This is a genomic window from Georgenia wutianyii (genome assembly GCF_006349365.1).
Taxonomy (GTDB): domain Bacteria; phylum Actinomycetota; class Actinomycetes; order Actinomycetales; family Actinomycetaceae; genus Oceanitalea; species Oceanitalea wutianyii.
Genome location: NZ_CP040899.1, coordinates 3092583 through 3321985, shown reverse-complemented (window position 1 = coordinate 3321985; position 229403 = coordinate 3092583). Strand labels below are relative to the sequence as shown.

Annotated in this window: 210 protein-coding genes, 4 tRNA genes, 2 pseudogenes and 1 riboswitch (2 of these 217 cut by a window edge); of the genes and pseudogenes, 144 read left to right on the top strand and 72 right to left on the bottom strand. The window is 73.7% G+C overall.

Annotated elements, in window-relative coordinates; all coding sequences use genetic code 11:
• The 6 genes from FE251_RS14730 to FE251_RS14705 all read right to left on the bottom strand — a co-directional run.
• Positions 1–730, bottom strand: the 5' portion of a protein-coding gene (locus FE251_RS14730) for an ABC transporter ATP-binding protein (protein WP_139072356.1). The gene continues 62 nt to the left of window position 1, outside the view; only the first 730 of its 792 coding nucleotides appear in the window; its start codon is at positions 728–730; its stop codon lies beyond the left edge, outside the window.
• A 1-nt stretch (position 731) separates the two neighbouring features.
• On the bottom strand, positions 732–1637 hold the full coding sequence (locus tag FE251_RS14725; protein ID WP_139072357.1) for an ABC transporter permease: 906 nt from the start codon (positions 1635–1637) through the stop codon (positions 732–734).
• A gap of 9 nt (positions 1638–1646) precedes the next feature.
• A complete protein-coding gene (locus tag FE251_RS14720; protein ID WP_139949146.1) occupies positions 1647–2645 on the bottom strand; it encodes an ABC transporter substrate-binding protein in 999 nt (332 codons plus the stop codon).
• A gap of 136 nt (positions 2646–2781) precedes the next feature.
• Positions 2782–3306 carry a flavodoxin family protein gene (locus tag FE251_RS14715; RefSeq protein ID WP_218013650.1) on the bottom strand — a complete coding sequence of 175 codons (525 nt, stop codon included), beginning with the start codon at positions 3304–3306 and terminating at the stop codon, positions 2782–2784.
• Between the two features lie 63 nt (positions 3307–3369).
• A complete protein-coding gene (locus FE251_RS14710; RefSeq protein WP_139949145.1) occupies positions 3370–4362 on the bottom strand; it encodes an ABC transporter substrate-binding protein in 993 nt (330 codons plus the stop codon).
• A gap of 102 nt (positions 4363–4464) precedes the next feature.
• Positions 4465–5268, bottom strand: a complete 804-nt coding sequence (locus FE251_RS14705; protein ID WP_139949144.1) for a UbiA family prenyltransferase — start codon at positions 5266–5268, stop codon at positions 4465–4467.
• 81 nt (positions 5269–5349) lie between these two features.
• On the opposite strand from FE251_RS14705, the gene FE251_RS14700 reads away from it, so the two are divergent.
• Positions 5350–6474 carry a type III polyketide synthase gene (locus FE251_RS14700; RefSeq protein ID WP_139072361.1) on the top strand — a complete coding sequence of 375 codons (1125 nt, stop codon included), beginning with the start codon at positions 5350–5352 and terminating at the stop codon, positions 6472–6474.
• The gene (locus tag FE251_RS14695; RefSeq protein ID WP_139072362.1) at positions 6471–7016 is read left to right on the top strand and encodes an isoprenylcysteine carboxyl methyltransferase family protein; all 546 of its coding nucleotides are present in this window, start codon (positions 6471–6473) and stop codon (positions 7014–7016) included. The genes FE251_RS14700 and FE251_RS14695 overlap by 4 nt, the downstream gene beginning before the upstream one ends.
• Positions 7017–7023: 7 nt before the next feature.
• On the opposite strand, the gene FE251_RS15595 is transcribed toward FE251_RS14695, so the two are convergent.
• Positions 7024–8286: a CAP domain-containing protein gene (locus tag FE251_RS15595; RefSeq protein WP_168202754.1), complete on the bottom strand. Its 1263-nt coding sequence runs from the start codon at positions 8284–8286 to the stop codon at positions 7024–7026.
• 96 nt (positions 8287–8382) lie between these two features.
• Here FE251_RS15595 and FE251_RS14685 point away from each other — a divergent pair, with 96 nt between their 5' ends.
• A complete protein-coding gene (locus tag FE251_RS14685; protein ID WP_230976456.1) occupies positions 8383–9417 on the top strand; it encodes an NAD(P)/FAD-dependent oxidoreductase in 1035 nt (344 codons plus the stop codon).
• A gap of 34 nt (positions 9418–9451) precedes the next feature.
• Here the strand turns inward: FE251_RS14685 and FE251_RS14680 are convergent, their stop codons facing one another.
• Together FE251_RS14680 and FE251_RS14675 are read right to left on the bottom strand one after the other, a co-directional pair.
• A complete protein-coding gene (locus tag FE251_RS14680) occupies positions 9452–10525 on the bottom strand; it encodes a glycosyltransferase family protein (protein WP_139072364.1) in 1074 nt (357 codons plus the stop codon).
• 7 nt (positions 10526–10532) lie between these two features.
• Entirely contained in the window at positions 10533–13088 is a 2556-nt protein-coding gene (locus FE251_RS14675; protein WP_139949143.1) for a sodium-translocating pyrophosphatase, read from the bottom strand.
• A 267-nt stretch (positions 13089–13355) separates the two neighbouring features.
• On the opposite strand from FE251_RS14675, the gene FE251_RS14670 reads away from it, so the two are divergent.
• The 5 genes from FE251_RS14670 (at position 13356) to FE251_RS14650 (ending at position 17344) form a co-directional block, all read left to right on the top strand.
• Complete coding sequence (locus FE251_RS14670; RefSeq protein ID WP_139949142.1) at positions 13356–14276, top strand: SDR family oxidoreductase; 921 nt, start codon at positions 13356–13358, stop codon at positions 14274–14276.
• 96 nt (positions 14277–14372) lie between these two features.
• The gene (locus FE251_RS14665; protein ID WP_139949141.1) at positions 14373–15599 is read left to right on the top strand and encodes an MFS transporter; all 1227 of its coding nucleotides are present in this window, start codon (positions 14373–14375) and stop codon (positions 15597–15599) included.
• A 106-nt stretch (positions 15600–15705) separates the two neighbouring features.
• The gene (locus FE251_RS14660) at positions 15706–16050 is read left to right on the top strand and encodes a hypothetical protein (protein ID WP_139072368.1); all 345 of its coding nucleotides are present in this window, start codon (positions 15706–15708) and stop codon (positions 16048–16050) included.
• 48 nt (positions 16051–16098) lie between these two features.
• Positions 16099–16827: a ubiquinone/menaquinone biosynthesis methyltransferase gene (locus FE251_RS14655; RefSeq protein ID WP_230976455.1), complete on the top strand. Its 729-nt coding sequence runs from the start codon at positions 16099–16101 to the stop codon at positions 16825–16827.
• A 19-nt stretch (positions 16828–16846) separates the two neighbouring features.
• Positions 16847–17344 carry a GNAT family N-acetyltransferase gene (locus FE251_RS14650; RefSeq protein WP_230976454.1) on the top strand — a complete coding sequence of 166 codons (498 nt, stop codon included), beginning with the start codon at positions 16847–16849 and terminating at the stop codon, positions 17342–17344.
• 39 nt (positions 17345–17383) lie between these two features.
• Here the strand turns inward: FE251_RS14650 and FE251_RS14645 are convergent, their stop codons facing one another.
• The gene (locus tag FE251_RS14645; RefSeq protein ID WP_139949139.1) at positions 17384–18205 is read right to left on the bottom strand and encodes an NmrA family NAD(P)-binding protein; all 822 of its coding nucleotides are present in this window, start codon (positions 18203–18205) and stop codon (positions 17384–17386) included.
• 61 nt (positions 18206–18266) lie between these two features.
• Complete coding sequence (locus FE251_RS14640) at positions 18267–19133, bottom strand: phosphotransferase family protein (RefSeq protein WP_223147548.1); 867 nt, start codon at positions 19131–19133, stop codon at positions 18267–18269.
• Between the two features lie 188 nt (positions 19134–19321).
• Here FE251_RS14640 and FE251_RS14635 point away from each other — a divergent pair, with 188 nt between their 5' ends.
• Positions 19322–19912 carry a GNAT family N-acetyltransferase gene (locus FE251_RS14635; protein WP_139072371.1) on the top strand — a complete coding sequence of 197 codons (591 nt, stop codon included), beginning with the start codon at positions 19322–19324 and terminating at the stop codon, positions 19910–19912.
• Positions 19913–19926: 14 nt separating this feature from the next.
• Here FE251_RS14635 and FE251_RS14630 read toward each other — a convergent pair whose 3' ends face one another.
• Positions 19927–20415 (bottom strand): YqeB family protein, encoded by a 489-nt coding sequence (locus tag FE251_RS14630; protein ID WP_139072372.1) that lies wholly within the window; start codon positions 20413–20415, stop codon positions 19927–19929.
• A 144-nt stretch (positions 20416–20559) separates the two neighbouring features.
• Between FE251_RS14630 and FE251_RS14625 the strand changes: the two genes are divergently transcribed.
• Together FE251_RS14625 and FE251_RS14620 are read left to right on the top strand one after the other, a co-directional pair.
• Positions 20560–21714 carry a sensor histidine kinase gene (locus tag FE251_RS14625; protein WP_230976453.1) on the top strand — a complete coding sequence of 385 codons (1155 nt, stop codon included), beginning with the start codon at positions 20560–20562 and terminating at the stop codon, positions 21712–21714.
• A complete protein-coding gene (locus FE251_RS14620; RefSeq protein WP_139949137.1) occupies positions 21711–22379 on the top strand; it encodes a response regulator in 669 nt (222 codons plus the stop codon). The genes FE251_RS14625 and FE251_RS14620 overlap by 4 nt, the downstream gene beginning before the upstream one ends.
• 3 nt (positions 22380–22382) lie before the next feature.
• Here FE251_RS14620 and FE251_RS14615 read toward each other — a convergent pair whose 3' ends face one another.
• The gene (locus tag FE251_RS14615; RefSeq protein ID WP_230976452.1) at positions 22383–23258 is read right to left on the bottom strand and encodes an EamA family transporter; all 876 of its coding nucleotides are present in this window, start codon (positions 23256–23258) and stop codon (positions 22383–22385) included.
• A gap of 151 nt (positions 23259–23409) precedes the next feature.
• Here FE251_RS14615 and FE251_RS14610 point away from each other — a divergent pair, with 151 nt between their 5' ends.
• The 4 genes from FE251_RS14610 (at position 23410) to FE251_RS14595 (ending at position 26340) form a co-directional block, all read left to right on the top strand.
• Positions 23410–24930: a multicopper oxidase family protein gene (locus FE251_RS14610; protein ID WP_139949136.1), complete on the top strand. Its 1521-nt coding sequence runs from the start codon at positions 23410–23412 to the stop codon at positions 24928–24930.
• Positions 24931–24964: 34 nt separating this feature from the next.
• Positions 24965–25513 carry a DUF1697 domain-containing protein gene (locus tag FE251_RS14605; RefSeq protein WP_139949135.1) on the top strand — a complete coding sequence of 183 codons (549 nt, stop codon included), beginning with the start codon at positions 24965–24967 and terminating at the stop codon, positions 25511–25513.
• Positions 25510–25887 carry a VOC family protein gene (locus tag FE251_RS14600; RefSeq protein WP_139072376.1) on the top strand — a complete coding sequence of 126 codons (378 nt, stop codon included), beginning with the start codon at positions 25510–25512 and terminating at the stop codon, positions 25885–25887. Before FE251_RS14605 ends, FE251_RS14600 begins: the two co-directional genes overlap by 4 nt.
• A 72-nt stretch (positions 25888–25959) precedes the next feature.
• Complete coding sequence (locus FE251_RS14595) at positions 25960–26340, top strand: rhodanese-like domain-containing protein (protein ID WP_230976451.1); 381 nt, start codon at positions 25960–25962, stop codon at positions 26338–26340.
• A 13-nt stretch (positions 26341–26353) separates the two neighbouring features.
• Here FE251_RS14595 and FE251_RS14590 read toward each other — a convergent pair whose 3' ends face one another.
• Positions 26354–27154, bottom strand: coding sequence for a hypothetical protein (locus FE251_RS14590; protein WP_139949133.1), 801 nt, complete (start codon positions 27152–27154; stop codon positions 26354–26356).
• 167 nt (positions 27155–27321) lie between these two features.
• On the opposite strand from FE251_RS14590, the gene FE251_RS14585 reads away from it, so the two are divergent.
• Both FE251_RS14585 and FE251_RS14580 read left to right on the top strand, forming a co-directional pair.
• Complete coding sequence (locus tag FE251_RS14585; RefSeq protein ID WP_139072379.1) at positions 27322–27843, top strand: dihydrofolate reductase family protein; 522 nt, start codon at positions 27322–27324, stop codon at positions 27841–27843.
• Positions 27844–27957: 114 nt separating this feature from the next.
• The gene (locus tag FE251_RS14580) at positions 27958–28407 is read left to right on the top strand and encodes a hypothetical protein (protein ID WP_139072380.1); all 450 of its coding nucleotides are present in this window, start codon (positions 27958–27960) and stop codon (positions 28405–28407) included.
• Here FE251_RS14580 and FE251_RS14575 read toward each other — a convergent pair.
• The gene (locus FE251_RS14575; RefSeq protein WP_139949132.1) at positions 28382–29179 is read right to left on the bottom strand and encodes an SDR family NAD(P)-dependent oxidoreductase; all 798 of its coding nucleotides are present in this window, start codon (positions 29177–29179) and stop codon (positions 28382–28384) included. The genes FE251_RS14580 and FE251_RS14575 overlap by 26 nt on opposite strands.
• A 149-nt stretch (positions 29180–29328) precedes the next feature.
• On the opposite strand from FE251_RS14575, the gene FE251_RS14570 reads away from it, so the two are divergent.
• A complete protein-coding gene (locus FE251_RS14570; protein ID WP_139072382.1) occupies positions 29329–29832 on the top strand; it encodes a pyridoxamine 5'-phosphate oxidase family protein in 504 nt (167 codons plus the stop codon).
• Here the strand turns inward: FE251_RS14570 and FE251_RS14565 are convergent.
• Together FE251_RS14565 and FE251_RS14560 are read right to left on the bottom strand one after the other, a co-directional pair.
• The gene (locus FE251_RS14565) at positions 29820–31076 is read right to left on the bottom strand and encodes an RNA polymerase sigma factor (protein WP_139949369.1); all 1257 of its coding nucleotides are present in this window, start codon (positions 31074–31076) and stop codon (positions 29820–29822) included. The genes FE251_RS14570 and FE251_RS14565 overlap by 13 nt on opposite strands.
• Positions 31073–31411, bottom strand: a complete 339-nt coding sequence (locus FE251_RS14560) for a YciI family protein (RefSeq protein WP_139072384.1) — start codon at positions 31409–31411, stop codon at positions 31073–31075. Before FE251_RS14560 ends, FE251_RS14565 begins: the two co-directional genes overlap by 4 nt.
• A 132-nt stretch (positions 31412–31543) precedes the next feature.
• Between FE251_RS14560 and FE251_RS14555 the strand changes: the two are divergent.
• Positions 31544–31801, top strand: a pseudogene (locus FE251_RS14555) (ClpP family protease); the annotation flags it as partial.
• Between the two features lie 25 nt (positions 31802–31826).
• Here FE251_RS14555 and FE251_RS14550 read toward each other — a convergent pair.
• Complete coding sequence (locus FE251_RS14550; protein ID WP_168202753.1) at positions 31827–33323, bottom strand: HNH endonuclease signature motif containing protein; 1497 nt, start codon at positions 33321–33323, stop codon at positions 31827–31829.
• Positions 33324–33624: 301 nt separating this feature from the next.
• Between FE251_RS14550 and FE251_RS14545 the strand changes: the two genes are divergently transcribed.
• Positions 33625–34491, top strand: coding sequence for a maleylpyruvate isomerase family mycothiol-dependent enzyme (locus FE251_RS14545; protein WP_139949129.1), 867 nt, complete (start codon positions 33625–33627; stop codon positions 34489–34491).
• 58 nt (positions 34492–34549) lie between these two features.
• Here FE251_RS14545 and FE251_RS14540 read toward each other — a convergent pair whose 3' ends face one another.
• Genes FE251_RS14540 through FE251_RS14525 form a run of 4 tightly spaced genes read right to left on the bottom strand, consistent with a single transcriptional unit; the run spans position 34550 to position 37643 of the window.
• The gene (locus FE251_RS14540) at positions 34550–34909 is read right to left on the bottom strand and encodes a VOC family protein (protein ID WP_139949128.1); all 360 of its coding nucleotides are present in this window, start codon (positions 34907–34909) and stop codon (positions 34550–34552) included.
• Between the two features lie 30 nt (positions 34910–34939).
• Entirely contained in the window at positions 34940–35776 is an 837-nt protein-coding gene (locus tag FE251_RS14535; protein WP_139949127.1) for an ABC transporter permease, read from the bottom strand.
• Positions 35776–36816 (bottom strand): aliphatic sulfonate ABC transporter substrate-binding protein, encoded by a 1041-nt coding sequence (locus FE251_RS14530; RefSeq protein WP_139949126.1) that lies wholly within the window; start codon positions 36814–36816, stop codon positions 35776–35778. Before FE251_RS14530 ends, FE251_RS14535 begins: the two co-directional genes overlap by 1 nt.
• 11 nt (positions 36817–36827) lie before the next feature.
• Entirely contained in the window at positions 36828–37643 is an 816-nt protein-coding gene (locus tag FE251_RS14525) for an ABC transporter ATP-binding protein (protein ID WP_179954765.1), read from the bottom strand.
• Between the two features lie 195 nt (positions 37644–37838).
• Here FE251_RS14525 and FE251_RS14520 point away from each other — a divergent pair, with 195 nt between their 5' ends.
• Complete coding sequence (locus FE251_RS14520; RefSeq protein ID WP_139949125.1) at positions 37839–39476, top strand: DHA2 family efflux MFS transporter permease subunit; 1638 nt, start codon at positions 37839–37841, stop codon at positions 39474–39476.
• A gap of 3 nt (positions 39477–39479) precedes the next feature.
• On the opposite strand, the gene FE251_RS14515 is transcribed toward FE251_RS14520, so the two are convergent.
• Complete coding sequence (locus tag FE251_RS14515) at positions 39480–40886, bottom strand: APC family permease (protein WP_230976450.1); 1407 nt, start codon at positions 40884–40886, stop codon at positions 39480–39482.
• 220 nt (positions 40887–41106) lie between these two features.
• Here FE251_RS14515 and FE251_RS14510 point away from each other — a divergent pair, with 220 nt between their 5' ends.
• The 10 genes from FE251_RS14510 to FE251_RS15670 all read left to right on the top strand — a co-directional run bounded on the left by FE251_RS14510 (position 41107) and on the right by FE251_RS15670 (position 50806).
• A complete protein-coding gene (locus FE251_RS14510; protein WP_139949124.1) occupies positions 41107–42027 on the top strand; it encodes an ABC transporter ATP-binding protein in 921 nt (306 codons plus the stop codon).
• The gene (locus tag FE251_RS14505; RefSeq protein ID WP_139949123.1) at positions 42024–42845 is read left to right on the top strand and encodes a hypothetical protein; all 822 of its coding nucleotides are present in this window, start codon (positions 42024–42026) and stop codon (positions 42843–42845) included. Before FE251_RS14510 ends, FE251_RS14505 begins: the two co-directional genes overlap by 4 nt.
• Positions 42838–43668 carry a hypothetical protein gene (locus FE251_RS14500; protein ID WP_139949122.1) on the top strand — a complete coding sequence of 277 codons (831 nt, stop codon included), beginning with the start codon at positions 42838–42840 and terminating at the stop codon, positions 43666–43668. Before FE251_RS14505 ends, FE251_RS14500 begins: the two co-directional genes overlap by 8 nt.
• Before the next feature lie 45 nt (positions 43669–43713).
• A complete protein-coding gene (locus FE251_RS14495; RefSeq protein WP_139949121.1) occupies positions 43714–45108 on the top strand; it encodes a histidine kinase in 1395 nt (464 codons plus the stop codon).
• Positions 45105–45767, top strand: a complete 663-nt coding sequence (locus FE251_RS14490) for a response regulator (protein WP_139949120.1) — start codon at positions 45105–45107, stop codon at positions 45765–45767. The genes FE251_RS14495 and FE251_RS14490 overlap by 4 nt, the downstream gene beginning before the upstream one ends.
• Before the next feature lie 155 nt (positions 45768–45922).
• Positions 45923–47779 (top strand): molecular chaperone DnaK, encoded by a 1857-nt coding sequence (gene dnaK / locus FE251_RS14485; protein WP_139072405.1) that lies wholly within the window; start codon positions 45923–45925, stop codon positions 47777–47779.
• Positions 47776–48405: a nucleotide exchange factor GrpE gene (locus FE251_RS14480; protein ID WP_179954764.1), complete on the top strand. Its 630-nt coding sequence runs from the start codon at positions 47776–47778 to the stop codon at positions 48403–48405. The genes dnaK and FE251_RS14480 overlap by 4 nt, the downstream gene beginning before the upstream one ends.
• Positions 48406–48483: 78 nt before the next feature.
• Entirely contained in the window at positions 48484–49476 is a 993-nt protein-coding gene (locus FE251_RS14475; RefSeq protein ID WP_139949119.1) for a DnaJ C-terminal domain-containing protein, read from the top strand.
• Between the two features lie 18 nt (positions 49477–49494).
• A complete protein-coding gene (locus tag FE251_RS14470) occupies positions 49495–49896 on the top strand; it encodes a heat shock protein transcriptional repressor HspR (RefSeq protein WP_139072408.1) in 402 nt (133 codons plus the stop codon).
• Positions 49897–49951: 55 nt separating this feature from the next.
• Complete coding sequence (locus FE251_RS15670) at positions 49952–50806, top strand: hypothetical protein (protein ID WP_176554700.1); 855 nt, start codon at positions 49952–49954, stop codon at positions 50804–50806.
• A 3-nt stretch (positions 50807–50809) separates the two neighbouring features.
• Here FE251_RS15670 and FE251_RS14460 read toward each other — a convergent pair whose 3' ends face one another.
• Positions 50810–52891, bottom strand: coding sequence for a prolyl oligopeptidase family serine peptidase (locus FE251_RS14460; RefSeq protein ID WP_139949118.1), 2082 nt, complete (start codon positions 52889–52891; stop codon positions 50810–50812).
• Between the two features lie 60 nt (positions 52892–52951).
• Complete coding sequence (locus tag FE251_RS14455) at positions 52952–53125, bottom strand: antitoxin (RefSeq protein ID WP_139949117.1); 174 nt, start codon at positions 53123–53125, stop codon at positions 52952–52954.
• Positions 53126–53266: 141 nt separating this feature from the next.
• On the opposite strand from FE251_RS14455, the gene FE251_RS14450 reads away from it, so the two are divergent.
• The 6 genes from FE251_RS14450 (at position 53267) to FE251_RS15665 (ending at position 61367) form a co-directional block, all read left to right on the top strand.
• Entirely contained in the window at positions 53267–53947 is a 681-nt protein-coding gene (locus tag FE251_RS14450; RefSeq protein WP_139949116.1) for an acetoacetate decarboxylase family protein, read from the top strand.
• Positions 53944–54756 carry an SDR family NAD(P)-dependent oxidoreductase gene (locus FE251_RS14445; protein ID WP_168202752.1) on the top strand — a complete coding sequence of 271 codons (813 nt, stop codon included), beginning with the start codon at positions 53944–53946 and terminating at the stop codon, positions 54754–54756. The genes FE251_RS14450 and FE251_RS14445 overlap by 4 nt, the downstream gene beginning before the upstream one ends.
• 9 nt (positions 54757–54765) lie before the next feature.
• Positions 54766–56193 (top strand): amidase, encoded by a 1428-nt coding sequence (locus tag FE251_RS14440; protein ID WP_139949114.1) that lies wholly within the window; start codon positions 54766–54768, stop codon positions 56191–56193.
• A gap of 89 nt (positions 56194–56282) precedes the next feature.
• Entirely contained in the window at positions 56283–58913 is a 2631-nt protein-coding gene (gene clpB, locus FE251_RS14435) for an ATP-dependent chaperone ClpB (protein ID WP_139949113.1), read from the top strand.
• A 112-nt stretch (positions 58914–59025) separates the two neighbouring features.
• The gene (locus FE251_RS14430) at positions 59026–59832 is read left to right on the top strand and encodes a serine hydrolase domain-containing protein (protein WP_139949112.1); all 807 of its coding nucleotides are present in this window, start codon (positions 59026–59028) and stop codon (positions 59830–59832) included.
• Positions 59833–59858: 26 nt separating this feature from the next.
• Positions 59859–61367, top strand: a complete 1509-nt coding sequence (locus FE251_RS15665) for a patatin-like phospholipase family protein (RefSeq protein ID WP_179954763.1) — start codon at positions 59859–59861, stop codon at positions 61365–61367.
• A gap of 10 nt (positions 61368–61377) precedes the next feature.
• On the opposite strand, the gene FE251_RS14420 is transcribed toward FE251_RS15665, so the two are convergent.
• A complete protein-coding gene (locus tag FE251_RS14420; protein WP_139949111.1) occupies positions 61378–62160 on the bottom strand; it encodes an exodeoxyribonuclease III in 783 nt (260 codons plus the stop codon).
• 44 nt (positions 62161–62204) lie between these two features.
• Between FE251_RS14420 and pyrE the strand changes: the two genes are divergently transcribed.
• The 4 genes from pyrE to fbaA are packed head-to-tail and all read left to right on the top strand — an operon-like array spanning position 62205 to position 65205.
• Positions 62205–62786 carry an orotate phosphoribosyltransferase gene (gene pyrE / locus FE251_RS14415; RefSeq protein ID WP_139949110.1) on the top strand — a complete coding sequence of 194 codons (582 nt, stop codon included), beginning with the start codon at positions 62205–62207 and terminating at the stop codon, positions 62784–62786.
• 47 nt (positions 62787–62833) lie between these two features.
• Positions 62834–63472, top strand: coding sequence for a LemA family protein (locus tag FE251_RS14410; RefSeq protein ID WP_139072448.1), 639 nt, complete (start codon positions 62834–62836; stop codon positions 63470–63472).
• A complete protein-coding gene (locus tag FE251_RS14405) occupies positions 63469–64149 on the top strand; it encodes an RNA methyltransferase (RefSeq protein WP_139072418.1) in 681 nt (226 codons plus the stop codon). The genes FE251_RS14410 and FE251_RS14405 overlap by 4 nt, the downstream gene beginning before the upstream one ends.
• A 33-nt stretch (positions 64150–64182) precedes the next feature.
• A complete protein-coding gene (fbaA, locus tag FE251_RS14400; protein ID WP_139072419.1) occupies positions 64183–65205 on the top strand; it encodes a class II fructose-bisphosphate aldolase in 1023 nt (340 codons plus the stop codon).
• Positions 65206–65277: 72 nt separating this feature from the next.
• Here fbaA and FE251_RS14395 read toward each other — a convergent pair whose 3' ends face one another.
• Positions 65278–65658 carry an STAS domain-containing protein gene (locus FE251_RS14395; protein ID WP_230976449.1) on the bottom strand — a complete coding sequence of 127 codons (381 nt, stop codon included), beginning with the start codon at positions 65656–65658 and terminating at the stop codon, positions 65278–65280.
• Positions 65659–65743: 85 nt separating this feature from the next.
• On the opposite strand from FE251_RS14395, the gene FE251_RS14390 reads away from it, so the two are divergent.
• Positions 65744–67954: an ATP-binding SpoIIE family protein phosphatase gene (locus FE251_RS14390; RefSeq protein WP_139072993.1), complete on the top strand. Its 2211-nt coding sequence runs from the start codon at positions 65744–65746 to the stop codon at positions 67952–67954.
• Between the two features lie 260 nt (positions 67955–68214).
• Here the strand turns inward: FE251_RS14390 and FE251_RS14385 are convergent, their stop codons facing one another.
• Together FE251_RS14385 and FE251_RS14380 are read right to left on the bottom strand one after the other, a co-directional pair.
• On the bottom strand, positions 68215–69138 hold the full coding sequence (locus FE251_RS14385; RefSeq protein WP_139949109.1) for a type IV toxin-antitoxin system AbiEi family antitoxin: 924 nt from the start codon (positions 69136–69138) through the stop codon (positions 68215–68217).
• A gap of 273 nt (positions 69139–69411) precedes the next feature.
• A complete protein-coding gene (locus FE251_RS14380) occupies positions 69412–69741 on the bottom strand; it encodes an STAS domain-containing protein (RefSeq protein ID WP_139070996.1) in 330 nt (109 codons plus the stop codon).
• A 178-nt stretch (positions 69742–69919) separates the two neighbouring features.
• Between FE251_RS14380 and FE251_RS14375 the strand changes: the two genes are divergently transcribed.
• On the top strand, positions 69920–71206 hold the full coding sequence (locus FE251_RS14375) for an adenylosuccinate synthase (RefSeq protein ID WP_139070994.1): 1287 nt from the start codon (positions 69920–69922) through the stop codon (positions 71204–71206).
• 88 nt (positions 71207–71294) lie between these two features.
• Here FE251_RS14375 and FE251_RS14370 read toward each other — a convergent pair whose 3' ends face one another.
• Positions 71295–72302 carry an LppM family (lipo)protein gene (locus FE251_RS14370; protein ID WP_139070993.1) on the bottom strand — a complete coding sequence of 336 codons (1008 nt, stop codon included), beginning with the start codon at positions 72300–72302 and terminating at the stop codon, positions 71295–71297.
• A gap of 123 nt (positions 72303–72425) precedes the next feature.
• On the opposite strand from FE251_RS14370, the gene purD reads away from it, so the two are divergent.
• The 4 genes from purD (at position 72426) to purQ (ending at position 75642) form a co-directional block, all read left to right on the top strand.
• On the top strand, positions 72426–73700 hold the full coding sequence (purD, locus tag FE251_RS14365; protein WP_139070992.1) for a phosphoribosylamine--glycine ligase: 1275 nt from the start codon (positions 72426–72428) through the stop codon (positions 73698–73700).
• Positions 73697–74566, top strand: coding sequence for a phosphoribosylaminoimidazolesuccinocarboxamide synthase (locus FE251_RS14360; RefSeq protein WP_139949108.1), 870 nt, complete (start codon positions 73697–73699; stop codon positions 74564–74566). Before purD ends, FE251_RS14360 begins: the two co-directional genes overlap by 4 nt.
• A 90-nt stretch (positions 74567–74656) precedes the next feature.
• Entirely contained in the window at positions 74657–74914 is a 258-nt protein-coding gene (gene purS, locus FE251_RS14355) for a phosphoribosylformylglycinamidine synthase subunit PurS (RefSeq protein ID WP_139070989.1), read from the top strand.
• The gene (gene purQ, locus FE251_RS14350; protein ID WP_139949107.1) at positions 74914–75642 is read left to right on the top strand and encodes a phosphoribosylformylglycinamidine synthase subunit PurQ; all 729 of its coding nucleotides are present in this window, start codon (positions 74914–74916) and stop codon (positions 75640–75642) included. The genes purS and purQ overlap by 1 nt, the downstream gene beginning before the upstream one ends.
• Positions 75643–75652: 10 nt before the next feature.
• Here the strand turns inward: purQ and ald are convergent, their stop codons facing one another.
• Entirely contained in the window at positions 75653–76774 is a 1122-nt protein-coding gene (gene ald, locus FE251_RS14345; protein ID WP_139070987.1) for an alanine dehydrogenase, read from the bottom strand.
• A gap of 84 nt (positions 76775–76858) precedes the next feature.
• Positions 76859–77587 (bottom strand): trimeric intracellular cation channel family protein, encoded by a 729-nt coding sequence (locus FE251_RS14340; protein ID WP_139070986.1) that lies wholly within the window; start codon positions 77585–77587, stop codon positions 76859–76861.
• Between the two features lie 112 nt (positions 77588–77699).
• Positions 77700–77789, top strand: a riboswitch (glycine riboswitch).
• A 122-nt stretch (positions 77790–77911) separates the two neighbouring features.
• Between FE251_RS14340 and FE251_RS14335 the strand changes: the two genes are divergently transcribed.
• Entirely contained in the window at positions 77912–78880 is a 969-nt protein-coding gene (locus tag FE251_RS14335) for a DMT family transporter (protein ID WP_139070983.1), read from the top strand.
• Positions 78881–78922: 42 nt separating this feature from the next.
• Here FE251_RS14335 and FE251_RS14330 read toward each other — a convergent pair whose 3' ends face one another.
• The 3 genes from FE251_RS14330 to FE251_RS14320 are packed head-to-tail and all read right to left on the bottom strand — an operon-like array spanning position 78923 to position 82469.
• A complete protein-coding gene (locus FE251_RS14330) occupies positions 78923–79810 on the bottom strand; it encodes a MaoC/PaaZ C-terminal domain-containing protein (protein WP_139949106.1) in 888 nt (295 codons plus the stop codon).
• Entirely contained in the window at positions 79810–81171 is a 1362-nt protein-coding gene (locus FE251_RS14325) for a 3-oxoacyl-ACP reductase (protein ID WP_139070981.1), read from the bottom strand. The genes FE251_RS14330 and FE251_RS14325 overlap by 1 nt, the downstream gene beginning before the upstream one ends.
• On the bottom strand, positions 81171–82469 hold the full coding sequence (locus FE251_RS14320) for an acetyl-CoA C-acetyltransferase (RefSeq protein WP_230976448.1): 1299 nt from the start codon (positions 82467–82469) through the stop codon (positions 81171–81173). Before FE251_RS14320 ends, FE251_RS14325 begins: the two co-directional genes overlap by 1 nt.
• Before the next feature lie 84 nt (positions 82470–82553).
• Between FE251_RS14320 and FE251_RS14315 the strand changes: the two genes are divergently transcribed.
• From FE251_RS14315 to purM, 11 genes are all read left to right on the top strand, one after another.
• On the top strand, positions 82554–83312 hold the full coding sequence (locus FE251_RS14315) for a TetR/AcrR family transcriptional regulator (protein ID WP_139070980.1): 759 nt from the start codon (positions 82554–82556) through the stop codon (positions 83310–83312).
• Positions 83313–83371: 59 nt separating this feature from the next.
• Positions 83372–85465: an acyl-CoA dehydrogenase family protein gene (locus FE251_RS14310; RefSeq protein WP_139949363.1), complete on the top strand. Its 2094-nt coding sequence runs from the start codon at positions 83372–83374 to the stop codon at positions 85463–85465.
• Between the two features lie 164 nt (positions 85466–85629).
• Entirely contained in the window at positions 85630–87957 is a 2328-nt protein-coding gene (gene purL, locus FE251_RS14305; RefSeq protein WP_139070979.1) for a phosphoribosylformylglycinamidine synthase subunit PurL, read from the top strand.
• A gap of 54 nt (positions 87958–88011) precedes the next feature.
• A complete protein-coding gene (gene gdhA / locus FE251_RS14300) occupies positions 88012–89349 on the top strand; it encodes an NADP-specific glutamate dehydrogenase (protein WP_139949105.1) in 1338 nt (445 codons plus the stop codon).
• A gap of 132 nt (positions 89350–89481) precedes the next feature.
• Positions 89482–89904, top strand: a complete 423-nt coding sequence (locus FE251_RS14295) for a DUF2255 family protein (protein ID WP_139949104.1) — start codon at positions 89482–89484, stop codon at positions 89902–89904.
• 60 nt (positions 89905–89964) lie between these two features.
• Positions 89965–90687, top strand: coding sequence for a copper homeostasis protein CutC (locus FE251_RS14290; RefSeq protein WP_139949103.1), 723 nt, complete (start codon positions 89965–89967; stop codon positions 90685–90687).
• Positions 90688–90957: 270 nt separating this feature from the next.
• Positions 90958–91332 (top strand): sterol carrier family protein, encoded by a 375-nt coding sequence (locus tag FE251_RS14285; RefSeq protein ID WP_230976446.1) that lies wholly within the window; start codon positions 90958–90960, stop codon positions 91330–91332.
• 313 nt (positions 91333–91645) lie between these two features.
• A complete protein-coding gene (locus tag FE251_RS14280) occupies positions 91646–92041 on the top strand; it encodes a hypothetical protein (protein WP_139070977.1) in 396 nt (131 codons plus the stop codon).
• 7 nt (positions 92042–92048) lie between these two features.
• Positions 92049–93494, top strand: a complete 1446-nt coding sequence (locus tag FE251_RS14275; protein ID WP_139949102.1) for an RNB domain-containing ribonuclease — start codon at positions 92049–92051, stop codon at positions 93492–93494.
• Between the two features lie 41 nt (positions 93495–93535).
• Positions 93536–95059, top strand: a complete 1524-nt coding sequence (purF, locus tag FE251_RS14270) for an amidophosphoribosyltransferase (RefSeq protein WP_456237469.1) — start codon at positions 93536–93538, stop codon at positions 95057–95059.
• The gene (gene purM / locus FE251_RS14265; RefSeq protein WP_139949101.1) at positions 95056–96162 is read left to right on the top strand and encodes a phosphoribosylformylglycinamidine cyclo-ligase; all 1107 of its coding nucleotides are present in this window, start codon (positions 95056–95058) and stop codon (positions 96160–96162) included. Before purF ends, purM begins: the two co-directional genes overlap by 4 nt.
• A 173-nt stretch (positions 96163–96335) precedes the next feature.
• Here the strand turns inward: purM and FE251_RS14260 are convergent, their stop codons facing one another.
• The gene (locus FE251_RS14260; protein WP_139070972.1) at positions 96336–96530 is read right to left on the bottom strand and encodes a DUF3073 domain-containing protein; all 195 of its coding nucleotides are present in this window, start codon (positions 96528–96530) and stop codon (positions 96336–96338) included.
• Positions 96531–96799: 269 nt separating this feature from the next.
• Here FE251_RS14260 and FE251_RS14255 point away from each other — a divergent pair, with 269 nt between their 5' ends.
• Positions 96800–97018 carry a BldC family transcriptional regulator gene (locus FE251_RS14255; RefSeq protein WP_139070971.1) on the top strand — a complete coding sequence of 73 codons (219 nt, stop codon included), beginning with the start codon at positions 96800–96802 and terminating at the stop codon, positions 97016–97018.
• Positions 97019–97046: 28 nt separating this feature from the next.
• Here the strand turns inward: FE251_RS14255 and FE251_RS14250 are convergent, their stop codons facing one another.
• Both FE251_RS14250 and FE251_RS14245 read right to left on the bottom strand, forming a co-directional pair.
• Positions 97047–97337, bottom strand: coding sequence for a DUF3618 domain-containing protein (locus FE251_RS14250; protein ID WP_139070970.1), 291 nt, complete (start codon positions 97335–97337; stop codon positions 97047–97049).
• The gene (locus FE251_RS14245) at positions 97334–97804 is read right to left on the bottom strand and encodes a phage holin family protein (RefSeq protein ID WP_230976445.1); all 471 of its coding nucleotides are present in this window, start codon (positions 97802–97804) and stop codon (positions 97334–97336) included. The genes FE251_RS14250 and FE251_RS14245 overlap by 4 nt, the downstream gene beginning before the upstream one ends.
• Positions 97805–98103: 299 nt before the next feature.
• On the opposite strand from FE251_RS14245, the gene FE251_RS14240 reads away from it, so the two are divergent.
• Positions 98104–103233, top strand: a complete 5130-nt coding sequence (locus tag FE251_RS14240; protein ID WP_139949100.1) for an ExeM/NucH family extracellular endonuclease — start codon at positions 98104–98106, stop codon at positions 103231–103233.
• Between the two features lie 132 nt (positions 103234–103365).
• Here the strand turns inward: FE251_RS14240 and FE251_RS14235 are convergent.
• The 3 genes from FE251_RS14235 to FE251_RS14225 form a co-directional block, all read right to left on the bottom strand.
• A tRNA-Phe gene (locus FE251_RS14235) sits at positions 103366–103438 on the bottom strand.
• 45 nt (positions 103439–103483) lie between these two features.
• Positions 103484–103557, bottom strand: a tRNA-Asp gene (locus tag FE251_RS14230).
• Positions 103558–103609: 52 nt separating this feature from the next.
• A tRNA-Glu gene (locus FE251_RS14225) sits at positions 103610–103682 on the bottom strand.
• Positions 103683–103816: 134 nt separating this feature from the next.
• Between FE251_RS14225 and FE251_RS14220 the strand changes: the two genes are divergently transcribed.
• From FE251_RS14220 to FE251_RS15590, 4 genes are all read left to right on the top strand, one after another.
• Entirely contained in the window at positions 103817–104176 is a 360-nt protein-coding gene (locus FE251_RS14220; protein WP_139949099.1) for a metallopeptidase family protein, read from the top strand.
• 1 nt (position 104177) lies between these two features.
• Complete coding sequence (locus tag FE251_RS14215) at positions 104178–105086, top strand: cation diffusion facilitator family transporter (protein ID WP_139949098.1); 909 nt, start codon at positions 104178–104180, stop codon at positions 105084–105086.
• Positions 105087–105234: 148 nt separating this feature from the next.
• A complete protein-coding gene (locus tag FE251_RS14210; protein ID WP_139949097.1) occupies positions 105235–105480 on the top strand; it encodes a helix-turn-helix transcriptional regulator in 246 nt (81 codons plus the stop codon).
• Positions 105477–106049 (top strand): hypothetical protein, encoded by a 573-nt coding sequence (locus FE251_RS15590; protein WP_168202750.1) that lies wholly within the window; start codon positions 105477–105479, stop codon positions 106047–106049. The genes FE251_RS14210 and FE251_RS15590 overlap by 4 nt, the downstream gene beginning before the upstream one ends.
• Here the strand turns inward: FE251_RS15590 and surE are convergent, their stop codons facing one another.
• Complete coding sequence (gene surE, locus FE251_RS14200) at positions 106050–106901, bottom strand: 5'/3'-nucleotidase SurE (protein ID WP_139949096.1); 852 nt, start codon at positions 106899–106901, stop codon at positions 106050–106052.
• A 2-nt stretch (positions 106902–106903) separates the two neighbouring features.
• Entirely contained in the window at positions 106904–107890 is a 987-nt protein-coding gene (locus FE251_RS14195) for a 1-phosphofructokinase family hexose kinase (RefSeq protein WP_139949095.1), read from the bottom strand.
• Positions 107891–107948: 58 nt separating this feature from the next.
• Between FE251_RS14195 and FE251_RS14190 the strand changes: the two genes are divergently transcribed.
• The 5 genes from FE251_RS14190 (at position 107949) to FE251_RS14170 (ending at position 111813) form a co-directional block, all read left to right on the top strand.
• Complete coding sequence (locus FE251_RS14190; protein ID WP_168202749.1) at positions 107949–108482, top strand: GNAT family N-acetyltransferase; 534 nt, start codon at positions 107949–107951, stop codon at positions 108480–108482.
• 23 nt (positions 108483–108505) lie between these two features.
• The gene (msrB, locus tag FE251_RS14185; RefSeq protein ID WP_139071984.1) at positions 108506–108934 is read left to right on the top strand and encodes a peptide-methionine (R)-S-oxide reductase MsrB; all 429 of its coding nucleotides are present in this window, start codon (positions 108506–108508) and stop codon (positions 108932–108934) included.
• A 10-nt stretch (positions 108935–108944) separates the two neighbouring features.
• Complete coding sequence (locus FE251_RS14180; protein ID WP_139949094.1) at positions 108945–109709, top strand: endonuclease/exonuclease/phosphatase family protein; 765 nt, start codon at positions 108945–108947, stop codon at positions 109707–109709.
• 92 nt (positions 109710–109801) lie between these two features.
• Positions 109802–110068 carry a GlsB/YeaQ/YmgE family stress response membrane protein gene (locus tag FE251_RS14175; protein ID WP_139949093.1) on the top strand — a complete coding sequence of 89 codons (267 nt, stop codon included), beginning with the start codon at positions 109802–109804 and terminating at the stop codon, positions 110066–110068.
• Between the two features lie 251 nt (positions 110069–110319).
• Positions 110320–111813: a DEAD/DEAH box helicase gene (locus FE251_RS14170; RefSeq protein ID WP_139949092.1), complete on the top strand. Its 1494-nt coding sequence runs from the start codon at positions 110320–110322 to the stop codon at positions 111811–111813.
• Between the two features lie 155 nt (positions 111814–111968).
• On the opposite strand, the gene FE251_RS15585 is transcribed toward FE251_RS14170, so the two are convergent.
• Positions 111969–112121 (bottom strand): hypothetical protein, encoded by a 153-nt coding sequence (locus FE251_RS15585; RefSeq protein ID WP_168202748.1) that lies wholly within the window; start codon positions 112119–112121, stop codon positions 111969–111971.
• 476 nt (positions 112122–112597) lie between these two features.
• A tRNA-Lys gene (locus tag FE251_RS14165) sits at positions 112598–112670 on the bottom strand.
• A 162-nt stretch (positions 112671–112832) separates the two neighbouring features.
• Here FE251_RS14165 and FE251_RS14160 point away from each other — a divergent pair.
• From FE251_RS14160 to pstB, 14 genes are all read left to right on the top strand, one after another.
• Entirely contained in the window at positions 112833–113111 is a 279-nt protein-coding gene (locus tag FE251_RS14160) for a hypothetical protein (protein ID WP_139073337.1), read from the top strand.
• Positions 113112–113220: 109 nt separating this feature from the next.
• On the top strand, positions 113221–113874 hold the full coding sequence (locus FE251_RS14155) for a hypothetical protein (RefSeq protein ID WP_139073338.1): 654 nt from the start codon (positions 113221–113223) through the stop codon (positions 113872–113874).
• A gap of 190 nt (positions 113875–114064) precedes the next feature.
• Positions 114065–114688, top strand: a complete 624-nt coding sequence (locus tag FE251_RS14150) for a hypothetical protein (protein ID WP_330998295.1) — start codon at positions 114065–114067, stop codon at positions 114686–114688.
• Entirely contained in the window at positions 114688–115554 is an 867-nt protein-coding gene (mshD, locus tag FE251_RS14145) for a mycothiol synthase (RefSeq protein ID WP_139949091.1), read from the top strand. Before FE251_RS14150 ends, mshD begins: the two co-directional genes overlap by 1 nt.
• A gap of 18 nt (positions 115555–115572) precedes the next feature.
• Positions 115573–117894 (top strand): RNA degradosome polyphosphate kinase, encoded by a 2322-nt coding sequence (locus tag FE251_RS14140; RefSeq protein WP_139949090.1) that lies wholly within the window; start codon positions 115573–115575, stop codon positions 117892–117894.
• Positions 117891–118880 (top strand): NUDIX hydrolase, encoded by a 990-nt coding sequence (locus FE251_RS14135; protein WP_139073341.1) that lies wholly within the window; start codon positions 117891–117893, stop codon positions 118878–118880. The genes FE251_RS14140 and FE251_RS14135 overlap by 4 nt, the downstream gene beginning before the upstream one ends.
• Positions 118881–118997: 117 nt before the next feature.
• Complete coding sequence (locus tag FE251_RS14130; protein WP_139949089.1) at positions 118998–119819, top strand: DUF4397 domain-containing protein; 822 nt, start codon at positions 118998–119000, stop codon at positions 119817–119819.
• A gap of 1 nt (position 119820) precedes the next feature.
• Positions 119821–120498 (top strand): class F sortase, encoded by a 678-nt coding sequence (locus FE251_RS14125; protein WP_139073343.1) that lies wholly within the window; start codon positions 119821–119823, stop codon positions 120496–120498.
• Positions 120499–120526: 28 nt separating this feature from the next.
• The gene (locus tag FE251_RS14120) at positions 120527–121063 is read left to right on the top strand and encodes an RNA polymerase sigma factor (protein WP_139073344.1); all 537 of its coding nucleotides are present in this window, start codon (positions 120527–120529) and stop codon (positions 121061–121063) included.
• Complete coding sequence (locus FE251_RS14115; RefSeq protein ID WP_139949088.1) at positions 121050–121856, top strand: anti-sigma factor; 807 nt, start codon at positions 121050–121052, stop codon at positions 121854–121856. Before FE251_RS14120 ends, FE251_RS14115 begins: the two co-directional genes overlap by 14 nt.
• Positions 121857–121987: 131 nt before the next feature.
• Entirely contained in the window at positions 121988–123109 is a 1122-nt protein-coding gene (gene pstS, locus FE251_RS14110) for a phosphate ABC transporter substrate-binding protein PstS (protein WP_139949087.1), read from the top strand.
• Between the two features lie 93 nt (positions 123110–123202).
• The gene (gene pstC / locus FE251_RS14105) at positions 123203–124186 is read left to right on the top strand and encodes a phosphate ABC transporter permease subunit PstC (RefSeq protein WP_218013722.1); all 984 of its coding nucleotides are present in this window, start codon (positions 123203–123205) and stop codon (positions 124184–124186) included.
• Between the two features lie 2 nt (positions 124187–124188).
• On the top strand, positions 124189–125223 hold the full coding sequence (gene pstA / locus FE251_RS14100) for a phosphate ABC transporter permease PstA (RefSeq protein ID WP_139073347.1): 1035 nt from the start codon (positions 124189–124191) through the stop codon (positions 125221–125223).
• 51 nt (positions 125224–125274) lie between these two features.
• Positions 125275–126054, top strand: coding sequence for a phosphate ABC transporter ATP-binding protein PstB (gene pstB / locus FE251_RS14095; protein WP_139073349.1), 780 nt, complete (start codon positions 125275–125277; stop codon positions 126052–126054).
• A 54-nt stretch (positions 126055–126108) separates the two neighbouring features.
• Here pstB and FE251_RS14090 read toward each other — a convergent pair whose 3' ends face one another.
• Complete coding sequence (locus FE251_RS14090; protein ID WP_139949086.1) at positions 126109–126540, bottom strand: septum formation family protein; 432 nt, start codon at positions 126538–126540, stop codon at positions 126109–126111.
• A gap of 260 nt (positions 126541–126800) precedes the next feature.
• A complete protein-coding gene (locus tag FE251_RS14085) occupies positions 126801–127478 on the bottom strand; it encodes a winged helix-turn-helix transcriptional regulator (RefSeq protein ID WP_139073351.1) in 678 nt (225 codons plus the stop codon).
• A 136-nt stretch (positions 127479–127614) separates the two neighbouring features.
• On the opposite strand from FE251_RS14085, the gene FE251_RS14080 reads away from it, so the two are divergent.
• Genes FE251_RS14080 through dtd form a run of 6 tightly spaced genes read left to right on the top strand, consistent with a single transcriptional unit; the run spans position 127615 to position 131970 of the window.
• Positions 127615–128337 (top strand): hypothetical protein, encoded by a 723-nt coding sequence (locus FE251_RS14080; RefSeq protein WP_139073353.1) that lies wholly within the window; start codon positions 127615–127617, stop codon positions 128335–128337.
• Positions 128338–128380: 43 nt separating this feature from the next.
• Positions 128381–128989, top strand: coding sequence for an FABP family protein (locus FE251_RS14075; RefSeq protein WP_139073355.1), 609 nt, complete (start codon positions 128381–128383; stop codon positions 128987–128989).
• Positions 128986–130083, top strand: a complete 1098-nt coding sequence (ygfZ, locus tag FE251_RS14070) for a CAF17-like 4Fe-4S cluster assembly/insertion protein YgfZ (protein ID WP_230976443.1) — start codon at positions 128986–128988, stop codon at positions 130081–130083. The genes FE251_RS14075 and ygfZ overlap by 4 nt, the downstream gene beginning before the upstream one ends.
• 3 nt (positions 130084–130086) lie before the next feature.
• The gene (locus FE251_RS14065; RefSeq protein ID WP_139949085.1) at positions 130087–131202 is read left to right on the top strand and encodes an FUSC family protein; all 1116 of its coding nucleotides are present in this window, start codon (positions 130087–130089) and stop codon (positions 131200–131202) included.
• A 22-nt stretch (positions 131203–131224) separates the two neighbouring features.
• Entirely contained in the window at positions 131225–131548 is a 324-nt protein-coding gene (locus FE251_RS14060) for a DUF2516 family protein (RefSeq protein ID WP_230976442.1), read from the top strand.
• Entirely contained in the window at positions 131545–131970 is a 426-nt protein-coding gene (gene dtd, locus FE251_RS14055; RefSeq protein WP_139949084.1) for a D-aminoacyl-tRNA deacylase, read from the top strand. Before FE251_RS14060 ends, dtd begins: the two co-directional genes overlap by 4 nt.
• A gap of 151 nt (positions 131971–132121) precedes the next feature.
• Here dtd and FE251_RS14050 read toward each other — a convergent pair whose 3' ends face one another.
• A complete protein-coding gene (locus FE251_RS14050) occupies positions 132122–132634 on the bottom strand; it encodes an O-acetyl-ADP-ribose deacetylase (RefSeq protein ID WP_139949083.1) in 513 nt (170 codons plus the stop codon).
• A 211-nt stretch (positions 132635–132845) separates the two neighbouring features.
• On the opposite strand from FE251_RS14050, the gene FE251_RS14045 reads away from it, so the two are divergent.
• From FE251_RS14045 to FE251_RS14035, 3 genes are all read left to right on the top strand, one after another.
• Positions 132846–135422 carry an ATP-dependent Clp protease ATP-binding subunit gene (locus FE251_RS14045; protein WP_139073360.1) on the top strand — a complete coding sequence of 859 codons (2577 nt, stop codon included), beginning with the start codon at positions 132846–132848 and terminating at the stop codon, positions 135420–135422.
• A 205-nt stretch (positions 135423–135627) separates the two neighbouring features.
• The gene (locus FE251_RS14040; protein WP_139073362.1) at positions 135628–135798 is read left to right on the top strand and encodes a CsbD family protein; all 171 of its coding nucleotides are present in this window, start codon (positions 135628–135630) and stop codon (positions 135796–135798) included.
• 150 nt (positions 135799–135948) lie between these two features.
• Complete coding sequence (locus FE251_RS14035; RefSeq protein WP_139949082.1) at positions 135949–136422, top strand: RNA polymerase sigma factor; 474 nt, start codon at positions 135949–135951, stop codon at positions 136420–136422.
• A 150-nt stretch (positions 136423–136572) separates the two neighbouring features.
• Here the strand turns inward: FE251_RS14035 and FE251_RS15895 are convergent, their stop codons facing one another.
• Positions 136573–137118, bottom strand: coding sequence for an NUDIX hydrolase (locus tag FE251_RS15895; RefSeq protein WP_139073364.1), 546 nt, complete (start codon positions 137116–137118; stop codon positions 136573–136575).
• An 88-nt stretch (positions 137119–137206) separates the two neighbouring features.
• Between FE251_RS15895 and FE251_RS14025 the strand changes: the two genes are divergently transcribed.
• Positions 137207–138499, top strand: a complete 1293-nt coding sequence (locus tag FE251_RS14025) for a hypothetical protein (RefSeq protein WP_139949081.1) — start codon at positions 137207–137209, stop codon at positions 138497–138499.
• A 91-nt stretch (positions 138500–138590) separates the two neighbouring features.
• The gene (locus FE251_RS14020; RefSeq protein ID WP_179954761.1) at positions 138591–139601 is read left to right on the top strand and encodes a pirin family protein; all 1011 of its coding nucleotides are present in this window, start codon (positions 138591–138593) and stop codon (positions 139599–139601) included.
• A 10-nt stretch (positions 139602–139611) separates the two neighbouring features.
• Here FE251_RS14020 and FE251_RS14015 read toward each other — a convergent pair whose 3' ends face one another.
• The gene (locus FE251_RS14015) at positions 139612–139938 is read right to left on the bottom strand and encodes a GNAT family N-acetyltransferase (RefSeq protein ID WP_330998294.1); all 327 of its coding nucleotides are present in this window, start codon (positions 139936–139938) and stop codon (positions 139612–139614) included.
• 97 nt (positions 139939–140035) lie between these two features.
• Here FE251_RS14015 and ppdK point away from each other — a divergent pair, with 97 nt between their 5' ends.
• From ppdK to FE251_RS13990, 5 genes are all read left to right on the top strand, one after another.
• On the top strand, positions 140036–142747 hold the full coding sequence (gene ppdK / locus FE251_RS14010; RefSeq protein ID WP_139073368.1) for a pyruvate, phosphate dikinase: 2712 nt from the start codon (positions 140036–140038) through the stop codon (positions 142745–142747).
• Between the two features lie 146 nt (positions 142748–142893).
• A complete protein-coding gene (locus FE251_RS14005; RefSeq protein ID WP_139073369.1) occupies positions 142894–144009 on the top strand; it encodes a bifunctional 2-methylcitrate synthase/citrate synthase in 1116 nt (371 codons plus the stop codon).
• Between the two features lie 36 nt (positions 144010–144045).
• Complete coding sequence (fgd, locus tag FE251_RS14000) at positions 144046–145068, top strand: glucose-6-phosphate dehydrogenase (coenzyme-F420) (protein ID WP_139073370.1); 1023 nt, start codon at positions 144046–144048, stop codon at positions 145066–145068.
• A gap of 44 nt (positions 145069–145112) precedes the next feature.
• Positions 145113–148004 (top strand): FAD-binding and (Fe-S)-binding domain-containing protein, encoded by a 2892-nt coding sequence (locus FE251_RS13995; protein ID WP_139949080.1) that lies wholly within the window; start codon positions 145113–145115, stop codon positions 148002–148004.
• 218 nt (positions 148005–148222) lie between these two features.
• On the top strand, positions 148223–149305 hold the full coding sequence (locus FE251_RS13990; protein ID WP_139949079.1) for a restriction system modified-DNA reader domain-containing protein: 1083 nt from the start codon (positions 148223–148225) through the stop codon (positions 149303–149305).
• Here FE251_RS13990 and FE251_RS13985 read toward each other — a convergent pair.
• From FE251_RS13985 to FE251_RS13975, 3 genes are read right to left on the bottom strand one after another with little or no spacing between them, the layout of a single operon-like run.
• A complete protein-coding gene (locus FE251_RS13985) occupies positions 149265–150455 on the bottom strand; it encodes an alpha/beta hydrolase (protein ID WP_230976441.1) in 1191 nt (396 codons plus the stop codon). The two genes, FE251_RS13990 and FE251_RS13985, sit on opposite strands and share 41 nt — an antisense overlap.
• 38 nt (positions 150456–150493) lie before the next feature.
• Positions 150494–151696 carry a homoserine O-acetyltransferase MetX gene (gene metX, locus FE251_RS13980; protein ID WP_139949078.1) on the bottom strand — a complete coding sequence of 401 codons (1203 nt, stop codon included), beginning with the start codon at positions 151694–151696 and terminating at the stop codon, positions 150494–150496.
• Positions 151693–153027, bottom strand: coding sequence for a bifunctional o-acetylhomoserine/o-acetylserine sulfhydrylase (locus FE251_RS13975; protein WP_139949077.1), 1335 nt, complete (start codon positions 153025–153027; stop codon positions 151693–151695). The genes metX and FE251_RS13975 overlap by 4 nt, the downstream gene beginning before the upstream one ends.
• A gap of 441 nt (positions 153028–153468) precedes the next feature.
• Between FE251_RS13975 and FE251_RS13970 the strand changes: the two genes are divergently transcribed.
• Positions 153469–154920 carry a C40 family peptidase gene (locus tag FE251_RS13970; RefSeq protein WP_139949076.1) on the top strand — a complete coding sequence of 484 codons (1452 nt, stop codon included), beginning with the start codon at positions 153469–153471 and terminating at the stop codon, positions 154918–154920.
• A 73-nt stretch (positions 154921–154993) separates the two neighbouring features.
• On the opposite strand, the gene FE251_RS13965 is transcribed toward FE251_RS13970, so the two are convergent.
• A complete protein-coding gene (locus FE251_RS13965) occupies positions 154994–155521 on the bottom strand; it encodes an inorganic diphosphatase (protein ID WP_139949075.1) in 528 nt (175 codons plus the stop codon).
• Between the two features lie 122 nt (positions 155522–155643).
• Here FE251_RS13965 and dacB point away from each other — a divergent pair, with 122 nt between their 5' ends.
• The 15 genes and pseudogenes from dacB (at position 155644) to FE251_RS13895 (ending at position 170273) form a co-directional block, all read left to right on the top strand.
• Complete coding sequence (gene dacB, locus FE251_RS13960) at positions 155644–157020, top strand: D-alanyl-D-alanine carboxypeptidase/D-alanyl-D-alanine endopeptidase (protein WP_139949074.1); 1377 nt, start codon at positions 155644–155646, stop codon at positions 157018–157020.
• A gap of 36 nt (positions 157021–157056) precedes the next feature.
• Positions 157057–158118 carry a zinc-dependent metalloprotease gene (locus FE251_RS13955; RefSeq protein WP_139073378.1) on the top strand — a complete coding sequence of 354 codons (1062 nt, stop codon included), beginning with the start codon at positions 157057–157059 and terminating at the stop codon, positions 158116–158118.
• A 1-nt stretch (position 158119) separates the two neighbouring features.
• Entirely contained in the window at positions 158120–159148 is a 1029-nt protein-coding gene (gene tilS, locus FE251_RS13950; RefSeq protein ID WP_139949073.1) for a tRNA lysidine(34) synthetase TilS, read from the top strand.
• Between the two features lie 16 nt (positions 159149–159164).
• Positions 159165–159719 carry a hypoxanthine phosphoribosyltransferase gene (hpt, locus tag FE251_RS13945; RefSeq protein ID WP_139073380.1) on the top strand — a complete coding sequence of 185 codons (555 nt, stop codon included), beginning with the start codon at positions 159165–159167 and terminating at the stop codon, positions 159717–159719.
• Between the two features lie 156 nt (positions 159720–159875).
• Positions 159876–161894 carry an ATP-dependent zinc metalloprotease FtsH gene (ftsH, locus tag FE251_RS13940; RefSeq protein ID WP_139073381.1) on the top strand — a complete coding sequence of 673 codons (2019 nt, stop codon included), beginning with the start codon at positions 159876–159878 and terminating at the stop codon, positions 161892–161894.
• A complete protein-coding gene (gene folE, locus FE251_RS13935; protein WP_139073382.1) occupies positions 161894–162526 on the top strand; it encodes a GTP cyclohydrolase I FolE in 633 nt (210 codons plus the stop codon). Before ftsH ends, folE begins: the two co-directional genes overlap by 1 nt.
• A 77-nt stretch (positions 162527–162603) precedes the next feature.
• Entirely contained in the window at positions 162604–163410 is an 807-nt protein-coding gene (gene folP, locus FE251_RS13930) for a dihydropteroate synthase (protein WP_139949359.1), read from the top strand.
• Complete coding sequence (gene folK, locus FE251_RS13925; RefSeq protein ID WP_139073383.1) at positions 163407–164279, top strand: 2-amino-4-hydroxy-6-hydroxymethyldihydropteridine diphosphokinase; 873 nt, start codon at positions 163407–163409, stop codon at positions 164277–164279. Before folP ends, folK begins: the two co-directional genes overlap by 4 nt.
• On the top strand, positions 164279–164734 hold the full coding sequence (locus FE251_RS13920) for a DUF3180 domain-containing protein (RefSeq protein WP_230976648.1): 456 nt from the start codon (positions 164279–164281) through the stop codon (positions 164732–164734). The genes folK and FE251_RS13920 overlap by 1 nt, the downstream gene beginning before the upstream one ends.
• A 56-nt stretch (positions 164735–164790) precedes the next feature.
• Positions 164791–165309: a PH domain-containing protein gene (locus FE251_RS13915; RefSeq protein ID WP_139073385.1), complete on the top strand. Its 519-nt coding sequence runs from the start codon at positions 164791–164793 to the stop codon at positions 165307–165309.
• Positions 165306–167003, top strand: coding sequence for a PH domain-containing protein (locus FE251_RS13910; protein WP_139949071.1), 1698 nt, complete (start codon positions 165306–165308; stop codon positions 167001–167003). Before FE251_RS13915 ends, FE251_RS13910 begins: the two co-directional genes overlap by 4 nt.
• Before the next feature lie 57 nt (positions 167004–167060).
• Positions 167061–167999 (top strand): annotated as a pseudogene (locus FE251_RS16120) (Rossmann-like and DUF2520 domain-containing protein); the annotation flags it as partial.
• Positions 168000–168098: 99 nt separating this feature from the next.
• The gene (gene panC / locus FE251_RS16115; RefSeq protein ID WP_456237492.1) at positions 168099–168866 is read left to right on the top strand and encodes a pantoate--beta-alanine ligase; all 768 of its coding nucleotides are present in this window, start codon (positions 168099–168101) and stop codon (positions 168864–168866) included.
• Positions 168867–168868: 2 nt separating this feature from the next.
• Positions 168869–169351: an aspartate 1-decarboxylase gene (gene panD / locus FE251_RS13900; RefSeq protein ID WP_139073387.1), complete on the top strand. Its 483-nt coding sequence runs from the start codon at positions 168869–168871 to the stop codon at positions 169349–169351.
• Positions 169352–169361: 10 nt separating this feature from the next.
• Positions 169362–170273: an AEC family transporter gene (locus FE251_RS13895; protein WP_230976440.1), complete on the top strand. Its 912-nt coding sequence runs from the start codon at positions 169362–169364 to the stop codon at positions 170271–170273.
• 14 nt (positions 170274–170287) lie between these two features.
• Here FE251_RS13895 and FE251_RS13890 read toward each other — a convergent pair whose 3' ends face one another.
• The gene (locus FE251_RS13890; protein ID WP_230976439.1) at positions 170288–170980 is read right to left on the bottom strand and encodes a uridine kinase family protein; all 693 of its coding nucleotides are present in this window, start codon (positions 170978–170980) and stop codon (positions 170288–170290) included.
• A gap of 89 nt (positions 170981–171069) precedes the next feature.
• On the opposite strand from FE251_RS13890, the gene lysS reads away from it, so the two are divergent.
• Positions 171070–172608, top strand: a complete 1539-nt coding sequence (gene lysS / locus FE251_RS13885; protein ID WP_456237491.1) for a lysine--tRNA ligase — start codon at positions 171070–171072, stop codon at positions 172606–172608.
• A 5-nt stretch (positions 172609–172613) separates the two neighbouring features.
• On the opposite strand, the gene FE251_RS13880 is transcribed toward lysS, so the two are convergent.
• Positions 172614–173459, bottom strand: coding sequence for a DUF4349 domain-containing protein (locus tag FE251_RS13880; protein ID WP_139949069.1), 846 nt, complete (start codon positions 173457–173459; stop codon positions 172614–172616).
• A gap of 90 nt (positions 173460–173549) precedes the next feature.
• Complete coding sequence (locus FE251_RS13875; RefSeq protein WP_168202747.1) at positions 173550–174506, bottom strand: YihY/virulence factor BrkB family protein; 957 nt, start codon at positions 174504–174506, stop codon at positions 173550–173552.
• Between the two features lie 175 nt (positions 174507–174681).
• On the opposite strand from FE251_RS13875, the gene FE251_RS13870 reads away from it, so the two are divergent.
• Positions 174682–175827 (top strand): acyl-CoA dehydrogenase family protein, encoded by a 1146-nt coding sequence (locus tag FE251_RS13870; protein WP_139949068.1) that lies wholly within the window; start codon positions 174682–174684, stop codon positions 175825–175827.
• Positions 175828–175920: 93 nt separating this feature from the next.
• Positions 175921–176568: a hemerythrin domain-containing protein gene (locus FE251_RS13865; protein WP_139949067.1), complete on the top strand. Its 648-nt coding sequence runs from the start codon at positions 175921–175923 to the stop codon at positions 176566–176568.
• 68 nt (positions 176569–176636) lie between these two features.
• On the opposite strand, the gene FE251_RS13860 is transcribed toward FE251_RS13865, so the two are convergent.
• Positions 176637–178175 carry a catalase gene (locus FE251_RS13860; RefSeq protein WP_139949066.1) on the bottom strand — a complete coding sequence of 513 codons (1539 nt, stop codon included), beginning with the start codon at positions 178173–178175 and terminating at the stop codon, positions 176637–176639.
• A 37-nt stretch (positions 178176–178212) separates the two neighbouring features.
• A complete protein-coding gene (locus tag FE251_RS13855; protein ID WP_139073393.1) occupies positions 178213–178623 on the bottom strand; it encodes a Fur family transcriptional regulator in 411 nt (136 codons plus the stop codon).
• Between the two features lie 113 nt (positions 178624–178736).
• Here FE251_RS13855 and FE251_RS13850 point away from each other — a divergent pair, with 113 nt between their 5' ends.
• Entirely contained in the window at positions 178737–179294 is a 558-nt protein-coding gene (locus tag FE251_RS13850) for an amino-acid N-acetyltransferase (RefSeq protein ID WP_139073394.1), read from the top strand.
• Here FE251_RS13850 and FE251_RS13845 read toward each other — a convergent pair.
• From FE251_RS13845 to FE251_RS13835, 3 genes are all read right to left on the bottom strand, one after another.
• Positions 179291–179953, bottom strand: coding sequence for a nucleoside/nucleotide kinase family protein (locus tag FE251_RS13845; RefSeq protein WP_139949065.1), 663 nt, complete (start codon positions 179951–179953; stop codon positions 179291–179293). The two genes, FE251_RS13850 and FE251_RS13845, sit on opposite strands and share 4 nt — an antisense overlap.
• 12 nt (positions 179954–179965) lie before the next feature.
• On the bottom strand, positions 179966–180418 hold the full coding sequence (locus FE251_RS13840; protein ID WP_139949064.1) for a hypothetical protein: 453 nt from the start codon (positions 180416–180418) through the stop codon (positions 179966–179968).
• Positions 180419–180483: 65 nt separating this feature from the next.
• The gene (locus FE251_RS13835; protein ID WP_139073397.1) at positions 180484–181368 is read right to left on the bottom strand and encodes an HhH-GPD family protein; all 885 of its coding nucleotides are present in this window, start codon (positions 181366–181368) and stop codon (positions 180484–180486) included.
• 69 nt (positions 181369–181437) lie between these two features.
• Here FE251_RS13835 and FE251_RS13830 point away from each other — a divergent pair, with 69 nt between their 5' ends.
• Positions 181438–182073 carry a hypothetical protein gene (locus FE251_RS13830; RefSeq protein WP_139073398.1) on the top strand — a complete coding sequence of 212 codons (636 nt, stop codon included), beginning with the start codon at positions 181438–181440 and terminating at the stop codon, positions 182071–182073.
• A gap of 6 nt (positions 182074–182079) precedes the next feature.
• On the opposite strand, the gene disA is transcribed toward FE251_RS13830, so the two are convergent.
• The 4 genes from disA to FE251_RS13810 form a co-directional block, all read right to left on the bottom strand.
• Positions 182080–183153, bottom strand: a complete 1074-nt coding sequence (gene disA / locus FE251_RS13825; RefSeq protein WP_139949063.1) for a DNA integrity scanning diadenylate cyclase DisA — start codon at positions 183151–183153, stop codon at positions 182080–182082.
• Between the two features lie 95 nt (positions 183154–183248).
• Positions 183249–184628: a DNA repair protein RadA gene (gene radA / locus FE251_RS13820; RefSeq protein ID WP_139949062.1), complete on the bottom strand. Its 1380-nt coding sequence runs from the start codon at positions 184626–184628 to the stop codon at positions 183249–183251.
• Positions 184629–184657: 29 nt separating this feature from the next.
• Positions 184658–185542, bottom strand: a complete 885-nt coding sequence (locus tag FE251_RS13815; protein WP_139949061.1) for an aldose-1-epimerase — start codon at positions 185540–185542, stop codon at positions 184658–184660.
• 13 nt (positions 185543–185555) lie between these two features.
• Positions 185556–186569, bottom strand: coding sequence for a LacI family DNA-binding transcriptional regulator (locus tag FE251_RS13810; RefSeq protein ID WP_230976438.1), 1014 nt, complete (start codon positions 186567–186569; stop codon positions 185556–185558).
• Positions 186570–186953: 384 nt separating this feature from the next.
• Here FE251_RS13810 and FE251_RS13805 point away from each other — a divergent pair, with 384 nt between their 5' ends.
• From FE251_RS13805 to FE251_RS13745, 13 genes are all read left to right on the top strand, one after another.
• Positions 186954–187970: a substrate-binding domain-containing protein gene (locus FE251_RS13805; protein ID WP_139073400.1), complete on the top strand. Its 1017-nt coding sequence runs from the start codon at positions 186954–186956 to the stop codon at positions 187968–187970.
• An 86-nt stretch (positions 187971–188056) separates the two neighbouring features.
• Positions 188057–189598, top strand: coding sequence for a sugar ABC transporter ATP-binding protein (locus FE251_RS13800; protein ID WP_139949060.1), 1542 nt, complete (start codon positions 188057–188059; stop codon positions 189596–189598).
• Positions 189595–190641 (top strand): ABC transporter permease, encoded by a 1047-nt coding sequence (locus tag FE251_RS13795; protein ID WP_139949059.1) that lies wholly within the window; start codon positions 189595–189597, stop codon positions 190639–190641. Before FE251_RS13800 ends, FE251_RS13795 begins: the two co-directional genes overlap by 4 nt.
• Before the next feature lies 1 nt (position 190642).
• Positions 190643–191707 (top strand): ABC transporter permease subunit, encoded by a 1065-nt coding sequence (locus FE251_RS13790; RefSeq protein WP_139073403.1) that lies wholly within the window; start codon positions 190643–190645, stop codon positions 191705–191707.
• Positions 191708–191794: 87 nt separating this feature from the next.
• The gene (locus tag FE251_RS13785; protein ID WP_139073404.1) at positions 191795–192523 is read left to right on the top strand and encodes an L-ribulose-5-phosphate 4-epimerase; all 729 of its coding nucleotides are present in this window, start codon (positions 191795–191797) and stop codon (positions 192521–192523) included.
• Positions 192520–194028, top strand: a complete 1509-nt coding sequence (gene araA, locus FE251_RS13780; protein ID WP_139949058.1) for an L-arabinose isomerase — start codon at positions 192520–192522, stop codon at positions 194026–194028. The genes FE251_RS13785 and araA overlap by 4 nt, the downstream gene beginning before the upstream one ends.
• Positions 194029–194187: 159 nt before the next feature.
• The gene (locus tag FE251_RS13775) at positions 194188–197100 is read left to right on the top strand and encodes an immunoglobulin-like domain-containing protein (protein ID WP_139949057.1); all 2913 of its coding nucleotides are present in this window, start codon (positions 194188–194190) and stop codon (positions 197098–197100) included.
• 98 nt (positions 197101–197198) lie between these two features.
• The gene (locus tag FE251_RS13770; protein ID WP_139949056.1) at positions 197199–201515 is read left to right on the top strand and encodes a family 43 glycosylhydrolase; all 4317 of its coding nucleotides are present in this window, start codon (positions 197199–197201) and stop codon (positions 201513–201515) included.
• Between the two features lie 17 nt (positions 201516–201532).
• Positions 201533–205015, top strand: coding sequence for a family 43 glycosylhydrolase (locus tag FE251_RS13765; protein ID WP_168202746.1), 3483 nt, complete (start codon positions 201533–201535; stop codon positions 205013–205015).
• 594 nt (positions 205016–205609) lie between these two features.
• Positions 205610–206227 carry a hypothetical protein gene (locus FE251_RS13760; RefSeq protein WP_139073409.1) on the top strand — a complete coding sequence of 206 codons (618 nt, stop codon included), beginning with the start codon at positions 205610–205612 and terminating at the stop codon, positions 206225–206227.
• 77 nt (positions 206228–206304) lie between these two features.
• On the top strand, positions 206305–207354 hold the full coding sequence (locus FE251_RS13755; RefSeq protein ID WP_230976437.1) for a DUF916 domain-containing protein: 1050 nt from the start codon (positions 206305–206307) through the stop codon (positions 207352–207354).
• A gap of 245 nt (positions 207355–207599) precedes the next feature.
• A complete protein-coding gene (locus FE251_RS13750) occupies positions 207600–211637 on the top strand; it encodes an immunoglobulin-like domain-containing protein (protein ID WP_168202745.1) in 4038 nt (1345 codons plus the stop codon).
• 188 nt (positions 211638–211825) lie between these two features.
• Positions 211826–212182: a hypothetical protein gene (locus FE251_RS13745; protein WP_139073412.1), complete on the top strand. Its 357-nt coding sequence runs from the start codon at positions 211826–211828 to the stop codon at positions 212180–212182.
• 72 nt (positions 212183–212254) lie between these two features.
• Here FE251_RS13745 and FE251_RS13740 read toward each other — a convergent pair whose 3' ends face one another.
• The 4 genes from FE251_RS13740 to FE251_RS13725 all read right to left on the bottom strand — a co-directional run bounded on the left by FE251_RS13740 (position 212255) and on the right by FE251_RS13725 (position 220344).
• A complete protein-coding gene (locus FE251_RS13740; RefSeq protein WP_139949054.1) occupies positions 212255–213880 on the bottom strand; it encodes a xylulokinase in 1626 nt (541 codons plus the stop codon).
• 143 nt (positions 213881–214023) lie between these two features.
• The gene (locus FE251_RS13735; RefSeq protein WP_139949053.1) at positions 214024–217899 is read right to left on the bottom strand and encodes an immunoglobulin-like domain-containing protein; all 3876 of its coding nucleotides are present in this window, start codon (positions 217897–217899) and stop codon (positions 214024–214026) included.
• Positions 217900–218237: 338 nt separating this feature from the next.
• Positions 218238–218909, bottom strand: coding sequence for a potassium channel family protein (locus FE251_RS13730; protein ID WP_139073414.1), 672 nt, complete (start codon positions 218907–218909; stop codon positions 218238–218240).
• A 43-nt stretch (positions 218910–218952) separates the two neighbouring features.
• The gene (locus tag FE251_RS13725; protein ID WP_139949052.1) at positions 218953–220344 is read right to left on the bottom strand and encodes a TrkH family potassium uptake protein; all 1392 of its coding nucleotides are present in this window, start codon (positions 220342–220344) and stop codon (positions 218953–218955) included.
• Positions 220345–220402: 58 nt separating this feature from the next.
• Here FE251_RS13725 and FE251_RS13720 point away from each other — a divergent pair, with 58 nt between their 5' ends.
• The 4 genes from FE251_RS13720 to FE251_RS13705 all read left to right on the top strand — a co-directional run bounded on the left by FE251_RS13720 (position 220403) and on the right by FE251_RS13705 (position 223293).
• On the top strand, positions 220403–221572 hold the full coding sequence (locus FE251_RS13720) for an acetoin utilization protein AcuC (RefSeq protein ID WP_139949051.1): 1170 nt from the start codon (positions 220403–220405) through the stop codon (positions 221570–221572).
• A gap of 98 nt (positions 221573–221670) precedes the next feature.
• Complete coding sequence (locus FE251_RS13715) at positions 221671–221880, top strand: helix-turn-helix domain-containing protein (protein ID WP_139073417.1); 210 nt, start codon at positions 221671–221673, stop codon at positions 221878–221880.
• 37 nt (positions 221881–221917) lie between these two features.
• The gene (locus FE251_RS13710) at positions 221918–223087 is read left to right on the top strand and encodes a glucose-1-phosphate adenylyltransferase family protein (protein WP_139949050.1); all 1170 of its coding nucleotides are present in this window, start codon (positions 221918–221920) and stop codon (positions 223085–223087) included.
• 107 nt (positions 223088–223194) lie between these two features.
• On the top strand, positions 223195–223293 hold the full coding sequence (locus FE251_RS13705; protein ID WP_005504750.1) for a 30S ribosomal protein bS22: 99 nt from the start codon (positions 223195–223197) through the stop codon (positions 223291–223293).
• Between the two features lie 461 nt (positions 223294–223754).
• Here FE251_RS13705 and FE251_RS13700 read toward each other — a convergent pair whose 3' ends face one another.
• A complete protein-coding gene (locus FE251_RS13700; protein WP_139071331.1) occupies positions 223755–224561 on the bottom strand; it encodes an HAD family hydrolase in 807 nt (268 codons plus the stop codon).
• A gap of 35 nt (positions 224562–224596) precedes the next feature.
• Between FE251_RS13700 and FE251_RS13695 the strand changes: the two genes are divergently transcribed.
• On the top strand, positions 224597–224839 hold the full coding sequence (locus FE251_RS13695; RefSeq protein ID WP_230976436.1) for a glutaredoxin family protein: 243 nt from the start codon (positions 224597–224599) through the stop codon (positions 224837–224839).
• A gap of 74 nt (positions 224840–224913) precedes the next feature.
• Here FE251_RS13695 and FE251_RS13690 read toward each other — a convergent pair whose 3' ends face one another.
• Positions 224914–225459 (bottom strand): YceI family protein, encoded by a 546-nt coding sequence (locus tag FE251_RS13690; protein ID WP_139949049.1) that lies wholly within the window; start codon positions 225457–225459, stop codon positions 224914–224916.
• 139 nt (positions 225460–225598) lie between these two features.
• Between FE251_RS13690 and FE251_RS13685 the strand changes: the two genes are divergently transcribed.
• The 5 genes in view from FE251_RS13685 to ccsB are tightly spaced (each overlapping or abutting the next) and all read left to right on the top strand, a layout consistent with a single transcriptional unit that may run on beyond the window.
• Positions 225599–226312: a histidine phosphatase family protein gene (locus FE251_RS13685; RefSeq protein ID WP_139949048.1), complete on the top strand. Its 714-nt coding sequence runs from the start codon at positions 225599–225601 to the stop codon at positions 226310–226312.
• Entirely contained in the window at positions 226309–226890 is a 582-nt protein-coding gene (locus FE251_RS13680) for a TlpA family protein disulfide reductase (RefSeq protein WP_139949047.1), read from the top strand. The genes FE251_RS13685 and FE251_RS13680 overlap by 4 nt, the downstream gene beginning before the upstream one ends.
• The gene (locus FE251_RS13675) at positions 226887–227696 is read left to right on the top strand and encodes a cytochrome c biogenesis CcdA family protein (protein WP_139071335.1); all 810 of its coding nucleotides are present in this window, start codon (positions 226887–226889) and stop codon (positions 227694–227696) included. The genes FE251_RS13680 and FE251_RS13675 overlap by 4 nt, the downstream gene beginning before the upstream one ends.
• A complete protein-coding gene (gene resB / locus FE251_RS13670) occupies positions 227696–229282 on the top strand; it encodes a cytochrome c biogenesis protein ResB (RefSeq protein WP_139949046.1) in 1587 nt (528 codons plus the stop codon). Before FE251_RS13675 ends, resB begins: the two co-directional genes overlap by 1 nt.
• A protein-coding gene (ccsB, locus tag FE251_RS13665; RefSeq protein ID WP_230976435.1) for a c-type cytochrome biogenesis protein CcsB crosses the window boundary here: on the top strand, positions 229279–229403 show its 5' portion. It continues 829 nt past the right edge of the window; the window shows 125 of its 954 coding nt (coding positions 1–125); its start codon is at positions 229279–229281; its stop codon lies off the right edge, out of view. The genes resB and ccsB overlap by 4 nt, the downstream gene beginning before the upstream one ends.

The window sequence follows — 229403 nt, the reverse complement described above, 5'->3', positions numbered from 1 at the left end:
GGTCCTGGACGGTCGCGCTGCGCTTGCGCTCGCCGGAGATGTCGACGACCACCCGGCCCTCGTGCATCATGATGAGCCGCGTGCCCACCCGCAGGGCCTGGTCCATGTTGTGGGTGACCATGAGCGTGGTGAGGTGGTGGCGCTCGACGGCCTCGGCGGTGAGCCGGGTGATGAGGTCGGCGCGCTGGGGGTCCAGCGCCGCGGTGTGCTCGTCGAGCAGGAGGATCTTCGGCTCGCTGAACGTCGCCATGAGGAGGGACAGGGCCTGGCGCTGCCCGCCGGACAGCAGCCCGACCTTGAGGCGCAGCCGGTTCTCCAGGCCGAGCTCGAGCGAGGCGAGCTCGCGGCGGAAGAGCTCGCGCTTGTCCCGCGTCACCCCGAGCCGCAGCCCGCGCCGCTTGCCGCGGGCGTAGGCGATGGCGAGGTTCTCCTCGATCGTCATGTCCGGGGCGGTGCCCGCGAGCGGGTCCTGGAAGACCCGGCCCAGGTGGCGGGCCCGGCGGTAGTCGGGCAGCCGGGTGACGTCCTCGCCGTCGACGACGACGGAGCCGCGGTCGGGGGTGATCCGCCCGGCGACGATGTTGAGCAGCGTCGACTTCCCGGCGCCGTTGGAGCCGATGACGGTGGTGAACTCCCCGGTGGCGAGGTCGAGGCTGATGTCGTCGAGCGCGACGCGCTCGTTCGGCGTGCCGGGGAAGAACGTCTTGCTCACGGACGTGATGGAGAGCATGTCACTGGCCTCCCGTCGTCGTCGCCGCCGTGCGCCGCAACGAGCGCAGCGCCCCCACCCGCCGGAAGACGCCCCAGCGCGGGAGCACGAGCGCGATGACGACGAGGACGGCGGAGACGAGCTTCATGTCGTTGGGGTCCAGGCCCGCCTGGAGCGCGATCTGGATGGTCACCCGGTAGAGCACCGAGCCGAGGACGACGGCGAGGGTGGAGACGATGATGACGCGAGAGCCGAAGACCGCCTGGCCGAGGATGACCGAGGCGAGGCCCGCGATGATGAGGCCGATCCCCATGGAGATGTCCGCGAAGCCCTGGTACTGGGCGATGAGCGCGCCGCACAGCCCCACGAGCCCGTTCGACAGCGCGAGGCCGACGATCTTCGTCCGGTCGGTGTTGACCCCGAAGCTGCGGATCATCGCCTCGTTGTCGCCCGTCGCCTGGAGCGCGAGGCCGGTGTCGGTGTGGAGGAACCAGTCGAGGGCGATCTTGACGAGGATCGCCAGCGCGCCGAAGATCGCGATCGCCGCGGCCCCGCCGAGCAGGCCGTTCTCCCGGAGCGGGGTGATGAGGGTGTCCTGCCGCAGCAGCGGGACGTTCGCGCCGTCCATGATCCGCAGGTTGATCGAGTAGAGCCCGATCTGGGTGAGGATGCCTGCCAGCAGCGGGTTGATGCCGCCCTTGGTGTGGAGCAGCCCGGTGACCACGCCCGCGGCAAGTCCCGCGGCGGCGCCGGCCAGGGTGGCGAGCAGCGGGGAGGTCCCCGCCGTGATGAGGACGGCTGCCGTGGCGGCGCCCGTGGTGAAGCTGCCGTCGACGGTGAGGTCGGGGAAGTTGAGGATGCGGAAGGTGAGGTAGACCCCCAGCGCCATCACCGCGTAGACGAGGCCGAGCTCGACTGCTCCGAACATGGCCGGTGCCTACTCGATGACCTTGTCGGCCCGCTCGAGCAGCTCGGCGGGGAGCTCCACGCCCATGCGCTCGGCGGCGGCCGGGTTGACGATGAGGAGGAAGTCGCTCTGCTGCTCGATCGGCATCTCGGCGGGGTCGGCGCCCTCGAGGAGGATGCGCGCGGCCATCTCACCGGTCTGGTAGCCGAGCTGCTCGTAGTCGATCCCGTAGGTGGCGATCGCCCCGCGGTCGACCGTGTCCCCCTCGGCGGAGACGACCGGCAGCGACTTCGTCTCGGCGACCTGGAGGAGCGACTCGATCCCGGAGACGACCGCGTTGTCCGTCGGGACGTAGAAGGCGTCGACGTCCAGGGAGTCGGCGGCCTGCTGCACCTCCCCGGAGTTCGTCACCGTCGCGACCTCGATGGTGAGGCCGAGATCGGCGGCCGCCTCGCGGGCGAGCTCGACCTGGACCTCGGAGTTCACCTCTCCGGAGGAGTGCACGATCCCGACCGTCTCGGCGTCGGGGGCGAGCTCGGTGAGGAGCTCGAGCTGCTCCGCGACGGGGTTGAGGTCGCTCGTGCCGGTGACGTTGCCGCCCGGGGCGTCCCAGCTGTCGACCAGCCCGGCCTCCTGCGGCTCGGTGACGGCGGTGACGAGGACCGGGACGTCGGTGATCGCCTGGGCGGTGGCCTGCGCCGTCGGCGTCGCGATGGCGAGGACGAGGTCGTGGTCGGCCGAGGCGAAGGTGGTGGCGATCGAGGTCGCGGTGGCCTGGTCGCCCTGCGCGCTCTGCTCGTCGTACTCGACCTCGAGCCCGGCGTCGGCGAGGGCGGCCTTGAATCCCTCGCGTGCGGCGTCGAGGGAGGGGTGGGAGACGAGCTGGGTGATGCCGACCGAGTACGTGTCGCCCGAGTCGCTGCCCGTCCCGGACCCGGTGCCCGGGCTCGTCTCGCTGCCGCAGCCGGCGAGGACGAGGGCGGACACGGCCAGGGTGGCTCCGGTGAGCCGGAGGGATGAGCGCGTCATCGGGGTCCTTCCTTGAGCGCAGGTCGTGGGTGCCATGGAGGGTACTTGACGTCCCGCAGGTCGAGAACGGCGTCTCACGGGCACCTGCGGGCGGTGGTCGCGCGTCGCGGTCCTCACGTCGCTGGAGGGCTGGTGCTCAGCCGGCGAGGTGCTCACGGGCGTGGCGAAGCAGCTCGCGGCCCCACTCCACGGCCCGCTCCTCCTCACCGGGCGCGAGGGGACCCTCGACGCCGTGGACGGCGAAGTTCTCCGGGGGCAGCGTGACGGGCACCCCGCGGCGGCGCAGCCGCCGGACGAGGGCGCGCGCCGCGCTCCCCGGGAGCTTGGCCTCCAGGGTGCGGGTGTCGTAGACGGCGACCGGCGGCATGAGCTCGTCGGCCTGCTCGACCCACTCGCGCATGCCCTTGCGCGACTCGTCGGGCAGTCCGGCGCGCTCGAGCGCCTCGCGGCGCGAGTCCGGCCGGCTGAGGCCGAGCACGTGAGTGGGGGCGCCGAGGACGAGGAGGTCGGCGGTGAGCTCGGAGACCGGAGGGGCGTGCTCGATGTCGAGCACCTCGACGTCCGCGGCACCCCGCATGCCCTCGGCGAGGGCGCGCGCGACGCGGCCGGTGTTGCCGAAGTGGGACTCGTAGACGACGAGGACCTTCATGCTGCTGATCACCTCTCGACCATGACACCCCGACCTCCGGCCCCGGGAGCGGGCCGGAGGTCCCGGGTGTCCCGACTACTCGACGACGACGTCCGCGGCCTCGAGCAGGTCGGCGGGCAGCGCCACGCCCATCCGCTCGGCGGCTGCCGGGTTGACGAAGAGGAGCAGCTCGGACTGCGTCTCGATCGGCATCGTCGCCGGGTCGGCGCCGTCGAGCAGCACCCGCAGCGCCATGTCCGCGGTCTGGCGGCCGAGGAGCTCGTAGTCCACGCCGTAGGTCGCGACGGCGCCGCGCTCGACGCTCTCACCGTCGGCGGACACGAGCGGGACGCCCTTGGCCTCGGCGACCTGGAGGAGGGACTCGAAGGCCGAGACGACGGTGTTGTCGGTCGGCATGAAGAACGCGTCGACGTCGAGGGACTCGGCGGCCTGCTGGACCTCGGCGGAGTTCGTCACCATCGCGACCTCGATCTCGAAGCCGAGCTCGGCGGCGGCCTCGCGGGCGAGGTCGATCTGGATCTCGGAGTTCACCTCGCCCGAGCTCGCGACGATGCCGACGGATCCCACGTCCGGGCGGAGCTCGGTGATGAGGCCGAGCTGGTCGCGCACCGGGTTGAGGTCGCTCGTGCCGGTGAGGTTGCCGCCGGGCTCGTCCCAGCTGTCGACGAGGCCCGCGCCCTCGGGCTCGGTGACCGCGGTGATGAGGATCGGCACGTCGGTGATCGCCTGGGCGGTGGCCTGCGCCGTCGGCGTCGCGATGGCGAGCACGAGGTCGTGGTCCGCGGCGGCGAAGGTGTTGGCGATGGACGTCGCCGTCGCCATGTCGCCCTGGGCGCTCTGCTCGTCCCACTCGACGGTGAGCCCGGCCTCCTCGATCGCCGCCTTGAAGCCCTCGCGGGCGGCGTCGAGGGAGGGGTGCGTCGCGATCTGGGTGATCCCGATGGAGTAGGTGCGGCTCTCGTCGCCGCCGGCTCCCGGGTCCGCGCCGGGTTCCTCCTCCGTGCCGCAGGCGGCCAGGGTGAGGGCAACGGCGGCCAGGGCGGCGACCGCCAGGGGGGAGCGCTTCATCGCGGGAGTCCTTCCTCGGGTCCTCGGAACGCGTGGTCGCGTTGGGCGGAGGGTACTGGACCGGCCGGGTGGCGCCGGGCGGCCGGTCGTCAGCCGGACGGCTCAGCCGGCCCGGACGAGGAGGACGACGACGTTGGCGAGCGCGATGACGAGCGCCGCGTGGAAGGGCGCCCGTCCCGGGCGCCCGAGCGAGCCGACGGCGAGCACGCCCGCGGCGGCGAGGACGAGCCAGCCCCACGCGGGCACCGGCCCGGCAGGGCCGAGCACCGCGACCGCCGTCCCGGCGAGGAGGACCGCGACGGCGAGCACGCCCGCCACCCGTGCCCCCAGCCGGTGGGGGAGCCCGCGCACCCCGGTGGCGTCGTCGTCGGCGAGGTCGGGCAGGACGTTGACGACGTGCGCGCCGACGCCGAGCAGCGCCCCGACCGCGAGCATCCACCACGGCGGCAGGGCCGGCGGGTCGAGCGCGAGCCAGGGGACCGCGGGCAGCGCGCCGAAGGCGAGCGCGTAGGGGGCCCAGGAGAGGACGGTGGACTTGAGCCCGAGGTTGTAGGCCCAGCCGGAGCCGACGACGAGGAGGTGGGCCAGCGCCGCCCACCAGCCCAGCGCGAGCGACAGCGCGAGGGAGGCGACCACGGCGACGGCGAGCGCGGACCGCAGCGTCCGCGTGCCGAGGTCCCCGGTCGCGAGGGGCTTGTCGGCCCGGCCCACGGCCCGGTCCCGACCGGCGTCGAGCAGGTCGTTGGACCACCCGATGGTCAGCTGGCCGGTGAGGACCGCGAGCCCGACGAGCAGCGTGCGGGCCGGCGCGAGACCCGCCTCGACGGCGAGGAGGACGGCCAGCGCCGTGACGACGACGGTCGGCGGGGCGTGCGAGGCGCGCACGAGCGCGAGGACGGTACGCACGGGCCGAGGCTACGTGGCCCGGGCGGAGGCGGGTGCCTGTTTCGCTGCGCCGGACGCGCCGGCGGCACGTACGCTCGCCAGATGACGTCCCTGCTCGCCGTCGAGCCGGTCCTGCCCACTCACCACTACCGCCAGGAGGAGCTCACCGACGCCCTGGTCGACCTCATCGGGCTCGACGAGCGCGGCGAGCGGCTCCTGCGCCGCATCCACGCGGGCTGCGAGGTGGACCACCGCTACCTCGCCCTGCCGATCGAGCAGTACGCCGGGCTGCTCGACTTCGGGCAGACGAACGACGCGTTCATCGCCGCCGCCGTCGACCTCGGCGCGCGGGCCCTGTCCGGCGCGCTCGAGCGCGCCGGGCTGCGGCCCGAGGACCTCGACCTCGTCATCTCCACGACGATCACCGGGCTCGCCGTCCCGTCGCTCGAGGCTCGCATCGCCGCTCGGCTCGGGCTGCGCGCCGACGTCGTGCGCGTGCCGATCGTCGGCCTGGGCTGCATGGCCGGGGCCGCCGGGACGGGGCGGCTGCACGACTTCCTCGAGGGGCGGCCGCGCGGTGTGGCGGCGCTGGTGAGCGTGGAGCTGTGCTCCCTCACCGTCCAGCGCGGGGACAGCTCCGGGGCCAACCTCGTGGCGAGCGGCCTGTTCGGGGACGGGGCGGGCGCGGTCGTCGCCGTCGGGCGCGACCACCCGCTCGCCGGCGGGCACGACCCGGCTGTCGGCGAAAGCGGTGGCCGGGTGGGGGCCGCTGGTCGTGGCGGGGGCGGCGCGCCGCCGCGGGTGGTGGCCTCCGCGAGCCGGCTCTACGCCGGCACCGAGGCCGTCATGGGCTGGGACGTACGCTCCAGCGGGCTGCGGATCGTCCTCGGCGCCGAGGTCCCCGACCTCGTCCGCGACAACGTCGGCGCGGACGTCGCCGCGTTCCTCGCCGGGCACGGCCTGGGCATCGAGGACGTCGGCTGGTGGGTGTGCCACCCCGGCGGGCCCAAGGTCATCGGCTCGCTCGCCGAGACGCTCGGCCTGCCCCGCGAGGCGCTCGCGCTGACCACGGAGTCCCTGCGCGACGTCGGCAACCTCTCCTCGGCATCGGTGCTCCACATCCTGCGCGCTGCCCTCGACGCCGCGCCCGCCCCGGGCAGCATGGGCCTCATGATGGCGATGGGCCCGGGCTTCAGCCTCGAGATGGTCCTGCTGGAGGCACGTTGACCTCCCAGGTGCTCTTCACCGTCCTCATCGGGCTCGTCGCCCTCGAGCGGTTCGCCGAGCTCGTCGTCGCCCAGCGCAACGCCCGCTGGGCCTTCGCCCGTGGCGGCCGGGAGACCGGCGCCGGGCACTACCCGGTCATGGTCGTCCTCCACACCGGCCTGCTCGTCGGCTGTCTCGTCGAGGTGTGGGCGGCCGACCCGCCGTTCCTGCCCGCCCTCGGCTGGCCGATGCTCGCGCTCGCGCTCGGCGCCCAGGTGCTGCGCTGGTGGTGCATCGCCACCCTCGGGCCGCGGTGGAACACCCGGGTCATCGTCGTGCCCGACCTCCCGCTCGTCGCGCGCGGCCCCTACCGGTGGCTGCGCCACCCGAACTACGTCGCCGTCGTCGTCGAGGGGTTCGCCCTCCCGCTCGTCCACAGCGCCTGGGTGACCGCGCTCGTCTTCACCGTCGCCAACGCCTTCCTGCTCTCCGTGCGGATCCGGACGGAGAACGTCGCGCTGGAGGGCGCGGTGCCGCCCGCCGCGGACCGGTCGGCCCGCTGAGGGTCGCTCAGCGGCGGATCCCGAGCCCGTCCCGGCCCCGCCCGGACCAGTCCCCGACGAGCGTCGTGTCCCGCTCGCGGCCGTAGGTGAGCGTGTGGTCGGCGTTGCCGCCGCGGATGGCGTTGGCGACGAAGTAGGTGCGCCCGCGCCGCACCGTGAAGGTGTCCTTGCCGTCCCCGTCCCAGTCGCCCACGTAGACGTCGTCCGCGGCGCGGCCGTAGGCGACGACCTGGTCGGCCGGGCCGCCGGAGAGCGTGTTCTTCACGTGGTGGACGCTGCCGCGGCGCACGGCGAAGGTGTCCTTGCCGTCCCCGTCCCAGTCCCCGACCAGGACGGCGTCGTCGGCGCGGCCGTAGGCGATGACGTGGTCGGCCGGGCCGCCGGTCAGCGTGTTCTTCACGTGGTAGACGTTCCCGCGGCGCACGGCGAAGGTGTCCTTGCCGTCCCCGTCCCAGTCCCCGACGTAGACCCGGTCATTAGGCCGCCCGTAGGTGACCACCCGGGTGGCGTTGCCGGAGCTGTTGGAGTCCCGGACGTGGAAGGTGCTCCCGATCCGGGAGGCGAGGGTGTCGGTGACGTTCCCGTCCCAGTCCCCGACGTACGTGCGGCCACCGGCGTTCCCGTACCGGAAGACGTGCTCGGCGGTGCCGTCGTAGCCGAGGTGGTACTCGGCCCCGCTGCCCCCGGTCCCGCCGTCGTCGATCTGCGCGGTGTCGGCGGGCAGCGCCCGGGTCTGGGTCAGCGTGAGCCCGGGGTAGGCGCCGAAGTTCTGCGTGCCGTAGGGGATGAGGATCCCACCACCCCGGGCGTAGGCGATGCCGATGCCCACGTGGGTGTGGTCGGGGTGGAACATCGTGCGCTGGTGTCCGGGGGAGTTGAACCAGCCCCGGTACATGTTCTCCGGGGTGAGGTAGCCCATCGCGACGTTCTCCCCGGCCCGCTGCCACCCCGCCGGCATCTCCCGCGTGTAGTGCGGGTTGTGGGACATCGTGTCCACGCGCGCCATCTGCGCCGACCACGCTCGGGCGACGACGTCGAGCTCGACGGCACGCTGGACCGGCCGCAGCCCGCGCTCGACGCGGTCGGCGTTGAGGAGCTGGAGGATGCGGTCCTCGAACCGGGCGGCGTCCTCCTCGACGACGGACAGGGCCTGCGGCCCGGCACCCACGGTGGCGGCACCGCCGGGCCCGGCGAGCAGACCGAGCGCGACCAGGACGACGGCGCCCACGGCGAGGGCGCGGGGGAGGAGTCGGGTCCGGCGGCGTCTCACAGGGTCTCCCCGGGTCGGGCGGAGCTGTCCCCTGCCTGATCGGCCAGCCCTTCGAGGATATGAGACCGTGGGCGCGCCGGACCAGAGGAGGCCCACGTGATCGCGAGCACGCACGCGGTCGACGTCGTCGTCGCCGGTGGCGGCCCGGCGGGCCTCGCCACCGCCCTCCACGCCCGCGCGGCGGGCCTGTCGGTGCTCGTGCGCGACCCGCGCGCGGGCGTCGTCGACAAGGCGTGCGGGGAGGGCGTCATGCCCGCCGGCGTCGCCCATCTCGAGGCGCTCGGCGTGCGGCCCGCCGGGCGGGAGATCGTCGGCATCCGCTACTGCGCCCCCGGCCGCAGCGCCGCGACGCGCTTCCGCGGCCCGCCCGGGCGCGGGGTGCGCCGCACCGAGCTGCACGCCGCGCTGCGCGAGGCCGTGCGCGCCGCCGGGATCCCGGTGGAGCAGGCCCGCGTGGAGCGGGTCGAGCAGCAGCGCGGCGGGGTCCTCGTCGACGGCCTGCCCGCCGGGTACGTCGTCGCCGCCGACGGCCTGCACTCCCCGCTGCGGCGCGCCCTCGGCCTCGACGCCGCCACCCGCGGCCCGGCGCGCTACGGCCTGCGCCGCCACGTGCGCCTCGCCCCGTGGACCGACCACGTCGAGGTGCACTGGGCCGAGCACGCCGAGGCCTACGTGACGCCGGTGGGGGAGGAGGAGGTGGGCGTCGCCGTCCTCACGACGAGGCGCGCGCCGTACGAGGAGCACCTCGCCGCCTTCCCCGAGCTGCTCGAGCGGCTCGCCGGGGCCGTCGCCACCTCCACCGTGCGCGGTGCCGGTCCCCTGCGCCAGGAGTCACGCCGGCGCGTGGCCGGGCGGGTGCTGCTCGTCGGTGACGCCTCCGGGTACGTCGACGCGCTCACCGGCGAGGGGATCAGCCTCGCCCTCGCCCAGGCGCGCGCGGCGGTCGACCACCTCGTCTCCGGGGACCTGCCGGGCTACGAGCGGGCATGGCGGCGGGTCGTGCGCCGCCACCGCGTCCTCACCCGGGCGCTGCTCGCCGTCGGCGGCTCCCCGGCGCGGCCGCTGCTCGTGCCCGCCGCCCAGCGCCTGCCCCGGGTGTTCTCCGCCGTCGTCGAGGCCATCGGCGGATGACCCGCCCCGCCGTGACCGCGCGCGGCGGACGCGCTCACGGCCGCGCGGGCCCGCTGAGCGGCTCGACCGGCACGCCGAACCACTGACGCACCCAGTACCGCACCGCGCGGTCGAAGGCGTCGTCGTCGTGCCGGGCGCGCAGCCAGCCCTGGAAGTCCCCGCCGGCGGCGCGGTCGAGCTCGCGGCGGCAGGCCGCGGTGTCGGTCACCGCCCGGTGGAGCATGTCCTCGGCCTCGTCGGCGTCCCGGTAGACGAACGGGTAGCTCGGCGGGACGACGCCCCGCACCCACGGCCGGTCGGGGAAGACGCCCACCGCCCCCGCGACGAGCGCCTCGACGTAGGCGAGCCCGTAGGACTCCTCCCACGCGGTGGCGAGGAACGCCGTCGTGCGGGCGAGGTGCTCCCAGTACGTCGCGCGGCTCGCGGTGAGCGGCCCCACCCACGCCCACTCGCGACCGGACAGGGCCAGTGCCGGCTCCTCGACGAGCTGGGACTCCTCCAGCCGCGCCTCGACGCGGACGGGGGTGCGCGCCGCGACCCGCTCCACGACGTGCAGGAAGAGGTCCGGGCGCTTGCGCTTGTCCAGCGAGATCGCCGGGTAGAGGACGACGGGCACCGCCGGCTCCTCCCGCGGCTGCGCGTGGTCGAGCCGCACGCCGAGGTTGACCCACGCGGTGCGGGCGCGCTCGTACAGGTGCGGGGCCGTCCACGCCGCCACGGTCTCGCGGACCTCGGTGGCCGTCCGCTCGGAGTTGCAGAACGTCGGGAACAGCGCGCAGGACAGCGCGAGGCACGCCGTCTCGACCCGGTGCTCGTACCGCGAGGGGTGCCACCACACGAAGTTCATGATCTGCGGGTCAGGGTCGCGCAGCCGCAGCGTGTGCCACAGGCTCGGGGAGTCGATGACGTCCATGTTGACGACGACGGCGCCCCACACGTCCTCCAGCGGGACGACCGAGAACCCGTCGCACTCCTGGGCGACCGGACCGATCACCTGGGAGCCGGGGAACACGCGCAGCAGCCGGCGCACGAGCGTGGCGCCCGCGTCGTGGCCGACGACCCGACCGTCCTCGACGCGGACGCTGCTCAGGCGGACGACGACGCCCACGGCCGGCTCACCTGCTTGCGAGGGCGTCCCGCGCCGGCTCGGCCGGCTCGGCGTCACCGTCGCCCTGCGGCGGCGCGGGCGGCTCCTCGGCCTGGTCGTCGCCGGTCAGGGACTGCCCGATCCGCATCCCGTAGAAGGAGCGCAGGACGAACACCGTCGCGGCGGCGAAGAACGCCCCGGCGAGGACGAGGACGAGGGTCTGGTGGCCCTGGGCGGTGAGGGAGACCGCGAGCTCGACGGCGAGGAGGCCGAAGAGGGTGGTGAACTTGATGACCGGGTTGAGCGCCACCGACGAGGTGTCCTTGTACGGGTCGCCCACCGTGTCGCCGACGACCGTCGCGTCGTGCAGCGCGGTGCCCTTGGCGTGCAGGTCGACCTCGACGATCTTCTTCGCGTTGTCCCACGCCCCGCCCGCGTTGGCCATGAAGATCGCCTGGAAGAGCCCGAAGAGGGCGATCGAGATGAGGTAGCCGATGAAGAAGTAGGGCTCGAGGAAGGCGAAGGACAGCGTCGCGAAGAACACGCCGAGGAACATGTTGAGCATGCCCTTCTGCGCGTACTGCGTGCAGATCTCCACGACCTTGCGGGAGTCGGCGTCGCTCGCCCGCGTCGCGCCGGCGTCGAGCCGGATGGTGCGGCGGATGAACTCCAGCGCGCGGTAGGCGCCCGTCGTCACCGCCTGGATCGAGGCCCCGGTGAACCAGTAGACGACCGCGCCGCCCGCGATGAGGCCGAGCAGGAACGGCGGGTGGAGCAGCGAGAGGCTCTCCAGCCCGGTCGTGAGGCCGTCGGTGAGGGCCATGATGATGGAGAAGATCATGGTCGTGGCGCCGACCACCGCGGTGCCGATGAGCACGGGCTTGGCGGTCGCCTTGAACGTGTTGCCCGCGCCGTCGTTCTCCTCGAGCATCTGCTTGGCCCGCTCCCAGCGGACCGTGAAGCCGTGCTCGCGGCGGATCTCCTCCTCCACCCCGGGCAGGTCCTCGATCGTCGACAGCTCGTAGACGCTCTGCGCGTTGTCGGTGACCGGGCCGTAGGAGTCGACGGCGATCGTCACCGGGCCGAGGGACAGGAAGCCGAAGGCGACGAGGCCGAAGGCGAAGACCGCCGGGGCCACCATGTGGTCACCCAGGCCCTGCTCGGCGACGAGGTAGGCACCGCCCATGAGGGAGACGACGACCATCCCCAGCCAGTAGGCGGAGAAGTTGCCGGCGACGAGCCCGGAGAGGATGTTGAGCGACGCGCCGCCCTGCCGCGAGCTCTTCACGACCTCGCGCACGTGCCGCGAGCTCGTCGAGGTGAAGGCGCGCACGACCTCGGGGATGAGCGCCCCGGCGAAGGTGCCGAGGGAGACGATGAGCGCGAGCTGCCACCACAGGGCGCCGGCGCCGAGCGGGGAGAGGACCGCCCAGCTCACCGCGAACGTCGCGAGGATGGAGACCACCGAGGTGATCCGCACGAGGGTGGTGAGCGGCTTCTCGAAGTCCATCCGGTCGGCGTGGGCGTACCGGGCCCGCACGAGCGCGTCGTTGACGAGGTAGCTGAACGCCGAGGTGAGGACCATCATGATCCGCACCGCGAAGATCCACACGAGCAGCGTCGCCTGCATCGTCGGGTCGGCGACGGCGAGGATGACGAAGGTGACGAGCGCGACGCCGGTGACGCCGTACGTCTCGAACCCGTCGGCGCTCGGGCCGACCGAGTCGCCCGCGTTGTCGCCCGTGCAGTCGGCGATGACGCCGGGGTTGCGGGCGTCGTCCTCCTTGATCTTGAACGCGATCTTCATGAGGTCGGAGCCGATGTCGGCGATCTTGGTGAAGATGCCGCCGGCGATCCGCAGCGCCGCCGCACCGAGCGACTCACCGATGGCGAAGCCGATGAAGCACGCGCCGGCGATGTCCGCCGGGAGGAACAGCATGATGACGAGCATGAGCATGAGCTCGAGGCTGATGAGCACCATGCCGATCGACATGCCCGACTTCATCGGGATGCGGTGCACCGGCAGCGGGCGACCGGTGAGCGCGGCGAAGGCCGTGCGGGAGTTGGCCAGGGTGTTGACGCGGATCCCGAACCAGGCCACCGAGTAGGAGCCGGCCATGCCGACGAGGCTGAACGCGACGACGACGGCCACCCGGCCCCACGGCAGGTCGACCAGCAGCCCGAAGTACACGACGATGACGGCGGCGATGAAGCTCCACAGGAGGAGGAGGAAGCGGCCCTGCTGGACGAGGTAGGCCTTGCACGTCGTGTAGATGAGCGAGGCGACCGCACCCATCGACGGGTGCTCGGGCAGCCTTCGCAGCTGGAGGTAGACGACCGCGCCGAACGTCATGCCCAGGGCGCACACGAGCAGGCCGACGGCGAGGAGCGTGGTCCCCGACATCCCGCCGACGAGCGTCGCCGCGCCGAGGTCGGGCAGCACGAGGTCGATCTCCCCGCGCGGATGGTCCTGCGCCGCGGCCTGTGCCGCTGGGCCGAAGAGGGTGATCAGGAGGGCGAGCGCACCGGCGAGGACCGCCCGTGCCTTCCCCCGGGAGCGTGCGTGTTCTCGCGTTGTGTCCACAGCAGACCTCGAGACCTCGACGGTCGGCAGGGTCGCCCTGCGACGACTCTGCCGCTGTCCTTCCACGGTAGACCGGCCGAACGCCCCCGACCCGTGACCAAGGGCCCGCCCCAGGGGACCACCCGCACGCGCGCGCCGCGCAAATCCCCACCCGCCCGCCCCGCTCTCGGCGGGTGGCGCGGGAACCGGGGACCGGGTGGCTCCGGATGCGGGCGGGTGGAGGCTTGCGCAGACTTGAGGCTTCCCCGACGGCAAGGAGAGTGACCTGTGGCCGCTGATGACGCCGACACGACCCGCACCGACCAGCTGACGTTCCAGAACCCCGTGACCCGCTACCCGGAGATCACCCCGCCGGAGCAGGTGCAGGCGGAACCCGGCCTGCAGGCCGAGATGACGCCCAAGCCGGACATCGGGGAGTTCTCCTACCGCGGCACCGGCCGCCTCGAGGGGCGCCGCGCGCTCGTCACCGGCGGGGACTCCGGGATCGGCGCGGCGGTGGCCGTGGCCTTCGCCCGCGAGGGCGCCGACGTCGCCATCAGCTACCTGCCCGAGGAGGAGAAGGACGCCGACGAGGTCGTCCGGATCATCACCGAGTCCGGGCGCAGGGCGGTCAAGCTGCCCGGTGACCTCACGGACCCGGCCTTGTGCAGCGGCATCGTCGAACGTACGGTCGCCGAGCTCGGCGGGCTCGACATCCTCGTGAACAACGCGGCCAAGCAGATCGCCAACGACAGCCTCGAGGAGACCCCGGACGAGCAGATCGTCCAGACCTTCGAGGCCAACGTCCTCGCGACCTTCCGGGTGACCAAGGCCGCCCTGCCGCACCTGCCCCCGGGCTCGGCGATCATCAACTCCACGTCCGTCGTCGCCTACCAGCCGCCCCCGCCGCTGCTCGACTACGCCTCGACGAAGGCCGCGATCAACAACTTCACCAAGGGCCTGGCCCAGGAGCTCGCCCCCAAGGGGATCCGGGTCAACGCCGTCGCCCCCGGGCCGATCTGGACGCCGCTGCAGCCCTCCCACGGCCAGCCGGTCGAGGACCTGCCGGAGTTCGGCAAGAGCACGCCGCTCGGCCGCGCCGGGCAGCCCACCGAGCTCGCCCCCGCCTACGTCTTCCTCGCCTCGCCCGAGTCGAGCTACGTCCTGGGGGAGACGCTCGCCGTCACCGGCGGGATGCCCACCCCGTGACCCGCGGAGGCTGAGCCCCTGCGACCCTCCGGGTGGGGGAGGCGGACACCCGCCCGGCCGGACCACGCGCCGGGGCGCGGGGGATACTGGCGGGCGATGTCCTCCGCACCCTCCTCCCGCCCGCCGCTCCCGAGGGAGATCTGGGTCCTCGCGGGCGCCGCGCTGATCATCGCGCTCGGCTACGGGCTCGTCGCCCCCGTCCTGCCGCAGTTCGCCCGGTCCTTCGACGTGTCGGTCGCGGCGGCGTCGTTCGTCGTCAGCGCCTTCTCCCTCACCCGGCTGGTCTTCGCGCCGGCGGGCGGCGCCCTCATCACCCGGCTGGGGGAGCGCCGCGTGTATCTCGCGGGACTGCTCGTCGTGGCGGTCTCGAGCCTGGCGACGGCGTTCGCGCAGGACTACGTGCAGCTGCTCGTCTTCCGCGGGCTCGGCGGGATCGGGTCGACGATGTTCACCGTCTCGGCGATGGGCCTCATCGTGCGCCTCGCACCGCCGACGGCGCGGGGCCGGGCCGCCTCCTTGTACGCGACGGCCTTCCTCGTGGGGAACATCGGCGGTCCGGTCATCGGCGGGGTGCTCGCCGAGCTCGGGCTGCGGATCCCGTTCATGGTCTACGCGGTGGCACTCGTGCTCGCGACGGGCGTCGTGTGGCGGCTGCTCCCCGAGACCGGCGCCGGCCCCACCCGCACCGTGGACGAGCCGCAGCAGCCGCCGATGGTGTTCGCCGAGGCGCTGCGTGACAGCGCGTTCCGCGCCGCGCTCGTCTCCGGGTTCGCCAACGGCTGGTCGAGCTTCGGGGTGCGGGTCGCGCTCGTCCCGCTCTTCGCGGCCGCGGCGCTGGACGCCGGGCCGTGGTCCGCGGGGGCGGCGCTCGCAGCCTTCGCCGTCGGCAACGCGCTGGCGCTCAACGCCGCCGGGCGGCTGGCCGACGCCCGCGGCCGACGCCCGCTCATCCTCGTCGGGCTGCTCGTCAACGGCGTCTTCACCGCCGTGCTCGGGCTCGCCGGGGACATCGGCACGGTCCTCGTCCTCTCGGCGCTCGCGGGCGCAGGTGCCGGGCTGCTCAACCCCGCGCAGCAGGCGACGGTCGCCGACGTCGTCGGCAACGAGCGCAGCGGCGGCAAGGTGTTCGCCGGCTTCCAGATGGCGCAGGACACCGGCGCGATCCTCGGCCCGGTGCTCGCCGGCGCGCTCGCCGACCGGTTCGGCTACGGCGCCGCGTTCGGTGTCACGGGCGTCATCACCGTCCTCGCCGCGGTCGCCTGGCTGTTCGCCCGGGAGACCCTCCACCGGGACGACGCCGCCGGCCCAGAGCTCGGCGGCTGAGCCACCTCACGAACCGGCGCACGCGGGCGACTACCCGGGTAGAGCGCGTTCGTGCTCCGCGTCGGCCCGGTCGGGCCGGCGGCCGGCGAGGAAGGACGTGAGGACGATGGAGCCCGACCAGACGACGACACCGCTGACGCGCGTGGCTGCGTGGGCGCGCGCAGCTCTGGCTCGCGCGGCGCAGGACCACCGCGTCACCCTCGGCGAGGCGCCGGAGGCGGACGGGCTCGCGGTGCGGACCGGGCTGCTGCGCGCCGGTGACCGGGTCGGCCTCGCCGCGGCGGACGAGGAGATCTGGGTGGTGGTGGACGGCCATGTCGAGCTCCTGACGACGCGCGCGGACCTCGCCGCCCGTACCGGCGACGTCCTCCACGTCCCGGTGAACACCCCGGGGCACCTCGTCGCCGTCACGGACACCCGGTTCGTCGCCGTCGCCTTCCTCGGGCCGTGACGGCCCGCGGGGACCGGGCAGGGCGCCGGGCCGGGTAGCGTGGGGCGGGTGAGCGCGCAGGACGACAACGGAGCCGCGACCCCGCAGGACGCCCATGGCGCCAAGGTCGCGGACATGTTCAACGGCATCGCCGACCGGTACGACCTCATGAACCTCGTCATGACGTGGGGTCAGGAGCCGCGGCTGGTGCGGCGGACGGTCGAGCGGGCTCGGCTGCCGATCGAGCCTGTCGTCCTCGACCTCGCGACCGGCACCGGCGACGTCGCGTTCGAGGTGCTGCGCACCCGGCCCGCCGCGCAGGTCACCGGCGCGGACATCTCGCCGGGGATGATGGAGATCGGCAAGGCCCGCCCCGGCGGCGACCGCATCACCTGGGTGCAGGCCGACGCGATGGACCTGCCCTTCCCCGACGCGACCTTCGACGCCGTCACCCACGGCTACCTGCTGCGCAACGTCACCGACATCCCGACGACGCTCGCCGAGCAGTTCCGCGTCCTCAAGCCGGGCGGCTGGATGGCCGCCCTGGAGATGTCACCCGCGCCCAAGAACGTCTTCTGGCCGTTCTCCACGGCCTACATCCGCTGGGTGGTGCCGCTGATCGCGCGCCTCATCGCCAAGGACCCCGAGGCCTACGAGTACCTCTCGCGCACCTCCCGCGGGTTCCGCACCCCCGCGCAGATCCACGACATGCTCGCCGACGCCGGCTTCGTCGACATCGGCCACCGGCTGCACATGTTCGGCACGATGGCCGTCCACTGGGCCCAGAAGCCCGTCTGAGGTGCCGACGCTGAGGCCCGTGCGGGCGAGTGACGCGCCCGCGGTGCTCGACGCCTTCGCCTCCTCGTCCGACATGGCCCGGCAGGGCGCGGTCACGACCGCGGCCGAGGCGAGCGCCTACCTCACGCGGTGCACGTCGCCGGGCTCCCGGGTCTTCGCCGTCACCGGCGAGGACGACGTCCTGTGCGGCGCGGTCGGGATCAACCTCGACGAGGAGAACCGCACCGGGTGGGTCTGGTACTGGATGCACGCCCGGCACCGCGGGAAGGGCTGGACGGCCGCGGCCGTGGCGACGGTGGCGGACTGGGCGCTGGCGGAGGGTGGGTGCGAGCGGCTGGAGCTCGGGCACCGGGTCGACAACCCCGCCTCGGGCCGGGTGGCGGTGGCTGCCGGGTTCGTCCCCGAGGGTCGCGAACGCGGCAAGTTCCTCATCGACGGGGAGCGGGTCGACGTCCTCACCTACGGCCGGATCCTCACCGATCCCGCCCCGGTGACGCCCCGGCTCGCCCTGTCCTGAGGCGGCGGCGGCGCGGACAGCTCCCCGGCCGCTCCCCGCTCAGGCCCACACGCCCCGTGCGGCTGCCTCCTGCGCGTACCGGGCGAGCGACCGCGCCGGGCGGCCGAGGACGCGCTCGACCGTGCCCGTGGGGGTGGTGTCACCGGCGGCGGCGACCGCCCCGAACCTCGTGACGAGCTCCTCGACGACCTCCAGGGGCAGCCCGGCCGCTCCCATCGCCGCGCGGTAGGCCTCCGGGGTGCCGTCGAAGCGCACGGTGCGCCCGGCCGCCGCACCGACGACGTCGGCGGCCTCGGCGAAGGACAGCGCCTGCGGCCCGGTGAGCTCAAGCACCTCCCCGACGTGGTCGTCGGTGGTGAGCGCGCGGACGGCGACGTCGGCGATGTCCTGCGCGTCGACGAAGCCCTGGCGGGCGTCCCCGACGGGCAGCGCCAGCTCGCCCTCGAGGACGGCGTCGCGGAAGAACGTCTCGAAGTTCTGGGCGAACCAGTCGGGCCGGATGACCGTCCACCCCAGGCCGCTCGCGCGCACCGCACGCTCCGCCTCCTGCAGGCGGGTGACGTCCATGAGGTCGACGGCCCGGTCGGAGTGGAGCACGACGCGGTGCACCCCGGCGGCGGCTGCCCGCTCGAGGAAGCCGGCGGGCAGGTCGACGTCGTCGGGCAGCAGGAGGTACATCCGCCCGACGCCGTCGAGCACGGCGTCCCACGTGCCCGGGTCGGTCCAGTCGAAGGGCGGCTCGGTGCGGCGCCCGGCGGCACGCGCGGGGACGCCGGCGGCCCGGAGCCCGGCAACGACGCGGCTGCCGGTGGTGCCGGTCCCGCCCAGGACGAGGACGGTGTCGGTGAGGGGCGTGGTCATCGTGGTTCCTCCCTCTCGGGTGTGGTGTGGGCGTGAGGCTGGGCGCCACCTCCGACACCGGTCACGGGTCTCCGCCGTCAGCAGCGTGGGCCGAGGGGAAGAGCCGGCCGAGCGCGGTGAGGGCCTGGGCCGTGTAGTCCGTCAGGCCGGACCCCAGCCCGTAGGCGAGGTCCGCGAGGGTTGCGCACCTGGCGTGGAAGGCGGCGCGTTCGAGGTCGGCGGCGTCGATCCCCGGGCCGTAGGCGGTGAGCGCGGCGTCCAGTCCACGGGGTCCGAGGTCGCGCAGGAGGAGGCCGAGGTCGCGGGCCGGGTCGGTGACCGCCGCGTCGCCCCAGTCGACGACCCCGGTGACCTGCCACGCGTCGTCGACGAGGACGTGCTCGGCACCGAGGTCGTTGTGGGTGAGGACGGGGGCAGTGCCCTCGGCGGGCGGGGGCGCGGCGAGGAACGCCTCCACCGCCGCCCGGTGGTGCGCCGGGACGTGGGTGCGGATCCCCGGGTAGAGGGCGCGGGCCTCCTCGAGCCACTCGCGCAGCGGCGCGTCGTCCGGCTCGGCGAGGTCCGTGGGCAGGCGGTGCAGGGCGGCGAGGAAGCGGCCGAGGGCCTCCCCGAGGCCGACGGCGTGGTCGGCGACCCCGGGGAGCCCGAGCACCGGGCGGCCCGGGAGCCTGCGGTAGGCCAGGCACCCACGTCCGGCGTCGACGACGAGCGGCTCGGGCACGGGCAGCGGCACGGCGCCGGCGACGGCCGCGAGCAGCCGGGCCTCGGGAACGACCCGCGCACGGTCGGCCTCCTCGCGGACGAGACGCACGACGAGCTCGTCGTCGACGAGGAAGGTCGCGTGGTCGAGCCCGCCGCCCAGCGGCCGCACCACGCCGGCCGCGAGCCCGTGCTCGGCGAGCACCTCGCGGACCGTCCCCTCGTCCACGTCCTCCCCCCTCCGGCCGGTGCCAGCACGGTAGCCCCCGGCCCGCGCCGTGGGGAGCCGGTGCGGCCCGGCGTCGACCGACGACGACACCGGGGTTCGCCCCGCGCGGACCACGGCGACGCCCCCGGGCGGACGTGGCCACCCGGCGCCGGAACCTAGCGTCGGCCGGACGACGGAGGGAGCCGGACATGGACCGGACACGACAGGTCACGGTGGCCGTGGCCACCGACGAGGAACGGGCAGGCCTCGCCCTGCTCGCCGCCCACGCGATGCGCGACAACCCCGTGCACGTGGCGGCGCTCGGGCCCGACCCCGGCCGCCGGGTGGAGGTCGTGCGCCGGGTGTTCACCGTCCTGCTCGACTCCCGGGAGGTTCTCACGGCCCGTCTCGACGGGCGGGTGGTCGGCCTCGCCGCCCACCTGTCCCCGCCCCACGCCCCGCCGCGGGCCGGCGAGCTGCTCCGCCTCGTCCCCGCCCTGGGCCGCGCCGGGGCGAGGGCGCCGCGGCTGGCGCGGTGGTTCGCCGCCTGGACCCGCCGGGACCCGGCCACCCCGCACTCCCACCTCGGGCCGGTGGCCGTCGCGGACGCGGCGCGGGGCCAGGGGGTGGGCAGCGCGCTGCTGCGCCGGTACACCGAGCGGCTCGACGAGCGGGGGGAGAGCGGGTACCTCGAGACCGACCGGCCCGCCGCCGCCCGGCTCTACCGCCGGTTCGGCTTCGAGGTCGTCGACGAGCACCGGGTGCTGCACGTGCCCACGCTGTTCATGGCCCGGCCGTGAGGCGCGTGGTGGGCTCAGGGACCTTCCCACGGGTAGTCGAGCGCGAGGAACGCCTCGCGCACCGCGCGCGCGTCCGCCTCGACGTCCCCGGCGAACAGCTCGCGTCCGGAGGCCGACCGGACGACCACCTTGGACCCGGTGCGGTAGACGGCGTCGACCTTGTCGCGCGGGATGACGCGCTGCACCGCCCCGCGCCGCTCGACCCGCAGGTGCCGCTCGCCGACGTGCAGGACCGGGGAGTCGAGGATGACCCACGCGCCCAGCGCCAGGCCGGCGAGCAGCCCGAGCACCGGCCGCAGCCACACCAGCCACGCCTGGTCGAAGGAGCCGAGGAGCTGCAGCGGTCCCTGGAAGGGCATCCAGGGCAGGTCGCGGGCCAGCCGTGCGAGGAAGGGCACGCCCACCCCGAGCACGGCGCCGCCGAGGGCGAAGAGGGCCAGGACCCACCGCCGGCCGGCGGCGTCGAAACCGCCCAGCCGGTGCTCGGTGTCGTCCTCGCTCATCGATGCCGAGCATATGGGCAGGTCAGCCGCGCCGCGCGGGAGTCGCCTCCCGGGGACACTGGCCTACGTCCCGGGTCGACCCCGCCCGTCGCCGCCCACCCCCTCCCGCGCAGGCGTCGCCGGTCCTACCCTGGGTCAGTGGGCGTGCCGCTGAGCACCGACGGCGTCGACCAGCGCCTCGTCGACGCGGTCCTCGGCGTGGGTGTGACCCTCGGGGTGGCCGCGACGATCGCCGTCGACCTCGACGAGACCGGGCGCGCCGACCCCGGCGCCTACCTCTTCGCCGGCGTCTTCGGCGCTCTCGTGCTCGCGCGCCGGCAGGCCCCGCGCGCCGTCCTCGTCGCCACCGTGCTCGGGGTCTTCCTCTACTACGCCCTCGGCTACGCGCCGATCGGCATCGCGCTGCCCGCGGTGGTCGCGCTCGCCTCCGCCGCCGAGGCGGGCCACACCCGGTGGGCCGTCGGGGCGGGCACGGTCCTCGTGTCGGCCGCCGCCGTCGCCCTCGTCGAGGAGGGCCGCCCGCTGGACTACCTCGTGAGCTACGAGATGCTGACGAACGTCGCGCTCGTCGCGACGGCGGTGACGCTCGGCGCCAGCATCCGGGCCCGGCGCGAGGCGCGTCGCCACCAGGAGAAGCTGCACCGGGTCGTGCTCGCCGAGCAGGCCCGTGAGGCGGAGCAGCGGCTGCGCGAGGAGCGGCTGAGCATCGCCCGGGACCTGCACGACGTCGTCGGGCACGCACTGTCGGTCATCGCCTTGCACGGGAATGTCGCCGCCGAGGCGATCGGCCGGGACGAGGACGTGGCGCGTCGCGCGATCGGCCAGATCGGGCGCACGACGTCGGCGACGATGCGCGAGCTGCGGGCGACGGTCAAGGTGCTGCGCTCGCCGGGCGGGCGACCGGAGCTCGCGACCCTCGGCCTGGCCGGGGTTCCCGACCTCGTCTCCGCCGCCCGGGAGACGGGGGTGGAGGTCGTCGCCGAGCTCGACGTCCCGGGCGGCGTGCTCGACGGCGCCGTCGACGCCGCTGCCTACCGGATCGTCCAGGAGTCGCTGACGAACGCGCTGCGGCACTCCGGTGCCTCGCGCGTCACCGTGCGCGCGGGCCTGGACGGTGGGCGGCTCGAGCTCACCGTGTGCGACGACGGCTGCGGTCCGGGGGACGCGCTGCGGCCGGGCGCCGGGATGGCCGGCATCGAGGAACGGGCCGTCACCCTCGGCGGCGGCGTCTCCTTCGGCAGGTCCGACGACGGAGGCTTCGCCGTGCGCGCACGGCTGCCGGTGAGGGTGGGGACATGATCCGCGTCGTGGTGGTCGATGACCAGGAGCTCGTCCGGACGGGGCTGCGCACGCTCGTCGAGCACGACGGCGACATCACCGTCGTCGGGGAGGCCGACTCGGGCCGGACGGGGGTGTGGCGGGCCCGCGAGCTGCGTCCCGACGTCGTCCTCATGGACATCCGGATGCCCGACGTCGACGGGATCGAGGCGACCCGCCAGATCGTCGCGGACCGCGACCTCGGCGACGTCCGGGTGCTCGTCCTCACGACGTTCGACGAGGACGAGCACATCGTCGAGGCGATCCGCTCCGGGGCGGCCGGCTACCTCCTCAAGGACGTCTCCCCGGTGGACCTGCGTGCGGCCGTGCGGGTCGTCGCCGCGGGTGAGGCGCTGCTGTCCCCGTCGGTGACGCGCCGGGTCATGCGCTCCCTCGCCGAGGTTCCCCGGGCGCGGGTCGACGACGCGCTGCTGCGCCGGATCACCGACCGGGAGCGCGAGGTGCTCGAGCAGGTCGGCCGGGGCCTGTCCAACGAGGAGATCGCCCGCGTCCTCTACCTCTCCCCGGCGACCGCCCGGACCTACGTGTCGCGCCTGCTCGCCAAGCTCGACGCGCGCGACCGGGCCCAGCTCGTCGTCCTCGCCTACGAGACCGGTCTCGTCAGCCCGGGCGCGCAGCCCTCCTGAGCCTCACGGCTGCTCACCGACCGCCTCGCCGGCCGCCTCACCTGCCGACGAACCGCGCGTGGCCCCCACGCTCGCCGCGCTCACGCACGCGACGGCGACCAGCTGCACCGGGGTGAGCCACTCCTGGAGGATGAGGGCGGCGGCGAGTGCCGCGGCGGCCGGCTCCAGGCTCATGAGGATGCCGAACACGCGGGGCGGCATCGTCCGCAGCGCGATCATCTCCAGGCTGTAGGGGACCACGGAGCTGAGCACCCCGACGGCCGCACCGAGGACGAGCAGCCGCGGCTCGAGCAGCGTGGTGCCCGCGGAGGCGACGGCGACGGGCGCGACCGCGAGCGTCGCGATCGTGCTCGCGAGGGCGAGGCCGTCGATGCCCGCCCAGCGGCGTCCGGTCGCCCCGGCGGCGAGGATGTACAGCGCCCAGCACGCGCCCGCGAACAGGGCGAGCGCGAAGCCGAGGGCGTCGGCCCCCGCCCCGGGCGCGAGGCCGAGCAGGACGACGCCCGCGGCGGCGAGCCCGACCCACAGCAGGTCGCGCGGCCGCCGGCCGGTCACGGCGGCGAGGGTCAGCGGCCCGATGAACTCGATCGTCACCGCCACCCCGAGCGGGATGCGCGCGAAGGACTCGTAGAACGCCCAGTTCATCGCCCCGAGGGTGAGCCCGAGCGTGAGGACCGGGCGCCAGTCCGCGGCGCTGCGGCCCCGCGGGGAGGGGCGGGCGATGGCGAGGAGGATGAGGGAGCTCGTCGCCAGGCGCAGCAGCACCATGCCGCTCGGCGAGATCTCGCCGAACTGGCCTTTGGAGATGGTCGCGCCGAGCTGTACCGACGCGATGCCCGTGAGGACGAGCCACACGGGCGACATGCGAGGTCGGGCCACTGCCCCAGCGTAGGCACCGGGTGGCACCTCCCCGTCGGCCCGACGGCGTCGAGGGGTGTCGCCTCGCGCTGACGGGGCGTGCGACCGGTGACGTCGCACCGGACGCCCGTGGACGGACGTCGGCGCGTCCCGGCGTTCCTAGCGTCGAGGCATGACCACCACCACCCCCGCCGCCCGCCCGCTGCGCCGCGCCCTCGCGGCGCTCGCGGCCGGCGCGTGCGTCCTCGCCGGCTGCAGCGGCTCGGCGTCCGGGAGCTCCGCGTTCCCGGTCGAGCCGGTCGACTTCACCACCCCGCTCGCGATCCCGCCGCTCGCCGAGTCACGCGTCGAGGAGGACGGCACCCGCGTCTTCGAGCTCACCGCCCAGGAGGGCACCTCGGAGTTCCGTCCCGGCGTCGCGACGCCGACGTGGGGCTTCGACGGTCCCTACCTCGGGCCGACGCTGCGCGCGAAGGTGGGGGAGCGTGTCGCCGTCGAGGTGACCAACGACCTCGGTGAGGCGACGACGGTCCACTGGCACGGTATGCACCTGCCGCCCGAGATGGACGGCGGGCCGCACCAGATGATCGAGCCGGGGGAGACGTGGCGCCCGACGTGGGTGATCGACCAGCCCGCGGCCACGCTCTGGTACCACCCGCACCCGCACGGCCGGACCGAGCAGCACGTCTACCGGGGCCTGGCCGGGATGTTCCTCCTCGACGACCCGGCCGCCGCGCCCGACCTGCCCGCGACCTACGGGGTCGACGACGTGCCCGTCGTCGTCCAGGACAAGCACCTCGACGACGAGGGCCGGCTCACGCTCGACCGCAACAGCACCGAACCGGGGCTCATGGGCTCGATGGTCATGGTCAACGGGACCGTCGGGGCGTACCACGAGGTGACCACGGAGCGGGTCCGGCTGCGCCTCCTCAACGCCTCGACCGCGCGCACGTACAACCTCGGCTTCACCGACGAGCGCACCTTCCACCTCGTCGGCACCGACGGCGGCCTCCTCGCCGAGCCGCACGAGACGAGCCGGGTCCGGCTCTCGCCCGGCGAGCGCGCGGAGGTCGTCGTCGAGCTCGAGCCCGGGGAGGTCGCCACGCTCGACTCCGACTCCCCGGACCTGGGCGACGTCGCCGCTCCCGCCGCGTTCGGCGGGCGGGACGTCTTCGAGGTCCTCGAGCTGCGCGCCGCCCCCACCCTCACGCCCTCCCCGCCGGTCCCCGACGTGCTGGCCGAGGTCCCCCGGATCCCCGAGTCGGCCGCCACCGTCACCCGCGAGCTCGAGGTCGCCGTCCGGATGATCAACGGCCGGAGCATGGACCTCTCGCGCATCGACGAGGTCGTCACCGAGGGGGCGACGGAGATCTGGGAGGTGCGCAGCATCGACCCCCTCACCCACAACTTCCACATTCACGACGTCCAGTTCCAGGTCCTCGACGTCGACGGCGAGCCGCCGCCGCCCGAGCTCGCCGGCTGGAAGGACACCGTCTACCTCGAGCCGCGGCGCACCTACCGCCTCATCATGCAGTTCGCCGACTACTCCGACCCGGACAGCCCGTACATGTTCCACTGCCACCTCCTGCGTCACGAGGACGAGGGGCTCATGGGGCAGCTCGTCGTCGTCGAGCCCGGCACCGAGCCGCCCCGGACCCTGCCCACCGGCGACGACGGCGGCCACAACCACTGACGCGACGGTGCGGCTGGGTCTAGGGTCAGGCGACATGGGCAGGTACGCCGCACTGCTGCGGGGCATCGCCCCGAGCAACCCCAGCATGACCAACGACAAGCTCCGCGGGGTGTTCGAAGGGCTGGGCCTGGAGTCGGTCGGGTCGGTGCTCGCCAGCGGGAACATCGTCTTCCGCAGCACGGAGGCCGACGTGCCCGCCCTCGAGGACCGGATCCAGGAGGCGCTGGGGACCGGGCTCGGCATCGGCGGCGGCACCATCGTCCGCGAGCTCACCGAGCTGCGCGACCTCCTCGACCGTGACCCCTTCGACGGGCTGACCCACGGGCGCGGGAGCTACCTCACCGTGACGTTCCTCAAGGCACGCCCTCACGCGGTGCCGCTGCCGCCGGAGCCCGACCCGCTCACCCGGGTCGTCGGCTACGACGAGGGCGCCGGCGCGTTCCTCGCCGTCATCGACAACAGCGAGCCGGGCCGGACCCCGGACTTCATGGTGTGGCTGGACCGCGCCTACGGCAAGGACATCACCACGCGCACGTGGCTCACCGTGCAGCGCATCGTCAGGAAGCTGGAGGCCCTCACATGACCAGTCGTCTCGCCGCCCTCGCCGTCGACTGCGAGCAGCCGGCCGCCGTCGCCGAGTTCTGGTGCGCCGTGCTCGGCTGGCAGGTGGTCGAGGAGGACGAGGAAGGGGTGTCGATCGGCCCGCCCGACGGCTCCTGGCCGACGATCGACTTCCTGCCCGTCCCCGAGCGCAAGACCGTGAAGAACCGGCTGCACCTCGACCTGCGCGCCGACGGCGTGAGCACCGAGGAGGAGCTCGCGCGGCTGCGCGCGCTCGGTGCCCGGCCCACCGACATCGGGCAGGGGCCCGACGTCAGCTGGGTCGTGCTCGCCGACCCCGAGGGCAACGAGTTCTGCCTGCTGTCCCGCACCGTCCAGGACGTCGGCGCCGGCTGAGATTCCCCTTCCAGGGACTCCCCGAGGGGGCGTATGCTCCGGGAGCCGGGCGACTCGAGACAGGAGCGCCCCGTGGCGAAGAGTGCGAAGGACATGGTGGCCCGGGCGAGGGCCAAGGTGGAGAACCTCGACCCCGCAGCAGTGGCGGCCGAGCTGGAGCGTGGTGCGGTCCTCGTGGACCTGCGCGACCATCCCGAGCTCGCGGCTGCGGGTCGGATCCCGGGCTCGGTGCACGTCCCGCGCGGCATGCTGGAGTTCCGGGCGGACCCCACGAGCCCGTACCACGACGAGGCGCTGGACCCGACGAAGCGGGTGGTGCTGCACTGCGCCAGCGGCGGCCGCTCGGCGCTGGCCGCCGCGACCCTCCAGGAGATGGGGTACGCCCATGTGGCCCACCTCGACGGAGGGTTCGCCGCCTGGGCGGAGGAGGGTCGCCCGGTCGAGACGGTCTGACCGGCCGGCTGGGTCAGTAGACGCGTTGCGCGAGCGGGCGCAGGTCGGCAGGGACGACCAGCACGAGCCCGTGGTGGGCGAGGACGGTTCGGACCTCGTCCGCCGGGAGGGAACCGAGCCGCTCCAGGGTGAGGCTCCTCCCCGGCGGGCCGGGCCGGAACCCCAGGACCGTCGTCGACATCGGGGCGTGCCGCGGATACGCGTGCAGGGCGGTGGCCTCGTCGTCGTGCTCGAGCACGACGACGCGAGGATCCCCGCCGAGCTCGACCTGGATCGCGGCGGCACGGTAGTGAGGTGGTTCCTCCGTCGTCCCGGTCACGTGGTGCGAGCGGTTCGCGGACGTGATGTGCAGGTGGTCGCTGCCGCACAGCCGCAGACCTCGCGCGAGGAACCCGTTCGACGGGCACCGGTAGCCGGGCACGATGACCTGGACCCAGCGGCCGGTGGCGTCACGCACGGTGAGGTGGTCCGGCACGTGTTCCGCGGCGGGAGCCCGGAACCCCAGAGGGCCCAGGCAGAGCAGCTCCTCGACGGCGCCGAGGACGTCGTCAGGCCGGAGTCCGTCGGTCAGCCGGGTGAGGTCGAGCAGACCGGTGAGTCGCGCCGGTGTCGTCGTCACGCTCCCCACCTGTCCCGGCGGACGGCCCTTGAGCCGGTTCGCCGCACGGACGGTCGGCTCGTCGGCCCGGGTCGTCAGCGCGTAGAGGTTCGCGAACGCGTGGACGACGAAGGCGCCGGCGGCCAGCGCGGAGGCGGCGCTCTCGACGTCGGCCCTCTCGCCGATCCGCAGGTGTCCTGCCGCAGCGACGGCCATCGTGCCCTCCCCTGCCGGTCAGGACCAGTATCCGGCCGTCCGGGTGCCCCGAACAGGTCCTTGGCGTTCCTCCGCGGCGCCTCACTCCTCACGGGTGACGGACGGCGTTCGTCGTGCAGGGCCCGCCCCGGCACCGGACGCGCCCAGGCTTCGACGACAGGACCGACATGACCCGCACCCACTACTTCACCGCGAGCAGTCTCGACGGCTTCATCGCGACGGAGGACCACTCCCTCGACTGGCTGCTGTCCCAGGAGAACGATCCCGACGGCCCGATGGGTTACCGCGCCTTCGAGGCGCGCGTCGGCGCGATCGCCATGGGCGCCACCACCTACCAGTGGGTCCTCGACCACGACGACGGGTGGGCCTACGACATGCCGGCCTGGGTCTTCACCCACCGCGACTTCCCCCCGCCCCCCGGGGACGTGCGGTTCACCAGCGGCGACGTCGCCGAGGTCCACGCACAGATGGTCGCGGCCGCGGCGGGACGCGACGTGTGGATCGTCGGGGGAGGGGAGCTCGTCGGGCAGTTCACCGACCGCGGGCTGGTCGACGAGGTGTGGGTGCAGTACGCGCCGGTGACCCTCGGCTCCGGGGCGCCGCTGCTGCCGCGCCGCCTCGACCTCGAGCTGCTCGAGACGGCGCGCAACGGCGCCTTCGTCTGCGCCCGGTACGCCGTCGTCCGCTGACCGGGGAGGACGGCCGGCGTCCCCGGGAGGAGACCGGCGTCGTCCGTCGCAGGCGACCTCGCTGCCGCCTCCCGCCCGACGCCCGGCCGGACCGGCGTTCCTAGCGTTGTCGGCATGGCATCCACCGACCGAACCGTCCTCCGTCAATGGCCCGCCCGACGCGTCGGGCTCGCCCTCGTCCTCGCGCTGCTCCCTCTCACCCTCGCCCTGCCCCGCACGCTCGGGGACGCCGGTGACCGCACCGACGGCACGGCACGTCTCGTGCTCGCCGTCGTCGTCACCGCCCTGTGGGTCTACGTCGTGGGCGGCCGTGGCCGCGAGGAGCGCCCCGTTGCCACCCTCGTCCTCACCGGGGTGTTCGCCGGCTGCTACACGTTCCTCGTCGCGGCCGTCGCGGCGCTCTCCTCCGCCGGGGCGGCCGGACTCATCGCCCTGCCGTTCCTGCTGCTGGTGATGGTCGCCGTCGGTGCGCTGTGGGGGCTGGCGGCCGGCGGGCTCGCCCGAGGGCTCCAGCTGCTGCGCGGGCGGTCGGCCCGAGTCATCCGAGCACCGCGCCGCCGCTGAGGTTGAGGGTCGTCGCGGTGAGGCCGCCGGCCCTGTCGGAGGCGAGGAACGCCGCGGCGTCCGCGACGTCCTGGATGCGCACCGGCCCGGGCAGCAGGCCGTTCGGCGCGCCGGGTGACTCGAGCAGCTCGGCGAGGGTCATCCCCGCGCGTTCGGCCATCCGTGCCCACACCCTGGCGACGTGGGAGCCGTGACGTGCTGTCTCCGGGATCCCGTCGGGGCGCAGCGCGACGACACGGACGCCCCGCGGCCCGACCTCCCCCGCGAGCTGGACGGCGAGCGCCTCGACCGCCGCGTTCGCCGGGCCGAAGCCGTCGGTCGCCATCGCGACGCGCGCGGCGGTCGTCGACAGCAGGAGGACGACCCCGCTGCCGCGCCGTCCCATGTGACGCGCCACCGTCGTCGCGGTGAGGAAGTTCGTGCGCGTGTACGTGCGGACCGGCAGCTCGAAGTCGGCGAGACGCAGCTCGGTGAGGGGCACGCCCTGGACGTGGTCGACCCCGACGGCGTTGAGACTGACGTCGATGCCTCCCGACTCCGCGATGACGGCGGCCGCGTGCTGTGCCACCGAGCCGCCGTCCAGTGCGTCGACGACGGCTGCGTGCGCCTGCCCGCCGGCGGCGCGGATCTCGCCCGCGACCTCCTCCAGGGTGGCCAGGGTGCGCCCGGCGAGGTGCACGACGGCACCCTCGGCGGCGAAGGTGCGCGCTACGGCGGAGCCGATCGCACCCGCTCCGCCGTAGACGACGGCCGTCTTGTCGGTGAGCAGCATCGTGGTTCCCCTCCCGGTACGGGCTCCGCTGTCCGGAGCTCTCACCCGACCGACGAACGGCACCTGCCGGGACCGACATCGCCGGGCAGATGACTTCGAGCCGTCCCGCCGGTCTGCCCCGGTGTCGGCCCTGCACCTCGAGGAGCACCATGCGCACGCCGGACACCTCCCTCGACCCACGCTTCAGCGACCCCGATGCCGTGCCGACACCGTGGTCGACGGCCGTCGACGCCCTCGCGACGGCCCAGCTGTGCTGGCTCACGACGGTGCGGCGGGACGGACGGCCGCACGTCACCCCGCTCGTGGCCGTCGCGCTCGACGACGCGGTGCACTTCTGCTCGGGCCCTGCCGAGCAGAAGACCCTCAACCTCAGGCACGACCCGCACGTCGCGCTCCTCACCGGCTCGACGGAGTGGGACCGCGGGCTGGACGTCGTGCTCGAGGGGCGGGCGGTCCGCACGACGGAGCAGCAGGTGTTGCGCCGACTCGCCGGGGCGTGGGGCGAGAAGTGGGACGGCCAGTGGCAGTTCGACGTGAGGGACGGGGCCTTCCGGCATGCCGACGGCGGTGAGGCGCTGGTCTTCACGGTGACGCCGGACCGGGCGTTCGCCTTCGCCAAGAACCCGTTCGGACAGACTCGCTACGTGTTCTGACCCGGCCCGCCCACCTCGGCGAGCCGGGAGGCGAGGTACCCGCGCTCGGCGTCCGTGCGGGCCAGCTCGAGCGCCTTGCGGTAGGCGGCCCGCGCCTCCGGGTCGCGCCCGAGCCGGCGCAGCAGGTCGGCACGCGTCGCGGGAAGCAGGTGGTAGCCGTCGAGCGCGCCGGAGGTTCCGAGCTCGTCGACGATCCGCAGACCGGCGGAAGGTCCCTGCGCCATGGCGACGGCGACGGCGCGGTTGAGCTCGACGACCGGTGAGGGGGACAGGTCGGCGAGCATCCCGTACAGCGCGGCGACCTGCGGCCAGTCGGTGCTCTCCGCGTCGGGGGCCGAGGCGTGGCAGGCCGCGATCGCCGCCTGCACCTGGTACGTCCCGGGCCGCCCGGCCGCCAGCGCCTCCTCGAGGAGCGCCGTGCCTGCGACGACGAGGTCCTGGTCCCAGCGGGTACGGTCCTGGCGCTCGAGCGGGACCAGCGCGCCGGCGGCGTCGGTGCGCGCCGGCCGGCGCGACTCGTGGAGGAGCATGAGTGCGAGCAGGCCGCGGACCTCGGGGTCGGTCGGGAGCAACCCGAGGAGGAGCCGACCCAGGCGCACGGCCTCGGCCGTGAGGTCCTTGCGGAGGAGGCTCGTGCCCGAGCTCGCGGCGTGCCCCTCGGTGAAGAGGAGGTAGACGACGGCGAGGACCCCGGCGGTCCGCTCCGCCAGGCGCTCGGGGGGAGGGACACGGTAGGGGATGCCCGCCTGGCGGATCTTCCGCTTGGCGCGGACGAGGCGCTGGGACATCGTCGCCTCGGGGACGAGGAAGGCGCGGGCCACCTCCGCCGTCGTCAGCCCTGCCACGGCGCGCAGGGTGAGAGCGACCCGTGCGTCGAGGGCGAGCGCGGGGTGGCAGCAGGTGAAGACCAGCCGCAGCCGGTCGTCCTCCGGGCACTCGACCGTCGGCGCGCGCTGCCCGGCGAGCCGGTCCACCTCCGCGTGCTTCGCGGCGCCGACCGCCTCGCGCCGCAGCCGGTCCACCGCCCAGTGGTACGCCGTCGTCGTCAGCCATGCGCCGGGGTTTCGCGGCACACCCTCACGTCGCCACCGGTCCACGGCGATGGTGAACGCTTCCTGGGCGGCGTCCTCCGCGAGGTCCCAGTCGCCCGTGCGGAGGATGAGCGTCGCGACCACCTGCGACCACTCGGCGTGGAACGCCTCGGTGACCGCGTCCGAGACGGCGTCGTGCCCGTCGGACGTCATGGCTCCCACACCGGCCGGACCTCGACGGTGCCGCGGCGGGCGAACGGGTGGGCGGCGGCGATCTCGAGCGCCTCGTCGAGGTCGGCGCACTCGAGGAGGACGTAGCCGCCGACGAACTCCTTCGTCTCGGCGAACGGGCCGTCGGTGACGAGCGTGCGTCCGTCACGCACGCGGACGCTCGTCGCGGTCTCCGCCGGGCGCAGCCGGTCGCCGCCGAGGAACGCGCCGCGCCCGGTGACGTCGGCGAGCCACCGCTGGTGGTCCGGATCGGCGGCGAGCTCCTCCTGGCCGGGGTGGACCTCGGCGTCGTGGCAGATGAGCATGAGATACCGCATGTCGGCCTCCCGGGGGTGGTGCGGGCGCCTCGCCGTGGGACCACGGTAGCCGCCCGCCCTCGGCGTGTCCGCCGGGGGCGGATCCGCTCGGGGCAGCGTGAGTGCCGCGGGCAGGCGGGGTGGGATGCCGTCATGACGACCCAGACCACGGGCCTGGTCCCGTTCGACCAGGAGATCGCCCACCGGCTCATGGCCCAGCGCATCATCGTGCTCGGCACCGAGCTCGACCAGGAGGCAGGCAACCGTCTGTGCTCCCAGCTCCTGCTGCTCTCCGCGGAGGACGGCAGGGAGGACATCAGCTTCTGGATCAGCTCGCCCGGCGGGTCGGTCCCGGCGATGCTCGCGATCCGCGACGTCATGCGGCTGGTGCCCAACGACGTCAGCCTCCTCGAGGGCGCACCTGTCCCCTCTCCGGTCAGGGGCCAGGTCCGGGAGCGGTGACTTGCCGGCCGTTGCGGTCGTGGAACCACCACCGGCCGGAGGACCGGGTGATGGTGACCTGGCGGGCGTGGACCCAGTCGTGGTGGTGCCAGCACAGGAGCACCCCGTGCTCGACGTCGGTGCGGCCCCGGTGCAGCGCCCACCACAGCGAGTGGTGGACCTCGCCGAAACCGGGCGGCTCGTCGCAGCCGGGCCACTGGCAGTGCCTGTCGCGGGCGATGATCGCCCGTACCTGGTTGGCGGGGAAGATGCGCTTGTCGCGCCCCGCGTCCAGCACCGTGGAGTCCGGCCCGAACACCACCCGCGAGAGCTGTGACTCGCACGCCAGGCGGGCCAGCAGCGCCGGTGCGACGGGGGTGCCGTCCTCGAGGGTGGCGGGAGCGAGCCCGCGCAGCGAGGCGGGGTCCAGGGCGGTGGAGATGACGTGGTCGTCCCCCGTCCGCCAGCGCTCCACCCACGAGCTCGCCTCGGGACCGACCTCCACCGGCCCACCGGCCGCGACCGACCCGGGCGCCTGGGGACGGGCGGGGTCCTGCGGACCGCCCGGCGCGCTCAGCGCGAGCTGGGCGGGCAGCCCGAGCGGGCCTGCCGACAGACCGGGACCGTGCGCGGGGACTGCGGACCCGGTGGCCGCGGCCAGCGCCCGGAGCAGCTCGAGGGACACGGTGACGGTGAGGTGCGGGCGGATGCGGGCGGCCGTCCGCTGCGCGCCGGCGTCGAGCGACTGGTGGGCCAGCGAGACGAGGGCAGCGGCGCGCCGCTGGGCGGGGGTGCGCTCGTCCTCGGCGCCCTTGCGTCCGGCGTGGGCGCCGAGCGCGGTGGAGACGACCTGGCCGGAGACGTCGTCGAGCCAGCCGCGCACCTGCCACCCGCCGGTGGTGGGGGAGAGGGTGAGCTCCTCCTTGCCGTCGGCCTCGCGCCACGCGCGGTCCGCGCCCTCCGGGTCGGCCGCGACCGCCCAGGCCTGGACGAGCGAGGTGAACGTCCCGGCGTCCATCTCCTGCGCCTGCTCGACGAGGAACCGCTCCCCGACCTCGGGGTCGGCCAGGTGGGACCGGAGCCGGGCCGTGCGGGTGGTCTCCCGCACGAGAACGGTGGTGTGCTGGGCACCGAGTCGTCCCGCACCCAGCGCCGCCCGCGTCACCGGCAGGTGGTCACGCAGCGCCCGCGCCTCGCGGACCTGGCGTGCGGCCGCCGCGGCCGTCGAGCCCGTGCGAGCACGCAGCCAGGCGGCGAACGTCCGCGAGCCGTGCAGGGCCCACAGCCCGTTCGCCTCCGCGGCGGTGAGGACGGCTGAGCGGGCCGCCTCCAGACGCCGCGCGGACTGCTCGAGGAGGTCGAGCGCGTCGTGGACGGCCTGGCCGGGCAGCCCGTGCCACTCGGTCCCCGCGAGGGTGGACAGGGTGGCAGCCACCTCGGCGAGCGCCGCGAGCGGGTCGTCCGGGCCAGGCGGGGTGGACGGTCCGGTCACGAGGGGTGCCGCCCCAGGGGACCGGTGGACCCGCCGGCTCCCCTGGCCGGGGTGGGTCGCACGGCGCGGCCCGCGGGGCGCGGCGGCGAGACCCTGGGCCTCCAGCTCGACCGGTCCTGCCACTGCGCTCACCTCCCGCGTCGTTGCTCTGACGCTATCGGCGACCACTGACATCGCTGTGGCCTGGCTCACACGCCGCCTCGGTTCGGGAGGTGCCGTCCGGCTCGCCGGCCGACCGGACCGGTAAACCCTCGACCGGCCGCGTCACGCGAGCGATGATGCCCCGAGGGAGGGGGACGACGTGGAGGGCTCGGGCAGCGGTCACTGGGGCGACGCGTTCGGCGTGCCGCTCGACGTGCGGCCCCTCTTCCCGGAGCAGCGCGCGTCCTTCCTCGACCTGCTCGAGGGCCTCACCGCCGAGGAGTGGGCCGCGCCGGCGCTGCCGGGCTGGAGCGTCCAGGACGTCGTCGCGCACGTGCTCCACGACCACGTCCGCCGGCTGGCCGCCACGCGTGACGGCCACCGGGTGGCGCTGCCGCCGGGAGGCTCGCTGCCCGAGCGGCTCGACGCCGCCAACGAGGCGTTCGTCGCCGTCGCGCGGCAGGTGAGCCCTCGCCTGCTCATCGACCTCCTCGTCCATCTCGGGCCCCAGCTCGACACGCTGTGGGCCGGTCAGGACCTCCACGCCCGCGCCGACGCCGACGTCTCCTGGGCGAGCGCCGGCGCCTGCCCGCGCTGGCTCGACCTGGCCCGGGAGCTCACCGAGCTGTGGGTCCACGAGCAGCAGGTCCGCGACGCCGTCAGGCGCCCTGGCGGCGACCGGCCACACCTCCTGGCGCCCGTCGTCGACACCTTCGCGCGTGCCCTCCCGTTCAGCCTGCGGCAGGTCGAGCGACCGGTCGGCACCCGTGCCCGCCTCAGCATCACCGGGCCCGCCGGCGGCACCTGGGACGCCGTCCGGAAGGAGGGCCGGTGGACCCCCGGACCGGTTCAGGGTCTCCCGGACGCCGAGGTCGTCCTCGACCCCGACACCTTCTGGCGGCTGGCGGCGCGCAGGCTCGGCCCGGCCGACGCGCGGGACCGGGCCGAGGTCCGCGGCGACGGCGCCCTCACCGCCGCCATGACCTCACTCCTCGGTGTCGTGCGGGCACCCGACGAGCCCCGGTGACGCTCGCGGCGCCTGAGGTCCCCCCGCGCCCACCCGTCCGGGCGCGGGAGTCCCCAGCTCAGGAGTGCCCGGACTCCTCGGCCACGCAGAAGACGTTGCCGTGCGGGTCGGCGAGGGTGACCCACCGGAAGCTCTCGTCCCCGCGGCGCTCGACGAGCGTGGCGCCGGCGTCGAGCAGGCGGTCGACCTCGGCGTCCAGGTCCTGGCACGAGAGGTCGAGGTGCACCCGGTTCTTGCCCGGCGTGGGGTCGGCGACCTTCTGGAACGCCAGCCGCACCGGCAGCGACGGGACGGCCACCATGGCGAACCAGCCATCGTTGCGCTCGACCACCTCACCGCCCGTCTGCTCCGCCCACCAGTCGGCGAGACGGTTCGCGTCGGTCGTGTCGAAGGTCACCATGCCCAGGGTCATCACCATGCCGTCACGCTAGTGGCGCCGGCCGACACGTCACCAGCGTTTGGCGAGCCGTCGCTCGGCCACCCCGAGCAGCCCGTCGGTCGCCTTGCCGAGGACGGCGAGGGCGAGGATGGCGAGGAGGATCCGGTCGACCCGGCCGTTGTTCTGGGAGTCGGTGAGGAGGAAGCCCAGTCCCATCGACGAGGCGATGAGCTCGGCCGCGACGAGGAACAGCCAGCTCTGCGCGAGGGCGAGGCGCAGCCCGGCGGCGACGGCCGGGGTGACGGCCGGGAGCTGGACGCGCGCGAGCAGCCCGACCCCCCGGTACCCGTAGGCCCGGCCGACCTCGACGAGGTGCGGGTCGACGTGCCGCAGCGCGGACGCCACCGTCGTGTAGACGGGGAAGAAGGCGCCGATGGCGATGAGCGTGACCTTGGAGTCCTCGTTGATGCCGATCCACAGGATGAGCAGCGGCACCCAGGCGAGGGACGGGACTGCGCGCAGCGCCCCGACCGTCCCGGCGAGCAGGGTGTCGGCCCACCGCGACAGGCCGACGAGCGCTCCCACCGCCAGGCCCGCCGCCGCGCCGACCGCGAAGCCGAGCAGCACGCGCTGGGTGGAGATGGCCACGTGCGTCCACAGGGTGCCGTCGGCGGCGAGCTCGGTGCCGGCGGCCCACACCGCCGCCGGTGAGGGCAGCTGGTAGGGCGCGAAGGTGCCGGTGACGGCGGTGAGGAGGTGCCACAGCCCGAGCAGCGCGAGCGGGACGACGACGGCCGCCAGCCGGTGCCACCGGTGAACGCGCGTGGGGCCGGGGGCCGGCACCGCCCGCTCCTCGCCCACCGGGACGACGACGGGGCGGGCAGCGCCCTCGACGGTCGCGGCCATCAGCCCGCGCCGCCCGCGCCGGCCGGGTCGGCCCGGCGGGCGTAGGTGTCCACGAGGAGGGTGTCGAGTGCCTCGTCGATCTGCTCCTGGGAGCGGACGTCGCCGGTCTCGACGAAGATCGGCCCGACGACCTCGAGGACGGCCCGCTGCGCCTCCCCGGGCACCGCGTCGATCCCGAGGTTGGTCCGCTCGAGGACGACCTTCTCCGCGACGTCGGGCTCGATCCCGGCCACCTCGGCGAGGATCGCGACCGTCTCCTCCGGGTTGTCCGCCACCCACCCGCGCGCCCGCTCGTAGGCGTCGACGACGACCTGCGCGAGGTCCGGGGACTCCGCGAGGAAGTCCGCGCGGGCGTTGAGGAAGCCGTAGGTGTTGAAGTCGACGTTGCGGTAGACGAGCCGGGAGCCGGCGTTGAGCTCGGTGTCCGCCATGATCGGGTCCAGCCCCGCCCACGCGTCGACGGCGCCGTTCTCCAGCGCCACCCGCCCGTCGGCGTGCTGGAGGTTCTGCACCTCGACGTCCGCGAGGTCCACGCCGTGCTCCTCCAGGCTCTGCAGGAGGAAGAAGTACGGGTCGGTGCCGCGGGTCGCGGCGACCGACCGGCCGGCGAGGTCGGTGACGGAGGTGACGTCCGAGCCCTTCGGCACGACGATGGCCGACCACTCCGGCTGGTCGAAGAGCGCGATCGTGTGGATGGGCGAGCCGTTGGCCCGCGCGAGGAGCGCGGCGGAGCCGGCGGTCGAGGCGACGTCGGCCGCCCCCGAGCGGAGCAGCTCGTTGGCCTTGTTCGAGCCGGCGGACTGGACCCACTCGACCGTGACGTCCGGTCCCAGGGTCTCCTCCAGCCAGCCCTGCTCGCGGACGACCAGGCTCAGCGGGTTGTAGGTGGCGAAGTCGACGGTGAGGGTGTCGGCGCTCCAGGTGTCGCCGGCGTCGTCGTCACGGGCGACGGCGGAGCCCTCGCCGGCCACGCAGCCGCTGAGCACGAGGCCGCCGGCGGCGGCGAGGAGAACCGCGGTGGTCACGGTACGGATGGTCATGGGCGGGCCCTTCAGGCGTGGTGGGTGGGGACGCCGAGGCCGTCGAGCAGCTCGGCGCGCAGGTGGGTGAGCCGGGCGCTGCCCCGGTCGCGGGGACGGGCGCCCGGCACGGTGACGACGGTGCGCACGGTGCTCGGGCCGCCGGGCACGGCGGGTCCGAGAAGGACGACGCGGTCGGCGAGGTACAGGGCCTCCTCGACGTCGTGGGTGACGAGGAGGACGGTCGTGGGCTGTGCGGCGTGGAGGTCGAGCAGCAGGTCCTGCATCCGCAGCCGGGTGAGGGCGTCGAGCGCGCCGAACGGCTCGTCGAGCAGCAGCACGCCGGGGTCGCGGGCGAGCGCGCGGGCGAGCGAGGCCCGCTGGGCCATCCCGCCGGACACCTGCCGCGGGCGGTCCTCTGCGCGGTCGGCGAGGCCGACGAGCGCGAGCAGCTCCTCCGCCCGGGCGGCCCCGGTCGCGCGGGGCGTACCCGGCGGGAGGCCGAGGGCGACGTTGCGCCGCAGGCTGCGCCACGGCAGCAGCCGCGGCTCCTGGAAGGCGACGGCGCAGCGGGGGTCGGCACCGGTCACCGGCTTCCCGTCGATGTGCAGCTCCCCGCTCGTCGGGACGTCCAGGCCGCACACCTGACGCAGCAGGGTCGACTTCCCGCAGCCGGAGGCGCCGAGCAGCGCGAGGATCTCACCGGGCTCGACCATGAGGTCGACGCCGGTGAGCACGGTCCGCGGCCGGCCGGCGGGGGTGCGGGGGGCGAAGGTCCGCCCCACGCCCCGCAGCTCGACACGGGCCGCAGCCCGGCCCGCCGTCACGGGCATTGTCGTCGTGAGCATCGCGTCCCCCTCGGCCGGTGACGCCCTGACGACGTCGTGGACCAGACGCTAGGAACGTCGCAGGAGGCTGGACAACGGTCGGGACGGCCCGTCTCACCGTCCGGTATGTCCGGCTCGGATCGTCTCGTCCCTCGACACGAGATCCGTGCGGGTCAGGCGTAGATTGACCGCGGGCGCACACCCCGGAGGAGTCGGATGGCGAACACCGGTACGCAGGGTCCGGCACTGCCTGACCGTTTCGTGCGCTTCCGATGGTGGGGGCTGCTCGCGATCAGCTTCGGCGTCGCGCTCATCATCATGGACTCGACGATCGTCTCGGTCGCGATCCCCTCGATCGTCGCGGACCTCGGCATCTCGAGCACGGAGATCCAGTGGGTCCAGGAGATCTACACCCTGCTGTTCGCCGCCCTGCTGCTCACCTGGGGCCGCGTCGCCGACCGCTTCGGCCGGCGACGCATCATGTTCATCGGCGTCGCGATCTTCATCGCCTCGAGCGTGCTGTGCGTCGTCGCCTCCAGCGGCGCGCACCTCATCATCGGGCGCGCCTTCCAGGGCCTCGGCGGCTCGATGATCCTGCCGACCACCCTGGCCCTGCTCAACGCGAACTTCCACGGCCGGGAGCGGGCCATCGCCTTCGCCGTGTGGGGCTCGACGATCGGCGGCATGGCCGCCTTCGGCCCGCTCGCCGGCGGCTGGCTCATCGAGTACGCGAGCTGGCGGTGGGCCTTCGGCATCAACGTCCCCATCGGCCTGTTCATCCTCGCCGGCCTGCTCCTGTTCGTCGCCGAGTCGCGGGAGACCCGGGGGGTGCCGGGGACCGACGTGATCGGCGCGCTGCTGTCCATCGTCGGCTTCGGCGCGCTCGTCTTCGGCCTCATCGAGGGGCGGAGCTACGGGTGGTGGCGGGCCGAGGAGCGTGCCTCCTTCGACATCGGCGGGATGTCGCCCGTCCCGTTCGCGTTCGGGATCGCGGTCGTCGCGCTGGTCGGTTTCGTCCTGTGGGAGCGGGCCCGGGACCGGGCCGGCAGGGGCGTCATCCTCGACCTGTCGCTCTTCCGCATCCCCTCCTTCGCCAACGGCAACGTCACCGCGCTCATCGTGAGCTTCGGGGAGTTCGGCCTCATCCTCACCCTGCCGCTGTGGTTCCAGAACGTGCTCGGGTTCCGCGCGTTCGAGGCCGGCCTCGCCCTCGTCCCCCTCGCCGTCGGCTCGTTCGTCGCGAGCGGCGGCGTGGCGGCGCTCTCGCGCATGCTCACCCCGGTCGTCGTCGTGCGGATCGGACTCAGCCTGGAGGTCCTCGCCGTCCTCACCCTCGCCGTGCTCATCCGCCCCGACAGCACCCCGTGGCTCACCTCCCCGGTCCTGTTCGTCTACGGGATCGGCGTCGGCCTGGCGACCGCCCAGCTCACCAGCGTCGTGCTCGCCGACGTGCCCGTCGAGCGCAGCGGGCAGGGCTCGGCGACGCAGAGCACCGCCCGGCAGACCGGCTCGGCCCTCGGCATCGCCGTGCTCGGCACCGCCTTCTTCACCACGTTCCGGACGGGGACGGAGAGCCGGCTCGCCGACGCCGTCGCCACCGACCCGAGCGTCGGGCAGCTCGTCGACGCGGTGATCGCCAGCTCGGGTGGCACGATCTCGGCGCTCGCGGCCGACCCGCGGACGGCGGACGTCGCGCAGGCAGCGCGCGACGCGATGACCGACGGCGCCTCGCGCGCGGCGTACGTGGGCGCCGCCGCCCTCCTCCTCGGGCTGCTCTCCAGCCTCCGGATCCGCCCGGGCGTGGGCGCCGACCAGCGGACGGTCGAGCCCGACGAGCCGGCCACGGCCGGCTGACGCTTACCGCACGGGGGCGTCCGCCTCGCCGGGCTCGAGCGGTGCGCGGCCGCGGCGGTAGAACACCCAGGTGAGGACCCACAGGACGAGCCCGATGGCGATGAGCCCGCCGGCGATCTGGTACTCGATGGGGTCCTGGGCCCACGGGCCGACGAGGAAGGCGCAGGTGAGCGCCCCGATGTAGGGCAGCACCGCCGGGGCCCGGAAGTGCTCCCGGTCCACCGGGTGGCGGCGCAGCACGATCGTCGCGACGTTGACGACGGCGAAGACGGCCAGGAGGAGCAGCGCGGTGGTGCCGCCGAGCGCGGTGACCGTCTCCTCCCCGGCCACCTGGGTGACCCCCCAGATGAGCCCGAAGGCGAGGAGGGTGGTGAAGAGGATCGCCACCCACGGGCAGCGGCGTCCCGGCAGCACCTTGCCGAGCAGCGGCGGCACGACCTCGTGCTTGGCCATCCCGTAGACGAGGCGGCTCGCCATCATCATGTTGATGAGGGCCGTGTTCGCCACCGCGAACATCGACAGGAACGGGTAGATCGTGTCGACGGGAGCGTCGGGCGCGCCGCGCCGGACCACCTCGAGGAGCGGGGTCTGGCTCGCCGCGAGCTCGCCGACCGGGACGACGGCGACGGCGGTGACCGACACGAGCACGTAGACAACCGCGGTGACGCTGAGCCCGGTGAGCATGACCCGCGGGAACGTGCGGACGGGGTCCTTCGTCTCCTCGGCCATGTTGACCGAGTCCTCGAAGCCGACCATCGAGAAGAAGGCGAGCGCCGTCGCGGAGGTGAGGGCGAGGAAGACGCTCTTGTCCCCGCTCGTCTCGAAGACCACCGTCCGGCCGAAGTCGACGTCGCCCTGGGACATGGCCCAGAACCCGACGGCGATGACGATGAGCAGGCCGGTGAGCTCGACCAGGGTGAGGACGACGTTGAAGACGAGCGACTCGGAGACTCCGCGGAGGTTGACGAGCGCGAGCAGGAGCATGAAGCCGAGCGCGACGAGCGTGACGCCGCCCTGGCCCCACTCCAGGCCGAAGCCCTCGATGAAGTTCTCCCCGAGGAACTTGGCCGCTGTGGAGGCGGAGGTGAGCCCCGAGCTGAGCACCGCGAACGTCACGAGGAAGGTGACGACGTGGACGCCGAAGGCCTTGTGCGTGTAGAGCGCCGCCCCGGCGGCCTGGGGGTACTTCGTCACGAGCTCGAGGTAGGAGAACGCGGTCACCGTCGCGACGGCGAAGGCGAGGAGGATCGGTGCCCACCCCGCGCCGCCGACCTCGGCGGCCACCTGGCCGGTGAGGGCGTAGACGCCGGTGCCGAGGATGTCGCCGACGATGAAGAGGAGGAGCAGCTTGGGGCCCATGGCCCGCTTGAGCTCCGGCTGCGCCTGAGCAGTCTGCGGTGTCGCGCTCATCTCGTCCCCCTCCGACGGCCTGTGCGGGAAGAGTCGACCTCACCAGCCCCATCCGCAACCGGAAGCGGGTCCACCCCCGGGACCACCCGGCCCGGCCGTCTCCTTCCCGGGGAGGAGACGGCTCCCGCCCCGATCTCGTCGCCGCGGACGATCTGCTCCTCGCGCGCCGCTCCTAGCGTCGAGGTGTCGCCGGCGCCGCCGGTGGGACTGGAGGAGAGACATGATCGAGGTGACCCACCTGACGAAGCGCTACCGCGCGACGACGGCGGTGGACGACCTGACGTTCACCGCGGCGCCCGGGACCGTCACCGGTTTCCTCGGGCCGAACGGCGCCGGGAAGTCGACGACGATCCGCGCCGTCGTCGGCCTGGAGCGGCCGACGTCCGGCTCCGCGCGGGTGAACGGGCAGAGCTACGCCGACCTGCGCGCCCCGCTGCAGGAGGTCGGCACGATGCTCGACGGGCGCAACGCGCACCCCGGGCGGACGGCGCTCGGCCACCTCCTGGGGCTGGCGCGCAGCCACGGCATCGCCCGGGCGCGGGTGGACCAGGTGGTCGAGCTCGCCGGCCTCGGGTCGGTCGTCCGGCGCCGGGTCGGGACGTTCTCCCTCGGCATGGGGCAGCGGCTCGGCATCGCCGCGGCCCTGCTCGGGGACCCGCCCACCCTCGTCCTGGACGAGCCGGTCAACGGGCTCGACCCGGACGGGGTGCGGTGGATCCGGCACCTGCTGCGGGCGCTGGCCGCCGAGGGGCGCACCGTGCTCCTGTCCTCCCACCTCATGAGCGAGCTGGCGGAGACCGCGAGCCGGGTCGTCGTCATCGGCCGGGGCCGGCTGCTCGCGGACGAGGACCTGCGCTCGCTCGTCGCCGCCACCGCCCGGGCGGGCGTCGTGCGGGCTCGCGCGTCCGACCCCGCCCCGCTGGCCCGCGCCCTCGAACGGGGCGGCGCCACGGTCACCATGCCCGAGTCGGACCTCATCGAGGTGACCGGCGCCGACGCCGGGTCCGTGGGTGCGCTCGCCGCCCAGCTCGGGCTCACCCTGCACGAGCTGTCCACCGTCTCGGGCACGCTCGAGGAGGCCTACCTCGGCCTCACGGCCGATGCCGTGGAGTACCGGACCGGGACGGAGACAGCGCGATGAGCGCCGGGCTCACGCTGCCCCCCGCCGTCGGCCTGCCGGCCCGCCGCGGCACCACCCTCGGCCGGGTCGTGGCCGCGGAGTGGTCCAAGGCCTGGGGGCTGCGCTCGACCCGCTGGGTGGTCGCCGTCATGGTGCTCCTCCCCGCCGCGCTCGCCTGGCTCGGGGGCAACGACCCGCTCGTCGGACCGGACGGGTACGGCAGCGTGGCCTACTACGTCACGAGCACGCTCATCGTCACCCAGTTCCCGATGCTGCTCCTCGGCGTGCTGCTCGGCAGCGGAGAGTTCTCCAGCCGCAGCGCCGGTCCGACGTTCCTCGCCGTCCCGTCGCGGACGCTCGTGCTCGTCGCCAAGGCGCTCGTGACGACGGCGGTGGCCGCCCTCACCGCGACGCTCACCCTCGGCCTCGCGGCCGGTGCGACGCTGCTGAGCGACCTCGGGCCCGGGCTGTCGACCGCCCTCACCCCAGAGACCACCCGGATGTGGGTGGGGTCGGCGGCCTACCTCGTCGCCGCGACCGTGTTCTGCTTCGGCCTGGGCATGCTCCTGCGCCGGAGCACGACCGCGGTTCTCGTCGCCTTCGTCGTCTTCGTCCTCGGCATCGCGGCGGTCGTCGTGCCGGACGCGCTCCAGCCCGTCCTCGCCGCGCTGCCCGGACACGCCGCGACCCTCGTCCCCGCGACCGACGGGTTCCTCGAGCTGCTGCGGGACCTGGGGCAGCTTCCGGTGGGCGCGTGGACGAGCGTCGCCGTCACCGGAGGGTGGGCACTGATCGTGCTCGCCGTGGCAGCGGTCAGGCTGCGGGGCCGCGATGTCTGAGCACTCGGTCGCGCCTGCCGTGCTGCCCGTCGGCCTGCCCGACCGGCCCGGGGTCACTCCCGTCCGCGTCCTGCGTGCCGAGCTGGGCAAGGCCTTGGCACTGCGGTCGACCGGGTGGGCAGCCGTCGTCGCCGTCGCCGTCAACGCCGCGATAGCGACCTTCGTCGCCTACCAGGCCCGCTACGAGCTGGACTCCCAGCCGCCCAGCATGCTCGGCATGCTCACCCTCGCGCTGGTGGCCACCCAGCTCCCCGTGCTCGTCCTCGGGGTGCTCGTCAGCGCCGCGGAGTACCCCAGTGGCGCGGCGCGCTCGACGTTCCTCGCGGTCCCGCGCCGTCTGCCCGTGCTCGCCGCCCAGGTGCTCACCGTCGCCGTCGCCGCCGTGCTCACGGCGGCCGCGGCGCTCGCCGTGACGTCCCTGGCGCTGCTGCCGTTCCGGGCCGAGCTCTCCCTCGCGCTCGACCTCTCCGACCCGCAGACCCGGCGCGTGCTCGGCGGGTTCGTCCTCTACCTCGTGGCGGTGGCGGTGCTCGGGGTCGCACTCGGCACCGTCGCACGCGGTCCGGCCGCCGGGCTGGTCGCCGGCGTGGGTCTGGTGTTCCTCCTGGAGCAGGTGGTCCCCTTCCTCGGGGCGCCGTGGCTGCTGGCCACCCTGCCCGGCTGGGCGGGGCGGCTCGCCATGGAGTCCGACGCCGGAGCCGCGGAGCGGGCCGCTCAGGCAGGCGTCGGACTCACCCCCTGGCTCGGGCTCGGGGTGACGGCGGCATGGGTCGGCGCGCTCCTCCTCACCGCCGCGGTGAGGCTGCGGCGCAGCGGTGTCTGAGCCGTCCGCGGGAGGGGGCAGATCGTGACCTGGCAGACTCGGGGGGTGAGTCCCGACCGGCCGAGGGCGTCCGCATGGCCCGCGAGCGCTCGTGGACGTCTCCGGAGCGGGATCGAGCGGGCACGGCAGACCCTCGCCGAGCGGCCCGACCTCGCGGACAGGCTCGTGTGGCGGGGCTACCTCGCGGTGGCGCTGGTGACGGCGGCGACGTACCTGCTGCCGAGCGTCATCTGGTACACCTACCCGCCGGGCTCGCGCAGCGCGCTGGGCGTCGTCGGGATCACGGCGGTCACGGGCGTGCTGGGGGCGCTGGCGCTCCGGGGCAGACGTCGTCACCCGGTCCGGACGGTCGTGGTGACCGCGCTGCTCGCGGTGCTCACCATCGCGGTCACCGGCGCGCCGGGCGCGACCGTGCTCGGCACCGCCCTGGCCGTCCATGCGCTCGCCGCCACCTGGCCGCCGGTGCGGACCTGGCCGGCCGTCCTCGGCTCGATCCTCGCGGTGGGCGCGTCGATGCTCGCCTGGCTCAGCCTGGACGTGTGGGACGTCGTCCTCGGTCTGTCCAGGCTCCCCGAGGGCCCGCCGGACCACCCACCCGGCGCGAGGTCGCCGGAGGAGTGGAGCGGGCTCGGCCGAGCCCTGCTCGCGGGCATCGACTCCCGTGTCTTCGAGGCCACCTTCTCCGCCCTCCTCCTGCTCACCGCCGTCGTGGCCGGGCTGAGCGTGCGGAGCAGGCGTCAGCGCGACTTCGCCGCGCAGGCCCAGGCGCAGGCCCGGGTGCGCGAGCACCGGCAGGACCTCCTCATGGCGCGCACCGCCGAACGCACCACGGTCGCCCGCGAGGTCCACGACGTCGTCGCGCACAGCATCTCGGTCATGGTGGCGCTCGCCGACGGCGCCGCCGCCGTCGCGCCGCGGTCCCCCGAACAGGCACGGGAGGCGATGCGCGAGGTCTCGGCCACCGGCCGGAGCGCGCTGGCCGACATGAAGCGGGTACTGGCGGCGCTGCACGAGACCGCCCCCGACCCGCGCGAGGAGACGGCGGACCTCGTGGCCATGGTCGACCGGTTCCGCGCGGCCGGCCTGCCGGTCGCCGCCACCGGCCTCGACGTCGACCTCCCCGGGCCGGTCGCGCTCGCGGTGCGGCGGATCGTCGGTGAGGCCCTGACAAACGTCCTGCGGCACGCCCCGGCGGCTCGGCGGGTCGAGCTCGAGGTCGTCCGCACCCCAGACGCCGTGACGATCGAGGTGCTCGACGACGGGCCGCACGCAGGGTCGTCCGCAGCGTCCACGCACGGGAGCGGTCGGGGCCTGGTCGGGATCCGGGAGCGGGCGGCGGTCCTCGGCGGCACCTGCCACGCCGGGCCCCGGCCGGAGCGCGGCTGGCGCGTCGCCGTCGCGCTGCCGGTCGAGGGAGCACGAGGACGGGAGCCGCGATGACGACGATCCTGCTGGCCGATGACCAGGCACTGCTGCGCCGGGGATTTCGCATGGTGCTCGAGACCGAGCCGGACCTCCGGGTCGTGGGGGAGGCCGCCGACGGCCGGGTCGCCCTCCAGCAGGTCGCCTCCCTCGCCCCCGACGTCGTGCTCATGGACGTCCGGATGCCGGGGGGCGACGGCATCGAGGCGACCCGGCGCATCGTCGCCGCGCACCCCGCCACCCGCGTGCTCGTGCTCACCACGTTCGACCTGGACGAGTACGCCTTCGGCGCGCTGCAGGCGGGGGCCAGCGGGTTCCTCCTCAAGAACGCCGAGCCCGCGGAGCTCATCCGGGCCGTCCGTGCCGTCGCCGCGGGCGACGCCGTCGTCGAGCCGCGGGTCACCCAGCTGCTCCTCGGGCTCGTCGCCGACCGCCTCCACGCGCGGGGCCGTGCGGAGGAGAAGGACCCGCGGCTCGCGGACCTCACGCCGCGCGAGACCGAGGTCCTCCGGCTCGTTGCCGCCGGGATGACCAACGGCGAGATCGCCGCCGAGCTCCACCTCTCCACGACGACCGTCAAGACCCACGTGGGCAACCTGCTCGCCAAGCTCGGGCTTCGCGACCGGGTGCAGCTGGTGATCCTCGCCTACGAGAGCGGTCTCGTGCCACGCCGCTGAGGCCCGGGAATGAAACCGCACCGGACGGGGTTGAGCCACATAGACTCAACTTGACCCCGTTCGATTTGGACAACTCGCCGAGCGGGCGCAGACTTGAGTGAGGACGACTCAAGGGCGGGAGAGACCCCCGCCCACGGACTGGAGGAGTAACCCACATGGCACGAGCGGTCGGAATCGACCTGGGCACCACGAACTCGGTGGTCGCCGTTCTCGAGGGTGGCGAGCCCACCGTCATCGCGAACGCCGAGGGAGCGCGCACGACGCCCTCGGTGGTCGCCTTCAGCAAGTCCGGCGAGGTTCTCGTCGGCGAGGTCGCCAAGCGGCAGGCCGTGACCAACGTCGACCGGACCATCACGTCGGTCAAGCGTCACATGGGCACGGACTGGTCCCAGCAGATCGACGACAAGAGCTACACCGCGCAGGAGATCTCCGCGCGCGTGCTCGGCAAGCTCAAGCGTGACGCCGAGGAGTACCTCGGTGAGCAGGTCACCGACGCCGTCATCACGGTGCCGGCGTACTTCAACGACGCCGAGCGCCAGGCCACCAAGGACGCCGGCCAGATCGCCGGCCTCAACGTCCTGCGCATCGTCAACGAGCCCACCGCCGCAGCCCTCGCCTACGGCCTGGAGCGCGGCAAGGAGGACGAGCTCATCCTCGTCTTCGACCTCGGTGGCGGCACGTTCGACGTCTCCCTGCTGGAGATCGGCAAGGACGAGGACGACTTCTCCACCATCCAGGTGCGCGCCACCAACGGCGACAACCGCCTCGGCGGCGACGACTGGGACCAGCGGATCGTCGACTGGCTCGTCACCCAGGTGAAGAACAAGGACGGCGTCGACCTGTCCAAGGACAAGATCGCCCTCCAGCGTCTGCGTGAGGCCGCCGAGCAGGCCAAGAAGGAGCTGTCCTCGGCGCTCAACACCAACATCTCGCTGCAGTACCTCTCGATGAGCGAGAACGGCCCCATCCACCTCGACGAGAAGCTCTCCCGGGCGCAGTTCGAGGAGATGACCAAGGACCTCCTCGACCGGACCAAGGCCCCGTTCCAGGCCGTCATCAGCGACGCCGGGATCAAGGTCTCCGACATCGACCACGTCGTGCTCGTCGGTGGCTCCACCCGCATGCCCGCCGTCACCGAGCTGGTCAAGCAGCTCACCGGCGGCAAGGAGCCCAACAAGGGCGTCAACCCGGACGAGGTCGTCGCCGTCGGCGCCGCCCTCCAGGCCGGCGTCATCCAGGGTGACCGCAAGGACGTCCTGCTCATCGACGTCACGCCGCTGTCCCTCGGCATCGAGACCAAGGGCGGGGTGATGACCAAGCTCATCGAGCGCAACACGGCCATCCCGACCAAGCGCTCGGAGGTGTTCTCCACCGCCGAGGACAACCAGCCGAGCGTGCTCATCCAGGTGTTCCAGGGTGAGCGCGAGTTCGCCCGCGACAACAAGCCGCTGGGCACCTTCGAGCTCACCGGCATCGCGCCGGCGCCCCGCGGCATGCCGCAGATCGAGGTCACCTTCGACATCGACGCCAACGGCATCGTCCACGTGTCCGCCAAGGACCGGGGCACGGGCAAGGAGCAGTCGATGACCATCACCGGTGGCTCGGCCCTGCCGAAGGACGAGATCGACCGCATGGTCAAGGAGGCCGAGGCGCACGCCGAGGAGGACCGCAAGCGTCGCGAGGAGGCCGAGACCCGCAACACCGCCGAGCAGCTCGTCTACTCCACGGAGAAGCTGCTCACGGACAACGCGGACAAGCTCCCCGAGGACGTCTCCAGCGAGGTCCGCACCGCCGTCGACGACCTGAAGAAGGCGCTCGAGGGCGAGGACATCGCCGAGGTCAGCGCCAAGCAGCAGGCCCTCACCACCGCGGCGCAGAAGATCGGTGAGGCGCTGTACGCCAACCAGGAGCAGAGCGCGCCCCAGGGCACGCCCGGCACCGAGCAGTCGGCCGGTGGCGCCGACGACGACGTCGTCGACGCCGAGATCGTGGACGAGGACGAGAACAGGTGACGGCCGAGAACCCCGCCGGCGCCGAAGGCGCCTACGACAAGCCCGTCGTCCGTGACCGGCGCCGCATCGACCCGGAGACCGGCAAGGTGCGCGAGGTGACCCCCGAGGAGGAGGCCGCCGAGACCGCCGCGGAGGCGGCGCCCGAGGAGGGCGCCGCGCCCGTGGCCGACGGTGCCCTCGCCGCCGCGAAGGCCGAGGCCGCCGATCTCAGCGACCAGCTCGCCCGGCGCAACGCCGACCTGTACAACCTCCAGCAGGAGTACAACGGGTACGTGCGCCGCTCGAAGGCCGCGGCCGGCGAGCAGCGGACCGGTGGTCAGGTGGAGGTCGTCGAGTCGCTGCTCGGCGTGCTCGACGAGATCGACCTCGCCCGCCAGCACGGTGACCTCACCGGGCCGGTCGGCGCGATCGCCGAGAAGCTCGAGGACACGCTGACCCAGCGGTTCGCGCTCGCGCGGTTCGGTGCGCCGGGGGAGGAGTTCGACCCCGAGCTCCACGACGCCCTCATGGCCACGACCGACCCGGAGGCGACGTCGACGACGATCGCCCAGGTCATGCAGCCCGGCTACCGCATGGGCGAGAAGGTGCTGCGGGCGGCCCGCGTCGCGGTGACCAGCCCTGAGTGACGGCAGCAGGCCGGCCGCGCCCCACCGGGCGCGGTCGGCCTCCGCCGCGAGAGACGACAGGACGGAGGTGAGACGTCAGTGACCGGTCAGGACTGGCTCGAGAAGGACTTCTACAAGACCCTCGGCGTCCCGAAGGACGCCGACGACACGGCGATCAAGAAGGCGTACCGCAAGCTCGCGCGCGACCTCCACCCGGACCGCAACCCCGGCGACGACGCCGCGGAGAGCCGGTTCAAGGACGTCGGCGAGGCGTACTCCGTGCTCTCGGACCCCGAGCAGCGCAAGCAGTACGACGCGCTGCGCGCCATGGCCGGCGGCGGTGCCCGCTTCTCGGCCGGCAGCGGTGGTCCCGCCGGCGGCACGGCCGGCTTCGAGGACCTCTTCAACGGGATGTTCTCCGGCGGCGGAGGCCGCACCCGCTTCTCGACCGGGGGTGCCGGTGGGGCGGGCGGCTTCGAGGACATCCTCCAGGACATGTTCGGCGGCGCCGCCGGTGGCGGCTTCGGTTCCCGCCGTGGCACCCAGCGTGGCGGGGACATCGCCACGAGCGCCTCGCTGCCCTTCCGCAGCGCCGTCGAGGGTGCGAAGGTCCAGCTGACGACCAGCGGCCGCTCGATGACCGTGCGGATCCCCCCGGGCGTCAAGGACGGGCAGAAGATCCGGCTGCGCGGCAAGGGGCAGCCCGGCCGCGGCGGTGGCGAGCCCGGCGACATGGTCGTCACCGTCCACGTCGAGCCCCACCCGGTCTTCGCCATGGACGGGCACAACCTGCGCATCACCGTGCCGGTGACGTTCGCCGAGGCCGCGCTCGGTGCGACGATCGAGGTGCCGACCGTGTCCGGTGAGACCGTCAAGGTCAAGGTCCCGGCGGGGACGCCGTCGGGGCGTACGCTGCGCGTCAAGGGCCGCGGTGTGCACACCCCCAAGGACACCGGCGACCTCCTCGTCACCGTCCAGGTCGCCGTCCCCAGCCACCTGCCCGCGGACGCGCGGAAGGCCGTCGAGGCCTTCGCCGCCGCGACCGAGGGCGAGGACCCGCGCGCCGACCTCAGGGCACGCGCGGCACGCTGACCGACGAGAGGAGATGAGATGCCCACCGACGACGAGCCCCTCTACGTCATCTCGGTGGCCGCCGAGCTCTCCGGCATGCACCCCCAGACCCTGCGCCAGTACGACCGCCTGGGGATCGTCACCCCGCAGCGCGCCCGCGGGCGGGGACGGCGCTACTCCCACCGCGACATCGAGGCGCTGCGCCAGGTCCAGCAGCTCTCCCAGGACGAGGGCATCAACCTCGCCGGGATCCGGCGGATCATCGAGCTCGAGCGCGAGCTCACCCGGGCCCGCGCCGAGCTGCAGCGGCTCCGCAACGTCGCCCGGGCGCGCGTCTTCGCCGCGGACGCCTCGGGGCAGGTGAGCGAGATCGCTCCCGGCCGCCGTCCCCGCCGGACCGGGGGCGCCCTGGTCCTCTGGCGCCCCGAGCACCTCAACTGACCCACTGGCATGCTGGTGGCGTGCGCCACCGCGCACCCTGCGAGGAGGAGCCGACATGAGCACGAGCGACGGTGGGGCCGAGGAGCCCCGTTACGGACGCCGACGTCCGGAGGGTGAGAACCCGGGGGAGGGCACACCGCCGGTGTACGGGCAGCCCGGCGGCTGGGAGCAGCAGGGTGGGACCGGGCAGCCCGGTCCCTACGGCCAGCCCGGCTCGTACAACCAGCCCGGTTCCTACGGCCAGCACTCCGGGGGCTACGGGCAGCAGCCCGGCGGGCCCGGTGACTACGGCCGACCGGGCGCTGCGGCGCCCTACGGCGCGCCCGCACCCTACGGCGCTCCCGGCGGCTACGGCCCGACGGGTCAGCGCCCCAGGCGCACCGGGCCGATCCTCATGATCGTCATCGCCGCCCTCGTCATGATCGCCGCGCCGATCGTCGGCTTCGTGGCAGCCCTCGGGTCCGCCGGCGACGCCATCGGCGGTCTGGACAACGCGGCGGCGATCACGAACGGCGGGTCCGCCCAGCTCCCCGCCGGCACCGAGCGCGTCGTCTACTTCCAGGACTCCGACATCGACGGCGCCGACGTCACCTGTGTGGTCACCGACCCGGGCGGCCAGGAGGTCGCGACCAGCCCGTTCACCTTCGGTGTCGAGGGCGCCGACACCGGCGGCGTCAGCTTCACCACCGGGGACGGCGGCGCCTACACGGTGGAGTGCGAGCTGCCCGCAGGCGCGGGGAACCAGCTCCTCGTCGCCCCGCCGCTGGACGTCTCCACGCTCGCGGCAGCCGGCGTCGCCTTCCTCGTCGGGCTCGCCGTCTCCTTCGTCGCGTTCGTCCTGCTCATCATCGGCATCGTGTGGCTCGTGCGGGTGAACCGGCGCGCACGCACCGGTCCCTACCCGTACTGAGCCTCAGTCCCCGAGGCGCTGCCAGAGGAACTCGTAGGCGAGCGCGCTCATGAAGGCCGCCTGCGCGTTCGTCGCCGCGCCGCCGTGCCCGCCCTCGATGTTCTCGTAGTACGTCACGTCCTTCCCGGCCCCGGCCATGAGCGCCATCATCTTGCGCGCGTGGCCGGGGTGGACGCGGTCGTCACGGGTCGAGGTCGTGAAGAGCACCGGCGGGTGCTCGTCGGCCGGGTCGAAGCGGTGGTAGGCCGAGAACGTGCGGATGAACTCCCACTGCTCGGGGTCGTCCGGGTCCCCGTACTCCGCCATCCACGACGCGCCCGCGAGCAGGTGGCTGTAGCGCTTCATGTCGAGCAGCGGCACCTGGCAGACGATCGCCCCGAACAGCTCGGGGTAGCCGGTGATCATGTTGCCCATGAGCAGGCCGCCGTTGGAGCCGCCCTGCGCACCGAGGTGCGCGACGTCGGTGACCCCACGCGCGAACAGGTCGCGCGCCACTGCCGCGAAGTCCTCGTAGGCGCGGTGGCGCTTCTCCTTGAGGGCCGCCTGGTGCCAGCGCGGCCCGTACTCCCCGCCGCCGCGGATGTTGGCGACGACGTACGCCCCGCCCCGGGCGAGCCACGCCCGGCCGATCGCCCCCGAGTAGGCGGGCAGGCGCGGGATCTCGAACCCGCCGTACCCGGACAGCAGCGTGGGCAGCGGCCGGACGTCCTCGTTGTCCGCGGCAGGCACGGGGGAGACCTGGAAGTACGGGACCCGGGTGCCGTCGTCGGACGTCGCGAAGTGCTGCTCGACGTGCAGGCCCTCGGTGTCGAAGAAGGCGGGCAGCGCCTTGAGCGGCTCGAGGCCGACGACGGCGCCGGACTCGTCGAGGTCGAGGCGCGCGAGCGTCGTCGGGGTGAGGAAGCCGCTCACCGTGAGCCACAGCGCGTCCGACTCGTCCGGGTCGATCGCGCCGGCGGAGACGGTCGCCAGCCGCGGGGCGTGCCAGCCGGTGGCCGACGTCGCGAGGTCGAGCGGGCGGCGCTCCCACGGCCCGTCGCCCGCCGGCGGGGTGAGGACCTCGAGCCGGTTCGTCACGTCGTCCAGGACGTTGAGCACGAGGTGGTGGCGCGTCCAGGTCCCGCCGATCAGCGCCGTCGTCGGCGTGGGGGCGTGGAGGACCTCGAAGTCCCGGCTGCCGGCGCGGAAGTCCGCGAGCCGGATCGCCACGAGACCGCCGCCCGGGAGGGTGCGTCCGCCGACCTCCCAGTCCTCCCGCAGCTCGACGGTGAGCCACTCCCGGTGGATCGCCGGCTCCGCGGAGCGCGGGACGTCGACCCGGGTGAGCTCGCCGTCCTCCAGCAGGTAGAGGTCGGAGTCGTAGAAGGCGCGGGCGCGCCACACGAAGTCGCGCTCGAAGCCCGGGGTGAAGTCGTGCGCGGCGCCGATCGACATGTCGGTGTGCTCGCCCGCGAAGACCTCGGGCGCCTCGGCGAGGGCGGTGCCGCGCACCCAGCGGCGCACCGTGCGGGGGTAGCCCGAGGACGTCATCGACCCCTCGCCGACGTCGGTGTAGGCGTAGACGACGTCACCGGAGCTGTCGGCCCACTGGAGGGCGCCCTTGGACTCCTCGCGGGTGAAGCCGTCCTCGACGAACGTCTTCGTCACGAGGTCGAACTCGCGGGTGACGTCGGCGTCCGCGCCACCCCGGGACAGCGCGACGAGCGCCCGGTCCAGGGACGGGCGCAGGACGTGCGCCCCGTGCCACACCCAGCCCACGCCCTCCTCACGCGCGAGGGCGTCGACGTCGAGGAGGACCTCCCACTCCGGGTCGTCGGTGCGGTAGGACTCCCACGTCGTGCGCCGCCACAGGCCGCGCTCGTGCTCCGCGTCGGTCCAGAAGTTGTAGAGGTGCTCCCCGCGCTGGACGACCCCCGGGATCTTCTCGGTGGAGTCGAGGACCTCGAGGATCTCCTCGCGCATCTCGGTGAAGCGCTCGGTCTCCAGGGCGCTGACCGCGCGCTCGTTGTGCCCGCGCACCCAGTCGAGGGCGGTGTCCCCCTCGACGTCCTCGAGCCAGGCGTGGGGGTCGGTGGAAGTCGTCATGGGGCCATCCCATCACGCGCGCGGACGGCCGGCCCGCACCCGGGCCGGCCGTCCTGCCGTTCACTCGTTGCCGAGCTTCTCGTCCCCGGTCTCGCGGGCCTGGTCGACCTTGTCCGCGTGCTTGGAGCCGGTCTTCTCCCCGGCGGCGTCGGCGGCCTTGTCCAGGCCGGTGTCGGTGGCCTGCTCCGCCTTGTCGCCGCCCATGAGGTCCTTCGCCTTGTCACCGATCCCCATGTCGGTGCCCCCTCTCTCGTGCGCCCCTGTGTGCGTCGCGGGTCGCGGCGCGTCCCTCGACGGTGCGCCCGGCGCAGCCGGTGCGCAAGGGGAGGGACACCGGTCCCGGCGCCCGGGCCGGTGACCTGCGAGGATGGCGGCATGGCCGACGACGCCACCTACCCGCCCGAGCCGTGGCACCTGCGGGGCCGCCTCCTCGTCTCGGTGCTGCTCGTCCCCGCGGCGCAGGTCCCGCGGCTCGACGACGCGTTGCCGCCGGGGCACCGGCCGGTGCTGCTCGGGGGGCGGGTCCTGCTCGGGGTGGCGCTCGCCGAGTACGGGCCGGGCGGTGAGGTCGTCTACGACGAGCTGCTCACCGCCGTGCTCACCCGGCCTCACGGCTCGCTGCGCGCCCACGTGACCATCCCGCGCATCTGGGTGAGCACCGGGCCCGCCCTCGCCGGCGGGCGGGAGCTGTGGGCCATCCCCAAGGAGCTGTGCGCCGTCGAGCGGCACGCCACGGCCTCGGCCGTCCACGCCGACGTCACCGCCGAGGGGGAGCCGGTCGCCCGGCTCACGGCGCGGCTCGGGCCCCGCCTGCTGCCCGGCCGCCTTCCCCTGCCGCTGACGACGGCCCAGCGCGGCCTCACCGGCCGTGGCGCGATCGTCTCCGCCAACCGGGTGACCGCCGAGGTCCGCACGCTGCGGGCACGGTGGCACTTCGCCCCCGGCGGTGCCCTCGCCCACCTCGCCGGGCGGCGGCCGCTGGCCTCGGTGGCGCTCACCGGCGCCGACATCGTCTTCGGCTGCCACGTGTGCCGCGAGCAGGAGGTGGCCCCGTGACCCGGCCCGTCGCCGTCGTCACCGGCGGTGCTCGCGGCATCGGGCGGGCCATCGCCGCCGAGCTGCTCGCCCGCGGCCTGCGCGTCGTCCTCGCCGACCTCGACGGCGCCGAGGCCACGGCCCGCGAGCTCGGGGCCGTGGGGCGCCACCTGGACGTCACCGACCGCCGCGCCGTCGAGGCGCTCGTCGCGGACGTCGAGGAGAGCCTCGGCCCGATCGCGGTGTGGGTGAACAACGCCGGGGTGATGCCGACGGGGGCGTTCCTCGACCAGCAGCCGGACGTCGACGACCTCGTCCTCGACGTCGACTACCGCGCCGTCGTCCACGCCACCCGCGCGGTGGTGCCGCGGATGGTCCGGCGCGGACGCGGCGCCGTCGTCCAGGTGGCGAGCGCGACCGGCGCCAAGCCGATGGCCGGGCTGGCGGTCTACTCCGGCACCAAGGCCGCGGTCGTCGCCTTCTCCGAGGCGCTGCGCCGCGAGCTGCGCGGCACCGGGGTCGACGTCCTCGTCGTCCTGCCCTACCTCGCCGCCACGCCCATGGGTGCCGGGATCCGCTCCCAGCGCGGCTTCCGCCCCGTCACCGCCGAGGAGGTCGCGGTGACGACGGTGCGCGCCCTGGAGCGCCGCCGGGCCGAGGTCTACGTGCCCCGCTGGCTCGGGCCGGCCGCCCACCTGTTCCGCGAGCTGCCCCTCGCGGTCCGGGGCGTCCTGGACGACGCGCTCGCCAGCGACCGGATCGGGCTCGGGGGCGATCCCGACCAGCGGCGGCGCTACCTGCGCCAGGTCCGGCGCAACGCCCACCGCTAGCCTCGGGTGATGAGCGACATCCACGAGCTCGACGCCCTCGGCCTCGCCGCCGCCGTCCGCGCCGGGGACGTCAGCCCCGACGAGGTCGCCCGGCACACGCTCGAGCGGGCCGAGCGGCTCGGCCCCGCCGTCGGCGCGTTCGCCCACCTCACCCCCGACCTCGCGCTCGAGCAGGCGGCCCTGGCCGGTCGGCGGCTGCGCGAGGGCGGGGCGCTGCCGCCGTTCCTCGGCGTCCCCGTGCCGGTCAAGGACCTCACCATGGTCGCCGGGCAGCCCTTCGAGGCCGGCAGCGCCGCGCTGCGCGGCACCATCGCCCCCGCCGACGACGGCGTGACGATCCGCCTGCGTGAGGCCGGCACCCTCATGGTCGGCAAGACGACGACGCCCGAGCTCGGCCTGCCGGCGTACACCGAGCCCGACGTCGCCCCTGCCGCCCGCACGCCCTGGGACCCGCGCCGCAGCGCGGGCGGCTCCTCCGGCGGGGCGGCCGCCGCCGTCGCCGCCGGGATCGTGCCCGCCGCCCACGGCAGCGACGGCGGCGGGTCCATCCGCATACCCGCGGCCGCGTGCGGGCTCGTCGGCCTCAAGGCGACCCGCGGGCGGGTCTCGAAGGGGCCGCTGGGCGTCGACGGCGCGGGACTGACCGTCGACGGCGTGCTCACCCGCACCGTGCGCGACACCGCCGCGTTCCTCGACGTCCTCTCCCGGCCGTGGCCCGGGGACCACTACCTCCTGCCCGGTCCGCGCGAGACCTTCCTCGCCGCGTGCGACCGCCCTCCCCGGCGGCTGCGCGTCGGGGTGCTCACCCAGCCGATCAACGTCCACGACGCGACCGTCCACCCCGGCGCCCTCGCCGCCGTCGACCGTGCCGTCGGCCTGCTGGAAGGGCTGGGCCACGAGCTCACCGGGGCCGCGGTGCCGTTCAGCCCGGAGGACTGGGAGTCCTTCAACCCGCTGTGGGCGGTCGGCGCGCTGTCCGTGCCGCTGCCGCCGGAGGCCGAGGAGCTCCTCGTCCCCCTCACCCGCTGGATGCGTGAGCGGGGCCGGCGCTACTCCGGGGTCGACTACGCGCGCGCCGTCGCCGCGGTCCAGGGCCTGGCGCGCTCGGCCGCCACCGCGTGGGCCGGGCTCGACGTCGTCCTCACCCCCGCGCTGGCCACCCCGCCGCCGATCGTCGGGACGATGCGCGACGACGCCGACCCCGCCGCCGACTTCGAGGCGCAGAAGGCGTTCACCCCGTGGACGAGCCCCTGGAACATGATCGGGGCCCCGGCGATCACCGTGCCGCTGCACCGCGAGGAGGTCGACGGGCGCGTCCTGCCGTTCGGCGTCCAGCTCGGTGCGACGCGGCTCGGGCAGGAGGAGCTGCTCCTCGGTCTGGCCGCCGCCCTCGAGGAGGCCGACCCCTGGCCGACGGGTCCGGTGGCCGTCGGCTGAGGGCCTGCCGGGCTGACTTGAGTGGAATAGACTCAACTCTGCGGTGTTGCACTCGGCAGACGTTCCACACCTGAACCCGGAGGCTCTGAATGGACAAGCTGACGACCAAGTCGCAGGAGGCGATCGCCGCGGCCATCCGCGCGGCGTCGACCGCCGGAAACCCGCAGCTCGAGCCCGTCCACGTGCTCGTCGCGCTGCTCGAGCAGCCCGGCGGGGTGGCCCCTGCCCTGCTCGACGCCGTCGGCGCGAACCGGGCCGCCGCGATCGAGCGCGCGCAGGCGGCGGTCGCCGCCCTGCCCGGCGCCAGCGGCTCCTCCGTCGCCCAGCCGTCGACGTCCCGGGCGATGATGACCGTCATCACCCAGGCCGGCGAGGAGGCCGCCGCGCTCGGCGACGAGTACGTCTCCACCGAGCACCTGCTCATCGCCATCTCCAAGAGCGAGAGCACCGCGGGCCAGATCCTGCGCGACCTCGGCGCCGACCGCGACGCGCTGCTCTCCGCGCTGCCCACCGTCCGCGGCTCCGGCAAGGTCACCAGCCAGGACCCGGAGGGCACCTACAACGCCCTGGAGAAGTACGGGCAGGACCTCACCGAGGCCGCCCGCGAGGGCCGCCTGGACCCCGTCATCGGCCGCGACGCCGAGATCCGCCGCGTCGTCCAGGTGCTCTCCCGCCGGACGAAGAACAACCCCGTGCTCATCGGGGAGCCCGGCGTCGGCAAGACCGCCGTCGTCGAGGGGCTCGCCCAGCGCATCGTCGACGGCGACGTCCCGGAGTCGCTGCGCGGCAAGCGCCTCATCTCCCTCGACCTCGGCTCGATGGTCGCCGGTGCCAAGTACCGTGGGGAGTTCGAGGAGCGGCTCAAGGCCGTCCTGCAGGAGATCAAGGACTCCGACGGCGAGGTCGTCACCTTCATCGACGAGCTCCACACCGTCGTCGGTGCCGGGGCCTCCGAGGGCTCCATGGACGCCGGCAACATGCTCAAGCCCATGCTCGCCCGCGGCGAGCTGCGCATGGTCGGCGCGACCACCCTCGACGAGTACCGCGAGCACATCGAGAAGGACCCGGCCCTCGAGCGCCGCTTCCAGCAGGTGTTCGTCGGCGAGCCGTCCGTCGAGGACACCATCGCGATCCTGCGCGGCATCGCGCCGAAGTACGAGGCCCACCACCAGGTGACGATCTCCGACGGCGCGCTCGTCGCCGCCGCGACGCTCTCCGACCGGTACATCAGCGGCCGCCAGCTCCCGGACAAGGCCATCGACCTCATCGACGAGTCCGCCTCCCGGCTGCGGATGGAGCTCGACTCCTCCCCGGAGGAGATCGACGTGCTCCGTCGCGCCGTCGAGCGGCTGAAGATGGAGGAGTCCTACCTCGTCGAGTCCTCCGACGCCGACGACCCCTCGGCCCAGGACCGTCTCGAGCGGCTGCGTGCCGAGCTCGCCGACCGCACCGAGGAGCTCTCCGCCCTCACCGCCCGGTGGGAGGCCGAGAAGGCGAGCCACAACCGCGTCGGTGACCTCAAGGCGCGGCTCGACACGCTGCGCATCGAGGCCGACCGCGCCCAGCGCGAGGGCGACCTCGAGAGCGCCTCGCGTCTCCTGTACGGCGAGATCCCCGCCGTCGAGCGGGAGATCCGCGACGCTGAGGCCGCCGAGGCGGCCGGGTCCGGGTCCGCCGGGGCCCCGATGATCGCCGACCGCGTCTCCGCGGACGAGGTCGCCGAGGTCGTCGCGTCGTGGACCGGCATCCCCGTCGGGCGGCTGCTCGAGGGGGAGACCGACAAGCTCCTGCGCATGGAGGACGTCCTCGGGGAGCGGCTCATCGGCCAGCAGCGCGCCGTCCAGGCGGTCTCCGACGCCGTCCGGCGCTCGCGCGCCGGCCTGTCCGACCCCGACCGGCCCACCGGCTCCTTCCTCTTCCTCGGCCCCACCGGCGTGGGCAAGACCGAGCTGGCGAAGGCGCTCGCGGACTTCCTCTTCGACGACGAGCGCGCCATCGTGCGCATCGACATGAGCGAGTACTCCGAGAAGCACTCGGTCTCCCGGCTCGTCGGCGCCCCTCCCGGCTACGTCGGTTACGAGGAGGGTGGCCAGCTCACCGAGGCGGTGCGCCGCCGGCCCTACTCCGTCGTCCTGCTCGACGAGGTCGAGAAGGCCCACCCCGAAGTGTTCGACATCCTCCTCCAGGTGCTCGACGACGGCCGGCTCACCGACGGCCAGGGGCGCACGGTCGACTTCCGCAACGTCATCCTCGTCCTCACCTCCAACCTCGGCTCGCAGTTCCTCGTCGACCAGGCGATGCCGGAGGAGGAGAAGCGTGAGGCCGTGATGGCGACGGTGCGCGCCTCGTTCAAGCCGGAGTTCCTCAACCGGCTCGACGACATCGTCCTCTTCGACGCGCTCACGCTCGAGGAGCTGAGCTCGATCGTCGAGCTGCAGGTCGGGCGGCTGCGCTCGCGGCTCGCCGACCGGCGCATCGTCCTGGACGTCACACCGGCGGCCGCCGAGTGGCTCGCCTTCGAGGGCTACGACCCGGCGTACGGCGCCCGTCCGCTGCGCCGCCTCGTCCAGCGCGAGATCGGCGACCAGCTCGCCCGGCTCATGCTCAGCGGCGAGGTCACCGACGGCGCGACCGTGACGGTGGACCGGCGCGACGAGGGCGGCCTCGTCCTCCTCGCCCAGCCCGCCCCCGTCGCCCCCAGCGCCACCACCCCCGCCTGACCCCCGCCCCACCCCCGCCCCGCCCGACCCCCTTCCCGCCGAGCGCTGGATCGTGCACCGGTGACCGGCGCTCGCGGGTGGAGGGGGCGGGGGAGGTGGCACCCTGGTGCCCATGAGTGCCTTCGAGCAGGTCGCGCTGCCCACCGTCCCCCACGCCGTCGTCGTCACCGAGGCGGACGGGACGCGCCTGGCGCGCGGGGCGCGCGCGCAGTCCTTCCCGTGGGCCTCGGTGACCAAGCTGCTCACGGCGACGGCGACCCTCGTCGCCGTCTCCCGGCACCTCGTCGACCTCGACGAGCCCGCGGGCCCCGAGGGCTCGACGGTGCGCCACCTCCTCGCCCACGCCTCGGGCGTGGGGATGGACTCCCCGGAGCCGCTGAGCGCGCCGGGCCGACGCCGGATCTACAGCAACGCCGGCTTCGAGATCCTCGCGCGGCACGTCGCCGAGGCCACCGGCACCGACTTCGCCGACTGGCTCGAGCAGACCGTGCTCGTCCCGCTCGGGCTGAGCAGCGTCGTGCTCGAGGGCTCGCCCGCCCACGGCGCGCGCGGCAACGCCGAGGACCTCGCCGCCTTCGCCCGCGAGCTGCTCGACCCGCAGGTGCTCCCGCCCGGCGTGCTCGCCGAGGCCACCACCGTCCAGTTCCCCGGGCTCACCGGTGTCCTGCCCGGGTTCGGCCGGCAGGACCCCAACGACTGGGGCCTGGGCTTCGAGATCCGCGGCGGGAAGACGCCGCACTGGACGGGCACCCGCAACAGCCCCGCCACCTTCGGCCACTTCGGCCAGTCCGGCAGCTTCCTGTGGGTGGACCCGCAGGTCCACCTCGCCGCGGTCTACCTCGGGGCCGAGCCCTTCGGGCCGTGGGCGGCCGACCTGTGGCCCCGACTGTCGGACGCCGCGCTGTCCGACCTGCGCTGAGCGCGTGCGTGGGTAGCCTCGTCCCCATGGCCGACGCACCGGTGACCGGCCTCGTCCTCAGCGGGGGCGGGGCGCGGACGAGCTTCCAGATCGGCGCGCTGCGCTACCTCTACGACGAGGTCGGCATCGCGCCGACGGTCATCACCGGCACGTCGGCGGGCGCGATCCTCGCCGCCGTCCTCTCCCAGTCCGCCGACCCTGCCGGGCAGCGCCGCTCCCTCGGCCAGCTCGAGCGGCTGCTGCGCGAGACGATGACGTCCTCGGAGATGTTCGCCGAGCAGCCCTGGTTCACCCGGCTGCGCGAGCGCGGACCGACGTGGATGGAGGCCCTCGAGCGGCGCAGGCGACGCCAGGGCGCCCTCGGGCGCTCGTTCCAGCGGGTCGCCGACTTGCGCCACGACATCTCGACCGCCGCCGAGCGCGTCGCCCGCCGCGAGGTCGACGGCGACCTCCCCGTCGAGCAGCGGGTGCCCGCGCCGGGCACCGCCGTCGCGGACGCCGCGGCCGCCACCGCGCCGTCCACCCGGCTGCAGCCCGACGACGCCGGCGAGGCGAGCCGTGCGGCGGCACGCCTGCTCGACTCCATCGAGCTCGTACGCGCCGTGGGTCAGGCGAGCGCCGACATCGAGGCGATCATCGAGGGTGCCCGGCGGGAGCGCTCGATGTACCGCCCCGGCCCGCTCGTCGACCGCATCCTCGACCCCGAGGTCTTCCGCGCCTCGGCGGTCGCGGCCTCCGGCGTCACGGTGCGCGTGGCCGTCGTGGGCCTGGAGAGCGGGGAGCTGCGCTACGTCACCGAGGACGGCGTGCTCGTCGACCGCAGCGACCAGCCGCTCCCGGACGAGGAGACGGTCGACATCGTCCAGGCGGTGCGCGCCTCGTGCGCCATCCCCACCGTCTTCCCGCCGGTGCGGCTCGGGCGGGAGAACTACGTCGACGGCGGCGTGCGCGAGTCCCTGCCGGCCGAGATCGCCCTCGGCCCGCTCGGCGTCGAGCGCTGCTACGCCGTCGTCGCCGGGCCCCCCGGCGTCACGCGCGCGGAGTCCTTCGACCACAAGGACATGCTCTCCATCGTCGTGCGGACGACCACCCAGATCATGACCGACGAGGTCCAGCGGGACGAGGTCGGCCGGGCCAGGGAGGCCGGCGCCGTCGTCGTCGAGCCGGAGTTCGACGTCCACGACACCCTGACGATCGAGCCCGGACTCATCGCGATCGCCATCGACTACGGCTACCTGCGTGCCGCCGAGGCGCACCTGGGTGCCTCCGCCGAGGAGAGGGCCGTCACCCGCGAGGCCGTCCTCCTGCGCCGCCGCACCTGGACGGCCGAGCAGCAGCTCTTCGCCGACGAGCTCATGGGCGACGAGCAGCGGCTCCAGCACGTCGCGCACATCGCCGGCATGAAGTTCGAGCTGCGCGACCTCGTCGCGCGGATCCCCGTCGAGCGACTGCCGGAGGGGGCGCAGGACTGGTGGCGCGGCTGGGAGGGGCACGCCGGCCCCGTCGCCCTCGAGCCGACGTGGGCCCAGGGCTGAGCCGCGGCCCTCAGTCGATGTCGATGACGACGGGCGCGTGGTCGCTCGCGCCCTTGCCCTTGCGCTCGTCACGGTCGACGTGGGCGCCGGTGACGCGGGCCGCCAGCGCCGGGGAGGTGAGGGCGAGGTCGATGCGCATGCCCTCGTTGCGGGGGAAGCGCAGCTGCTTGTAGTCCCAGTAGGTGTAGGCGCCGGGCGTGAAGCGCCGGGTGACCTCGGTGAGACCGGCGTCTCGCAGGGCCGCGAGCGCCTCACGCTCCGGTTGCGAGACGTGGGTGGCGCCGGCGAACGCCGCGACGTCCCACACGTCCTCGTCCAGCGGCGCGATGTTCCAGTCGCCGACGAGCGCGACTGCTCCGGCAGGGTCGGCCGCCTGCCAGCCGAGCGCCGCCGTGCGCAGCGCCGCGAGCCAGTCGAGCTTGTACCTGTAGTGCGGGTCGTCCAGCGCCCGCCCGTTGGGCACGTACAGGCTCCACACCCGCACGCCGCCGACCGTCGCCCCGATGGCCCGCGCCTCGGCCGCCGCCGGCTCACCCCACGTCGGCATCCCGTCGAAGCCCGCCTCGACGTCCTCCAGCGGCAGGCGGGAGGCGATCGCCACCCCGTTCCACTGGCTCAGCCCGTGGTGGACCACCTCGTACCCCGCGGCGTGGAACGCGAGGTGGGGGAACTGGTCGTCACGGCACTTGGTCTCCTGCATCGCCAGGACGTCGGTGCCCGAGCGCTCGAGGAAGGCGACCACCCGGTCGACGCGGGCACGGACGGAGTTGACGTTCCAGGTGGCCAGGCGCATGAACGCGAGGCTACCCGGAGCCGGGCGCCCGGTAGCCTGCAGCCGTGACCACCCCGAACGACTCCCTGCGCAGCCGCCTCGCCCAGTACGTCCGCGACCTCGCCGTCGTCCACGGCGAGGTGACGCTCGCGAGCGGGCGCACCTCCGACCACTACGTCGACATGCGGCGGGTGACCCTCCACCACGCGGCGGCGCCCCTCGTCGGGCACGTCGTGCTCGACCTCCTCGAGGAGCACGGCCTGGGCCCGGACGAGGTCGACGCCGTCGGCGGGCTCACCATGGGCGCCGACCCGGTCGCCGCCGCGGTCCTCCACGCCGCCGCCTCCCGGGGCCTGGAGGTCGACGCCTTCGTCGTGCGCAAGGAGGCCAAGGCGCACGGCTTGCAGCGGCGCGTCGAGGGCCCGGACGTGGCCGGCCGCCGCGTCGTCGCCGTCGAGGACACCTCGACGACGGGTGGCAGCCTCCTCACCGCCATCGAGGCGCTGCGCGAGGCGGGGGCCGAGGTCGTCGGCGCGGCCGTCGTCGTCGACCGGGACACCGGTGCCCGGGAGCGCATCGAGGAGGCCGGGGTGCGCTACCTCGCCGCACTCGGCGTCGCCGACCTCGGGCTCGCGCCACGCGACTGAGTCCGGCGGCCACGCCCAGCCCGGTGTGCCAGGCTTGGACGGTGGAGATGCTCGTCGCGCTCGTCGTCCTGGCCGTCCTCGTCGCCGCCCTCATCTGGGCGGTCTCGACGTACAACGACCTCGTCCGGCTGCGGAACCTCGTCCAGGAGGCGTGGCGGCAGATCGACGTCGAGCTCCACCGGCGCCACGCGCTCGTCCCCACCCTCGTCGCCGCCGTCGAGGGGCAGGACACCGGGCACGACGACGTCTTCGCCGAGGTGACCCGCGCGCGGGACGCCGCGGCGGGTGGCGGGAGGGGCCCGGCGCAGCAGGCCGAGATGGAGAGCGCCCTCAGCGGCGCGCTGAGCCGCCTTTTCACCGTCGCGCAGAGCCACCCCGAGCTGCGCGCCTCGGAGCGCTTCACCGACCTCGAGGTCGAGCTCACCACGATCGAGGACCGGATCGGCGCCGGCCGGCGGTTCTACAACGCCAACGTCCGCGAGCTCGACCGGAGGATCGACACCTTCCCCTCCGCGCTCGTCGCCCGCGTCTTCTCCTTCCGGCGCGCGGAGTACTTCGAGGCCAACGACCCCGCCGTGCGCGCCGTGCCCTCCGTGCACTTCCAGGGCGAGCCGCCCTCGGCCCCCAGCTCCGAGGAGAGTGCGTCGCTCCTCGACGAGCAGCGCGAGCCCCGCCGCGACGCGTGAGCGACGGCACCCCCAGCGGCGAGACCACCGACGTCGGGGTCGGGCCCTGGCCCGGCGGCCCGGACGCCTGGCCCGACGACCCGCGCCTGGACCCCGAGCTGCTCGCGGCCGGAGACCGGCGCAACGTCGTCGACCGCTACCGCTACTGGCGCCTCGAGGCGATCGTCGCCGACCTCGACACCCGGCGCCACCCCCTCCACGTCGCCATCGAGAACCTCGGCCACGACTTCAACATCGGCTCGGTCGTCCGCACCGCGAACGCCTTCGGGGTCGCCGCGGTCCACATCGTCGGACGGCGCCGGTGGAACCGGCGCGGGGCGATGGTCACCGACCGCTACCAGCACCTGTACCACCACCCCGACGTCGCCGACCTCCTCGCGTGGGCGCGCAGCGAGGACCTGCCGCTCATCGGCATCGACAACGTGCCCGGCTCGCGGCCCCTCGAGCACCGTCCGCTGCCCGAGCGGGCGGTCCTCCTGTTCGGCGAGGAGTCCGGTGGCCTGTCGCCCGCGGCCCGTGCCGCGTGCCAGGAGATCCTCCACATCACCCAGTACGGGTCGACCCGCTCGATGAACGTCGGCGCGGCCGCGGCGGTGGCGATGTACGCGTGGGCGCTGCAGCATGTCCCTGAGACCGGACGTCCCGCCCCTCGCGAGAACGGACGTGACACAATCTAAGGGTTCACTGCGTCGATTCTCAGGAGGCCTTCAGTGCCCATCGCAACCCCCGAGTCCTACAACGAGATGCTCGACCGGGCGAAGGCTGGCAAGTTCGCCTACCCGGCCATCAACGTCACCTCCTCGCAGACGGTGACCGCCGCGATCCGCGGCTTCGCCGAGGCGGAGAGCGACGGCATCATCCAGGTCTCCGTCGGTGGCGGTGAGTACGCCTCCGGCTCGACCATCAAGGACCGCGTCACCGGTACCCGCGCGCTGGCTGCCTACGCCTACGAGGTCGCGAAGAACTACAACGTGACGATCGCTCTCCACACCGACCACTGCGTCAAGGAGAACCTCGACTCCTGGGTGAAGCCGCTGCTCGCCATGGAGGCCGAGGAGGTCGCCGCCGGCAAGAACCCGATGTTCCAGTCGCACATGTTCGACGGCTCCACCGTCCCGCTGGAGGAGAACCTCGTCATCGCCGAGGAGCTCCTCGAGCTCTCCCAGAAGGCGCGCACCATCCTCGAGATCGAGGTCGGCGTCGTCGGCGGCGAGGAGGACGGCCACGAGGCCGAGATCAACGAGAAGCTCTACACCACCCCCGAGGACGGCCTCGCCACCGTGCGCGCCCTCGGCGCCGGGGAGAAGGGCCGGTACCTCACCGCCCTCACCTTCGGCAACGTCCACGGCGTCTACAAGCCCGGCGCCGTCAAGCTGCGTCCCGAGATCCTCGGGGAGATCCAGCAGGTCGTGGGCAAGGAGATCGGCAAGGACATGCCGTTCGACCTCGTCTTCCACGGCGGCTCCGGCTCCACCGCCGAGGAGATCGCCCTCGCGGTGGACAACGGCGTCATCAAGATGAACGTCGACACCGACACGCAGTACGCCTTCACGCGTCCCGTCGTGGACCACATGTTCAAGAACTACGACGGCGTGCTGAAGATCGACGGCGACGTCGGCAACAAGAAGGCCTACGACCCCCGCGCCTGGGGCAAGCTGGCCGAGGCCGGCATGGCCGCCCGCGTCATGGAGGCCTGCCAGCAGCTGCGCTCTGCGGGCACCCGCATGTCCTGACGCACGACGCACGACGAAGGGGCCCGCCGGATCTCCGGCGGGCCCCTTTCGTCGTGCGGGCGGCGTGGCGCGTCAGGCGGCGTCGTCGCCGTCGAACTCGGGGAAGCCGGGATCCTCGTCGAGGATCGTCACGACGTCGCCGAGACGGGTGATGTCGAGCAGGAAGCGCACGACGTCCGGCGGCTTGATCATCGTGAGCGGGCCGGGCGTGCGGTGGGCGAGCCGGGCGAGCAGCGCGACGCCGGAGGAGTCCATGAAGGTGACGTGGCGCGCGTCGATCTCCACCGGGTTGCGCGAGGCCTCGGCCTCGGCGACAGCCTCGGTGAGCTCGCTGCTCAGGGCGACGTCGATCTCACCGGACAGCACGAGCCGCGTGCGCCCGTGCGCCACCATGACGGAGGCGGTCCCGGCGTCGTGTCCCTCACCGGGCGGGGTGGAACGGTCGTCGACCACAGGTTCTCCTTCATCTCGTCCGGCGGCTCGCGCCGGAACGCCTTCAAGGGCATCCTAGGAGACTCAGCACGATGGGAGAGACACCATGGCCGACCGGGTTCGCGGCATGCCCGCGGCTGGGGCGGTCCCGACCCCGGGTCTGGGGGTCGTCATGGAGGCCGACGCCGAGCACGCCGGGCGTACCCCGGCCACGCTCACGGTGCGTTCGGACCAGCTGCTCGACGCCCTTCCCGACCCGACGTACGTCGTCGACGTCGACTTCACGCAGGAGCCGCCGGACTGCAGGGTCGTGTGGGTGGGCCACGCGCTCGCCGAGGCCACCGGCTTCTCGCAGGAGGAGCTGATGGCCACCGCGCCCCGGCTCGTCACCGCGAGCGACTCCACCGCGCTGCGCGAGGCGCTGCACGCCCGCCTGCCGGTCGCCGTCGTGCGCTCGGTGGCGCGCGCGGACGGCACCGCCTTCCGCGCCACCGTGTCCTTCAGCCCGCTCGGCGCCGGGGAGCCCGAGGGCTCGACCCGCTGGCTCGTCACGGTGCGTGACGCCACCGAGGAGCTCGCCTCGGCAGTGCTGGCCGAGGAGCGGGCCGCTGCCGAGGAGCGCGCCCGCCGCGGGCTGAGCCTCGTCGCCCGGGTCTCCGACATCCTCGCCGACGCGGACTCGGCCACCGCGCTCGTCGAGATCGGCGCGCTGCTCGTGCGCCGCATCGTCCCGTGGGCGGGGTTCTACGCCGACGGCACCCGGCTGCAGCGGATCACCGACCTCGCCGGCATCACCTACCACCGTCGTGACCTGCGCCGCGGAGCCCGCGCCCAGGGCGTGGGCTCCGACCCCGTGCGCGAGCTCCTCCTCGACACCCGGATGCAGACGGTCGTCATCGACCGTGACCGCCCGGCACGCGAGGGCACCCTCACCGCCGAGCTGCTCGCCCTGCTCGCCGAGGACCCCGACGCGCCGGACGACGGCCCGCTGTGGCTGCTGCCGGTGCTCGGCCGCCAGGCGGTCCTCGGTGTCCTGGCCGTGCAGCCGCCCGACCCCAGCCGCGACCGGCGCGCGATGCCGCCCGGTGAGCTCACGACCGTCCTCGAGCTGGTCGCGCGCCGCGTCGGCATGGCGATGGACAACCTCCAGCTCTACGACCGTGAGCACCGGCTCGCCGAGACCCTCCAGCGTGCCATGCTCCCCGAGCAGAGCCATGTCGAGGGCGTGGACGTGTGGAGCTACTACTCCCCGAGCTCGGAGCACGCCCAGGTGGGCGGTGACTGGTACGACGTGCTCGACATGGGGGAGGGCAAGGTCGGGATCGTCGTCGGCGACGTCGTCGGGCACGACGTCGAGGCGGCCGCCGCGATGGGCCAGCTGCGCTCGGTCGTGCGCGCCTATGCCGCCGAGTTCGTCGAGCCGGGCAAGGTTCTCGACCGGGTGGACCGGCTCGTCGCGGGCATGCGGATCGCGCGGCCGGCGTCGTTCGTCTACGCGAGCCTGTCCCCGCGGGCCGACGGCGAGGACTGGGACATCGCCTACTCGCGTGCCGGGCACCTGCCGATCGTCCACGTGAGCGGCGGGCGGTCGCGCCAGCTCGACGGCGCGAACGGGCCGCTCGTCGGCTTCGGCGGGCGTCCCCGGCACACCGGCCACGCGGTGGCCCAGCCGGGGGACGTCCTCATCTTCTACACCGACGGCCTCGTCGAGCGGCGGGACCGGTCGATGCGCGACGGCGTCGCCGCCCTCGTCGCGACGGCGGAGCAGATCGACGCGCCGGACGCCGCGGGGATCGGTGAGGAGCTCCTCCAGGAGCTCGCCGACGCCCCCGAGGACGACATCGCGCTCGTCGTGCTGCGGGTCCCGGACCCCGCGGCGCCCGCCCTGCGGTGGTCCGGTCCCCGGGAGCGCCGCTGGCAGATGCCGATGGACCCGCAGACGATCGCCCGCGCCCGCCACGCCGTGCTGCGCGCCTGCGAGGCCTGGGGGATCGAGGACACCGCCGCGGCCGAGCTCGTGGCCTCCGAGATGGTCGCCAACGCCGTCATGCACGGGTGGGGCCGGGTGGACCTGCGCCTGCGCGACACCGGTGACGGGCTGCGCATCGAGGTCGAGGACGCCAACCCCAGCCCGCCGGTGCTCCGCGAGGGCCGGGTCGGGCGGATCGGTGGCTTCGGGCTGCACATCATCTCCCGGCTCGCCGAGTGGGGCTGGCGCCCGACCCCGGCCGGCAAGGTCGTCTGGGCCCGCGTCCGTCCCAAGGACCCCTGGAGCAAGGGCAAGGACGCCAAGGACACACCGCCCACCACCTCCTGACCCCCGCCGCCACCCATCCGCGAGAGCCGACTTCCGCACGACAGCCGACTTCCGCGCGAGAGCCGACTTGTGCGCGAGAGCCGAGTTGTGCGCGAGAGCCGAGTTGTGCGCGAGAGCCGAGTTGTGCGCGAGAGCGGGGTTCCGGGCGACAGCCGAGTTGTGCGCGACAGCCGACTTCCGCGCGAGAGCCGACTTGTGCGCGACAGCCGAGTTGTGCGCGAGAGCGGGGTTCTGCCAGGGGGACCGACTGTCGGGTGCCCTCACGTCCAGCGACGGCGGCGTATCTCGACCGAGATGCCGAGAAGCTCCATGACCGTCCCCTCGAGGACGGGCCGGCGGCCGAACACGTCCTCCGCGGTGACGGGGACGACCCGCCAGCCGAACCGGTCCTGGATGTCCGCGCGGCGTGCGTCGTCGTGCAGGCGTTGCTCGCGGGTCTTGAGGTGGTGCTCGACGCCGTCGTACTCGATACCCACCTGCTCAACGTCGTACCCCATGTCGAGGCGGTAGATCTCCACGCCGTTCTCCCGCAGTCTGATCTGTACCTGTGGCCGGGGCAGGCCGGCCTCGACGACGCGCAACCGGCTCCACGACTCGCCCATCGACTCGGTGGCCGGCTCGCACAGCGCGACGACGTCGCGCGCCCGCCGGACGAACCGACGCCCGCGTAGCGGACGGAGCGCGGCCTCGAGCTCGGACACCGTCGTGAGGCCCGCGTGCGTGAACGCGTCCACCGCGCCGAGTCCGATGAACGCCGGACGGTAGCGCGCGAGGTCGAGCGCCGTGCGGGTGGGCGACGTGCACGGCACACCGGCGACGTCGACGACGTCGCCGAGCGGGAGGTCGCTGACGAAGGCGTTGAGGTCGGGACGTTCCGGTCGGACGGCGCCGAGGGGGACAAGGCACTCGAGGAGCGGGGGCTGCTGCCACCGGGCGGGTGGGCGGACGTCGATCCCCATGAGCCACGCTGCCGACTCGCGCGCTAGCGCGGCACCCCGGGGAAGAACGAGGCTGACAGCCAGGGCGCGAGCCCCGACGTCGTCGGCGAGGTGTGCGGGCAGGTACAGGCCCTTACTGGGGTGGAGGAGCTCGCCGGACGCGCACAGGGCGGCGAGCTCGATGCCGGTCAGGCCGTCTGCATCGGCGTCGCGACGGGTGAACGGGCGGTCGAGGAGCGAGGTCATGGAGCGACAGTGGCGTCGGTCGCGGGTGCCGGGGGCGAGTGACGGCCCGAGCTGTGGGCGACGACGTCGTGCACGGGTCTCGTGGAGCAACCTTCGGGTTCCGCCGCGGTGAGTCCGCGGTGCAGAACTCGGCTGTCGTGCGGAACTCGGCTGTCGTGCGGAACTCGGCTGTCGTGCGGAACTCGGCTGTCGCGCGGAAGTCGGCTGTCGCGCGGAAGTCGGCTGTCGCGCGGAAGTCGGCTGTCGCGGGGGGAGTGGGTGGTGCGGGGTGCGTCAGGAGGCGCGCTGCTCGCAGCGGTGGTCGGCGTCGATGCGGAAGTTGCCGAGCGCGCCGCAGATCTCCAGGACGAACAGCTCACGGTCGTCGGCGCCGCGCAGCACGGCGGCGCCGCCGCGCTTGATCGCGGCGTCGGCCAGCGCGATGAGGAACGCGGCACCGGTCGAGTCGAGGAACGTCACCTCGCACATGTCGATGACGAGGAGCTGACGTCGCAGGCCACTCACCCGTGCGGTGACCTCGGGGAACTGCGCCCTCTCGGCGAGGTCGAGGTCCCCGGTGACGGTCACGGTCGTCGTGGTCGCTGACGCCGCGATCTCGATCATGCTGCTCCCTCTGACCGTCGGCTCTGTGGAGGCGCGCGACGGTCGGCCCGCTGTGGTGTCGACAACAAGAGTATGACCCGGCCGACCCCGATGCACACCGAACCGCCGTGAGGCGGACGACGTTCGGTAGCCTGAACCGGGGGTCGATCGACCCTGCCGTGAAGCGAGAGGATCGAACATGCCAGCCGTCGTCGTCGTCGGAGCCCAGTGGGGCGACGAGGGCAAGGGGAAGGCCACCGACCAGCTGAGCTCCGAGGTCGACTACGTCGTCAAGTTCAACGGCGGCAACAACGCGGGGCACACCGTCGTCGTCGGGGACGAGAAGTACGCCCTGCACCTGCTGCCCTCCGGCATCCTCACCCCGGGCTGCACCCCCGTCATCGGCAACGGTGTCGTCGTGGACCTCGAGGTGCTCTTCGCCGAGCTCGACGGGCTCTCCGCACGGGGCGTGGACGTCTCCCGCCTGCTCGTCTCCTCCTCCGCCCACGTCATCCCGTCCTACAACCGCACCCTCGACAAGGTCACCGAGCGCTTCCTCGGCAAGCGCCAGATCGGCACGACCGGCCGGGGCATCGGCCCGACGTACGCCGACAAGATGGCGCGTGTCGGCATCCGCATCCAGGACCTGTTCGACGAGGGCATCCTGCGGCAGAAGGTCGAGGGCGCCCTCGTCCAGAAGAACCAGCTCCTGGTCAAGGTCTACAACCGCCGGTCCGTCGAGGTCGACGAGATCACCGAGGAGCTGCTCGGGTTCGCCGAGCGGCTGCGCCCGATGGTCGCCGACACCTCCCTCGTGCTCAACCGCGCCCTCGACGAGGGCCGCACGGTCGTCTTCGAGGCGGGCCAGGCGGCCATGCTCGACGTCGACCACGGCACCTACCCGTTCGTCACCTCCTCCTCGGCGACGGCGGGTGGCGCGTGCACGGGCAGCGGCGTGGGCCCGACCCGCATCGACCGGGTCGTCGGTGTCGTCAAGGCCTACACCACCCGCGTGGGCGAAGGGCCGTTCCCGACCGAGCTGCACGACGAGTCCGGCGAGCGGCTGCGCTCCGTCGGCGGGGAGTACGGCACGACGACGGGACGCCCGCGCCGGTGCGGCTGGTACGACGCCGTCGTCGCCCGCTACGCGGCCCGGGTCAACGGGATGACCGACTTCGTCCTCACCAAGCTCGACGTCCTCACCGGCCTGGAGCGCATCCCGGTCTGCGTGGCCTACGAGGTCGACGGCCGCCGGATGGACGAGATGCCCCCGAACCAGAGCGACTTCCACCACGCCCGCCCGGTGTACGAGGAGCTCGAGGGCTGGAGCGAGGACATCGGCGGCGCCCGCGAGTTCGGCGACCTGCCGCCGGCTGCCCAGCGCTACGTCCTCGCGCTCGAGGAGATGTCCGGTGCCCGGATCTCCTCGGTCGGCGTCGGGCCGGACCGCGAGGCGACCGTCGTGCGCCACTCGCTGCTCGACTGAGAACCACGCGCCGGGAGCCCGACCGGCCCCCGGACATGAGGAGGCCCCGCCGTGCGATGCACGGCGGGGCCTCCTCATGTGGTGCGGGTCAGCGCTGCTCGTCCTCGCTGCCGGGCTGGGCCGGCGGGGCGGGCGGCGGGGAGAAGGGCGAGCCCTCCGGGCGGTCGACCGGGGTGTCGGTGAGCGCCGTCGTCGCCGGGTCGGTCGCCGGGGGGTTCTGGTCACCGGGGTAACCGGGGCCCGGGTCCGCGGGGACCTGGTGCGAGGGCCCGAAGCCGCCCTGCGGCTGGGAGGCGCCGGCCTGCGCGGGGAAGCCGGGGCCGGGCTCGTTCGGGACCTGGCCGGGCTGGCCCTGGCTGTACGGGGAGGCCGGGCCGCCGTAGGGCGCGGCGCCGGCAGCGGGACGGCTGCCGCGGCTCTTCTTGGTGATGAGGATGACGAGCGCGGCGATCGCGCCGAGCGCGACGACGCCGAGGACCACCCAGACCCAGGTGTCCACGCCGCCCGCGGAGGAGCCGGAGCCGGTCGCCTCGCCGGTCGCGGACCCGCCGGCGGTGAAGGCCTCGATGCCGCTCCACGTCACGGTGTTGCCGTCGATCTCGCCGTCGGCCTCGATGACCTCGCCGGGGAACGTCACGGAGATGCTCACCTCGGGCTCCATGCCCGCCGGCATGTCCTCCATGCTGCCGGTGTCCATGCCGGTCTCGTCACCCTCGAAGGTGAAGACGTAGGTGTCGTCGACCTTCTCGATGCTCATGCCGTCGCCGGTCATCGAGTCGATGGGGGCGCCGGTGGCGACCATGCGGCAGCCGAGGTTCCCGTCCTCGTCCTCGATCTCCTCGACGGTGAACTCGACGTCGGCGGGCGCGTCGGTGATCTCGGACTCGAGGTCGGCGCAGTCGAGGTCGTCGCGCGTGGCCATGCCGGAGAGGTCGGCGACCTCCATGCTGACGTCGAGGGTGTCGTCCTCGTTGATGGTCAGGCCCATGTCGAGCCGGAAGCATCCGGCCAGCACGAGCAGCAGAGGCAGGAGGACGAGGGCCGTGAGGCCACGTCGGGCGCGGCTCGGGCCGGTCATGCTGGCGTGAGTTGTCATACCGGAGACTTTATCGCCCGAGGCCTTCGGCGACTCTCGTAGACGAGGGGGACTTCTCCCCGTGCCCGTCTGGGTCCTGGACGCGCCACGGCGACGCGCTCGAGGTCGGTAGGGTGGTGTGACGTGAAGATCCTCGTCGTCGGCTCCGGTGCGCGCGAGCACGCCATCGCCCGTGCCCTCACGTCCGACCCCACGTCCCACGAGGTCCTCGTCGCCCCCGGGAACCCCGGGACGGCGCAGATCGCGACCAACCTGCCGGTCGACCCGCTCGACCCGGGCGCCGTCGCGGCGCTCGCCGTCGAGCAGGGCGCCGACCTCGTCGTCGTCGGGCCCGAGGCACCGCTCGTCGTCGGCGTCGCCGACGCGGTGCGGGCCGTCGGCATCCCGTGCTTCGGCCCGGGTGCCGAGGCCGCCCGCCTCGAGGGCTCCAAGGCCTTCGCCAAGGAGGTCATGGCCAGCGCCGGCGTCCCGACGGCGATGGCCTACGTGTGCACCACGCCCGAGGAGGTCGCGCGGGCGCTGGACGCCTTCGGTGCCCCGTACGTCGTCAAGGACGACGGCCTGGCTGCCGGCAAGGGCGTCGTCGTCACCGAGGACCTGGACGAGGCGATGGCCCACGCGCGCGCCTGCCTGTCGCGGTCCGTGACCCCCGGCGGGGACCGCCCTGCGGTCGTCGTCGAGGAGTTCCTCGACGGCCCGGAGGTCTCCCTCTTCTGCGTCTGCGACGGTGCCGACGCCGTGCCCCTCGCCCCGGCGCAGGACTTCAAGCGCCTCGGCGACGGCGACTCCGGCCCGAACACCGGCGGCATGGGCGCCTACAGCCCGCTGCCGTGGGCCCCGGAGGACCTCGTCGAGCAGGTGATGGAGCGCGTCGCGCGGCCGGTCGTCGCCGAGATGGCACGGCGCGGCACCCCGTTCGTCGGCGTCCTGTACGTGGGGCTCGCCCTCACCTCCCGGGGCCTGCGGGTGGTGGAGTTCAACGCCCGCTTCGGCGACCCGGAGACCCAGGTCGTCCTCGCCCGGCTCAAGTCCTCCCTCGCCCAGCTGCTCCACGCGGCTGCCACCGGGATCCTCGCCGACGTCCCGCCGCCGACGTGGCACGACAAGGCCGCCGTCACGGTCGTCCTCGCCTCCGCGGGCTACCCCGCGTCGAGCCGCTCCGGCGACGTCGTCGAGGGGATCGCCGCGGCAGAGGAGCTGCCCGGCGTCCACGTCCTGCAGGCCGGGACGGCCACCGACGACGAGGGCGCCCTCGTGAGCGCCGGCGGGCGGGTGCTGTCGGTCGTCGGTGTGGGAGCCGACCAGGAGGAGGCGCGGGAGCGCGCCTACGCCGGTGTCGCCCGGATCTCCCTCGCCGGGTCCCAGCACCGCACCGACATCGCCGCGGTCGCGCCGTGACGACCGCGCCGCAGCTGCCCGGCTGGGAGCACGTCTACTCGGGCAAGGTCCGCGACCTGTACCGGCCGGCGGCGCCCCACCCGGCCGGCGACGTCGTCCTCGTCGTCGCCTCGGACCGGATCAGTGCCTACGACCACGTCCTGCCGACGCTCATCCCCGGCAAGGGCGAGGTCCTCACCCGGCTGAGCCTGTGGTGGTTCGACCAGCTCGCCGACCTCGTGCCGGGCCACGTGGTCTCCCTCGACGTGCCGGCGGCCGTGGCGGGGCGGGCGATGGTCTGCCGCCGGCTGGAGATGTTCCCCGTCGAGTGCGTCGCCCGCGGCTACCTCACCGGCTCGGGCCTCGTGGAGTACCGCGAGAACCAGGCGGTCTGCGGGGTGAGCCTGCCCGCCGGCCTCGTCGAGGCCTCCCGGCTGCCCGAGCCGATCTTCACCCCGGCCCGCAAGGCCGAGCTCGGCGAGCACGACGAGAACGTCTCCTTCGACGTCGTCGCCGAGACCCTGGGCGCCGGGCGCGCCGCCGAGCTGCGCGACCTCACCCTGGCGATCTACGCCCGGGCGGCCGAGGTCGCGGCCCGCAGGGGCATCATCGTCGCGGACACCAAGCTCGAGTTCGGGCTCGGCCCCGACGGGCGGGTGGTGCTCGGCGACGAGGTCCTCACCCCGGACTCCTCGCGGTTCTGGCCGGCCGACGGCTACGCGCCGGGCCACGTCCAGCCGAGCTTCGACAAGCAGTTCGTCCGCGACTGGCTCACCTCCCCGGAGGCGGGCTGGGACCGCACCTCCCCGCCGCCCCCGCTCCCGCGGGACGTCGTCGAGCGCACCGCCGACCGCTACCGGGAGGCGGCCGAGCGGCTCGTCGGCTGACCGCCTGTCCACCGTCCGCGCAGGACCGGGCACCACACCGCGTCGCGGGTAAGATCGGCCGCGGTCCGCATCCCCCGAGCAGGAGCAATCATGGGACGAATCGTCGTCGAGGTCATGCCGAAGCCCGAGATCCTCGACCCCCAGGGGAAGGCCGTCGCGGGGGCCCTGCCCCGGCTCGGCCTCACCGGGTTCACCTCGGTGCGGCAGGGCAAGCGCTTCGAGCTCGAGGTCGAGGGGGAGGTCGACGACGCCGCGCTCGAGCAGGCCCGCCGGGCCGCCGAGACGCTGCTGTCCAACCCGGTCATCGAGGACGTCGTCCGGGTGACCGCGGTCGACGGGGAGAGCTGATGCACCGCCTGGACGTCCCCGAGCGGCAGCCGCGCCCCGAGGGCGCCCGGATCGGTGTCGTGACCTTCCCCGGCTCCCTGGACGACCGCGACGCCCAGCGCGCCGTGCGTCTGGCCGGCGGCGAGCCCGTGCTCCTGTGGCACGGCGACGAGGACCTCAAGGGGGTCGACGCCGTCGTCCTGCCGGGTGGCTTCTCCTACGGCGACTACCTGCGCGCGGGGGCGATCGCCCGCTTCGCGCCGGTGATGTCCGCCGTCGTCGAGGGCGCCCAGCGCGGGCTGCCCGTCCTCGGCATCTGCAACGGCTTCCAGATCCTGTGCGAGGCACACCTGCTGCCCGGCGCGCTCATCCGCAACGACCACCAGCGGTTCGTCTGCCGCGACCAGCAGCTGCGCGTGGAGAACAACGACACCGCGTGGACCACCGGGTACACCGCCGGGCAGAGGATCACCATCCCGCTGAAGAACGGCGAGGGCGGCTTCGTCGCCGACGAGCGCACCCTGGACGAGCTCGAGGGCGAGGGCCGCGTCGTCTTCCGCTACGAGGGCATCAACCCCAACGGCTCGCTGCGCGACATCGCCGGCATCACCAACGCCGCCGGGAACGTCGTCGGGCTCATGCCGCACCCTGAGCACGCCGTCGAGCCGGGCTTCGGCCCCGACTCCGGTACCGGCACCGACGGCCTGGCGATCTTCGCCTCGGTCCTCGGTGTCCTCGTCGCGGTCTGACCCCTCCCCGTCACGACCCCTGACCGAGGACCTCCTCGAGCGGGGTGTGGTGCAGCCCGTGCGCCTCGGCCACGGGGCCGGAGACGAGCGCGCCGTCGTGGGTCGCCAGGCCCAGGGCCAGCGACCGGTCGGCGCGCATCGCCTCGCGCCACCCGCCGGCGAGCGCGAGGGCGTAGGGCACGGTGGCGTTGGTCAGCGCGTACGTCGAGGTGTGGGACACCGCGCCGGGCATGTTGGCCACGCAGTAGAACAAGGTGTCGTGGACCCGGTAAGTGGGCTCGGAGTGCGTCGTCGGGCGTGAGTCCTCGAAGCACCCGCCCTGGTCCACCGAGACGTCGACGACGACGGAGCCCGGCCTCATCCGCGCAACCTGCTCGTTGGTGACGAGCCGGGGCGTGCGCGCGCCCGGCAGGAGGACGGCCCCGATGACGAGGTCGGCCGCGGTGACGGCACGCTCGATCTCGTAGGCGTTGGACATGACGGTGCGGCAGCGGCCGCCGAAGAGCTGGTCGGCCAGGCGCAGCCGCTCGACGTCACGGTCGAGGAGGACGACGTCGGCGTGCATCCCCACGGCCATGGTGGCGGCGTTGAGCCCGGAGACCCCCGCCCCGATGACGACGACGCGAGCCGGGTAGACCCCGGGCACCCCGCCGAGGAGGACCCCGCGCCCGCCCTGGGCGCTCATCAGCGTGTGCGCCCCGACCTGCGGTGCGAGGCGCCCGGCGATCTCGCTCATCGGCGCGAGCAGGGGCAGGGTGCGGCCGGGCAGCTCGACCGTCTCGTAGGCGACGGCGGTCACCCGGCGGCGCAGGAGCTCCTCGGTGAGCGGCCGGTCGGCGGCGAGGTGGAGGTAGGTGAACAGGGTCTGCCCGGCACGGAGCCGCCCGTACTCCTCGGGAACCGGCTCCTTGACCTTGAGGACGAGCTCGCCGAAGTCCCAGACCTCGGCGGCGTCGGGCAGGACGGTGGCGCCGGCTGCCGCGAAGTCGGCGTCGGTGATCGACGCGGAGAGGCCCGCGGCGCGCTCGACGGCGACCTCGTGGCCGTGTCGGACGAGCTCGTCGACCCCCGGCGGCGTGATCGCGACCCGCCCCTCGGAGTCCATGACCTCTCGTGGTACCGCTACTCGCACGATGTTCTCCTTCCACGTTGTCCACAGTGCCTGTCCACAGGGTTGTGCACATACACACAGGAGTCGGTCGGAACCTGTGGACAGTCAGCGCCGGAGCCGGCGCTGCCACCACCGGTCCACCCGTTTCTGCGCCTCCCCCCTCCCGTCCCGCCGCGTGATCGACCACCACGACCCCAGCCGCACCGAGCTCGCGTCGGGCAGCCGCCAGCCCCGCCAGCGGGCAGCGATGCTCAGCCCCGCCCCCACGATGATCGCGACGAGCATCCCGACGGTGTTCTGACCCACGTCCGCCAGCCCGATCGCCGCCAGGCTCGCGAACACGGCCGACGTCGCGTAGAGGGTGTTCCCCCCGAAGATCGTCGGGACGTCGCCGACGACGACGTCGCGGATCATCCCGCCGCCCACCGCCGTCATCACCCCGAGGAGGACCGCGGGCAGCAGGCCGAGCCCCTCGGACAGCGCCTTCGTCGCCCCCGTCGCCGCCCAGCACCCGAGGACGAGCGCGTCCCCGACGACGTAGAGCCGGGTCCACCACCGTCCCCCCAGCGGCAGGAGGAAGGCGACGACGGCGCCGAGCAGCGCGGTGGCGAGGTAGAGCGGGTCGGTGAGCGCGACCGGCGGGCCGGCCTGGAGCATGATGTCGCGCAGCATGCCGCCGCCGAGCGCGGAGGTGATCGCGAGGATGGCGAAACCGACGAGGTCGAACCGCTTGCGGCGGGCGATGATCCCGCCGAGCACGCCGTTGAGCAGCACACCGACGAGGTCGATGAGCCGGAAGATGCCCGGCAACGCCTCGACCACGTGATCTGTCACGGCCACCCCCCGGCCTCGATCCTGGCCCTGCGCGGGTGCCGGGGCAAGAGCGCGGCCCACCGGGGGCGCTGCCGGGTGTGTGCCAGGATGGAGGGACAACCGAACACGCCACCGAACCGCGGCGGGAGAGTCCCGCGCACAGCGGGCGCCGAAGGAGCAACCTCCCCGGGAATCTCTCAGGCCCCCAGACCGCCACGGCGAGGCTCCTCTGGAAAGCAGCCCGACGAGGGCTCACCCACGGTGCAAGCGGGCTCGCCCGCGGAAGCTCTCAGGTCCCACGACAGAGCGGGGAACGACCCCCGCTCAGTCGACCCCGGAGTTCCCATGGCCGTGTCCCAGGACGTCCTCGTGCCCACCACCGCTCAGGCGTCCGCCGTCCGAGCCGTGCCCCGGATGCGTCACCGGGCCGGGGTGCTCGCGATCCTCGCCTCGGCGACCGCGATGGGCCTGGCGGGAGTGTTCGGCCGGCTGTCCTCCCCGCCGGGCGCCGTCGTCGGCGAGGCGCTGACGCTCGGGCGGATGGCCGTGGGCGCGGTCGGGATGCTCGCGTTCCTCGCCGCGGGCCGGCGGCTCGGCGTCCTGCGGCGCACGCGGCTGTCGTGGTCGGTGGTCCTCGGCGGGGTCTTCCTCGGCCTCTCGCTCGCGACCTACCTCTCGGCGGCCGTCCTCACCGACCTCGGCCGGGCCGTCGCGCTGCACTACCTCGGCCCGCTCGTCGCCACCGTCCTCGCCCGCGTCCTGCTCAAGGAGCGCACCACGGGAGCCGAGCTCGTCTCGGTGCTCGTGAGCGCGGCAGGGATGGTGCTCGCCGCGGGGCTGCTCGAGACGGGCCCGCCGGCGGGTGACGCGCTGCGCGGCGACGTCCTCGCCGTCCTGTCCGGCGTTCTCTACGGTGCCGCGCTGCTCACCTACCGCTACCGCTCGGACATGCCCTCCGACGTCCGCAGCTTCTGGAACTTCGCCTTCGGGGCGCTCGCGACGGCGGGCATGGTCGCCCTCACCCGTCCCGACCTGTCCGGCATGACGGCGCAGCACTGGGCGTGGGCGGCCGGCTTCTTCCTCGTCTGCGGCCTGCTCGCGCTCGGCCTGCTCGTCGTCGCCGGGAAGAACCTGCGCGCCGTCGAGCTGTCCGCGCTGTCCTACTGGGAGGTCGTCGTCGCGCTCCTCCTCGGGACGGTCCTCTTCGGCGAGGCCGTCTCCCCGCTCGGCTGGGCCGGGGCCGTGCTCATCGGCATCGGCGCCGCGCTCGCGGTGGGCGCGGGCCACCGCCGGAGCATCCGGACGATCTCGTGACGTGGCCGGGGACGCCGCGCGAGCGTGGTCCCCGGCCCGGTGTCACACCCGGGGCGTGAGCGTCCCGGTGAGATGGACCTTGCCCGACCTCGGGTGGCGCCCGGTGTACCGGACGGACTCCCCGGAGGCGTCGACCGCCAGGGCCACCCGGCCCGGGAGCAGGACGGGCTTGGCGAACTCGACGTCCCACGTGAACGCGTCGCCACGGAAGCGGGCGAGCTGGGCCAGCGCGCGGGAGGCGGTGTACATCCCGTGGGCGATCGGCCGGGGGAAGCCGAAGGCCTTGGCCCCCAGCCGCGAGACGTGGATGGGGTTGCGGTCCCCGGAGACCTCCGCGTACCGCGTGCCCGTGTCCGCGCCCAGGGACCACAGGGCGATGACGTCGCCCGCCGCCCCGGCCCGCTCCTCCGGGGAGGAGGCGGGGGAGTCGGCCACCGCGCCGGGCAGCCGCGTGCCGCGCGCGAGGTAGGTGGAGGTGCCCTCCCACACGAGCTCCTCCCCGGAGCGGACGTCGACGCGCAGGTCGACGAGCGTGCCCTTGCGGTGCGCCCGGGGGGACTGCGCCCACGCCCGCGCGCTCAGCTCCTCACCGAGGAGGACCGGGCGGTGCTGCTCGACGCGGTTGGCGGTGTGCACCATGCCAAGCACGGGGAGCGGGAAGTCGGGCCGCAGCATGAGCGCCATCGCCAGCGGGAAGGCGAGGACGTGGACGTAGCCGGCGGGCAGCTCGTCCGTCCCGGCCTCGCCGAGCAGGTGCTGGTAGGCCGACAGCGTCGCGGGGTCGGCGCCGAGGCCGTCGGCGACGTAGGCCACCTCGGGCAGCCGGCCGGAGCCCTGGCGCCGGCTCAGCTGCGCCCGCGCGCTGGCGGCCAGCGCCTTCGTGTAGAGCGAGCCGAGGCTCGGGACGGCGTCGAGGCGGTGCTCGCGCATCACTGGCCCACCAGGTTCTGGCCGCACACCCGCAGCGTCTGACCGTTGACGCCCCCGGCCTGCGGCGAGGCGAGGAAGGCGATGGCCTCGGCGACGTCGACCGGCCGCCCGCCCTGCTGCAGCGAGTTCGCCCGGCGGGCGACCTCGCGCGGCACGGCCGGGATCCGGGCGGTCATGTCCGTCTCGATGAACCCGGGGGCGACGGCGTTGGCGGTGGCTCCGCTCCGCGCGACCACGGGCGCGAGCGCCCGCGTCATGCCGATGATGCCCGCCTTGGCCGTGGCGTAGTTCGTCTGGCCGCGGTTGCCGGCGATGCCCGACGTCGAGGCGAGGGAGATGATCCGCCCGCCCGTGCCGAGCTGGCCGGCGAACGTCTCGTTCATCCGCAACGGGGCGAGGATGTTGACGGCGAGCAGGTCCTTCCACTTGTCCTCGGACATGTTCGCGAGCAGCTTGTCGCGCAGGATCCCGGCGTTGTGGACGACGACGTCGAGGCGGCCGTAGCGGTCGGCGACGTGCTCGAGGATCCGCTCGGCGGCGTCCGGGGCGGTGATGTCGAGCTGCAGGGCGCTGCCGCGCACCTCGTTCATCACCTGGCTCAGGGAGTCGCCCGCCGCGGGGACGTCGACCCCGACGACGCGCGCGCCGTCGCGGGCCAGGACGCGGACGACCGCCGCGCCGATCCCGCGGGCCGCGCCCGTGACGACGGCGACCGTCCCGGCGAGGGGACGGGTCCAGTCGGCCGGGACCTCGCCGTCGGCGGAGCCGACCTCGAGGAGCTGGCCGTCGACGAACGCCGAGCGGGCGGAGAGGAAGAAGCGGAGCGTGCCGAGCGCCGAGGGGGCGTCCAGGGGGACGCCGTCGGCCAGGACGATGCCGTTGGCGGTGGCTCCGGCGCGCAGCTCCTTGGCCAGCGAGCGGAGGAACCCGTCGACCCCGAGCCGCGCGGCGACGACGGCCGGCTCGGTCGCGTCGGCGGCGCGGCGCGAGACGGTGACGACGCGCGCCCCGGGCGCCAGGCGGCGCAGCACGCCGCCGAGGGCGAGGGCGGGCTCGCCCAGGTCGGCCGGGGAGGTCGCCCCGGTGAGGACGAGGACGACGGCGCCCCAGCGCTTGCCCTTGCCGAGCTCGTCGGGGTCGCGGCGCACGTCGAGCTCCCAGCCGAGGAGCGTCTCGGCGACGGTGTCGGACGCCGCCGTCGAGACGCCGTCGTCGAGCACGAGGACGGGGCCGGGGACGAGCGGCTGGTCGACCCGGGCGGCGTCGGTGCGCCGCAGCCGCGCCGGCTGGGGCAGACCGAGCTTCTTCGCGGCCGACCTGCCCCAGCCGCGGGACACGAGGTCGAGGTACTTGTCGCTCATCACGCCTCCAGGATCATCGCGGTGGCCTGCCCGCCGGCGGCGCACACGGAGATGAGGCCGCGGACGGGGGCGCCGGTCGCGGCCTTCTTCTCGGCGAGGAGCTTGGCGAGCGTGCCGACGATGCGTCCGCCGGTGGCCCCGAACGGGTGGCCGGCGGCGAGGGAGGAGCCGGTGACGTTGAGCCGCTCCGGCGCGACGGTGCCGAGCGGGCCGCGCCCGAGGCGCTCGCGGCAGAACTCGGCGTCGTTCCACGCCGCGAGGGTGGCGAGGACGGTGGCGGCGAACGCCTCGTGGATCTCGACGAAGTCGAAGTCCTCCAGGGCGAGCCCCTGGCGCTCGAGCAGCCGCGGGACGGCGTAGCAGCCGCCCATGAGCAGGCCCTCGGCGCCGCTGGTGAAGTCGACCGCGGCGGTCTGGGAGTCGACGACGCGGGCGAGGGTCGGCAGCCCGCGCTCACCGGCCCACTCCTCGGTCGCGAGCAGGACGGTGGAGGCGCCGTCGGACAGCGGCGTGGAGTTGCCGGCCGTCATCGTCGGGTTGTCGCTGCCCGGCGCGGTGAACGCGGTGCGGAGCTTGCCGAGCTTGTCCAGCGAGGTGTCCGGGCGGAGGAACTCGTCGCGCGTGATGCCCCGGTAGGGGGTGAGGAGGTCGTCGAAGAAGCCGCGGTCGTAGGCGGCGGCGAGGTTCTGGTGGGAGGCGAGGGCGAGGGCGTCCTGGGCCTCACGGGTGATGCCCCACCGCTCGGTGGTGACGGCCTGGTGCTGGCCCATGCTCATCCCGGTGCGCGGCTCGGCGGTGTCCGGGGCCACCGGCGCGAGGTCGCGCGGGCGGATCGCGGAGATCGCCTTGAGCCGCTCGGGCAGGGTCTTGGCGCGGGAGGCGCGCAGGATCGCGGCGCGCAGCCGGTCGGAGACGACGATGGGGGCGTCGGAGGCGGAGTCGACGCCACCGGCGATGCCGGCCTCGGCCTGGCCGAGGGCGATCTTGTTGCTCACCCCGACGACGGCCTCGAGCCCGGTCGCGCACGCGCGCTGGACGTCGAAGGCGGGGGTGTGCGGGTCGAGGGAGGAGCCGAGGACGACCTCGCGGGCGAGGTTGAAGTCCCGGGAGTGCTTGAGGACGGCGCCGGCGCTCACGTCGTCCAGACGCTCCCCGGCCAGCCCGAAGCGGGCGACGAGACCCTCGAGGGCGGCGGTGAGCATGTCTTTGTTCGACGAGGAGGCGTACCGGCCGCCGGCGCGGGCGAACGGGATGCGGTTCGCGCCGACGACGACCGCCGGGCGGGGAGATGAGGTCACGTCGTTGTTCCTTCTCGTTGCGGGTGGGACCGAAGTCCCTTGTCCATCGTGAAACCGAGAGTACCTGATACTGTCGGTTTCGTGATGCCGAGCACACCCGATGATGGGGAGGACGTCCGCGTCGACGGGCGCGACGCGCGCTGGGCCGCCCACCGCAGCTCGCGGCGGGCCGAGCTCGTGCGCGCTGCGCGCCGCGCCGTGCACCACCGCGGCCCGGACCTGTCGATGGACGACCTCGCCGCCGAGATCGGCACCTCGAAGTCGATCATCTACCGCTACTTCACCGACAAGTCCGGCCTCCAGGGCGCCGTCGGGGACGCCGTCATCGACGAGCTGCGCGCCGCGCTCGGCGAGGTGAGCGAGCGCGTCACCCGCCCGCGCGACCGGATCGCCGCGATGGTCGACGTCTACCTCGGCATCGTCGAGTCCTCCGCCTCGGTCTACGCCTTCGTCACCCAGCCCGGGGCCGCAGCCACGGCCGGCGCCCTGCGCGGGTTCGTCGCGGAGATCGAGGACATCGTCGCCGAGGCGCTCCTGCCCGTGCTGCGCCACGGCGGCGCGCGCAGCGCCACCGACCAGGCGCTCGCCGCCCTGTGGGCGGCCGGCGTCGTCGGTCACGTCCGCAGCGTCGCCGAGCGCTGGATCGCCGCCCGCGCCGGCGCGGCGGCACCCGAGCCGCAGGGCGCGGCCGACCGCGGCACCGAGGACGAGATCGCCGCGATGGACCGCGCCGCCCTCGGCGCCCGCATCACCGACTGGCTCTGGACGGGGGCGGCCGGCGTCGCCCGCCGTGCCCGCACGACCACCACCCGACCCGACGACGCGATCGGAGACCACACATGACCGCCACCACCCCCGCCGAGGACGACGCCGTCGTCCGCGAGCGGTCCGCCCGCCCCCTCATGCCCGACGTCGACGCCCCCGTCGGTGCCGCCGTCGCGACCCCGCCCAGCGCGCCGGTGCTCGGCGTGAGCGCCGGCTCTCCCGACAGCGCCGAGGGGGAGCTCGACGTCCGCGCCGTCGCCGACCTCATCGACGGGCGCTGGCGCGAGCGGCGCCGCGCCAGCCGCGACCTCGCGCTCGACCCCGCGTTCCACCGCCTGCCCGACCAGTCGGTCGCCGAGCACCGTGCCCGCGTCCTCGAGCAGCTCCACCTGATCCTCGACCGCGGCGACGTGCTGCGCGGCTTCCCCCGCGAGGTCGGCGGCGGGGGAGACCCGGGCGGCAACCTCGCCGGGTTCGAGGAGCTCTTCCTCGGCGACCCGTCCATCCAGATCAAGGGCGGGGTGCAGTGGGGGCTGTTCGGCTCCGCCGTCCAGCACCTCGGCGTGCCCGAGCAGCACGCGCGCTGGCTCCCGGGGATCATGAGCCTGGAGGTGCCCGGCTGCTTCGCGATGACCGAGGTCGGCCACGGCTCGGACGTCGCCTCGATCGCGACGACCGCCACCTACGACCCGCAGACCGAGGAGTTCGTCCTCCACACCCCGTTCGCCGCGGCGAGGAAGGAGTACATCGGCAACGCGGCGCTGCACGGGCTTGCCGCCGTCGTCTTCGCCCAGCTCGTCACCAAGGGACGCAACCACGGAGTCCACGCCCTGTACGTGCCCCTCCGCGAGCGCGGCGAGGACGGCGAGCTGCGCTTCCTGCCCGGCATCGGTGGCCGCGACGACGGCCCCAAGGGCGGGCTCAACGGCATCGACAACGGCCAGCTGTGGTTCGACCACGTGCGCGTGCCGCGGGAGAACCTCCTGCGCCGCTACGGCGACGTCGCGCCCGACGGCACCTACTCCTCCCCGATCGCGAGCAAGGGCCGCCGCTTCTTCACCATGCTCGGCACCCTCGTCCAGGGCCGGGTGTCCCTCGGCGGGGCGGCAGTCGGGGTGAGCAAGGCCGCGCTGTCCATCGCCGTGCGCTACGGCGACGAGCGCCGCCAGTTCACCGGCGCCGACGAGAACCGCGAGGTCACGCTGCTGGACTACCAGCGCCACCAGCGCCGTCTCCTGCCGCTCCTCGCCCGCACGTACGCCGCCGGGTTCGCCCAGCTCGGCCTGCTCCAGCGCTTCCACGAGGTCTTCAGCGGCGAGCACGACGACGACGAGTCGCGCCAGGACCTCGAGACCCTCGCCGCCGCGCTCAAGCCGACGACGACGTGGCTCGCCATGGAGACGCTCCAGGAGAGCCGTGAGGCATGCGGCGGGGCCGGGTTCATGGCCGAGAACCGACTCGTCACCTGGCGCCAGGACTTCGACGTCTACACGACCTTCGAGGGGGACAACAACGTCCTGCTCCAGCTCGTCGGCAAGCGGCTGCTCACCGACTACGGCAAGGCGATGGGCAAGATCGACGTCGCTGGCGCCGCCCGGTTCGTCGCCGCCCGCGCCGGGGACCTCGCGCTGCACCGCACCCCGCTGCGGCGCGCCGCGCAGTCCGTCGTCGACTCCGGGTCCGCCGCCCGCTCCGCCGGCCACCTGCGCGACCCCGACGTGCAGCGCGAGCTGCTCGAGGACCGCGTCGAGACGATGGTCGCCGCCATCGCCGGAGCCCTGCGCGAGGTCAAGGACGCCTCGCCGGAGGAGGCGACGGAGGTCTTCAACGCCCACCAGGACGAGCTCATCGCCACCGCGAAGGCGCACGCCGAGCTGCTCCTGTGGGAGGCGTTCACCGCCGCGCTGCCCACAGTGCCCGAGGGCACGACCCGTGAGGTGCTCACCTGGCTGCGCGACCTCTACGGCCTGGAGCGCATCGAGCGCAACCTCGCCTGGTACCTCATCAACGGGCGGCTCACCGCGCAGCGGGCCCGGGTGGTCACCGGCTACATCAACCGCCTCCTCACCCGGCTGCGGCCGCACGCCGTCGACCTCGTCGACGCGTTCGGCTACACCGACGCCCACCTGCGTGCCCCGATCGCCTCGGGCGCCGAGCGTGAGCGCCAGGAGGAGGCCGCGTCCCACCTGCGCCGCCGGCGCGCACTGCCCGAGCGGGTCGCCGCCGGCTGAGGACCCCGGCCCCGCGCGCCTGCCTCCCCCCGGGCTGCGCCGCGCGGGGCCGGGCCCCACGCCCGCCGGCGTGGTCCGCCTGGTGGCACCGGTGAGGAGTGCCTCGCGCACGCGCGGTAGATTGTCGGCCGTGCTTCCCATCGCCCTCCCGCTGCGGGGTCCCCGTGTCCGAGACTGAGACGCGCCAGGCGGACACGGTCGCCAATGCCGCGGCGACGCCCGAGGTGTCCCTGCCCTACCGCGACCTCGGCCTCAAGGACGACGAGTACCAGCGCATCGTCGACATCCTCGGCCGCCGTCCCACCGCCGCCGAGCTCGCGATGTACTCCGTCATGTGGTCCGAGCACTGCTCGTACAAGTCCTCCAAGACGCACCTGCGCCAGTTCGGGGACAAGACCACCGACGCGATGCGCGAGAAGCTGCTCGTCGGCATCGGGGAGAACGCCGGCGTCGTCGACATCGGCGACGGCTGGGCGGTGACCTTCAAGGTCGAGTCGCACAACCACCCGAGCTTCGTCGAGCCGCACCAGGGTGCCGCGACCGGCGTCGGCGGCATCGTCCGCGACATCATCTCGATGGGCGCCCGGCCCGTGGCCGTCATGGACCAGCTGCGCTTCGGCGCCGTGGACCACCCGGACACCGCGCGCGTCGTCCACGGGGTCGTCTCCGGCATCAGCTCCTACGGCAACTGCCTCGGCCTGCCGAACATCGGCGGGGAGACCGAGTTCGACGCCTCCTACCAGAACAACCCGCTGGTCAACGCGCTGTGCGTGGGCGTCATGCGCCACGAGGACATCCACCTCGCCAACGCCTCCGGCGTCGGCAACAAGGTGGTCCTCTTCGGCGCCCGTACCGGCGGCGACGGCATCGGCGGCGCCTCCATCCTCGCCAGCGAGACCTTCGACGAGGGCGGCGTCACCAAGCGGCCCGCCGTCCAGGTCGGTGACCCCTTCATGGAGAAGGTGCTCATCGAGTGCTGCCTCGAGCTCTTCGCCGCGGGCGTCGTCGAGGGCATCCAGGACCTCGGAGCCGCCGGCATCTCCTGCGCCACCTCCGAGCTCGCCTCCAACGGCGACGGCGGCATGCACGTCCACCTCGAGAACGTCCTCCTGCGCGAGGAGCTCACCGCCGGTGAGATCCTCATGTCCGAGTCGCAGGAGCGGATGATGGCCGTCGTGCGGCCCGAGCGGCTCGAGGAGTTCCTCGCCGTCACCGGACGCTGGAACGTCGAGGCCGCCGTCATCGGCGAGGTCACCGACACCGGCCGCCTCGTCATCGACCACCACGGCGAGCGCATCGTCGACGTCGACCCCCGCACCGTCGCCCACGAGGGCCCGGTCTACGACCGCCCCTACGCGCGCCCTGCCTGGCAGGACGCGCTCAACGCCGACGCCGCCGAGCAGCTGCCCCGGCCGACGGCCCCGGAGGAGCTGCGCGAGCAGGTGCTGCGCCTCACCGCCTCGCCGAACCTCGCGAGCAAGTCCTGGGTCACCGACCAGTACGACCGCTACGTCCAGGGCAACACCGCCCTCGCCCAGCCCGACGACGCCGGCGTGGTCCGCGTCGACGAGGCGACCGGGCTCGGCGTGGCGATCAGCACCGACGCCAACGGCCGCTTCACCAAGCTCGACCCCTACACCGGGGCGCAGCAGGCGCTGGCCGAGGCCTACCGCAACGTCGCGACCGTCGGCGCCCAGCCGGCCGCCGTCACCGACTGCCTGAACTTCGGCTCCCCCGAGGACCCGGACGCCATGTGGCAGCTCGTCCAGGCGATCACCGGCCTGGCCGACGCGTGCGCCGAGCTCGGCGTCCCCGTCACCGGCGGCAACGTCTCCCTCTACAACGGCACCGGCTCCCCGGGCCGGGTCGACTCCTCGATCAACCCGACCCCCGTCGTCGGGGTCCTCGGGGTCATCGACGACGTCACCCGCGCCACCCGCTCCGGCTGGGGCGCCCCCGGACGCGCCGTCTACCTGCTCGGCACGACCGCCGAGGAGCTCTCCGGCTCCGCGTGGGCCGACGTCGTCCACGGCCACCTCGGCGGCCGGCCGCCGGCCGTCGACCTCGCCGCCGAGCGCCGCCTCGCCGCCGTGCTCGTCAACGCCTCGCGCGACCAGATCGTCGAGTCCGCCCACGACCTGTCGGCCGGCGGCCTCGCCCAGGCGCTCGTCGACTCCTGCCTGCGCTTCGGAGTCGGCGCGCGTGTCTCGCTCGCCGACCTGTGCGAGCGCGACGGGATCGACCTCGCGACGGCCCTCTTCTCCGAGAGTGGGGCCCGCGCGCTGGTCTCGGTGCCCCGCAGTCAGGAGGTCCACCTCCAGGACCTGTGCACCGCCCGCGGAGTCCCGTTGCTGCGGATCGGGACGACCGACGACACCGGCCCCGAGTCGGTCGAGGGCCGCCCGGTGCTCGACATCGACGGTGTCGCAACCTTCCCGCTCACCGAGCTCCGGGAGGCCGCCACGGCGACCCTCCCCGCCCACTTCGGCTGAGCCCACCGCCATGCCCACCGGGCCGGGCACGCCTGACGACTAAGGAGTTCACCGATGGAAGAGCAGCTCGAGCACGCCTACGAGGAGGTCCTGCGCCGCAACCCCGGCGAGGCCGAGTTCCACCAGGCCGTCCGCGAGGTCTTCGACTCCCTCGGGCCGGTCCTGCGCAAGAACCCCCGCTACGTCGACGCCGCCGTCCTCGAGCGTCTCTGCGAGCCCGAGCGCCAGATCATCTTCCGCGTGCCGTGGACCGACGACGCCGGCCGGGTGCGCATCAACCGCGGCTTCCGCGTGGAGTACAACTCCGCGCTCGGCCCGTACAAGGGCGGCCTGCGGTTCCACCCCTCGGTGTACCTCGGCATCGTCAAGTTCCTCGGCTTCGAGCAGATCTTCAAGAACTCGCTGTCCGGCCTGCCCATCGGCGGGGCCAAGGGCGGCTCGGACTTCGACCCGCGCGGGCGCTCGACGCAGGAGATCATGCGGTTCTGCCAGTCCTTCATGACCGAGCTCTACCGCCACCTCGGGGAGTACACCGACGTGCCCGCCGGCGACATCGGCGTCGGCCAGCGCGAGATCGGGTACCTCTTCGGGCAGTACAAGCGCATCACCAACCGCTACGAGTCCGGCGTCCTCACCGGCAAGGGCATCAGCTGGGGCGGGTCGCTCGTGCGGACCGAGGCCACCGGCTACGGCACGGTGATGTTCGCGCGGGAGATGCTCGCGACCAGGGGCCAGGACTTCGACGGCCGCCGCGTCACCGTCTCCGGCTCCGGCAACGTCGCGATCTACGCGATCGAGAAGGCGCAGCAGTTCGGCGCGAAGGTCGTCGCGTTCTCCGACTCCTCCGGCTACGTCGTCGACGAGCAGGGCGTGGACCTCGACCTGCTCAAGCGGGTCAAGTTCGAGGACCGCGGGCGCGCCCGCGACTACGTCGAGGCGCGCAGCGGCTCCCGCCTCGTCACCGGCTCCTCCATCTGGGAGGTGCCGGCCGACGTCGCGCTGCCGTGCGCCACGCAGAACGAGCTCGACGGTGACGACGCCCGCGCCCTGCTGAAGAACGGCGTCGTCGCGGTCGCCGAGGGTGCGAACATGCCCACGACCCCCGAGGCGCTGCGCGTCTTCCAGGAGGCCGGCGTGCTCTTCGGCCCCGGCAAGGCCGCCAACGCCGGTGGTGTGGCGACGTCCGCGCTCGAGATGCAGCAGAACGCCAGCCGCGACTCGTGGAGCTTCGAGTACACCGAGGCCCGCCTGCAGGACATCATGCGCTCGATCCACGACCGCTGCGCCGCCACCGCCGAGGAGTACGGCCGCCCGGGCGACTACGTCGTCGGCGCGAACGTCGCCGGCTTCATCAAGGTGGCCGACGCGATGCTCGCCCAGGGCGTCATCTGACCCTTTCCTGCCACCATCCCGGGGACACGCCCGCGACACGCCGGGCGTCGGGGCGCGACACGCGCCCGCCCGCCGGGATGGTGGCAGGAACGCTCCGGGGAATGTGACGGCGGTCACCGCTGTTGCGACCCCATGAGCTTCGACGACGTGGTGGACCTGCTCGACCGGACCGAGGTCGTGGCGATCGTGACGACCCGCGCGAACGGTGAGCCCATAGCCACCCCGATCTGGTCGGTGGTGGTCGACGGCGTGCCCTACCTGCGCTCCGCCTACGGGCCCGGCTCGTGGTGGTACCGCCACGTGCTCGCCGGGCGTCCGGTGGCCTTCGCGATGGGGGACGGGCACCTCGCCGAGCGCGACCGGCGCGCTGCGCTCGAGCTGCGCCGCGAGCCGGTGGCGACGACGTCGCTGACCGCGGAGGACCCGGTCCAGCACCGCATCGACGAGGAGCTGCGCCGCAAGTACGCCGACGCGCCGCCGTCCTCCCTCGGGCCGATGCTCAGCCCCGAGGCGGTCGCCTGCACGCTGCGCGTGGAGCCCGTCGCCGGCTCCTGACCCGCGCGCCGACCCGCGTGCCGGAGGCGGGCAGCCCGGCCGGTGCGCGAAGGTAGGGGCATGACCTCGGTACAGCTGGAGATCGCCGTCCAGGACCCCGCAGGGGCGCTCGCCGCCCGGGAGGCGGGCGCGGACCGCGTCGAGCTGTGCTCCGCGCTCGACGTCGGCGGGCTGACCCCGAGCATCGCGATGGTCGAGGCCGTCGTCGCCGTCGGGCTGCCGGTCCACGTGCTCGTCCGGCCGCGCGCCGGGGGTTTCCGCTACTCCGCGACCGAGGTGTCCCTCATGGTCCGCGACATCGAGGCGCTGGTGGACGCGGGCGTCGCCGGCGTCGTCGTCGGGGCGCTCACCGCCGACGGCTCCCTCGACAAGCACGCCCTGGAGGCGCTGCGCGACGCCGCCGAGGGGCGGGAGGTGACCGCCCACCGGTGCGTCGACGTCCTGCCCGACCCGGCAGCCGCCGTCCCCACCCTCGTCCGGCTCGGGTTCACCCGCGTCCTCACCTCCGGCGGTGCGCCGATCGCCGTGGGGGGAGCCGCGACGATCGCCCGCACGGTCGCTGCCGCCGACGGCGCGCTCGAGGTCATGGCGGGCGGGGGAGTGCTGCCCGCCCACGTGCCCGACCTCCTCGCCGCGGGCGTCGACGCCGTCCACCTGTCCGCCCGGCGCCGGGTCTCGGACGCCGGTCCAGCGGGCCCCGGGGGCGGCCCCGCCGGCTACGACGTCACCGACCCCGCCACCGTCGCCGCCGCAGCCGCCGCCCTCCACCCCACCCACCCCTGACCCCCTGACCCCTGATCACGCTGCCCCCTGACCCCACTGCCCCACTCCCCCCTCGCCGACAGCCGACTTCCGCCCGAGAGCCGACTTCCGCGCGAGAGCCGACTTCCGCCCGAGAGCCGACTTCCGCCCGAGAGCCGACTTCCGCGCGAGAGCCGACTTCTGCCCGAGAGCGGGTCCGCAGCGGTCGACGTCCGACTCCCCTCCACCCGAGGTGGAGTGGGCGGCCCCGCCGAAACGGGCGGCACCCCGCGATCTCGCTACCGTGGACCCGTGGCACGACGACGGATCGACCCCGCCGAGGGAATGGCTGCGCTACGTCAGTGGCGCGACGCGGACGACGACGGCGCGGAGGTGCCGTCCGCCGTCGTACGCACTGCTGTGCGGTTCACCCTCGAGGAGCTGGCGGTGAGCTCGCCGGGGAACTCCGTCGAGGTCCGGGTCCCGCCTGCGGCCGCGGTCCAGGCGATCGCCGGGCCGCGCCACACGCGGGGCACGCCACCCAACGTCGTCGAGACGGACATGGACACGTGGCTGCGCCTCGCGACCGGCCGTCTGACCTGGGACGACGCGGTCAGGAGCGGCGCCGTCGTCGCGTCGGGCATCCGAGCCGACCTCTCCAGCGTCCTGCCGCTGATCACGCGCTGACCTGAGTCCGCGGACATCGGCCCTCGCGCGGAAGTCGGCTCTCGCGCGGAAGTCGGCTCTCGCGCGGAAGTCGGCTCTCGCGCACAACTCCGCTCTCGCGCGGAAGTCGGCTCTCGCGCACAAGTCCGCTCTCGCGCGGAAGTCGGCTCTCGCGCGGAAGTCGGCTCTCGCGCACAAGTCGGCTCTCGCGCGGAAGTCGGCTCTCGCACACAACTCCGCTGTCGCGCGGAAGTCGGCTGTCGGCGGGGGAGGCGGGCGGGGAGGGAGAGGGGGGCGCCGGGCGGGGGGAGGTGGGGCGGGTAGATTGGGGCGGGTGAGCACGCCCAGTCCTGAGCACGGTCCCGGCGAGGCAGAGCAGCCCGGCCGCTCGGCCGAGTCCACGAGCGGCGGGTCCCGCAACGGCCAGCACCGCGTCCCGCCACGCGAGCCGCAGCCGGCCGCCGACGCCCCCGTCGCTCGCGTCGCGGACGTCGCCGACCACAGCCGCGTCCGGCGCGCCCCGCGCTACGGCCGGTTCGGGATCGTCGGTTTCCTCGTCGGGGCACTGCTGTCCCTCGTGCTGGCCCTCGTGCCGGACGGCCTGGAGATCTCCCGCGGCGCGCTCTTCCTCGTCCTCCTCCTCGCCCTCGGCACAGCCGGCGTCTTCGCCGGCCTCACCTGGGCCCTGGTCGCCGACCGCCGCTCACTGCGCCGCACCCGGCAGGGGTGAGCGGGGCGTGCCGACCCGAGTCCTGCACCTGCCCGCCCCGCCGGCCAGGGTCGCCGCCGCCCTCGACTCCCTGCGCGGCGAGCTCGACATCCCCGTCGAGTTCCCGCCCGCGGCCCTCGCCGAGGCCGCTGACGCCGCCGCCCGTCCGCTCCCGGACCTTCCCGACGCCCGTGACCTGCCGCTCGTCACCATCGACCCGCCCGGCTCCCGCGACCTCGACCAGGCGGTGCACCTGGAGGAGGACGGTGAGGGCCTCGTCGTCCACTACGCCATCGCCGACGTCGCCTCCTTCGTCACGCCCGGCGGCGCCCTCGACGAGGCGGTCCGCGCTCGCGGCGTCACCGTCTACGGACCGACGGGCTCGCTGCCGCTGCACCCCGAGACGCTGAGCGCGGGCGCGGCGAGCCTGCTCCCCGGCCAGGATCGCCCCTCCTACCTGTGGCGCATCGCCCTGGACGACGCGGGCGAGGTCCGGGAGGCGACGGTCCGCCGCGCGCTCGTCCGCAGCCGCGCCCAGCTGACCTACGAGCAGGTCCAGGCCGTCGCCGACGGCGCCACCGACCCTGGCGTCCCCGACGCGCTGCCGGCCCTCCTGCGCCGGGTCGGTGAGCTGCGGCTGGCCCGCGAGCGTGAGCGCGGCGGTGTGTCCCTCGAGATCCCCGAGCAGGACATCGTCGATCGGGACGGCGGCTACGCGCTGACGTTCCGCGCCACTCTCCCGGTGGAGGAGTGGAACGCCCAGGTCTCGCTGCTCACCGGGATCGTCGCCGCCGGGATCATGACGGACGCCGGCGTCGGCATCCTGCGCACGCTGCCGCCCGCCGACCCGCGCGACCTCGCGCGCCTGCGCCGCACGGCCCGCGCGCTCGGCATCGACTGGCCCGCCGACGACGCCTACCCCGACCTCCTGCCGACCCTCGACTCCGCGCGGCCCAGCCACGCCGCCTTCCTCAACCAGGCGACGACCCTCTTCCGCGGCGCCGACTACGCCGTCCTCGGCGCGGGCGAGGGCGAGCCGCAGGACGAGGAGGACCTCCGGCACGCCGCGCTCGCCGCGCGGTACGCCCACGTCACCGCGCCGCTGCGCCGGCTCGTCGACCGCTTCGGCCTCGAGGTGTGCCGCGCCGCGTGCGCGGGCGAGCCGGTGCCGGCCTGGGTCCTCGAGGCGCTGCCGAGCCTGCCCAGGGCGATGGCCCGCGCCACCCAGCGCGCCGGCCGCTACGAGCGGGGCGCCGTCGACGCCGTCGAGGCGCTGGTCCTCGAGCCGCACCTGGGGCAGACCTTCCGGGGCGTGGTCGTCGACGTGGACGACGACGGCGCGCGCGTCGTCCTCGCCGACCCGGCCGTCGAGGCCCGGGTGGAGGCCGCCGGGCTGCCGCTCGGGGAGGAGATCACGGTGCGGCTGACCGAGGTCGACGTGCCGACCAGGACGGTCCGTTTCTCACCAGGCTGACGCGACCCGCCCCGCGCGCGTGGATGTGGGACCATTCCCTCGTGCGACGTGGAGACGGACGGCTGAGCCACGACCTGCTCCCCGGGGACAAGGGCCCCCAGGACGAGTGCGGTGTCTTCGGCGTCTGGGCGCCGGGTGAGGAGGTCGCCCGGCTCACCTACTTCGGCATCTACGCCCTGCAGCACCGCGGCCAGGAGTCGGCGGGCATCGCGACGAGCAACGGCGAGCAGCTCCGCGTCTACAAGGACATGGGCCTGGTCTCCCAGGTCTTCGACGACCAGACGCTCTCGGCGCTCCAGGGCCACATCGCGGTGGGCCACGTGCGCTACGCGACGACGGGCGCGAGCGCGTGGGAGAACGCGCAGCCCACCCTGGGGCCGGCGGGGGCCGGCACGGTCGCGCTCGGCCACAACGGCAACCTCACGAACACCCGCTCCCTCATGGAGGAGGTGCGCCGCCGGTCCGGCGCCGACCTCAGCGGCGAGCTCGGCCGCGGCAGCTCGACCGACACGGCCGTCATCACCGCGCTCCTCGCGGGTACCCCGGGTGAGCCGGTGCGCTCCCTGGAGGACACGGCGATGGACGTCCTGCCGATGCTCCAGGGCGCCTTCTCCCTCGTCTTCATGGACGAGCACTCGCTGTACGCGGCCCGCGACGCCCACGGCATCCGCCCCCTCGTCCTGGGCCGGCTGCAGCGTGGCTGGGCGGTCGCCTCGGAGACGGCGGCGCTCGACATCGTCGGCGCGACGTTCGTCCGCGAGGTCGAGCCCGGCGAGCTCCTCATCATCGACGAGGACGGACTGCGCACCCGGCACTTCGCCCGCCCGGAGCCGCGCGGGTGCGTCTTCGAGTACGTCTACCTGGCCCGGCCGGACACCCAGATCGCCGGTCGCTCGGTCAACGCGGCCCGCAGTGAGATGGGCCGGGTCCTGGCCCGGGAGCACCCGGTGGAGGCGGACCTCGTCATCCCGACGCCGGACTCCGGGACGCCCGCGGCCATCGGCTACGCCCAGGCGTCGGGGATCCCGTTCGCCCAGGGGCTGGTGAAGAACGCCTACGTCGGGCGCACGTTCATCCAGCCGACCGACACGATCCGCCAGCTGGGCATCAAGCTCAAGCTCAACCCGCTGCGTGAGGTCATCGCGGGCAAGCGGCTCGTCGTCGTCGACGACTCGATCGTCCGCGGCAACACCCAGCGCGCGCTCGTGCGGATGCTGCGTGAGGCCGGTGCCGCGGAGATCCACGTGCGCATCTCCTCCCCGCCGGTCAAGTGGCCCTGCTTCTACGGCATCGACTTCGCCACCCGCGCCGAGCTCATCGCCAACGGCATGAGCACCGAGGAGATCCGGGCCTCGCTCGACGCGGACAGCCTCGGCTACATCTCCCCCGAGGGGATGATCGAGGCCACCGCGGTCCCCGAGGAGCGCCTGTGCACCGCCTGCTTCACCGGGCGCTACCCCGTGCCCGTGGAGGAGACGACGGAGCCCGCCGAGAGCCACCGGGGCAGCTACCACGTCCTCCCGCACCGTCCCTCGCCGACCCTGACCATCGCTGGAGCGCAGTGAGCACCGAGCCCCGTACCCCGATCAGCTACGCCGCGGCAGGCGTCGACACGGAGGCGGGGGACCGCGCCGTCGAGCTCATGAAGGGGGCGCTGCGCGCCACCCACGGACCGGAGGTGCTCGGCGGCGCCGGCGGGTTCGCCGGCCTGTACGACGCCTCGGCGCTGCGTGAGTACCGCCGTCCGCTCCTCGCGACGTCGACCGACGGCGTCGGCACGAAGGTCGCCATCGCCCAGGCGATGGACAAGCACGACACCATCGGGCACGACCTCGTCGGCATGGTCGTCGACGACATCGTCGTCGTGGGGGCGCGCCCGCTCGTCATGACCGACTACATCGCGTGCGGTCGGGTGGTCCCGGAGCGGATCGCCGACATCGTCCGGGGCATCGCCGAGGCGTGCGCGCTCACCGGCACGGCGCTGGTCGGCGGGGAGACCGCCGAGCACCCGGGGCTGCTCGGGCCCGAGGAGTACGACGTCGCGGGCGCGGCCACCGGCGTCGTCGAGGCCGACCGCGTGCTCGGCCCGGACCGGGTCGCCGAGGGTGACGTCCTCCTCGCCCTCGCCTCCTCCGGGCTGCACGCCAACGGCTACTCCCTCGTGCGGCGGGTGCTGGACGTCAGCGGCTGGAGCCTGGACCGCGAGGTCGCCGAGCTCGGGCGCACGGTGGGCGAGGAGCTCCTGGAGCCCACCCGCCTGTACACGCGGCTGTGCCTTGAGCTCGCCGAGGACGACGGGCTGCACGCGCTGTCCCACGTCACCGGGGGCGGGCTGGCGGCCAACCTCGCCCGCGTGCTGCCCGCGGGTCTGGTCGGGCACGTCGAGCGCGGCTCGTGGCAGGTCCCGGCGGTCTTCGACCTCGTCCGCCGGCTCGGCCCGGTCGACTGGGCCGACCTCGAGCAGACCCTCAACCTCGGCGTCGGCATGGTCGCCGTGCTCACGCCCGACGCCGCCGCCCGCGCGGTGGCGACCGCGCAGGCCGCCGGGGTCGGGGCGTGGGAGCTCGGGACGGTCACGCGTCTCACCGACCAGGACGAGGACGTCGTCACCGGCACCAAGGGCATGCGCGGAGGAGCCGTGCGGCTGCACGGCTCCTACTGCGTGTAGCGCTCACCCGCGCCGGCGCCGTCCTGCCCTCGCGGGTGGCCGGCGCCGCACGTGCGCACGCCCGCCCGGCCCCGGCGAGGGCCGGGCGGGCGCGCGTGAGCGTGCGTCCGCTCCGTCCAGCACCACGCCGCCGTCCGGGTGGGCGGCGGCGTCGAGAGAGGCAGAGACGAGTCTCAGCCGGAGCGGGTGCTCCAGTCGTCGTCGTCGTCCTCTGCGGAGGGGACCTCGTAGTAGTTGTCCGTGTGCCCAGAATGGGTGGCCTGCGCCGTGAGCTCGCGTTCGAGCGCACGGTAGTCGGTCTCCGGGCTGTAGTACTTCAGCCTACGGGCGACCTTCGTCTGCTTGGCCTTCTGACGGCCGCGCCCCATGGCGTCGACCCCCTCCAACGTAGAAGAGGGGCAGGCACCGACAAGGTCAGTGCGGCCCCAGTGCTGTGGTCATGGTTCGTGTGCCCCACGGTACATGGTCAACGGGCGGTTCGACCATCTACGCCGACGTGCGGCCTCTCACTGGCTAGCCGCGCCCGCTAAAGGCACCTTGGGACCATCGTCCGCGTTTCGCCCGATTCGCACGAGTTACGGTGCTGAAAAGCGCGTCGGGCAGCGCCCGGACGCGAGCGACGGATCTGAGGTGCACCATGAACGAGAACTACCGCGAGGAGACACTGCTGACCCCCGGCGAGGTCGCCGCCCGCTTCCGCGTCGACCCCAAGACGGTCACGCGTTGGGCCAACGCGGGGAAGCTCACGGCGGTCCGGACCCTCGGCGGGCACCGCCGCTACCGCCGCAGCGAGGTCGACGAGCTGCTCGTCGCCAACGGCCTGGGCGCGGGCATGACGACGGACGCCGTCCGGTAGGCCCGGCCGGCGTCGCCGTCGTCGCGGGTCAGGACCTGCGGGCGGCGAGGGCGATGACTGCCGCGACGGCGGCCGCCCCTGCGCCGAGGATCCCGATGACCTTGGGGTCGCCCGCCTTCACGCGGTCGAGGACCGAGCCTGCCTTGGCGGTGACGTCGTCGACCGCGTTCTTCGCGGCGGAGGAGATGTTCTCCTTCGCCTCCTTCAGCTGTACGCGGGGGTCGAGCATGGTGCTCAGCTCGTCCACCGAGGAGGCGAGCTCCTCGCGGGTGCGGACGAGGTCCGCCTCGATCTGCTCGGGAGTGCGCTTCTCGCTCATGACTGGATCCCCTTCTTCACCGCGTCCACGTCGGCCTTGAGGTTGGCCTTGGTCTCCTCGGCCGACGGTGCCTGGCCCTCCTGGACCTTCTTCTTCCCGATGAGGGCGGCGACCGCGGCGATGATGAGCAGGACGACCCCGACGATGAGGGCCGAGAGCCAGGCGGGCAGGGCGACGGCCAGCCCGAGCACGGCGGCCGTGATGAGCACGCCGAGGGCGTAGAGGGCGAGGAGCCCGGCGACGGCGAAGAAGCCGGCGCCGACGCCGACGTGCTTCGCCTTGTCGGCCAGCTTGACCTGGATGAGCTCGATCTCCCCGCGCAGGATGCGGGAGAACTGCTCGGACACCCGGGCGACGAGCTCGCCCATCGTGGGGCGTGCCGCGGCCGGGCCGGAGCGGGGTGCCCCCGCCGGCGTGCTGAAGCCCTCTGGAGGCCGCCCGGAGTCGTGCGGTGCCTGGGTACTCACGCGATCCTCTTCTCCGCGCCGAAGCGCCTCTCGTGGTCTCGTGCACGCCCATGATCGCGGTCAACCGCGCGGGGTGCACGTCGTTCCGCGATTCTGCCGCCCGGCGGCCAGGTTGCCGCCAGGTGACGACGAGATGAACGGGTCGCGTCTCGTTCTGTGAGACTTTGACGCGCACATGACATGTGCCACATGATGAGCGGACCTTCCCCTCCACCGTGCGCTCGCAGCCGCGCGCACCTTCACTCCCGGACACAGCCGGAGAAGGAGAAACCGTGAGTCGAGTCCCCCGTAGGTCCGCCATGCGTAGCAGAGGGGGTGTCGCCGCGGTCGGGATCGCCTCCCTCGTCCTCTCCCCGCTCCTCGCCGTGGCTCCCGCCGCCGCCGCACCCGACGGGTCCGCCGTCGTCATCAACGAGGTGTACGCCCGTGGTGGCAGCGCGAACCAGCCGTACCTCAACAAGTTCGTCGAGCTGTACAACCCGACGGAGGAGGCGGTCCCGCTCGACGGCATGACCCTGCAGTACCGCTCCGCCACCGGGGTAGCGGCGACGACCTCGGTCGTCCCGCTCTCGGGCACGATCGCCCCGGGCGGCTACTACCTCGTCGAGGGTGCCTCGAACGGCACGACCGGTCAGGCGCTGCCCAGCCCGGACGTGCGCTCGACGATGAACCCGCAAGGGTCGAACGGCGTCGTCGTCCTCGTGGACGGCACCGCCCCGGTGACGCTCCCGCAGGGCCCCGTCGCGACCGGTGACCTCGACGGCGCGATCCTCGACCTCGTCGGTACCGGCACCGCGACGACGTTCGAGACGGCGCCGGCCGCGAACCAGGGTGGCAACTCCGACCCGCTGTCGTGGCAGCGGGCCGAGGGCGCCGACACGGACGACAACTCCGCAGACTTCACGATGGCGGCACCGACGCCGCGCAACGCCGCGGGCACCGAGGCCCCGGCCCCCGAGCCCGAGCCCGAGCCGACCGACCCGCCCGAGATGCGGACGATCGCCGAGATCCAGGGTGCCGGTGACACGACGCCGCTCGCCGGCCAGGTCGTCGCCACCCGTGGCGTCGTCACCGGTGTCTACCCCACGGGCGGCTTCAACGGCGCCTTCATCCAGACCCCGGGGACCGGCGCGGACCTCGAGGGGCACACCGCCTCCCACGGGATCTTCGTCTTCGGCGGCGGCACCGCCTTCGCGAACACCGTGAAGGTCGGGGACCACGTCGAGGTCACCGGCGCCGCGAGCGAGTACTTCGGTCTCACCCAGCTCACCGCGCAGACCTTCACCGTGCTCGACGAGGCTGCCGAGCCGGTCGTCCCGGCGGCGATCGAGCTGCCCGCGCTCGCCGAGCGCGAGCCCTTCGAGAGCATGCTCCTCGCCCCGCAGGGGGACTTCACCGTCACCGACAACTACAACACCAACCGTTTCGGCTGGGTGGGCCTGGCCGCCGGCACCGAGCCGCTGCGCCAGCCGACCGACGTCGTCGCGCCCCGCACCACCGAGTACACCGAGCTCGTCGCGGCGAACGCCGACCGTGAGATCCGCCTGGACGACGGCGCGAGCCACGACTGGACGAACTTCTCCTTCGCCGACCACAACACCCCGCTGCCCTACCTGACGACGGACAACCCCGTCCGCGTGGGCGCCCCGGTGGACTTCGAGCGCCCGGTCGTCCTCGACTTCCGGCGCACCGTCGCCAACGAGGACGCCACCTGGAACCTCCAGCCGCAGACGCGCCTGACCGGTGACAACGCGGCGGACGTCCAGCCGATCACCTGGCCCGACACCCGGCCCGCGGCCCCGGCCGAGGTCGGCGGCGACGTCACGCTCGCCACCTTCAACGTGCTCAACTACTTCACCCACCTCGGGGCCGAGGAGCAGCCCGCCTGCCAGGGCTACAACGACCGCGCGGGCAACCCGACGACGGCGCGCAACTGCGACGTCCGCGGCGCCTGGGACGCTGCCGACCTCGCCCGCCAGACCGAGAAGATCGTCGCCGCGGTCAACGCGCTGGACGCCGACGTCGTCGCCCTCCAGGAGATCGAGAACTCCTTCTCCTTCGTCCCGGGCAACGCGCCGGCCGACCGCGACCACGCGCTCGCAGGGCTCGTCGAGGCGCTCAACGCCGTCGCGGGCGACGGCGTGTGGGGCTACGTCGCCTCACCGGCCGCGTTCCCGGCGGAGGAGGACGTCATCCGCAACGCGTTCATCTACCGCACGGCCTCGGTCGAGCCGGTCGGTGACACGACGATCCTCATCGGCAACGACGCGTTCGCCAACGCGCGCCAGCCGATGGCCCAGGAGTTCGCCCTCGTCGGCGAGCCCGACGCCGACACGTTCGTCGTCATCAACAACCACTTCAAGTCCAAGGGCTCGGGCAGCGGCGTCAACGCCGACCAGGGCGACGGCCAGGGGGCGTCCAACGCCGACCGGGTCCGCCAGGCCGAGGCGCTCGCCGCCTTCGCCGACACCGTGGCGGGCGAGGCGCAGACCGACCTCGTCTTCCTCGTCGGCGACTTCAACTCCTACACGATGGAGGACCCGCTCGAGGTCCTCTACGGGCAGGACTACACGAACGTCGCCCAGGAGCTCACGGAGAAGTCGACCTACGCCTTCGGCTCGATGGTCGGCTCCCTCGACCACGTCCTGGCCAGCCCGGCGGCCTTCGAGGCCGTCACCGACGCGGACATCTGGAACATCAACTCCTACGAGTCCATCGCCTTCGAGTACAGCCGGCACAACTACAACGTCACGGACTTCCACGACGCCTCGCCGTACCGCTCGAGCGACCACGACCCGATCCTCGTCGGCATCGACCTCGTCGAGGACCGGCCGACGGTCGACATCAACCTCCTCGCGTTCAACGACTTCCACGGCCGGCTGTTCGCGGACGTGACCGCCGACGGTGTCACGACGAACGACACGCTCGGCTTCGCGGGGACCATCGAGCGGCTGCGCGCCGAGGAGGGTGAGGAGAACACCGTCCTCTTCTCCTCCGGCGACAACATCGGCGCCTCGCTGTTCACCTCCTCCCTCCAGGAGGACCGGCCGACCGTCGAGATCCTCAACGCGCTCGACCTCCTCACCTCGGCCGTGGGCAACCACGAGTTCGACGGCGGGTACGACAACCTCACCGGACAGGTGAGCGACTGGGCGGACTTCTCCCACCTCGGCGCCAACGTCACCTTCGCCGACACCGGCGCGCCCGCCCTGGACGCCTACGAGACGGTCGAGGTCCAGGGCCTCACCGTCGCCGTCATCGGCGCGGTGACCGAGGAGACTCCGACGCTCGTCAGCCCCGGCGGGATCGCCGACCTCGAGTTCGGTGACCCGGTCGAGGCGGTCAACCGCGTCGCGGCCGAGCTCACCGACGGCAACGCCACCAACGGCGAGGCCGACGTCATCGTCGCCGCCTACCACGAGGGCGCGGGCTTCGAGAGCACCTCCACCCTCGAGGAGGAGGTGGCGACCAGCGAGATCTTCGACCGGATCGTCAACGACACGAGCGCGAAGGTCGACGCCATCTTCAACGGCCACACCCACAAGGTCTACGCCTGGGACGGCCCGGTGCCCGGCGTCGACGGGGAGTCCCGCCCGGTCATCCAGGGTGAGAGCTACGGGGAGTTCGTCTCCCAGGTGGTCCTCACCGTGGACGCCGAGACGGGCGACGTCGTCGACTACGACCACCGCAACGTCCCCGCGTCCACCGCGCCGGTGGCAGAGCTCGTGGCGGCCTACCCGCGTGTCGCGGAGGTCAAGACCATCCTCGACGCCGCGCTCGCGGTGGCCGACGAGAAGGGCCGCGAGGTCGTGGGCTCGGTGACCGCCGACATCACGACGGCGTACACCGCCGCCGGTGCACGCGACGACCGCGCGGCGGAGTCCACGCTGGGCAACCTCGTGGCCGACGCCCTGCGCGAGACGCTGAGCGAGGACCACCGCGGCGGCGCCCAGATCGGCGTCGTCAACCCCGGCGGCCTGCGGGCCGAGCTGCTCTACACGTCCACCGGGGCCGAGGCGGACGGTGAGGTCACGTTCGCGGAGGCCAACGCCGTCCTGCCGTTCCTCAACGACCTGTGGACGGTGACGCTCTCCGGCGAGCAGGTCAAGCAGATGCTCGAGCAGCAGTGGCAGCCGGACGGCTCCTCGCGGTCCTTCCTCCACCTCGGGCTGTCGGACAACGTGTCCTACACGATGGACCCGGCGGCGCCGCGCGGTGAGCGGATCACCTCGGTGACGGTCGACGGCGAGCCGCTCGACCTCGAGGCGGACTACCGCATCGGGACGTTCTCCTTCCTCGCGCAGGGCGGTGACAACTTCTCCGTCTTCAAGGGCGCCACCGACGTCCAGCAGACCGGCCTCATCGACCGCGACGCGTGGATCGGCTACCTCCGGGAGGCCTCGCCCCTGTCGCCGGACTTCGCCCGCCGGGCGACGGTCATCGACCCGCTGCCCTCGCAGCTGGAGCCCGGCCAGGCCGTCTCCTTCGAGGTGTCCCGCCTCGACCTCACCTCCAAGGGCAGCCCGGCCAACACCGAGCTGACCGTCTCCCTCGTGGGAGCCGGCGGACAGCGCACCGCCCTGGGGACCGCGGCCGTCACCGACGGCGCGGCGACGGTGGTCTTCACCGTCCCGGCAGGCTTCGCCGGGCAGTACTCGCTCGAGCTGGTCGCCGCTCCCAGCGGGACCACCATCCAGGTGCCGGTGACCGTCACGATGCCGCAGCCGCAGCCGCAGCCCCAGCCGCAGTACGGCTTCTTCCTCACCAACGGCTGGGAGGGCGGGTCGGCCGACCACGCCTTCGTCTACGGCCGCTGGACGGACGAGGTGCTCATCGGCGACTGGGACGGCGACGGCCGTGACTCCATCACGGTCCGCCGCGGTGCGACCTTCCACGTGAACAACCGGCCCGCCGGTGGCCCGGCGCAGTCCGTGTTCACCTACGGCCGCCCCGGGGACGTCGTCCTCGTCGGCGACTGGGACGGTGACGGCACCGACACCCTGGCCGTGCGTCGCGGGAACGTCTACCACGTGAAGAACTCCCTCACCGGTGGCAAGGCCGACGTCGAGCTCGTCTACGGACGGCCCGGCGACGACGTCCTCGTCGGCGACTGGGACGGCAACGGCACCGACACCTTCGCGGTGCGCCGGGGCGCGGAGTACCACGTGAAGGACTCCCTCACCGGCGGCAAGGCCGACACCGTGCTCGTCTACGGGCGGGCGACCGACGAGGTCTACGCCGGCGACTGGGACGGCGACGGCGAGGACACCCTCGCCGTGCGTCGAGGGATCGTCTTCCACGTGAAGAACTCCCTCACCGGTGGCCCGGCGGACACCGTCATGGCCTACGGACGCCTCGGTGACGAGGTCTACGTGGGCGACTGGGACGGTGACGGCGAGGACACCATCGGTCTGCGCCGCACCCCGTAGGACCCGCACGACGGACGGAGCCCCGCAGCGACTGCTGCGGGGCTCCTCCCGTCCGTGGCCCGGAGTGCTCGCCGCCCCAGGACCCGGCAACGACGAAGCCCCCGGAGGTGACCCTCCGGGGGCTTTCGACGGTGGCTCCGACCGGCGTCGATCCGGTGACCTTTCGATTTTCAGTCGAACGCTCTACCAACTGAGCTACAGAGCCTGGATTGCGAAGGCCCGGCCAGCGATCTGACCGGGCCTTCCGCAGCGACCCCGACGGGACTTGAACCCGCGACCTCCGCCGTGACAGGGCGGCGCGCTAACCAACTGCGCTACGGGGCCTCGAGTGGTGAGGCTGTCGTGCTGTGCTGCTGTACTTCAGTTGTGTGGTTCGTACCCCCAACGGGATTCGAACCCGTGCTACCGCCGTGAAAGGGCGGGGTCCTAGGCCGCTAGACGATGGGGGCCCGGTAAGGACGCCCGTGACGCCGAGGCGCCCCAAGACCTCCATAAGCATAGGGGGAGAAGTGCTCGCTGAGCAAAACGCGTGAGTGTGGTCTGCGGCACGTCCGCGGTGCGGGCGATGGGCGATGATGGGGGCATGGTCGAGATGTCCCGGGCGGAGTTCGAGGAGGCCGTGAGCGACGGGCTGGACCTCGTGCCCCCGGAGCTCACCGCCCAGATGGACAACGTCGTCGTCCTCGTCGAGGACGAGCCGCCTGCGGACGCCGGCGACCCCGACCTCCTCGGCCTGTACGAGGGGACCCCGCTCACCGAGCGCGACTCGTGGTGGGCCGCCGGCTCCCTGCCGGACCGGATCACCATCTTCCGCGGCCCCACGCTGCGCATGTGCGAGAGCGTCGAGGAGGTCGTCGAGGAGGTCGCGGTCACCGTGGTCCACGAGATCGCCCACCACTTCGGCATCGACGACGAGCGGCTCCACGAGCTCGGCTGGGCCTGAGATGTCCCACGGTCACCACCACACCGCGGCGGCCGCCCACCGGTCCCGGCTGCTCGCGGCGTTCGCCGTCACCGCGGGCGTCATGGTCGCCGAGGCGGTCGGCGGCTGGCTCTCCGGCTCCCTCGCGCTCCTCGCCGACGCCGGCCACATGCTCTCCGACACGGCGGCGCTCGGTCTCGCCCTCGCCGCCACCTGGCTCGCCTCCCGGCCCGCCCGCGGCCGATGGACCTTCGGCTGGCAGCGTGCCGAGATCCTCGCCGCGCTCGTCAACGGCGCCATCCTCCTCGTCGTCGGTGTCGTCGTCATCGTCGAGGGCGTGGGCCGCCTGGGCGCGGAGCGGGAGGTCGACCCGACCCTCATGCTCGTCATCGGCGCCGTCGGCCTGGTGGCCAACCTCCTGTCGCTGTGGCTGCTCAGCGGTGGGCGCGAGGAGAGCCTCAACGTCCGCGGCGCCTATCTCGAGGTGTTCGGCGACCTCCTCGGCTCCGTCGCCGTCATCGTCTCCGCCGTCGTCATCGTGCTCACCGGCTGGACGCCGATCGACGCGCTCGCCTCGATCGGCATCGGGCTGTTCATCATCCCCAGGGCCACGCTGCTCCTGCGCGACGTCGCCCGGGTGCTGCTCGAGGGGGCCCCGGAGGACATGTCCCTCACGACGGTGCGCGAGCACATGTGCGAGGTCGAGGGCGTCGTCACCGTCCACGACCTGCACGCGTGGACCATCACCTCCGGCGTCCCCGTCGTCTCGGCCCACGTCGTCGTGGAGGACGACGTGCTCGACCCGGCGCGCTTCTGCGTCGTCCTCGACGCGCTCCAGCACTGCCTCGAGGGGCACTTCGACGTCGAGCACTCCACGCTCCAGCTCGAGCCGCGCGGCCACAAGGACACCGAGCGGCGCCTGCACGACTGATTCCCCTCTGGGACGCCCTTCTGCGGGTGGCGGGGCGGTTGTCGTGGGTGTCCGCGGGCGCCAGGGGGCGTCCCAGAGGTGGGGAGGGGTGGGGGTGGGTGTCAAGGAGGGTTGACATTGGATGTCAGGGATCCTTAACATCAGATCCATGGTTCCCCGCAGCGCCGCCGTGAGCGGCACGGACAACCCCGTCCGGCTCCGCCGCCGCGAGCTGCGGCTGACGCAGGCCGAGCTGGCCGCGACGGTCGGCGTGAGCCGGCAGACGGTCATCGCCGTCGAGCAGGGGGACTACGCGCCGTCGGTCTACCTCGCGCTGCGGATCGCCCGCGCGCTCGGGGCGACGGTGGAGCAGCTGTTCATCGAGCCCGACGACGGAGAAGAGGCAGGACGATGACACGCAGGAGCAACGGACGGGTCGACCGCGCGCTGGACCGCGTGATGGCCCTCGACAGTCCCGTCTACGGCGACGAGCGCGAGCGTGCCGTCTTCATGGAGTCGGCGACCTTCGGGATGACCGTCGGGATGGTCGCCAGCCTCGTGGCCGCCGTCGTCGCCGCGGTGCTCGGCACGCTCGCCCTGCCCGCCGTGCTCCTCGTCGCCGCCGCGGTCCCCAGCTGGGGCACGATGTTCTACGCCAAGCGGCGCGGCGTCGACGTCAACGAGCTCGTCGGCCGGGTCTCCCTGCGCGAGCGGGCGGGGACCGTCGTCCTCGTCTTCGGCGCGGTCACGCTCACGGTCGCCGCGATGGCCTGGACCGTCTTCACCGGCCACGGGCTCATCGAGCTGCCCACTCCCGACGTCGTCGGGCCGGACGCGGACAACGTCTGGGCGAGCATGCTGCGCGGAGGGGTCATCGGCGGCCTCGTTGGTGCGCTCGTCGGGCTCGTCGCCGCCGTCATCGGCTCCCGCCGGAGCAAGGCGACGCAGGAGGAGGACGTCGAGGAGGACGTCGAGGAGGACTAGTCAGTCCGCCTCGATCTCACCCGAAGGGCGGTCGTCACCCGAGCTCATGACCGTGCCGGAGCTGACGTCCACCGTGGGCCGCTCGTCGCCGTCGCCCTCGAAGCTCGGCAGCTCGGTCTCCCCGGGGTCGTCGTGCGGCGAGGTGAGCAGGGACGCGGTGGCCCAGCCGCGGAGGAGCAGGTCGTGGTCCGAGCCCGGCTCCTCCTCCGCGTCGACGCCCGAGTAGGTGAGCTGGACGTACCCGTGGCCCTTCTCCCGGACCCGCGCCTGCACGGCGCCGAAGCTCGCGAGGTAGGCCGGGCGCAGGCCCCGGAGCTGGTCCACCGGGATGTCCGGGACGTTGACGTTGAGGACGCGCTCCTCGTCGTCGGGCCGGGACAGCAGCCAGGCGAAGGCGTGCTCGGCGACGAGCCGAGCGGTGGCCCAGTGCTGCGGCTCCGGTGAGGCGATGGACACGGCGAGCGCCGGGATGCCCTGGGTGGCCGCCGACAGCGCCGCACCGACGGTCCCGGAGTGGAGGGTCGCCCGGCCGGTGTTCGCGCCGAGGTTGACCCCGGACAGCACGTAGTCCGGCCGCGGGCCGAAGGCGCCGTAGGCGGCGACGAAGGAGATGAGCGCGGGCGCCGCCTTCACCCCGAGCGAGGCGACCTCGGGAGGCAGACCGGGGGGCCGCTCGTCGACGAGCGCGAGCCGGCCGCCCACCTCCTGCGCGGTGAGGGAGGCGCTCGCCCCGGAGTACTGCCGGTGCGGGGCCGCGACGAGCACCTCGGCGCCCGCCGCGAGCGCGACCTCCGCGAGCACGACGAGCCCCGGGGAGGCGATGCCGTCGTCGTTCGTGATGAGGACGCGCATGTTCACCCCCCGCCCGGGACGTCCGCCGCGGTCTCGACGACGTCCTCGATGCCGATCCGGCCGGCGAAGCGCTCGATCTGCTCCCGGCGACCCGTGCCCAGCCCGCGGCGGGTGACGTTGAGGGCGCCGGCCGCGGCGCCCAGCCGGGCGGCATCGGCGACGCTCGCGCCGCGGCCCAGGGCCACCGCCACGCCCGCCGTCATCGAGTCGCCCGCACCCTGGTGGTCCAGCGGCGTGACGACCGGACCGACGAGGAGGCGGGAGGAGTCCGCCGTGACGAGCAGCGTCGGTTCACCCGCCCGCGAGATGAGCATCGCCTCGACGCCCTGGGCCACCAGCCGGCGGCCCGCGCGCTGGAGCTCCTCCACCGAGTCGTCCGCGGCGAGGCCGGCGTCTCGCAGCTCCTCGTGGCTCATCTTGAGCACGGTGGGGCCCTCGGCCGCCGCGGCCTTCGCCGCCTCCCCGGAGAGGTCCGCGACGATCAGCTTGTCGACGCTGCGCACGTCGCGCACGAGCCGGGCGAGGAACCGCGGCGGCAGCACCCGGTCCGGCTCGGCGCCGGCGAGGATGAGGACGTCCGCCTCGAGCGCCTCGACGAGGACGGTGCCGTACAGGTCGTCGAGCTCGTGGCGGGTGAGCTGCGGCGGCACCATGTGCGCCAGGGACTGGCGGTGCCCGCCGCGCCGGTCGTGGACGTAGGCGCCGTTGCCCGCGTTGTACGGGACGCCGCGGACGTTGAGGTGCTCCTCGGCGAGCATGTGGAGGAGGACGGCGCCCGCCTCCCCGCCGAACGGGCCACAGACGGTGACCTCGGCGCCCAGCGAGCTGGCCATCCGGGCGATCCACAGCCCCTGCCCGCCGGGGTGGAGGTGGATGTCGGCGTTCTGCGGGTAGCCGTCGTCCTGGCCCGGCTCGATCTCGACCATGAGCAGCGGCGTGGGCGTGAGCACGCAGAGCTTGGGCCGGTGCGTGCCGGTCTGCTGCTCCATGCCGACGAGCGTAGGACCGGGGAGGACAAGGCGCAGGACAACGGTGCACACTGTGGCGATGGACGGAGCGGCTCGGCGCCACGACTCGTCAGCGGCGCCCCCGGTGCGCATCCTCGAGGGGCAGGCGGGCAGCGATGCCGCGGCCCTCGCGGTGCGCGCCTACCTCGACGAGCTCACCGACCGCCTGCAGACCCACACCGACCCCGCGCTCGGCATCCCCGGCGACCCCGCCGAGGTCACCCCGCCGCAGGGCGACTTCATGCTCGTGAGCGAGGTCGGCAGCGGGGAGGTCGTCGGGTTCGGTGCGGTCCACGTGCTCGAGCCGGGGGTCGTGGAGATCAGGCGCATGTGGCTGCGGCCGGACGTCCGCGGCCGGGGCCTGGGCAAGTTCCTCCTCGAGCGGCTGGAGAACCGGGCGCGCTCCCTGGGGGCGCGGCGTGTGCTCCTCGGCGTCAACGAGTCCCTCGTCGAGGCGTGCGGGCTCTACGTGAGCGCCGGGTACGAGCCCGTCGACCGTTTCGAGGACAACCCGTACGTCACCCACCACTTCGGCAAGCAGCTCGTTCACGACCGGCCGAGCGGACTGACGTGACTACCGGCGGGGTCAGGCGCAAGATGGAGCCCATGAGTACCGACAACCAGCGCGTGGCGTTCACCGTGGCGCTGAGCGATGAGGAGTGGCGCGAGCGCCTCTCCCCGAAGGAGTACCACGTCCTGCGCGAGGCGGGGACCGAGCGGCCGGGCACCGGTGAGCTGCTCCACGAGGACAGGGAGGGCGTCTACCGCTGCCGCGGCTGCGGCGCCGAGCTCTTCCGCTCGACGGCGAAGTTCGACGCCCACTGCGGGTGGCCGAGCTTCTACTCCCCGGCCGAGTCCGACGCGGTCACCCTCCTCGAGGACCGCTCCCTCGGCATGGTCCGCACCGAGGTCCGCTGCGCCCGCTGCGGCTCGCACCTGGGGCACGTCTTCGACGACGCGCCCCAGACCCCCACCGGGGACCGTTACTGCATGAACTCCGTGGCCCTCACGTTCGAGGAGAGCTGAGGTCCGACCCGTGCTGGTCGTGACCTTCAACCTCCAGCACGGTGAGCCGCTCACCGGGGACGCCCGGTCCGCCCAGCGCCTGGCTGCCGCGGTCCGGGACGTCCCCGGTGACGTGCTCGCACTCCAGGAGGTCGACAAGGGGCAGGCCCGCAGCGGCCGCGTCGACCAGACCGCCGTGCTCGCCGAGACGCTCGGGTTCCGCCGGCACCGGTTCGCCGCCGCGTTCGGCGGCTCGGTGCGTGGGCTGCGCCGCCGTCCCGTCCCGGCGCACGTGCCCGGCGGTGCCGGCTACGGGGTGGCCCTCCTCAGCCGCTGGCCGGTGGTCTCGTGGCACGTGCGGCCCCTGCGACCCGGCCCGGTGCGCGTCTCGCGGACCGGCGCCGCGCCCTGGGTGCGGGTGCGGGTCGACGCGCCGCGGGTGCTGCTCGCCGCCGTCGTCCAGGCCCCCGACGGCCCGCTCACGGTGGGGTGCACCCACCTGTCCACCGACCCGCCCACCGCCCGCCGCCAGCTCGCCGAGTCCGTGCGGGCGCTGCGCACCCTGCCCGGCCCCCACCTGCTCCTCGGCGACCTCAACCTCGGCCCCGACGACGCCGCCCGGGCCGCCGGCCTCACCCCGATCGCCCGGGCCGACACCTTCCCCGCCTGGCGACCCTCCCGTCAGCTCGACCACGTCCTCGCCGGTCCCGGGCTCGCGCCGGCCGGTGAGGCGAGCGCTCTCCGGCTCGCGGTCTCGGACCACCGGGCGCTCGCCGTCGACATCGTGCGCACCTGACGCCGTCCCGGATGCGGGCCCTCCCGGGCCGTGCCACCATTCCGGCGACCCACGCGGCGCCGACCCGGGCGCCGGTGAAAGGAAGGAATGCGATGGAGATCATCGGCCTCATCATCTTCGGAGCCGTCATCGGCGCGCTTGCACGGCTGTTCATGAAGGGCGACCAGAATCTCGGCATCCTGTGGACGATCATCCTCGGCGTCGCCGGAGCCCTCGTCGGCTACTGGCTGAGCGGAGTGCTCGGCGTGGAGGACACGGAGGGCATCGACTGGATCCGCTGGGCGATCTCGATCGTCGTCTCGATCCTCTTCATCTCGATCTACCTCGGCATCACGAACAAGGGACGTGCCCGACGCTGACGCGCGAGCACTGACAGACGACGCCGGCCGGTCCGAGGAGGACCGGCCGGCGTCGTCGTGCCGGGGGCCGGGACAGTGCGGCGCGCGTCACTCGGCGGCGCTTGCCCCGCCCCGTTCGGCGAAGTAGGGCATACTGGCGAGGTGGGCACCGCGTATCCGCGAGCCCAGCGTCGTCGAGTTCGATGCAGCGGTCATCGCTGCGGATCCCGTTACGGCGAACTCCGACCGATCTCCGCCCCTGAAAGGCACCCTTGACTTCCTTCGCGTCATTTGACCTGCCCGCGCCCGTCGTCCAGCACCTGAGCGACACCGGCATCACGGCTCCGTTCCCCATCCAGACCGCGACCCTCCCCGACACGCTGAGTGGCCGCGACGTCCTCGGCCGGGGCCGCACGGGCTCGGGCAAGACCCTCGCCTTCGCCCTGCCGCTCGTCACCCGCCTCGCGGGCCGCCGCCGCGTCTCCAAGCGCCCGAGCGGCCTCGTCCTCGTGCCGACTCGCGAGCTCGCCAACCAGGTCAACGCCGTCGTCGAGCCGCTCGCGACGTCGCTCGGCCTGGTGACCACGACGATCTTCGGCGGCGTCAACCAGACCCGCCAGGTCAACGCGCTGCGCTCCGGCGTCGACATCGTCATCGCCTGCCCCGGCCGCCTCGAGGACCTCCTCGGGCAGGGCGTGCTGTCCCTCGAGGACGTCCAGATCACCGTCCTGGACGAGGCGGACCACATGGCCGACCTCGGCTTCCTGCCCGGCGTCAAGCGGATCATGGACCGCACGCCGCGCGTCGGTCAGCGGATGCTCTTCTCCGCGACGCTGGACAACGGCGTCGACGTCCTCGTCAAGCGCTACCTCACCAACCCGCTGCACCACGCGGTGGACAGCGCGGAGTCGCCCGTCGCGGCGATGACCCACCACGTCCTCGCCGTCTCCGGCGCGGACGACAAGAAGGACATCGTCCAGGAGCTCGCCTCCGGGACCGGCCGCCGGGTGCTGTTCACGCGCACCAAGCACCAGGCCAAGCGGCTCGCCAAGCAGCTGACGACGGCCGGTGTGCCCGCCGTCGACCTCCACGGCAACCTCACCCAGCCGGCCCGTGAGCGCAACCTCGCGGCGTTCTCCTCCGGCGCGGTCCGCGTGCTCGTCGCCACCGACATCGCCGCGCGCGGGATCCACGTCGACGACGTCGAGCTCGTCGTCCACGTCGACCCGCCGGCCGAGCACAAGGCCTACCTCCACCGCTCCGGCCGTACGGCCCGCGCGGGCTCCGGCGGCGACGTCGTGACGATCATGCTCCCCGAGCAGACCGGCGACATGCGCACGCTGACCCGCCAGGCGAAGATCTCGGCGAAGCCGGTGAGCGTCCGCCCCGGCGACAAGCTCATCAGCGAGCTCGTCGGCGAGCGCGCGCAGGTCGTCTCCGCGGCGCAGGCCGCAGCGACCGTCCCGAGCGCCCCGCAGCAGCCCCAGCGGGCCGCAGGTGGCGGACAGCGCCGGGGTGGCCGTGGTCGCAGCACCGGCAGCGGTCAGGGCCCGGCGACGTCGGCCTCCGCGCCGCAGCGCACCGCCGGCCGTGGCCGCGCGGGCCAGTCCTCGGGTCGTCCCCAGGGCGGCGCGGGCTCCCGCTCGGTCTACTCCTCCAGCACCGGCCAGGCCCCGGTCGACTCCCGCGGCCAGGCCGGCGGCGCTCGCGCGCAGGGCGGTCGCCGTCCCAGCCGCCGGGCGACGTCCACGGTCCGCAGCGTCTGACCCCACCTCGCACAGACAGCTCCGCCCCCGCGAGTCTCCTCGCGGGGGCGGAACTGTATCTGCGCGAGAGCCGACTTCCGCGCGAGAGCCGACTTCCGCGCGAGAGCGGACTTTCGCGCGAGAGCGGACTTCTACCGGCGCCCGGCTACTCCCGGTCAGCGGGCGGGCGGGCTCTTCCGGCGGTCGCGGACCTTGGTGTACAGCTCCTTGGCCCTGCGCTGGTTCTCCGGCTTCTGCGCCTCGCGCGCAATGACCTGGGCCGCCTTGACTGCGATCCCTCCACGGATTGCCTTGCGCAGGAATCCCATCGTGCCTCCTCGTGTCGACGCCGACGGCGCTCGCCGGTGTGGCGCACGACGGTACGAGTCCCCGCGGGCCCTCGCCACCCGGCGGGGGTCCGCGGCGCGGCTCACGGGGTGATGGCGAGCTCGCCGTCGCCGACCACCCCGGCCCGCACGACGGCATCGACGTCACCGACGGGCGCGTGGGTGGTGACCAACGCGTCGGCCGTCGCCGGCCGGTGCGCGGGACCTACCTCGTCGGCCCGCGGGACACCCCCGACCCGGCCGCCTGGCGCACCGAGATCGGCTGGCCGGTGTTCCGGTCGGCCCACGCCGGGCCCCAGCCGTCCCCGCCACCCCCGCCGAGGTCGCACCTTCCGATCAGCGGTCTGCGGAGATCTCGGCAGGACGCTGATCGAGAGGTGCGACCTCGGGCGCGGGGGCGCGGGCGGCGCACGCGGGGGCGCGAGGACGGGGTGACCGCGGGGCGTCGTCGTGGGCGGTGGGCCCCGTGGGACTCGAACCCACAACCTACGGATTAAAAGTCCGCTGCTCTGCCCATTGAGCTAGAGGCCCGGACCTGCAGGCTACTGCGTCCGGGTGTGCGCCCGCCGCGTCGCGCCCGCGGACGGGGTTTGCCGAGTTGCGGACTCCCCGATCGTTGCTCACCGTAGAGAGTGACGAGGTGCGGCCCGATCCCCACGCGCGGCACCGCCACCAGACCGGGGGAACCACGCCATGCTCCACCTCACCGACAACGCGAAGGCCGCGATCACCGGGATCACCTCCCAGTCCGGCCTGCCCGACACCGGGGGCGTGCGAATCACCCTCACCCCCGACGCGGACCAGGTCGAGCTCAGCCTGTGCCCGGAGCCGGAGAGCAGCGACGAGGTGATCGAGGAGGACGGCGCTCGCGTCTTCGTCGAGGAGGCCGCCTCCCCGCTGCTCGAGGCGCACACCCTCGACGCCTCGACCGGCCCGGACGGCATCGGCTTCGCGCTGCGCAAGGCCAGCTGAGCCGGTCTCCCGCGCGACGCGTGCCTTTGGGCCCACCGCCTGGCCTCCGCCTGCGCAAGAATCGGAGGACACGACGACGCCGGCGTGAGCCGGGGGAGGGGAAGAGCACATGGACGGTCGCGATCGGCCACGCAGGCCCGCCATCCTCGATCCCGCGGAGGCCGAGCTGATCTGGGGCGACTCGGACCCGGCCCTCGCCTCCGAGGCGGCCCACGCCACGGCGAACGCGGTGGTCTTCGGACCGAGCCACCTCGCCGGGGACGAGCCGCTCGCCGAGCGCGTCGGTCGGATCATCGACGCCGAGGGCCTGGACGAGATCGCCGGCCTGTGGTCCCGCAGCCCCGCGAGCACCCTGCCCGGTGCGCTGTGGCGCCTCTACCTCCTGCGCGCCTGGCTCGAGCGCGACCCCGAGACCATCGCGACGCGCTTTCGCGGCGGCACCGAGCACACCACGCCCGTCGAGCTCCGTGAGGACGACGTCGAGAACCCCCGCGACGCCGTCGTGGCGCCCGCGCCCACGGTGCTCGGGGAGCGGCTCTCCCAGCTCTTCTCCGGGACGGACGAGACCGAGCTGGCCGGCCTCCTCGAGGAGGCCGCCGCCTTCCTCCGCGTCCTCGCCGCCGGCACCGGGAGCGACCCGGGCTGGCGGACGCACGACGAGGAGGCGGCCGCGCCGGTGACGGGCCGGACGGGCGCACTTACCGCGACCGCCGCAGAGCTCGACGACGCCGCCGCCCGGGCCCGGGCGGGACGCCTCGACTGAGCCGGCCCCTGGACCGAGCCGGCGCCTGACCGCGGGCGTCGGCGGCCCCGCAGTGCCCTGACGAGCACGAGAACGCCATCGCGCCGCGGGCGGGCGCGCACGTGCCTCCCGGCACAGCACGGCCGGGTGCCATCTCGTAGCATCGAGCGGGTAGTGCACCGACCGTCGCGAGCGCCGGAGAGGAGGAGCCGTGGACCGCAAGCCCCGTCGCCCCGCCATGCTCGACGCGCAGACCGCCGAGCGGATCGTCGGTGACGTCGACCCGGCGCTGCGCTCGCAGGCAGCCCACACGACCGCCGCGGTCCTCGTCCAGCGCGGCCGCGCGGGCTCCGAGGACCCGGCCCTCCTCGCCCGTCTCGTCGCCCTCGTCGACACCGAGGGCCTCGACACCATCGCCGAGCTGTGGGCCCAGAGCCCGCCCACCACCCTCCCCGGGGCGCTGTGGCGGCTCTACCTCATGCGCGAGTGGGTCCGCGCGGACCCCATCACGATCGCCGAGCGCTTCACCCTCGGCCGCCACCGGGCCGAGGTCGCCGGGGTCATCGCCGGCGTCGTCGAACCGCCCGGACCCGCCGACGTCGCCGACCTGGCCGACGCCGTCCTCGCCGGGATCTACGAGGGGGACCTCGACGTCGCGCTCGACCGCGCCGCCGCGTTCTTCCGCGTCGTGGCGACCGGCTCGGCCCTGGACGCCGACTGGGTGAGCGACGACGACCTCGCCGGGGCGCTGACCCGGCGCGCCTCCGCGCTGCTGCGCACCGCCGAGGAGCTCGAGGGTGCCGCCGAGCTGTGGCGCGCGGGACGGCTCGACTAGTGGCGCCCGTCCACGGGACGGGCCTCACCGGCCCCGCCACCCCCGACGCCGTCCTCCGCCTCGCCGCGGAGGTCACCGCCGCCGACGGCGTCGCCCCCCTCAACGAGGAGAGCACCCTCGCCGTGCGCCACGGCTCCGCCGGCCACCGCCACCACTGGCTCGCCGAGGGGGACACCCTCCTCGGCTACGCCGTCGAGGACGGCGTGAGCGGCGAGCTGTGCGTCCACCCCGACCACCGGCGCCGGGGCCTGGGCCGCCGGCTGCTCGACACCGTGCTCGCCGCGGCCCCCGACGTCGCGCTGTGGGCCCACGGCGACCTCCCGGGCGCGCAGGCGCTCGCCCGTTCCGCCCGGCTGCGCGTCACCCGGGAGCTGTGGCAGATGGTCCGCGACCTCGGCCCCGGCGACGCCGAGCCGCCCGCCACGGGCGACGACGCGGAGGTCCGGACCTTCGTCGTCGGGCAGGACGAGGACGCCTGGGTCGCCCTCAACGCCGCCGCGTTCGCCTCCCACCCGGAGCAGGGCCGGATGACGGCCGAGGACCTGCGCCTGCGCGAGCAGGAGGACTGGTTCGACCCGACCCTCCTGTGGCTCGCCCACGAGCCGGGCCGGCCGCAGGCACTGCTCGCCTCCATGTGGGTCAAGCCCGAGGGGCCGGACGCGGAGATCTACGCGCTCGGCGTCGCCCCCCACGCCCAGGGGCGCGGACTCGGCGGGCGGCTCACCGCCGTCGCGCTGGGGGAGATGCGGCGGCGCGGCCTGCGCCGCGCGACCCTCTACGTCGAGGGCGACAACACCCCGGCGATCCGCACGTACCGGCGGGCCGGGTTCGACCGTTCCGCGCTCGACGTCCAGTACGCCCGATGAGGTGGGAGCATATGCCCCATGCCTGACTCCGACGTCTCCACCACGTCCGCCGCGGAGGCCACCGAGGCCACCGAGGGGGAGGTGCGCCACGACGAGCGCAACGGCGCCGATGCCGTCGCCCTGACCGGGACCGCGACCCCGGCGGAGGAGGTCGCCGAGGACGCCGCGGAGCTCGCCGACGGGGCCCGCGTCGACGGGAACCTCGACCCGCTCGACGTCCCGCTGCCCGACGGCCGCTTCGCCGACCGCGAGCTCAGCTGGCTGGCCTTCAACCAGCGGGTCCTCGAGCAGGCGCAGGACACCACCCAGCCGCTGCTCGAGCGCGCCTGGTTCCTGTCGATCTTCGCCTCGAACCTCGACGAGTTCTTCATGGTCCGCGTCGCCGGTCTCAAGCGCCGCATCGCCACCGGCCTCGCCGTCCCGGCGGCCTCCGGCCTCACCCCCCGCCAGGTGCTCGAGGGCATCAGCGTGCGCGCCCACGAGCTCATGGAGGAGCAGGCCCGCACGTTCGCGGAGGACATCCAGCCGGCGCTCGCCGCCGAGGGCATCGACATCCTCCACTGGGACGAGCTGTCGGAGAGCGAGCAGCAGCGGCTGCGCCGCTACTTCCGCAAGCAGATCTTCCCGGTCCTCACCCCGCTCGCGGTCGACCCCGCCCACCCCTTCCCCTACATCTCCGGGCTCTCGCTCAACCTCGCCGTCGTCGTGCGCAACACGGTCTCCGGCAACGAGCACTTCGCCCGGGTCAAGGTGCCGCCGCTGCTGCCGCGGTTCATGGCGGTGGACGCCTCCGGCACGCCGCGCAGGCCGGAGGACACCTCCACCCGCGACTCCGGGCGCACCGCCTTCGTCCCCCTCGAGGAGATCATCGGCGCCCACCTGGACTACCTCTTCCCCGGGATGGACGTCGTCGAGCACCACACCTTCCGGGTCACCCGCAACGAGGACCTCGAGGTCGAGGAGGACGACGCCGAGAACCTCCTCAAGGCGCTGGAGAAGGAGCTCATGCGGCGGCGCTTCGGCCCCGCGGTGCGCCTGGAGCTCGCCCAGGGGATCAGCCCGCACGTGCGCGACCTGCTCGTGCGCGAGCTCGGCGTCGCCGACCACGAGGTCTACGAGCTGCCCTCGCCGCTCGACCTCACCGGTCTCGAGGTCATCCACGGCCTGGACCGCCCCGACCTCAAGTACCCGAAGTTCGTCCCGGTGACGGCGCAGGGCCTGGCCGAGGTGGAGAGCGCCCAGCCTTCCGACATCTTCGCCTCGATCCGCCGCCAGGACGTCCTCCTGCACCACCCCTACGACTCGTTCTCCACCTCGGTGCAGCAGTTCCTCGCCCAGGCGGCCGCCGACCCGCAGGTCCTCGCGATCAAGCAGACCCTCTACCGCACCTCCGGGGACTCCCCGATCGTCGACTCCCTCATCGACGCCGCGGAGGCGGGCAAGCAGGTGCTCGCCATCGTCGAGATCAAGGCCCGGTTCGACGAGCAGGCGAACATCTCCTGGGCGCGCAAGCTCGAGCAGGCCGGCGTCCACGTCGTCTACGGGATCGTCGGGCTCAAGACACACTGCAAGCTCTCCCTCGTCGTGCGCAACGAGAAGGACGGGCTGCGCCGCTACTGCCACGTCGGCACCGGCAACTACCACCCGAAGACGGCACGCGGGTACGAGGACTTCGGCCTCATGACGTGCGACCCCGACGTCGGCCAGGACCTCACCCGCCTGTTCAACCAGCTCTCCGGCTACGCGCCGCGCTCCCGCTTCCGCCGCCTGCTCGTCGCGCCCCGCTCGATCCGCACCGGCCTCGTCGAGCGGATCGAGCGCGAGATCGCGGGGCACCGTGCGGGGCGCGAGGCGTGGATCCGGATCAAGACCAACGCCCTCGTCGACGAGGCGACGATCGACGCGCTGTACCGGGCGAGCCAGGCCGGGGTGCCGGTCGACGTCGTCGTCCGCGGCATCTGCGCGATCCGCGCCGGGATCCCTGGCCTGAGCGAGAACATCCGGGTCCGCTCGATCCTCGGGCGCTTCCTCGAGCACTCGCGCATCTACGCGTTCGCGGGGGACGAGGAGCAGCCGGACGTGTGGATCGGCAGCGCCGACCTCATGCACCGCAACCTCGACCGCCGGGTCGAGGTGCTGGTGAAGATCGTCGAGCCGACCCAGATCTCCTTCCTCGTCGACCTCCTCGCCCGCGCCGTCGCCCCGACGACGTCGACCTGGCACCTGCTGCCCGACGGCACGTGGGAGCGACACCAGTTCGGGCAGGACGGGCGGCCGCTGGAGGACATCCAGCAGCTGCTCATCTCCCGCGCCCGCCGGCGCGTGGCGGCGACGCGATGACCCGCACGGTCCTGGCGGCCGGCACGATCGTCTGGCGGCTGGACGAGCGCAACAGGCTCGAGGTCCTCCTCGTCCACCGTCCGCGGTACGACGACTGGTCCTGGCCCAAGGGCAAGCTCGAGGAGGGGGAGAGCCTCGCCGCGTGCGCCGTCCGGGAGACCGCGGAGGAGACGGGCGTGGCCGTCGTCCTCGGCCAGCCGTTGCCGAAGATCTCCTACAAGCTGGCCGGGGACGCGCGCAAGGAGGTCCACTTCTGGGCCGCGCGCCCCGCCCCGGAGGGCGACCTGTCGGTGCGCGCCCGCCCGCACGTCCCGCCCGCGAGCACCGAGGAGATCGACGAGTCGCGATGGGTCGGGGTCAAGGACGCCGCCAAGCTCCTCACCCACGCCCGGGACCATGAGCCGCTCGGCGCGCTCATCGACCAGTGGAAGGACGAGCGGCTCGACACCTACGCCCTGCTCATCACCCGCCACGCGCGGGCCCGCAAGCGCACGGCGTGGAAGGGCGGGGAGTCCACCCGCCCGCTCACCAGCGTCGGGGAGGCCCAGGCCCGCGGGCTCGTCCCGCTCTTCTCCGCCTACGGGGTGGACCGGGTGCTCTCCAGCCCGTGGCGGCGTTGCGTCGACACCGTGGCCCCCTACGCGGCGGCCATCGGGGTGGAGATCGAGATGCACCCGGAGATCACCGAGGACGCCCACAAGGCCAAGCCGAAGAAGGCACGCCAGCTCATCCGCGAGGAGTCCCGCCAGCGCGCCCCCGGCGTCGCCATCTGCACCCACCGGCCGGTGCTGCCGACGATGATGGACGAGGTCGCGGTCAACACGCCCTACCGGATCATGAAGCAGGTGCCCGAGGCCGACCCGTGGCTCAAGACCTCGGAGATGCTCGTCGTCCACGTCGGACGGCGTCCTGGCCGGGCGGCCGTCGTCGTCGCCCTCGAGAAGCACCGCGCGCCGTCCCACACGGAGGCCCTGGCCGCCACCTGACCCCCGGGCGGGGACCGCGCCGAGACCGGAAAAGAAGAAATCTCCGGTCAGGTGCATCCGCGGAGGGGTGGGCCGACGAATACCTGGTGTCAGACCAACCACACCAGGAGGACCACCATGGGAACCACCGCCGTCCGACGCGCAGCGATCGGCTCCGCAGCCGGCCTCGCGCTCCTCGCGCTCGCCGTCCCGGCCACCGCCACCACCAGCGACGTCGCGCAGCTGTCCGTGCTGCACGGGGTCCCGGACCTCACCGTCGACGTGTACGTCAACGGGGAGAACACGCTCGACGACTTCGAGCCCGCCACCCTCGCCGGCCCGCTCGAGCTGCCCGCCGGCACCTACACCGTGGCGATCACCGCCGCCGACGCAGCGGACGACAGTGCACCCGTCCTCGGCCCGATCGACCTCGACCTCGAGTCCGGCGGCAACTACACCGCCGTCGCCCACCTCGACGCCGACGGGGCGCCCACCGTCTCCTTCTTCACCAACGACACGTCCACGACGGCCGCCGGTGAGGGCCGGCTCGCCGTCCGGCACACGGCGGCCGCCCCCGAGGTCGACATCCTCGCGGGTGACCAGGCCGTCATCAGCAACCTCGCCAACGGCTCGGAGCAGGTCCTCGACCTGGCCGCCGCCACCGTGCCCGCCTCCATCGCCGCGACCGGCACCACGGAGGCCGTCCTCGGCCCGGTGGACGTCCCGGTCGAGGAAGGCTCCAAGACCATCGTCTACGCATGGGGCAGCCTGGAGGACGGCACCCTCGACGTCGCCACCCAGACCATCAGCGGCCTGCACTCCGCGCCCGCCGGCGTCCCGACGGGTCTGGTCCCGGTGGACGAGCCCGGCGTCCCCGCCGGTGCGATCGTCGCCGGCAGTGCGGCGCTGCTCCTCGTCGCCGCCCTCGGTACCCGTCGTCTCGTCCGTAACCGGGCCTGACATGAACCGCCTCCTCGCAGCCGCAGCGGCTACCGCGCTGCTCGTCCTCGCCGGGTGCGGCGTGGACGGCGGGGAGCCCGAGCAGCCCGGACCGGCGGTGGGAGCCCCCGCCGGCCCGGGCACCGGGGCGCCCGCCGAGCCACCCACCTCCTCGGGCGCCCCGCCGAGCCCCGCCGCCCCGGACGTGCCCCTCCGGTCGGCGGCGGGGCTCCCCGAGGTCGAGACGCAGAGCCCACCGGTCCGGGTGACCGTGCCGGCCCTCGACGCCGACCTTCCCGTCGACCCGGTCGCGGTCGCCCCCGACGGGCAGATGGAGATCCCCGAGGACGCGGCCCGCGCCGGCTGGTACCGCTTCGGTCCCTCGGTGGGCGCCGACGAGGGCGCGGCGGTGCTCGCGGCCCACTCCGGCTCCTTCATCACCCCCTACGGCCCGCTGCGCGACCTCGTCGAGCTCGAGCCGGGCGACGCCATCGAGGTCACCCGGGAGGACGGACAGGTGCTGCGGTACGTCGTCGAGTCCGCCCGGCTCATCCCCAAGTCGACCATCGACCTGTCCGACTACTTCCGGCGGGACGGGGAGCACCGGCTCGTCCTCATCACCTGCGACGGCGTCTGGCAGGACGACGTGCAGAGCTACACCGACAACACCGTGGTCACCGCTACATTGGTCACCTCATAGGCGGCGCGACGTGGCGACTGAGGTGGCGATGACGGAACCCGAGGTGCTCGGTGTCCGTTTTCGCGACGGCACCCCGGACGCCGTGCGCCACGTGTACGAGCAGTACTCGGCGATGGTCTACAGCCTGGCGCTGCGCGCCCTGCGCAACACCGCCGACGCCGAGGACGTCACCCAGCAGGTGTTCGTCAACGCCTGGCGCTCGCGCCACCGCTTCGACCCGGAGCGTGCCCCCATCGGGGCCTGGCTCGCCGGGATCACGCGCAACGCCGTCGCCGAGGCCCACCGGCGCCGCTTCCGGGACCGGGGGGCGCTGGGGGAGGCCCCCGAGCTGGGCGAGCCGGACCGCACCGAGGAGATCGTCGACCAGGTGCTCGTCGCGCAGGCGCTGTCCGACCTCGGTCCGCCGCAGCAGGACGTGCTCGAGCTCGCGTTCTTCGAGCACCTCACCCACACCGAGATCGCGGAGAGAATGGACCTGCCGCTCGGCACGGTGAAGTCGCACATCACCCGCGGCCTGCGCCGCATGCGAACGAGGATGGAGGAGGGACGCCATGCGTCACGTTGACGACGACACCCTCTCCCTCGTCGCCCTGGGAGAGGCCGAGCCGGACGCCGCCGCCGCCGAGCACCTGCGCGAGTGCGCGCAGTGCCGGGAGGAGCTCGCGGCGCTCAGCGACATGGTGACGGCCGGCCGGGCCGGCTCCCCGCTGCAGGCGCCGCCGGCACACGTGTGGGACAGGATCGCCGAGGAGATCGCGGCCCAGGGCGTCGACGACGGCGCGCCCGACGACGGCGCGCCCGACGCAGGCACCCCCGAGGCCGGCGCGCCCGAGGCGGGCCCCGAGCGGGACGAGCCGCTCGTCCCACCCCGCGTCCCCGCCGGCCGCCGTCGCGACCGCACCCGCCCGCCCGGGCGCCGTGAGCCGCGGCGCTCCCGCTGGTCGCGCGCCGGCTGGCTCGCCGCCGGCCTGGCCGCCGGCGTGGCCGGCACCCTGTTGGTCACCCAGCTCCCCGAACGCTCCGAGGAGCCCGAGGCCCTCGCCACCGCCCAGCTCGAGCCGCTCCCCGGGTGGGACGAGACCGGCACCGCCCGCGTCGAGGACGTCGACGGGCGGCGCGTGCTCCACGTCGAGCTCCCCGGCGATCCCCAGGACGGCTACCGCGAGGTCTGGCTGCTGGACGAGTCGGTCCAGCGGCTCGTCAGCGTCGGGCTGCTCGTCGGTGACGAGGGCACCTTCGACCTCCCACCAGGGCTGGACCTTGACGACCTCGCCGTCGTCGACGTGTCCCGCGAGCCGTTCGACGGGGACCCGGCGCACAGCGGCGACAGCATCGTCCGGGGGCGGCTCGACAGCTGAGCGCCGCGAGTGACCGAACCCTCACGCGCTGTTCATCCTGCGTTCACCGGGCGCCCGCTCGGTGGTCACCTGCGCTTCCTACCGTCGGGGACGGACACCGGGACTCCCGGGCCCTCCCACCGAAGGACGGAATGAACGTGAAGCTTGCAGGTAGCCGCCGACTGGCGGGATTCGCCGCGCTGAGCGCACTCGCCCTCGCGGCCTGCGGCGGCGAGAGCGCCGCCGACGACCAGACCGCCGGCGCGGGCACCGGGAGCGAGCTCAGCGGGTCGGTCGCCGGCTCCGGGGCCAGCTCCCAGGAGGCGGCCATGCTGGGCTGGATCGCCGGGTTCATGGACGACAACCCCGACGTCGACGTCACCTACGACCCCACCGGCTCGGGCACCGGCCGCGAGCAGTTCCTCAACGGCACCGTGCTCTTCGCCGGCACGGACGCCACCCTGGACGAGGAGGAGCTCGCCGCGGGCGTCGACCGCTGCTTCGGTGGCGAGGTCATCGAGCTGCCCCTCTACATCAGCCCGATCGCCGTCGTCTACAACCTTCCCCAGGTGGACGCCGAGCACCTCAACATGGACCCCGGGACGATCGCCGGCATCTTCACGGGCGAGATCACCTCCTGGGACGACCCGGCCATCGCCGCGGCCAACCCCGGCGTCGAGCTGCCCGACCTGCCGATCATCCCGGTCAACCGGTCCGACGACTCCGGCACCACCGAGAACTTCACCGCCTACCTCGCCGAGGCGGCCGGCGACGTGTGGACCCACGGCGAGGTCGAGAGCTGGCCGATCCCCGGCACCCAGTCCGGCGCCCAGACCTCCGGCATGATCGACGTCGTCTCCGGCGCCGAGGGCGCCATCGGCTACGCCGACGCCTCGCGCGCCGGTGACCTCGGCACCGTCGCCGTCGGCGTCGGCGAGGAGTACGTGCCCTTCTCCCCGGAGGCCGCCGCGGCCGTCGTCGACGCCTCCCCGGAGGGGGAGGACGCGAGCGATCTGCGTCTCACCGTGGACCTCGCCCGGGACACCACCGAGGCGGGCACCTACCCCATCGTCCTCATCTCCTACTCCGTCGCCTGCTCGCAGTACGACGACCCCGCGGATGCCGCCAACGTCAAGGCATTCCTCGAGTACGTCGCAAGCCCCGAGGGACAGGAGCGGGCGGCCCGACCGGACGTCGCCGGGTCCGCCCCGATCTCGCCGGACCTGCGCGAGCGGGTGCTGTCCGCTCTCGACCTCATCACGGTGACCGGCTGATCCCCGGCTAGCCTTGAGGGCGGGTCGGTGCTTACCTGGCACCGACCCGCCGACGCACGCCAACCACCCGCTCGACACATCGCCGGAGGCTTCGTGGCAACCGCCGCACCAACTCCCTCCACGTCCGGCAGGACGCCGGTCGTCCGCGCCGGCCGCAGTCCCGGCAAGCTCGGGAACCGGATCTTCTCCGGGATCTCGACCGGCGCCGGGATCATCATCCTCGTCGTCCTCGCAGCGGTGGCGCTCTTCCTGCTCTACCGCGCGTGGCCCGCGCTCACCGCCTCCCGCGAGCAGCTCGCCGAGATCGGGTTCATGCAGGGCAAGAGCATGTGGGCCTACGTCGCGCCCCTGCTCTTCGGCACCGTGCTGTCCTCCGTCATCGCGCTGGTCGTCGCGGTGCCGCTGAGCATCGGCATCGCGCTGTTCATCTCCCACTACGCCCCCCGGCGACTCGCGCAGGGGCTCGGCTACCTCGTCGACCTCCTCGCCGCGATCCCCTCGGTCATCTTCGGCCTGTGGGGCATCCAGTGGCTCCAGCCCACCCTCGACCCGCTCTTCCGGTGGCTCACCGACCGGCTCGGGTGGATCCCGCTGTTCGCCGACTACCAGGCGCCGGCCCGCAACATCATGACCGCCGGGCTCGTCCTGGCGATCATGGTCCTGCCGATCATCACTGCGACCATCCGCGAGGTGTTCCTCCAGACCCCGCGGCTGCACGAGGAGGCCTCCCTGGCCCTGGGTGCCACCCGCTGGGAGATGATCCGCCAGGCCGTGCTGCCGTTCGGGCGCTCCGGAGTCATCTCCGCCGCGATGCTCGGCATGGGCCGGGCGCTGGGCGAGACGATGGCCGTCCTCATGGTCCTGTCGCCCGGCTACCTCATCAACTTCTACCTGCTCAAGCCCGGGCAGCACCAGTCGATCGCGGCGAACATCGCCGCGCAGCTGCCCGAGGCCAGCGGCATGGGTGTGGACGTCCTCATCGCCACCGGCCTCATCCTCTTCGTCCTCACCTTCGCGGTGAACCTCTTCGCCCGGTGGGTCATCGCCCGCCGCGCCGAGTTCTCGGGAGCGAACTGACGATGACCACCACGGCACTCCACCAGGTCCGGCGCCTGCCCTCGTGGGCTCCCTGGGCCGTCCTCGCCGGCTCGGTCGCCGTCGCGCTCGCCGTCCTCGCCCTCGGCGGGGGGCCGACCGTCGCCGGCGTCGGGTTCCTCACCGCCCTGGTCTACGCCCCGCTCCTCACCGCCATCTCCTGGCAGGTCGAGGGCTCGCGCCGGGCCAAGGACCGCCTCGCGACCACCCTCGTCGTCGCGGCGTTCGTCGTCGCGATGGTCCCGCTCGTCACCCTCGTGTGGACCGTCGTCGCCGGCGGCGTGCGGGCCTTCAGCTGGGAGTTCCTCACGACCGACATGGTCGGGGTCTTCGGGCAGATGACCGAGGGCGGCGCGTACCACGCGATCATCGGCACCCTCTACGTCACCGGCATCGCCTCCCTCATCGCGATCCCGCTCGGCATCTTCACCGCGATCTACCTCGTCGAGTACGGCGGCGGGCGCGCCAAGCGGGCCATCACCCTGCTCGTCGACGTCATGACCGGCATCCCCTCCATCGTCGCCGGGCTCTTCGCGTTCACCCTGTTCCTCGTGCTCTTCGGCCCGGGCTACAAGTCGGCGCTCATCGGCGGCATCGCCCTCGCGGTGCTCATGACGCCCGTCGTCGTCCGTTCCGTGGAGGAGATGCTGCGCCTCGTGCCCAACGAGCTGCGCGAGGCCGCCTACGCGCTCGGCGTGCCGAAGTGGCTGACCATCGTCAAGGTCGTCCTGCGCACCGCCATCGCCGGCATCACCACCGGCGTCATGATCGCCATCGCCCGCGTCATCGGCGAGACGGCCCCGCTGCTCATCACCGTCGGCATCGCCAACGCGGTGAACTACGACGCGTTCGACGGGCGCATCGCCACCCTGCCGGTCTACGTCTACCGCCAGTACGCCCAGGGCGGGGTCAGCGAGTACCGCGCCTGGGCCGGCGCGCTCACCCTCATCATCATCGTCATGCTGCTCAACCTCGTCGCGCGCCTGGTGAGCAGGTACTTCTCCCCGAAGGTGCGCTGATGCCGCCCACGCGCCCCGCCCGCCCGCACGCACGACCCTCAAGGACCGCCAATGTCTAAGCGCATCGACGTCAAGGACCTCAACGTCTACTACGGGGACTTCCTCGCAGTCCAGGACGTCAACATGGTCATCGAGCCCCGCTCGGTCACGGCCCTCATCGGCCCGTCGGGCTGTGGCAAGTCGACCTTCCTGCGCACCCTCAACCGGATGCACGAGGTCATCCCCGGCGCCTACGTCAAGGGCCAGGCGCTCATGGACGGGCAGGACCTCTACGCGGAGGACGTCGACCCGGTGGAGGTCCGCCGGCAGGTCGGGATGGTGTTCCAGCGGCCCAACCCGTTCCCCACGATGTCCATCGAGGAGAACGTGCTCGCCGGTGTCCGGCTGAACAACCGCCGGATCTCCAAGTCCGACGCCGCCGACATCGTGGAGAAGGCGCTGCGCGGGGCGAACCTCTGGGAGGAGGTCAAGGACCGCCTCCACCGGCCGGGCTCCTCGATCTCCGGTGGCCAGCAGCAGCGCCTGTGCATCGCGCGGGCGATCGCCGTGCGGCCCCAGGTCCTGCTCATGGACGAGCCGTGCTCCGCGCTCGACCCGATCTCCACCCTGGCGATCGAGGACCTCATCGCCGAGCTCAAGGCCGACTACACGATCGTCATCGTCACCCACAACATGCAGCAGGCCGCCCGTGTCTCGGACACGACCGGCTTCTTCAACATCGCCGGCACCGGCAAGCCCGGCCGGCTCATCGAGATGGACGCGACGGAGAAGATGTTCTCCGCCCCCTCGAACAAGGCGACCGAGGACTACATCTCCGGCCGCTTCGGCTGAGCCACGGACGACGACGGCCCCGGGAGCGTGTGCTCCCGGGGCCGTTCTCGTTCGTCAGATCGCAGCGCCCTCGAGCGAGCCGGTCATCGGCTCCTCGGACAGCACGATGCACAGCGTGGTGCGGTCGTCCGCGTCGTCCCAGCTCTGCTCGGACGGGTAGAGCATGGTGAAGTAGAGCTCGGACTCGAGGTAGGGCACCCCGATGAACTCCTCGAACTTCTCGGTGCACACCTCCTCGGACTCCTCCTGGACGACGGTGAGGCCCGGGTAGGAGTCGCCGGTGAACTCGTGCTCCGCGAAGATCTCGGCGTCGTGCTCCTCCGAGCACTCGACCGCCTCGACCGAGCTGACCTCGTCCCCCTCGAGGTCGCTCTGGTTCAGGCAGTCGCCGACCGTCAGGTCGAGCACGGAGTTCGCCGAGCACCCGGCCGCTCCCACCAGCGCGAGGGTGGCAACAGCGGCGAGCACGGGACGGCGCAGGGACATGGTTCTACCTCCGGGTAGACATCGGGGGACGAGGTCTCGGCCACATCGGCCGAAATGACCGGACAAACCTTAGCGGAGGCGGTGCGAGTCGAGAACCACGACTCGTGAGGCGGGCTGCCGTGCCCGGCGAGAGAGTTGAGGCGACGCCGGGCCCTGAAGCGCCAGTCGGCGCGAAGGCCGCTCGTGGCGGCTTGTGTTGGAGCCCGGGGCATTCACAACCCGGCGTCGCCCCTCCATCCTAGAACACGCGGGCACGTGCGTCACTCCGCCGCGGCGCGTGGCACGAACCGGTAGCCGACGTTGCGCACCGTGCCGATGAGCTGGTCGTGCTCCGCACCGAGCTTGGCGCGCAGCCGTCGCACGTGGACGTCCACGGTGCGGGTGCCGCCGTAGTAGTCGTAGCCCCACACCTCGTCGAGCAGCTGGGCGCGGGTGAAGACCCGCCCCGGGTGCTGGGCGAGGTGACGCAGCAGCTCGAACTCCTTGTAGGTGAGGTTGAGGGCCTGCCCGCGAACCCGCGCGGAGTACGCCGCGGTGTCGATGACGAGCTCGCCGGCCTCGACGACGTCGGGACCTGGCTCGTCGAGGACCGGCTGGGAGACGAGCAGCCGGATCCGTGCCTCGACCTCCGCCGGGCCCGCCGTGGCGAGGACGACGTCCGAGCAGCACCACGACGGCGTCACCGCCGCCAGGCCACCCTCGGTGAGGACGAGGAGGATCGGCTGGCGCACGCCGGTGCTGCGCGCGAGCTGGCACAGCGACCGCGCCGTGGCGAGCTCGCGGCGGCCGTCGACGACGACGAGGTCGACGGCGCCCGGGTCGACCAGGGAGTCCGGGGCCAGGGCGTCGGCACGCACGTGGTGGTCGAGCAGCGCGAGGGACGGCAGGACATCGACGGACCCGGTGGGTTCGCGGGTCAGAACGACGAGAGTGGCCATCACACCTCTTCCTGGTCGGGGACACTGTAATGGGCGCGCGCTGCCCCGGGTTCGCGGCAACCATCTGACAGACTCGGAGGGTGCCTCGCCGCCCATCCACCCCCACGCGCCCCGCCCCGACGGGGGTCGCGCCGTGATGGGCGGGTCGACCCGCGGCGTCGTCACGGCCGCGCTGACCGCCGTGCTCGCCGTCAGCGCGATGTGGCACTGGCCGATGGTGGTCGTCGTCGCGCTCTCGATCGTCGTCCTCGCCGGCGGCTGGCCCCGGCTCCTCGACCTCCCGGTCATCACCGGCCCCGGCGTGGTCATCGCGCTCAGCGGCCTCGCCTCCCTCGCCGTCGTCACCCTCACCGGATCGGTCGACGCCGTCACGATCGTCGTCGGGCTCGCGGTCGCGGCCGCCTTCGTCCAGGAGATGCTCCGCCGCGACGGGCGGCCCCGGCTCGTGGAGTCCGTCGCGGGGACGGTGGCCGGCAGCGTCGTCGCCGCCTCGGCCGCGCTGTGGCCGGCGCTCGGCGACGGCCGGCCGGCGACCGCCGTCGTCGTCACCGCCGCCGCCGCGCTCGCCGCCGGTGCGACGTGCACCGCCCTGCCGCTGCGCCCGCAGCTCGTCGCCCCGCTCGCCATGGTCGTCGCGGGCGGCGCCGGGCTGCTCGCCGGCGCGCTGCTCCCGTACGTCGGCACGCTCGTGGCCGGGGCCACCGGCCTGGTCGCCGGCATCCTCACCTCGACCGTCCACGTCGTCCTCGGCCGCTTCCCCGCGGCGACCCGACCGCTGCCGGCGCTCGCCGGCGCGGTGCTGCCGCTCATGCTCGCCGGGGCGCCGACCTTCATGCTCGGCAGCATCATCACCGGCTGAACACTCACCGGGCCCTGCGGCGCGGACCGCGTAGCATCGGGGGATGGCCACCTTCACCCTGCCCGAGGGCCTGGCCCCCGAGGTCTACCCGCTCGCCTGGCTCGTCGGTTCCTGGCGCGGCTACGGCGTGCTCGCCTACCCGGGGATCCCCGAGCAGCCGTTCGTCCACGAGATGACCTTCGACCACGACGGCGGCCCCTACCTGCGGTGCACGAGCACCCTGTGGGCGGTCGACCTCGAGCACTCCTCCTCCGTGCCGCAGGAGACGCCGGGCGCCCAGGGCGCCGACCTCCTCGCCAAGGCCGAGGTGTGGGCCACCGAGAGCGCCTACTGGCGCGCCTCGCCCGACCAGCCCGCCGGAGGCGGCAACAGCGTGCCCGTCGAGGGTGGCCCGCGCACCGCGATCGAGGTGCTCGTCGCCCAGCCCACCGGCCACGTCGTCGTGTACGTCGGGGACGTGCGCAGCGCGCGCATCGACCTCGTGAGCGACGCCGTCGTGCGCACCGCCGGGGCCTCGGAGGTCACCGCCGGGCGCCGGATGTACGGCCTGGTGAACGGGGAGCTGCTGTGGGTCGAGGAGCTCGCCGCCTTCGGCCACGAGCTGCAGTCCTACGCCTCGGGGCGGCTGAGCCGGCAGGTGGCCGACTCGTGACCAGCCCGCTGCTCTCCCGCCCCGGCGCCGTGCCCGCGGGCGGACCGGACACCGGGGTGGCCCTCCACTACGGCCGGCCCGCGCAGGAGCAACGCGCCCTGGAGCAGGGGCGCGGCGTCGTCGACCTGTCCCAGCTCGGCGTGCTGACCGTCACCGGCCCCGACCGTCTCAGCTGGCTCAACTCGCTGAGCAGCCAGCTGCTGCTCGGCCTCACGCCCGGCGTCTCGGGCGAGCTGCTCCTCCTCGACCCCAACGGCCGGATCGAGCACGCCGCCGCCGTCGCCGACGACGGCGAACGCACCTGGCTGGTCACGGAGGCCGGGCACGTCGCCGGGCTCGCCGGGTTCCTCGACCGGATGCGCTTCATGCTGCGCGTCGAGGTCGCCGACGTCACCGACCGCACCGCCGTCCTGGGCACCTACGGCGACGCGTGGCAGGCCCTCGCCGCCGCGCCCGGCCACGTCCTCACCTGGCACGACCCGTGGCCGACCACCGCCCCCGGCGGGACGAGCTACGGCCCGCCCGACGCCGAGCACCCCGGCCGCGACCTCCACCCGGCGCTCAGCCTCGTGGACCGCTCCCGCCTGGTCGAGGCGGTCGACGGCAGCGGGCTGCAGCTCGCCGGCACCTGGGCGTGGGAGGCGCTGCGGGTCGAGGCCTGGCGCCCGCGACTGGGCCGCGAGGTCGACGACCGCGCCATCCCGCACGAGCTCGACTGGCTGCGCACCGCCGTCCACCTCGACAAGGGCTGCTACCGCGGCCAGGAGACCGTGGCGCGCGTGTACAACCTCGGCCGCCCGCCCCGCCGCCTCGTCATGCTCCACCTCGACGGCTCGGAGCACGTGACCCCCGAGCCTGGGGAGCGGGTGCTCCACGGGCAGCGCGACGTCGGCGCCGTGACGACGGTCGTGCGCCACACCGAGCTCGGGCCGGTGGCCCTCGCCGTCGTCAAGCGGTCGCTGCCGGAGGACGCCGAGCTCACCGTCGGCGGGATCGCCGCGGCGCAGGAGGTCATCGTGCCCTCCGCCGGGGAGGCCGTGGGCCGGCCGGCCGAGCGTCCCGGGCAGGAGCTCCGCCGGCGGCCGCGTCCCTGACCCATGGTGGAGGAGCCCAGCGACCGCCCCGAGCGCCTCGACCTGCGCCGGCTGCTGGTGCTCGTGCGCCAGCGGCTGCGCGGCGGTCGCCGGCGGGTGCGGGCCGCTGCGTTCCCCGTCGTCACCGCGGCGATCGCCGCCGGGCTGTCCTGGGCGGTGGCCTACTACGGCCTCGGGCACGCCCAGCCGTTCTTCGCCCCCGTCGCCACCTGGGTGTGCCTCGGCTTCACCGCCGACCGTGAGGTGCGCAAGGTCGCCGAGCTCGCGCTCGGCGTCGCGCTCGGCGTCGCGCTCGGGGAGCTCGTCGCCCGCGCGCTGGGCCCGGGCGTCCTGCAGATCATGCTCGTCATCGTGCTCGGCGCGCTGCTCGCCCGGTTCGTCGACCGCGGGCCGATGCTCACCATCCAGGCCGGCGTCCAGGGGATCGTCATCGTCGCGCTGCCCGTCGCCGCCGTCGACGGACCCACCGGGCGGTGGACCGACGCGCTCGTCGGCGGCTCCTTCGCACTGCTCGTCGCGATCCTCACCCCGCAGGACGCGCGCAAGCGCGCCCGGCAGCTCGCCGGGGCCAGCCTCAGCGACCTGTCGGAGATGCTCGAGACGATCTCCCGCGGGCTGCGCGACGGGGACGCCGAGCGCATGCGCGACGCCCTCGCCCAGGGCCGCAGCACCCAGGGCACGCTCGACGACTGGGCCTCGGTGGTGCGCAACGCGCAGCAGACCGCGCGCATCTCACCGACGGCCCGTCGCTTCCTGCCCGAGCTCGCCCGCCTGCAACGGGCGAGCACGCTCGTCGACCGCGCCATGCGCAACGCCCGCGTCATCGCCCGCCGCGGGCAGACCGCCGTCGAGCAGGGCGTGCGCGACGACCGGGTGGGCGACGCGCTGCACGGCCTGTCCGTGGCGGCCAACCGGCTCGGGGAGGCGCTGCGCACGGGAGCGAACACGGCCGACACCGCCCAGGTGCTCGCGCTCGTCACCGCCGAGCTCGACCCCCACGACGTCGAGGACCCGGGCTGGCAGCTGCAGACCCTCGTCATCCTCATGCGCTCGCTGACCATCGACCTCCTCCAGGCCTCCGGACTGAGCGCCGCGGAGGCGAACCACCTGCTCAGCTGAACCCGTCTCGTAGACTCCACCGGTGGGAATCATCGGCAACCTGCAGTTCTACCTCTTCCTCCTGCTCGCACTCGCGGCGTTCGCCGTGGAGGTGTGGGCGCTCGTGCACGCCCTGCGGCAGCCCGCGCAGGCCTTCACCTACGCGGGGAAGCGGACGAAGAACTTCTGGCTCATCGTGCTCGCGGTCAACGTGGCGCTCGGCTTCATCGCGCTGCCGCCCTTCGGGCCGCTCTCCGGCGGGTTCCTCTCGATCATGCTCATCGTGCCCGCCGCCATCTACCTCACCGACGTCCGCCCTGCGGTGAGCGGCTACGGCCGCGGCCGGCGCGGGGGAGGCGGCTGGTGAGGACCGTCCTCCAGCGGGTCGACGGCGCCTCGGTCAGCGTCGCGGGCGAGCAGGTCGGCGGGTTCACCGGGCAAGGGCTCGTCGCGCTCGTCGGCGTCACCCACGACGACGGCCCGGCCGAGGTGGAGAGGACCGCCCGCAAGATCGCCGACCTCCGCATCCTGCGCGATGAGCTCTCCGTGACGGACGTCGACGCCCCCGTCCTCGTCATCTCCCAGTTCACCCTGCACGCCGACGTGCGCAAGGGCCGCCGTCCGTCGTGGAACGCCGCGGCCCCGGCCGAGGTCGCCGAGCCGGTGGTCGACGCCGTCGTCGCCGCGCTGCGTGAGCGCGGGGTCCGCGTGGAGACCGGCCGCTTCGGCGCCGACATGCGGGTCTCGCTCGTCAACGACGGCCCGGTGACGATCGTCCTCGACGTCTGAGGCGGTCCTGCGTCCCGCGCTCCTCTGGGACGCCCTTTTGGGGCGCTCCGGCGTGCTGTTGGGGGGTGTCCCAGGGGCCGCGAGGGGTGTCCCAGAGGCCACGAGGGGTGTCCCAGAGGGCGGGGTGGGCCGGGCGGGCCCGCGGCCGGCGTCAGGGGGCGTCGAGCGCTCGGGTGAAGGCGGCGAGGACGGCGTCGTCGAACAGGACGAAGCGGACGAGCTCGACGTCGCCCGTCCACCCCCGCACGGCGTCGACGGCGACGCGGGCGACCTCGGCCGGGTCCCACCCGTAGACGCCGGCGCTCACCGCGGGGAAGGCGACCGTCCGGGCGCCGACGGCGTCGGCGACGTCGAGGCTGCTGGTGAAGCAGGCCGCGAGGAGCGCCGGGTCCGTCTCGCCCCGGTGCCGGTTCGGGCCGACCGTGTGGATCACCCAGGGGGCGCGCAGCGCGTACCCCGCGGTGGGGACCGCCTGCCCGACGGGCAGCCCGTCCGGAAGGTCGGTGCGCCGCAGCTCCATGCACTCCTCGAGGAGCTGCGGGCCGGCGGCCCGGTGGATGGCGCCGTCGACCCCGCCCCCGCCCATGAGGGAGGAGTTGGCGGCGTTGACGATCGCGTCGACGTCCTGCTCGGTGATGTCGCCCCGGACGGCCTCGATACGCATCCCCTTATCGTGCCCGTCCGGGCGCGAGGGACAAGCGACGCCGCCGCCGCTGTGGACGGCGCGTCCTCACCCCGCCCGGGCGGCGTCTGTCCTGCGCGGGCGGCCAGTCACGCCGCTGGCGAACACGGGCACGGTCCGGAGCACCCCGCGGTTAGCCTTGATGAACGCTGCAGACCGGGAGCACCGGTCACGCTGCCCGTAAGGAGCCCCCATGTTCGAGAGATTTACCGACCGAGCCCGTCGCGTGATCGTCCTTGCCCAGGAAGAGGCACGGATGCTCAACCACAACTACATCGGGACCGAGCACATCCTGCTCGGGCTCATCCACGAGGGCGAGGGTGTGGCCGCGAAGGCGCTGGAGTCCCTCGACATCTCCCTCGAGGGCGTGCGGCAGCAGGTCACCGAGATCATCGGTGAGGGCCAGCAGGCCCCCGGCGGGCACATCCCCTTCACCCCCCGGGCGAAGAAGGTGCTCGAGCTGTCCCTGCGCGAGGCGCTGCAGCTGGGCCACAACTACATCGGCACCGAGCACATCCTCCTCGGCCTCATCCGTGAGGGCGAGGGTGTCGCGGCGCAGGTGCTCAACAAGCTCGGCGCCGACCTCAACCGGGTGCGCCAGCAGGTCATCCAGCTGCTCTCGGGCTACCAGGGCAAGGAGGCCGTCGCCGCCGGCGGCCCCGCCGAGGGTCAGCCCTCCGGCTCCGCGGTGCTCGACCAGTTCGGCCGCAACCTCACCCAGGCCGCCCGCGAGGGCAAGCTCGACCCCGTCATCGGGCGCGAGCAGCCCATAGAGCGTGTCATGCAGGTGCTCTCGCGGCGCACGAAGAACAACCCCGTCCTCATCGGCGAGCCCGGCGTCGGCAAGACCGCCGTCGTCGAGGGCCTGGCCCAGGCCATCGTCCGCGGCGACGTGCCCGAGACGCTGCGGGACAAGCAGCTCTACACGCTCGACCTCGGCTCCCTCGTCGCCGGCTCCCGCTACCGCGGTGACTTCGAGGAGCGCCTGAAGAAGGTCCTCAAGGAGATCCGCACCCGCGGCGACATCGTCCTGTTCATCGACGAGATCCACACCCTCGTCGGCGCCGGTGCGGCCGAGGGTGCCATCGACGCCGCGAGCATCCTCAAGCCGATGCTCGCCCGCGGTGAGCTGCAGACCATCGGTGCGACCACGCTCGACGAGTACCGCAAGCACATCGAGAAGGACGCCGCCCTCGAGCGCCGCTTCCAGCCGATCCTCGTGGACGAGCCGACCGTGGCCCACACGATCGAGATCCTCAAGGGTCTGCGCGACCGTTACGAGGCGCACCACCGCGTCTCGATCAACGACGAGGCCCTCGTGGCCGCCGCGACCCTGGCCGACCGGTACGTCTCCGACCGCTACCTGCCGGACAAGGCGATCGACCTCATCGACGAGGCGGGCGCGCGCCTGCGCATCCGCCGGATGACCGCCCCGCCGGAGCTCCGCGAGCTCGACGAGAAGATCTCCGAGGTCCGTCGCGAGAAGGAGTCCGCGATCGACGACCAGGACTTCGAGAAGGCCGCCGCGCTGCGCGACGACGAGAAGCAGCTCGCCGCACGCCGCGTGGAGCGGGAGAAGGCCTGGAAGGCGGGCGACCTCGACACGGTCGCGGAGGTGGACGAGGACCTCATCGCCGAGGTGCTGGCGATGTCGACCGGCATCCCGGTCTTCAAGCTCACCGAGGCCGAGTCCTCCAAGCTCCTGCACATGGAGGACGAGCTGCACAAGCGGATCGTCGGCCAGGAGGCCGCCATCACGGCGCTGTCCCAGGCCATCCGCCGCACCCGCGCCGGGCTCAAGGACCCCAAGCGTCCCGGTGGCTCGTTCATCTTCGCCGGCCCCACGGGCGTCGGTAAGACCGAGCTGGCCAAGGCGCTCGCCGAGTTCCTCTTCGGCGACGAGGACGCGCTCATCCAGCTCGACATGAGCGAGTTCTCCGAGAAGCACACCGTCTCGCGGCTCTTCGGCTCGCCCCCCGGGTACGTCGGCTACGAGGAGGGCGGCCAGCTCACCGAGAAGGTGCGCCGTCGTCCGTTCTCCGTCGTCCTGTTCGACGAGGTGGAGAAGGCCCACGCGGACATCTTCAACTCGCTCCTGCAGATCCTCGAGGACGGTCGCCTCACCGACGCGCAGGGCCGCGTGGTGAACTTCAAGAACACCGTCATCATCATGACGACGAACCTCGGCACCCGGGACATCGCCAAGGGCGTGCAGACCGGCTTCCAGGCGAGCGGCGAGCTGTCCAACGACTACGAGCGGATGAAGTCGAAGGTCAACGAGGAGCTCAAGCAGCACTTCCGGCCCGAGTTCCTCAACCGCGTGGACGACGTCATCGTCTTCCCGCAGCTCACCCAGGAGCAGATCGTCCAGATCGTCGACCTGATGATCGCCCACCTGGACGAGCGGATGCGCCAGCAGGCCATGACGATCCGGCTGACCGACGCTGCCAAGCTGCTGCTCGCCGAGCGGGGCTACGACCCGGTCCTCGGCGCCCGGCCGCTGCGCCGCGCGATCCAGCGGGAGATCGAGGACGTCCTGTCCGAGAAGATCCTGTACGGCGAGTTCAAGACCGGCCAGACCATCGAGGTCGACGCCGAGGGTGAGGGCCTGCTCGGGGAGTTCAAGTTCCGTGCGCTGGACGAGGGCTCCGTGCCCGCGCCCGAGCCGGTGGCCGTCGGTGGCACACCCACCGTCGAGCAGCGCCAGATGCCGACCGCCCCGTCCGGTGGCGGCGCGGGCGGCGGCGGCCAGCTGCAGCCCGGCTCCTGACGGTCCGACGAGGGCCCGGTCTCCCCGACGAGGGGTGACCGGGCCCTCGTCGCGTCCGCGGACCTCCGCCGGGACGAGGGCCGAGTGAGCACCGGGCCCGGCGCGGCCCGCTCGTCGTCTCGACGGGCGGTGCGGCGCGGGCGACCGTACGGTGGCAGGCAGACGGGACCGGCCGTGGTCTCGCGTGACGGAAGGAGGCCGCCCCATGGGTGCCGACGACAAGATCGAGAACACTGCCGAGAAGACCTCCGGGAAGATCAAGGAGGCCGTCGGCGACGCGACGGACAACCGGGACCTTCAGGCCGAGGGCAAGAAGGACCAGACGAAGGGCAGCCTCAAGCAGGCGGGCGAGAACATCAAGGACGCCTTCAAGTAGACCTGCTCCTCGAGTGCCCCGCGGGACGTCTCCCGCGGGGCACTCGTGCGTCCGGCCGGAAACCGTGCGCGGCTCGTGCAAGATCGGGGCGGGCGGCGACACAGGCAGGTCGGTGGGACCTGCCCGCCGTGGACGACGAGAGGGGCGCCAGTGCGCGACGAGGCGTGGTTCGACCAGCTGTACCGTGACCACGCGACCGCCGTGTACCGCTACTTCCTGCGGCGCGCGCCCGGCGGCGACGCCGAGGACCTCACCGCCGAGGTGCTCGCCACCGCGTGGCGACGGCGGGCCGACGTGCCCGCCGAGGCCGTGCTGCCGTGGCTCTACCGCACGGCCGGCTACGTCCTGGCCAACCACCGGCGCAAGGTCGTCCCGGTCCCCGTCGCCACCGTGCCTGATGCCCCGACCGACGACGGCGACCCCCTGCTCGCGGCGCTCGCGGACGACGACGCCCGCACCGCCCTCGCCGCGCTCACCGAGCGTGACCGGCAGATCCTCGTCCTCCACGCCTGGGAGGGCCTGAGCGGGGTGGAGCTGGCCGAGGTGCTCGGGATCTCCCGGGGCGGGGCCGACGCCGCGCTGTCCCGGGCACGGTCCCGGCTCGCCGCCGCCTGGCCCGACTGACGGGCCCGGGCGTCCCGCGGACGTCGGCTGTCGTGCGGAAGTCGGCTGTCGTGCGGAAGTCGGCTGTCGCGGGGAAGTCGGCTGTCGTGCGGAAGTCGGCTGTCGTGCGGAAGTCGGCTGTCGCGGGGGGCGCGGGCGGGGCTTGCCAGGTCAGGGCAGGAGGCGGGCGCGGGTGAGGGCGACGAGCTCGACGAGGTCGGCCTGCGGGTCGGGCAGCGCGTCCGCCGGCCACCACGCGACATCGAGGGACTCCTCGGAGACGGCGTGCACGGCGTCGGACGGGGCGACGGCCACGAACCGGACGTCCAGGTGCGTGGCGCCGCCACGCGGGTCGCAGAACGGCACCGGGTGGGCGCTGAGCTGGACGGGGACCGGGTCGAGCACGAGCCCGGCGACGCCGGACTCCTCGGTGGCCTCGCGCAGCGCGGCGGCCGCGAGGGACGCGTCGCCCGGCTCGACGTGCCCGCCGAACTGGAACCAGCGCCGCGCCTTGCGGTGGAGGGTGAGCAGGACCCGCCCGCCGTCCGGGGAGACGACGATCGTGCTGGCGGTGAGGTGGTCGGGGTAGCACTCGCGCAGCGCGCCGAGCGGCTCGGCGCGCAGGTGGGCGACGTAGCGGTCGCGCAGCTCGGCCTGCCGCGGGGTGGGCGGGGTCCACTGCTCGAGCAGGGTGAGGGCGGAGGCGTGGAGGGTCACGTCGGCCAGCCTGCCACGCCGTCGTGCAAGATCCGTCCCGCCCTCGACACATGAGGGGCAGAGAGCCCGATCGAGACCTGGAGGACCGATGGACGAGGACGAGGCACTGGCCCGGCTGCGCGCCGCTGACCCTGCCGCGGGCGCCGAGCCCGACGCCGAGCGGCTGGCCGAGCGGACGGCCGAGCACCGGGGCGACGAGCTCGCGGCGCGCCGTGAGCGCCGCACCCCACGCTGGGCGGCGGTCGCCGCGGTCGCCGCGGGCGCGCTCGTCGTCGGTGGCGCCGGGTTCGGGATCGGGCGTGCCGCCACCGACGCCCCGGCGCCCCAGGCGGGCACCGGGCAGGTCGCCACCACCCCCGAGACCATGGCGGGTGGTGGCGAGGCCCGCGCGTCGGCCGACATGTCGTTCCCCGGCGGGATGGGCGGACGCACGACCTTCACCGCCCAGGGGCTCGGCGACGAGCGGTCCACCGCCGCGGCATGGGCGCTCGACGCCGCCGGCACGGTGAGCGCCGAGACCGCCTCCCGGGCGGCCGAGGTGCTCGGCGTCGAGGGGGAGCCGCGGCAGGAGGGCGGCTGGATCGTCGGCCCGGTCGACGGCAACGGCCCCACCGTGGAGATCGGCAACGACGGCAACGCCTCGGTGTGGTTCTACGACCCGGCGATCGACGAGCTCCTCACGGACGTCGAGCCGATGCCGCTGCCCGAGCCCGCGGAGGGCTCGGCCGCGGAGGAGGGCATGAGCTCCTCGAGCGGGGACGCGGGCGTCCCCGACGTCGCCCCCGCGGAGCCGACGGGTGAGGGGCCCGAGGCGGACGCCGCGACCGACGGTCCCGGCGCCGTCCTGCGCGAGACCCTCGCCGCGCTCGGTGTCGACGCCGACGCCGCGGAGTACGAGGTCCAGCCGCACTGGTCCGGGGGTGAGCTGCAGAGCGTCGTCGCCCACCAGACTGCAGGCGGCGCGCGCACCGGCCTCATGTGGAACGCCGAGGTCGCGGGCGACCGGGTGTACACCCTCAGCGGCCCGCTCGCCCCGCTCGTCCCGCTCGGCGACTACGAGGTCGTCAGCCCGACCGAGGCCGTGGCCCGGCTCGGCGACCCGCGCTTCGGCGGGTCGGAGGTGTGGCGCGACGACGTCATGCGGATCATGCCCGCCCCCGACGAGCGGGACTGGAACGCCCCGCCGGCCGCCCCGCCCGCGGCCGGGGACCCCATCCCGTGGTCGGTCACCGACGTGACGATCACCGCCGCCGAGCTCGGCCTCATCGAGCACTGGACCGACGGCGACGCGGCGCTGCTGCTGCCGGCCTACGAGCTGAGCGACGCCGACGGGCGGACCTGGCGGGTCCTCGCCGTCGCGGACGAGCAGCTGGCGTTCTAGGAACGACCCTCAGGCGGACGCCGTCCCGGGCGGGTTGGAGGGCCCCCCGGGACGGCGTCGACGTGTAAGCGGACCGGCGTAGCCTCGGGTGGTGACGAACCTCGAGCGCCGTCCCCAGGAGCGGGTGTGCGTCGCCCGGCCCGGTGAGGGCGTCGAGCTCGTCGCGCCCCGCGACGTGCCCCTCGGCGGGCCGCGGGCGATGACGGTGCGGCGCACGCTGCCCTCCCGCGAGCGCTCGCTCATCGGCGCGTTCTGCTTCCTCGACCACTACGGCCCGGACGACGTCGCGGCCACCGGTGGGATGGACGTCGCGCCCCACCCGCACACCGGCCTGCAGACCGTCACCTGGATCTTCTCCGGACGGGTGCTCCACCAGGACGCCCTCGGCTCGGTGCAGACCATCGAGCCCGGGCAGCTCAACCTCATGACCGCGGGGCACGGGATCAGCCACTCCGAGGAGAGCACCCTCGCCCGGTTCCCCGCGGAGCGCTCCCTGCACGGCGTCCAGCTGTGGACCGTGCTGCCCGAGGCCACCCGGCACGGCGACCGGGCCTTCGAGCACGTCGCGCAGGTGCCGTCCTTCCGGACCGACGGCGCCCACGTCCAGGTTTTCCTGGGCGCCCTCGGCGGACTCACCTCCCCGGCCCGGGCCGACACCCCGCTCGTGGCCGCGCAGGTGGACCTGGCCGCGGGGGCGACCCTCCGCCTCCGCGTCGACCCCGCCTTCGAGCACGGCGTGCTCCTGGACTCCGGGGAGCTCACCGTCGCCGGCACCGCGCTCGAGCCGGCGTGGCTCGCCTACCTCGCCCCGGGCCGGGAGGAGCTCGTCCTGCAGGCCGGGCCGGAGCCGGTGCGGGCGGTGCTCGTCGGCGGTGAGCCGTTCCCCGAGGAGGTGCTCATGTGGTGGAACTTCGTCGGCCGCACCCACGAGGAGGTCCTCACCGCCCGGGACCAGTGGCAGGCGGCCCTGGCGGGCGACCCGCAGGGGGCGGCCCGCTTCGGGACCGTGCCGGGGTACGCGGGGGCGCCGCTGCCGGCCCCCGAGCTGCCCAACGTGCGGCTGCGACCCCGCCGCCGGCGGGGGCAGCCCGAGCGACGCTGAGCCGCGGACCTCAGGCGACGAGGTCGGCGTACTCCGGGTGCCGCTCGACCCACCCGGCCATGAACGGGCACCGCGGCAGCACCCGCAGGCCGTGGTCCCGGGCCGTGTCCAGCGCCGTCCGGGCGAGGGCCGAGCCGACGCCGTGCCCCTCGGCCGCCCTGTCCACCACCGTGTGGGTGAGGACGAGGACGTCGCCCTCCCGCTCGTAGAGTGCGACGCCGAGGAGCTCCTGCCCGGACGTCGCCTCGTACCGGTGCCGCTGGGGATTGTCCTCCACCTCGATCTCAGCCATGCGGCACCGTAACCGGTTCCACTGCCACAGGCTCGCGGAGCGCACCTGGGCACTACGTCACAGGCCGGATGTGACGGACGTCGCTAAAGTGACGAACGCCGGCGAGGCGCGCTCGCCGCGTGAAGCAGGACGGGGAACGCTGATGGCGAAGTACGTCTACCGCTTCAGTGAAGGCGGTATGGACCAGAAGGACCTGCTCGGTGGGAAGGGGGCGAACCTCGCCGAGATGAGCCGGCTGGGGCTGCCTGTCCCGCCGGGCTTCACCATCACCACCGAGGCGTGCCGGGCGTTCATGCGCGACGGCGTCGTCCCGGCGGACCTGCGCGTGGAGGTCACGCTCGCGCTGCGCGAGATGGAGGACTCGCTGCGCCGCGGGCTCGGTGACTTCCACGAGCCGCTGCTCGTCTCCGTGCGCTCGGGCGCGAAGTTCTCCATGCCCGGGATGATGGAGACCGTCCTCAACGTCGGCCTCAACGACGCCTCCGTCCAGGGGCTCACGGAGTACACCGGGGACGAGCGGTTCGCCTGGGACTCCTACCGGCGGCTCATCCAGATGTTCGGCAAGACCGTGCTCGACATCGACGGTGACCTCTTCGCCGACGCGCACGACGCCCTCAAGGCCGAGCGCGGGGTGAAGGACGACACCGAGCTCACCGGTGCGGACCTGCGCGGCCTCGTCCGGACGTTCAAGGAGATCGTCCGCGAGCAGTCCGGGCAGGACTTCCCGCAGCACCCGCGCCAGCAGCTCGACATGGCCATCGAGGCCGTGCTCCGCTCCTGGAACACCGACCGGGCCGTCCTCTACCGCCGCCAGGAGGGCATCCCGGGCGACCTCGGCACGGCGGTCAACGTCCAGGCGATGGTCTTCGGGAACCTCGGCCCGACGTCGGGCACCGGGGTGTGCTTCACCCGCGACCCCTCGACCGGGCACTCCGGGGTCTACGGGGACTACCTGCCCAACGCGCAGGGCGAGGACGTCGTCGCCGGCATCCGCAACACGGTGCCGCTCGCCGAGCTCGAGGCGATCAACCCGGAGGCCTACTCCGAGCTGCGCCAGGCGATGCGCCGGCTGGAGACCCACTACCGCGACCTGTGCGACATCGAGTTCACCATCGAGGACGGCCGGCTCTGGCTCCTGCAGACCCGCGTGGGCAAGCGCACCGCCGCCGCCGCGTTCCGCGTCGCCACCCAGCTGGTCGACGAGGACCTCATCACGATGGACGAGGCGATCAGCCGGGTGACCGGCGCCCAGCTCGGCAAGCTGCTCTTCCCGCAGTTCGACGCCGAGGCGGACACCGAGCTGCTCACCACCGGCATGGCTGCCTCGCCGGGCGCGGCCGTCGGGGAGATCGTCTTCGACAACGCCCAGGCCGTCGCACGCACCGAGGCCGGGGCCGAGGTCATCCTCGTGCGGCGCGAGACCAACCCCGACGACCTCCAGGGCATGATGGTCGCCGCCGGCATCCTCACCGCGCGCGGCGGCAAGACCTCCCACGCCGCCGTCGTCGCCCGCGGCATGGGCACCTGCGCCGTCGTCGGGGCCGACGCGCTCGACGTCGACGTCGCCCGCCAGGAGGTCCGGGTCGCCGGCCACACGCTGCACGCGGGTGACATCATCGCCATCGACGGGACGACCGGCGAGGTGTTCCTCGGCGAGGTGCCCGTCGTCGACTCCCCGGTGATGACCTACATCTCCCACGGCATGGACGCCGGCCTCGCCGCGGCACCGGACGAGGAGACCCGCGAGCTCATCGTCGCCGTCCACCGCGTCCTCAGCCACGCCGACGACGTCCGCCGGCTCGGGGTGCGCGCGAACGCGGACACCGCCGAGGACGCCGCCCGCGGCCGTGAGCGCGGGGCCGAGGGCATCGGCCTGTGCCGCACCGAGCACATGTTCCTCGGGGACCGGCGCGAGCTCATCGAGCGGGTCATCCTCGCCGGCGACGACGACGAGGAGCGCACTGCGGCGCTCGAGGCGCTCCTGCCGCACCAGCGGGCCGACTTCATCGACATCCTGCGCGCGATGGACGGGCTGCCGACGACGATCCGGCTCATCGACCCGCCGCTCCACGAGTTCCTGCCCGATCTCACCGAGCTGTCGGTGGAGGTGGCGCTCGCGAAGGAGCGGGGGGAGGTGGACGAGAAGCGTGAGCGGCTGCTCGCCGCGGTGCGCCGGATGCACGAGGCCAACCCGATGCTCGGCCTGCGCGGCGTGCGCCTCGGGCTGGTCGTCCCCGGGCTGTTCGCCCTCCAGGTGCGCGCCATCGCCCAGGCGACCGCGACCCTGCGCGCCGAGGGCGCCGACCCGCGGCCGGAGATCATGGTCCCGCTCGTCGGCTCGGTCCGCGAGCTCCAGCTCGTGCGGCAGGAGACCGAGCGGATCCTCGCCGAGGAGGGCAGGGCGGCGAACGTGCTCCTCGACCTGCCCGTCGGCGTGATGATCGAGCTGCCGCGAGCGGCGCTCACCGCCCACCGCATCGCCGAGCAGGCGGACTTCTTCTCCTTCGGCACCAACGACCTCACCCAGACGACGTGGGGCTTCTCCCGGGACGACGTCGAGGCGGCGTTCTTCTCCCAGTACCTGGCCAACGGCGTGCTGCGCATCTCCCCGTTCGAGACGATCGACGGCGAGGGCGTGGGCCCGCTCGTGCGGGCCGGCGTCGCGGGCGGACGGGCGACCAAGCCGCAGCTGAAGATGGGGGTGTGCGGCGAGCACGGCGGGGACCCGGAGTCGATCCACTTCTTCCACTCCGCGGGGCTCGACTACGTCTCCTGCTCCCCCTACCGGGTGCCGGTGGCCCGGCTCGAGGCCGGACGGGCGGCCGTCATGGCGGGGGAGGACGCGACGGCGTGACCGTGGCGCGCGGCCCCGGGGCGGACCCGGGGCCGCGCGCCCCACGCGTGCCCTCGCCCGGGCTGTTCCCCGAACGGCGACCACCCCTCCTGCCCGCGACGACGAGCTCTCCGCCCTCCGTCGCTGAGCGACAATGAGGAGTGAGCATGAGCGAGGAGATCCGCAAGGGTCTGGTCGGCGTCGTCGCCGACCGGACGGCGATATCGGAGATCGACCCGGAGACGAGCTCGCTGCTCTACCGGGGCTACGCGGTGGAGGAGCTGGCCGCGCGGTGCACCTTCGAGGAGGTCGCCTACCTCCTGTGGCACGGTGAGCTGCCCACCCGGCTGCAGCTCCTGGAGATGGAGGGGGAGGGCCGCGCCCAGCGCGCGATGGACGAGCGGGTGCGCACCGCCGTCGACCTCTTGCCGACGACGGCGCACCCGATGGAGGTCCTGCGCACCGCGGTGAGCGTCATCGGGGCCACCGACCCGTACGCCGGGGACCGCTCCTCCGACTACGCCAAGGCGGTCCGGCTGCTCAGCCAGATCCCGCCCGTCATCGCCTACGACCAGCGCCGCCGGCGCGGGCTGCCGGTCGTCCCGCCCCGCCCGGACCTCGGGTTCGTGGAGAACTTCCTCCACATGACCTTCGGGCGGGTGCCCGCCCCCGTCGTCGTCGACGCCTTCCGCATCTCCCTCATCCTCTACGCCGAGCACTCCTTCAACGCCTCGACGTTCACCGCCCGCGTCATCACCTCGACGCTCTCGGACCTCTACTCCGCCGTCGTCGGGGCGATCGGCGCGCTCAAGGGCCCGCTCCACGGCGGCGCCAACGAGGCCGTCATGGACACGCTGGAGGAGATCGGGGACGCGTCGCGCACCCTCGCGTGGCTCGACGAGACCCTGGCCGCCCGGCGCCGGGTGATGGGCTTCGGGCACCGCGTCTACAAGAAGGGCGACCCGCGCGTGCCGACGATGCGTGCGGCTCTCGGGCGGCTCGTCGAGCACTACGAACGGCACGACGTGCTCGACCTCTACACCTCCCTCGAGCGGGCGATGGCGGAGCGCACCGGCATCGCGCCGAACCTCGACTACCCCTCCGGGCCCGCCTACCACCTCATGGGCTTCGACACCCGCTTGTTCACGCCGCTGCTCGTCGCCGCGCGCGTCACCGGGTGGACGGCGCACGTCATGGAGCAGGCCGCCGACAACACCCTCATCCGGCCGCTGGCGGACTACGTCGGCGCCGAGGAGCGGCATGTGGCGGAGCACGATGGGTGAGAGGGTGGCGACCTGAGCCGCACCGGAGGGAGAAGCATGCTGAGGATCGGGTACAAGGCGTCCGCCGAGCAGTTCGGACCGGGGGAGCTCGTCGACCTCGTCGTCCAGGCCGAGCAGGCCGGGTTCGAGTCGGCGTTCATCTCCGACCACCTGCAGCCCTGGCGGCACGAGGGCGGGCACGCCCCCGCCTCGCTGCCGTGGCTCGGGGCGGCCGGCGCGCGGACCGAGCGGATCGTGCTCGGCACCTCCGTCCTCACCCCGACCTTCCGCTACCACCCGGCCGTCATCGCCCAGGCCTTCGCCACCCTCGGGTGCCTCTACCCCGGCCGCGTCATCCTCGGCGTCGGCTCCGGCGAGTCCCTCAACGAGGCCGCCCTCGGCATCCCGTGGCCCCCCGGCAAGGAGCGCCTCGCCCGCCTGCGCGAGGCGGTCGACCTCATCCGGCAGCTGTGGTCGGGGGAGCGGGTGACCTTCGAGGGCACCTACTACCGCACCGAGAACGCGACGATCTACGACCGCCCGGAGGAGCAGGTGCCGATCTACATCGGCGCCTCCGGCCCGGTCGCCACCCGCTTCGCGGGCCGCGTGGGCGACGGCTTCATCACGACGTCGGGCAAGGCTCCCGAGCTCTACACGGACAAGCTCCTGCCCGCCCTGGAGGAGGGTGCCGAGCAGGCCGGCCGCACGCTCGCCGACCTCGACCTCCTCATGGAGGTCAAGGTCTCCTTCGACCCGGACCGCCGACGCGCCATGGAGGACACCCGGCACTGGGCGGCGCTCGCGCTCACCCCCGAGGAGAAGACCGGCGTCGAGGACCCGGTGGAGATGCAGCGCCTGTCCGACGCGCTCCCCCTCGAGCGGGCCGCCTCGCGCTGGATCGTCTCCGACGACCCGGACGAGCACGTCGAGCGCATCCGCACCTACGTCGACCTCGGCTTCCGCCACCTCGTGTTCCACGCGCCCGGCCCCGACCAGCGGCGCTTCATCGAGCTCTACGGCGAGGAGGTCATCCCGCGGCTGCGGCGGCTGACCGTCCCCGGTGGTCCCGCCGCGCCGTGAGCCGGAGCGGCTTGCCGGGCGCGGGCAGTGGCAGGATTTAGGGCGTGACGACGACCGAGCCCGCCCCGCCCGCCCCGGCCGACCAGCGCTCCGAGCTCGTCGCCGCGCTGCGCGCGGCCGTCGACGGAGCGGTGCACGACGACCCCCTCCATCGCGGCCTGTACTCCACCGACGCCTCGAACTACCGGGTGGTGCCCGAGGTCGTCGTCGTCCCCAGGGACGTCGACGACGCCCGCGCCGCCCTCGACACCGCCCGCCGGCTCGGCGCGCCGGTCACCACCCGTGGCGCCGGCACCTCGATCGCCGGCAACTCCATCGGCCCGGGGGTCGTCATCGACTTCTCCCGGCACGTCAACCGCATCCTCGAGCTCGACCCCGAGGCACGCACCGCGCGCGTGGAGCCGGGCGTGATCATGTCCGATCTCCAGCGCGCCGCCCGGCCGCACGGGCTGCGCTTCGGCCCCGACCCCTCGACCCAGAACCGCGCCACCTTCGGCGGGATGATCGGCAACAACGCCTGCGGCCCGCACGCCGTGGCCTACGGGCGCACCGCCGACAACGTCGCCTCCCTCGACGTCGTCGACGGCACCGGCCGCTCCTTCACCGCCGGCCGCGGGAGCCTGGACGTCGTCCCCGGCCTCGACCGGCTCGTGAGCGCCAACCTCGCGACCATCCGTACCGAGCTCGGCCGCTTCAAGCGGCAGGTGTCCGGGTACAGCCTGGAGCACCTCCTGCCGGAGAACGGCACGGACCTGGCGAAGATGCTCGTCGGCAGCGAGGGCACGCTCGTCACCGTCCTGGGCGCGACCGTCGACCTCGTCCCCGTCCCCTCCGCGCCGGTCCTCGTCGCGCTCGGCTACCCGGACATGGCCGCCGCGGCCGACGCCGTGCCCGCCGTGCTCGCCCACGCGCCGCTCGCCGTCGAGGGCATCGACGCACGCCTCGTCGACGTCGTGCGCCGTCACCACGGCCCGCAGGCCGTCCCCGAGCTGCCGCCCGGCGGCGGCTGGCTGCTCGTCGAGGTCGGCGGGCACGACGACGCGGACGCCCTCGACAACGCCCGCCGGCTCGCGGCCGACAGCGGGACCGACGCCGTCGCCGTCGTGCCCGCCGGACCGCAGGCCGACGCGCTGTGGCGGATCCGCGCCGACGGCGCCGGCCTGGGCGGGCGCACGCCCTCCGGCGCGCAGGGCTGGCCCGGGTGGGAGGACGCCGCCGTCCCGCCCGAGAAGCTCGGCGCCTACCTGCGCGACTTCGAGGCGCTCATGGCCGACCACGGGGTCGACGGGCTCCTCTACGGCCACTTCGGCGACGGGTGCATGCACGTGCGCATCGACATGCCGCTGCAGAGCCCGGAGGGGATCGCCCCCTCGCGCGACTTCCTCGTCGCCTCCGCCGAGCTCGTCACCTCCTACGGCGGCTCGCTGTCCGGCGAGCACGGCGACGGCCGCGCCCGCAGCGAGCTGCTCCCGCTCATGTACAGCGGGGAGATGATCGACCTCTTCGGGAAGGTCAAGACCCTCTTCGACCCCGCCGAGCAGCTCAACCCCGGCGTCCTCGTGCGGCCCGCGCCGCTCGACGCGGACCTGCGCCGCCCCTACGCCCGGCCGTTGCCGCCCGTCCCCGGCGGGTTCACCTTCCACGAGGACGGCGGGGACCTCACCACCGCCGTCCACCGCTGCACCGGCGTGGGCAAGTGCCGCTCGGACAACTCCGCCGCGGGCGGCTTCATGTGCCCGTCCTACCGGGCCACCAAGGACGAGAAGGACGTCACCCGCGGCCGCGCGCGCATCCTCCAGGAGCTCGCCAACGGCTCCCTCGTGACCGACGTGCGCAGCCCGGCCGTGCACGCCTCGCTCGACCTGTGCCTCTCGTGCAAGGCGTGCTCGAGCGACTGCCCGGCCGGCGTCGACATGGCGCGCTACAAGTCCGAGGTGCTCCACCGCAGCTACCGGCGCCGGCTGCGGCCGGTCAACCACTACGCCCTCGGCTGGCTGCCCCGCTGGTCCCGGCTCATCACCCAGGTGCCCGCCGTCACCCGGCTCGTCAACGCCGTGCTCGGTGTGCGCCCGGTCGCGCGGCTCGTCATGCGCGCCGGGGGCATGGACCCGCGGCGCCAGATGGTCGGCTTCGCCACCGAGCGCTTCTCCCGGTGGGCCCGCGGCAACGCCCAGGTCGCCTCCGCCCCGACGCCGGGCGGGGAGGCCCGGCCGCGCCAGGTGCTCCTGTGGGCGGACTCCTTCTCCGAGACGCTCGACGGCGCCGGGGCGCGGGCGATGGTCCGCGTGCTGCGCGAGGCCGGCTACGAGGTGCTCGTCCCCGACGAGCAGGCCTGCTGCGGCCTCACCTGGATCTCCACCGGCCAGCTCGACGGCGCCCGCCGCCAGCTCGAGCGGACCATGGCGGTGCTGGGCCCGTTCGCCGTCAACGGGGTGCCGATCATCGGCGTCGAGCCCTCGTGCACGGCCGTCCTGCGCGACGACCTGCTCGACCTGTTCCCCGACGACCCGCGCGCCCGGAGCATCGCGGAGGGCACCTACACCCTCGCCGAGCTGCTCACCGCGCCCGCCCCGCTCGGGCCGGGGGAGGACTGGCAGCCGCCCTCGCTCGAGGGCGTCGAGGTCGTCGCCCAGCCGCACTGCCACCACCACTCGGTCATGGGCTGGGAGGCCGACGCCGCCGTGCTCGCCCGGGCCGGCGCCACCGTCACCCGCCTCGCCGGGTGCTGCGGCCTGGCCGGGAACTTCGGCATGGAGAAGGGGCACTACGAGGTCTCGGTCCAGGTCGCCGAGAACGCCCTGCTCCCCGCGCTGCGGGAGGCCGGCCCCGAGGCGGTCTACCTCGCCGACGGCTACTCCTGCCGCACCCAGGGTGAGCAGCTGGCCGGGCGCCACGGCATCCACCTCGCCCAGCTCCTCGCCGGCGAACGCCGCTAGCCGCCGTCCCGCCCCCCGCGCCAAGCCACCCCCGCCGAGCGCTGCTCCTGCACGCGGGTGTGCGCGCGATCCAGCGCTCGGCGGGTGAGGGGCGGGTGTGGGGTGCGGGCCCGCGGCAATGGAGGCGGAGACCATGCTCCGGGGCGACCCGTGGGCCGGGCCTGCATGAGAGGATGGGGGCCATTCCCCGCCGGAGCGAGAGTTCAGGTCACTGCCGTATGCCGCTGTTCGAGTTCGATGCCGGCCAGCTCGTCCGGGCACAGGTCGGGCACGCCGTCCACGACCCCGTCGGCCCCGCCGTGCTGGAGGCCGTCCGCGCACAGATCCTCGACATCCTCGGGCTCCCGGTCTTCCCGGTCACCTGGCAGGACGACGACGGGTCCCCCCGCCTGACCGCCATGGACCCCTCGGGCAACGTCGTGAGCATCGCGGTCCTCGAGCGGCTGGACGCGAGCGCGCTCGTCGCCGCCCTCGGACGGGCCGGGACCCAGCGCGGCTGGATCGAGATCGCCCAGAGCTACCCCCGCGGGCTCGCTGCCTTCCGGCGCGACTGGAACGCCTTCCGGGAGTCGCAGCCGGTCGGCACGGCCGTCGCCGCGCGCGTCCACGTCGCCGCCGCCGCCATCGACGACGACGTCCGCGGGGCCGTCGACGCGCTCGTCGGCTCCGGCGTCGTCGTCCACGAGCTCGGCGTGCGCACGATGTCCAACGGCAGGCTCTTCCTCGACGTCGCCGAGCTCAGCCACCCCGTCGCCCCGCTGCCGTGGCTGCTCCCCTCCCGGCCCGTCATCGAGAGCCTCCCCGGCCCCGCCGCGCTGGCTCCGACGACCGTGCCGACGCCGGACACCCCGGCCACCCCGGCACCGGCCACCGCCGCGCCCGCGTACGAGCAGACGCCCGCCCCGGCGGCACGGCCCGCCGGGAACGGGACGGTTCCCACGCGCCCGCGGCGCCGGGAGTTCCGCACGGTCCCGCACGAGGACCTGGTGCGGATCTCGGCGAGCCTCGGCGCCCCCACCCCCATCGTGTGGGTGGACAACGGCCGCCGCGGCGAGGCGACGCTGAGCCCTGACGGCTGGATCGTCGTCGCCGGGGAGGCATTCCCGGCCCCCGAGGCCGCGGCCGGTGCCGTCACCGGCGGGGAGGTGGCCGTCGACGCGTGGGCCGCGTGGCGCTTCGGTGAGGACGGGCCCAGCCTGCGCGAGGCGCGCGAGGAGCTGCAGTCCGTGCCCGCCCGCCCCAGCCGCGAGGGCGCCCGGCTCAGCCGTCGGGAGCTGCGTAGGCGCGCAGCCAGCGAGTGAGCTCGCGGTAGGCCTCCCCCCGCACCCGGGCGGGGGACAGGAAGACGTCGTGCACGGCGTTCGGCACGCGGGCGACCGTGACGAGCGGTCCCAGGCCGACGGCTCGCCGTACGGTGAGCTCGACGTCGATGACGGTGTCCGCGCGGCGCATCTCCTCCGACCACCTCGTGGCGAAGTGGGAGGAGCCGGAGACGAGGACGAGCACCGGGCAGGTGATGGCCAGCCCGGCAGCGACCTGGGAGTGGCCCGCGAGGACGGCCGCCAGCCAGCCCGGCCGGATCGGCGCGCTCGGGCTCGTGCGCCACGCAGGCTCCAGTGCCCAGCCGGTCACCGCGGGGTCGGGCTCGGCCTCCACCTCGCCGTCGAGCGGGTCGACGTCCTCGCCGCCGCCCGCGAGGATCCGGGTGTAGAAGCCGAGGTCACGCACCGGGAGCACGGCACGCGGCTGGTAGCGCGCGATCCGCTCGATGACGGGCTGGCCCACGGCGCGCAGCAGCCCCGAGCCCTGGAGCTCGAGCCAGGGCGCGTTGAGGACGAGCGCGCGCAGGGCGCCGGGGTGCCGGTGGGCCCACAGCGCCGCGGTGAGCCCGCCGGTCGAGTGCCCCATGAGGACGAGGTCCTCGAGCCCGGGGTGGTCGGCGCGGATGAGGTCGCGGGCGGCGTGGATCTCCTCGTCGTACGTCGAGAGCGACTCGACGTAGCCGCGCAGCTGGCCGGGCCGCAGGCTGCGACCGTAGCGGCGCAGGTCCACCGCGTAGAACGCGGCACCCTGCGCCGCGCACCGGCGGGCGAGCTCGCGCTGGTGGAAGTAGTCGTTCCACCCGTGGATGTGGAGCATCGCGACGTGCGGCGGGGTGGCCGGCGGGCCGTCCGGGTCGTCCTCCGGCCGGTAACGCACGACGGTCGCGACGACCGGTCCGTCCTCGTCCGGGAGGAGCTCGACCGTCCGGGCGGTGAACCCGGCGCCCAGCACGTCCGGGCCCCACTCGCCCACCGGGGCGGGGGCCAGCTCGTGGAGCGCGGCGTCGGGGTCGAACGCCTCGACCGGCTCGGGCCCGTCGGGGGCGGGTGACGCCGGGAGGGAGGTGTCGTCGTCGTCGGGGGCGGGCTCCTCGGCCCGGTCGGCACGCAGGAACGGGATGGTCGGCACGCCCCCAGCATGACCTGCGGCGGGCCGGACTGCACGCCTCAAGGGCGGGCGACCTGCCGCAGGAACTCCCCGAGGTGCCGGCTCATCTGCTCGTGCTCGATGAGGAAGCCGTCGTGGCCGTACGGGGAGCGCACGTAGCGCACCGGACGCGCCCCGGGCACCGCCGCCGCGATCCGCTCCGACTCGTGGGGCAGGAAGAGCCGGTCGGAGTCGACGGCGACGACGAGCGTGTCCGCCGTGATCGTCGACAGTGCCGCGCGCACCCCGCCGCGGTCGCGGCCGACGTCGTGGGTGAGCATCGCGCGGGTGAGCGCGACGTAGCTGTTCGCGTCGAAGCGCAGGGTGAGCTTGGACCCGTGGTGGTCGAGGTAGGACTGCACCGCGAAGCGGCCCCCGAGCATCGGGTCCTCCGCGTGCTGGTGGATCCGCCCGAAGCGCGTCTCGAGCTCCTCGGCGCTGCGGTAGGTCGTGTGCGCGATGCGCCGCGCGAGCGCGAGACCCGCGTGCGGGCCCTGCCCCGGCCCGGCGGCGTAGTAGTCCCCGCCGCGGTAGTTCGGGTCGAGGGTGATCGCGGCGAGCTGGGCGTGCGCCCAGGCGATCTGGTCGGCGGTGGTCTGGGCGCCGGAGGCGATGACGGCGATCGACCGGACCCGCTCGGGCGCCAGGATCGCCCACTCGAGCACCCGGTGGCCGCCCATCGAGCCGCCGACGACGTTCGCCCACCGCTCGATGCCGAGCAGGTCGGTGAGCTCGAGCTCGGCCGCGACCTGGTCACGCACGGTGACGTGCGGGAAGCGGCTGCCCCACGGTGTGCCGTCGGGGGCGGGGGAGGAGGGGCCGGTGCTGCCCTGGCACCCGCCGAGCACGTTCGGCGCGACGACGAACCACCGGTCGGTGTCGATCGCCAGCCCCGGGCCGACGATCGAGGACCACCAGCCCGGGCTCACGTGCCCCGGGCCTGCCGGACCGGCGACGTGCGAGTCGCCGGTGAGCGCGTGGCACACGAGCACTGCGTTGTCGCGCGCCTCGTTGAGCTCCCCCCACGTCTCGTAGGCGAGGGTGACGCCGGGGAGCCGGCCACCGGCCTCGAGCTGGAGCGCGCCGATGTCGGCGAAGGAACGGGCGCCCGGCCCGTGCTGCGGGTGCCAGGCCCCGGTCGTCGGGATCTGCTCGGGCTCGACGCGCGAGCGCACGCGGCGGGACGGGCCCACCGCGTGCGCCACGCGCCGCTCGTCGGTCACGAGGAGTGCTCGCCCCCGACGGCCGCCGTCGCCGCGGACACGGCCGCCGCCGCCCGCAGGCCCTTCTCGAGGTCGGCGAGGATGTCGTCGATGTGCTCCAGGCCCACGGCCAGGCGCACGAGCCCCGGGCTCACCCCGGCGCCGGCGAGGGCGGCCTCGTCGAGCTGGGAGTGGGTGGTGGACGCCGGGTGGATGACGAGGGAGCGCACGTCGCCGATGTTGGCGACGTTGGAGTGCAGCTCGAGTGCGTCGACGAACGCGATGCCGGCCTCGTAGCCGCCGGCCAGCTCGAAGGTGAGGACGGCGCCCGCGCCGCGCGGGGCGTACTTGCGCGCCCGCTCGTACCAGGGCGAGGACGGCAGGCCCGCGTAGCCGACCTTCGTCACCTGGTCCTGCGCCTCGAGGAACTCCGCGACGCGCTGGGCGTTGGCGACGTGCCGCTCCACGCGCAGCGACAGCGTCTCGATGCCCTGGCCGATGAGGAAGGCATTGAACGGGGAGACGGCCGCGCCGAGGTCGCGCAGGAGCTGGACGCGGGCCTTGAGGATGAAGGCCGGGGCGCCGAGGTCCTTGAAGACGAGCCCGTTGTAGCTCGGGTCGGGGGTGTTGTAGTTGGGGAACTTCTCCGGGTCGGCGGACCAGTCGAACGTGCCGCCGTCGACGATGGCGCCGGCGATCGACGTGCCGTGGCCACCGAGGTACTTCGTCGCCGAGTGGACGACGATGTCCGCGCCGTGCTCGAGCGGGCGGATGAGGTAGGGCGTGGCCACGGTGTTGTCCACGACGAGCGGCACGCCGTTCTCGTGGGCGATCGCTGCGACCGTCTCGATGTCGAGGACGTCCTGCTTGGGGTTGGGGATCGTCTCGGCGAAGAAGAGCTTGGTGTTGGGGCGGACCGCGTCGCGCCAGGCCTGCGGGTCGTCGGGGTCGGTGACGAACGTCGTCGTGATCCCGAGCTTGGGCAGGGTGTGACGCAGGAGGTTGTAGGTGCCGCCGTAGAGGCTCGGGCTGGCGACGACGTGGTCACCGACCTCGGCGATGTTGAGGATCGCGTAGGTCTCCGCCGCCTGTCCGGAGGCGACGAGCAGACCGCCGACGCCGCCCTCGAGCGCCGCGATGCGGTCCTCGACCGCCGCCTGCGTCGGGTTGGTGATGCGGGTGTAGATCGGGCCGAGCTCGGCGAGGGCGAAGCGGTTGGCGGCCTGCTCGGCGCTCTCGAAGACGAAGGAGGTCGTCTGGTAGATCGGCAGGGCGCGGGCGCCGGTGGCGGGGTCGGGCTGCTGGCCCGCGTGGATCTGCTTGGTCTCGAAGGACCAGGTGGACTCGCTCATGGTGTTCTCCAGGAAGTGGGGGGAGCGGGCGGCGAGCGGCTCCCTGCCGGCACGCCGACCCTGGAAGGGGCGGGGCGCACGGCGGCCTGGCGCCGACGTCGGCGGGCATGCGAACGTGCGCTGCGGTCAGGTGCACATTCGACGGCTCATGCGGCGAGACTACGAACGCCGCCCGCGCCCCGAAACCCCCATCTCGGACACCGGACGGCGGGTCGGGGCCGTGTCCACCAGGCGGACGGCGGTGGACAGGCGGTGCGGGGTTCGCCACTGCCGGTGCTCTCGGTACTCCTGAGCGGGCGCAGGGTGCGCGAAGGGGCGCACGGTGGGTGCTCGCGGCGGCGCCGGAACTACAGGGGTGTTACTCGTGTTACTCATGTGACGGGTGTTTTCTTCTGTGGCTTGGCGCGCTACCTTGGGAGCCCGGACGTGTGGTGCGGCCGGGTGAGGGAGGACCCTGTGGGCTGGACGGACCGTCGACGGCACGTGGTCGTGTCGATCGCCGTGATGGCACTGTCGGGCGGCATGGTCATCAGCCCCGCGACGGCGGAGCCGCCGACGCAGGACGAGATCGCCGCAGCGCGCGAGGCCGAGGGGCGCACCGCCTCGAGCATCGCCGAGCTCGAGGTCGAGCTCGCCGGGCTCTCCAGCCTGCTCGAGGAGGCGACCATCCGCGCCCAGCAGGCCAACGAGGCCTACCTCGACGCCCAGGTCGGGCTCGAGGAGTCGACCGCGCGCGCCGCCGAGGCGCAGCAGGCAGCCGCGGAGGCCCAGGAGGAGGTCGAGCAGCAGCGCGCCGTCATCGGACGCATCGCGATGGCGGCCTACCGCTCCGGGCCGGGGGCGCTCGGCCCCGTCGAGCCCCTGCTCTCCGCCGACAGCTTCGAGAACGCCATGCGGCGCGCCACGCACACCGACCGCATGGGCACCCGCGCGGACGAGGCGCTCCAGCGCTTCCAGGCCAGCGAGCTCGTCGCCGCCACCTTCCAGCGGCGCGCCGACGAGGCCGCCGCCGAGCAGGAGCAGGCGACGACGGCGCTCGCCTCCGCCGCGGAGGAGGCCCGTGCCTCGGCCGCGAGCGCCGAGACCCAGCTCGCCCTGTCCGCCGACCGTCGCGCCGCTCTCATCGACCAGCTCGCCGCGCAGCGCGGCACCACCGCCGAGCTCGAGCGTGAGCGGCAGGACGCCCTGGACGCCGAGCGGCAGCGCCGCGAGGCCGAGGTGGCCCGCGCTGCCGCCCTCGAGACGGCGGCCCGCGAGCAGGAGGCCGCCTCCCGCGACGCGGCGAACCGTGAGCAGGCCGCCCGCGAGCAGGCGGCGCGTGAGCAGGCGGCCCGCGACGAGGCCGCCCAGCAGCAGCCGTCCGCGCCCCAGCCCTCGCGTCCCTCGCCCGCACCGGCACCCGCACCCGCACCTGCCCCGGCGCCCGAACCCGCCCCGGCACCCGCACCCGCACCCGCCCCGGCTCCGGCACCCGCCCCCGCTCCCGCCCCGGCTCCGGCACCCGCCCCCGCTCCCGCCCCGCCGGCGTCCAACGCGGCCCGCGCCGCGCTGGACTGGGCGCGCACCCAGCTGGGCAAGCCCTACGTGTGGGGCGCCGCCGGTCCCGACGGGTACGACTGCTCGGGCCTCACCCAGACCGCCTTCGCCCGGGCCGGGGTCTCCCTGCCGCGCACGACCCGCGCGCAGTACGCCGCGACCACCCGCGTTCCGGTGTCCGACCTCCAGGCCGGCGACCTCATCTTCTACTCGAGCAACGGGCAGACCTCGGGCATCTACCACGTGGCGATCTACGCCGGGAACGGCATGCGGCTGCACGCGCCGTCGCCGGGCAAGACCGTCGAGCTCGTGCCGATGTACTGGCCCAACGTGCTGCCCTACGGCGGACGCGTCTGACCGGCGTCCCACCCGACGACAACGCCCCCGGACCGCGCGGTCCGGGGGCGTCGTCGTGTGCTGGGGGCGGTGGCTACTCGGCCTGGCCGGGGCCGTGCGGGTCGGCGTGGGCGTAGTAGCCCTCGTCCTTCGCGCGCTGGAAGGAGCGACGGATCTCCGCCTCGGCCTCCTCGCGGCCCACCCAGTGGGCGCCCTCGACGGACTTGCCGGGCTCGAGGTCCTTGTAGACCTCGAAGAAGTGCTGGATCTCCAGGCGGTGGAACTCGCTCACGTCCTCGATGTCCGTGCGCCACGACGCGCGCTGGTCACCCGTGGGCACGCACAGCACCTTGTCGTCACCGCCGGCCTCGTCGCGCATGCGGAACATGCCGAGGGCGCGGCAGCGGATGAGGCAGCCAGGGAACGTGGGCTCCTCGAGGAGCACCAGGGCGTCCAGCGGGTCCCCGTCCTCACCGAGGGTGTCCTCGATGAACCCGTAGTCGTCGGGGTAGCGGGTGGAGGTGAAGAGCATCCGGTCCAGCCGGATCCGTCCCGTCTCGTGATCCACCTCGTACTTGTTGCGGTTCCCCTTGGGGATCTCGATCGTGACGTCGAACTCCACTGCCTGACCTTTCGTCTGCCGCCGCGGGCGATGAGCGTACCGGGTACTAGTGTGGACCACCGGCGGGAGTGCCGCGGTCCTGGCCGCCTCCCACAGGACGACGACGCGAGGGCGAGGGCCAGGTGGCGAGGAGCAGACGGCGCCGGACAGCGGCCGGTCTCACGGTCACCGCGCTCCTCCTCGCCGGTGGCTACGTGGCCGCCGACGCCGCCGACCTCGTCCCCGGCGTCCTCACGACGGCGCCGCCCGTGCCCGACCCGGCGCCCTTCCCCGAGGCCACGGCCGGGGCCGCCGAGCCGCTCCTGCCGGCCCTCGACCCCGACGCCCCGCTCCCCTCCGCCGAGGCGGTCACCGCGCTCACCGAGGAGCTCGTCGCGGACCCGCGCACCGGCGGGGCCGTCGCGGTCGTCGTGCGTGATGCTCTCACCGACGAGGTCCTGGCCGACGTCGCCGGTGACGAGCCGCGCACCCCGGCGTCCTCGCTCAAGCTGCTCGGCGCCGTCGCCGCCCTCGACGCCCTCGGGCCGGACCACGTCCTGCGCACGACGGCGGTGGAGGGGGAGGGGAACCAGGTCGTGCTCGTCGGGGGAGGGGACATCCTCCTCACCGACGGGGAGGCGAGCGAGGACGTCGTCGGCCACGCGTCCCTCGCCGACCTCGCCGCCGCCACCGCCGAGGCCCTCGACGGCCAGGAGGTCAGCGTCGCCGTCGACGACACCCTCTTCTCCGGCCCCGGCTACGCGCCCGGGTGGGGCGGCATCGACCTCGACTACGTCATGCCGATCCAGCCGCTCGCGCTCGACGCCGGGCTCGACGCCGACGGCGAGTACGTCGCCGACCCGGCCCTCGCCGCCGGGCAGGCCTTCGCCGACGCGCTGCGCGCGGAGGGCGTCACCGTCACCGGGGACGTGACCCGGGCGCAGGCGCCCCCCGGGGCGCGGGAGCTGGCCTCGGTCGAGTCGGCGCCCCTGCGCGACGTCGTCGCCTACGAGCTCGCCGTCTCGGAGAACTCGGTCGCCGAGGTCCTCGCCCGCCTCGTGGCGATCGCCGACGGCGAGGAGCCGACGTTCGAGGGGGCGGCCCGCGCCGTCCTCGCCCGGCTCGCCGACCTCGGCATCGACACCCGCGCTGTCACCCTCGCCGACACCTCCGGCCTGCTCGTGGAGAACCAGGTGCCCGCCTCCGTGCTGGCCGACGTCACCGCGCTCGCGCTGGACCCCGGGCGTCCCGACCTGCGGGGCGCCGTCACCGGGCTGCCCGTCGCCGCCCTCGAGGGCACCCTGCGGGGCCGGATGTCCGGGCCTGCCGCCGGGGTGCTCCAGGCCAAGACCGGCACCCTCACCACCGCGGTCAGCCTCACCGGGCTCGTCCAGGACGCCGACGGGCGGCTCCTCGTCTTCGCCGTCGTCGCCGACGACCTCGAGCCCGGCGGGGCGGCCGAGGCGCGCGCCGCGATCGACGAGTGGGCCGCCGCGCTCGCCGCCTGCGGCTGCCGCTGACCGACGGGCGGGCGCCCGGCGGGTTACCGTGACGCCATGAGCTCCCCGATCGACTGGCGGGCCGCGCGCCGCCGCGCCGCAGCCCTCGCCCCTCCCGGACCCCGCGCCGGCCGTGCGGAGGCGCGCGGGCTGGTCACGGTGCTCCACACCGCGGCCGCGGAGGCCCCCGGTCACGTCGCCGAGATCACCGGCCTCGACGACGCCGCGGCCACGGCCGCCCGACGGCCGGTGTACGTCGTGGACCGGGCCCGCTGGTCCGAGGCGAACATCGCGATGTTCCGCAGCCTCGTCGGCGACCTGCTGCCCGCCACCACGCTGCCCGGCGCGGCCCGGCTCGGCGGGGAGGAGCTCGGCGTCATGCTCTCCTACCTCTCGACCAAGGTGCTCGGGCAGTACGACCCCTTCACCGCACCCGGCGGCGCCGGCTCACCGGGCTACCTCGTCCTCGTCGCGCCGAACATCCTCCACGTCGAGCGCGAGCTCGACCTCGACGCCCTCGACTTCCGCCGCTGGGTCTGCCTCCACGAGCAGACCCACGCCGTGCAGTTCGCCGCCGCGCCCTGGCTGGCCGACCACCTGCGCGAGCGGATGCGCGCGAGCGTCACCTCCATCGCCTCGCCCGAGGGCGGCAGCCAGCGCCTGGCGCGCACGCTCGGCGCCGTCGTCGAGGCGGTGCGCACCCCGAAGGGCGAGACCCCCGCGGCGCAGGCGCTCGCCGGCCCGCTCATCGACGCCGTCCTCACCGACGAGGAGCGCGAGCGGCTCGCCGAGGTGGTCGCCGTCATGTCGCTGCTCGAGGGGCACGCCGACGTCGTCATGGACGCCGTCGGGCCCCGCGTGCTGCCGTCCGTCGCCCGGATCCGCAGCCAGTTCGAGCGCCGCCGCCAGGGGACGAGCACGCTCGACGTCCTCGTGCGCCGGCTCATGGGGATGGACGCGAAGATCGCCCAGTACCGCAACGGCGCCGAGTTCGTCCGCCGGGTGATCCACCGCGTCGGCCACGACGGCCTCAACGCCGTGTGGACCTCGCCCGACACCCTGCCCCGTGCCACCGAGATCTTCGACCCCGACGCCTGGGTGCGCCGGGTCCACGGCTGAGGTGGCCGGCCCCGCCCCGGCGGTCGCCGCCGCCCGGGTGGCGGTGCGGGCGGCGCTCGCCGACCTGCCCGCCGGTGCCCTCGTGCTCGTCGCGTGCTCCGGCGGCGCGGACTCCCTCGCGCTCGCGGCCGCGACGGCGTTCGTCGCCCCGCGGGCCGGGCTGCGGGCGGGTGCGGTCGTCGTCGACCACGGGCTGGCGCCGGGCAGTGACGACGTCGCGGCCCGGGCCGCCGCCACCTGCGCCGGGCTCGGGCTCGAGCCGGTCGAGGTCCGTGCCGTGGACGTCGGGACCGAGGGAGGCCCGGAGGCCGCCGCCCGCACCGCCCGCTACTCGGCGCTCGCCGAGGCCGCCGACGCCCACGGAGCCGCCGCCGTCCTCCTCGGCCACACCCTCGACGACCAGGCCGAGACCGTGCTGCTCGGTCTGGGCCGGGGCTCGGGCGCCCGCTCGCTCGCCGGGATGGCGCCGGTCACCGGGCGCTGGCGCAGGCCCTTCCTCGCGCTGCGCCGCCGGGACACCGAGGCCTGCTGCACGGCGCTGGGCCAGGAGTGGGTCACCGACGTGACCAACGCCCCTGACGGCCCGTGGCGCCGCGCGGACGGCGGTCCGCTGCGCCGCTCGGCCGTCCGCCACGACGTCATGCCCGCCCTCGAGGCCGCGCTCGGACCGGGCGTGGCGCAGGCGCTGGCCCGCACCGCCCGGCTGCTGCGCGAGGACGACGACTACCTCACCCGGGCGGCGGCGGACCTCGCCGCCCGCGCCGGGCTGGGCGAGGACGGCGAGGTGGACCTCGACGTCGCCGAGCTCGCCGCCGAGCACCCGGCGCTGCGCGGACGGGTGCTCCACCTCGCCGCCACCGCGGCGGGCTGTCCGCCCGGCGCGCTCGCCGCGGTCCACGTCGCCGCCCTCGACGCGCTCGTCACCCACTACCACGGGCAGGGCGCCCTCGACCTGCCCGGCGCTGTCACCGCCGTGCGCCGGTGTGGCAGGCTGAACCTCTCCCCGCCGCGGTCCGCGCGGGGGCAGTGAGCCGACAGGAGGACGTGTGGACGCCAGCGACATGGGAAAGGACCTCGAGAAGGTCCTGCTCACCCAGGAGCAGATCGAGACCCGGCTCGACGAGATGGCGGCCCGGATCGACTCCGACTACGCGGGCAAGGACCTCCTGCTCGTGGGCGTCCTGCGCGGCGCCGTCATGGTGATGGCGGACCTGTCCCGCCGGCTGCACACCTCGATCGAGATGGACTGGATGGCGGTGTCCTCCTACGGGTCGGGGACGAAGTCCTCCGGCGTCGTGCGCATCCTCAAGGACCTGGACACCGACCTGCACGGACGCCACGTGCTCATCGTCGAGGACATCATCGACTCCGGGCTCACGCTGTCCTGGCTCGTGTCCAACCTCCGCAGCCGCGGCCCGGCGTCCGTGGAGATCGCCACGCTGCTGCGCAAGCCGGAGGCCGCCAAGGTCGAGGTCGACGTGCGCTACGTCGGCTTCGACATCCCCACGGAGTTCGTCGTCGGCTACGGCCTCGACTTCGCCGAGAAGTACCGCCACCTGCCCTTCGTCGGGACCCTGGCGCCGCACGTCTACAGCGGCTGAACCCGCCCGGGCGTCCCGGTCGTCCACGGGCGGCCGGGACGCGGCCTGCGCCCCGTCCTGCCGTGGGCGAACACGTTCCCTCCTGCGCGGACCTTCGGGGTAACGTCACACGATGATCGTTCGAGCAGGAGGGACCCGGCCCCAGCGCCGCCACCGATGAATGCCAAGAAGCTGTTGCGGGGCCCGCTGGTGTGGGTCGCACTCGTCCTCGTCCTCGTCTACCTGGGGGCGACCCTCCTCACCGGGCAGAACCCCGAGGAGATCGACACCTCCGACGGCCTGGCGCTGCTCGCAGGGGACACGGTCGAGCAGGTCGAGGTCAACGACACCACCCAGCGCGTCGAGCTCGCGCTGAGCGAGGAGTTCGAGGACAAGGGCGACCTCGTCGCCTTCTACTACGCCACCCCGCAGGGCACGACGGTCATGGACGCGATCGCGGCCGCCGACCCGCCGGAGGGCTACAACTCCGAGGTCCCGCAGCCCTCGGTCTGGGCCTCCCTGCTCGGCTTCCTCCTGCCGATGCTCATCATCCTCGGCGTCTTCTGGTTCCTGCTCTCCCGCATGCAGGGCGGCGGCGGGATGATGAAGTTCGGCAAGTCCAAGGCCAAGATGGTCAACAAGGAGAACCCCCAGGTCACCTTCGCCGACGTCGCCGGGGCGGACGAGGCCGTCGAGGAGCTCCAGGAGATCCGCGAGTTCCTCGCCGACCCCGCGAAGTTCCAGGCCGTCGGCGCCCGGATCCCCAAGGGCGTCCTGCTCTACGGCCCGCCCGGGACCGGCAAGACCCTCCTCGCCCGCGCCGTCGCCGGGGAGGCCGGGGTCCCCTTCTACTCGATCTCCGGCTCCGACTTCGTCGAGATGTTCGTCGGCGTCGGCGCCTCCCGCGTGCGCGACCTGTTCGAGCAGGCCAAGTCCAACTCCCCGGCGATCATCTTCGTCGACGAGATCGACGCCGTCGGTCGCCACCGCGGCGCCGGCATGGGCGGCGGGCACGACGAGCGCGAGCAGACGCTCAACCAGCTGCTCGTCGAGATGGACGGCTTCGACGTCAGCACCAACGTCATCCTCATCGCGGCCACCAACCGGCCCGACATCCTGGACCCCGCGCTGCTGCGCCCCGGCCGCTTCGACCGGCAGATCACCGTCGAGGCCCCCGACCTCGCCGGGCGCGCCGCGATCCTCAAGGTCCACGCCCGGGGCAAGCCGATGGTGCCCGAGATCGACCTCCAGACGGTCGCCAAGCGCACCCCCGGCTTCACCGGCGCCGACCTCGCCAACGTGCTCAACGAGGCCGCCCTCCTCACCGCCCGCTCCGGGGCCGACCTCATCGACGACCGCGCGCTCGACGAGGCCATCGACCGCGTCATCGCCGGCCCGCAGAAGCGGACCCGGGTGATGAACGAGAAGGAGAAGAAGATCACCGCCTACCACGAGGGCGGACACGCCCTGGCGGCGGCGGCGCTGCGGTACACCGACCCCGTGACCAAGGTGACGATCCTCCCGCGCGGCCGGGCGCTGGGCTACACGATGGTCATGCCGAGCGAGGACAGGTACTCCACCACCCGCAACGAGCTGCTCGACCAGCTCGCCTACGCGATGGGCGGGCGGGTCGCCGAGGAGATCGTCTTCCACGACCCGACCACCGGTGCCTCCAACGACATCGAGAAGGCCACCGCGCTGGCCCGGAAGATGGTCACCCAGTACGGCATGAGCGACCGGGTCGGCGCCGTCAAGCTCGGCACCGACACCGGCGAGCCGTTCCTCGGTCGCGACATGGGCCACCAGCGCGACTACTCCGAGGACATCGCCCGCATCGTCGACGAGGAGGTCCGCCGCCTCGTCGACGCCGCGCACGACGAGGCCTGGGAGATCCTCAACCAGTACCGCGACGTCCTCGACCGGCTCGTCCTGGAGCTGCTCGACCGCGAGACGCTCAACGAGCAGGAGCTGGCCGAGATCTTCGCCCCCGTCGTCAAGCGCGACCCGCGACCGGTGTGGCTGTCCTCGGAGAACCGCGCGGTCTCGGACCGGCCCCCGGTGCGCACTCCCGCCGAGCGCGCCGCCGGCAGCAACGGGATGCTCCCGCAGGACGAGGCCGCCGCCGCCGGCGAGGGCCCGGGCATCGGGCAGGTCCCGCCGTCGGGCCAGGTCGGTGGTCCCGCCGAGGGACTGTGATGAGCACGCCCGAGGAGCGCGCCCCCGGGGACTCCCCGTCCCCGGCCGGCACCACCGCCCAGCGGCCCTACGACGCCGCCGGGGTGGAGCGCGCCGTGCGTGACCTCCTCGTCGCGGTCGGGGAGGACCCCGACCGCGAAGGGCTGCGCGACACCCCCGCCCGCGTCGCGCGTGCCTTCGAGGAGACCTTCGCCGGGATGCGGGTCGACCCTGCCGAGGTCCTCACGACGACCTTCGACCTCGGTCACGAGGAGATGGTCCTCGTGCGCGACATCGAGGTGTACTCCACCTGCGAGCACCACCTCGTGCCCTTCCACGGGGTCGCGCACGTCGGCTACATCCCCGGCAGCTCCGGGCGCGTCACCGGGCTGAGCAAGATCGCCCGGCTCGTCGACGCGTTCGCCCGCCGCCCGCAGGTCCAGGAGCGGCTCACCTCCCAGATCGCCGACGCGCTCGTCGCGAGCCTCGACCCGGGGGGCGTCATCGTCGTCATCGAGTGCGAGCACCTGTGCATGTCGATGCGGGGGGTGCGCAAGGCCGGGTCCCGGACGATCACCTCCGCCGTCCGCGGGCAGATGCGTGACGTCGCGACACGCGCGGAGGCGATGAGCCTCATCGCGCCGCGGAGGTAGCGGTGGGTACCCCGGAGGCGTCGCGCGCGGCGCGTGCGCGGCTCGACGAGCCCGCTGCGGCCGGCCGGACGCTCGTCATGGGCGTCCTCAACGTCACCCCCGACTCCTTCTCCGACGGCGGGCGCTGGCTCGACGCGGACCAGGCCCTCGCCCACGGCCGCCTCCTGCGGCGGCAGGGCGCCGACGTCCTCGACGTCGGCGGGGAGTCGACCCGGCCCGGCTCGGAGCGGGTGCCGGTCGACGTCGAGCTCGCGCGGGTGCTGCCGGTCGTGCGCGCCCTCGCCGCCGATGGCGCCGTCGTGAGCATCGACACCGTCCACGCGGAGACCGCCGACGCCTGCCTGCGCGCGGGCGCCGCCGTCGTCAACGACGTCTCCGGCGGCCTCGCCGACCCCGAGATCCTCGACGTCGCCGCCCGGCACGGGGCGCGCTACGTCCTGGGCCACTGGCGCGGTGACCCGGCGACGATGAACGAGCGAGCCGTCTACGCCGACGTCGTCGCCGAGGTCGTGACCGAGCTCGCCGCGCGGACCCGGGTCGCGCTCGCGGCCGGGGTCGACCCCGCGCTCCTCGTCCTGGACCCCGGGCTCGGCTTCGCCAAGGACGCGGAGCACAACTGGGAGCTGCTCGCCCGGCTCGAGGCCCTCGAGGCGCTCGGCCACCCCCTCCTCGTCGGCGCCTCCCGCAAGCGCTTCCTCGGTGCCCTGCTCGCCGGGCCGGACGGCGTCCCCGCGCCTCCGCTCGCCCGCGACGGGGCGACGGCCGCGCTCACCGCCATCCTCGCGGCGCGGGGCGTGTGGGGCGTGCGCGTCCACGAGGTCCGCCCGTCGGCCGACGCGGTGCGGGTGGCCGCGGCGCTGCGCGCAGCGGGGCGGGCACGATGAGCGACCGGATCACCCTCACCGGGCTGCGGGCGCGCGGGCACCACGGGGTGCTCGCGGGCGAGCGTGAGGTCGGCCAGGTCTTCACCGCCGACGTCGTCCTCCACCTCGACACCCGGGCCGCCGCGGCCGGCGACGACCTCACCGCGACCGTGAACTACGCGGAGGTCGCGCAGGACGTCGTCGCCGTGCTGTCCGGACCTCCCGCCGACCTCGTCGAGACGGTCGCCGCGCGGATCGCCGAGGTGGTGCTGCGCCGCCCGCGGGTCACCGCCGTCGACGTCACCGTCCACAAGCCGCAGGCCCCGGTCCCGGTGCCCTTCACCGACGTCACCGTCCACGTCCACCGCGACAGGGCCGGCGGCGTCCGCGACGTCGTCCTCGCCCTCGGGGCCAACCTCGGCGACGCCCGCGCGACCCTCGCCGCCGCCCTGCACGAGCTCGACCGCCACCCCCGGGTGGAGGTCCGCGCCGTCTCCCCGCTCCTGCGCAGCGCCGCCGTCGTCCTGCCCGGCGGGCAGCCGCAGCCGGACTACCTCAACGCCGTCGCCGTGCTGCGCACGAGCCTGCCCCCGCGCGAGCTCCTCGCGCTGTGCCAGGGCGTGGAGCTCGGGCACGGGCGGGTGCGCACCGAGCGGTGGGGCGCGCGCACCCTCGACCTCGACCTCGTCGCCGCCGGCGACCTCACCTGGCAGGACGCCGACCTCACCCTGCCCCACCCGCGCGCCCACGAGCGTGGCTTCGTCCTGGCGCCCTGGGCGCGCGTGGTGCCGGGCGCCGTCCTGCCCGGTCACGGGCCGGTCACCGAGCTCGCCGCCGCGTGCGGGGAGCCGGGGGAGTGGGTCGCCGAGGACTGGTGGGAGCGCGCGTGATGCAACGGACGAGCCGCCAGACCCTGCTCCTCACCGCCGTCGTCGCCGGGGCGGTGGCCTACGCCGCGCTGGCGGTGCTCGAGTCGCGCGGCGGGGCGCTCGTCCCGGTGCCCCCGGTGACCGGCATCGGCCTGCTCGCCCTCGCCGTCGTGCTCCTCGCGCTCGGCCGCTCCGTGCGCCGCCTCGTCGAGGGCAAGGACACGCGGATGACCCAGCTCGGCGCGGCCCGGGTGGCGATGCTCGCCAAGGCGAGCTCGCTGTCCGGCTCGGCGCTCGGCGGCTACTTCGCCGCCCAGGTCCTCCTCGCCTGGCGCAACATCACCGCGCCCGCGCTCCGGGAGCACGCGCTCTCCGCCGGCGGGGCGCTGCTCGCCTGCCTCGCGCTCGTCGCCGTCGCGCTCGTCGTCGAGCACTGGTGCCGCCTTCCTCCCGAGGAGGACGGCGAGCCCGCCTGAGACCGGTGCCGCGTGTGGGAGGCTGCTGGGTGCACACCGAGGATGGAGCCCCACGCATGAGCACTACGCAACCGGGGTGGCACGAGGCCGCCCCCAGCCCGTTCGACCCCGCCGGACTCACCTTCACCCCGGTCTCCCGGGGCCTGGTCAAGGTCCGGCTCATCACCGTTCTCGTGTGGCTGGGACTGCCGCTCGTCGCGGTCGTCGTGCTCGCATTCGTGTTCCCGGGCTGGTGGTGGTGGATCCCGATCGGCGTCCTCGGCGGCCTCCTCGCGTGGCTGCTGTGGCTCGTGCCGCGGCAGGTCTCGGCGATCGGCTACGCCGAGCGCGACGAGGACCTCCTCATCCGCAAGGGCATCCTCTTCCGCCAGCTCACCCTCGTGCCCTACGGGCGCATGCAGTTCGTCGACGTCCAGGCGGGCCCGCTCGACCGGTGGGCCAAGGTCGCCAAGGTCCAGCTCCACACCGCCTCGGCCCAGACCGACGCGTCGATCCCCGGGCTGCCGCCCGCGGAGGCCGCGCGCCTGCGTGACCGGCTCACCGAGCGCGGCGAGGCGAGGCTGGCAGGCCTGTGAGCACCGAGCAGCCCGCTCCGGAGGAGCACGTCGAGTGGCGGCGGGTCCACAAGGTCACCCCGGTCCTCCAGGCCTGGAAGGTCATCGTCGCCGTCTTCGCCGTGCTCGTGTGGCAGAACGTCGAGACGATCACCGAGCTGTGGGACGACCGGGACACGGTGAACTGGACCCTCGTCCTGCTCATCGGTGGAGGCGCGATCCTCCTGCTCCTCCTCCTCCTCGCCGTCTACTCGGTGCTCTCCTGGCGGATGATGCGCTACGCCGTCGGGCGTGACGCCGTCTTCCTCCACAGCGGCATCCTCTTCCGCCAGCAGCGGCACGCGCGCCTCAACCGGATCCAGGCCGTCGACGTCGTCCAGCCGTTGCTCGCCCGTCTCTTCGGGCTCGCGCAGCTGAAGATCGAGACCGCGGGTGGGGGCGGCTCCTCCGTCGTCCTCGCCTTCCTCAAGGAGGAGGAGGCCCAGCGGCTGCGCCGCGAGGTCCTCGACCGCGCCGCCGGCAGGGCGCCCGCGGCCCCCACGGCGGACGGCGCGCCGGACGAGGCGCCCGGCGCCGCCCCGGCGCCGGCCGTCCACCCGGAGGCCGAGCGCGAGCTGCTCGAGGTGCCCACCGGGCGGCTCGTCGGCTCCCTCCTCCTCTCCGGCTCGATGATCGGGCTCGTCCTGCTCCTCGTCGGTCTCCTCGTCGCCGCCGTCGTCACCGGGTCGCCCGGCCCGCTCTTCGGCGCGCTGCCCGGCATCTTCGGCTGGGGCACCTACCTGTGGGGCCGGTTCACCGGCGGCTTCAACTTCCGCGCGGCCATCTCCCCGGACGGCATCCGCCTGCGCTACGGACTCCTCGAGCAGCGCACCCAGACGGTGCCGCCCGGCCGCATCCACGCCGTCGGCCTCAAGCAGCCGCTGCTGTGGCGGCGCCGCGGGTGGTGGCGCGTGGAGGTCAACGTCGCGGGCTACTCCGCGGTCGAGACCCAGACGGAGAGCACGACCGGCACCGTCCTGCTGCCCGTCGGCACGCGCGGGGAGGCACTGACCGCGCTGTGGCTCGTCCTGCCCGACCTCGGCGTCGCGGACCCGAAGGCGGTCATCGACGGCGCGCTCGAGGGTGAGGGGCAGGACGGCGGGTTCCTCACCAGCCCCCGCAGCGCACGCTGGCTCGACCCCGTCTCCTGGCGGCGCAACGGCGTCCAGCTCACCGATCGCGCGGTCCTCGTGCGCCGCGGACGGCTCAGCCGCTCCCTGGCCATCGTCCCGCACGAGCGGACGCAGTCCCTGGCACTGTCCCAGGGACCGCTCGAGCGGCGGGCCGGGCTGGCGAACATCGCCCCGGCGACGGTCGGCGGCCCGGTCTCCACGACCGCCCACCACTTGGGGGCGATGACGGCGCTCGCCGTCCTCGGCGAGGCCTCGCGGATGTCGCGCGAGGCGCGTCACCGGGAGTCGCCCGAGGAGTGGATGGAGCGCGTCGGTCTCGTGCCGCCGCGGGCCCCCGCCGCCCCGCCCGTGGACGCGCCGCCGGCTGGTCCGCCCGTCGCCGGGCCGCCGCCCGCCGTGGACGCGCCGCCTGCCGGTCCGCCCGTGGTGGGCCCGCCCGCCGGCCTGCCCCTCGACCCGCCGCCCGCGGGCCCCGCGGTGGACGGGCCGCTGCTCGGCGCCCCGGCCGACCTCCCACCGCCGGCCCCGCACGAGCGGCGCTGAGCGGGGTGGTGGCCGACGTCACCGCCGAGCGCCGGGGCGGCAGGCGATAATGAGCCGGTGAGCGTTCCCGGCGAGGTCCCCCCGTCCGCCCGACCAGGACGGCTCGGGGTGGGCGTCGTCGGCGCCGGCCGCGTCGGCGCGGTGCTCGGCAGCGCGCTGCGCGCCGCCGGCCACGCCGTCGTCGGGGCGAGCGCCGTCTCCGCGGGGAGCCGCGACCGGATCGACGCCCTCCTGCCCGGCGTGCCCGTCCTCGAGGTGCCGGACGTCGTCGAGCGGGCCGAGCTCGTCCTGCTCACCGTGCCGGACGACGCGCTCGCCGACCTCGTGCGCGGCATCGCCGGGACCGGCGGGTGGCAGCCCGGCCAGATCGTCGTCCACACCGCCGGGCGCTACGGCACCGCCGTGCTCGAGCCGGCGCAGCGGGCCGGGGCCATCCCCGTCGCCCTCCACCCGGCGATGACGTTCACCGGTACGAGCATCGACCTCTCCCGGCTCGTCGGCTGCCCGTTCGCCGTCACCGCCCCCGCGCCCGTGCTGCCCATCGGCCAGGCGCTCGTCGTCGAGATCGGCGGGGAGCCGTTCGCGCTGCCCGAGGAGGCCCGCCCGCTCTACCACGCGGCCCTCGCGCACGGCGCCAACCACCTCGTCACCCTCGTCGCCCAGGCGATGCGCGTGCTGGGCCGCGCCGGGGTCGAGGAGCCGGGCCGCTACCTCACCCCGCTCCTCGGGGCGGCCCTCGACGGCACGCTGCGCGACGGCGAGCTCGCCCTCACCGGCCCCGTCCTGCGCGGGGACGCCGGGACGGTCGCCGAGCACGTCGCGAGCCTCGTCGCCCTCGCCGCGGCCGACGACGCCTTCGCCGACCTCCCGCCCGCCTACCGCGCGATGTCCCGCGCCACCACCCAGCGCACCTGGGCCGCGGGCCGGCTCACCGACTCCACCGCCCAGCTCCTCCTCGACGCCGTCGCCGAGCCGGGCGCGCAGCCCGCCGAGCCACAGCCCGCCGACTCGCCGGACTCCGAGCCCGTCCTGGCCCGCACCCGCGAGGAGCTGCGCGCGGCGCTGGAGCGCCAGAGCGGCACGCGCGCCGTCGTCATGACGATGGGCGCGCTCCACGAGGGGCACCTCGACCTCGTCCGCGAGGCCCGCCGCCGGGCCGACCACGTCGTCGTGACGATCTTCGTCAACCCGCTCCAGTTCGCCGCCGGGGAGGACCTCGACGCCTACCCGCGCGACCTGGAGGCCGACCTCGCGAAGCTCGCCTCCGTCGGCGCCGACGTCGTCTTCGCGCCCGACCCGCAGGTGATGTACCCCCAGGGTGAGCCGGCCGTGCGCGTCGACCCCGGCCCGGTGGCCACGCGGCTCGAGGGCCTCGCCCGGCCCACCCACTTCGGCGGGGTGCTCACCGTCGTGCTCAAGCTCCTCCACCTCACCCGGCCCGACGTCGCGCTGTTCGGGCAGAAGGACGCCCAGCAGCTCGCGCTCGTCCGGGCGATGGTCCGCGACCTCGACCTCGACGTCGAGATCGTCGGCGTGCCGATCCGGCGCGAGCCCGACGGGCTGGCGATGAGCAGCCGCAACGCCTACCTCTCGCCCGACGAGCGGCAGGCGGCGCTGGCCCTCTCGGCCGCGCTGCGGGCCGCCGGCGCCGTCGCCTCCTCCGGACCCGGTGCCGTGCTCGCCGCCGCCCGCGGCGTGCTCGCCGCCCAGCCCGGCGTCGAGGTCGATTACGCCGAGCTCGTCGACCCTGAGACCATGGAACCCGTGCCTCCCGGCCACGGCGGGCGCGCGCTCCTCGCGGTCGCCGCCCGGGTGGGGAGCACGCGGCTCATCGACAACGCGATCCTCGACCTGCAGGAGTGATGATGCCAGCGCCCAGCTCGCTGCAGCGGCCGATGCTCATCGGCAAGATCCACCGCGCCACCGTGACGGCGGCCGACCTCCACTACGTCGGCTCCATCACCGTCGACGCCGACCTCCTCGACGCCGCCGACCTCCTGCCCGGGCAGCAGGTCGACGTCGTCGACATCACCAACGGCGCACGGCTGACCACCTACGTCATCCCCGGCGAGCGCGGGAAGGGCGACGTCCAGATCAACGGCGCCGCCGCCCACCTCGTCCACCCCGGCGACCTGGTCATCCTCATCGCCTACGGCATGCTCAGCGACGCGGACGCGCGCACCTACACCCCCTCCGTCGTCTTCGTCGACGAGCACAACCGGGTCCTCGACATCGGCGACGAGCCCGGCCAGGTGCCCGACTGCGCCGAGGAGACCTCCTACCCCGTCGAGCCGTCCGGCGTCCCCTTCGCCGACTACCGCGCCGAGGCTGCCCCCGGGCCGCGCTGACGTGCTGGGGGTGCTCGAGGGCTTCACCGCCCTCGCCGTCCTCATCGCCCTCGGCGCGCTCCTCGCGCACGTCGGCTTCCTCACCTACGCCAGCCAGACGATGCTCGTCCGGCTGGCGTTCTGGGTCGCCAGCCCCGCGCTCCTCCTCACCGTCGTCGCGGACGCCGACGTGCGCGTCGTCCTCTCCGCCAGCCTCGTCGCCTCCGCCGGGGCCATCGCCGGCTCGCTCGCGCTCTACCTGCTCCTGTCGCGGCTCCTCGCGCGCCGCCCGGCCCCCGAGACCGTCGTCGGGGCGCTGTGCTCGATGTACGTCAACGCCGGCAACCTCGGCCTGCCCATCGCGGCCTACGTGCTCGACGACGCCGCGCTCGTCGCCCCGATCCTCCTGCTCCAGCTGCTCGTCCTGCAGCCGCTCGCCCTGGCCGTCCTCGACCGCACGACCTCCGGGCGCGCCGCGGGGGCCGGCCACATCCTCCTGCGGACGGTGCGCAACCCGCTCATGATCGGCGCGCTCCTCGGGCTGGTGCTCGCGCTCACCGGCGTCACGCTGCCCACGCTCGTGCGCGCACCGGTCGACCTCCTCGGCGCCATGGCCGTGCCGGCGATGCTCCTCGCCTACGGCGTCTCGCTGCGCCTGGGACCGCGGCCCGGTGCCGGCGCGCCCGTCGCGGAGCTCGCGCTCGTCGTCGGGCTCAAGATCGTCGTCCAGCCGCTGCTCGCCCACCTCGTCGGGCTCGCGGTGGGGCTCGATGACAGCGCTCTGTACGCCGTCACCGTGCTCGCGGCGCTGCCCACCGCGCAGAACGTCTTCGTCCTCGCGAGCAGGTACGACCGCGGCGTCGTCCTCGCCCGCGACGCGATCTTCCTCTCGACGATCGGGGCGGTGCCCGCGATCGTCGTCATCACCGCGCTGGCCGCCTGAGGACCAGCGCGGCGTCAGGCGACGGGCGGGCGGGCGGCGAGCTCGCGGATGTAGCTCTCGGCGTCGCTCACCCGCATCTTGCGGGCCCCGCGCGCGATGAGCTCGGTGATCATGGCCGGCTCGATGCGCGCGAGGTTGAGGCCGCGGCGCAGCAGCGTGAGCGGCGGCTTGCGGGCCTCGCCGAGGTCACGGGTGAGACGGAACCAGAACGTCTGGGCCCGCGGGCGCCACAGGCACAGCGCGTCGGCGAGGATGTCCTCCTCGCGGCAGTCGGCGATGAGCTCGGCCGCGAAGATCCCCTCGGCGAGGACGATCGGGCTGCCCCCGGCGTCGAAGACGCGGGTGGCCGTGCGGCGGTTGGTCGGGATGTCGTAGAGCGGCAGCTCCGCGCGGCCCGTCCGGGCGATCTCGAGCAGCGCGGCGAGCGCGCCCTCGTGGTCCCAGCTGCGCGGGTCGTCCCAGTCGACGATGCCGTAGCGGCGGGGGAGGTCGGGGTGGTCACCGTCCCGGTAGAAGTCGTCGAGGGAGACGACGGGCACGCCGAGGCGGCCGGTGAGGGACGTCTTGCCGGAGCCGGAGGGGCCGGTGAGCAGCACGATCCGCACCGGTGCGCGGCGTGCGCCCGGCGGGATGTCGAAGAGGCCCGGCTGGTGGACGTCCTCCTCCTCGTGCCCGGCAGGTGCGTCGCCCGGTTCCGCTCCGCTCATTCCCATCCCCTCGCGCGCGTCGCGCTCGCCCGCGACATCACCCCGAGGATATCGGCCCGTCCGGCCACCGCTGCGTCGCTGGGTACGATCTGGGTGTGAGTGAGACGACCCCGCACAGCATCGAGGACCTCGACCAGGACGTGCCCGAGCAGGTGCGTGTCCGCGCCGAGAAGCGGGCCCGGATGCTGGCCGCCGGCACCGACCCCTACCCGGTCACCCTGCCCGTGACGACGACCATCGCCGCCGTCCGGGAGAAGCACGCGGACCTGCAGCCGGGGGAGGAGACCGACGACGTCGTCGGCGTCGCCGGCCGGGTCATGTACCTGCGCAACACCGGCAAGCTGTGCTTCGTCACGCTCCAGGACGGCGAGGGGCGCCGGCTGCAGGCCATGCTCTCGCGCGCGGAGGTCGGCGAGGAGGCCCTCGCCTCCTTCAAGGCCGACGTCGACCTCGGGGACCACCTGTTCGTCCACGGGCGCGTCATCGCTTCGCGTCGCGGGGAGCTCAGCGTCTTCGCCGACTCCTACCGGCTCGCCGCCAAGTCGCTGCGCCCGCTGCCCAAGACGTACGAGACCGAGTCCGGGGAGCAGGTCGCGCTCTCGGAGGAGGGGCGGGTGCGCCGTCGCCACCTCGACCTCATCATGCGGCCCGCCGCGCGCGACATGGTGCGCACCCGCGCCGCCGTCGTGAAGTCGCTGCGCCGCACCCTCGACGAGCGTGCGTTCGTCGAGATCGAGACCCCGATGCTCCAGGTGCAGCCGGGCGGGGCCGCGGCCCGCCCGTTCGTCACGCACATGAACGCCTACGACATCGACCTCTACCTGCGCATCGCCCCCGAGCTCTTCCTCAAGCGCGCCGTCGTCGGTGGGATCGAGAAGGTCTTCGAGATCAACCGCAACTTCCGCAACGAGGGCGCCGACTCGAGCCACTCCCCGGAGTTCTCGATGCTCGAGGCCTACGAGGCGTACGGCTCCTACGACACGATGGCCGACCTCACCCGTCGTCTCGTCCAGCAGGCCGCGACGGACGCGTTCGGCTCGACGACCGTGCAGCTCGCCGACGGCAGCGACTACGACCTCGGCGGGGAGTGGGCAGAGCTGTCCCTCTACCCCTCGCTGAGCGAGGCGCTGGGCGAGGAGGTCACCCCGCAGACCCCGATGGCCGAGCTCGAGCGGCACGCCGAGCGCCTCGGGCTGGCCGTCGCCCCGCACCACACGCCGGGCAAGGTCGTCGAGGAGCTGTGGGAGCACCTCGTGGGCGACCACCTCCACGCCCCGACCTTCGTGCGGGACTACCCGGTGGACACCTCCCCGCTCACCCGGGCGCACCGGTCGGTGCCGGGCGTCGTGGAGAAGTGGGACCTGTACGTGCGCGGGTTCGAGCTCGCGACCGCCTACTCCGAGCTCGTCGACCCCGTCGTCCAGCGGGAGCGCTTCGCCGCGCAGGCACTGGCCGCCGCGGCGGGGGACCCGGAGGCGATGGTCCTGGACGAGGACTTCCTCGAGGCGATGGAGCAGGGCATGCCGCCGGCCGGTGGCATGGGGATGGGCATCGACCGTCTCCTCATGGCCCTCACCGGCCAGGGGATCCGGGAGACGATCACCTTCCCCCTCGTCAAGCGGCTCTAGCGGCCCTACGCCGTGGCGGCGGGCTCGGCCGGGGGGACGGCCGGGCGCCGCCGGCGGCGGCGCGCGAGCACGACGGCGGTGACCGGGAGGCCGAGGACGAGCAGCCACGGCAGCGCCGCGCCGAGCGCGACGAGCAGGCCGTCGGCGACGGTCACGAGCGCGTCCCAGCCGCCGCGCAGGCCACCGGCGAACCCGCCGGCCTCGAGCCGGACGGGGTGGTCGGTGGTCACCGAGATGTGCAGCGTCGACATCGTGACCTGCTCGCTGAGGTAGGCGCGCTCGGCCTGGAGGGCCTCGAGCTCGGCCTGCCGCTCGCTCAGCGCGGCCTCCGCGGCGAGCAGCTGGTCGCTGGAGTCGGCGTCCTCCATGAGCTCGAGGAGTCGCTCGGTCGAGGTCTCCAGGGCGGTGATGCGCGCGTCGAGGTTGCGGCCCTGGCGGGTGACGTCCTCGGAGCCGATCGCCACGTCGGTCACCTCCCCGAGCCGCTCGACGGCGTCGAGCGTGCCGGTGACCTCGGCGGCGGGCACCCGGACGGTGAGGGCGCCCGAGACGTCCTCCCCGTCCTGCCCGGTGTGCTCCGAGCGCTCCTGGATCCTGCCGCCGACCTGTCCGACGATGCGCACGATCTCGTCCATCGCCCGCTGGGCGTCGTCGGCGACGAGGGTGAGCGAGCCGGTGACGACGACCTCGCGCGCCTCGTCAGCCTCCTCCGCGTCCTCGGCGGAGGCCATGCCCGCGCGGGCGGCGTCGCCGCCGGAGTCCGTGCCCGTCGTGGAGTCGTCGGCGCCGCTGCAGGCGGCCGCCCCGAGGAGCAGCACGAGGAGCAGGGCCACCGTCCGCAGGAGTCTCATCCTTCGACGCTAACTAGCCCGGCCCCCCGGACCGGCAGGTGTGGCCGAACCGTGACCGTACCGGGACCGGGACGTGACCCTCCGGGAGGGCTACTCCGCGCTGTCGTTCCACGACCGGCGCAGGCTCCGCGCCCGCGCCTCGTCGGAGTCGCGGCGCGCTTCGGCGCGGGTGGAGGCCCGCTCGTCACGCACGTCCACCTGGATCTTCCGGTCGGCCGGGATGCCGCGGACGAGCTGGCGGGCCCGGGCCAGCTCCCGGTCGAGCTCGGCGCCCAGGAGCAGGGCGGCGTTGACGAGCCACAGCCACAGGACGAAGACGACGATGCCGGCCAGTGCGGCGCCGTACGTCGACTCGACGCGTCCCGCCAGACGCAGGTAGAGCTGGAAGGCCAGGGAGGCGAGGACGGCGCCGCCCACCGCGACGAGCGTGCCGGCGGACAGCAGCCGCGGGCGCAGGGAGCGCACGTTCGGGGTCGCGTAGTAGAGCAGGGAGACGACGGCGAGGAACGCCGCGAGGGAGATCGGCCAGCGGGCCAGCTCCCACACGGTGAGCGCACCGCGCAGGTCCAGGGTCTCGCCGACCGCGTCGGCGACCGGTCCCGAGACCACCGACAGGAGCGTGACCAGCGCGGCGAACAGGACGAGGACGAGCGTGGTGAGCAGGTGGCGGCCGATGAGCTGGAGGCCCGGGCGGCCCTCGGCCACCCCGTAGACCCGGTTCATCGCCCGCCCGAAGGAGGCGACGTACCCGGCGGCGATCCACAGCGACGTCACGACGCCCAGGACGAGGGACCACCCGGCGGCCGGCTGCTCGAGGACGTCGCGGACCGGCTGGCTGATGACGGCGAGCGCGTCCTCGTCCGGCGCGACGAGACCGAGGATCTCGAGCATGGTGTCGGTGCTCTGCGGCCCCTCACCGATGAGGGCGAGCACCGAGGTGAGCATGATCGCGACCGCGGGCAGGGCGAGGACGGCGTAGAGCGTGAGGGCAGCCGAGCGGTCGAGGCACTCGTCGGCGAAGAAGTCGCGCACGGCCTTGCCGAACATGAAACGGCGCGACGGCCGTCTGCCCTGCGTGGCCGGTTTCTCCTGGGTCCCCGTCATCCTCACCCTCCCGGGGACAACGGAAGCACGGCACGGGTCCGGGCGCGCGCTCAGCCGCCCGGACAGTGGGCCGACAGCCGGGCCGACAGCCGGGCGGAGGCGGGCCTAGGCTCGGGTGATGACCAGCGAGCTGCTGCCCGACGACCTCCTCGAGCGGATCCGCGGCCGCGCCGCGGGGTACGACCGAGAGAACGCCTTCTTCACCGAGGACCTCGCCGAGCTCGCCGCGGCCGGCTACCTCACGGCGATGGTGCCCACCGAGCTCGGCGGCGCCGGCCTGTCCCTCGAGCAGCTGACCCGCGAGCAGATGCGGCTCGCCGGTGCGGCGCCCGCGACGGCGCTCGCGGTCAACATGCACCACGTGTGGGTCTCGGTCGCGCGCTCCGTCCGGGCGCGCGGGGACCACTCGTGCGACGTCGTCCTGGAGGAGGCCGCCGCGGGGGAGGTCTTCGCCTTCGGGGTGTCCGAGCCGGGCAACGACCTCGTCCTGTTCGGCTCGCAGAGCCTCGCCGAGCCCGACGGCGCGGGCGGCTACTCCTTCACCGGGACGAAGATCTTCACCTCGCTGTCACCGGCCTGGACCCGGCTGGGGACCTTCGGCGCCGACACCTCCGGGTCCGACGGCACCCACAACGTCTGGGGCTTCCTCACCCGCGACGCCGGGGGAGTGGAGGTCCGTGAGGACTGGGACGCCCTCGGCATGCGCGCCTCCCAGTCCTGCACCACGGTGCTCACCGGCGCCCACGCGCCCGCCGAGCGCATCGTGCGGCGCGTCCCGCCGGGCCCCACGACGGACCCGTTCGTCCTCGGCATCTTCGCGAGCTTCGAGATCCTCCTGTCGAGCGTCTACACCGGCATCGCCCGGCGCGCGCTCGACGTCGCGGTCGAGCGGGTCCACGCGCGCCGCACCCACGACGGCACGCCCTACGCCCACGACCCCGACATCCGCCGGCGCCTGGCGGGAGCGGCGATCGCGCTCGACGGCATCCACCCGCAGATCGCCGCGCTCGCCCGCGACGTCGACGAGCAGACGGGCGGCGGCGCGCTGTGGCTGCCCCGGCTCTCGGCGCTCAAGGCGCGGGCCACCGAGACCGCCAAGGACGTCGTCGAGGACGCCGTGCGCGTCTCGGGCGGCGCGTCGTACTTCAACCGCAGCGAGCTCTCCCGTCTCTACCGCGACGTCCTCGCCGGGATCTTCCACCCGAGCGACGACGAGTCGGTCCACCGCGCCTGGGCCACCGCCCTCCTCGGCCCCCTCCCCTGACGGTCGTCGCCTGCGGGGGGTTCCGGCACGGCACGGGCAGGACTACAGTCCGGCTCGGGCGGACCCGTGACAGTGCGAGCGAGGGGGACGACCATGGCCACGACGTGCGACGCGAGCGGCATGGCGGAGATCCACCGGATGTTCCGTGCCGGCTTCCGGGAGGGGCCCGCGCTCGTCGCGGGAGTGGCGGAGGGCGACGCCGCCCACGCCGACGCCGTCGGGGACCACCTGTCCCTGCTGTCCGGCTCCCTGCACTCCCACCACGAGTTCGAGGACGAGAACCTGTGGGACACGCTGAGCAGCCGGGCGCCCGCCTGCGCGCTCCACGTCGGGCGGATGAGGGGCCAGCACGCCCAGATGCTCGTCCACCTCACCGCGCTGGACGAGGCCCTGCCCGCCTGGCGGGCGAGCGGCCGCGGCGCCGACGCCGAACCGGTGCTGGCGGCCCTCGGGCGGATCGACGCGGGACTCGCGGAGCACCTGCCGGACGAGGAGGAGCACATCGTCCCGGTGATGGAGCAGGTGCTCACCCAGCCGGAGGTCGACGCCGGGTCCGCCCACGGGCGGCGCTCGACGCCGCGCGGCAAGGCCTTCGAGATGATCGGCGCCATCATGGCCGCCCAGCCTGACGGCGGCGTGGAGTGGCAGCGCAAGCACATGCCCGCGCCGCTGCGCCTGGTGTGGCGCACGGTGGGGCGCTCCCGCTACGCGGCCGCGCGCTCCCGCCTGGCGCCGCGGTAGGGAACGGCACAGGGGCCCGGTGACCGCGTCGCGGTCACCGGGCCCCTGCGTGGGTCAGGCGTCGGGTGTCAGGCCCGGGCCGAGTCGAGCTGGGCGTCGGTCGTCGGGGCGAGCGGGTCGCCACCGACGTGCTCGTCGCCCTTGCCCGCCCAGTAGGCGGCCTCGATGCGCTCACCGATGCTCTGGTCGACGTTCTTCCAGTACTGGAAGGCGTTGGACAGGACCGGCTCCTGCACCCCGCCGAGGAGCGAGCCGGTGACGGTCCGGACGAGCTGCTCACGCTGCGCGTCGTCGAACACCTCGCGGACGAGGGTGCCGGCCTGGCCGAAGTCGTCGTCCTCGGAGTGCAGCGCGTAGGCGCTGCGGACCATGTCGCCGTCGGCCTCCCAGCCGTCCTCGACCGGGCCGGTCTGGTCGGCGTAGGGACGGCCGTAGGAGTTCGGCGCGTACACGGGGGCGGTGCCCGAGTGGGTGAACGTCATGTTGCCGTCGATGAGGTAGTCGTTGGTCTCGACGATCGGCCTGTTCACCGGGAGCTGGTGGTAGTTCGTCCCGATGCGGGCGCGCTGGGCGTCGGCGTAGGAGAACACGCGGCCGAGGAGCATCTTGTCGGGGGAGACCCCGATGCCCGGGACGGTGTTCGACGGCGCGAAGGCGGCCTGCTCGATCTCCGCGAAGAAGTTCTGCGGGTTGCGGTTGAGCTCCATCGTGCCGACCTTGATGAGCGGGTAGTCCGCGTGCGGCCACACCTTGGTGAGGTCGAAGGGGTTGAACCGGTAGGTCTTCGCGTCCGCGTACGGCATGACCTGGACCGACAGCGTCCACGAGGGGTTCTCGCCGCGCTCGATCGCCTCGTAGAGGTCGCGACGGTGGTAGTCGGCGTCCGAGCCGGCCAGCGCCTCGGCCTCCTCGTTGCTGAGGAACTCCATGCCCTGGTCGGTGTGGAAGTGGTACTTCACCCAGAAACGCTCACCCTGGGCGTTGACCCACATGTAGGTGTGCGAGCCGTAGCCGTTCATGTGGCGCCACGTGCGGGGCAGGCCGCGCACACCCATGAGGTAGGTGACCTGGTGGGCCGACTCCGGGTTCTGCGTCCAGAAGTCCCACTGCATGGTGTTGTCGCGCAGGCCGGAGCCCGGCAGACGCTTCTGCGAGCGGATGAAGTGGGGGAACTTCATCGGGTCGCGCAGGAAGAAGACGGGGGTGTTGTTGCCGACGAGGTCGTAGTTGCCCTCGGAGGTGTAGAACTTCAGCGAGAAGCCGCGGACGTCGCGCCACGTGTCGGGCGAGCCCTGCTCACCGGCGACGGTCGAGAAGCGGGCGAGCATCTCGGTCTTGGCACCCGGCTGGAAGAGGGCGGCCTTGGTGTAGCGGCTGACGTCCTCGGTGGTGGTGAAGGTGCCGAACGCGCCGGCGCCCTTGGCGTGCGGGTTGCGCTCCGGCACGCGCTCGCGGTTGAAGTGCGCGAGCGTCTCGACGAGGCGGACGTCGTGGAGCAGCAGCGGGCCGTTGCTGCCCAGGGACAGCGAGTTGCGGTCCGAGGCGTTCGGCATGCCGAAGCCGGTCGTCGAACCCGTGGGCTGGGGGCCGGGGGCGTTCTGGGTCATGGTGTCTCCTTCTGCGATACGAATGGTGCTGCTGCCGTCAGCGGCAGGTGGGGCACGTCCCCCAGTAGAGGACCTCGGCGGTGTCGACCGTGAACCCGTGGTCGGTACTGGGGGTCAGGCACGGGGCGTGCCCGACGGCGCACGGCACGTCGCCGATGTCGCCGCAGGACCGGCACACCACGTGGTGGTGGTTGTCCCCCCGGTTGAGCTCGTAGCGGCCGGGTGAGCCCTCGGGCTCGATCCGCCGCAGGAGCCGCGCGTCGGTGAGCGCGTGCAGGACGTCGTAGACGGCCTGCGTCGACACCGTGCCCAGGCGCTCGTGCACCCCGCGCCGGACGTCGTCCGCCGTGGCGTGCGGCTGGGCCGCGACCTCCGCGAGCACGGCGAGCCGCGGCGCGGTGACCCGGAGGTCGGCGGCGCGGAGCAGCTCGGCGTGGTCTGTGGGCATGTGTCGACCATAGGGTCTTTTCTGGAATAGGTCAAGATTTTGAACGACTCCGGTCAGCGCCCGCACCCCGGTCGTGGGACGGGCGACGGCGGGCCTTCTGCCATCATTCGGCGATGAGCACGACGAGTGGCGCCTACCCGGACGGCCCCGCCGACCCCTCGGTCATCGTCCGTCCCGCCCTGCCGGCCGACGCCCGCCGCATCTACGACCTCGTCACCCCCTACGCGCAGGAGCGCATCCTCATCGCCAAGGAGCTCATCAGCTACTTCGAGGCGATCCAGGAGTTCCTCGTCGCGGAGCTCCCGGGGGAGGACGGCACGTGGGAGGTCGTCGGGTGCGGCGCCCTGCACGTCATGTGGGACGACATCGCCGAGGTCCGCACGCTCGCCGTCTCCCAGGAGCACCAGCGGCGCGGGGTGGGCCGCCACGTGCTCAGCGCTCTCCTCGAGCGGGCGAGGATCCTGGGGCTGCGGCGGGTCTTCTGCCTCACCTTCGAGGTCGACTTCTTCCAGCAGCTGGGGTTCCGGGTCATCGAGGGCACCCCGGTGGGGACCGACGTCTTCGCCCAGATGCTGCGCTCCCACGACGACGGCATCGCCGAGTTCCTCGACCTCGCCCGGGTCAAGCCCAACACCCTGGGCAACTCCCGGATGCTCCTCGAGCTCGACTAGCCCGACGCGGCCTCGCGCAGGGTGAGGACGAGGTCGGCCCTGTCCCGCACCGCGCGCACGAGCGCGGCGTTCGGCTCGTCGGTGCCCAGCGTCCACGCGGCGGCGGCCCGCGGGTCCATCCCGTGGGCCTCGTGCCGTGCCCGCAACCGGCGGCGCCGCTCCTCGTCCTCGAGGTCGACGTACCAGGTGGCGTCGAGGTGGGCCGCGGCCGCCCGCCAGGCCGGGTCGTCGAGCAGGAGGTAGTTGCCCTCCGTCACCACGAGCCGCACCTCGGGCCCGACGGGGATGCCCGCCGCGACCGGCTCGTCCAGCGTGCGGTCGAAGTCCGGTGCGTAGACGGTGCCCTCCCGGGGGTCGCGCAGCCGGGCGAGCAGGTGGGCGTAGCCGGCGGCGTCGAAGGTGTCCGGGGCGCCCTTGCGGCCGCGCCGGCCGAGCGCGTGGAGCACCGCGTTGCTCAGGTGGAAGCCGTCCATCGGGACGAGCGCGGCGTGGGGGGCCAGCGCCGCGACGAGCTCGGCGGCCAGGGTCGACTTCCCCGCGCCGGGTGGCCCGGCGAGCCCGAGGACCCGGCGGCCCTCGCCCGCGAGCATCGCCCGGGCGCGCGCGACGAGCGTGGGCACGTCCGCGGACAGGACGACGGGACGGGTCGTTGCGGCCATGGCCGGGCGCGGTCAGCGCGCCTGCGCCAGCCGCCGGCGGACGAGGACGACGACGAGGGTGAGCTGGGCGGACACGACACCGAGGGCGAGGGTGAGCACCGCCGTCGCCGGCTCGACGACGGTCCACGCCGCGACCGCGACGACGCACCACACGAGCGCCGCCAGCTGGACCCGGTGCAGGCGCGCCGACGTCACCGTGAGGGTCTGCGCGGGGGGACGGCCGGCGAGCACGCCCCGCAGCCCCAGTGCGCCGACGACCGCCCCGACGATCGCGAGGAGCTGCCCGCCGCCGAGGACGGACACCGCCGGGCCGACGAGCGTCGGGTCCGAGCCGCTGAGGGCGAGGATCGCGGCGGCGACGACCGCCAGGCCGAGGCAGGCGGCGCCGCACGCCACGACCGCGTCACGCAGGGCGCGGATCGCGCGGGCGACGAGGACGTCCTGGGGTACCGAGGGGCTCTCCACACCCGAAACCCTACGGTGGCCAGGACCCTGCCCGGCGCGGTGGGCGGGTGCGACGGGCCACAGGGTCAGGACGGCAGGGCGTAACGGCCGGGGGCGGGCTGCCCGACGAGGCCGTCGGCGAGGAGTCCGGCGAGGGCGCGCTGCGGCTGCTGCGGGTCGGCGGCCGTCAGCCCGGCGAGCAGCTCCTCCTCGGCCAGGCTCGCGCCGTCCGGCAGCGCGCGCAGGCGCGCCATGACCCGGCCCCGTGCCTGGCGGTCGGTGCCGTGCCAGGCCTGGGTGCGGCGCCGTGGGGCGTCGGCGTCCGGCGGGGAGCCGGCCAGGCGCCACCGGCAGCGGTCGGCCAGCGGGCACTGCGGGCACCGCGGTGAGCGCGCGGTGCACACGAGCGCGCCGAGCTCCATGACCCCCTCGTTCCACCGCACCGCCAGCGCCGGGTCGGCGGGCAGCAGACCGGCGGCGTGGGCGCGCTCGGCGACGGTGAGTGCGGGCGGCGGCAGCGCCCGCCCCTCCGACACCCGGGTGAGCACGCGCCGGACGTTCGTGTCCAGGACGAGGGCCCGTCGGCCGTGGGCGAAGCTTGCGACGGCCGCCGCCGTGTAGTCCCCCACTCCGGGCAGCGAGCGCAGCTCCTCCTCACCCTCCGGCACCTCCCCGGCGAAGCGGCCGGCGACGGCGGCGGCGCACTCGCGCAGCCGCAGGGCCCGCCGGGGGTAGCCCAGACCGTGCCAGGCACGCAGGACGTCGGCCGGGGAGGCGGCGGCGAGGTCGGCGGGCCGCGGCCAGCGCTCCATCCACTGCTCCCACACCGGGGCGACCCGGGCGACCGGGGTCTGCTGGGACATGACCTCGCTGACGAGCACGCCCCACGGCGTCGTGCCGGGCCGGCGCCACGGCAGGTCGCGGGCATGGCGGGCATACCAGGCGGCGACGGTGGTGTGGAGGTCGTGCATCGTGCCCAAGTCTGCCTCCTCCCGGCGAGCCGTCGCCGCCAGGGCGCCGGGCGTGCCTACCGTCGTGGCGTGAGCAGCTCGACAGGTCCCCGCCGCCGCCACCCTCCGTCGGTCTACTGGCGCCGCAGGGCCGTGGCCCTGCTCGTGCTCCTCCTCCTCGTCGGCGGCATCGTGTGGGGCGTCAGCGCCCTGCTCGGCCGGGACGCCGGTGCGGCCCCGCCCTCCTCGGGCGAGGGGACGCCGGAAGCGCAGGAGCAGCCCACCGAGGCGCCCACGACCCCCGCGCCGACCCCCGAGCCCACCACGGGCGGCGTCGCCGCGTGCGACGCGGGCACCGTGGAGGCGCGCGTCGCGCTGGAGCCCGCCGCGCTCGCCGTCGGCTCGGGCACGACCTTCCAGGTGACCGTGCGCAACGCCGGCCAGGGCCCGTGCCTGCTCGACGCCGGGCCGCGCGCGCTCGTCGCGACGGTCGTCTCCGGCGCGGACCAGGTGTGGACCTCGGCGCAGTGCGCGGGGGACGCGACCAACGAGCTCCTCCTGGACGCCGGGGCCGAGGCACCGGTGAGCCTGGCCTGGGACGGTCGACGCTCCGCCGAGGGGTGCCCGGCCGACCAGCCGTTCGCGGGAGCCGGGACCTACCGGGTGGGCCTCACCCTCGGTGGCCAGCCCGTGGGCGGCGAGCCGGTCGTCTTCACGATCGGCTGAGCCGGGTCAGACGTAGCGCTCGAGGATCGAGGACTCGGCGAGCCGGGACAGGCCCTCGCGCACCGACCGCGCTCGCTGCGGGCCGACGCCGTCCACCTGCTGGAGGTCGTCGGTGCTCGCCGCGAGCAGCTTCTGCAGCGGCCCGAGGTGCTCGACGAGGGCGGTGACGACCGAGGCGGGCAGGCGGGGGATGCGGGAGAGCATCCGGTAGCCGCGCGGGCTCAGCGGGTCGTCGAGGGACTGGCCGTCCGGCCCGCCGACGCCCAGGGCGCGCGCGATCGCCGACATCTCGATGAGCTCGGTCGAGGTGAGCGCCGCGAGCCGGGCGAGGACGCCGGCGACGCCGTCTCCGGCGCGGGCGCTGTAGTCCCGGATGATGTACTCGCGGTCCGGTGCCAGGCCCCCGATGAGCTCGTCGAGCTGGAGGGACAGCAGGCGTCCGTCGGCCCCGAGCTCGACGACGTAGCCGTCGATCTCCGCCGAGATCCGCGAGACCATCTCCAGGCGCTGGACGACGGTCGTGACGTCGCGGACGGTGACGAGGTCCTCGATCTCCAGCGCCGCCAGCGTGCCGGAGACCTCGTCGAGGCGGGCCTTGTACCGCTCGAGGGTGGCCAGGGCCTGGTTGGCGCGGGACAGGATGGCGCTGGAGTCCTCGACGACGTGGCGCACGCCGGCCACGTACAGGGCGACGATGCGCATCGACTGGCTCACCGTGATCACCGGGAAGCCGGTCTGCTTCGCCACGCGCTCGGCCGTGCGGTGGCGCATGCCGGACTCGCTCGTCTCCACGCTCGTGTCCGGCATGAGCTGGACGTTGGCGCGCCGGATGCGTCGGCGCGGGTAGTCGACGACGACGGCGCCGTCCATCTTGGCGAGCTCGCGCAGCCGGGTGGCGGAGAACTCCACGTCGAGGTCGAAGCCGCCGGAGCACAGGCTCTCGACGACGTCGTCGTAGCCGAGGACGATGAGCGCGCCGGTCCGGCCGCGCAGGATGCGCTCCAGTCCGTCACGCAGCTCGGTGCCTGGCGCGACCGCCTGCAGCGTGGCGCGCAGCAGCGTGTCGAGCTTCTCGGCCACGTGCTCTCCTCGGGTGTCGGTGCGGGGGGCGTCGCGACGCCCCGCGGTTCATCCTACGGCCGTGGCAGGAGCTGCCCGGACGGTTCGGGCGGCCCTCAGACCTCGTGGGGAAGGGCGACGAGGAGCGCCTCCTGGACGTTGGCCACGGGGTGCACCCGCATGCCCTCGACCGCCTTGAGCTGGTCGGCGCCGTGCCGGGGGACGAGCGCGGTGGTGAAGCCGAGCCGGGCGGCCTCGCTGAGCCGCCGCTGGACCCCGACGGTGGCCCGCACGTCACCGGTGAGGCCGACCTCGCCGATGGCGACGACGCCGCGGACCAGCGGCCGGTCCGCGGCGGCGCTCGCGACGGACAGCGCCACCGCGAGGTCGACGGCCGGCTCGACGGCGCGCGCGCCGCCGACGGTGGACACGTAGACGTCCCGGCCGCCGAGGTCGAGGCCGAGGCGGGCCTGGAGCACGGCGAGGGTCATCGAGGTCCGGGAGCCGTCGACTCCCGAGGTGGTGCGGCGCGGGTTGCTCAGCGAGCTCGCGGCGACGAGCGCCTGGATCTCCGTCGGCATCGGCCGGCGGCCCTCGAGGCTCACCGAGGCGCACGTCCCCGGGACGGGGGTGGTGCGGTCCTCGGAGAGGAAGAGTCCCGAGGGGTCGGCCAGGCCGGTGATGCCCGTGTCCGACAGGTCGAAGCAGCCGACCTCGTCGGTGGGGCCGTACCGGTTCTTCGTCGCGCGCAGGAGACGCAGCCGGGAGTGGCGGTCCCCGTCGAACTGGCAGACGACGTCGACGAGGTGCTCGAGCACGCGGGGACCGGCGAGGGAGCCGTCCTTGGTCACGTGCCCGACGAGGATGACCGGCACGTGGCGCTTCTTCGCCGCGCCGATGAGGGCCGCGGCCACCTCGCGCACCTGGCTCACGCCGCCGGCCGCGCCGTCGACCGCCGCCGAGGCGATGGTCTGGACGGAGTCGACGACGACGAGCGAGGGGTCGGCGGCCTCGATGTGACCCAGGACGGTGGCGAGGTCGTTCTCCGCGGTGAGCAGCAGGCGCGGGGCCATGGCGCCGATGCGCTCGGCGCGCAGCCGCACCTGGCTCGCCGACTCCTCCCCGGTGACGTAGAGGACCGAGCCCGGTCCCGACTGCGCGGCGCGGGCGGCGACGTCGAGCAGCAGGGTCGACTTGCCGGCTCCCGGCTCCCCGGCGAGGAGGACGACGGCGCCGGGGACGATCCCGCCGCCGAGCACGCGGTCGAGCTCCCCGACCCCGGAGGGCCGGGCGCGCGCCGTCTCGACGTCGACGTCGCCGATGGGCTGGGCGGCGACGGCGGGGCGGGCCGGGGCCGGGGCGCGGGTGGGGGCGCCGCCCGCCTCGCCCACCGTGCCCCAGGCCTGGCACTCCCCGCAGCGCCCGACCCACTTGGCCGTGCTCCAGCCGCACTCGGTGCAGCGGTAGGCGGGGCGCTGCTGGGTCCTGGTGCTCATGCCACGACGGTACCGACGGGGTCCGACACTCAGCCCTCGACGGCGTCGATGCGCAGCGCGAGCGTGTGCGACTCGCCGGGGGCGAGCTCGACGAGGTCGGTGCCGGAGTTGAAGGCGTCGGGCGGGCAGGTCATCGGCTCGACGGCCACGCCGCGCCGCTCGACCCGCTCGCCGCTGTAGACCTGCACCCACGGGGCGTCGGCGTGCAGGCGCACCCGCAGGGACTCGTCCGCGAGGGAGACCGTCCACCCGCCGTCGGGCAGGCCGGTGAAGGCGTGGTCGACCTGCGTCGTGCCCATCGGCGCCGTCCCCGGCAGGTCGAGCCCGACGTCGCCCGCCGGTGAGGTCGCGACCGGGCGCAGCCGCTCGTCGACGGTGAGGACCGTGGTCGCCGGCACGCGGAGGGTGCACTCGTCGACGGGACGCAGGTCGCACGTGAGGTAGGGGTGGGTCGAGGAGCCGTAGGGCGCGGTCCGGGTGCCGATGTTCCGCGAGGTGATCCGGACGTCGAGCCCGCCCTCGGGGGAGAGGCGGTAGGTGACGCTGCTGTGGAGGTGGAACGGGTAGCCGTAGCGGGGGGCGAGCTCGAGCTCGAGGACGACGTGCTCGGCCGAGCGCTCCACGACCTGCCACACGCTCCAGCACGCCAGGCCGTGCAGCGCCGCGCCCGTGGCGCGCTCGTTGACCGGGACCTCGTGGCGCTCGCCGTCGTACTCGTAGGTGCCGTCGGCGATGCGGTTGGGCCACGGCACGAGCGTCTTGCCGAGGTACCCGAGCGGGAGCTCCTCCGGCTCGTGCGGCACGACGACGTGGCGGCCCCGCCACGTCAGGGACGCGAGGCCGGCTCCGGTGGGCACGACGGTCGCGGCGTAGTCACCGGCGGTGAGCTCGACGGCGGGGGCAGGGACGGGCACGGTACTCCTCGGGTCAGCGGGGCCCGCCCGAGGACTCGCGCACGACGAGCTCGGGACGGGAGAGGATCTCGGCGGGGTCCTCGCCGTCGATGACGGCGAGGAGCACCTCGATGGCCTGGCGTCCGACCTCGTCGAACGGCTGGCGCACGGTGGTGAGCGGCGGGTGGTAGTAGTCGCTGCCGGCGACGTCGTCGTAGCCGACGACGGCAACGTCCTCGGGGATGCGCACGCCCGCCTCGTGGAGCGCACGCATGACGCCGAGGGCGAGCAGGTCGTTCGCCGCGAAGACGGCCGTGGGGAGCGTCGGGCGGCGCAGGACCTCCTGCATCGCCTCGTAGCCCTGACTGGCGTCCCAGCCGCCGGGGACGACCTCGGGGACGGGGAGGCCGGCCTCCTGCAGCGCGGCGCGCCAGCCGGCGACGCGGGCACGGGCGTCGAACCAGTTCTCCGGGCCGGCGACGTGGACGATGTCGCGGTGCCCGAGGTCGATGAGGTGGCGGGTGGCGTCGTGCGCGCCGCGCTCGTGGTCGACGGCGACGAGGTGGAACGGCTGCTCGACCGCGAGACCCGCGGCGATGATGACGATGGGCAGGGAGCCGGCGAGCCCGAGGGTCGCCTCGGCGATGTCGGTGGTCGGGGCCACGACGACGACGCCCTCGACCGCGAGGCTGAGGAAGAAGTCGAGCGTCTCGTGGGGGTTGGCGGCGGTGTCCTCGGCGCTCGCGGAGATCGTCGCGTAGCCGGCCTGCCGGGCGGCCTCCTGGATCGCCATCGTCGTGTGGCTGGGGCCGAGGCGGCGGATCGAGGGGTTGATGACGCCGATCATCCGCGTGCGGCTCGTCGCCAGCGCGCGGGCGGAGAGGTTGCGGCGGTAGCCGAGCTCCTTGATCGCCGCGCGGACCCGCTCCTGGGTCTCGGGGCGGACGAGCTCGGGGGTGTTGAGGACGCGGGAGACGGTCTGGTGGGAGACACCCGCGCGCGCAGCGACGTCCGACATCACCGGCGGTCGCCTGACCTGAGTGCTCACCGTCTCGCCCACCTGATCCTCCTGTACGTCGGTTCTGTCTGCGCGCGGACCCGGCCCGTGGGGGAGGACTGCGCGGACGCCCGGAGCGCGCAACGGGCCTGCCGCGCCGAAGCGCCCGGGAGGGGCGCCCTCACGCTCGGCTGCGGCGCCTCCCGGGCGGTGCCCGTGCTGCTCAATGTACTCCTGCCGCCCCGCCGGCCCGGCGCGGATCCGCGCGGCCGCGGAGGGCGTGCGGGAGTGCCCGCAGGCGACGTCACAACCTGGTCACGATCGAGAGGGCGGACTTGACGCACATCACGATGTTAGCGTTAACTCCGGATCACAGAGTCGTGTTCGGCCTCGCCGCGAGAACGTCGGGTGTCGACAGTGCAAAGGAGCATCGCAATGAGCTTGAAGAGGTCTCGGCACATCCTCGCGGCGTCGACCGCGATGGTTGCAGCACTCGCACTGGGGGCGTGCGGCAACGGGGACGGGAGCGACGGCTCGACCGACGCGGGGGACGGCGGCACCGCCGACGGCGACCTCGTCACCGTCGGCTTCGTCGCGGTCGGGCCGGAGGGCGCCTGGCGCCAGGCGAACGAGCAGAACATCCAGGACACCTTCACCGAGGAGGCCGGCTACGAGCTGAAGTTCGCGCCGGCGGCCAACCTCGACCAGGCCTCCCAGATCTCCGCCTTCACCTCCTTCGTCGACGAGGGCGTGGACGTCATCCTCCTGTCGGCGACCGAGGGCTCCGGCTGGGAGGACTCCCTGCGCCGGGCGCAGGAGGCCGAGATCCCGGTCATCCTCATCGACCGTGGCATCGAGCCGGACGACACGAGCCTCTACGTCAGCCGCATCGCCCCGGACAACATGGAGGTCTCCTCCGCCGTCGCCGAGTGGGCCGTCTCCGAGTTCCCCGACGGCGGGCGCTACTTCGTCCTCGAGGGCCCGGCCGGCGTCTCCGTCGTCAACGAGCGCAACGAGGGCTGGGACGCCGTCATGGACGACCAGCCCCAGTTCGAGCGCGTGGGCGCCCAGACCGCCAACTGGTCCACCGAGGAGGCACGCAGCGTCTTCGAGACCGTCCTGAGCTCCGAGGGCAACGACATCGACATCGTCTTCGCCCAGAACGACGAGATGGGCCTCGGGGCGGCCCTGGCCGCAGAGGCTGCCGGTCTCCAGCCCGGCGTCGACGTGCAGATCGCGACCATCGACGGCACGCAGAACGCCCTCGAGGCGCTCGCCGAGGGACGCCTGAGCTTCGTCGCCGAGTACAACCCGCTGTTCGGCGAGACGGCCATGGAGGTCGTCGAGAAGGTCCTCGCCGGCGAGGAGGTGGAGTCCTACATCATCGTCCCGAGCGAGACGTTCGACTCCCCGGAGGCCGCCCAGGAGGCGCTGCCCAACCGCCAGTTCTGACCCGCGCGCCGCGGTGCGGGGGACGGGTCCGTCCCCTGCACCGCGGCTGCCCGTCCCTCCGAACCCCCTAGCGCGATGGAAAGCCGATGTCTGAACGTGCACCGATCGTCGAGATGAGAGACATCTCGATCGAGTTCCCCGGGGTGAAGGCGCTCGACGCCGTCGACTTCCGGCTGTTCCCCGGCGAGATCCACTCGCTCATGGGGGAGAACGGCGCCGGCAAGTCGACCCTCATCAAGGCCCTCACCGGCGTCTACCGGATCGACTCCGGGTCGATCACCGTGGCCGGTGAGCCCCAGCACTTCTCCGGCACGTCCGACGCCGAGAAGGCCGGCATCGCGACCGTGTACCAGGAGATCAACCTCTGCACGAACCTCACCATCGGTGAGAACGTCATGCTCGGCCACGAGGTCCGGGGCCGGTTCGGCGTCAACTGGAAGGCGACCAACAAGGTCGCGCTCGAGCAGCTCGCCCGGCTCGGCCTCGAAGGGCTCGACCCGACCAAGCCGCTCGCCAGCCTCTCCCTCGCCGTCCAGCAGCTCATCGCGATCGCCCGGGCCATGGTCATCGAGCCGCGGGTGCTCGTCCTGGACGAGCCGACCTCCAGCCTCGACGCCAAGGAGGTCGAGAGCCTCTTCGTCATCCTGCGCCGACTGCGCGACGAGGGCGTGGCCATCCTCTTCGTCTCCCACTTCCTCGAGCAGGTCTACGCGATCAGCGACCGGCTCACCGTGCTGCGCAACGGGCAGTTCGAGGGGGAGTACCCGGCGGACCTTCCCCGCTCCGTCCTCATCTCCAAGATGATCGGCAAGGAGCTCGAGGCGTTCCGCTCGATCGACATGACCGCCCAGGCGAGCAGCGCCCAGCGGCACGAGGCGACGATCCTCGACGCCGAGGGGCTGGGTCGCAAGGGCTCGATCATGCCGACGGACATCAGCCTGCAGCGCGGGGCGGTCGTCGGACTGGCCGGCCTCCTCGGCTCGGGCCGCACCGAGCTCGCCCGGCTGCTCTACGGCGCCGACAAGGCCGACACCGGGACCATCACGCTGCGCGGGAAGAGGACGACGCTCGGCTCCCCGGTCGCCGCGCTCGATCAGCGGATCGCCTTCTCCACGGAGAACCGACGCGACGAGGGCATCATCGGCGACCTCACCGTCCGCGAGAACCTCGTGCTCGCCGTCCAGGCGAAGCGTGGCTGGATGCGTCCGCTGCCCCGCAAGGAGCAGGACCGGATCGTCGCCAAGTACATCGAGGAGCTGGGCGTGCGGCCCGCCGACCCCGAGCGCCTCATCAAGAACCTCTCCGGCGGCAACCAGCAGAAGGTGCTCCTCGGGCGCTGGCTGGCCACCGAGCCGGAGATCCTCATCCTCGACGAGCCCACCCGCGGCATCGACATCGGGGCCAAGGCGGACATCCAGGAGACGGTCCTCAAGCTCGCCGACGAGGGCGTCGCCGTCCTGTTCATCTCCTCCGAGCTCGACGAGGTGGTGCGCATCTGCGAGCGCATCCTCGTGCTCAAGGACCGGGAGAAGATCGCCGAGATCGAGAACGGTCCCGACGTCACCTCCCAGACCATCGTGGGGATCATCGCCGACCACGGCGCCGTAGTGGAAGAGGTGGCGTCGTGAACGTCCGTGACCTGGCCCGCAGGGCGCTCGCGGCCCGCTACATCTGGGCGGTCGTCGCGATCCTCATCCTCCTCGCCGTCAACCTCGTGCGGGACCCGGGCTACCTCGCCGTCGCGGTCAACCCGGTGACGGAGAACCTCTCGGGCAACCTGCTCGACATCCTGCGCAACGCCGCGCCGATCCTCATGATCGCCGTCGGCATGTGCCTGGTGATCTCCACCAGCGGCATCGACCTGTCCGTCGGCTCCGTCATGGCGGTGTCCGGTGCGGTGTCCATGGAGCTGCTCAGCTCGGCGGACGGCGCGCCCTCCGCCGCCTTCACCGCGATCCTCCTCGCCCTGCTCGTGAGCACGGTGATCGGGGTGGTCAACGGGCTGCTCGTCGCGGTCGTCGGGCTGCAACCCTTCATCACGACGCTCGTCATGATGCTCGCCGGCCGAGGCATCGCCAAGGTCATCACCTCGGGCCAGAACACGACGGCGCGCAACGAGACGTTCCGCTGGATCGCCAACGGGCACGTCCTCGGCTTCCCCGTCGTCATCCTCCTCGCCCTCGCCGTCGTCCTCGTCGTCGGGCTCGTCGTCCGGCGCACCGCGCTCGGCCTCATGATCGAGTCCATCGGCATCAACGCCAGGGCCAGCCGCATGGTCGGCATCAAGCCGCGCGGCCTGCTCATCACGGTCTACTCCGTGAGCGGCCTGCTCGCCGGGATCGCCGGCCTGTTCACGGTGTCCACGGTGATGACCGTCGACGTGTCCCAGACGGGCTCGGCGATGGAGATGGACGCCATCCTCGCCGTCGTCATCGGCGGCACGGCGCTCGCCGGCGGCAAGTTCTCCCTCACCGGCGCGGTGGCCGGCGCGTTCCTCATCGCGACCCTGAACAAGACGGTCGTGTTCCTCGGGGTGCCGTCCTCGGCGACCCCCGCGTTCAAGGCGGTCGTCATCATCGTCATCTGCCTGATCCAGTCCGAGCGAGTGCGCGGGTACGTCTCCTCACGCCGTCGCGTGCCCGCGACCCGCGCGAAGGAAGGGGTGGCCTGAGATGCGAAGCGACCACACCGCCGCCGTGGCCGAGACCGTCGAGCACCAGGACGCCCAGCGCCGTCGCTGGGGCGCGCTCCGCGCCCGGCTCCTCCAGGTCAACCCCTCGGCCATGCCCACAGCCGCGGCGATCGTCCTGTTCGTCGCCATGCTCGTCTTCGGCGAGGTGTCCTACGGGGGCATCTTCCAGTCCAACACGCTGTCCAACCTCCTCATCAACAACGCGCACCTCATCATCATCGCCGTGGGGATGACGTTCGTGATCCTCACCGGCGGGATCGACCTGTCCGTCGGCGCGGTCATCGCGTTCTCCAGCGTCGCCGGCGTCATGCTCGCCAACGCCGGGTGGAACCCCTGGCTGGTCATGGTCGTCATGGTCGCCATCGGGCTGCTCTTCGGCCTCGTCGCCGGCACCCTCATCGAGTTCTTCAACGTCCAGCCGTTCATCGCCACGCTCGCGACGATGTTCCTCGGACGGGGCCTGGCCTCGATGCTCAGCACGACCCCGGAGCGGCTGGCCGACGACTCCCCGATCCGCCTCCTCTCCCGGCGGATCACCCTCGTCGACGGCCCCGGGGTCAACGACCTGGAGCTGACTGCCGGCGGGATCATCGCCGTCGTCGTGCTCCTCGGCGGCTTCTTCGTCCTCCACCGCACCCGGCGCGGGCGCACCACCTACGCGATCGGCGGCTCGGAGAACGCCGCCTCCCTCATGGGACTGCCGGTGCGCTCCACCAAGCTCATGGTCTACATGGTCAGCGGTGGCCTGGCCGGGGTGGCCGCGGTCGTCTACACCTCCCGCCTGGGCATCGCCCAGAACATCACCGGCACCGGGTGGGAGCTCGACGCGATCGCCGCGGTCGTCATCGGCGGGACGCTCCTCACCGGAGGTGCCGGCTACGTGCTCGGCTCGGCCGTCGGGGCGCTCGTCCTGGGCCTGATGAACGTGCTGATCGTGCGCGACGGCGGGATCAACCCCGAGATGACGACGGTGATCACCGGCGCCATCCTCCTCGTCTTCGTCCTCCTCCAGCGCGGCGTCACCATGAGGCGGTCCGACCTGTAGCGACCGCCGATCGTCCATCGTCACCGTCGGGGTGGGGCGCCGGGGCCGACGGGGTCCGCCGGCGCACTTCAGCAGGAGGACAGCGGTATGAGACTGAGTGACCAGAGCGAGGCGACCCGCGCGGCCGTCGAGCGCACACGGCAGCGGGTGAGCGACCTGCACGCCGAGCTGCCGCGCAACGGGCTCGTCGTGTGGACGGCGGGGAACGTGTCCGAGCGGGTGCCCGGCGCGGACCTCTTCGTCATCAAGCCCTCCGGGGTGTCCTACGACGAGCTCTCGCCCGACGTCATGGTCGTGTGCACGCTCGACGGGGAGAAGGTGCCCGACGACGGCACCCCGGCGAGGCTCGTGCCCTCCTCCGACACCGCGGCGCACGCCTACGTCTACCGGCACCGGCCGGACGTCGGCGGCGTCGTGCACACCCACTCCACCTACGCCACGGCGTGGGCGGCGCGCGGGGAGGAGATCCCCTGCGTGCTCACGATGATGGCCGACGAGTTCGGCGGGCCGGTGCCGGTCGGGCCGTTCGCGATCATCGGGGACGACTCCATCGGCCGGGGGATCGTCGAGACGCTCGCGGGCAGCCGGTCACCGGCCGTCCTCATGCGCAACCACGGGCCGTTCACCGTCGGCAAGGACGCCCGCGCCGCCGTCAAGGCCGCCGTCATGGTCGAGGAGGTGGCGCGCGCCGTCCACGTCGCGCGCCAGCTGGGCGAGCCGCTCCCGATCGACCAGCGGTACATCGACTCGCTCTACGACCGCTACCAGAACGTCTACGGACAGGGCGTCGCGCCCGGAAACGAAGGATCACGATGAACAACCCGTTCGAGACGCGCGAGATCTGGTTCCTCACCGGCAGCCAGGACCTCTACGGCGAGGACGTGCTCGTCCAGGTCGCCGAGCAGTCCAGGGCGATCGTGGACGCGCTCGACGGTGCCGCCGACATCCCGGTCAGGATCGTGTGGAAGCCGGTGCTCAAGGAGCGGGAGGGGATCCGGCGGGTCGCGCTCGAGGCGAACGCCGACGACGCGTGCGTCGGCGTCATCACGTGGATGCACACCTTCTCCCCGGCCAAGGCCTGGATCCTGGGCCTGGACGCGCTGCGCAAGCCGCTGCTCCACCTCCACACCCAGGCCAACGTCGCGCTGCCGTGGGCCGAGCTCGACATGGACTTCATGAACCTCAACCAGGCGGCGCACGGCGACCGGGAGTTCGCCTACATCGCCACCCGGCTCGGCGTCCCGCGCAAGACGGTCGTCGGCCACGCCACCGACCCGGTCGTCCACGGCAAGGTCGCCACCTGGGCGCGCGCCGCCACCGGGTGGGCCGAGGCACACCGGCTCAAGGTGGCCCGGTTCGGGGACAACATGCGCGACGTCGCCGTCACCGAGGGGGACAAGACCGAGGCCGAGCACCGGCTCGGGGTCTCGACCAACACGTGGGGCGTGAACGAGCTCGTCGAGCGGGTCGACGCCGCGAGCGAGACGGACGTCGACGCGCTCGTCGCGGAGTACGACGCCACCTACGACGTCGCGCCCGAGCTCGGGCCCGACGGCGCCCGCCGCGAGTCGCTGCGGTACGGGGCGCGCATCGAGCTCGGCCTGCGCTCCTTCCTCGAGGAGGGCGGGTTCGGGGCCTTCACGACGAACTTCCAGGACCTCGGCGGGCTGCGCCAGCTCCCGGGCCTCGCCGTCCAGCGGCTCATGGCCGAGGGGTACGGGTTCGGCGCCGAGGGGGACTGGAAGACCGCGGTCCTCGTCCGGCTCGCCAAGGTCATGGGCCACGGCCTGCCCGGCGGTGCCTCGCTCATGGAGGACTACACCTACGAGCTCACGCCCGGCAAGGAGAAGATCCTCGGGGCGCACATGCTCGAGATCTGCCCCTCGCTCACGACGGCGCGCCCGCGGCTGGAGATCCACCCGCTGGGCATCGGCGACCGGGAGGACCCGGTGCGCCTCGTGTTCGACACCGACCGTGGCCCCGGGCTCGTCGTCGCCATGTCGGACATGCGCGACCGCTTCCGTCTCACCGCCAACGTCGTCGAGGTCGTCGGCCCGGACGCCGAGCTGCCCAACCTCCCGGTCGCCCGTGCGGTGTGGCAGCCCGAGCCGTCCTTCGCGACGTCCGCCGAGTGCTGGCTCGTCGCGGGAGCCGCCCACCACACGGTGATGACGACCCAGCTGGGGGTCGAGGTCTTCGAGGACCTCGCGGACATCGCCCGCATGGAGCTTGCCGTCATCGACTCCTCCACCGACACCCGCACGTTCGCGCGCGAGCTGCGGTGGAACCAGGCCTACTACCGGCTCGCCGAGGGCTTCTGACCGACCCGGACGCCGCGGGGCGGACTCTTGTCCGCCCCGCGGTGTTCACGCTAACATCACCACCGAGGCGTCCAACGGAGGACGCCCGACAGGCGCACCGACCGGCTCGCGGCGAAGCGGACCGGCGCCGCCGTCACGAGAGAGCGAGGCGTCCTCCTCATGTCGCACCCCACCCTCGGCCGCACGCTGCGCCGGGCCGCCGCGGTCGCCGCCGCCGGCCTGGTCGCACTCGCCGGTCTGCCCGCCGCCGACGTCGCGGCCGCGGACGTGCCCGCCCCCGTCATCCACTACACCTTCGACAACGCGGGCGGCTCCACGGTCACCGACGAGAGCGGCAACGGCCACCACGGCACGGTCCGGCGCGAGGGTGCGCAGCTGCGCGACGGCCTGCTCGCGCTGCCCGGCGGCAGTGCGAGCTCGGCGCCCTACGTCGAGGTCCCCACGGCCGCCCTCGTCGGGCGCAAGGACCTCACGATCTCGACGTGGCTCGCCCCCCGCTCCGGGCCCTCGAACGTCGCCGCCGCCTTCATCGGCGCCCCGGTCGCCTCCGGAGCCACGCACTCCGCGGGCTACTGGCTGCTCAACCCGAGCAACCCGAGCGGCTACGTGAAGTCGGTGGTCACGAACTCTGTCGCCCCCAGCGCCCCGTGGGGCACGGAGGTCGGCCCGGGCGCGACCAACGCCGCGACAAGCGGCGCGCGCACCCCCGCGGGCGGCGCCTTGTACACCAGCGTCGTCGACGGGACCCGCGGCACCCTCACGGTCTACGTCAACGGCGCCCCGATCCGCGAGGTGAGCATCGCCCGGGACGTCGCGTCCTTCGGGGAGCAGCTCGTCGCCTACATCGGGCGCTCCACCTACGACGACCCCGGCTGGGACGGGGACGTCCTGGACTACGCGGTCTACGACACCGCCCTGGACGCCGGCCAGGTCGGCGAGCTCTTCGCTCGCGAGGCGCTGGACCTGGCGGTCGGCGCCGTCGAGGTCCCCACCACCGCGACCGCGAGCTTCCCGCTGCCCGGGGCGAGCTACGGCGCCCGGCTCTCCTGGGCCTCGGACCACCCCGCGATCACGGTCGACGGCGCCACGGCGACGGTCACCCGTCCGGCACCCGGCGCGGGGGACGCCACCGTCACCCTCACCGCGACGTTCACCGTCGGGGAGAGCACGCGCACCGAGAGCTACGCCGTCCTCGTCCCCCAGGACCTCACGGACGAGGAGAAGGCCGCCACCGACCTCGCCGCGATCACCGTCCCCGGGGCCGCCAACGTCCGCACCAACCTCTCGGTGCCCACCTCGGGAGACCTCGGCTCGAGCATCGGCTGGACCGTCCGCGAGGGCGAGGAGCACGTCTCCTTCAGGGACGGTGTGTCCGCCGGCTCCCGGACCGTCGTCGTCCAGCGTCCCGCCGCGGGCGCCGAGGCGGTCGACGTCGTCCTCACCGCGACCGCGCGGAGCGGTGACGTGACCCGCAGCCGGGACCTCACCCTCACCCTCCAGCCCATGCCCGGCGGGTCCGCCGGTACCGAGGCCTACGTCTGGGCGTTCTTCACCGGCGAGGGCGCCGGCGCCGAGCGGGTGAGCCTGGCCGCCTCACGGGGCAACGACGCGCTCGCGTGGAACACCCTCAACGACGGTGAGCCGCTGTTCACCTCCGAGCTCGGCACCGGCGGGCTGCGCGACCCGTTCATCATCCGGTCGCCGGAGGGGGACCGGTTCTTCATGATCGCCACCGACCTCAAGATCGACGGGCTGCCCGGAGGTTTCCGCACCGCCCAGATCAGCGGGTCGCTGCACATGGAGGTGTGGGAGTCCGACGACCTGGTCACCTGGTCCGACCAGCGCCACGTCCAGGTCTCCACCGAGTACGCCGGCAACACGTGGGCGCCGGAGGCGTTCTGGAGCGAGGAGCTCGACACCTACGTCGTCTTCTGGGCGTCGAACCTCTACGACACCACCGACCCCGCCGACCGCACCGACGTCACCTACAACCGGATGATGTACGCGACGACGGACGACTTCGTCACCTTCTCCGAGCCCCAGGTGTGGGTCGACGTCCGACGCGGAGCGGGCCGCGGCATGATCGACTCGACGGTCGCCCTCGTCGACGGCACCTACCACCGCTTCACCAAGGACGAGGCGGACATGACGATCCGCCACGAGGTCTCCACCGACCTCCTCGCCACCGTCAGCGGCTCACTGCCCGGACGGACCGGCCCGGCCGAGGAGTGGACGCTCGTCCAGGAGCGTGTCGCCACCGGGCTGCCCAACGGCGAGACCGGTCGCACCTTCACCAGCGGCGAGGGCGCGAGCGTCTTCCCCGCGAACGAGGGCGACGTCAACGGCCTGGACTGGTTCCTGTTCATCGACCAGCCGAGCTACCACGGCGGACCGAACCACTACATCCCGTTCGGCACCGACGACCTCGGCGCCGGTGCCTGGCAGCCGCTGGGCCACCTGCTGCGGGAGAACCTCCCGCAGAACTCCGACGGCGGCAAGCCCCGTCACGGCACCGTCATCCCGGTGACCCGGGCGGAGTACCAGCGGGTCCTGGAGGCCTACGCCCCGGACATCGCCGTCGCCTCGGTCGGGGCCATCGACGTCACCACCCCGGTGGGGACGGCACCCGAGCTCGGGCAGGCCGCGCTCACCATGGCCGACGGCTCGACCCGGACGGTCGACGTCGCGTGGGCGCCCGTCGACCCTGCCGACTACGCCGCCCCGGGCACCTTCACCGTGCGCGGCGTGGCCCAGGACGACTCGCGCATGCCGGTGGAGGCGACTGTCACGGTCCTCGCCGCCCCCGCCCCCGCCGTCACGGTGGAGGCGGGCACGAGGTGCGTCGTCGGGCGGGTCGTGGAGACGGCCCGGGTGACCAACCCCTCCACCGAGCCGGTGGAGGTCGGGGTCTCCTCGGCCTTCGGCACCCGGACGGTGACGGTCGGTCCGGACCGGACGGTGTCCCTCACCTTCAGCACGCGACAGCAGGCGGTGCCGGCCGGCGTGGTGTCGGTGAGCACGGCCGACGGCGGGACCGTGGGCGCGGCGTACGCCGCGCGCTCGTGCCCCTGACCGCATGACGGTGCGGGGCCTCCCGGCCCCGCACCGGCCGGCCCGGACGGGTTGGCAGACCCGGTGACCCGCGCCAGGCGCGGTGAGAGGAAGAAGCAATGACGCTCACACGGTTCCGTCGAGGGGTCTCGGGCGCCGCGGTCGCCGCCCTCGCGCTCTCCGGCGCCCTGCTCGTGGCCCAGCCGGCCGCCGCGGACGCCCGGCTCCTGGCCCACTACCCGCTCGACGAGAGGGCGGGCACGGTGGCCCTCGACGCCTCCGGCTCGGGACGGGACGGCAGCTACGTCGGCGGTCCGACGCTCACCGGCGGTGAGGGGGTGCGCCTGGACGGCACCGACGACCACGTCCGGCTCCCGGACGACCTCCTCGCCGGCCTCGGGTCGATCACGGTGAGCGCCGACGTCCTCGTCCGCGGCTCCCAGCGCACCCCCTACTTCATCTACGGCTTCGGCAACACCGACGCCTCGGGCGTCGGCAACGGCTACCTCTTCGCCACGGGGGACGCCTACCGGGCCTCGATCGCGACCGGCGACTGGAGCACGGAGCGGACGGTCAGCAGCGGCGCCAACCTGCCGCGCGACCGCTGGCAGACGATCACCTACACCCTCGACGACGCCTCGGACACCGCGCGGCTGTACCTCGACGGCGTCCAGGTCGCCGAGACGACCGGCGTCACGACGCGGCCGGGGGACATCGGCAACGGCGCGACGACGGCCAACTACCTCGGCCGGTCGGTCTACACCGCGGACAACCGCCTCGCCGGCAGCCTGCGCGACGTGCGCGTCTACGACTCCGCCCTGCCCGCCGCCGAGGTCGCGGCGCTCGTCCCGTCCGACGAGACCCGCCTCGAACGCGACGCGGCGGTCCTCACCCTCGGCGACGTCTCGGCCGTCACCGAGGACCTCACCCTGCCCACCACCGCGCCCAACGGCTCGGCCGTCACCTGGACCTCCGAGGACGAGTCCGTGGTCTCGGCGACCGGCGCCGTCACCCGACCCGCCCCGGGCCTGCCCGCCGCCCGGGTGAGGCTCACCGCGACCCTGTCCCGGGGGGAGGCGACGCGCACGCTCGACGGCTTCGTCACCGTCCTGCCCCTGCCGGACGAGGACACCCGCGCGCAGGAGGACCTCGACGCGATCGTCATCCCGAACGCCGACGACGTCCGCGGCAACCTTACGCTGCCCACCACCGGGCCCGTCAACGGGAGCGAGGTCGTGTGGTCCGCGAGCCCGGAGGGCGTCGTCACGGCGACCGACGCCGACGGCCGCCGCGCCGGGGTCGTCACCCGCGGCCAGGACGACACCGCCGTCACCCTCACCGCCACGGTGCCCGGCACCACCGCCGTGCGGGACATCCCGGTGACCGTGACCGCTGCGCCCGTCGACCTCGACACCGACTACACCGCCGGCTACCTGTGGACCCACTTCGCCGCCCAGGGCGGCTACGAGAAGATCTTCCTCGGCCACAGCGAGGACGGCCTGCACTGGACCAAGCTGGGCGGCAACCAGCCCGTCCTCGCCAACCTCGGCGGCGACCTCGGCGTGCGCGACCCGCACCTCGTGCGCTCGGCCGACGGCGACAGGTACTGGATCATCGGCACCGACCTCCACGCCGAGGGCGGTGGCCCCGGCGGGTCCGGCTGGGACCAGCTGAACGCGAGCCAGAACCTCGTCGTGTGGGAGTCGACCGACCTCGTCACCTGGAGCGACCAGCGCATCGTCTTCGCCGGGTTCCCCCACGCCGGCAACGTCTGGGCGCCCGAGGCGGTCTACGACGAGGCGAGCGGTGAGTACTACGTCTACTGGTCCGCGCGCGACCGCCGCGAGAACGAGACCGAGGACTGGGCGCTGCGCGTCTACGTCACCCGCACCCGCGACTTCGTGAGCTTCACCGAGCCGGAGGTCTGGGCCTCGCTCAACGAGCAGGGTGACGGCGAGGGCGGCCCGAACATCATCGACTCGACCATCGCCAAGGAGGGGGACACCTACTACCGGTTCTCCACCTCGGACTGGCACACGGTCATCGACACCGCACCGAGCCTCGACGGGCCGTGGACGACCGTCGTCGCCCGCGGCGAGGCGGCCGCCCACGGGCTGCGCGCCTCCATGGAGGGCCTGACCGTCTACCAGCTGCCCGACGGCCGTTGGGCCGTCATGGGCGACCAGAGCGGCTACTACGGGCACGTCACCGACAGCCTGGCGAGCCTGCAGTTCACCCAGCTCACCGTCGGCCCCGGCCCCGACCAGTACTCCTTCGACCAGCGCTTCCGGCACGGCTCGGTCCTGCGTCTCTCGGCGGCCGAGGAGCAGCGGCTCCTCGAGGCCTACGGGGACGGTGGGCCGCAGGAGCCTGGCGAGCCCGGTGAGCCGCGGGGGCTCGTCGCCGAGTACACCTTCGAGGACGGCACGCTCACCGACGCCGTCGGCGAGGCCGACCTCACCGCGCACGGGACCGCCGCCGTCGTCACCGACCCCGAGCGGGGACAGGTGCTGCGCCTCGACGGCTCCGCCGGCGGGTACGCGGCCTTCCCGGTCGGCTTCTTCGACGGGCTCGACGAGCTCACCGTCTCCTTCGACATGAGGTCCGACCTCACGAGCGGGAACTTCTTCTCCTTCGCCTTCGGCCAGGGCGAGCAGGCCTACTACTTCCTGCGCACCCGCGGCGGGGAGGTGCGCAGCGCGATCACCCAGACCTCGTGGCGCGAGGAGTCCGCCGTCACCGGGTCCGTGAGCCCGGGCCAGTGGCACCGCTACGACGTCGTCCTGGACGGCGACACGATGGTCCTCTACGTCGACGGCGTGAAACTGGGCGAGAACACCGAGCTCGGCGCGACCGTGAGCGACCTGGGCACCGACCTCGTCGGCTACCTCGGCCGCTCGCTCTACGCGGCGGACGGCTACTTCCGCGGCGCCTACGACAACATCCGCGTCCACGACGTCGCGCTGCCGGCCGACGAGCTCATGGGGCCGGACCAGCTCATCGACGTCTCGCTCACCGACCCGTCGGTGCTCAAGATCGACCCCGTCGTCAGCGGCGCCGAGCGGACGGTGACCTTCCCGGTCCTCCCCGGCACCGACCTCACCTCCCTCGCCCCGACGTTCACGGCCGCCGCCGGCGTCACCGTGAGCCCGGCCCCCGGGACGGTCGTCGACCTCACCGAACCGGTGGAGTACACCCTGACCGCGGCCGGTGGTGCCACCTACACCTGGACGTTCACGGCCGTGGAGATGCGCAGCCCGGTGCTGCCGGGGCTGTACGCCGACCCGAACATCGCCGTCTTCGGCGACACGTACTACATCTACGCCACCACCGACGGGTACCCCGGCTGGGGCGGCAAGGACTTCTACGTGTGGACGTCGAAGGACCTCGTGAGCTGGGAGCGCTCGGCCGAGCCCTTCCTCACCCTCGACGGCGCGAACGGCAACGTCCCGTGGGCGACCGGCAACGCGTGGGCGCCCACGATCATCGAGCGGGACGGGAGGTACTACTTCTACTTCAGCGGCCACAACGCCACCTACGACCGCAAGACGATCGGCGTCGCCGTCGCGGACCACCCCGAGGGTCCCTTCACCGCCCAGCCCACGGCGATGATCCTCAACAACGAGACCGTGACGTCCGGGCAGGCGATCGACCCGGCCGCCTTCCACGACCCGGAGAGCGGGAAGTACTTCCTCTACTGGGGCAACGGCCGCCCGGTCTACGCCGAGCTGGCCGACGACATGGTCTCCCTCGTGCCCGGCACCATCCGGGAGCAGCAGGGCCTGACGGACTACCGCGAGGGCACCTTCGTCAGCTACCGGGACGGCACCTACCACCTCACGTACTCGATCGACGACACGGGCTCCCCGAACTACCGGGTGGGCTACGCGACGGCCGACAGCCCGCACGGGCCGTGGACCTACCGCGGCGTCATCCTCGAGAAGGACCCGTCGCTCGGGATCCTCGGCACCGGCCACAACTCGGTCCTCAACGTGCCCGGCACCGACGACTGGTACATCGTCTACCACCGGTTCGCGATGCCCGGCGGGAACGGGAACAACCGGGAGACGACGATCGACCGGCTGACGTTCGACGAGGACGGCTTCATGCAGCGGGTCACGCCCACCCTGGAGAGCGTCGGCCCGCAGCGCGTGGAGCTGCCGCCGGCCGGCCCCGCCCTCACCGTCACCGCCGAGACCCGCTGCGTCGTCGGGAAGGTCGTCACCGCCGTCCGGGTGGCGAACGAGTCCGCCGAGGCCGTCACGGCCACCGTCTCCACGCCGCACGGGACACGCACCCTCACCGTCGGCGCGGGCTCGACGTCCTCGGTCGCCCTCACCACCCGCCTCACCGCGGTCCCCGCCGGTGAGGCCACCGTGACGGTCGAGGGCCACGCCCCGGTGACCGCCGCCTACGGCCCGTCCTCCTGCCGATGACCACCCTGGAGAGTGACATGAGCATCCTGTCCCGACTGGGAAGGGCGGCCACAGCCGGCGCCGCCCTCACCGCCCTCGTCCTCGGAGGGGTGGTGAGTGCCCAGGCCGACGTCCCCGACGACGGCCTCGTGGCCGAGTACCTCTTCGACCAGACCTCGGGCGCCACCGTCCCGAACACGGCCCCCACCGACGTCGGGCCCGCCGTGGTCCGCAACGTCCGGGACACCGACTGGACCGGCAGCGCGATGACCATGCGCGGCGGGTCCAAGACCTCGACCGGCAACTGGGTCGAGCTCCCCGACGACCTCCTCGCCGGCCAGGAGTCCGCCACCGTCACCGCCGAGGTCAAGGCCTCGGCTGCCATGCTCGACGGGTTCCACTTCCTGTGGACCATCGGCAACGACTCCTCGGCGACCGAGTACTTCTTCGCCTCGCTCAACTGCGGCTCCGGGCGCGCGCCGCTCGTCGGACTCAAGTCCGGTGGGGTCGAGCGGCTCGTCCAGTCCGCCTCGTGCGGCCTCAGCGCGAACCAGTGGGTCAACGTCACCACTGTCGTCGACGGCGCGGCGGGCACCGCCTCGCTCTACCTCGACGGGACGCGGGTCGCCCACGGGGCCATGGAGACCACGCCCGGCGACGTCCTCGACCAGTCGCTCAACACGATCGGCCGCGCGCCGTGGCCCGACCCGCTGTTCCAGGGCGCCGTCTCCGCCTTCCGCGTCTACGACCGCGCGCTGAGCGCGGACGAGGTCGCCGAGGTGTCGGCGACCGACGTCCAGGCCCACGCCGACGAGCTGCGCGCCCAGGCGCAGGCCGTCCTCACCGGGCTCGACCTCGCCGACGTCGAGACGAGCTCCGACCTCGACCTGCCCACCGCGGGCGGACGCGTCACCTGGACGTCGAGCGACCCGGCGGTCGTCGCCCCGGACGGCGCCGTCACCCCGCCGCTCGCCGGCCAGGAGGCCGTCACCGCCCTGCTCACCGCGACCGCCTCGATCCGCGGGATCGGCGTCAGCCAGGCCATCACCGTCACCGTGCTGCCCTCGACCGAGACCCCCGCCGAGCGGGCCGAACGGCTCGCCGGACGCGTCGTCGTCCCGCCGGTCGTGGCCTCCGGGACGGCTCTGCCGCCGGCGCCCGACGGCACGAGCGTCGTCGTCGAGTCGGTGACCGGCGCCGACGTCGTCGACGGCACGATCGTCGCCGACGAGCCGGTCGACGCCGTCATCACCCTCCGCGTCACCGACACGGCGACCGGCGCGAGCACCGCGCGCACCTTCACCACCCGGGTGCTCCCGGACGCGACGCGACTCCTCGCCTACAGCCGCGTCCCGACGAGCGCGAGCGAGGCGAACAACGCCGACGTCGCGCTGAGCATGCACCTGGCCCTGGAGGAGGGCGAGGGCTGGACCCCGCTCAACGAGAACTACGGCATCTTCTTCCCCCGGACGTCGACGACGCCCCCGATCGAGGGGACGTCGGCCAGCATCGTCCGCAGCCTGCGCGACCCGCACCTCTTCCACCTGGCCGACGGCTCGTTCGGCATCGTCGCCACCCGCACCGCCCGCAACGGCGGTTCCGACGGCACGCAGGCGTCGAGCATGCTCCTCGCGCGCAGTGACGACCTGCTGGGCTACGAGGAGGTCGGCCTCGTCGACCTCGGTGTCACGAGCGGCGTCAACGACCCCGCGGTCGTCTACGACAGCGCCGCCGAGCGCTACGTCGTCACGTGGACCTCGGACGCCGGGTCGGCCATGTACACGACGTTCGCCGACCTCACCGACCCGTCCACCCGCTCGGCCGCCCAGCGCGGCACCGTCGCGGCCACCGGGGGCATCGGCGAGGCCGGGGTGCCGAGCTTCGCCACCGGCAACACGCTGCCCGTCACGGCGGACGTCGTCGAGGCGTTGCGGGTGCGGTTCGGGCGCATCGTCAACACCGAGGTCCGCCCGCTCGAGGGCGTGACCCTCGAGGAGGGGAGCGAGCTCGCCGCCGCGGACCTGCCCGCCCGGGCCGAGCTCGGCTACACCGACGGCTCGACGGCCACCCGCGCGATCGAGTGGGACGCCGACTCCCTCGCCGCCGTCGACACCACGACTCCCGGGGACTACCAGGTCACCGGCACCATCAAGGCGCCCCAGTACGCGACGCCGTTCGCCGACGAGCGTGCCGACCCGACGATCTTCCGGTTCGACTGGAACGGGCAGCAGAAGTTCCTCATGATCGCGACCGAGGACCTCGACATGAACCCGATCGATCCCGCCAACGGCCCGCACATGCCGTTCCGGGTGGCCGACCGGGTGGAGGACCTCTCCGACGAGGCGGTCCGGGACGGTCGTACCGTCGAGGTCGACCTGCTCCGCGCCGGTGACACCGACGCCGACGGTGGGGTGATGACCGGGTGCTTCTGGGCACCGGAGATCCACCTCATCGACGGCACCCTCTCCATCCTGTTCATGCCCTGCTACGACGGCTCGAACGGCCGGCCGGACATGTGGACCGGGCGCGCGAGCATCATCCAGCTCAAGCAGGACGACGAGGGCAACCACCTCGACCCGGCCGACCCGGCGAGCTGGACGAAGGCGCAGAAGGTGCTCCGGGCGGACGGGTCGATCCTCAACCCGATCCAGAACATCTCGCTCGACATGACGTACTTCCAGGACTCCGGGCAGTCCTACTACGTGTGGCAGATGCTCGGGGCGCTGTTCATCGCCCGGACGGACCCGAGCGACCCGACGCGTCTGACCTCCGAGCCGGTCCGGGTCACCGCGCCGGAGTTCGCGTGGGACAACACCATCGCCGAGGGCGCCAACGTCCACGTCCGGGACGGGGTGATCTACATGATCTACTCCGGGTCCACCGTCGGTGACACCTACACCACCGGCCTCCTCACCGCGCCGGCGGGGCAGGACGCCGACCTCACCGACCCGGAGGTGTGGACGAAGCTCGGCTACCCGGTCCAGAAGTCGGGGATCTTCAACGGTGAGTGGCAGCTCGGCACCGGCCACGGGATGTGGTCCCACGACGAGGACGACAACCTCCTCTACGTCTTCCACGCCCGCACCGACAACCGCGGGCTGTCCGGCCGCGACATGTTCGTCCGCCGCGTCCACTGGGCCGCGGACGGCATGCCGGTCTTCGACATGGAGGCCCACGAGGAGATCGCCCCCGGGAACGAGACGGTCACGGTCACGGTGACCGTGGCGCCCTCGGATGGGCTCGACGTCACGGCCACCGTCGACACCCGGTGCGTCGTCGGACGGGTGACCCAGGCCGTCCGGGTGACCAACGGCGAGGAGGTGCCGGTCGAGCTGACCCTCACCTCCGAGTACGGGACGCGGACCGCGACCCTCCAGCCCGGCCGCACCGCCTCCTACGCGTTCTCCACGCGGCAGGCGGACCTCCCGGCGGGGGCGGTGACGGTCGCTGCGGAGGCGACCGTCGACGGCGGGTCGGTCGAGGACTCCGTCACGGTGACGCACGCGGCGCGCACCTGCTGAGCCGGCGGCCCGCCCCCGCACGGGGGCGGGCCGCCCACCACCTGAACCCCTTGGGCACTGTCGATGTGTGCGATAACATGAGGGCGACGGACGATGGGTGTCCGTTGCGCAGGACGATGACGTTGGGAGCGCACTCGTGATGGTGCAGTGCACTGCGGGCCGGCGGGGCGACCGGTGTTCACCGCGGGGTCCTCGAATGTGCTGCGGCGAGTTCTCGAAACGCTCGGGAATTACCGGAAGAATGCGCGCCCCGCACGCCCGTCAGACTTCCTTGTGCACGCTAACATCCGCTGTTACGATCGAGCGATCGGTGAGTGACGCCGCATTACGGGACGTTCTCACCGAGTTCGAATGTGAAGAATCTCCGTGGTCGCCGCGCGCGGCGTCGTCCAACTCGCCGGGCGGCCGTCCCCGCGTGGCCGGGAAGGGCTCGGTCGACGACGACCTGGAGGACTGGACAGTGCGCCGCGCAGGAGCGGTGCGTCGCGGGGGATGGGCAGTAGCAGGGGTACCACCACGTAGGACGGTGACCGGACGGACCGGTCGCTCGCACGTTCGGCTCGGAGACATGCCGGCCGGGAACTGGAGACACGAATGAACAAGAAGGGTCTGCTTGCCCGCGCCGGTATCGGCGCGACAGGGGCGATGCTCCTCATGGGCGGCGCCGGCGTGGCCGTCGCCGACGAGATCGCCGGCGAGGACGTCGAGGTCAACGTCGAGATCCAGGAGCTCGAGCCCGTCGGTGCGCTGACGATGAGCGTGGCTGCCGACTCGACCTCGCTGACCGAGGTCGACTCCGGTGACCCGGAGATCCGCCAGTTCGACGGGACGCTGCCGACGGTCACGGTCGCCGACGACCGCGAGGAGGTCCCGGAGAGCGTCTTCTGGTACGTCACCGGTCAGTCCTCCGCGTTCTCCGCCGACGGTCTGCCCGCGCTCGGTGCCGAGCACCTCGGCTGGACGCCGAACCTCATCACCGACGACGGCAACGTCGCCGAGGGCGACGAGGTCCTCACGGTCCTCGACGAGGGGGACGACGCCGTGGGTCTCGTCGCCGAGGAGCTCCTCGCGCTGACGTTCGACTCCAGCGAGGCGCGCCCCACCGGTGAGTGGGACGTGAACGCCGACCTGTTCCTCAAGACGCCGAGCGACGTCGCGCCGGGCAGCTACTCCGCCACCATCACGCTCACCCTCTGGGAGGATGCGTACTGACCGGTCGCCGGACCGACTGACTGACGGGTCGGGGTCGCGCCTCGGCGCGGCCCCGACCCAGACTCATGGGACTGCCAGTGACCACTGCACCTCGCCCCGCGCTCCGCGTGGCCCTCGTCTCCGTCCTCGCGCTCCTCGCCGCCCTCCTCCTGTCGGCGCCGGTGGCGGCGCAGACGCAGGAGCCCGCCGTCCGTTGGTCGACCACGCCCGCGGACGAGAACGGGCCCGACGGCCGGCGCGCGGTCGAGCACACCCTCGACCCCGGTGAGGTGGTCGAGGAGCACCTCGCCGTGCGCAACGTCAGCAGCGAGGAGGTCACCTTCTCCCTCGACGCCGCCGACGGTTTCTACACCCGCACCGGCCGGTTCGACATGCTCGCCTCCGGCGAGGAGTCGGTGGGGGCCGGGACCTGGATCACGCTGCCGGAGACCGTCACGGTCGCCGCCGGGGAGACCGAGGTCGTCCCGTTCACCATCGAGGTGCCGCCCAACACCGAGCCGGGTGACCATGCCGCCGGCATCACCGCCTCGGTCCGGTCGGTGCAGACGGCCGAGGGTGGCACGAGCGTCGGCGTGGAGAGCCGGGTCGGCTTCCGCGTGACGACCCGGGTCACCGGTGAGCTCACCCCGTCGGCCGCCGTGGAGAACGTGCGCGGCAGCTACGAGGGGAGCTGGAACGCCTTCCGTCCCGGGCAGGTCTCCGTCTCCTTCGACGTCGTCAACGAGGGCAACACCCGCCTGTTCGTCGACGGCACGGTCTCGGCCGGCGGCAGCACCGTCGGGCTCACGGACGAGCACCCCGAGGAGGTCCTGCCGGGTGACACCCGCAGCCTCGCGGTCGTCGTCGACGGCGTGTGGCCGTGGTTCGCCGTGCCGCTCGAGGTCGCGGTGGTCCCCGAGATGCTCGCGATGGACGGCTCGACGGCGGTGCTCGACCCCGTCGTCGTCAGCGTCGTCGTGTGGGCCGTCCCGTGGCCCCAGCTCCTTCTCCTCCTCGGTGCCGTCCTCCTCGTCGGGGCGGTCCTGTGGGGCAGGCGCTCCTCGCGCCGCAGGCTCGAGCGGATGCTCGAGCAGGCGCGCGACGAGGGACGCCGGTCCGCGGTCGAGGACCCCGCCGCGACCCCCTGAGCCCCGCGGGCGTCGGGAGCGGCCGACCCCGCGCGCAAGCAGCGGCATCTTGCTAATGTTAGCGATAACGTCACCGGCTGGGACGCCGGTACGACCATGCTCGACGGAGAACGATGGCGCCCATCCGCGACGCTCGGCCCCGGGCCCTGGTGCCCGGTGAGGCACGCGCGCCGCGGCGCCCCGAACGCAGCAGGACCACACGACGACGTGCGACGACGCGCGTCCTCCAGAAGGAAGGACAAGCTATGAGACGACGACGACTAGTGGCCGCCGTGGCGACCGCGGCACTCGGAGCGGGCATGCTCGCGGCCGTGCCGGCCGCGACGGCTGCCGAGCCCTCGGCGGACGGGCTCGTGCTGCACTACCCCCTCACGGGGGAGGGCGGCACCACGGCGCAGGACGCGTCCGGCAACGGGCGTGACGGGCAGATCGTCGGCGGTGCCGAGCTCGGCGCCGGCGGCGTCACGCTCGACGGCAGCGACGACCACGTCGTCCTGCCGGACAACATCACCGCGGGCCTGGACGCCATCACGGTGTCCATGGACGTGCTGCTCGAGCCGCCCCACAGCGGCAACTACTTCCTGTTCAACCTCGGCAACCCGGCCGTCGGCACCCCGCAGTCCGGCAACGGCTACCTGTTCGTCACCGACACACCGAACGTCGCCCGGGCCGCGATCTCCCCGGCCGCGTGGGGCGGGGAGCAGAACGTCCTCGGGACCCAGAAGTTCACCCGCGGCGTGTGGCAGCACGTGACCTTCACTCTCGCGGGTGGCACCGGCAGCCTCTACGTCGACGGCGAGCGCGTCGGGCAGAACACCGGGATCACGGTGACCCCCGGGGACATCGGCAACGGCGTGACGACCGCGAACTACATCGGACGCTCCGCCTACGACGCCGACCGCCGGGTGGACGGGAGCATCAAGGACTTCCGCATCTACGACCGGGCGCTGTCGGCGGAGGAGATCAACGCGCTCGTGACCGCGAACGCCGAGGCCTCCCTCGCGCTCGACGCGGAGGGGCTGACCCTCCCCGACCTGGACGCGGTGACGAGCAACCTCGACCTGCCCGCCGCCAGCCCGGGCGGCTCGGCCGTCACCTGGGCGACGTCCGACCCGTCCGTCGTCACCGCCGACGGCGTGATCACGCGCCCGGCAGCGGACGAGGAGCCGGCCACGGCCACCCTCACCGCGACGCTGAGCCAGCGCGGGCTGACTCGTGAGCAGGTCTTCGAGGTCACGGTCCTCCCGCTGCCAGCGGACGAGGCCCGCGCGCAGGCCGCGGCCGACGCGCTCGTCGTCCACGACGTCGACGACGTCCGCGGCAACCTGTACCTCCCCACGAGCGGCACCGACACCGCGACCGTCACCTGGGAGAGCTCGGACCCCGGCGTCATCACCGCCACCGGCGAGGTCTCCCGGCCCGCCGCCGGCGAGGCAGCCGCCGAGGTCGCGCTCACCGCGAGCGTCACCGTCGGCGCGAGCACGGTGACCCGCGTCTTCGACGCCACCGTCCCGCCGCTGCCCGAGGCGCAGCCGTACGAGGGCTACCTCTTCTCCTACTTCCTCGGAGAGGGCCTGGAGCACGGCGAGCAGGTGTACTTCTCGCTCAGCCAGGGCAACGACCCCCTCGCCTACACCACGCTCAACGACGGCGAACCGGTCATGGTGTCGACCAGCGGCGAGATGGGGCTGCGCGACCCGTTCATCATCCGTTCCCCGGAGGGCGACAAGTTCTACCAGATCGCCACCGACCTGCGGATGTGGAACCAGTCGAGCGGGAGCTGGGACCAGGTCCAGCGTCAGGGCAGCCGCAACGTCGTCGTCTGGGAGTCCACGGACCTCGTCAACTGGTCCGAGAGCTGGGTCGCCGAGGTCGCGCCGGAGAACGCCGGCAACGCCTGGGCGCCGGAGATCTTCTACGACGACAGCATCGGTGAGTACGTCGTGTTCTGGGCCTCGAAGCTCTACGCGGAGGACGACCCCGACCACACGGGCGCCGCGCACAACCGGATGATGTACTCCACGACCCGCGACTTCCGGAACTTCAGCGAGCCCGAGATCCTCATCGACACCGGCTCCTCCGTCATCGACACGACGATGATCGAGCACGACGGCGACGTCTACCGCTTCTCGAAGAACGAGGAGAACCGCACCGGCTCGAACCCGGGCGGCAAGCACGTCTTCCAGGAGGTCGGGTCCGGACCGCTCACCGACGACTTCGAGCTCGTGCGCGAGGCGGTCGGCGCCGGCAGCATCAACCAGGGCGAGGGACCCCTCGTCTTCAAGTCGAACACCGAGGACCGCTGGTACCTGTTCATCGACGAGTACGGCGGCCGCGGGTACGTGCCGTTCACGACGACGGACCTCGCGAGCGGGGAGTGGACGATGATCGGCTCGGCCGACTACTCCTTCTCCCAGCGCTACCGGCACGGCACCGTCCTGCCGGTCACCGGCGCGGAGTGGGAGGCGCTCGACAACGCCTACGGCGAGGGCCGGGTCACCGACCAGGAGGCCGTCGAGGCCGCCGCCGCCGCGCTCGCCATCCCGAACGTCGACGACGTCCGCGGCAACATCACCCTCCCGACCGAGGGGGAGGAGGGGACCGCCGTCGTGTGGGCCTCGAGCGACCCGGACGTCATCACGACCGACGGCGTCGTCGCCCGTCCCGCCCACGGGCAGGACCCGGTGACGGTCACGCTCACCGCCACCGTCACCAAGGGGGCGGCGAGCGAGGTGCGGACCTTCGAGGCCGTCGTCGTCCCGCTGCCCGTGCAGGAGGAGCGCGAGGCGTACTTCTTCCCCCACTTCAAGGGGGAGAGCACGGCCGACGGCGAGCAGGTCTACTTCGCCGCGAGCCGTGGCAACAACGCCCTGGACTGGACGCCGCTGAACGACGACGACGTGGTCCTGGAGTCCACACTGGGTGAGCAGGGGCTGCGTGACCCCTTCATCATCCGCTCGCCGGAGGGTGACCGCTTCTACCTCCTCGCCACCGACCTCAAGACCTACCGTCCCGGGCAGGGACCCGACTTCGCGCGGGCCCAGCAGTCCGGCTCGCTCTCGCTCATGATCTGGGAGTCCACCGACCTGGTGACCTGGAGCGAGCAGCGCATGGTCGAGGTCAACACCCCCTACGCCGGGAACACGTGGGCACCGGAGGCGCACTACCTGGAGGACCAGGGGATGTACGCCGTGTACTGGGCCTCCAACCTCTACGACACGACGGACGTCGCCGGGCGCAGCACCTTGGACAGCTACAACCGGATGATGATCTCCTTCACCCGGGACTTCGTGACCTTCACCGAGCCGGAGGTGTGGATCGACATCCGCCGCCAGCCCGGGCGGGGCATGATCGACTCCACGGTCGTGGAGCACGAGGGGACATACTACCGCTTCACCAAGGACGAGCGCAACGACATCATGGAGGTCCTGCTCGAGAAGTCGCCGGACCTGCTGCGCTACCAGGAGGGTGCCGTCGGCACGTCGTGGGAGCTCGTCACCGAGCGGATCGGCTCCGGGGACCCGCTGCGTCACGCCGAGGGACCCACCGCGTTCAGGGCGAACCCCGGTGACGTGAACATCGAGCCCGGCCAGGACACGTGGTTCCTCTTCCAGGACTGGCCGCCGTACGGCGGGGGAGACGGGTACGTCGCGTTCTCCTCCACCGACCTCGACGACGCCGACAGCTGGACGCACGAGCCCGGCCTCAACCTCCGCGCCCGGCACGGCACGGTCCTGCCGATCACGCGTGCCGAGCACGAGCGGCTGCTCCGCGCCTACCAGCCGGACGCGCTCGTGGAGTCGGTCGACACGGTCGAGGTCACCACGCAGGCCGGCGTCGCGCCGGAGCTGCCGGCGACGGTGGGCGTCACCTACGCCGACGGCTCGACCGGTGACCTGCCGGTGACGTGGGAGGAGATCGACCCCGCCTCCTACGCCGCGCCGGGGCAGCTCGAGGTGGCCGGTGAGATCGAGGGCGTGTGGCTCGAGGCGCGTGCGACGGTCACGGTCGAGGCCGCCGGCCCGCACGTCACGGTCGAGGCGGACACGCGGTGCGTGCTCGGCAGGGTGGTGATCACCGCGCGGGTGACCAACGAGGGGGCCGCGCCGGCCGAGGTGGAGATCGCCACCGCCTACGGCACCCGGACGGCCACCGTCGACGGCGGACGGACGAGCTCGTACGCCTTCACCACGCGCCTGGCCCAGGTGCCCGCGGGCGAGGTCGGCGTGACCTCGGCCGGCGCGTCCACCAGCGCGGCCTACGCGGGACGTTCGTGCGGCTGAGCGGACGGTGACGGCTCGGCCTCCTGGTGAACCGGCCAGGGGGCCGAGCCGTACTCGCCACGCACGTCGTCCACGGTCACGACGACCTCCGGAAGGAATTCCCCAGGCGACAGGCGATGGTAAAAATAGTGCGTTAGCGATAACATCGGAATTGGACTGTAGTTCGGGCGGACTCAAAGGACAATGGCATGTCTAAGTCGATCGTTCACGCATTCCGGGCAGCGGCGCTCGGAGTGCTGATCCTGGCGGTGCCGCTCACGGCCACGGCCCAGGAGGCGGAGCCCGGAGGGGCCGACGTCGGGGTCGAGGTCGAGATCACCCCACGCCCTGCCGAGCCGACCACCGAGCCGACCGTGCCGGCGACCCCGCCGGCGACCGACCCCACGACCGCTCCCGGCGTGGCGCCGACGGTCCGGCCGACCACCCCGCCGCCCAGCGGCAGCCTCCAGGAGACCGGCTTCACCGGCCTCCAGGCGCTCGTCGCAGCCGGCGTGCTCGTGCTCGCTGGTGGCGCGGTGCTCGTCCACCGCCGACGCACGGCCTGACCCGCACCCGAACGCCGCGGCGCCGCCCTCCCGAGGGTGCGGCGCCGCGGCGTTCTCGTCGCCCCGTGCTGGTCAGAGCGCTTCGACGGCCGCCGCCTGCACACGCAGCCCCGCGCGGTAGCGCTCGAGGTAGGCCGCGTAGCCGGCGACGTCGGCGGGGTCCGGCTCGACCGTCGTGACCTCCGCGCCCGCGAAGACGCGGGAGTCGAGGTAGGTGCCGAGGTCCGTCTCCGCCGCGGCGTGGAGGTAGGACGCGAGGACGGCGATGCCCCACGCCCCGCCCTCCGATGCGGTCTGCCCGACCGCCACGGGGACCCCGAGGGCTCCGGCGAGCAGCCGCTGCGAGACGCCGGGGGTGCGGAAGATGCCGCCGTGGGCGAGCATGAGGTCGATCTCGACACCCTCGCCGTGGAGCACCTCCATGCCGAGGCTGAGCGTGCCGAACATGCTGTACACCTGCGAGCGGACGAAGTTCGCCAGGCTGAGCTCGCTGTCGGGCGTGCGCACCACCAGGGGGCGCCCCTCGGCGAGACCGGTGATCGGCTCGCCGGCGAGGTAGTTGTAGGACAGCAGGCCGCCGGCGTCGGCGCTGCCGGACAGGGCCTCGCCGAGCATCACCTCGTAGACGGCGTCGGGGGTGAGGTCGAGCCCGGCCGCCGCGGCGAACCGGGTGAACATCGCGGCCCACGCGGCGAGCTCGCTCGCCCCGTTGTTGCAGTGGACCATCGCCACCGCGTCCCCCGCGGGGGTCGTCACGACGTCGAGCTCGTGGTGCGCGCTGCGCAGCGGGCGCTCGAGGACGACCATCGCGAAGATGCTCGTCCCGGCGCTGACGTTGCCCGTGCGCGGGGCCACGGAGTTCGTGGCGACCATGCCCGTGCCGGCGTCGCCCTCGGGCGGGCACAGGGGGATGCCCGCCTGCAGGGTCCCGTTCGGGTCGAGGAGCGCGGCGCCCTCGGTGGTGAGCAGGCCGGCGGACTCGCCCGCGGTGAGCACGGTCGGCAGGAGGTCGAGCACCCGGGCGCCGGGCAGCCGGTCGCCCGCGAGGTCGTCGAGCTGGGTGAGCATCCGGGCGTCGTACGTCCCGGTCGCGGGGTCGATGGGGAACATGCCCGAGGCGTCGCCCACCCCGAGCACCCGGCGACCGGTGAGCCGCCAGTGGACGTAGCCCGCGAGGGTGGTGAGGAACCGGATGTGGGGCACGTGCGGCTCGGCGTCGAGGACCGCCTGGTGGAGGTGGGCCACCGACCACCGCAGGGGGATGTTCACCCCGAACAGCCCGGAGAGCTCGGCGGCGGCCGGGCCGGTGGAGGTGTTGCGCCACGTGCGGAAGGGCACGAGCAGCTCGTCGGCGGCGTCGAACGCGAGGTAGCCGTGCATCATCGCCGAGACGCCGAGGGCGCCGTAGGTCGACGGCCGCAGCCCGTAGCGCCGCTCGACGTCCTCGACCAGCGCGGCGTAGGCCGCCTGCACGCCCGACCACACCGACTCCAGGGAGTAGGTCCACGTCCGGTCGACGAGCTGGTTCTCCCACTCGTGCGAGCCGGCGGCGAGCACCTGCGCGGGCGAGGGCCCGACGAGGCAGGCCTTGATGCGGGTCGAGCCCAGCTCGATGCCCAGCGACGTGCGTCCGCTGAGGATCGCCTCGCGCGTCTCGCTGTCCGTCGCGAGCCGGTCGGCGGTGCCTTGGTACGTCACTGGTCCTCCATCGGATCTGCCGCGTGTTCCGTCGTCATGTTATTGCTCACGCCCCTTCCCACGTGCGACATCCGCCGCGCCGCCCGCGCGGGCACGCGGAAGGGGCGCCCCCGACGGGGACGCCCCTTCCCCTGCACGTGCTGCTAGCCGCAGGACCCGGCGGCGTACGGCGCCTCGACCTGCGTGGTCGTCTGCTCACCGTCGACGACGGCGGAGACGTCCACCGTCACCGTCCCGGCCGGGACGCTCGTGGCCCGGGTGGTGAAGGCGTGGGTGAAGTTGCGCCCCTCCGCCACACCGGTGGCGGACCGGCTGCCCCACGAGGACGTGGCGGTGAGGTCCACCGCGACCTCGCTGCCGTTGGACACCCGCACGGTGACCACGGTGCGTCCGGCCACGCAGCGCGTGTCCGCGGTGGCCGTGACGCCGTCGAGCGGGCTGCCCAGCGGCGCCGTGTCGGAGGACGCGAGGAGGATGTCGTGGCCGAGGAACTCGGCGGTGACCTCCGGCCCCGTCGCGGCCTCGGGCAGCGTCACCTCGGCGACCCCGTCGGTGAGGTGGACCGTCTGTGACCACTCACCCGCGGAGAAGCGGACCTGGCCGCCGGTCTCGAACCCGTCGGCGGCCTCGACCGTCGCGGTGGCGACGCGGCCCTCGACGCTCAGCTCGGTGGTGGTGGCCACGTCGCTGTTCGGGATGCCGCGGATGTCGTTCCACTCGCGCAGCGTGATCGGGATGACCGTGCCGTGCCGCGGGCGCGGCACGCCGGCGTTGGTCATCGTGATCGGCTGGGGGTCCCAGGTGGGCGCCTCGATGTCCTCGCTGCACGCCGCCTGGTAGCCGCCGCCGTTGGTGTACCGGTCGCCCCACAGGTAGAACTGGCCGGGGCACGCGGTGTCACCGGGGTTCGCCTGGAAGAGCACCGGGCCCTCGTAGCCCTGGCCCGCGTCCCACGTCGTGCGCCCGAGCGCCGGGGCGAGCAGCTCCCAGTTGTCGATGTCGCTGTCGAGGAAGTCGGTGTGCTTCTCGGAGAAGAGGTCCGAGCCGGCGTTGCCGGCCTCGTTCTTCGTCACCCGGTAGTAGTAGTCACCGACCTTGAGCGCGGTCGTGTCGATCCGCGACTGCGGGTAGGGGTCCTGCCACACCTGGGGCTCGGAGAAGGTCCGGAAGTCGCGCGTCGTGTTGTACCACATCTGCGCGTTTCCCTGACCGGTGCGGTTGACCGGGTCGTTCCACAGCGACTGCGCCCAGAACACGGCGTAGGCGCCGATCTCCTCGACCCACAGCGACTCCGGTGCGAAGGCGTTGCCCGCGTCCTCCGGGGCCACCTCGACGTGGCGCTGGGGCGTCCAGCTGACGAGGTCGTTGGACTCGAAGACCTCGATGTACTGGGTGTCGTTGATCGCGTAGCCGCCCTGGTCGTACCAGTTGAGGTCGGTGGCGATCATGTAGAACGTGTCCCCGTCGGGGGAGCGGACGATGTGCGGGTCGCGCAGGCCCTGGTCACCCAGCTGGGAGATGAGGGACGGGCGACCACCGGTGAGACCGGTCCAGTCGAGGGCGGTGTTGCCGTTCGACGTCGCGAACATGATCTGCTCGCCGTCGGCGAGGTTCTCCCCCTTGAAGTACCCGAGGAAGTAGCGCTCCATCTCCTCGGTGCGCGGCAGCGACCGGACGGTGAAGGGGAAGGTCTTCGTCTCCGAGGACCCGCCCTTCGTGATCGTGGCCGTGAGCGTGCCCGAGACGTCGGCGTGGCCGTAGGCGGGCCGGGTCACCTCGCCGGTCGGCGTGATGAGGTCGGACGTCGAGGTCCACGTGATCGTCGACCCGAACTCACCCTCGGCCGGGAGCGTGAGGTTGCCGCGGACGTCGTCGGTGTTGTCGACCTCGAGGTCGTAGGCGTCGCGGTCGACGGCGTCGGCGTCGACGAACTCGGCCTTGACGACCACCGGGATCTCCCGGACGGTGACGTCGTAGGCGCCCTTGCGGACGGTGGCCGTCAGCGTCACGGTCGCGTCGGGCTGACCGACGGCGGGCCGGGTGACGCGTCCGGTGACCGCGACGTTCGGGGCGCTCGCCGGCGGGGTGTAGATGTCGACGACGGACGGGTCGGAGGAGGTCCACGTGATCGTGGAGCCGGCGACCGAGCCGAACTCGGGCAGGACGATGTCGCGGACGATGGCCTCGGTGAGGCCGAGGTCGATCGCCTCGGCGTCCGCCCGCACGCCCGTGGAGACCGTCTCGTCGGCGAGCGCGAGGGCCTCGTCCAGGCTCACCGCGCGGTCGTAGACACGGAAGTCCCGGATGGTGCCGCGGAAGGAGTAGTCCTCGGCCACCTGCGAGCGGGCGAGGAAGTTGCAGTTGGTCCCCGAGGCGTGCACTGACGGCGGGGTGGTGAGGTTGGTGGCCTGCGCGTAGCGCACGCCGTCGACGTAGACGATGCCCGTCCACGTCGTGCCGTCCGCGTTGGGCGTCTGGGTGTAGGTCACGTGCTTCCACGCGCCCTCGAGCAGCCGGCCACGGTCCTGCATGAGGTTCTGGTTGCCCACGGCCACCCGGAAGCGCTCACCGGGTCGCGGCGCGGTGTTCGAGGCGTAGATCGAGCCCTGGAGCCCGGCGTCGGCCTCGCAGGTGCCGGTCTTGGAGCCGAGGCTCCACATCTGGTGGTTGCCGACGTTCGCCGGGTCGACCCAGACCTCGTAGTCCACGGTGAGGCTGGTCATCCCCGCCGTGAGGTTGTTCGGGAGGCGGACGTAGCCGCCGGTGAGGGAGTTCTCGTAGGAGTCGGGGTTGAACCGCACACCCTCGCCCGTGAGGCTCACCTTGTCACCGTTGACGAGCTCGGCGTTCGCCGCGCTGCCGGCGCTGCCGGTGTTGGCGAGCACGGTGCCCGCGGTCTCGTCGAGGCGGAAGTGGTGGACGAGGCCCTCGCTGAGCTCCTCGTCGCTGAACGCGACCCGCTCGAGGACGGTGACGGCGAACTCGCGCGAGGTGGTGAGCCCGCGGTGGGCCACCGTCGCGGTGAGGGTCGCCGTCGCGTCCCCGGCGCCCGGCTCGGGGCGGGTGACCCGGCCCGACTCGGTGACGACCGACGGGTCGCTCGTGCTCCAGGTCAGCCCCGGGAAGCTGGGCAGTGTGACGTTCTCCTCGAGCGCGCTGGTGTCCGGCAGGCTGACCGAGTCGATCATCTCGGTGAGGTTCCCGGCGGCGAGGTCGGCCGAGAGCTCGGCGACGTCGGCGGCGGGCAGCGCCGCGGAGTAGATGCGGAAGTCCTTGATGGCGCCGGCGAACTGCGCCGGGCGGCCGGTCGTCGCGTTGGAGCGGCCGATGAAGGCCGACGGTGCGGTGATGTCGCCGGGGCGCACGGTCACCGCCTCGTTGCTGCCCACGAGCACGCCGTTCTCGTAGACGTGCATCGTGCCGGGCGCCTCGGCGGTCCCGCCCTCGATCGTCACGGCGACGTGGGTCCACTCGTTGCGCGGCAGTCCCAGCGGGGCGCCGGCGGTCTGCGCGGTGCCGCCGGGAGCGGCGATGCTCACCTCGTGACGGGCGAAGATCGCGTTGTCGTTGCCGGGTGAGGCGGTGAGGTTGCCGCCGTTCTCCGAGGCGAGCCCGAAGGTGTACATCGGGGCGCCGGGTGCGGTGCCGGCGGCGCGCACGTCGAAGGCGATCGTCACGTCGTCGAGCCCGGTGAGCAGCGAGTCCGGCAGCTTGACGGCGGGCAGGGTGCCGGGGGTGTTGGAGCCGCCGGGGAGGTTGATGCCGCGGCCGGCGCGCCAGGTGGCGGTGCCGGCGCCGTTGTTGACGACCTCGGCGTGCCGGTCGTTGCCCGACGAGTCGGCGACGGCGGTGCCGCTCGTCTCGTCGAGCCGGTAGTGGGCGACGAGGCGCTCGTCGCTCGGCTCGGCGTCGGGCTCCGAGGATGCCGGGACGGCGGCGGCCGCCCCGAGGACCATCGTCAGGGCCGCGACCGCCCCGACTGTCCTGAGGCGCGTGCGTGTGTGTGGTCTGGGTGACATGGACCCTCCTCGGTCCGGTCGCGACGACGGTGCCGCGACTGCGTGCGTGGGTGGTGGCAGGTGGGCGGAGGTGGCGGGCGCTGCCGGCTCCGTCCGTGTGCCGGACGACGAACCTCGACCTCCTTTCCCTCGTGCGGCCGGGGATGGGGCGGCCCGGCACCCGCGAGGGGACTCATCTGCCAGCGTCATCGCCGTGAGGCCGCTCGACCGGTGCGAGGCAGACACGACGTCCGCGTGCCCGACTGTCCAGTGGTGTCGTCAACACCACGAGGTTAGCGCTCACATGGAACGGCGGTCAAGCGTGCTGGGCCGCTCGCGAGGGTGGGTGGGCAGGCCGCTCAGGGGCGGGCGGCGAACGCCTCGAGCAGGCCGGAGTCACCCGAGACGATGATCGTGTCGCCCGGGTTGATCCGCGTCTCCTCCGAGGCGTACTCGAACGCCTCGCCGGGCGACTTCACCCCGAGCACCGTGACGCCGTAGCGCTGGCGGATCCGCGACTCACCGATGGTGAACCCGTAGGTCTCCTTCGGCGGGCGCATCTTGACGATGGTGAAGCCGTCCTCCATCTCGATGTAGTCGAGCATCCGCCCGGTGACCATGTGGGCCACCCGCTGCCCGGCGTCGTGCTCGGGGTAGACGACGTGGTGGGCCCCGATGCGCCGCAGGATGCGCCCGTGCTCGGCGGACGTCGCCTTGGCCCAGATCTGTGGCACCTCGAGGTCGACGAGGTTCGCCGTGATGAGCACGCTCGCCTCCAGCGAGGTGCCCACGCCGACGACGGCCACCGGGAACTCCTGCGCCCCGAGCTGCTCGAGCGCGTCGGGGTTGGACGCGTCCGCCTCGATGATCGGCACCCGCCCGGACCACTGGGACACGAGGTGCTCGTCCTTCTCCACGGCGAGGACCTCGCGCCCGAGGTCCTCGAGCGTCGCCGCGAGCGCCCCGCCGAACCGGCCGAGGCCGATCACGAGCACGGCGCTCGCGCGCGGGGCGTTGTTCCGTTGCGGCATGTGCCACCTACCTCTCCGAGGACGTGTCCCCAGTGTGCCGCGCTCAGCCGACGATCGGCGGCTCGGACGGCATGCGGATGACGCGGCGGCGCTGGCGCAGGGCGAGCGCACCGGCGAGCGTCATCGTGCCCAGACGCCCGGCGAACATCAGCGCCGCGAGCACGTACTTGCCCACGTCCGGCAGGTCGGGGGTGATGCCGGTGCTCAGCCCGACGGTCGCGAAGGCGGAGATGGTCTCGAAGAGCACGAGCTCGAGGTGGTAGTCGGTGAAGGTGAGGAGCAGGAGCGTGCCGCCGCCGACGAGCGTGGCCCCGAGGAACGCGACGGCCACGGCGAGGCGCACCGTCGTCGTCCCCACGCGCCGGCCGAAGGCCTCGGCGTCGCGGTCACCGCGCGCCTCGGCGACGATCGCCAGGACGAGGACGGCGAACGTCGTCACCTTGATGCCACCGGCGGTGGACGCCGACCCGCCACCGACGAACATGAGGGCGTCCTGCATGAACCACGTCGTGTCGTTCATGTGGCCGACGTCGACCGTGCTCAGCCCGGAGGAGCGGGAGTTGACGCCGGCGAGCATCGAGGTGAGCACCCGGTCGGCCACCGGCAGGCCGCCGAGGGTGGCGGCGTTGCGCCACTCGAAGAGCGCGAAGCCGAGCGAGCCGACGACGGCGAGGATCGAGTAGGTGACGACGGTGAGCTTGGTGTGCAGCGACAGCCGCCGCCCCCGGCGCACGCGCTCGGCGACGTTGAGGATGACGGGGAAGCCGAGCGCGCCGATCCCGCCGCCGACGATGATCGGCAGGCACAGCCACCAGTCGCCGACGAACGGCTCGAGCCCCTTGTCGAGGATGACGAACCCGGCGTTGTTGAAGATCGACAGCGCCATGAACAGCGCGTCCCACAGGGCCTGCCCGAGCGAGTGCCCGAGGGCGAGGAAGCGCGGGACGAGGACGAGGAAGATCGCGAGCTCGATGGTGAGCGAGGCGACGATGACCGCCCGCACGAGCGTGCCGACCTCGCCCAGCCGCGTCGTGCGGGTCTCGGAGGCGGTGAGGAGGCGCTGGGTGAGGTTGATGCGGCGGGAGACGGCCAGGCCGAGGATCGAGGCCAGCGTCATGACGCCGAGGCCGCCGATCTTGACGCCGATGATGATCACCGCCTGCCCGAAGACGGACCAGTAGGTCGCGGTCGAGACGGTCGTCAGCCCGGTGACGCAGACGGCGGAGACGGCGGTGAACAGGGCATCGACGAAGGGGGCGCGCTGCCCGTCCACGGTCGCCGCCGGCAGCGAGAGCAGCGCGGTGACGACCGCGATGATCCCGGCGAAGACGATGAGCGCCAGCCGCGCGGGTGACTGCCGCGCGACGTGGTCGACCGCGTCGCGCAGCGCGCCCAGTGGCCGACTCGGCCGCAGTGGTCCGGTGCCTGCGCTCACGCGCTCACCTTGCCAGACGCCGGGCCGCCCGGCGCAGCACGCGCGCTACCGTGACCCAATGCCCAAGCCCCTGCTCCCGTGGAGCGAGGACCTGCTGGAGTACGACTTCGGCGCGGGCCACCCGATGGCCCCCCTCCGGCTCTCCCTCACCCACCGGCTGATCGCGGACCTCGGGCTCCTCGACTCCTTCGCCGTCGAGCCGGTCGCGCTCGCCGAGGACGCCGACCTGCTGCGGGTCCACGAGGCCGACTACCTCGCGGCCGTCCGGGCGGCCGGTGAGGGGCGGCCCGACCCCGCGCGCGGGCTCGGCGGGGACGACAACCCCCTCTTCGGGCGGATCCACGAGGCCGGTGCGCGCATCGCCGGCTCCACCCTCGCCGCCGCGACGGCGGTGTGGGAGGGTCGTGCACCGCGAGCCCTCAGCCTCGCGGGCGGGATGCATCACGCGATGCCCGGACGCGCCTCCGGCTTCTGCATCTACAACGACGCCGCCGTGGCGCTGGCCGCGGTCCTCGCTGCGGGCGCCGAGCGCGTCGCCTACGTCGACCTCGACGCCCACCACGGCGACGGCGTCGAGCGCACCTTCTGGGACGACGACCGCGTGCTGACGATCTCCGTGCACCAGCACCCCGGCACCCTCTTCCCCGGCACCGGCTACGCCCAGGACATCGGCGGGCCCGCGGCCCGCGGTACCGCGGTCAACGTCGCGCTGCCGCCCGGCACCGGGGACGCGGCCTGGCTGCGGGTGCTCGACGGCGTCGTCGGCCCGCTCGTCGAGGACTTCGCCCCGCAGCTCCTCCTCACCCAGCACGGCTGCGACTCCCACGCGCTCGACCCGCTGGCCGGGCTCGCGGTGTCCGTCGACGCCCAGCGCAGCGCGGCCCTCCTCATGGCCGAGCTCGCCGAGGCCCACGCCGGCGGGCGGTGGGTGGCCACCGGCGGCGGCGGGTACGAGGTGGTCAGCGTCGTGCCGCGCGTGTGGGCGCACCTCGCCGCCGTCGTCGCGGGACACCCGCTCGACCTCTCGACCCCGGTGCCGGCGGTGTGGCGCGAGACCGTCGCCGAGCTCGTCGACGTCGAGGTGCCGGAGACCATGGGCGAGGGTGCCGCCACCTCCTTCCGCCCGTGGACGGCGGGTTACGACCCGGACGACGAGGTCGACCGCGCCGTCATGGCCACCCGGGGGGCCGTCTTCCCGCACCACGGCCTCGATCCGCAGCCCTGGTGAGAGGGCCCGGACCGTTTCCCAAAACCGGCGTGAGGCTCTAGAGTTCGAGCAGAATCTCGGGCGCGCTGGCGCCGTCAACACGACACGGGTAGGTGGACATGGCCGAGCAGCGGGCACCGCGGTTCCTCACGGTCGCCGAGGTCGCCGAGCTCCTCCGCGTGTCGAAGATGACCGTCTACCGCATGGTCCACGCCGGCGACATCCCCGCCGTGCGCGTCGGGCGCTCCTTCCGCGTGCCGCAGCACGCCGTCGAGGAGATGCTCAACAGCGGCGTCGGCGACTGGGCACCGGAGTCCCAGGCGCGCTGAGCGAGCGCCGTCGCCGTCTGCGCGAGACGATCACGCGATGGCTCAACCACGCACGCTCCTCATCGTCCTCGCCGGTGGCGCGGGCTCCCGTCTGGAGACGCTCACCGAGCACCGCGCCAAGCCCGCACTGCGCTTCGGCGGAAGCCACCGGCTCATCGACTTCCCCCTGTCGAACGCCGCGAACAGCGGCATCGACGACGTGTGGGTGGTCGAGCAGTTCGAGCCGGAGTCGGTGACCGAGCACCTCGCGGGCGGGCGTCCGTGGGACCTGGACCGCTCGCGGGGCGGGCTCATGGTGCTCGGTCCGCACCGCGGTGACGACCGCGAGGGTTGGCACGCCGGGACCGCCGACGCCCTGTGGCGCAAGGCCGGCCGGATCCGCGACCACGACCCCGACGTCGTCCTCGTCGCCTCCGCCGACGCCGTCTACCGCATGGACTACGCCGACGTCATCGCCCACCACCTCGACAGCGACGCCGACGTCACGATGGTGACGACCCGGCACGACGGGGACGTCACCCGCTACGGCGTCGTCGTCGCCGAGGGCGGGCGCATCGTGCGCTACGAGCTCAAGCCGGACGACCCGCCCTCCGACCTCGTGACCACGGAGGTCTTCGCCTTCACGCCCGCCGCGCTCCTCGGGGCGCTGGAGGCCGTGGTGAAGGAGAAGGGGGAGGACGCGCTCGGAGACCTCGGGGAGGAGGTGCTGCCCGCCCTCGTCGAGCGCGGGGCCGCCGTGGAGCTCCGGCACACCGGCTACTGGCAGGACGTCGGCACCGTCGACGCCTACTGGCGCGCGCACATGGAGTTCCTCGAGCAGCCGCCCTTCGACCTCGACGACCAGCGCTGGCCGATCCGCACCCGGGCGCTGCGCCACCTCGGTGCGCGCGTCCACGCCAAGGGCGAGGTGGCCGACTCGCTGCTCGCCTCCGGCGTCGTCGTCGAGGGGACGGTGCGGCGCAGCGTGCTCGGCCCGGGCGTGCAGGTCGCGCCCGGCGCGGAGGTCCTCGACTCGGTGCTCCTGGACGACGTGCGCATCGGGCCGGGAGCGCGCGTCGTGCGCACCGTCGTGGACGAGGCCGCCCGCGTGCGCGGCCGGGCGGAGATCGGCGGCGACGGGTCGGGGGACGAGGTCACGCTCGTCGCCGCGCGCAGCGTCGTCCACCCGCGAAAGCGCATCGCCGCGGGTGGCCGTTACCCCGAGTGACGACCGCCGCAACGCGCTCCGCCGCTCGAGACGCTAGACTCGGCCTGTTCTGCGTAGAGCCACGTGCTGTGCGCACCTGCCGACTCGACCAAGCACTGCGAGGTTCCATGGGCTCTGTCATCAAGAAGCGCCGCAAGCGTATGTCGAAGAAGAAGCACCGCAAGCTGCTTCGCAAGACCCGTCACCAGCGCCGCAACAAGAAGTGAGCGAGCGCAACTGACGCCCCCAGGCCCGGCATCCGCCGGGCCTGGCGCGTCTCCGGGGTCTCGCCTTCCCCACGCCCCCACACCCCCTCCCGCGACAGCCGACTTCCGCGCGACAGCCGACTTCCGTGCGTCGTCATCGTCTGGGACGCACTTTTGCGGCGCGATGGCGTGCTGCAGGGGGTGTCCGTGGGCTGCAGGGGGTGTCCCAGAGGGGGAGGCGGGCGCCCTGGGGCCGGGCCCCCCGCGCCCCCGGGCCCACCCCCTCCCGCGACAGCCGACTCCCGCGCGACAGCCGACTTCCTGCGTCGTCATCGTCTGGGACGCACTTTTGCGGCGCGATGGCGTGCTGCGGGGGGTGTCCGTGGGCTGCAGGGGGTGTCCCAGAGGGGGAGGCGGCGGGCGACGGGCGACGGCGACGCTGGGGGCAGCGGCCGGGCCCCGGCCACGGAGCCCGCGGCGGGTCAGCGGCCGGTGAGGCGACGGCGCAGGCCGCGGACGACGGCGCTCGCCGCCCACACAGCGCCGGCCCAGCCCGCGCTGCGCACGCCGGTGCGTACGCCGCGCTTGACGTCCCGGCGACGACGGCGGAAGTCGCGGACCGGCCAGCCGACCTCGGCGGCGTACAGCCGCATCCGAGGCTCGGGGTTGATCGCGCACGCCGAGCCGACGACGGTGAGGAGCGGGATGTCGTTGACCGAATCGCCGTAGGCGTGGCTGCGCGCGAGGTCGATGCCACGCTCCTCGGCGAGGCGCAGCACGGTGGCCTTCTTGCCCTCGCCGTGGAGCATGTTGCCGCGCAGCTCGCCGGTGTAGACGCCGTCCTCGTGCTCGGCGATCGTGCCCAGGGCGCCGGTCGCCCCGAGCCGCCCGGCGATGAGGTCGGCGACCTCCACGGGCGTCGCGCTGACGAACCACACCTCGTGTCCGGCGGCGAGGTGCTCGTCGATGAGCGCCCGGGCGCCGGGGAAGATCCGGTTGGCGAGGACCTGGTCGTAGACCTCCTCGCCGATCGACACGACCTCCGCCACGGTGCGCCCGCGGACGATGCGCAGGGCCCGCGCGCGGGTGGCCGCGATGCGCCGCAGGTCCTCCCCGAAGAGCAGGTAGAGCACCGAGTGGCGGGCGAAGAAGGCGATGTCGCGCAGCCCGAAGAAGTCGCGGCGGTAGAGCTCGCCGGCGAGGTGGTAGGCGCTGGCGCCACGGATGATCGTGTTGTCGATGTCGAAGAACGCGGCCACGGTGCCGGGCTCGTCGGGGTTGGCATCCACGCCCCCACACTAGGGGCCGGGCCTAGGATCGGCTCGTGCCCGACTCCAGAGTGGTCCTCTACTCCCGCCAAGGCTGCCACCTGTGCGACGAGGCGCGCCGCGTCGTCGTCGCCGAGTGCGACCGTGCCCGGACGGGGTTCGACGAGGTCGACGTCGACGCAGACCCGCAGCTGCAGGCCCGTTACGGGGAGTACGTGCCCGTCGTCGAGGTCGACGGCACGGTGCAGGGCTTCTGGCAGATCGACCCCGCGCGCGTCCGGGAGGCGCTCACGGGGTAGGCGGCGACGGCCGGGAGTGCCGGCCGCCGCCGCCGAGTCGCGGCTCGGGAGCCGCGACGGTCAGGCCGCGAAGGTCAGGCCGCGACGGTCGCGACGATGGCCGAGACCTCCATGGCGATGCGGATCTTGTCGCCGACGAGGACGCCGCCGGTCTCCAGGGCCGCGTTCCAGGTGAGGCCGAACTCCTTGCGGGAGACCTCGGTGGTGGCGGAGAAGCCGACGCGCTGGTTGCCGAACGGGTCGGTCGCCGCGCCGTTGTACTCCACCGCGAGTGTGGCCGGCCTGGTCACGCCGTTGATGGTGAGGTCACCGTTGACGGTGAACTCCTCGCCCGTGCCCTCGACGCCGGTGCTGACGAAGGTCCAGGTCGGCTGGTTCTCGGCGTCCCAGAAGTCCGCGCTGCGCAGGTGGTTGTCGCGGTTCGCGTCGCGGGTGTCGACGGAGGCGGACTGGATCTCGACGGCGACGCGGGACTGGGGGAAGTCCTCCGCGACGACGATCTCGCCGGAGAACTCGGTGAACTGACCGCGGACCTTGGCGATTCCGGCGTGGCGGACGGTGAAGCCGATCTCGGAGTGCGAGGGGTCGATGGTGTAGGTGCCCGGTGCGGGGATGGTCATGGGATCTCCTTGGGTGATGGCCATTAGTTGATGCTTCAACCATAGGTCGGGGAGACGGCGTGCGCAACCCGGCGACGCGTGTGGCCTGCCGCACGCCCGAGCGGATCGGGGAAGTCCCGGAGTTTGCGACACTAGGCACATGTCGCGAACCACGGTCCACCTCCTGCGGCACGGCGAGGTCCACAACCCCGATGGTGTGCTCTACGGCCGCCTCGAGGGCTACCGGCTCTCCGACCGCGGCCGGCTCATGGCGCAGCGCGTCGCGGACGTGCTCCACGGCAACGGCCACGACATCCGGCTCGTCGTCGCCTCCCCCCTGCAGCGCGCCCAGGAGACCGCCCGGCCCACGGCCGGCGCCTTCGGGCTGGACGTCGGCACCGACGAGCGGCTCATCGAGGCGGGCAACACCTTCGAGGGGACGACCGTGGGGTCCCAGCGGGCCGCCCTCGCCAGCCCTCGGTACTGGCCCCGCTACGTCAACCCCTTCCGTCCGAGCTGGGGCGAGCCCTACCGCGACCAGGTCGCCCGGATGACCGCGGCGGTCGGCGACGCCCGCCGCCGCCTGGAGGCCGAGGGTGGGGGAGAGGCGCTCCTCGTGAGCCACCAGCTCCCGATCTGGGTCACCCGCCTCTTCCTCGAGCGCCGCCCCCTGTGGCACGACCCGCGCAAGCGCCAGTGCTCCCTCACCTCCCTCACCTCCCTCACCTTCGCCGGGCCCCGGCTCGTCGGGCTCGACTACTGGGAGCCCGCCGCGGACCTCGTAGCGGGCGCCCTCGACCTGCTCCCCGGGTCCTCCGGTGCCGCGGTGCCGCGTGCCGCCCAGGACGGCCCCCGTGGAGAGGCGCAGGAGTGAGGAGGTCCGCCCGGGTCCTGGCCGCCCTCGCCCTGACCGCGGCGCTCGCCGCGTGCGGCACGAGCAGCGACACCACGGCCGACACCACCGGCGCCGGCTACCAGGCCGGTGACGGCTCGTGGACGGTGTGGGAGCAGGGGGAGCGCGGTGAGCCCGTCGAGCTCACCGGGACGACCTACGAGGGCGAGGAGGTCGACCTCGCAGGCTGGCGCGGCGACGTCGTCGTCCTCAACTTCTGGTACGCCGCCTGCCCGCCCTGCCGGGCCGAGGCGGACGACCTCGCCGCGATCCACGCGGACTACGCCGACGAGGGCGTGGAGATGCTCGGGATCAACCCCCGCGACGACGCCGCCACCGCCCAGGCCTTCGAGCGCAGCTTCGCCGTCCCCTACCCGAGCCTCCACGACGAGGCCGCCCGCGGTGTCGCCGCACTCCAGGGCGTCGTCCCGCTCCGGGCGATGCCGACGACGGTCGTGCTCGACGCCGAGGGCCGGGTCGCCGGGCGGGTGCTCGGCCAGATCGACCCGGCCGTCGTGCGGGGGATGGTCGAGGACGCCCTGGCCGAGGCGGCCCGATGAGCTGGGACTCCATCGCCCAGTCCTTCCAGGCGACCGTGCTCAGCGGCTCGCTGCTCGCCGCCCTGCCCGTGGCGGTCGTCGCCGGTGCGGTGTCCTTCGCCTCGCCGTGCGTCCTGCCGCTCGTGCCCGGCTACGTCGGCTACCTCGGCGGCATGACCGGCACGCTGGGCCAGGCTCCGTCGGGCGCCGCCCGCCGCGGGAGCGCCACGGCCACCCGGACCTCCACCGGCCAGGGCCGTCTCCTCCTCGGCGTGCTGCTCTTCGTCCTCGGCTTCAGCGCCGTGTTCGTCCTCCTCGGGGTGGTCTTCGGCGCGCTCGGCGTCGCGCTCGAGCCCTGGCTCGACGTCATCATCCGCGTGCTCGGCGTCGTCGTCATCCTCATGGGCCTGGCGTTCATGGGCGCCGTGCCGTTCCTCCAGCGGGAGCGCAGGCTGCACGTGAGCCCCCGCGCCGGGCTGTGGGGCGCCCCGGTCCTCGGGGTGGTCTTCGGTCTGGGCTGGGCGCCGTGCATCGGCCCGACGCTCTCTGCGGTCCTCCTCCTGTCCCTCGACGGCGGCGACCCCGCCCGCGGCGCCCTGCTCGCCGCGGCGTACTGCCTGGGGCTGGGCCTGCCCTTCGTCGTCATCGCGCTGCTCTACTCGCGCACGACCCGGGCGACCGCCTTCCTGCGCCGCCACCGGGTGACGATCATGCGCATCGGGGGCGGGCTGCTCGTGCTCGTCGGCCTCGCGCTCGTCACCGGCCTGTGGGACCACTTCGCGGGCTGGGTGCAGGGCCTGGTCGCCGACTACGTGACGGTGGTGTGATGTCCTACCGACCGGAGGGCCTGCGGACCCTCGACGACGAGCAGGAGAGCCCGCAGCCCGCGGCGCCCGCCGGCATCGGCGTGCGCGGCTGGCTGCGCTGGGCCTGGCGTCAGCTCACCTCGATGCGCGTGGCGCTGCTCCTGCTCATGCTCCTCGCGCTCGCCGCGCTGCCGGGCGCCTTCTTCCCCCAGACCCCCCAGGACGCCGGGGCCGTGGCCCGCTACCGCGCCGACCAGCCCGGGCTCGCCGTCTGGCTGGACCGCCTCGGCCTGTTCGACGTCTACGCCTCCCCGTGGTTCGCCGCGATCTACCTCCTGCTCTTCGTCTCGCTCATCGGCTGCATCCTGCCCCGCACGAGGACGCACCTCGCCGCGATGCGCGCCGCGCCCACGCGCGTCCCGCGGCGCCTGCGCCGCTTCCCGGTGCACGCCACGCACGAGACCGCTGCCTCCCCCGAGGAGGTCACCGCGGCCGTGCGCGCGGCCCTCGGCCGGCGGTTCCGGGTCGCGACCACCCCCGACGGCGTGAGCGCCGAGCGCGGGTACCTGCGGGAGACCGGCAACATCGTCTTCCACCTGTCGCTCGTCGGCGTGCTCATCGCCCTGGGTCTGGGGCAGGTGCTCAGCTACCGCGGACAGGCCGTCGTCGTCGAGGACCGGTCCTTCGCCAACGCGCTGGTCGACTACGACACCTTCACCTCCGGCTCGCTCGTCGACGAGGACCGGCTCGACCCGTTCGTCCTCACCCTGCAGGAGATGACCTCGGAGTTCACCGTGGACGCCCAGGCGCGCGACTTCGCCGCCCACGTGGCGATCACCGAGCCCGACGGCGAGGTCCGCGAGGACGTCATCCGGGTGAACCACCCGGTCGAGGCGTCGGGCGCGAACATCTACCTCGCCGGCAACGGGTTCGCCCCCCACCTCACCGTGCGCGACGCCGAGGGGGAGGTCGCCTTCTCCCAGCCGGTGCCCTTCCTCCCGGAGGACGACTTCTACACCTCGCGCGGCGTCGTCAAGGTCCCCGACGTCTCCCCGGGCCTGGAGCAGCTCGGCTTCACCGGCTACCTCCTGCCCACCGCCGTCGTCGACGAGGTCGGGGTCCGCTCGGTGCACCCCCAGCCCAACGCCCCGCTCATCGTCCTGGACGTCTACACCGGCGACCTGGGCCTGGACGACGGCGTCCCGCAGAACGTCTACGAGCTCGACACCACCGGGCTCACCCAGCTCACCGACGAGGAGGGTGAGGTCAAGATCCTCCTCGAGCCCGGCCAGGAGGTGGAGCTGCCCGACGGCCTGGGCACGATCTCCTTCGACTCCCTGCCCCGGTTCGCCGCCCTCGACGTGCGCTACGACCCCTCGCTCACCCTGCTCCTCGTCTCCGCGCTGCTCGCGATGGCCGGGCTGTCGGCCTCGCTGTTCGTCCCACGCCGCCGGCTGTGGGTCAAGGTCGGCGCCGGTGAGGGGGGCCGTACAGTGGTCGAGGCGGCGGCGCTCGCCCGGGGTGACGACCCGGGCCTGGAGAAGGAGCTCGAGCACGTCATGACAGCAGTCCGGGCCGCGGGGCCCACTTCACAGGAGGACAAGTGAACGACCTCGGCCAGCTGAGCCTGTTGGCGATCTACGGCGCGATGGCGGCCTACGCCGTCGCGATGATCGCCTTCGGCGTCGACCTGTCCGCCCTGCGCGACCGCGGCCCGGAGGGGCGGCC

Excerpts from the sequence above, each read along its gene's own strand:
- FE251_RS14725 (WP_139072357.1), bottom strand. The coding sequence starts at position 1,637 with ATGTTCGGAGCAGTCGAGCTCGGCCTCGTCTACGCGGTGATGGCGCTG.
- FE251_RS14720 (WP_139949146.1), bottom strand. The coding sequence starts at position 2,645 with ATGACGCGCTCATCCCTCCGGCTCACCGGAGCCACCCTGGCCGTGTCC.
- FE251_RS14710 (WP_139949145.1), bottom strand. The coding sequence starts at position 4,362 with ATGAAGCGCTCCCCCCTGGCGGTCGCCGCCCTGGCCGCCGTTGCCCTC.
- FE251_RS14700 (WP_139072361.1), top strand. The coding sequence starts at position 5,350 with ATGACGTCCCTGCTCGCCGTCGAGCCGGTCCTGCCCACTCACCACTAC.
- FE251_RS14665 (WP_139949141.1), top strand. The coding sequence starts at position 14,373 with ATGTCCTCCGCACCCTCCTCCCGCCCGCCGCTCCCGAGGGAGATCTGG.
- FE251_RS14660 (WP_139072368.1), top strand. The coding sequence starts at position 15,706 with ATGGAGCCCGACCAGACGACGACACCGCTGACGCGCGTGGCTGCGTGG.
- FE251_RS14645 (WP_139949139.1), bottom strand. The coding sequence starts at position 18,205 with ATGACCACGCCCCTCACCGACACCGTCCTCGTCCTGGGCGGGACCGGC.
- FE251_RS14635 (WP_139072371.1), top strand. The coding sequence starts at position 19,322 with ATGGACCGGACACGACAGGTCACGGTGGCCGTGGCCACCGACGAGGAA.
- FE251_RS14630 (WP_139072372.1), bottom strand. The coding sequence starts at position 20,415 with ATGAGCGAGGACGACACCGAGCACCGGCTGGGCGGTTTCGACGCCGCC.
- FE251_RS14620 (WP_139949137.1), top strand. The coding sequence starts at position 21,711 with ATGATCCGCGTCGTGGTGGTCGATGACCAGGAGCTCGTCCGGACGGGG.
- FE251_RS14610 (WP_139949136.1), top strand. The coding sequence starts at position 23,410 with ATGACCACCACCACCCCCGCCGCCCGCCCGCTGCGCCGCGCCCTCGCG.
- FE251_RS14605 (WP_139949135.1), top strand. The coding sequence starts at position 24,965 with ATGGGCAGGTACGCCGCACTGCTGCGGGGCATCGCCCCGAGCAACCCC.
- FE251_RS14600 (WP_139072376.1), top strand. The coding sequence starts at position 25,510 with ATGACCAGTCGTCTCGCCGCCCTCGCCGTCGACTGCGAGCAGCCGGCC.
- FE251_RS14590 (WP_139949133.1), bottom strand. The coding sequence starts at position 27,154 with ATGGCCGTCGCTGCGGCAGGACACCTGCGGATCGGCGAGAGGGCCGAC.
- FE251_RS14585 (WP_139072379.1), top strand. The coding sequence starts at position 27,322 with ATGACCCGCACCCACTACTTCACCGCGAGCAGTCTCGACGGCTTCATC.
- FE251_RS14580 (WP_139072380.1), top strand. The coding sequence starts at position 27,958 with ATGGCATCCACCGACCGAACCGTCCTCCGTCAATGGCCCGCCCGACGC.
- FE251_RS14575 (WP_139949132.1), bottom strand. The coding sequence starts at position 29,179 with ATGCTGCTCACCGACAAGACGGCCGTCGTCTACGGCGGAGCGGGTGCG.
- FE251_RS14570 (WP_139072382.1), top strand. The coding sequence starts at position 29,329 with ATGCGCACGCCGGACACCTCCCTCGACCCACGCTTCAGCGACCCCGAT.
- FE251_RS14565 (WP_139949369.1), bottom strand. The coding sequence starts at position 31,076 with ATGACGTCCGACGGGCACGACGCCGTCTCGGACGCGGTCACCGAGGCG.
- FE251_RS14560 (WP_139072384.1), bottom strand. The coding sequence starts at position 31,411 with ATGCGGTATCTCATGCTCATCTGCCACGACGCCGAGGTCCACCCCGGC.
- FE251_RS14540 (WP_139949128.1), bottom strand. The coding sequence starts at position 34,909 with ATGGTGATGACCCTGGGCATGGTGACCTTCGACACGACCGACGCGAAC.
- FE251_RS14535 (WP_139949127.1), bottom strand. The coding sequence starts at position 35,776 with ATGGCCGCGACCGTCGAGGGCGCTGCCCGCCCCGTCGTCGTCCCGGTG.
- FE251_RS14530 (WP_139949126.1), bottom strand. The coding sequence starts at position 36,816 with ATGACCATCCGTACCGTGACCACCGCGGTTCTCCTCGCCGCCGCCGGC.
- FE251_RS14525 (WP_179954765.1), bottom strand. The coding sequence starts at position 37,643 with ATGCTCACGACGACAATGCCCGTGACGGCGGGCCGGGCTGCGGCCCGT.
- FE251_RS14520 (WP_139949125.1), top strand. The coding sequence starts at position 37,839 with ATGGCGAACACCGGTACGCAGGGTCCGGCACTGCCTGACCGTTTCGTG.
- FE251_RS14515 (WP_230976450.1), bottom strand. The coding sequence starts at position 40,886 with ATGAGCGCGACACCGCAGACTGCTCAGGCGCAGCCGGAGCTCAAGCGG.
- FE251_RS14510 (WP_139949124.1), top strand. The coding sequence starts at position 41,107 with ATGATCGAGGTGACCCACCTGACGAAGCGCTACCGCGCGACGACGGCG.
- FE251_RS14505 (WP_139949123.1), top strand. The coding sequence starts at position 42,024 with ATGAGCGCCGGGCTCACGCTGCCCCCCGCCGTCGGCCTGCCGGCCCGC.
- FE251_RS14500 (WP_139949122.1), top strand. The coding sequence starts at position 42,838 with ATGTCTGAGCACTCGGTCGCGCCTGCCGTGCTGCCCGTCGGCCTGCCC.
- FE251_RS14490 (WP_139949120.1), top strand. The coding sequence starts at position 45,105 with ATGACGACGATCCTGCTGGCCGATGACCAGGCACTGCTGCGCCGGGGA.
- dnaK (WP_139072405.1), top strand. The coding sequence starts at position 45,923 with ATGGCACGAGCGGTCGGAATCGACCTGGGCACCACGAACTCGGTGGTC.
- FE251_RS14470 (WP_139072408.1), top strand. The coding sequence starts at position 49,495 with ATGCCCACCGACGACGAGCCCCTCTACGTCATCTCGGTGGCCGCCGAG.
- FE251_RS15670 (WP_176554700.1), top strand. The coding sequence starts at position 49,952 with ATGAGCACGAGCGACGGTGGGGCCGAGGAGCCCCGTTACGGACGCCGA.
- FE251_RS14460 (WP_139949118.1), bottom strand. The coding sequence starts at position 52,891 with ATGACGACTTCCACCGACCCCCACGCCTGGCTCGAGGACGTCGAGGGG.
- FE251_RS14455 (WP_139949117.1), bottom strand. The coding sequence starts at position 53,125 with ATGGGGATCGGTGACAAGGCGAAGGACCTCATGGGCGGCGACAAGGCG.
- FE251_RS14450 (WP_139949116.1), top strand. The coding sequence starts at position 53,267 with ATGGCCGACGACGCCACCTACCCGCCCGAGCCGTGGCACCTGCGGGGC.
- FE251_RS14440 (WP_139949114.1), top strand. The coding sequence starts at position 54,766 with ATGAGCGACATCCACGAGCTCGACGCCCTCGGCCTCGCCGCCGCCGTC.
- clpB (WP_139949113.1), top strand. The coding sequence starts at position 56,283 with ATGGACAAGCTGACGACCAAGTCGCAGGAGGCGATCGCCGCGGCCATC.
- FE251_RS14430 (WP_139949112.1), top strand. The coding sequence starts at position 59,026 with ATGAGTGCCTTCGAGCAGGTCGCGCTGCCCACCGTCCCCCACGCCGTC.
- FE251_RS15665 (WP_179954763.1), top strand. The coding sequence starts at position 59,859 with ATGGCCGACGCACCGGTGACCGGCCTCGTCCTCAGCGGGGGCGGGGCG.
- FE251_RS14420 (WP_139949111.1), bottom strand. The coding sequence starts at position 62,160 with ATGCGCCTGGCCACCTGGAACGTCAACTCCGTCCGTGCCCGCGTCGAC.
- FE251_RS14410 (WP_139072448.1), top strand. The coding sequence starts at position 62,834 with ATGCTCGTCGCGCTCGTCGTCCTGGCCGTCCTCGTCGCCGCCCTCATC.
- FE251_RS14390 (WP_139072993.1), top strand. The coding sequence starts at position 65,744 with ATGGCCGACCGGGTTCGCGGCATGCCCGCGGCTGGGGCGGTCCCGACC.
- FE251_RS14385 (WP_139949109.1), bottom strand. The coding sequence starts at position 69,138 with ATGACCTCGCTCCTCGACCGCCCGTTCACCCGTCGCGACGCCGATGCA.
- FE251_RS14380 (WP_139070996.1), bottom strand. The coding sequence starts at position 69,741 with ATGATCGAGATCGCGGCGTCAGCGACCACGACGACCGTGACCGTCACC.
- FE251_RS14375 (WP_139070994.1), top strand. The coding sequence starts at position 69,920 with ATGCCAGCCGTCGTCGTCGTCGGAGCCCAGTGGGGCGACGAGGGCAAG.
- FE251_RS14370 (WP_139070993.1), bottom strand. The coding sequence starts at position 72,302 with ATGACAACTCACGCCAGCATGACCGGCCCGAGCCGCGCCCGACGTGGC.
- purS (WP_139070989.1), top strand. The coding sequence starts at position 74,657 with ATGGGACGAATCGTCGTCGAGGTCATGCCGAAGCCCGAGATCCTCGAC.
- purQ (WP_139949107.1), top strand. The coding sequence starts at position 74,914 with ATGCACCGCCTGGACGTCCCCGAGCGGCAGCCGCGCCCCGAGGGCGCC.
- FE251_RS14335 (WP_139070983.1), top strand. The coding sequence starts at position 77,912 with ATGGCCGTGTCCCAGGACGTCCTCGTGCCCACCACCGCTCAGGCGTCC.
- FE251_RS14330 (WP_139949106.1), bottom strand. The coding sequence starts at position 79,810 with ATGCGCGAGCACCGCCTCGACGCCGTCCCGAGCCTCGGCTCGCTCTAC.
- FE251_RS14325 (WP_139070981.1), bottom strand. The coding sequence starts at position 81,171 with ATGAGCGACAAGTACCTCGACCTCGTGTCCCGCGGCTGGGGCAGGTCG.
- FE251_RS14315 (WP_139070980.1), top strand. The coding sequence starts at position 82,554 with ATGCCGAGCACACCCGATGATGGGGAGGACGTCCGCGTCGACGGGCGC.
- FE251_RS14310 (WP_139949363.1), top strand. The coding sequence starts at position 83,372 with ATGCCCGACGTCGACGCCCCCGTCGGTGCCGCCGTCGCGACCCCGCCC.
- gdhA (WP_139949105.1), top strand. The coding sequence starts at position 88,012 with ATGGAAGAGCAGCTCGAGCACGCCTACGAGGAGGTCCTGCGCCGCAAC.
- FE251_RS14295 (WP_139949104.1), top strand. The coding sequence starts at position 89,482 with ATGAGCTTCGACGACGTGGTGGACCTGCTCGACCGGACCGAGGTCGTG.
- FE251_RS14290 (WP_139949103.1), top strand. The coding sequence starts at position 89,965 with ATGACCTCGGTACAGCTGGAGATCGCCGTCCAGGACCCCGCAGGGGCG.
- FE251_RS14260 (WP_139070972.1), bottom strand. The coding sequence starts at position 96,530 with ATGGGGCGCGGCCGTCAGAAGGCCAAGCAGACGAAGGTCGCCCGTAGG.
- FE251_RS14255 (WP_139070971.1), top strand. The coding sequence starts at position 96,800 with ATGAACGAGAACTACCGCGAGGAGACACTGCTGACCCCCGGCGAGGTC.
- FE251_RS14250 (WP_139070970.1), bottom strand. The coding sequence starts at position 97,337 with ATGAGCGAGAAGCGCACTCCCGAGCAGATCGAGGCGGACCTCGTCCGC.
- FE251_RS14240 (WP_139949100.1), top strand. The coding sequence starts at position 98,104 with ATGCGTAGCAGAGGGGGTGTCGCCGCGGTCGGGATCGCCTCCCTCGTC.
- FE251_RS14220 (WP_139949099.1), top strand. The coding sequence starts at position 103,817 with ATGGTCGAGATGTCCCGGGCGGAGTTCGAGGAGGCCGTGAGCGACGGG.
- FE251_RS14215 (WP_139949098.1), top strand. The coding sequence starts at position 104,178 with ATGTCCCACGGTCACCACCACACCGCGGCGGCCGCCCACCGGTCCCGG.
- FE251_RS14210 (WP_139949097.1), top strand. The coding sequence starts at position 105,235 with ATGGTTCCCCGCAGCGCCGCCGTGAGCGGCACGGACAACCCCGTCCGG.
- FE251_RS15590 (WP_168202750.1), top strand. The coding sequence starts at position 105,477 with ATGACACGCAGGAGCAACGGACGGGTCGACCGCGCGCTGGACCGCGTG.
- surE (WP_139949096.1), bottom strand. The coding sequence starts at position 106,901 with ATGCGCGTCCTCATCACGAACGACGACGGCATCGCCTCCCCGGGGCTC.
- FE251_RS14195 (WP_139949095.1), bottom strand. The coding sequence starts at position 107,890 with ATGGAGCAGCAGACCGGCACGCACCGGCCCAAGCTCTGCGTGCTCACG.
- FE251_RS14190 (WP_168202749.1), top strand. The coding sequence starts at position 107,949 with ATGGACGGAGCGGCTCGGCGCCACGACTCGTCAGCGGCGCCCCCGGTG.
- msrB (WP_139071984.1), top strand. The coding sequence starts at position 108,506 with ATGGAGCCCATGAGTACCGACAACCAGCGCGTGGCGTTCACCGTGGCG.
- FE251_RS14175 (WP_139949093.1), top strand. The coding sequence starts at position 109,802 with ATGGAGATCATCGGCCTCATCATCTTCGGAGCCGTCATCGGCGCGCTT.
- FE251_RS15585 (WP_168202748.1), bottom strand. The coding sequence starts at position 112,121 with ATGGGATTCCTGCGCAAGGCAATCCGTGGAGGGATCGCAGTCAAGGCG.
- FE251_RS14160 (WP_139073337.1), top strand. The coding sequence starts at position 112,833 with ATGCTCCACCTCACCGACAACGCGAAGGCCGCGATCACCGGGATCACC.
- FE251_RS14155 (WP_139073338.1), top strand. The coding sequence starts at position 113,221 with ATGGACGGTCGCGATCGGCCACGCAGGCCCGCCATCCTCGATCCCGCG.
- FE251_RS14140 (WP_139949090.1), top strand. The coding sequence starts at position 115,573 with ATGCCTGACTCCGACGTCTCCACCACGTCCGCCGCGGAGGCCACCGAG.
- FE251_RS14135 (WP_139073341.1), top strand. The coding sequence starts at position 117,891 with ATGACCCGCACGGTCCTGGCGGCCGGCACGATCGTCTGGCGGCTGGAC.
- FE251_RS14130 (WP_139949089.1), top strand. The coding sequence starts at position 118,998 with ATGGGAACCACCGCCGTCCGACGCGCAGCGATCGGCTCCGCAGCCGGC.
- FE251_RS14125 (WP_139073343.1), top strand. The coding sequence starts at position 119,821 with ATGAACCGCCTCCTCGCAGCCGCAGCGGCTACCGCGCTGCTCGTCCTC.
- FE251_RS14120 (WP_139073344.1), top strand. The coding sequence starts at position 120,527 with ATGACGGAACCCGAGGTGCTCGGTGTCCGTTTTCGCGACGGCACCCCG.
- FE251_RS14115 (WP_139949088.1), top strand. The coding sequence starts at position 121,050 with ATGCGTCACGTTGACGACGACACCCTCTCCCTCGTCGCCCTGGGAGAG.
- pstS (WP_139949087.1), top strand. The coding sequence starts at position 121,988 with ATGAACGTGAAGCTTGCAGGTAGCCGCCGACTGGCGGGATTCGCCGCG.
- pstA (WP_139073347.1), top strand. The coding sequence starts at position 124,189 with ATGACCACCACGGCACTCCACCAGGTCCGGCGCCTGCCCTCGTGGGCT.
- pstB (WP_139073349.1), top strand. The coding sequence starts at position 125,275 with ATGTCTAAGCGCATCGACGTCAAGGACCTCAACGTCTACTACGGGGAC.
- FE251_RS14090 (WP_139949086.1), bottom strand. The coding sequence starts at position 126,540 with ATGTCCCTGCGCCGTCCCGTGCTCGCCGCTGTTGCCACCCTCGCGCTG.
- FE251_RS14085 (WP_139073351.1), bottom strand. The coding sequence starts at position 127,478 with ATGGCCACTCTCGTCGTTCTGACCCGCGAACCCACCGGGTCCGTCGAT.
- FE251_RS14080 (WP_139073353.1), top strand. The coding sequence starts at position 127,615 with ATGGGCGGGTCGACCCGCGGCGTCGTCACGGCCGCGCTGACCGCCGTG.
- FE251_RS14075 (WP_139073355.1), top strand. The coding sequence starts at position 128,381 with ATGGCCACCTTCACCCTGCCCGAGGGCCTGGCCCCCGAGGTCTACCCG.
- FE251_RS14065 (WP_139949085.1), top strand. The coding sequence starts at position 130,087 with ATGGTGGAGGAGCCCAGCGACCGCCCCGAGCGCCTCGACCTGCGCCGG.
- FE251_RS14050 (WP_139949083.1), bottom strand. The coding sequence starts at position 132,634 with ATGCGTATCGAGGCCGTCCGGGGCGACATCACCGAGCAGGACGTCGAC.
- FE251_RS14045 (WP_139073360.1), top strand. The coding sequence starts at position 132,846 with ATGTTCGAGAGATTTACCGACCGAGCCCGTCGCGTGATCGTCCTTGCC.
- FE251_RS14040 (WP_139073362.1), top strand. The coding sequence starts at position 135,628 with ATGGGTGCCGACGACAAGATCGAGAACACTGCCGAGAAGACCTCCGGG.
- FE251_RS14025 (WP_139949081.1), top strand. The coding sequence starts at position 137,207 with ATGGACGAGGACGAGGCACTGGCCCGGCTGCGCGCCGCTGACCCTGCC.
- ppdK (WP_139073368.1), top strand. The coding sequence starts at position 140,036 with ATGGCGAAGTACGTCTACCGCTTCAGTGAAGGCGGTATGGACCAGAAG.
- FE251_RS14005 (WP_139073369.1), top strand. The coding sequence starts at position 142,894 with ATGAGCGAGGAGATCCGCAAGGGTCTGGTCGGCGTCGTCGCCGACCGG.
- fgd (WP_139073370.1), top strand. The coding sequence starts at position 144,046 with ATGCTGAGGATCGGGTACAAGGCGTCCGCCGAGCAGTTCGGACCGGGG.
- FE251_RS13990 (WP_139949079.1), top strand. The coding sequence starts at position 148,223 with ATGCCGCTGTTCGAGTTCGATGCCGGCCAGCTCGTCCGGGCACAGGTC.
- FE251_RS13975 (WP_139949077.1), bottom strand. The coding sequence starts at position 153,027 with ATGAGCGAGTCCACCTGGTCCTTCGAGACCAAGCAGATCCACGCGGGC.
- FE251_RS13955 (WP_139073378.1), top strand. The coding sequence starts at position 157,057 with ATGAGCTCCCCGATCGACTGGCGGGCCGCGCGCCGCCGCGCCGCAGCC.
- ftsH (WP_139073381.1), top strand. The coding sequence starts at position 159,876 with ATGAATGCCAAGAAGCTGTTGCGGGGCCCGCTGGTGTGGGTCGCACTC.
- folE (WP_139073382.1), top strand. The coding sequence starts at position 161,894 with ATGAGCACGCCCGAGGAGCGCGCCCCCGGGGACTCCCCGTCCCCGGCC.
- folP (WP_139949359.1), top strand. The coding sequence starts at position 162,604 with ATGGGCGTCCTCAACGTCACCCCCGACTCCTTCTCCGACGGCGGGCGC.
- folK (WP_139073383.1), top strand. The coding sequence starts at position 163,407 with ATGAGCGACCGGATCACCCTCACCGGGCTGCGGGCGCGCGGGCACCAC.
- FE251_RS13920 (WP_230976648.1), top strand. The coding sequence starts at position 164,279 with ATGCAACGGACGAGCCGCCAGACCCTGCTCCTCACCGCCGTCGTCGCC.
- FE251_RS13915 (WP_139073385.1), top strand. The coding sequence starts at position 164,791 with ATGAGCACTACGCAACCGGGGTGGCACGAGGCCGCCCCCAGCCCGTTC.
- panC (WP_456237492.1), top strand. The coding sequence starts at position 168,099 with ATGACGATGGGCGCGCTCCACGAGGGGCACCTCGACCTCGTCCGCGAG.
- panD (WP_139073387.1), top strand. The coding sequence starts at position 168,869 with ATGCCAGCGCCCAGCTCGCTGCAGCGGCCGATGCTCATCGGCAAGATC.
- FE251_RS13890 (WP_230976439.1), bottom strand. The coding sequence starts at position 170,980 with ATGAGCGGAGCGGAACCGGGCGACGCACCTGCCGGGCACGAGGAGGAG.
- FE251_RS13880 (WP_139949069.1), bottom strand. The coding sequence starts at position 173,459 with ATGAGACTCCTGCGGACGGTGGCCCTGCTCCTCGTGCTGCTCCTCGGG.
- FE251_RS13875 (WP_168202747.1), bottom strand. The coding sequence starts at position 174,506 with ATGTTCGGCAAGGCCGTGCGCGACTTCTTCGCCGACGAGTGCCTCGAC.
- FE251_RS13870 (WP_139949068.1), top strand. The coding sequence starts at position 174,682 with ATGACCAGCGAGCTGCTGCCCGACGACCTCCTCGAGCGGATCCGCGGC.
- FE251_RS13865 (WP_139949067.1), top strand. The coding sequence starts at position 175,921 with ATGGCCACGACGTGCGACGCGAGCGGCATGGCGGAGATCCACCGGATG.
- FE251_RS13860 (WP_139949066.1), bottom strand. The coding sequence starts at position 178,175 with ATGACCCAGAACGCCCCCGGCCCCCAGCCCACGGGTTCGACGACCGGC.
- FE251_RS13855 (WP_139073393.1), bottom strand. The coding sequence starts at position 178,623 with ATGCCCACAGACCACGCCGAGCTGCTCCGCGCCGCCGACCTCCGGGTC.
- FE251_RS13850 (WP_139073394.1), top strand. The coding sequence starts at position 178,737 with ATGAGCACGACGAGTGGCGCCTACCCGGACGGCCCCGCCGACCCCTCG.
- FE251_RS13845 (WP_139949065.1), bottom strand. The coding sequence starts at position 179,953 with ATGGCCGCAACGACCCGTCCCGTCGTCCTGTCCGCGGACGTGCCCACG.
- FE251_RS13835 (WP_139073397.1), bottom strand. The coding sequence starts at position 181,368 with ATGCACGACCTCCACACCACCGTCGCCGCCTGGTATGCCCGCCATGCC.
- radA (WP_139949062.1), bottom strand. The coding sequence starts at position 184,628 with ATGAGCACCAGGACCCAGCAGCGCCCCGCCTACCGCTGCACCGAGTGC.
- FE251_RS13805 (WP_139073400.1), top strand. The coding sequence starts at position 186,954 with ATGAGCTTGAAGAGGTCTCGGCACATCCTCGCGGCGTCGACCGCGATG.
- FE251_RS13800 (WP_139949060.1), top strand. The coding sequence starts at position 188,057 with ATGTCTGAACGTGCACCGATCGTCGAGATGAGAGACATCTCGATCGAG.
- FE251_RS13790 (WP_139073403.1), top strand. The coding sequence starts at position 190,643 with ATGCGAAGCGACCACACCGCCGCCGTGGCCGAGACCGTCGAGCACCAG.
- FE251_RS13785 (WP_139073404.1), top strand. The coding sequence starts at position 191,795 with ATGAGACTGAGTGACCAGAGCGAGGCGACCCGCGCGGCCGTCGAGCGC.
- araA (WP_139949058.1), top strand. The coding sequence starts at position 192,520 with ATGAACAACCCGTTCGAGACGCGCGAGATCTGGTTCCTCACCGGCAGC.
- FE251_RS13775 (WP_139949057.1), top strand. The coding sequence starts at position 194,188 with ATGTCGCACCCCACCCTCGGCCGCACGCTGCGCCGGGCCGCCGCGGTC.
- FE251_RS13770 (WP_139949056.1), top strand. The coding sequence starts at position 197,199 with ATGACGCTCACACGGTTCCGTCGAGGGGTCTCGGGCGCCGCGGTCGCC.
- FE251_RS13765 (WP_168202746.1), top strand. The coding sequence starts at position 201,533 with ATGAGCATCCTGTCCCGACTGGGAAGGGCGGCCACAGCCGGCGCCGCC.
- FE251_RS13760 (WP_139073409.1), top strand. The coding sequence starts at position 205,610 with ATGAACAAGAAGGGTCTGCTTGCCCGCGCCGGTATCGGCGCGACAGGG.
- FE251_RS13750 (WP_168202745.1), top strand. The coding sequence starts at position 207,600 with ATGAGACGACGACGACTAGTGGCCGCCGTGGCGACCGCGGCACTCGGA.
- FE251_RS13745 (WP_139073412.1), top strand. The coding sequence starts at position 211,826 with ATGTCTAAGTCGATCGTTCACGCATTCCGGGCAGCGGCGCTCGGAGTG.
- FE251_RS13735 (WP_139949053.1), bottom strand. The coding sequence starts at position 217,899 with ATGTCACCCAGACCACACACACGCACGCGCCTCAGGACAGTCGGGGCG.
- FE251_RS13730 (WP_139073414.1), bottom strand. The coding sequence starts at position 218,909 with ATGCCGCAACGGAACAACGCCCCGCGCGCGAGCGCCGTGCTCGTGATC.
- FE251_RS13720 (WP_139949051.1), top strand. The coding sequence starts at position 220,403 with ATGCCCAAGCCCCTGCTCCCGTGGAGCGAGGACCTGCTGGAGTACGAC.
- FE251_RS13715 (WP_139073417.1), top strand. The coding sequence starts at position 221,671 with ATGGCCGAGCAGCGGGCACCGCGGTTCCTCACGGTCGCCGAGGTCGCC.
- FE251_RS13710 (WP_139949050.1), top strand. The coding sequence starts at position 221,918 with ATGGCTCAACCACGCACGCTCCTCATCGTCCTCGCCGGTGGCGCGGGC.
- FE251_RS13705 (WP_005504750.1), top strand. The coding sequence starts at position 223,195 with ATGGGCTCTGTCATCAAGAAGCGCCGCAAGCGTATGTCGAAGAAGAAG.
- FE251_RS13690 (WP_139949049.1), bottom strand. The coding sequence starts at position 225,459 with ATGACCATCCCCGCACCGGGCACCTACACCATCGACCCCTCGCACTCC.
- FE251_RS13685 (WP_139949048.1), top strand. The coding sequence starts at position 225,599 with ATGTCGCGAACCACGGTCCACCTCCTGCGGCACGGCGAGGTCCACAAC.
- FE251_RS13675 (WP_139071335.1), top strand. The coding sequence starts at position 226,887 with ATGAGCTGGGACTCCATCGCCCAGTCCTTCCAGGCGACCGTGCTCAGC.
- resB (WP_139949046.1), top strand. The coding sequence starts at position 227,696 with ATGTCCTACCGACCGGAGGGCCTGCGGACCCTCGACGACGAGCAGGAG.